197 protein-coding genes, 3 tRNA genes and 3 pseudogenes (1 of these 203 only partly in view) are annotated in these 228,497 nt (G+C 63.6%); 138 read left to right on the forward strand and 65 right to left on the reverse strand.

The genetic code is table 11. The features are described from left to right. Positions 1 to 232 precede the first annotated feature (232 nt). From pilM to D9M09_RS00370, 10 genes and pseudogenes are all read left to right on the forward strand, one after another. Complete coding sequence (pilM, locus tag D9M09_RS00325; protein WP_162995526.1) at positions 233 to 865, forward strand: pilus assembly protein PilM; 633 nt, start codon at positions 233 to 235, stop codon at positions 863 to 865. A 5-nt stretch (positions 866 to 870) separates the two neighbouring features. Next, complete coding sequence (locus D9M09_RS00330) at positions 871 to 1,437, forward strand: PilN domain-containing protein (RefSeq protein ID WP_162995527.1); 567 nt, start codon at positions 871 to 873, stop codon at positions 1,435 to 1,437. A gap of 150 nt (positions 1,438 to 1,587) precedes the next feature. Further along, a complete protein-coding gene (locus D9M09_RS00335) occupies positions 1,588 to 2,601 on the forward strand; it encodes a pilus assembly protein PilP (RefSeq protein ID WP_070312501.1) in 1,014 nt (337 codons plus the stop codon). A 92-nt stretch (positions 2,602 to 2,693) separates the two neighbouring features. Further along, positions 2,694 to 4,019, forward strand: a pseudogene (locus D9M09_RS00340) (type IV pilus secretin PilQ); the annotation flags it as partial. Between the two features lie 112 nt (positions 4,020 to 4,131). Continuing rightward, positions 4,132 to 6,342: an Ig-like domain-containing protein gene (locus tag D9M09_RS00345; RefSeq protein WP_162995528.1), complete on the forward strand. Its 2,211-nt coding sequence runs from the start codon at positions 4,132 to 4,134 to the stop codon at positions 6,340 to 6,342. A gap of 102 nt (positions 6,343 to 6,444) precedes the next feature. Further along, a complete protein-coding gene (aroKB, locus tag D9M09_RS00350; RefSeq protein WP_070312503.1) occupies positions 6,445 to 8,064 on the forward strand; it encodes a bifunctional shikimate kinase/3-dehydroquinate synthase AroKB in 1,620 nt (539 codons plus the stop codon). A gap of 2 nt (positions 8,065 to 8,066) precedes the next feature. Then, positions 8,067 to 9,218 (forward strand): deoxyguanosinetriphosphate triphosphohydrolase, encoded by a 1,152-nt coding sequence (locus D9M09_RS00355; protein WP_070312504.1) that lies wholly within the window; start codon positions 8,067 to 8,069, stop codon positions 9,216 to 9,218. 350 nt (positions 9,219 to 9,568) lie between these two features. Continuing rightward, the gene (gene dsrO / locus D9M09_RS00360; RefSeq protein WP_121668332.1) at positions 9,569 to 10,279 is read left to right on the forward strand and encodes a sulfate reduction electron transfer complex DsrMKJOP subunit DsrO; all 711 of its coding nucleotides are present in this window, start codon (positions 9,569 to 9,571) and stop codon (positions 10,277 to 10,279) included. Positions 10,280 to 10,282: 3 nt separating this feature from the next. Beyond that, positions 10,283 to 11,395, forward strand: a complete 1,113-nt coding sequence (nrfD, locus tag D9M09_RS00365; protein ID WP_121668333.1) for an NrfD/PsrC family molybdoenzyme membrane anchor subunit — start codon at positions 10,283 to 10,285, stop codon at positions 11,393 to 11,395. A 10-nt stretch (positions 11,396 to 11,405) separates the two neighbouring features. After that, entirely contained in the window at positions 11,406 to 14,627 is a 3,222-nt protein-coding gene (locus tag D9M09_RS00370; RefSeq protein WP_121668334.1) for a molybdopterin dinucleotide binding domain-containing protein, read from the forward strand. Here D9M09_RS00370 and D9M09_RS00375 read toward each other — a convergent pair. Genes D9M09_RS00375 through mutM form a run of 5 tightly spaced genes read right to left on the reverse strand, consistent with a single transcriptional unit; the run spans position 14,624 to position 21,004 of the window. Next, positions 14,624 to 15,247 (reverse strand): response regulator transcription factor, encoded by a 624-nt coding sequence (locus D9M09_RS00375; protein WP_070312507.1) that lies wholly within the window; start codon positions 15,245 to 15,247, stop codon positions 14,624 to 14,626. The genes D9M09_RS00370 and D9M09_RS00375 overlap by 4 nt on opposite strands. Next, a complete protein-coding gene (locus D9M09_RS00380; protein WP_162995529.1) occupies positions 15,244 to 17,046 on the reverse strand; it encodes a sensor histidine kinase in 1,803 nt (600 codons plus the stop codon). The genes D9M09_RS00375 and D9M09_RS00380 overlap by 4 nt, the downstream gene beginning before the upstream one ends. Then, positions 17,046 to 18,209, reverse strand: coding sequence for an A/G-specific adenine glycosylase (gene mutY / locus D9M09_RS00385; protein ID WP_121668336.1), 1,164 nt, complete (start codon positions 18,207 to 18,209; stop codon positions 17,046 to 17,048). Before mutY ends, D9M09_RS00380 begins: the two co-directional genes overlap by 1 nt. Positions 18,210 to 18,243: 34 nt before the next feature. Continuing rightward, positions 18,244 to 20,145 carry a dynamin family protein gene (locus tag D9M09_RS00390; protein ID WP_121668337.1) on the reverse strand — a complete coding sequence of 634 codons (1,902 nt, stop codon included), beginning with the start codon at positions 20,143 to 20,145 and terminating at the stop codon, positions 18,244 to 18,246. Between the two features lie 22 nt (positions 20,146 to 20,167). Further along, a complete protein-coding gene (gene mutM / locus D9M09_RS00395) occupies positions 20,168 to 21,004 on the reverse strand; it encodes a bifunctional DNA-formamidopyrimidine glycosylase/DNA-(apurinic or apyrimidinic site) lyase (RefSeq protein WP_121668338.1) in 837 nt (278 codons plus the stop codon). 167 nt (positions 21,005 to 21,171) lie between these two features. On the opposite strand from mutM, the gene D9M09_RS00400 reads away from it, so the two are divergent. The 7 genes from D9M09_RS00400 to pth all read left to right on the forward strand — a co-directional run bounded on the left by D9M09_RS00400 (position 21,172) and on the right by pth (position 27,284). Further along, the gene (locus tag D9M09_RS00400) at positions 21,172 to 22,962 is read left to right on the forward strand and encodes a tetratricopeptide repeat protein (protein ID WP_121668339.1); all 1,791 of its coding nucleotides are present in this window, start codon (positions 21,172 to 21,174) and stop codon (positions 22,960 to 22,962) included. 61 nt (positions 22,963 to 23,023) lie between these two features. Further along, entirely contained in the window at positions 23,024 to 23,674 is a 651-nt protein-coding gene (locus D9M09_RS00405; protein ID WP_121668340.1) for an outer membrane lipoprotein LolB, read from the forward strand. After that, the gene (ispE, locus tag D9M09_RS00410; RefSeq protein WP_099409282.1) at positions 23,671 to 24,555 is read left to right on the forward strand and encodes a 4-(cytidine 5'-diphospho)-2-C-methyl-D-erythritol kinase; all 885 of its coding nucleotides are present in this window, start codon (positions 23,671 to 23,673) and stop codon (positions 24,553 to 24,555) included. Before D9M09_RS00405 ends, ispE begins: the two co-directional genes overlap by 4 nt. 77 nt (positions 24,556 to 24,632) lie before the next feature. Further along, positions 24,633 to 24,709, forward strand: a tRNA-Gln gene (locus D9M09_RS00415). Between the two features lie 150 nt (positions 24,710 to 24,859). Continuing rightward, positions 24,860 to 25,810 (forward strand): ribose-phosphate pyrophosphokinase, encoded by a 951-nt coding sequence (locus tag D9M09_RS00420; RefSeq protein ID WP_034753270.1) that lies wholly within the window; start codon positions 24,860 to 24,862, stop codon positions 25,808 to 25,810. 165 nt (positions 25,811 to 25,975) lie between these two features. Next, positions 25,976 to 26,584, forward strand: coding sequence for a 50S ribosomal protein L25/general stress protein Ctc (locus D9M09_RS00425; RefSeq protein WP_070221672.1), 609 nt, complete (start codon positions 25,976 to 25,978; stop codon positions 26,582 to 26,584). Between the two features lie 115 nt (positions 26,585 to 26,699). Beyond that, entirely contained in the window at positions 26,700 to 27,284 is a 585-nt protein-coding gene (gene pth / locus D9M09_RS00430; protein WP_034753275.1) for an aminoacyl-tRNA hydrolase, read from the forward strand. On the opposite strand, the gene D9M09_RS00435 is transcribed toward pth, so the two are convergent. Further along, positions 27,285 to 28,382: a serine hydrolase domain-containing protein gene (locus D9M09_RS00435; RefSeq protein WP_121668341.1), complete on the reverse strand. Its 1,098-nt coding sequence runs from the start codon at positions 28,380 to 28,382 to the stop codon at positions 27,285 to 27,287. 118 nt (positions 28,383 to 28,500) lie between these two features. On the opposite strand from D9M09_RS00435, the gene D9M09_RS00440 reads away from it, so the two are divergent. The 3 genes from D9M09_RS00440 (at position 28,501) to ychF (ending at position 30,552) form a co-directional block, all read left to right on the forward strand. After that, positions 28,501 to 29,076, forward strand: a complete 576-nt coding sequence (locus tag D9M09_RS00440) for a DUF2975 domain-containing protein (RefSeq protein WP_121668342.1) — start codon at positions 28,501 to 28,503, stop codon at positions 29,074 to 29,076. Further along, positions 29,076 to 29,309: a helix-turn-helix domain-containing protein gene (locus D9M09_RS00445; protein ID WP_034778346.1), complete on the forward strand. Its 234-nt coding sequence runs from the start codon at positions 29,076 to 29,078 to the stop codon at positions 29,307 to 29,309. Before D9M09_RS00440 ends, D9M09_RS00445 begins: the two co-directional genes overlap by 1 nt. A 151-nt stretch (positions 29,310 to 29,460) precedes the next feature. Beyond that, positions 29,461 to 30,552, forward strand: coding sequence for a redox-regulated ATPase YchF (ychF, locus tag D9M09_RS00450; RefSeq protein ID WP_071325626.1), 1,092 nt, complete (start codon positions 29,461 to 29,463; stop codon positions 30,550 to 30,552). A gap of 104 nt (positions 30,553 to 30,656) precedes the next feature. Here ychF and D9M09_RS00455 read toward each other — a convergent pair whose 3' ends face one another. Both D9M09_RS00455 and D9M09_RS00460 read right to left on the reverse strand, forming a co-directional pair. Continuing rightward, a complete protein-coding gene (locus D9M09_RS00455; protein ID WP_240453516.1) occupies positions 30,657 to 31,508 on the reverse strand; it encodes a MipA/OmpV family protein in 852 nt (283 codons plus the stop codon). Continuing rightward, positions 31,490 to 31,882 carry a hypothetical protein gene (locus tag D9M09_RS00460; RefSeq protein ID WP_162995530.1) on the reverse strand — a complete coding sequence of 131 codons (393 nt, stop codon included), beginning with the start codon at positions 31,880 to 31,882 and terminating at the stop codon, positions 31,490 to 31,492. Before D9M09_RS00460 ends, D9M09_RS00455 begins: the two co-directional genes overlap by 19 nt. A 133-nt stretch (positions 31,883 to 32,015) precedes the next feature. On the opposite strand from D9M09_RS00460, the gene D9M09_RS00465 reads away from it, so the two are divergent. From D9M09_RS00465 to D9M09_RS00475, 3 genes are all read left to right on the forward strand, one after another. After that, the gene (locus tag D9M09_RS00465) at positions 32,016 to 33,110 is read left to right on the forward strand and encodes a type II asparaginase (protein ID WP_121668345.1); all 1,095 of its coding nucleotides are present in this window, start codon (positions 32,016 to 32,018) and stop codon (positions 33,108 to 33,110) included. Positions 33,111 to 33,240: 130 nt separating this feature from the next. Next, a complete protein-coding gene (locus D9M09_RS00470) occupies positions 33,241 to 34,092 on the forward strand; it encodes an MOSC domain-containing protein (RefSeq protein WP_070292352.1) in 852 nt (283 codons plus the stop codon). 34 nt (positions 34,093 to 34,126) lie between these two features. Further along, entirely contained in the window at positions 34,127 to 35,284 is a 1,158-nt protein-coding gene (locus D9M09_RS00475; RefSeq protein ID WP_070221656.1) for a GGDEF domain-containing protein, read from the forward strand. A 14-nt stretch (positions 35,285 to 35,298) separates the two neighbouring features. Here the strand turns inward: D9M09_RS00475 and D9M09_RS00480 are convergent, their stop codons facing one another. Then, on the reverse strand, positions 35,299 to 37,278 hold the full coding sequence (locus D9M09_RS00480) for a monovalent cation:proton antiporter family protein (protein WP_070221655.1): 1,980 nt from the start codon (positions 37,276 to 37,278) through the stop codon (positions 35,299 to 35,301). An 84-nt stretch (positions 37,279 to 37,362) separates the two neighbouring features. Between D9M09_RS00480 and D9M09_RS00485 the strand changes: the two genes are divergently transcribed. The 8 genes from D9M09_RS00485 to D9M09_RS00520 all read left to right on the forward strand — a co-directional run bounded on the left by D9M09_RS00485 (position 37,363) and on the right by D9M09_RS00520 (position 44,075). Continuing rightward, positions 37,363 to 38,397: a KpsF/GutQ family sugar-phosphate isomerase gene (locus tag D9M09_RS00485; protein WP_070221721.1), complete on the forward strand. Its 1,035-nt coding sequence runs from the start codon at positions 37,363 to 37,365 to the stop codon at positions 38,395 to 38,397. Then, entirely contained in the window at positions 38,397 to 38,930 is a 534-nt protein-coding gene (locus D9M09_RS00490) for a KdsC family phosphatase (protein WP_121668346.1), read from the forward strand. Before D9M09_RS00485 ends, D9M09_RS00490 begins: the two co-directional genes overlap by 1 nt. 42 nt (positions 38,931 to 38,972) lie before the next feature. Continuing rightward, positions 38,973 to 39,584 carry an LPS export ABC transporter periplasmic protein LptC gene (lptC, locus tag D9M09_RS00495; protein WP_070221653.1) on the forward strand — a complete coding sequence of 204 codons (612 nt, stop codon included), beginning with the start codon at positions 38,973 to 38,975 and terminating at the stop codon, positions 39,582 to 39,584. A gap of 25 nt (positions 39,585 to 39,609) precedes the next feature. Beyond that, positions 39,610 to 40,191: a lipopolysaccharide transport periplasmic protein LptA gene (gene lptA, locus D9M09_RS00500; protein WP_121668347.1), complete on the forward strand. Its 582-nt coding sequence runs from the start codon at positions 39,610 to 39,612 to the stop codon at positions 40,189 to 40,191. Further along, complete coding sequence (gene lptB, locus D9M09_RS00505; RefSeq protein ID WP_034753325.1) at positions 40,191 to 40,946, forward strand: LPS export ABC transporter ATP-binding protein; 756 nt, start codon at positions 40,191 to 40,193, stop codon at positions 40,944 to 40,946. The genes lptA and lptB overlap by 1 nt, the downstream gene beginning before the upstream one ends. 4 nt (positions 40,947 to 40,950) lie before the next feature. After that, the gene (locus D9M09_RS00510) at positions 40,951 to 42,429 is read left to right on the forward strand and encodes an RNA polymerase factor sigma-54 (protein ID WP_070221651.1); all 1,479 of its coding nucleotides are present in this window, start codon (positions 40,951 to 40,953) and stop codon (positions 42,427 to 42,429) included. A 69-nt stretch (positions 42,430 to 42,498) separates the two neighbouring features. Continuing rightward, the gene (hpf, locus tag D9M09_RS00515) at positions 42,499 to 42,858 is read left to right on the forward strand and encodes a ribosome hibernation-promoting factor, HPF/YfiA family (RefSeq protein WP_070221650.1); all 360 of its coding nucleotides are present in this window, start codon (positions 42,499 to 42,501) and stop codon (positions 42,856 to 42,858) included. A gap of 131 nt (positions 42,859 to 42,989) precedes the next feature. After that, positions 42,990 to 44,075 carry an enoyl-CoA hydratase/isomerase family protein gene (locus tag D9M09_RS00520; RefSeq protein ID WP_121668348.1) on the forward strand — a complete coding sequence of 362 codons (1,086 nt, stop codon included), beginning with the start codon at positions 42,990 to 42,992 and terminating at the stop codon, positions 44,073 to 44,075. Here D9M09_RS00520 and rapZ read toward each other — a convergent pair whose 3' ends face one another. Next, on the reverse strand, positions 44,076 to 44,939 hold the full coding sequence (gene rapZ / locus D9M09_RS00525; RefSeq protein WP_070221648.1) for an RNase adapter RapZ: 864 nt from the start codon (positions 44,937 to 44,939) through the stop codon (positions 44,076 to 44,078). A gap of 395 nt (positions 44,940 to 45,334) precedes the next feature. Between rapZ and D9M09_RS00535 the strand changes: the two genes are divergently transcribed. Beyond that, entirely contained in the window at positions 45,335 to 46,294 is a 960-nt protein-coding gene (locus D9M09_RS00535) for an IS110 family transposase (protein ID WP_121668350.1), read from the forward strand. Between the two features lie 23 nt (positions 46,295 to 46,317). Here D9M09_RS00535 and hprK read toward each other — a convergent pair whose 3' ends face one another. From hprK to ilvA, 4 genes are all read right to left on the reverse strand, one after another. Beyond that, positions 46,318 to 47,253, reverse strand: a complete 936-nt coding sequence (hprK, locus tag D9M09_RS00540; protein WP_034753337.1) for an HPr(Ser) kinase/phosphatase — start codon at positions 47,251 to 47,253, stop codon at positions 46,318 to 46,320. 36 nt (positions 47,254 to 47,289) lie between these two features. Further along, complete coding sequence (locus D9M09_RS00545) at positions 47,290 to 47,772, reverse strand: PTS sugar transporter subunit IIA (RefSeq protein WP_034753339.1); 483 nt, start codon at positions 47,770 to 47,772, stop codon at positions 47,290 to 47,292. A 343-nt stretch (positions 47,773 to 48,115) separates the two neighbouring features. After that, positions 48,116 to 48,958: an NADPH-dependent 7-cyano-7-deazaguanine reductase QueF gene (gene queF, locus D9M09_RS00550; RefSeq protein ID WP_121668351.1), complete on the reverse strand. Its 843-nt coding sequence runs from the start codon at positions 48,956 to 48,958 to the stop codon at positions 48,116 to 48,118. 95 nt (positions 48,959 to 49,053) lie between these two features. Further along, entirely contained in the window at positions 49,054 to 50,589 is a 1,536-nt protein-coding gene (gene ilvA, locus D9M09_RS00555; RefSeq protein ID WP_034753344.1) for a threonine ammonia-lyase, biosynthetic, read from the reverse strand. Positions 50,590 to 50,790: 201 nt separating this feature from the next. Between ilvA and D9M09_RS00560 the strand changes: the two genes are divergently transcribed. The 30 genes from D9M09_RS00560 (at position 50,791) to D9M09_RS00700 (ending at position 81,525) form a co-directional block, all read left to right on the forward strand. Continuing rightward, positions 50,791 to 51,282 (forward strand): YqaA family protein, encoded by a 492-nt coding sequence (locus D9M09_RS00560; protein ID WP_070221645.1) that lies wholly within the window; start codon positions 50,791 to 50,793, stop codon positions 51,280 to 51,282. A 256-nt stretch (positions 51,283 to 51,538) separates the two neighbouring features. Further along, positions 51,539 to 55,579, forward strand: a complete 4,041-nt coding sequence (locus tag D9M09_RS00565; RefSeq protein ID WP_070221644.1) for a DUF3683 domain-containing protein — start codon at positions 51,539 to 51,541, stop codon at positions 55,577 to 55,579. After that, positions 55,579 to 56,028 carry an HIT family protein gene (locus tag D9M09_RS00570; RefSeq protein WP_070312523.1) on the forward strand — a complete coding sequence of 150 codons (450 nt, stop codon included), beginning with the start codon at positions 55,579 to 55,581 and terminating at the stop codon, positions 56,026 to 56,028. Before D9M09_RS00565 ends, D9M09_RS00570 begins: the two co-directional genes overlap by 1 nt. 9 nt (positions 56,029 to 56,037) lie before the next feature. After that, positions 56,038 to 56,490 carry a gamma-butyrobetaine hydroxylase-like domain-containing protein gene (locus tag D9M09_RS00575; RefSeq protein WP_070221643.1) on the forward strand — a complete coding sequence of 151 codons (453 nt, stop codon included), beginning with the start codon at positions 56,038 to 56,040 and terminating at the stop codon, positions 56,488 to 56,490. Positions 56,491 to 56,584: 94 nt separating this feature from the next. After that, positions 56,585 to 56,929, forward strand: coding sequence for a YciI family protein (locus tag D9M09_RS00580; RefSeq protein WP_070221642.1), 345 nt, complete (start codon positions 56,585 to 56,587; stop codon positions 56,927 to 56,929). Between the two features lie 2 nt (positions 56,930 to 56,931). Next, on the forward strand, positions 56,932 to 58,173 hold the full coding sequence (locus D9M09_RS00585; RefSeq protein ID WP_070312524.1) for an RNA polymerase sigma factor: 1,242 nt from the start codon (positions 56,932 to 56,934) through the stop codon (positions 58,171 to 58,173). Between the two features lie 29 nt (positions 58,174 to 58,202). Beyond that, positions 58,203 to 58,937, forward strand: a complete 735-nt coding sequence (gene ubiE, locus D9M09_RS00590) for a bifunctional demethylmenaquinone methyltransferase/2-methoxy-6-polyprenyl-1,4-benzoquinol methylase UbiE (RefSeq protein WP_070312525.1) — start codon at positions 58,203 to 58,205, stop codon at positions 58,935 to 58,937. Positions 58,938 to 58,968: 31 nt separating this feature from the next. After that, positions 58,969 to 59,907, forward strand: coding sequence for a Tim44 domain-containing protein (locus D9M09_RS00595; protein ID WP_070312526.1), 939 nt, complete (start codon positions 58,969 to 58,971; stop codon positions 59,905 to 59,907). A 152-nt stretch (positions 59,908 to 60,059) separates the two neighbouring features. Beyond that, complete coding sequence (locus tag D9M09_RS00600; RefSeq protein WP_070312527.1) at positions 60,060 to 60,698, forward strand: ubiquinone biosynthesis accessory factor UbiJ; 639 nt, start codon at positions 60,060 to 60,062, stop codon at positions 60,696 to 60,698. Further along, a complete protein-coding gene (gene ubiB / locus D9M09_RS00605) occupies positions 60,695 to 62,266 on the forward strand; it encodes a ubiquinone biosynthesis regulatory protein kinase UbiB (protein WP_070221638.1) in 1,572 nt (523 codons plus the stop codon). The genes D9M09_RS00600 and ubiB overlap by 4 nt, the downstream gene beginning before the upstream one ends. Before the next feature lie 19 nt (positions 62,267 to 62,285). Continuing rightward, the gene (locus D9M09_RS00610) at positions 62,286 to 62,888 is read left to right on the forward strand and encodes a methyltransferase (RefSeq protein WP_121668353.1); all 603 of its coding nucleotides are present in this window, start codon (positions 62,286 to 62,288) and stop codon (positions 62,886 to 62,888) included. Between the two features lie 80 nt (positions 62,889 to 62,968). Further along, the gene (locus D9M09_RS00615) at positions 62,969 to 63,277 is read left to right on the forward strand and encodes an FmdB family zinc ribbon protein (protein WP_121668354.1); all 309 of its coding nucleotides are present in this window, start codon (positions 62,969 to 62,971) and stop codon (positions 63,275 to 63,277) included. 40 nt (positions 63,278 to 63,317) lie between these two features. After that, positions 63,318 to 63,959, forward strand: coding sequence for a DUF502 domain-containing protein (locus tag D9M09_RS00620; protein WP_070292364.1), 642 nt, complete (start codon positions 63,318 to 63,320; stop codon positions 63,957 to 63,959). A 69-nt stretch (positions 63,960 to 64,028) separates the two neighbouring features. Then, a complete protein-coding gene (aspS, locus tag D9M09_RS00625) occupies positions 64,029 to 65,825 on the forward strand; it encodes an aspartate--tRNA ligase (RefSeq protein ID WP_121668355.1) in 1,797 nt (598 codons plus the stop codon). A gap of 84 nt (positions 65,826 to 65,909) precedes the next feature. Then, positions 65,910 to 66,374, forward strand: a complete 465-nt coding sequence (gene nudB, locus D9M09_RS00630; RefSeq protein WP_099409258.1) for a dihydroneopterin triphosphate diphosphatase — start codon at positions 65,910 to 65,912, stop codon at positions 66,372 to 66,374. Positions 66,375 to 66,393: 19 nt separating this feature from the next. After that, positions 66,394 to 66,687 carry a hypothetical protein gene (locus D9M09_RS00635; RefSeq protein ID WP_099409257.1) on the forward strand — a complete coding sequence of 98 codons (294 nt, stop codon included), beginning with the start codon at positions 66,394 to 66,396 and terminating at the stop codon, positions 66,685 to 66,687. A 97-nt stretch (positions 66,688 to 66,784) separates the two neighbouring features. After that, positions 66,785 to 67,606: an endonuclease/exonuclease/phosphatase family protein gene (locus D9M09_RS00640; protein WP_070221632.1), complete on the forward strand. Its 822-nt coding sequence runs from the start codon at positions 66,785 to 66,787 to the stop codon at positions 67,604 to 67,606. A gap of 9 nt (positions 67,607 to 67,615) precedes the next feature. Continuing rightward, positions 67,616 to 68,779, forward strand: coding sequence for a cardiolipin synthase ClsB (gene clsB, locus D9M09_RS00645; RefSeq protein ID WP_070221631.1), 1,164 nt, complete (start codon positions 67,616 to 67,618; stop codon positions 68,777 to 68,779). Then, entirely contained in the window at positions 68,776 to 69,165 is a 390-nt protein-coding gene (locus D9M09_RS00650; RefSeq protein WP_070292366.1) for an RNA-binding S4 domain-containing protein, read from the forward strand. The genes clsB and D9M09_RS00650 overlap by 4 nt, the downstream gene beginning before the upstream one ends. Positions 69,166 to 69,423: 258 nt before the next feature. Beyond that, positions 69,424 to 70,026: a TetR/AcrR family transcriptional regulator gene (locus D9M09_RS00655; RefSeq protein ID WP_070292367.1), complete on the forward strand. Its 603-nt coding sequence runs from the start codon at positions 69,424 to 69,426 to the stop codon at positions 70,024 to 70,026. A 77-nt stretch (positions 70,027 to 70,103) separates the two neighbouring features. After that, positions 70,104 to 71,894: an acyl-CoA dehydrogenase C-terminal domain-containing protein gene (locus D9M09_RS00660; RefSeq protein ID WP_034753387.1), complete on the forward strand. Its 1,791-nt coding sequence runs from the start codon at positions 70,104 to 70,106 to the stop codon at positions 71,892 to 71,894. A 14-nt stretch (positions 71,895 to 71,908) separates the two neighbouring features. Next, positions 71,909 to 74,308: a 3-hydroxyacyl-CoA dehydrogenase/enoyl-CoA hydratase family protein gene (locus D9M09_RS00665; protein ID WP_121668356.1), complete on the forward strand. Its 2,400-nt coding sequence runs from the start codon at positions 71,909 to 71,911 to the stop codon at positions 74,306 to 74,308. Positions 74,309 to 74,319: 11 nt separating this feature from the next. Further along, entirely contained in the window at positions 74,320 to 74,817 is a 498-nt protein-coding gene (locus D9M09_RS00670; protein WP_230506575.1) for a PaaI family thioesterase, read from the forward strand. 68 nt (positions 74,818 to 74,885) lie between these two features. Beyond that, a complete protein-coding gene (locus D9M09_RS00675) occupies positions 74,886 to 76,082 on the forward strand; it encodes an acetyl-CoA C-acyltransferase (RefSeq protein WP_035824191.1) in 1,197 nt (398 codons plus the stop codon). A gap of 204 nt (positions 76,083 to 76,286) precedes the next feature. After that, positions 76,287 to 77,066 carry an enoyl-CoA hydratase gene (locus D9M09_RS00680; RefSeq protein ID WP_070221627.1) on the forward strand — a complete coding sequence of 260 codons (780 nt, stop codon included), beginning with the start codon at positions 76,287 to 76,289 and terminating at the stop codon, positions 77,064 to 77,066. A gap of 45 nt (positions 77,067 to 77,111) precedes the next feature. Next, positions 77,112 to 77,240 carry a hypothetical protein gene (locus D9M09_RS29850; RefSeq protein WP_265334702.1) on the forward strand — a complete coding sequence of 43 codons (129 nt, stop codon included), beginning with the start codon at positions 77,112 to 77,114 and terminating at the stop codon, positions 77,238 to 77,240. Between the two features lie 261 nt (positions 77,241 to 77,501). Continuing rightward, positions 77,502 to 78,911: an HdeD family acid-resistance protein gene (locus tag D9M09_RS00685; RefSeq protein WP_121668357.1), complete on the forward strand. Its 1,410-nt coding sequence runs from the start codon at positions 77,502 to 77,504 to the stop codon at positions 78,909 to 78,911. 66 nt (positions 78,912 to 78,977) lie between these two features. Further along, the gene (locus D9M09_RS00690) at positions 78,978 to 79,580 is read left to right on the forward strand and encodes a TetR/AcrR family transcriptional regulator (protein ID WP_070312626.1); all 603 of its coding nucleotides are present in this window, start codon (positions 78,978 to 78,980) and stop codon (positions 79,578 to 79,580) included. Between the two features lie 81 nt (positions 79,581 to 79,661). Beyond that, positions 79,662 to 80,825 (forward strand): iron-containing alcohol dehydrogenase, encoded by a 1,164-nt coding sequence (locus D9M09_RS00695; RefSeq protein WP_121668358.1) that lies wholly within the window; start codon positions 79,662 to 79,664, stop codon positions 80,823 to 80,825. Between the two features lie 22 nt (positions 80,826 to 80,847). After that, on the forward strand, positions 80,848 to 81,525 hold the full coding sequence (locus D9M09_RS00700; RefSeq protein WP_070312539.1) for a type 1 glutamine amidotransferase domain-containing protein: 678 nt from the start codon (positions 80,848 to 80,850) through the stop codon (positions 81,523 to 81,525). A gap of 30 nt (positions 81,526 to 81,555) precedes the next feature. On the opposite strand, the gene D9M09_RS29495 is transcribed toward D9M09_RS00700, so the two are convergent. Continuing rightward, positions 81,556 to 82,152 carry a TetR/AcrR family transcriptional regulator gene (locus D9M09_RS29495; RefSeq protein WP_162995531.1) on the reverse strand — a complete coding sequence of 199 codons (597 nt, stop codon included), beginning with the start codon at positions 82,150 to 82,152 and terminating at the stop codon, positions 81,556 to 81,558. Between the two features lie 41 nt (positions 82,153 to 82,193). Between D9M09_RS29495 and D9M09_RS00710 the strand changes: the two genes are divergently transcribed. Beyond that, positions 82,194 to 82,721 carry a dihydrofolate reductase family protein gene (locus D9M09_RS00710; protein ID WP_121668360.1) on the forward strand — a complete coding sequence of 176 codons (528 nt, stop codon included), beginning with the start codon at positions 82,194 to 82,196 and terminating at the stop codon, positions 82,719 to 82,721. Here D9M09_RS00710 and D9M09_RS00715 read toward each other — a convergent pair. Further along, entirely contained in the window at positions 82,718 to 83,521 is an 804-nt protein-coding gene (locus D9M09_RS00715; protein WP_121668361.1) for a metallophosphoesterase family protein, read from the reverse strand. The two genes, D9M09_RS00710 and D9M09_RS00715, sit on opposite strands and share 4 nt — an antisense overlap. Before the next feature lie 138 nt (positions 83,522 to 83,659). On the opposite strand from D9M09_RS00715, the gene bla reads away from it, so the two are divergent. The 3 genes and pseudogenes from bla to D9M09_RS00730 all read left to right on the forward strand — a co-directional run bounded on the left by bla (position 83,660) and on the right by D9M09_RS00730 (position 86,286). Beyond that, the gene (bla, locus tag D9M09_RS00720) at positions 83,660 to 84,604 is read left to right on the forward strand and encodes a subclass B3 metallo-beta-lactamase (RefSeq protein WP_121668362.1); all 945 of its coding nucleotides are present in this window, start codon (positions 83,660 to 83,662) and stop codon (positions 84,602 to 84,604) included. Between the two features lie 289 nt (positions 84,605 to 84,893). Further along, positions 84,894 to 86,101: pseudogene (locus D9M09_RS30075) on the forward strand (RtcB family protein). An 11-nt stretch (positions 86,102 to 86,112) separates the two neighbouring features. Beyond that, a complete protein-coding gene (locus D9M09_RS00730; protein ID WP_240453517.1) occupies positions 86,113 to 86,286 on the forward strand; it encodes a hypothetical protein in 174 nt (57 codons plus the stop codon). 9 nt (positions 86,287 to 86,295) lie between these two features. On the opposite strand, the gene D9M09_RS00735 is transcribed toward D9M09_RS00730, so the two are convergent. Further along, positions 86,296 to 87,099, reverse strand: coding sequence for a metallophosphoesterase family protein (locus tag D9M09_RS00735; protein WP_121668364.1), 804 nt, complete (start codon positions 87,097 to 87,099; stop codon positions 86,296 to 86,298). A 46-nt stretch (positions 87,100 to 87,145) separates the two neighbouring features. Further along, entirely contained in the window at positions 87,146 to 88,051 is a 906-nt protein-coding gene (locus tag D9M09_RS00740; protein WP_121668365.1) for a LysR family transcriptional regulator, read from the reverse strand. 119 nt (positions 88,052 to 88,170) lie between these two features. Between D9M09_RS00740 and D9M09_RS00745 the strand changes: the two genes are divergently transcribed. Both D9M09_RS00745 and D9M09_RS00750 read left to right on the forward strand, forming a co-directional pair. Continuing rightward, on the forward strand, positions 88,171 to 89,037 hold the full coding sequence (locus D9M09_RS00745; RefSeq protein WP_121668366.1) for a pirin family protein: 867 nt from the start codon (positions 88,171 to 88,173) through the stop codon (positions 89,035 to 89,037). A gap of 56 nt (positions 89,038 to 89,093) precedes the next feature. Then, entirely contained in the window at positions 89,094 to 89,795 is a 702-nt protein-coding gene (locus D9M09_RS00750; RefSeq protein ID WP_205602318.1) for an isochorismatase family protein, read from the forward strand. Between the two features lie 5 nt (positions 89,796 to 89,800). Here the strand turns inward: D9M09_RS00750 and D9M09_RS00755 are convergent, their stop codons facing one another. Continuing rightward, on the reverse strand, positions 89,801 to 90,562 hold the full coding sequence (locus D9M09_RS00755; RefSeq protein ID WP_121668368.1) for a substrate-binding periplasmic protein: 762 nt from the start codon (positions 90,560 to 90,562) through the stop codon (positions 89,801 to 89,803). A 137-nt stretch (positions 90,563 to 90,699) separates the two neighbouring features. On the opposite strand from D9M09_RS00755, the gene pnuC reads away from it, so the two are divergent. Next, positions 90,700 to 91,290: a nicotinamide riboside transporter PnuC gene (pnuC, locus tag D9M09_RS00760; protein ID WP_121668369.1), complete on the forward strand. Its 591-nt coding sequence runs from the start codon at positions 90,700 to 90,702 to the stop codon at positions 91,288 to 91,290. Between the two features lie 331 nt (positions 91,291 to 91,621). After that, positions 91,622 to 94,189 (forward strand): TonB-dependent receptor, encoded by a 2,568-nt coding sequence (locus D9M09_RS00765; protein WP_121668370.1) that lies wholly within the window; start codon positions 91,622 to 91,624, stop codon positions 94,187 to 94,189. A 23-nt stretch (positions 94,190 to 94,212) separates the two neighbouring features. Here the strand turns inward: D9M09_RS00765 and D9M09_RS00770 are convergent, their stop codons facing one another. Then, positions 94,213 to 95,019: a response regulator transcription factor gene (locus tag D9M09_RS00770; RefSeq protein ID WP_070292380.1), complete on the reverse strand. Its 807-nt coding sequence runs from the start codon at positions 95,017 to 95,019 to the stop codon at positions 94,213 to 94,215. Between the two features lie 348 nt (positions 95,020 to 95,367). Between D9M09_RS00770 and D9M09_RS00775 the strand changes: the two genes are divergently transcribed. The 4 genes from D9M09_RS00775 to D9M09_RS28695 are packed head-to-tail and all read left to right on the forward strand — an operon-like array spanning position 95,368 to position 100,031. After that, positions 95,368 to 95,898, forward strand: coding sequence for a Csu type fimbrial protein (locus D9M09_RS00775; RefSeq protein WP_121668371.1), 531 nt, complete (start codon positions 95,368 to 95,370; stop codon positions 95,896 to 95,898). A 12-nt stretch (positions 95,899 to 95,910) separates the two neighbouring features. Then, positions 95,911 to 96,639, forward strand: coding sequence for a fimbrial biogenesis chaperone (locus tag D9M09_RS00780; protein WP_227742093.1), 729 nt, complete (start codon positions 95,911 to 95,913; stop codon positions 96,637 to 96,639). A 36-nt stretch (positions 96,640 to 96,675) separates the two neighbouring features. After that, entirely contained in the window at positions 96,676 to 99,024 is a 2,349-nt protein-coding gene (locus D9M09_RS00785) for a fimbria/pilus outer membrane usher protein (RefSeq protein WP_240453518.1), read from the forward strand. Next, entirely contained in the window at positions 99,024 to 100,031 is a 1,008-nt protein-coding gene (locus D9M09_RS28695) for a Csu type fimbrial protein (RefSeq protein WP_070292382.1), read from the forward strand. Before D9M09_RS00785 ends, D9M09_RS28695 begins: the two co-directional genes overlap by 1 nt. Here D9M09_RS28695 and D9M09_RS00800 read toward each other — a convergent pair. Continuing rightward, positions 100,028 to 100,264, reverse strand: coding sequence for a hypothetical protein (locus tag D9M09_RS00800; RefSeq protein ID WP_139143201.1), 237 nt, complete (start codon positions 100,262 to 100,264; stop codon positions 100,028 to 100,030). The two genes, D9M09_RS28695 and D9M09_RS00800, sit on opposite strands and share 4 nt — an antisense overlap. 244 nt (positions 100,265 to 100,508) lie before the next feature. Here D9M09_RS00800 and D9M09_RS00805 point away from each other — a divergent pair, with 244 nt between their 5' ends. The 4 genes from D9M09_RS00805 to D9M09_RS29865 all read left to right on the forward strand — a co-directional run bounded on the left by D9M09_RS00805 (position 100,509) and on the right by D9M09_RS29865 (position 102,855). Further along, on the forward strand, positions 100,509 to 101,066 hold the full coding sequence (locus D9M09_RS00805) for a winged helix-turn-helix transcriptional regulator (RefSeq protein ID WP_070312550.1): 558 nt from the start codon (positions 100,509 to 100,511) through the stop codon (positions 101,064 to 101,066). A 155-nt stretch (positions 101,067 to 101,221) separates the two neighbouring features. Beyond that, positions 101,222 to 101,659: a CHRD domain-containing protein gene (locus D9M09_RS00810; RefSeq protein WP_121668372.1), complete on the forward strand. Its 438-nt coding sequence runs from the start codon at positions 101,222 to 101,224 to the stop codon at positions 101,657 to 101,659. A gap of 99 nt (positions 101,660 to 101,758) precedes the next feature. After that, positions 101,759 to 102,712 (forward strand): AEC family transporter, encoded by a 954-nt coding sequence (locus D9M09_RS00815; RefSeq protein ID WP_121668373.1) that lies wholly within the window; start codon positions 101,759 to 101,761, stop codon positions 102,710 to 102,712. 11 nt (positions 102,713 to 102,723) lie between these two features. Then, positions 102,724 to 102,855, forward strand: coding sequence for a hypothetical protein (locus D9M09_RS29865; protein ID WP_276208685.1), 132 nt, complete (start codon positions 102,724 to 102,726; stop codon positions 102,853 to 102,855). Here D9M09_RS29865 and D9M09_RS00820 read toward each other — a convergent pair. Both D9M09_RS00820 and D9M09_RS00825 read right to left on the reverse strand, forming a co-directional pair. Then, positions 102,839 to 103,492: an FMN-binding negative transcriptional regulator gene (locus D9M09_RS00820; RefSeq protein ID WP_070312551.1), complete on the reverse strand. Its 654-nt coding sequence runs from the start codon at positions 103,490 to 103,492 to the stop codon at positions 102,839 to 102,841. The two genes, D9M09_RS29865 and D9M09_RS00820, sit on opposite strands and share 17 nt — an antisense overlap. After that, positions 103,493 to 103,954, reverse strand: coding sequence for an OsmC family protein (locus tag D9M09_RS00825; protein ID WP_121668374.1), 462 nt, complete (start codon positions 103,952 to 103,954; stop codon positions 103,493 to 103,495). Positions 103,955 to 104,059: 105 nt separating this feature from the next. Here D9M09_RS00825 and D9M09_RS00830 point away from each other — a divergent pair, with 105 nt between their 5' ends. The 11 genes from D9M09_RS00830 (at position 104,060) to D9M09_RS00880 (ending at position 115,443) form a co-directional block, all read left to right on the forward strand. Continuing rightward, on the forward strand, positions 104,060 to 105,538 hold the full coding sequence (locus D9M09_RS00830; protein WP_121668375.1) for a PLP-dependent aminotransferase family protein: 1,479 nt from the start codon (positions 104,060 to 104,062) through the stop codon (positions 105,536 to 105,538). Between the two features lie 38 nt (positions 105,539 to 105,576). Further along, entirely contained in the window at positions 105,577 to 106,140 is a 564-nt protein-coding gene (locus D9M09_RS00835) for a DNA-3-methyladenine glycosylase I (protein ID WP_121668376.1), read from the forward strand. Further along, on the forward strand, positions 106,140 to 107,771 hold the full coding sequence (mnmC, locus tag D9M09_RS00840) for an FAD-dependent 5-carboxymethylaminomethyl-2-thiouridine(34) oxidoreductase MnmC (protein WP_121670914.1): 1,632 nt from the start codon (positions 106,140 to 106,142) through the stop codon (positions 107,769 to 107,771). The genes D9M09_RS00835 and mnmC overlap by 1 nt, the downstream gene beginning before the upstream one ends. 228 nt (positions 107,772 to 107,999) lie before the next feature. Beyond that, positions 108,000 to 108,497: a rhodanese-like domain-containing protein gene (locus D9M09_RS00845; RefSeq protein ID WP_083287303.1), complete on the forward strand. Its 498-nt coding sequence runs from the start codon at positions 108,000 to 108,002 to the stop codon at positions 108,495 to 108,497. 19 nt (positions 108,498 to 108,516) lie between these two features. Further along, the gene (epsC, locus tag D9M09_RS00850) at positions 108,517 to 109,503 is read left to right on the forward strand and encodes a serine O-acetyltransferase EpsC (RefSeq protein WP_121668377.1); all 987 of its coding nucleotides are present in this window, start codon (positions 108,517 to 108,519) and stop codon (positions 109,501 to 109,503) included. Positions 109,504 to 109,510: 7 nt separating this feature from the next. Then, on the forward strand, positions 109,511 to 109,735 hold the full coding sequence (locus D9M09_RS00855) for a helix-turn-helix domain-containing protein (RefSeq protein WP_070312556.1): 225 nt from the start codon (positions 109,511 to 109,513) through the stop codon (positions 109,733 to 109,735). Positions 109,736 to 109,851: 116 nt separating this feature from the next. Continuing rightward, on the forward strand, positions 109,852 to 110,781 hold the full coding sequence (locus tag D9M09_RS00860; RefSeq protein ID WP_070221598.1) for a family 2A encapsulin nanocompartment shell protein: 930 nt from the start codon (positions 109,852 to 109,854) through the stop codon (positions 110,779 to 110,781). Further along, complete coding sequence (locus D9M09_RS00865) at positions 110,756 to 112,546, forward strand: family 2A encapsulin nanocompartment cargo protein cysteine desulfurase (protein WP_121668378.1); 1,791 nt, start codon at positions 110,756 to 110,758, stop codon at positions 112,544 to 112,546. The genes D9M09_RS00860 and D9M09_RS00865 overlap by 26 nt, the downstream gene beginning before the upstream one ends. 155 nt (positions 112,547 to 112,701) lie before the next feature. Next, positions 112,702 to 113,421, forward strand: coding sequence for a sensor histidine kinase (locus D9M09_RS00870; protein ID WP_070221596.1), 720 nt, complete (start codon positions 112,702 to 112,704; stop codon positions 113,419 to 113,421). A gap of 11 nt (positions 113,422 to 113,432) precedes the next feature. Then, entirely contained in the window at positions 113,433 to 115,163 is a 1,731-nt protein-coding gene (locus D9M09_RS00875) for a tetratricopeptide repeat-containing response regulator (RefSeq protein WP_121668379.1), read from the forward strand. A gap of 16 nt (positions 115,164 to 115,179) precedes the next feature. Further along, entirely contained in the window at positions 115,180 to 115,443 is a 264-nt protein-coding gene (locus D9M09_RS00880; protein ID WP_240453519.1) for a hypothetical protein, read from the forward strand. Between the two features lie 21 nt (positions 115,444 to 115,464). On the opposite strand, the gene D9M09_RS00885 is transcribed toward D9M09_RS00880, so the two are convergent. Next, entirely contained in the window at positions 115,465 to 116,175 is a 711-nt protein-coding gene (locus D9M09_RS00885) for a PhaM family polyhydroxyalkanoate granule multifunctional regulatory protein (protein WP_070221594.1), read from the reverse strand. A gap of 149 nt (positions 116,176 to 116,324) precedes the next feature. On the opposite strand from D9M09_RS00885, the gene D9M09_RS00890 reads away from it, so the two are divergent. The 8 genes from D9M09_RS00890 (at position 116,325) to D9M09_RS00925 (ending at position 125,899) form a co-directional block, all read left to right on the forward strand. Next, positions 116,325 to 117,443 carry a DUF3108 domain-containing protein gene (locus D9M09_RS00890; RefSeq protein WP_240453520.1) on the forward strand — a complete coding sequence of 373 codons (1,119 nt, stop codon included), beginning with the start codon at positions 116,325 to 116,327 and terminating at the stop codon, positions 117,441 to 117,443. Continuing rightward, complete coding sequence (locus D9M09_RS00895) at positions 117,444 to 118,211, forward strand: DUF3108 domain-containing protein (protein WP_121668380.1); 768 nt, start codon at positions 117,444 to 117,446, stop codon at positions 118,209 to 118,211. A 268-nt stretch (positions 118,212 to 118,479) separates the two neighbouring features. Continuing rightward, positions 118,480 to 119,850: a hypothetical protein gene (locus tag D9M09_RS00900; RefSeq protein WP_092608970.1), complete on the forward strand. Its 1,371-nt coding sequence runs from the start codon at positions 118,480 to 118,482 to the stop codon at positions 119,848 to 119,850. Beyond that, on the forward strand, positions 119,843 to 120,577 hold the full coding sequence (locus tag D9M09_RS00905; RefSeq protein WP_070221592.1) for a hypothetical protein: 735 nt from the start codon (positions 119,843 to 119,845) through the stop codon (positions 120,575 to 120,577). The genes D9M09_RS00900 and D9M09_RS00905 overlap by 8 nt, the downstream gene beginning before the upstream one ends. Before the next feature lie 8 nt (positions 120,578 to 120,585). Beyond that, complete coding sequence (locus tag D9M09_RS00910; protein WP_070221591.1) at positions 120,586 to 123,417, forward strand: ATP-binding protein; 2,832 nt, start codon at positions 120,586 to 120,588, stop codon at positions 123,415 to 123,417. Continuing rightward, entirely contained in the window at positions 123,417 to 124,421 is a 1,005-nt protein-coding gene (locus D9M09_RS00915) for a DUF4424 family protein (RefSeq protein ID WP_162995532.1), read from the forward strand. Before D9M09_RS00910 ends, D9M09_RS00915 begins: the two co-directional genes overlap by 1 nt. 2 nt (positions 124,422 to 124,423) lie before the next feature. After that, entirely contained in the window at positions 124,424 to 125,005 is a 582-nt protein-coding gene (locus D9M09_RS00920; protein ID WP_121668382.1) for a nucleotidyltransferase family protein, read from the forward strand. A gap of 84 nt (positions 125,006 to 125,089) precedes the next feature. After that, entirely contained in the window at positions 125,090 to 125,899 is an 810-nt protein-coding gene (locus tag D9M09_RS00925; protein ID WP_121668383.1) for a hypothetical protein, read from the forward strand. 1 nt (position 125,900) lies between these two features. On the opposite strand, the gene D9M09_RS00930 is transcribed toward D9M09_RS00925, so the two are convergent. Then, positions 125,901 to 126,419 (reverse strand): hypothetical protein, encoded by a 519-nt coding sequence (locus tag D9M09_RS00930; protein WP_070292398.1) that lies wholly within the window; start codon positions 126,417 to 126,419, stop codon positions 125,901 to 125,903. Between the two features lie 189 nt (positions 126,420 to 126,608). Here D9M09_RS00930 and D9M09_RS00935 point away from each other — a divergent pair, with 189 nt between their 5' ends. From D9M09_RS00935 to D9M09_RS00940, 3 genes are read left to right on the forward strand one after another with little or no spacing between them, the layout of a single operon-like run. Next, positions 126,609 to 129,104, forward strand: coding sequence for an alpha/beta hydrolase family protein (locus D9M09_RS00935; RefSeq protein ID WP_162995533.1), 2,496 nt, complete (start codon positions 126,609 to 126,611; stop codon positions 129,102 to 129,104). Between the two features lie 56 nt (positions 129,105 to 129,160). Then, positions 129,161 to 129,313: a hypothetical protein gene (locus tag D9M09_RS28700; RefSeq protein ID WP_162995534.1), complete on the forward strand. Its 153-nt coding sequence runs from the start codon at positions 129,161 to 129,163 to the stop codon at positions 129,311 to 129,313. 24 nt (positions 129,314 to 129,337) lie between these two features. After that, positions 129,338 to 129,577, forward strand: a complete 240-nt coding sequence (locus tag D9M09_RS00940) for a hypothetical protein (RefSeq protein ID WP_034753464.1) — start codon at positions 129,338 to 129,340, stop codon at positions 129,575 to 129,577. A gap of 215 nt (positions 129,578 to 129,792) precedes the next feature. Here D9M09_RS00940 and D9M09_RS00945 read toward each other — a convergent pair whose 3' ends face one another. Both D9M09_RS00945 and D9M09_RS00950 read right to left on the reverse strand, forming a co-directional pair. Continuing rightward, complete coding sequence (locus D9M09_RS00945) at positions 129,793 to 134,220, reverse strand: translocation/assembly module TamB domain-containing protein (RefSeq protein WP_121668384.1); 4,428 nt, start codon at positions 134,218 to 134,220, stop codon at positions 129,793 to 129,795. Continuing rightward, positions 134,220 to 136,118 (reverse strand): autotransporter assembly complex protein TamA, encoded by a 1,899-nt coding sequence (locus D9M09_RS00950; protein WP_070292401.1) that lies wholly within the window; start codon positions 136,116 to 136,118, stop codon positions 134,220 to 134,222. The genes D9M09_RS00945 and D9M09_RS00950 overlap by 1 nt, the downstream gene beginning before the upstream one ends. A gap of 223 nt (positions 136,119 to 136,341) precedes the next feature. Here D9M09_RS00950 and queC point away from each other — a divergent pair, with 223 nt between their 5' ends. Together queC and D9M09_RS00960 are read left to right on the forward strand one after the other, a co-directional pair. Continuing rightward, positions 136,342 to 137,067, forward strand: coding sequence for a 7-cyano-7-deazaguanine synthase QueC (gene queC / locus D9M09_RS00955; protein WP_070217781.1), 726 nt, complete (start codon positions 136,342 to 136,344; stop codon positions 137,065 to 137,067). Positions 137,068 to 137,145: 78 nt separating this feature from the next. Beyond that, positions 137,146 to 138,039, forward strand: a complete 894-nt coding sequence (locus D9M09_RS00960) for a sterol desaturase family protein (protein WP_121670917.1) — start codon at positions 137,146 to 137,148, stop codon at positions 138,037 to 138,039. 8 nt (positions 138,040 to 138,047) lie between these two features. Here the strand turns inward: D9M09_RS00960 and D9M09_RS00965 are convergent, their stop codons facing one another. Continuing rightward, a complete protein-coding gene (locus D9M09_RS00965; protein ID WP_205602319.1) occupies positions 138,048 to 138,731 on the reverse strand; it encodes a helix-turn-helix domain-containing protein in 684 nt (227 codons plus the stop codon). 259 nt (positions 138,732 to 138,990) lie between these two features. Between D9M09_RS00965 and D9M09_RS00970 the strand changes: the two genes are divergently transcribed. After that, on the forward strand, positions 138,991 to 142,029 hold the full coding sequence (locus D9M09_RS00970) for a sensor domain-containing diguanylate cyclase (RefSeq protein WP_070312565.1): 3,039 nt from the start codon (positions 138,991 to 138,993) through the stop codon (positions 142,027 to 142,029). On the opposite strand, the gene D9M09_RS00975 is transcribed toward D9M09_RS00970, so the two are convergent. Next, complete coding sequence (locus tag D9M09_RS00975; protein ID WP_083287436.1) at positions 142,030 to 142,404, reverse strand: hypothetical protein; 375 nt, start codon at positions 142,402 to 142,404, stop codon at positions 142,030 to 142,032. A 212-nt stretch (positions 142,405 to 142,616) separates the two neighbouring features. On the opposite strand from D9M09_RS00975, the gene D9M09_RS28705 reads away from it, so the two are divergent. Together D9M09_RS28705 and D9M09_RS00980 are read left to right on the forward strand one after the other, a co-directional pair. Continuing rightward, positions 142,617 to 142,853 carry a hypothetical protein gene (locus tag D9M09_RS28705; RefSeq protein ID WP_162995535.1) on the forward strand — a complete coding sequence of 79 codons (237 nt, stop codon included), beginning with the start codon at positions 142,617 to 142,619 and terminating at the stop codon, positions 142,851 to 142,853. A gap of 121 nt (positions 142,854 to 142,974) precedes the next feature. After that, positions 142,975 to 143,484, forward strand: coding sequence for a hypothetical protein (locus D9M09_RS00980; protein WP_070312566.1), 510 nt, complete (start codon positions 142,975 to 142,977; stop codon positions 143,482 to 143,484). A 543-nt stretch (positions 143,485 to 144,027) separates the two neighbouring features. Here the strand turns inward: D9M09_RS00980 and D9M09_RS00985 are convergent. The 5 genes from D9M09_RS00985 to D9M09_RS01005 all read right to left on the reverse strand — a co-directional run bounded on the left by D9M09_RS00985 (position 144,028) and on the right by D9M09_RS01005 (position 151,701). Beyond that, on the reverse strand, positions 144,028 to 147,168 hold the full coding sequence (locus tag D9M09_RS00985) for an efflux RND transporter permease subunit (RefSeq protein WP_121668385.1): 3,141 nt from the start codon (positions 147,166 to 147,168) through the stop codon (positions 144,028 to 144,030). Positions 147,169 to 147,193: 25 nt separating this feature from the next. Then, a complete protein-coding gene (locus D9M09_RS00990; protein WP_121668386.1) occupies positions 147,194 to 148,411 on the reverse strand; it encodes an efflux RND transporter periplasmic adaptor subunit in 1,218 nt (405 codons plus the stop codon). 12 nt (positions 148,412 to 148,423) lie between these two features. Then, entirely contained in the window at positions 148,424 to 149,656 is a 1,233-nt protein-coding gene (locus D9M09_RS00995) for a TolC family protein (RefSeq protein ID WP_162995536.1), read from the reverse strand. 105 nt (positions 149,657 to 149,761) lie between these two features. Beyond that, a complete protein-coding gene (gene czcI / locus D9M09_RS01000) occupies positions 149,762 to 150,124 on the reverse strand; it encodes a cation efflux protein, CzcI family (protein WP_070312569.1) in 363 nt (120 codons plus the stop codon). 29 nt (positions 150,125 to 150,153) lie between these two features. Next, complete coding sequence (locus tag D9M09_RS01005) at positions 150,154 to 151,701, reverse strand: C13 family peptidase (RefSeq protein ID WP_070312570.1); 1,548 nt, start codon at positions 151,699 to 151,701, stop codon at positions 150,154 to 150,156. A 185-nt stretch (positions 151,702 to 151,886) separates the two neighbouring features. Here D9M09_RS01005 and D9M09_RS01010 point away from each other — a divergent pair, with 185 nt between their 5' ends. Then, a complete protein-coding gene (locus tag D9M09_RS01010) occupies positions 151,887 to 153,833 on the forward strand; it encodes a GAF domain-containing sensor histidine kinase (protein WP_121668387.1) in 1,947 nt (648 codons plus the stop codon). Between the two features lie 522 nt (positions 153,834 to 154,355). Here D9M09_RS01010 and D9M09_RS01015 read toward each other — a convergent pair. Beyond that, entirely contained in the window at positions 154,356 to 155,867 is a 1,512-nt protein-coding gene (locus D9M09_RS01015) for a DUF3369 domain-containing protein (protein ID WP_070312571.1), read from the reverse strand. A gap of 434 nt (positions 155,868 to 156,301) precedes the next feature. Between D9M09_RS01015 and D9M09_RS01020 the strand changes: the two genes are divergently transcribed. After that, positions 156,302 to 156,805, forward strand: a complete 504-nt coding sequence (locus D9M09_RS01020) for a DUF3016 domain-containing protein (RefSeq protein WP_070217741.1) — start codon at positions 156,302 to 156,304, stop codon at positions 156,803 to 156,805. 138 nt (positions 156,806 to 156,943) lie between these two features. Beyond that, positions 156,944 to 157,453: a DUF3016 domain-containing protein gene (locus tag D9M09_RS01025; protein ID WP_070312572.1), complete on the forward strand. Its 510-nt coding sequence runs from the start codon at positions 156,944 to 156,946 to the stop codon at positions 157,451 to 157,453. A 32-nt stretch (positions 157,454 to 157,485) separates the two neighbouring features. On the opposite strand, the gene D9M09_RS01030 is transcribed toward D9M09_RS01025, so the two are convergent. From D9M09_RS01030 to D9M09_RS01040, 3 genes are all read right to left on the reverse strand, one after another. Beyond that, on the reverse strand, positions 157,486 to 158,271 hold the full coding sequence (locus tag D9M09_RS01030; protein WP_083293640.1) for a substrate-binding periplasmic protein: 786 nt from the start codon (positions 158,269 to 158,271) through the stop codon (positions 157,486 to 157,488). Between the two features lie 71 nt (positions 158,272 to 158,342). Continuing rightward, positions 158,343 to 158,786, reverse strand: a complete 444-nt coding sequence (locus tag D9M09_RS01035; protein WP_070217768.1) for a thioesterase family protein — start codon at positions 158,784 to 158,786, stop codon at positions 158,343 to 158,345. Between the two features lie 132 nt (positions 158,787 to 158,918). Further along, a complete protein-coding gene (locus tag D9M09_RS01040) occupies positions 158,919 to 160,370 on the reverse strand; it encodes a PQQ-dependent sugar dehydrogenase (RefSeq protein WP_070312573.1) in 1,452 nt (483 codons plus the stop codon). 216 nt (positions 160,371 to 160,586) lie between these two features. On the opposite strand from D9M09_RS01040, the gene D9M09_RS01045 reads away from it, so the two are divergent. Both D9M09_RS01045 and D9M09_RS01050 read left to right on the forward strand, forming a co-directional pair. Further along, entirely contained in the window at positions 160,587 to 161,693 is a 1,107-nt protein-coding gene (locus tag D9M09_RS01045; protein ID WP_070312574.1) for an S-(hydroxymethyl)glutathione dehydrogenase/class III alcohol dehydrogenase, read from the forward strand. Between the two features lie 116 nt (positions 161,694 to 161,809). Beyond that, positions 161,810 to 162,043 (forward strand): hypothetical protein, encoded by a 234-nt coding sequence (locus tag D9M09_RS01050; RefSeq protein WP_070312575.1) that lies wholly within the window; start codon positions 161,810 to 161,812, stop codon positions 162,041 to 162,043. Between the two features lie 12 nt (positions 162,044 to 162,055). On the opposite strand, the gene D9M09_RS01055 is transcribed toward D9M09_RS01050, so the two are convergent. Next, a complete protein-coding gene (locus tag D9M09_RS01055) occupies positions 162,056 to 163,060 on the reverse strand; it encodes a GlxA family transcriptional regulator (RefSeq protein ID WP_070312576.1) in 1,005 nt (334 codons plus the stop codon). 76 nt (positions 163,061 to 163,136) lie between these two features. On the opposite strand from D9M09_RS01055, the gene D9M09_RS01060 reads away from it, so the two are divergent. The 3 genes from D9M09_RS01060 to D9M09_RS01070 all read left to right on the forward strand — a co-directional run bounded on the left by D9M09_RS01060 (position 163,137) and on the right by D9M09_RS01070 (position 167,462). After that, on the forward strand, positions 163,137 to 166,118 hold the full coding sequence (locus D9M09_RS01060) for a polymer-forming cytoskeletal protein (protein ID WP_121668388.1): 2,982 nt from the start codon (positions 163,137 to 163,139) through the stop codon (positions 166,116 to 166,118). An 88-nt stretch (positions 166,119 to 166,206) separates the two neighbouring features. Beyond that, positions 166,207 to 166,905, forward strand: a complete 699-nt coding sequence (locus D9M09_RS01065) for a dienelactone hydrolase family protein (RefSeq protein WP_070292419.1) — start codon at positions 166,207 to 166,209, stop codon at positions 166,903 to 166,905. Between the two features lie 140 nt (positions 166,906 to 167,045). Next, on the forward strand, positions 167,046 to 167,462 hold the full coding sequence (locus tag D9M09_RS01070; protein ID WP_070217725.1) for an SRPBCC family protein: 417 nt from the start codon (positions 167,046 to 167,048) through the stop codon (positions 167,460 to 167,462). Between the two features lie 117 nt (positions 167,463 to 167,579). On the opposite strand, the gene D9M09_RS01075 is transcribed toward D9M09_RS01070, so the two are convergent. Further along, positions 167,580 to 169,196, reverse strand: a complete 1,617-nt coding sequence (locus D9M09_RS01075) for a M28 family peptidase (protein WP_070312578.1) — start codon at positions 169,194 to 169,196, stop codon at positions 167,580 to 167,582. 135 nt (positions 169,197 to 169,331) lie between these two features. Here D9M09_RS01075 and D9M09_RS01080 point away from each other — a divergent pair, with 135 nt between their 5' ends. The 3 genes from D9M09_RS01080 to D9M09_RS01090 all read left to right on the forward strand — a co-directional run bounded on the left by D9M09_RS01080 (position 169,332) and on the right by D9M09_RS01090 (position 174,658). Then, on the forward strand, positions 169,332 to 170,213 hold the full coding sequence (locus D9M09_RS01080) for an alpha/beta fold hydrolase (RefSeq protein ID WP_070312635.1): 882 nt from the start codon (positions 169,332 to 169,334) through the stop codon (positions 170,211 to 170,213). 200 nt (positions 170,214 to 170,413) lie between these two features. Beyond that, positions 170,414 to 172,567 carry a DEAD/DEAH box helicase gene (locus D9M09_RS01085; RefSeq protein WP_121670919.1) on the forward strand — a complete coding sequence of 718 codons (2,154 nt, stop codon included), beginning with the start codon at positions 170,414 to 170,416 and terminating at the stop codon, positions 172,565 to 172,567. Positions 172,568 to 173,008: 441 nt separating this feature from the next. After that, positions 173,009 to 174,658 (forward strand): methyl-accepting chemotaxis protein, encoded by a 1,650-nt coding sequence (locus tag D9M09_RS01090; protein WP_070292421.1) that lies wholly within the window; start codon positions 173,009 to 173,011, stop codon positions 174,656 to 174,658. Between the two features lie 96 nt (positions 174,659 to 174,754). On the opposite strand, the gene bamE is transcribed toward D9M09_RS01090, so the two are convergent. From bamE to D9M09_RS01110, 5 genes are read right to left on the reverse strand one after another with little or no spacing between them, the layout of a single operon-like run. After that, complete coding sequence (gene bamE / locus D9M09_RS29505; RefSeq protein ID WP_070312580.1) at positions 174,755 to 175,063, reverse strand: outer membrane protein assembly factor BamE domain-containing protein; 309 nt, start codon at positions 175,061 to 175,063, stop codon at positions 174,755 to 174,757. Beyond that, entirely contained in the window at positions 175,060 to 175,857 is a 798-nt protein-coding gene (locus tag D9M09_RS01095) for a hypothetical protein (RefSeq protein WP_070312581.1), read from the reverse strand. The genes bamE and D9M09_RS01095 overlap by 4 nt, the downstream gene beginning before the upstream one ends. Before the next feature lie 49 nt (positions 175,858 to 175,906). Then, positions 175,907 to 176,266, reverse strand: a complete 360-nt coding sequence (locus tag D9M09_RS01100) for a nucleotide pyrophosphohydrolase (protein WP_070217713.1) — start codon at positions 176,264 to 176,266, stop codon at positions 175,907 to 175,909. After that, entirely contained in the window at positions 176,263 to 176,724 is a 462-nt protein-coding gene (locus D9M09_RS01105; RefSeq protein ID WP_070312582.1) for a GNAT family N-acetyltransferase, read from the reverse strand. The genes D9M09_RS01100 and D9M09_RS01105 overlap by 4 nt, the downstream gene beginning before the upstream one ends. 36 nt (positions 176,725 to 176,760) lie before the next feature. Continuing rightward, the gene (locus tag D9M09_RS01110) at positions 176,761 to 178,200 is read right to left on the reverse strand and encodes a cytochrome P450 (protein ID WP_240453521.1); all 1,440 of its coding nucleotides are present in this window, start codon (positions 178,198 to 178,200) and stop codon (positions 176,761 to 176,763) included. Positions 178,201 to 178,335: 135 nt separating this feature from the next. On the opposite strand from D9M09_RS01110, the gene D9M09_RS01115 reads away from it, so the two are divergent. Further along, entirely contained in the window at positions 178,336 to 179,202 is an 867-nt protein-coding gene (locus D9M09_RS01115) for a helix-turn-helix domain-containing protein (RefSeq protein ID WP_240453522.1), read from the forward strand. Between the two features lie 618 nt (positions 179,203 to 179,820). On the opposite strand, the gene ilvB is transcribed toward D9M09_RS01115, so the two are convergent. Continuing rightward, the gene (ilvB, locus tag D9M09_RS01120; protein ID WP_121668390.1) at positions 179,821 to 181,569 is read right to left on the reverse strand and encodes a biosynthetic-type acetolactate synthase large subunit; all 1,749 of its coding nucleotides are present in this window, start codon (positions 181,567 to 181,569) and stop codon (positions 179,821 to 179,823) included. A 99-nt stretch (positions 181,570 to 181,668) separates the two neighbouring features. On the opposite strand from ilvB, the gene D9M09_RS01125 reads away from it, so the two are divergent. Further along, complete coding sequence (locus D9M09_RS01125; RefSeq protein ID WP_070217690.1) at positions 181,669 to 182,130, forward strand: Lrp/AsnC family transcriptional regulator; 462 nt, start codon at positions 181,669 to 181,671, stop codon at positions 182,128 to 182,130. 106 nt (positions 182,131 to 182,236) lie between these two features. Then, a complete protein-coding gene (locus D9M09_RS01130; RefSeq protein WP_121668391.1) occupies positions 182,237 to 184,726 on the forward strand; it encodes a TonB-dependent receptor in 2,490 nt (829 codons plus the stop codon). On the opposite strand, the gene D9M09_RS01135 is transcribed toward D9M09_RS01130, so the two are convergent. Next, on the reverse strand, positions 184,723 to 185,370 hold the full coding sequence (locus tag D9M09_RS01135) for a response regulator transcription factor (protein WP_121670921.1): 648 nt from the start codon (positions 185,368 to 185,370) through the stop codon (positions 184,723 to 184,725). The two genes, D9M09_RS01130 and D9M09_RS01135, sit on opposite strands and share 4 nt — an antisense overlap. Before the next feature lie 8 nt (positions 185,371 to 185,378). Continuing rightward, complete coding sequence (locus D9M09_RS01140) at positions 185,379 to 186,290, reverse strand: histidine kinase (protein ID WP_162995537.1); 912 nt, start codon at positions 186,288 to 186,290, stop codon at positions 185,379 to 185,381. Positions 186,291 to 186,732: 442 nt separating this feature from the next. Here D9M09_RS01140 and D9M09_RS29295 point away from each other — a divergent pair, with 442 nt between their 5' ends. From D9M09_RS29295 to D9M09_RS01165, 5 genes are all read left to right on the forward strand, one after another. Further along, complete coding sequence (locus D9M09_RS29295; protein ID WP_205602320.1) at positions 186,733 to 187,548, forward strand: NF038120 family PEP-CTERM protein; 816 nt, start codon at positions 186,733 to 186,735, stop codon at positions 187,546 to 187,548. A gap of 1 nt (position 187,549) precedes the next feature. Further along, positions 187,550 to 190,714 (forward strand): S8 family serine peptidase, encoded by a 3,165-nt coding sequence (locus D9M09_RS29870; RefSeq protein ID WP_121668393.1) that lies wholly within the window; start codon positions 187,550 to 187,552, stop codon positions 190,712 to 190,714. A gap of 157 nt (positions 190,715 to 190,871) precedes the next feature. Continuing rightward, positions 190,872 to 191,489: an AIM24 family protein gene (locus D9M09_RS01155; protein WP_180338655.1), complete on the forward strand. Its 618-nt coding sequence runs from the start codon at positions 190,872 to 190,874 to the stop codon at positions 191,487 to 191,489. A gap of 17 nt (positions 191,490 to 191,506) precedes the next feature. Next, positions 191,507 to 192,148, forward strand: a complete 642-nt coding sequence (locus D9M09_RS01160) for an AIM24 family protein (protein WP_121668394.1) — start codon at positions 191,507 to 191,509, stop codon at positions 192,146 to 192,148. Positions 192,149 to 192,151: 3 nt separating this feature from the next. Then, on the forward strand, positions 192,152 to 192,889 hold the full coding sequence (locus D9M09_RS01165; protein WP_070312592.1) for an AIM24 family protein: 738 nt from the start codon (positions 192,152 to 192,154) through the stop codon (positions 192,887 to 192,889). Between the two features lie 135 nt (positions 192,890 to 193,024). Here the strand turns inward: D9M09_RS01165 and D9M09_RS01170 are convergent, their stop codons facing one another. Together D9M09_RS01170 and D9M09_RS01175 are read right to left on the reverse strand one after the other, a co-directional pair. Beyond that, positions 193,025 to 193,822 carry an enoyl-CoA hydratase gene (locus D9M09_RS01170; RefSeq protein WP_121668395.1) on the reverse strand — a complete coding sequence of 266 codons (798 nt, stop codon included), beginning with the start codon at positions 193,820 to 193,822 and terminating at the stop codon, positions 193,025 to 193,027. A gap of 41 nt (positions 193,823 to 193,863) precedes the next feature. Then, the gene (locus tag D9M09_RS01175; protein ID WP_070312596.1) at positions 193,864 to 194,493 is read right to left on the reverse strand and encodes a head GIN domain-containing protein; all 630 of its coding nucleotides are present in this window, start codon (positions 194,491 to 194,493) and stop codon (positions 193,864 to 193,866) included. A gap of 175 nt (positions 194,494 to 194,668) precedes the next feature. Here D9M09_RS01175 and D9M09_RS01180 point away from each other — a divergent pair, with 175 nt between their 5' ends. Continuing rightward, entirely contained in the window at positions 194,669 to 195,226 is a 558-nt protein-coding gene (locus D9M09_RS01180) for a flavin reductase family protein (RefSeq protein ID WP_121668396.1), read from the forward strand. Positions 195,227 to 195,276: 50 nt separating this feature from the next. Here D9M09_RS01180 and gdhA read toward each other — a convergent pair whose 3' ends face one another. From gdhA to D9M09_RS01200, 4 genes are all read right to left on the reverse strand, one after another. Then, positions 195,277 to 196,620 (reverse strand): NADP-specific glutamate dehydrogenase, encoded by a 1,344-nt coding sequence (gene gdhA, locus D9M09_RS01185; RefSeq protein WP_121668397.1) that lies wholly within the window; start codon positions 196,618 to 196,620, stop codon positions 195,277 to 195,279. 207 nt (positions 196,621 to 196,827) lie between these two features. Continuing rightward, the gene (locus tag D9M09_RS01190) at positions 196,828 to 198,075 is read right to left on the reverse strand and encodes a DUF819 domain-containing protein (RefSeq protein ID WP_121668398.1); all 1,248 of its coding nucleotides are present in this window, start codon (positions 198,073 to 198,075) and stop codon (positions 196,828 to 196,830) included. A gap of 183 nt (positions 198,076 to 198,258) precedes the next feature. Continuing rightward, complete coding sequence (yegQ, locus tag D9M09_RS01195; RefSeq protein ID WP_121668399.1) at positions 198,259 to 199,620, reverse strand: tRNA 5-hydroxyuridine modification protein YegQ; 1,362 nt, start codon at positions 199,618 to 199,620, stop codon at positions 198,259 to 198,261. An 88-nt stretch (positions 199,621 to 199,708) separates the two neighbouring features. Next, a complete protein-coding gene (locus tag D9M09_RS01200; RefSeq protein WP_070292438.1) occupies positions 199,709 to 200,347 on the reverse strand; it encodes a TetR/AcrR family transcriptional regulator in 639 nt (212 codons plus the stop codon). A 105-nt stretch (positions 200,348 to 200,452) separates the two neighbouring features. Between D9M09_RS01200 and D9M09_RS29525 the strand changes: the two are divergent. After that, positions 200,453 to 201,559, forward strand: a pseudogene (locus D9M09_RS29525) (TCR/Tet family MFS transporter); the annotation flags it as partial. On the opposite strand, the gene D9M09_RS01210 reads toward D9M09_RS29525, so the two are convergent. The 4 genes from D9M09_RS01210 to D9M09_RS01225 form a co-directional block, all read right to left on the reverse strand. Beyond that, positions 201,535 to 203,982, reverse strand: coding sequence for an acyl-CoA dehydrogenase (locus D9M09_RS01210; RefSeq protein WP_121668401.1), 2,448 nt, complete (start codon positions 203,980 to 203,982; stop codon positions 201,535 to 201,537). The pseudogene D9M09_RS29525 and the gene D9M09_RS01210 overlap by 25 nt on opposite strands. A 124-nt stretch (positions 203,983 to 204,106) precedes the next feature. Then, positions 204,107 to 204,439, reverse strand: a complete 333-nt coding sequence (locus D9M09_RS29875) for a hypothetical protein (protein WP_070217656.1) — start codon at positions 204,437 to 204,439, stop codon at positions 204,107 to 204,109. Positions 204,440 to 204,764: 325 nt separating this feature from the next. Then, on the reverse strand, positions 204,765 to 207,098 hold the full coding sequence (locus D9M09_RS01220) for a PKD domain-containing protein (RefSeq protein WP_162995538.1): 2,334 nt from the start codon (positions 207,096 to 207,098) through the stop codon (positions 204,765 to 204,767). Between the two features lie 541 nt (positions 207,099 to 207,639). After that, positions 207,640 to 207,715, reverse strand: a tRNA-Phe gene (locus tag D9M09_RS01225). 119 nt (positions 207,716 to 207,834) lie between these two features. On the opposite strand from D9M09_RS01225, the gene D9M09_RS01230 reads away from it, so the two are divergent. Continuing rightward, complete coding sequence (locus D9M09_RS01230) at positions 207,835 to 208,605, forward strand: hypothetical protein (RefSeq protein ID WP_240453523.1); 771 nt, start codon at positions 207,835 to 207,837, stop codon at positions 208,603 to 208,605. 44 nt (positions 208,606 to 208,649) lie between these two features. On the opposite strand, the gene D9M09_RS01235 is transcribed toward D9M09_RS01230, so the two are convergent. Continuing rightward, a complete protein-coding gene (locus D9M09_RS01235; RefSeq protein WP_121668404.1) occupies positions 208,650 to 209,075 on the reverse strand; it encodes a hypothetical protein in 426 nt (141 codons plus the stop codon). A gap of 208 nt (positions 209,076 to 209,283) precedes the next feature. Between D9M09_RS01235 and D9M09_RS01240 the strand changes: the two genes are divergently transcribed. Next, positions 209,284 to 210,279, forward strand: a complete 996-nt coding sequence (locus D9M09_RS01240; protein ID WP_121668405.1) for a cytochrome-c peroxidase — start codon at positions 209,284 to 209,286, stop codon at positions 210,277 to 210,279. Positions 210,280 to 210,398: 119 nt separating this feature from the next. Here the strand turns inward: D9M09_RS01240 and D9M09_RS01245 are convergent, their stop codons facing one another. The 3 genes from D9M09_RS01245 to D9M09_RS01255 all read right to left on the reverse strand — a co-directional run bounded on the left by D9M09_RS01245 (position 210,399) and on the right by D9M09_RS01255 (position 215,714). Beyond that, positions 210,399 to 212,786 carry a S9 family peptidase gene (locus D9M09_RS01245; RefSeq protein ID WP_121668406.1) on the reverse strand — a complete coding sequence of 796 codons (2,388 nt, stop codon included), beginning with the start codon at positions 212,784 to 212,786 and terminating at the stop codon, positions 210,399 to 210,401. Positions 212,787 to 212,878: 92 nt separating this feature from the next. After that, positions 212,879 to 215,149 (reverse strand): putative bifunctional diguanylate cyclase/phosphodiesterase, encoded by a 2,271-nt coding sequence (locus D9M09_RS01250; RefSeq protein WP_121668407.1) that lies wholly within the window; start codon positions 215,147 to 215,149, stop codon positions 212,879 to 212,881. A 259-nt stretch (positions 215,150 to 215,408) separates the two neighbouring features. Continuing rightward, positions 215,409 to 215,714 carry a PsiF family protein gene (locus D9M09_RS01255; protein ID WP_121668408.1) on the reverse strand — a complete coding sequence of 102 codons (306 nt, stop codon included), beginning with the start codon at positions 215,712 to 215,714 and terminating at the stop codon, positions 215,409 to 215,411. A gap of 264 nt (positions 215,715 to 215,978) precedes the next feature. Between D9M09_RS01255 and D9M09_RS01260 the strand changes: the two genes are divergently transcribed. Next, the gene (locus D9M09_RS01260; RefSeq protein ID WP_070223805.1) at positions 215,979 to 216,518 is read left to right on the forward strand and encodes a DUF2058 domain-containing protein; all 540 of its coding nucleotides are present in this window, start codon (positions 215,979 to 215,981) and stop codon (positions 216,516 to 216,518) included. A gap of 49 nt (positions 216,519 to 216,567) precedes the next feature. On the opposite strand, the gene D9M09_RS01265 is transcribed toward D9M09_RS01260, so the two are convergent. From D9M09_RS01265 to D9M09_RS01275, 3 genes are all read right to left on the reverse strand, one after another. Continuing rightward, positions 216,568 to 217,047: a DUF4411 family protein gene (locus tag D9M09_RS01265; RefSeq protein WP_070292446.1), complete on the reverse strand. Its 480-nt coding sequence runs from the start codon at positions 217,045 to 217,047 to the stop codon at positions 216,568 to 216,570. Further along, a complete protein-coding gene (locus D9M09_RS01270; RefSeq protein WP_275528114.1) occupies positions 217,034 to 218,197 on the reverse strand; it encodes an XRE family transcriptional regulator in 1,164 nt (387 codons plus the stop codon). Before D9M09_RS01270 ends, D9M09_RS01265 begins: the two co-directional genes overlap by 14 nt. 238 nt (positions 218,198 to 218,435) lie before the next feature. After that, a tRNA-Phe gene (locus tag D9M09_RS01275) sits at positions 218,436 to 218,511 on the reverse strand. A 186-nt stretch (positions 218,512 to 218,697) separates the two neighbouring features. On the opposite strand from D9M09_RS01275, the gene dkgB reads away from it, so the two are divergent. The 9 genes from dkgB to D9M09_RS01320 form a co-directional block, all read left to right on the forward strand. After that, a complete protein-coding gene (dkgB, locus tag D9M09_RS01280) occupies positions 218,698 to 219,522 on the forward strand; it encodes a 2,5-didehydrogluconate reductase DkgB (protein WP_121668409.1) in 825 nt (274 codons plus the stop codon). Between the two features lies 1 nt (position 219,523). Continuing rightward, positions 219,524 to 220,453: an LLM class oxidoreductase gene (locus tag D9M09_RS01285; protein ID WP_121668410.1), complete on the forward strand. Its 930-nt coding sequence runs from the start codon at positions 219,524 to 219,526 to the stop codon at positions 220,451 to 220,453. 66 nt (positions 220,454 to 220,519) lie between these two features. Then, positions 220,520 to 221,752 carry an FAD-dependent monooxygenase gene (locus tag D9M09_RS01290; RefSeq protein ID WP_070292450.1) on the forward strand — a complete coding sequence of 411 codons (1,233 nt, stop codon included), beginning with the start codon at positions 220,520 to 220,522 and terminating at the stop codon, positions 221,750 to 221,752. A 159-nt stretch (positions 221,753 to 221,911) separates the two neighbouring features. Continuing rightward, positions 221,912 to 222,628, forward strand: a complete 717-nt coding sequence (locus D9M09_RS01295) for a DsbC family protein (protein WP_070223812.1) — start codon at positions 221,912 to 221,914, stop codon at positions 222,626 to 222,628. Positions 222,629 to 222,758: 130 nt separating this feature from the next. After that, positions 222,759 to 223,217, forward strand: a complete 459-nt coding sequence (locus D9M09_RS01300; protein WP_070292451.1) for a (2Fe-2S)-binding protein — start codon at positions 222,759 to 222,761, stop codon at positions 223,215 to 223,217. A 10-nt stretch (positions 223,218 to 223,227) separates the two neighbouring features. Beyond that, complete coding sequence (locus D9M09_RS01305; protein ID WP_121668411.1) at positions 223,228 to 225,486, forward strand: xanthine dehydrogenase family protein molybdopterin-binding subunit; 2,259 nt, start codon at positions 223,228 to 223,230, stop codon at positions 225,484 to 225,486. A 13-nt stretch (positions 225,487 to 225,499) separates the two neighbouring features. Beyond that, complete coding sequence (locus D9M09_RS01310; RefSeq protein ID WP_070312613.1) at positions 225,500 to 226,108, forward strand: nucleotidyltransferase family protein; 609 nt, start codon at positions 225,500 to 225,502, stop codon at positions 226,106 to 226,108. Between the two features lie 117 nt (positions 226,109 to 226,225). Beyond that, complete coding sequence (locus D9M09_RS01315) at positions 226,226 to 228,046, forward strand: M61 family metallopeptidase (protein WP_205602321.1); 1,821 nt, start codon at positions 226,226 to 226,228, stop codon at positions 228,044 to 228,046. A gap of 219 nt (positions 228,047 to 228,265) precedes the next feature. Then, a protein-coding gene (locus D9M09_RS01320) for a GGDEF domain-containing protein (RefSeq protein ID WP_240453525.1) crosses the window boundary here: on the forward strand, positions 228,266 to 228,497 show its 5' portion. It continues 938 nt past the right edge of the window; 232 of the gene's 1,170 nt are visible here — the first part of the coding sequence; it begins with the start codon at positions 228,266 to 228,268; its stop codon lies off the right edge, out of view.

The following is a 228,497-nucleotide window of genomic DNA, read 5'->3' on the forward strand; positions in this document are numbered from 1 at the left end:
GTGGCGCTTGCCGGGGGAGTGTTGAAACTTGCCGATACTCTATATAAGCGTGTATTGGCCCGCTGGCAACCAGGATTTGGTAACAATTATCCTGCGCCAGATCACGGCCCCGCCAGATAGGCGCCGCGCGCCGCAGACACCAGCGTGAAATCCGTTTACAAGCCAGCGCTGCCGGGACTAGGCTTGCGGATGGCAGGACTTCCTTCCACGCTGACGTTTCTCTATGAAAAACATGTCCATCAGCAGTCTTCTTGGCACCGGCTTGCTGGGCCTCGACATCGCGGACGACGCCGTGCGCGTGGTCGAGTTGATACGCCGGCGGGGAACACTGGCGTGCCGGCATTGCGGCAGCGCCGCGCTGGCGGCAGGAGTAATGCGTGAGGGCATGATCGAAGATCTGCAGGGCCTGGCTGCCGCCGTGCGCCTGGCATGCCGCGACAGTGGCAGCGGCTGCACGCGCGTGGCGCTGGCCATGCCGGCCACGGCCCTGATCACGCATGCGATCCGCCTGCCTGCCGGATTGCCGGAGGAACAACTGGAAATCCTCGTGGAACTGGAAGCGGGACAATACATGCCGTTTGCGCTGGAAGACGCCAACCTGGATTTTTTCATTCTCGGCCCTGCGCCGCCGCTTGCCGGCCAGACCGGCAGCGAGATCGACGTGTTGCTGGTGGCGGCGCGGCGCGCCAGCGTGCAGCGCCGTCTCGATGCGGCCAAGGCGGCCGGCTTGACGCCCGTCATTATGGATAGCGAGGCGCTTGCCTTGCAGGCGGCGCTCGCGCAGGGCGGCTGGCAAGCCTTGCCCGGCGGCGGCCTGAACTATCAACTGGCCTGGGGCCTGGCCATGCACCGGTACGCCCGATGAAGGCCGTGGCGGAAGTGCCATGCATCAATCTTTTGCCGTATCGCCAGGCGGCACGCCGCAGGCGTATTCAGCGGCTGCTGTGGCAATTGGCCGGCGGGGCGCTGTTGGGATTGCTGACGGCCTTGGCGGCGGGCGCCTGGCTGCAGCACCAGCTCGACGTGCAGTTGCACCGCCAGGAGGGCTGGCGCCATGCCATGCAGCAAGTCAATACGGTCCTTGTCACAGGCAAGCGCGTGCAGGGCGAGACGGCGGCCCTGCTGCTGCGCCAGCAAGCCATTGCTAGTCTGCAAGCGCAGCGCAATGCCTGGGTACGCATGCTGGCGGCCCTGGCCCAGGCGATGCCGTCTGGCGTCGCCCTGCACAGTGTGCGCCAGGAAACGGCGATGGTGCGCCTGCAAGGGCAGGCCGTTTCGCAGGAAAAGGTCGCGGCACTATTATTGGCGCTGGAGCAGGCCGCGCCCTGGTCCCGGCCGGAAGTGATGGAAGTGCGCGGCGCGGCCGATGGCGCCGTGGAATGGACGATACGGCTGGCTTTGGCACCCGCTGGACAATCTTGGAGCCTATCCCAGTAGGGAGCGTCTTTTGCAGGCAGCACATCAGGAGCGCGGACAAGGCGCGAGGAGGACGCGTGGCGAGCCACGCGACGACTCCCCGCTTCTGAGGGGCGCTTGCAAGAGATGTATTCATCTACTGGGATAGGCTCTTAGTCGTGGAGGTTGATCATGCTGAGCTTGAAGACCGCGTCACTGTGGCCGCTGCCGGCGCGCCTTGCTTGCGCTGCGCTGGCCGGCATGCTGGTGGCTGCCCTGCTGCATGCCACATGGCTCGATGGACTGATGGCTGCAGTGCGATTGGCGCACAGTGAGGAAGCCCGCTTGCGCGCCGATTATCTGGCGGCGCAGGCCAGGGCAAAGCAGTTGCCGCAGTGGCGTGCAGAGCAGCGTCAGGCCGGCGCCGAGTTGGCCCTGCTGGAACAGCAACTGCCTGACCAGCAGGCGATGGCGGCGCTGTTGACGGACATTAATGCCGCCGGCCGGTCGCGCGGGCTGCAATTTTCACTGTTCAAGCCGGGCGCGGCGCGGCCGCAAGCGCCGTATGTCGCCTTGCCGATCACGATACAGTTGCGTGGCGGCTACCACGCCATGGGCGCGCTGCTGGCAGACCTGGCGCGCCTGCCGCGCATCGTCACGGTGCATGCGCTGGCCTTGACCCTTGGCAAGGATCGCTTGTTGACCCTGGATGCCGTGTTGCAGGCGTATCGTTTGCCCGAAGCGGGGGAGCTGGCGGCGCAAGCGGCATTACCTTCACAGGGCAGTGCGCCGGCATGGCGCCCGCTTGCCGCTGTCGCGCCGCATCCCTACGAGGCGGCGGCCCTGGCCGATCCATTTAATGCCTTGCCGCCCGCGCCCGGACAGCGTGGGGGCGTGGCGGGGCCGGACCCGCGCCGCGTGCGCGAGCCGCTGGAAAGCGTGGCCTTGCCTGCCATCACCATGGTCGGCAGCGTGCAACAGGACGGGCGCCTGAACGCGCTGCTGCTGGCGGGCCAGCGCGTGTATCGTGTGGCCGTGGGCCAGTATCTGGGGCAAGACCACGGTGTGGTGACGGGCATCAGTGAACAGGCCGTGCAGTACCGTGAATTGCTGCGCGAGGCGGATGGCCCCTGGCGCGAGCGGCGCGGCAGCCTGGCCTTGCAGGTGGCAGGGGCGAAGGCCAGCCTGCCCGAGGCGGCGCCATGAGGCCGCTCCGCATGCTCGTGGCCGCCATGCTGTGTCTGCATGCCGGTGTCCTTGCCCAGGAGGCGGTGGTGCAGGTGACGGCGCCGCGTCTGTATGCGGGCGATAAAATCTCCGTCGATTTCCAGAACGTGGGCGTGCGCGCGGCCTTGCACATCCTGGCCGATGCGTCCGGGCAAAACATCATCGCCAGCGACAGCGTGGCGGGCAATGTAACCCTGCGCCTGCGCGACTTGCCGTGGGACCAGGCGCTCGACGTGCTGCTGCAGGCCAAGGGCCTGGACATGCGGCGCAATGGCAACGTGCTGTGGATCGCCCCGCGTGAGGAAATCCTCGCGCGCGAAAAACTGGAGCTCGAAACGCGCGCGCAGATCGCGGAACTTGAACCCTTGCAATCAAACATCTTCCAGCTCAATTACCAGAAGGCTGAAGCGTTCCGCGCCGTGTTCGGCCTGGACGCGGGGGAAGGGCGCAGCCGGCTGCTGTCGCGCCGTGGCACCGTGCTGATCGAGCCGCGCACGAATCAGCTGTTCGTCACCGACGTGCCGGCGCGCCTGGAGCAGATCCGTCAGCTGATCGCCAAGACGGATATTCCAACCCGACAAGTCATGATCGAGGCGCGCATCGTCGAGGCGAACGACAGTTTCAGCCGCAACCTGGGCGCGCGCCTCGGTTTTACGGACCAGCGGCTGGCGGCGGGCCAGGTGCCCGGTTTTTCGCTGGGCGGCAGCGGACGCCGCGCGGCCATCGGCGGCACGTATCAGGGCGTGGGCGAGGCGACGGGGCAAACGGTGGCGGGCAGCGGCGCCTTCGTGCCGAACACGCAATTCGTCAACTTGCCGGCCGCCAGCATCAATGGCTTGCAGCCGGCCAGCTTCGCCCTGAGCCTGTTTTCGGCGGCCGCCAACCGCTTTCTGAACCTGGAGTTGTCCGCGCTGGAAGCGGACGGCAGGGGCAAGATCATTTCCAGCCCCCGCGTGGTGACGGCCGACAAGGTGCTGGCGCTGATCGAGCAGGGCATCGAACTGCCGTACCAGGTGGCCACCAGCAGCGGCGCCACGTCGATCACGTTTCGCAAGGCGAACCTGCGTCTGGAAGTGACGCCGCAAATCACGCCCGACGGCAACGTGGTGCTGGAAGTGGACGTCAACAAGGACAGTGTGGGCCAGGAAACCCGCTCCGGTTTCGCCATCGACACCAAGCACGTGCGCACGCAAGTGATGGTGGAAGATGGCGGAACCGTGGTGCTGGGCGGTATTTATCAGCAATCGGAGCGGGGTACGGACAGCAAGGTGCCGCTGCTGGGCGACATCCCCGTGTTTGGTGTTTTTTTCCGCAGCACGGGCCGCAGTCAAGAAAAAACGGAACTGATGGTGTTTATTACGCCGAAAATAGTGGCAGATCGGCCAGCAACACGTTAATGTCACATCTTTACGTTTAAGTAACAATGCAAACGAAAGCGGACTGATGGCGACTATGCGGAATTTTTCTTTTGGCAATACTTCTTGGAGTAGGGTATCGAATTGGCTGGTCATGCTGGCGCTGGGCTCCTTGCTGGCCGCCTGCGGCGGCGGCGGCGGTGATCCGACCCTCGATGGCGGCAGCAGCGGCGGCACGACGGGCGGCGTGGCCGCGACGGTCATGGTGAGCCTGTTGAACGCCGCTGGCCAGCCTAGCAATGCATTGAGCAGCACGACGCCGCTGACGGCCAAGGCGCTCGTCAACGATAAAAATGGCGTTCCTATCAGCAATGCCGTGGTCACGTTTTCGGCCGACCCCGCGCTGGTAACGTTGTCATCGACCAACGGCACGGCGCTGACCGACGCCAAGGGCTATGCCAGTATCACCGTCTCGGCCTTGAATGCGACGGTCACCGGTGCCGGCAAGCTGACGGCCACTGTCGCGGCAGGCACCGCTATGGTCACCGGCGACGCCAGTTATGAAATCAAAACGGCCCAGGCATCGGGCGCCAAAATGACACTGGCGCTGCTCAATGGCGGCAGCGCCAGTAACGCGCTGTCGAGCGCCATGCCGCTGACGGCCAAGGCGTTGGTGACCGATTTGAACGGAAAACCGATCAGCGACGTGTTGGTGGCATTCTCGACTGACAATACCATGGCAGTGATGTCGCCATCGGTAGGGACGGCACTGACCGATGCGACAGGTACGGCCAGCGTAACGCTGCGTCCTTTCAGTCTGTCGGCCAGCGGCGCCGCCACGTTGCGGGCGACCACGACGGCCAATGGTGCCGTTGCCAGCAGCCAGATCAATTATGTGCTGGGAGCCACCGACCTGAGTGCGGAGAACATGCGGTTTTCGCCCGCCAGCATCCCGGCCTATGGCACCACCAACGTCACGGTTGATGTCATGGCTGGCACCAGCCTGTACACAGGATCAGGCCAGACGGTAAATTTCAGTTCGACTTGCGTGCAGGCCGGCAAGGCTAGCGTGACCAGCGGCGTGCCGGTAGTCAATGGCAAGGCCACAGCTGTTTTCCGCGACCTGGGTTGCAATGACTACGATATGGTCAATGCCACAGTGGCGGGCAGCGCTTCCATGTATCACGCGACGCTGCCGATCGGCCGCGTCGCGCCGGCATCGGTACAATTTTCCAGCGTCAGTCCGGTAGGAAAATCGATCGTGATTCAAGGGCAGGGCGGCATAGCGCGCACGGAAATGGCTACGCTCACTTTCCGCGTATTCGATACTTTCAACAAACCTCTGGTCGGCCAGGAAGTGACGTTTTCGTTGTTGAACGGCCCTGGCATGACGCTCAATAAAGTGAAAGACACCACGGATGCCAATGGTGACGTCATCACCACCGTGAATTCCGGCAACACCCCGACCACCTTCCGTGTTAAGGCCAGCCTGGCCTCTGGCATTTCCACCTTGTCCGATTCCATCCTAGTAACGACGGGTTTGCCTGTGCAAACGGCGTTTTCGCTCAGCTCCGTCAAGTCTAGCGTGGAAGGCTGGTCGTATGACAGCCCCTTAGGCACCCCTGCCACGACCGTGACTATCTTGCTGGCAGACCAAGCGGGCAACCCTGTTCCTGACGGCACGCCGGTGGTATTTCAGAGCAATTTGGGCGCCATCGGCTCGTCCAGCATGGGCGGCTGCACTACCATGAATGGTGGCTGCTCGGTCGACTTCCGCAGCCAGAACCCGCGTGTGGCGACCAATCCACCTGTCACGCCCTGCAATGATGTCAGCAATGGCGGCACGGCCGACAGCCTGTGGCCCGGTCTTGCTACCGTCTGCGCCAGCACTTCGGACGGCAACAAGACGTTGTTCGCGAAGATCGCCATCTTCCTGAGCGGCAGCCGTCCCGAGAATGTCATGCTGTTCGATCAGTCGGCCCAGGTAAGCCTGGATCGCAGCACCTATGATCTTGGAAGCGTTTCAGCCGCTGCAGTGCGTCAATTCAGCTTGAGATTCAGCGATTTGCATCAAAACCCCATGCCCTCTGGGACCACGGTCGCGATTACGAATATGATCAATGGCGTTGGATCCATTACTCCGGACAGCATACAAAATATCTATCCGCACAACACGCTTGGCGTGGATGACCGTACCGGAGGCAACATTCAAGGTAACCAGGGAGGCCGGCATGCCGTTACAATTAACAGTCTGACGCCGACAAATTGTGTAGCGAATGTGGTCAGCACGTTTAATGTAACAGTGACGACGCCGCTGGGTAACGCCACCAGTTACCCGTTTAGACTGACATTCTCCTGTCCTTGACGTAAGGGGAAACGGGCGCCGTAGAGGCGGCGCCTGCTTATTTTCTGATTGATATAAAAAGTGTCCGAAATTTCCAACAGTAATATCTTTCTTGTCGGCCTCATGGGCGCAGGCAAAACCACGATCGGGCGCATCCTGGCCCGCAAGCTGGGCTTGCGCTTTGTCGATTCCGACCACGAAATCGAGGCACGCACGGGGGCGACCATCCCGTGGATCTTTGAAATCGAGGGAGAAGCGAGCTTTCGCCGGCGCGAGGCCGAGGTCATCCGCGACCTGAGCGCCCAGGAAGGGATCGTCATGGCCACAGGCGGCGGGGCGATCCTCAACGCCGACAGCCGCGCCTACCTGAAGGAACGGGGCACGGTCGTCTACCTGCGCGCCAGCGTCAGCAACATCCTCGCGCGCACCAGCCACGACAAGAACCGCCCCCTGCTGCAGACGGCCGACCCGCGCCGCAAGCTGGAAGAATTGACGGCGCAACGCGAACCCCATTACATGGAAGTGGCCGACATTGTGATCGACACAGGCCGTCCTAACGTACAATCGATGGTTCAGACCATCCTGATGCAGCTGGCCAGTCTCGAATGCGAGGCCTCGCCCAACTGCGTCATTCATGCAGAGCCTTCGATGAACGAGCAATCCAAAATGTTGTTGAGCGTAGACCTCGACGAACGCAGTTATCCGATCGCCATCGGTCCCGGCCTGCTGGCCGACGCCGATGCGCTGCTGCGCCATATCAGCGGCCACAAGGTGGCCATCGTCACCAATACCACCGTCGCGCCGCTGTACCTGGGCCGCCTGCAGGCGGCGCTGGCCAGCGATGGCCGCGAAGTGATCTGCATCGTCCTGCCGGACGGCGAAGAATATAAAAACTGGGCCAGCCTGATGCAGATCTTCGACGCGCTGCTGGCCAATAAATGCGACCGCAAGACCACGCTGGTGGCGCTGGGCGGCGGCGTGATCGGCGACCTGACCGGCTACGCGGCGGCCAGCTACATGCGCGGCATCGGCTTCGTGCAGGTGCCGACCACCCTGCTGGCGCAGGTCGATTCTTCCGTCGGCGGCAAGACGGGCATCAACCACCCGCTGGGCAAGAACATGATCGGCGCCTTCTACCAGCCGCGCGCCGTGATCGCCGACACATCGACCCTGGAAACCCTGCCGGCGCGCGAGCTGTCGGCCGGCCTGGCCGAAGTGATCAAGCATGGCGCCATCATCGATGCCGCGTTTTTCGACTGGATCGAAGCGAACATGGACAAGCTGATGGCGCGCGACAAGGGTGCGCTCGCCTATGCGATCGCCCGCTCGTGCGAAATCAAGGCCGACGTCGTGCGTCAGGACGAGCGCGAAGGCGGCTTGCGCGCCATCCTGAACTTCGGACACACCTTCGGCCACGCCATCGAGGCGGGCCTGGGCTACGGCCACTGGCTGCACGGCGAAGCCGTCGGCTGCGGCATGGTGATGGCGGCCGACCTGTCGTGCCGCATGGGCTATATCGACCAGGCGGCCGTCGAGCGCGTGCGCAAACTCGTCGCCGCCGCCGGCCTGCCCGTCAAGGCGCCGGACCTCGGTGTCGAGCGCTGGCTGGAACTGATGGAAGTGGACAAGAAGAACGAGGGCGGCGCCATCAAGTTCATCCTGTTGAAACCCTTGGGCAGCCCGTGCATCACGTCCGCGCCGCACGAACTGGTGCTGGCCACCCTGGCCGCCGGAGTGCAATAGCCATGACGCCGGAAGACGCCCTCGCCCAAGGATGGCTAGCCCCCTATGCCGCCCATTCGGCACAGGGGCAGGGACGTCGCTTTGCCGAGGCGGCGCACGCCTCGCGCAGCCAGTTCCAGCGCGACCGCGACCGCATCATCCATTCCTCGGCTTTCCGCCGCCTCGAATACAAGACCCAGGTTTTCCTCAATCACGAGGGAGACCTGTTCCGCACGCGCCTCACGCACAGCCTGGAAGTGGCACAGGTGGGCCGCTCCATCGCGCGCAACCTGCGCCTGAACGAAGACCTGGTCGAAGCCATCGCGCTCGCGCATGACCTAGGCCACACGCCGTTCGGCCACGTGGGCCAGGACGTGCTCAACGAGTGCATGCAGGCGCACGGCGGCTTCGAGCACAACCTGCAAAGCCTGCGCGTGGTCGATACCCTGGAAGAGCACTACGGCGCCTTCGATGGCTTGAACCTGATGTTCGAGACGCGCGAAGGCATATTAAAACACTGCTCGCTCGCGCATGCGCGCGAACTGGGTCCCGTGGCGCAGCGCTTCATCGACCGCACGCAACCGACACTGGAAGCGCAGCTGACCAACCTGGCCGATGAAATCGCCTACAACAGCCACGATATCGACGATGGCCTGCGTTCGGGCCTGATCACCATCGCCCAGCTGGAAGAGGTGGAATTCTTCGGCCGCCTGTGGCGCGACGTGCAGCAGGCGTTTCCCGGCCTGTCGGGCCGGCGCGCCATCTACGAAACCCTGCGCCGCCTGATCACGGCCCTGGCCGACGATCTGATCGTCACGTCGAATGCCCTGATCCTCGACGCCGCGCCGCGCGACGTCAGCGAAGTGCGCGCCAGTCCGCCGCTGATCCGTTTTTCGGACGCCATGCGCAAGGATGCGACGGAGCTGAAGCGCTTCCTGCGCGCGAACCTGTACCGCCACTACCAGGTCAACCGCATGCGCGTCAAAGCGAGCCGCATCGTGCGTGAACTGTACGACAGCTTCATGGCCGAACCGGCCCTGCTGCCGCCCGATTATCAGGTCAACGGCGATGATGTGACTAAGCAGGCGCGCAAGATCGCCGACTATATCGCCGGCATGACGGACCGCTACGCGATCCGCGAGCACCGCCGGCTGTATTCGCTCGACGAGCTGTAACGGTCACTGCGTGGACTGCTTCCCCGCCTGGATGTCGGGTTACGCCGTGCCGGCTAGCCCGACCTGCCTATGCAAGCGGTCATGGGGAATCTGACGTAGGTCGGATTAGCGCAGCGTAATCCGACATGTCTGCGCGATACCACGACACTTCATGCCAACAATGTTGTCGGATTACGCGCTGGCGCGCCTCGGCGGCCCCGCTAATCTGACCTACTCCGCATTGTCGATCCTGTCAATTGGCATGATCATCTAGGTCCCCGCACGATCACCCCAATATCCGTACGGCAACTTCTTTTCTATCATGGCAGCAAGTCAACAAGGGCTTGCCGCCCATCGTCAAGGAGAGTGTCATGATCGAATCGCGCCGCAGTTTCTTGCGCGCCTTGCCAGCCGTTACCATCGGTGCGGCCATCGCGCCGCTGCCAGGCAAGGCCGCCATCAGGAGCGAAGGCGGACAGCGCTGGGCGATGGTGGTCGACGTGCAGAAGTGCATCGGCTGCCAGGCGTGCACGGTCTCCTGCATCATGGAAAACGCCGTGCCGGAAAACAGCTTTCGCACCGTCGTCTCGACCTATGAAGTCAAGGAAGAGAACCGCTGCGGCACTTACATGCTGCCGCGCCTGTGCAATCACTGCGCCAATCCTCCCTGCATCCCCGTCTGTCCCGTGGGCGCCACCTTCCAGCGCAAGGATGGCGTCGTCGTCGTCGATGGCGACCGTTGCGTGGGCTGCGCCTACTGCGTGCAGGCCTGCCCCTACGATGCGCGCTTCATCAACCACGAGACGGGCAAGGCCGACAAGTGCACGTTCTGCGCGCACAGGGTCGATGAAGGCCTGCTGCCGGCCTGCGTGGAAACCTGCGTGGGCGGCGCGCGCATCTTCGGCGACCTCAATGATCCGGACAGCATGGTGCATCAGCTGCTCAGCGAGAACAAGGTGAAGGTGCTCAAGCCTGAACAGGGTACCCAGCCCCACGTGTTTTACCTGGGACTGGACACGCGCTTCGCCGGCCACGTCGAGGGCGAAGCGACACTTTGGCAACCGAGCAAACACGGGAAATAAACCATGGACAGCCACATCACCGAAATTGTCAACGTCACGCGCGAAGCGGCATGGCTGCCGTGGGCGGTGCAGTATTTTTTCCTCATCGGCCTCAGTTACGGCAGCTTCATGCTGACCTTGCCGTACTTCGTCTTCGGCCGCAAGGCGTATGAACGCCTGGGGCGCATCGCGCTGCTCGCGTCCCTCGTCTGCGGCATGACGGCGCCCGTGGCGCTGCTGGCCGACTTGCACGGGCCGGGCCGCTTCTACCATTTCTACATTTACTTCCAGCCGCAGTCGTGGATGTCGTGGGGTTCGTTCTTCATTCCCCTGTATCTGGGCTGTCTGATGCTGTACGCGTGGCTGGCGCTGCGCGGGGACTTCGCCACGCGGGGGCAGGGTCGGGACCGCCTGGCCTTTGCCTATCGGCTGCTGGGACGTGGAGGCGCCGCATCGCGCCAGGCCATCATCACCGCCGCCGCCTTCACCCTGCTCGCCGCCTTCGTGGTGGGGCTGTACACGGGCATGGAAGTAATGGTGGTGCGCGCCCGTCCACTGTGGTTCACGCCGTTCCTGCCGGCGCAATTTGCCGCCACGGCCTTTGTCGGGGCGGTGGGCCTGGCGCTGCTGTTCAACCGTTTCCTGCCGGGCCGCGACCAGGCGCTCGAAGTGTCCCTGAACCGCGCGCTGGCGCTGTCGCTGGCGCTGGTGCTGGCATTGGGCGGCGGCTGGCTGTTCGTCAGTCTGTCCGGCGTAAGCGCCAGCCACAGCATGGCCTTTACCCAGGTGGCGGGCATGCCGCAATGGCAGTTCACGGCAGTCTGGGCCGTGCTGTCGTCGATCGTGCCGATGGCCCTGGCCATCTGGCGTCCCGCCACGAGTGGCCTCGTCAACGGCCTGATCGCGCTGCACAGCGCCTGGATGATGCGCTGGACGATTTTCATCGGCGGGCAGAACATCCCGAAGACGGGCGCGGGCCTGTACGACTACCACCTGCCGATGGGCAACGACGGCTTGATGGGGATTATCGGCACGGCCGGCCTGTGGATCGCGCTGCTGTTGCTGATGCTGGAATTTTTGCCATGGGCCGGACGCGTCGTCGCTGCACGCAGCCGTCCCGCCATGGCCACGCACTGAGGAGTCAACAATGAACGATCAAATACACAACGACGACCGCAATGACGTCCCTGAAGACGAAAAAGAAAAACGCCGCAAGCTGCTGCGCTATGGCGCCATCGGCGGCGGGCTGGCCGCCTTTGCCGCCAGCTTTTCCACCACGGCCGGCCGCATGGTCGACCACGCGCTGGGCAAGGACAAACCCGTACAGCGCTTGCACGGCAATTCGCTGGCGCCCGAGTTTTCCGTCGACACGGCCACGGGCAAACTGACGGTCAATCCCGACCAGCAGGTCAGCTACACCATGTGCATGGGCTGCACCACGTTCTGCGGCGTGCGCGTGCGCCTGGATAAAAAAAGCGGCAAGGTGCTGCGCGTGGCCGGCAATCCGTACAGCCCCCTGTCGGCCGATCCGGCGCTGCCGTACCAGACCCCGATACGCGACAGCTTCATTTCCCTGTCGCGTTTCGAGGAAAAGGGCTTGAAGGGACGTTCCACCGCTTGCGGCCGCGGCAACGGCGTGCTGGAACAGATGGAGTCGCCTTTCCGCGTGCTGGCGCCCATGAAGCGCGTGGGACCGCGCGGCGGCGGCCAGTGGGAGCCGATCGCCTTCGACCAGTTGGTCAAGGAAGTGACGGAAGGCGGCGACCTGTTTGGCGAAGGCCACGTGCAGGGCTTGCGCGCCTTGCGCGAGCTGGAAAAACCGATCGATCCGGCGCAGCCGGAACTGGGTCCGCAAGTCAATCAGGTGGGCCTGATGTGCAGCACCGACGATGGCCGTCTGGCGTTCGGCACGCGTTTTTTCAAGCAGTCGTACGGCAGTCTGAACCTGGTCAACCACGGCTCGTATTGCGGCGGCGCCTACCGCAGCGGCTCGGGCGCCATGTTCGGCGACATGAAGAAAATGCCGCATGCGAAAGTGGACCTGGAAAACACGGAGTTCTGCATCTTCGTCGGCACGGCGCCCGGCAATGCGGGCAACCCGTTCAAGCGCCAGGGCACCTTGATCGCGAAAGCCCGTTCGGGCAAGCGCGATTTCAGCTACGTCGTCGTCGACCCCGTGCTGACGAATGCGGACAGCCTGGCCGCGGGCGACCGCAGCCGCTGGGTGCCGATCAAGCCGGGCACGGATGGCGCGCTGGCCATGGCCATGATCCGCTGGATCATCGAGCACGAACGCTATGACCGCAACTTCCTCGTGCAGCCGAACCTGAAGGTGGCGGAAGCGGCAGGCGAAGCCGCCTGGTGCAACGCCACGCATCTGATCATCAGCGAGAAGGGCCATCCGCGCGACGGCCGCTATCTGCGCGCGTCGGACATCGGCGCGGTGGAACTGGCGGAAGAGGAGCGCTACAAGGATGGTGACGCGTTCTGCGTGATCGACGCGGCCACGCAAGCGATCGTGCCGCACAATGCCGCCAAGGGCGAAGCGCGCCTGTTCTTCGACGGCCCGCTGGACGTGACCGGCGCGCCGCTGCACCTGAAGACGGCCATGACGATGCTCAACGAAGAAGCGCAGCGCCACAGCATGGAGGACTATTCCAGCGCCTGCGGCATCCCGCTTGACATCATCGAAGGCCTGGCGCGGGAACTGACCAGCCACGGCAAGCGCGCCGCCGTCAATGCGCACGGCGGCATGATGTCGGGCGCAGGTTTCTATAACGCGTATGCGCTGGTCATGCTCAATACCCTGATCGGCAATTTGAACCGCAAGGGCGGCACCCTGATCAACGGCGGCAGCTTCAAGGATGCGGGCCCCGGCCCGCGCTACAACCTCGAAAGTTTCGACGGCGAGATCAAGGCGACGGGCATGCCGATCGGGCGCAATGTGCCGTATGAAAAAACCTCGGAATTCAAGCTGAAGAAGGAAGCGGGCAAGGCGTATCCGGCCAGGGCGCCGTGGTATCCGAACGCGCCCGCGCTGGCGACCGAGTGGCTCACCAGCGCCATGAACGGCTATCCGTACACCTTGAAGGCGCTGATCCTGTGGAGCTGCAATCCCGTCTACGGCATCACGGGCTTACGCGCGCAGATCGGCAAGGAGCTGGCCGATCCGAAGAAGATTCCCCTGATCGTCGCCATCGACCCCTTCATCAATGAAAGCTCGGCGTTTGCCGACTACCTGCTGCCCGATACCTTGCTGTATGAAAGCTGGGGCTGGGCCGGCGCCTGGGGCGGCATGCCCGTCAAAATGAGCACGGCGCGCTGGCCCGTGGTCGAACCGCGCGTGCAAAAGACGCCGGACGGCCAGAGCATCTGCATGGAATCGTTCTTCATCGCGCTGGCCAAAACGATGGCCTTGCCCGGCTTCGGCACGGAAGCCCTGCAGGACATGGAGGGCCAGCGCTTCCCATTGCAGCGCGCGGAAGACTGGTATCTGCGCGGCGGCGCCAACATCGCCTGGCAGGGCAAGACGGCCGTGCCGGAGGCGAGCGACGACGACATCGAACTGGCCGGCGTGGCGCGCATCCGCCCCGAACTGGAGCGCACCCTGAAGCCGGAAGAGTGGCGCAAGGTGGCCTTCATGCTGGCGCGGGGAGGGCGCTACCAGAGCTATGGCGAGATGTTCGGCCTGCGCCTGCCGCCGCCCGCCAACCCCAAGGCGCCCGCCGCGCCTGTCCCGGTGCTTGATGAGACGCCGTATCCGCAGGACTGGTCCACGCACCGCTACCTGAAACCGATGATGCTGTACAACGAGGGTCTGGGCGTGAGCAAGAACAGCTTGAGCGGCAAGCGTTTCCCCGGCACGCCCGCGTGGAGGGTGGCGGCTTTCGCCGACGGCACGCCCGTGCGCAAAACCTACCCGGCCAGCGAATGGCCGTTCGAGTTGATCAGTTTTAAATCGGCGCTGCAAAACTCGTACAGCATCGGCGCGCGGCGCTTGCGCGGCATCCATCCGGACAACCCGGTCGCCGTGCATCCCGACGATGCGGCGCGCCTGAAGCTGGAAAATGGCGACCAGATTTATCTGGAGACGCCGGGTGGCAAGGCCAGGGCCACGGTGATGCTGCGCCATGGCGTGCAGCGCGGCGTGATCGCCGTCGAACACGGTTTCGGCCACAAGGAACACGGCGCGCGCGCCCACCGCATCGGCAAGCTGCGCCAGCCTGATGAACCGGCCATCGGCGCGGGCATCAACCTGAACGACCTGGGATTGACGGACCCAAGCCGCGGCGACAAGAACGTGTTCGTCGATCCCGTCTCGGGCACGTCGGTGCGGCAAGGGCTTCCTGCCCGCATCGTGCGGGCCTAGATTTGCCCACCCGCCATCAGCAGCCGGGCCACCTCGGCTGCTGAATGCAGGCCCAGTTTTTCCATCGCGTTATGGCGGTGCACCTGCACCGTCTTGTCGCTGATACCGAGTTCGCGGGCGATGACTTTCGAGGCCTTGCCTTCGGCCATCAGCAGCGCCACTTCGCGCTCGCGCGCGGTGAGCCTGGCCAGCGCCGATTGCGCCGTATTCGCGCTGGCGGCGCTGCGGCTTTCTTCCACGCTGCGGGCCACGGCACGCGAGACGGCGTCCAGCAATACCTGGTCCTTGCACGGCTTTTCCAGAAAATCGCAGGCGCCCGCCTTCATCGTCTGCACGGCCATGGCCAGGTCGCCGTGGCCGCTGAGGAAAATCACGGGCAGCGATATGGCGTGTCCGGTCCTGTTATTCAACTCCTGCTGCAGTTCCAGTCCGCTCATCAGCGGCATGCGCACGTCGAGCAGCAGGCAGCCCGGCACATGGCCCTCGTAGCGCTGCAGGAAATCGCGCGCCGATTCGAACGTCTGCACTTGCCAGCCGGCCGAATCGAACAGATAGGCCAGCGAGCGGCGCATGGCGGCGTCGTCGTCGACGACAAAGATGATCGCATCGCTTTCGTTCATGGTGTTTCCTTATCTACTTCCATATGCGTATCTTCGGGCAGGCGGAACCAGACCGTCAAGCCTGGCGCATCGGCGTTGGCGTGGGCCGACAGGCTGCCGCCGAACGACTCGATGATGCTTTTGCTGAGGGACATGCCCAGTCCCAGGCCTTCGGCCTTGGTGGTAAAGAAGGGCTCGAACAGGCGCGCCATCTGCGCCGCATCGAGGCCGCAGCCGGCGTCGCGCACGGCCACCGTGCAGGCGCCGTTTTCGCGGTGCAGCAGCACGCCGATCGGGTGCTGCGGATGGTCGTTTTCCACCTGCGCGTCGAGCGCATTTTTCAATAAATTGAGCAGCACCTGCTGCACTTGCTGCGGGTCGGCCAGCACGCGCGGTGCAGCGCTGGCCGCCTCGTGACGCCAGCTGATGTTCGCTTGCGGATGGGCCGCGCGGAACAGCGATACCGCCTGCTCCACGGCGTCGGCCAGCGCGAAGGCGGTGCTGTGCGCGGGACGCTTTTGCGCCATCGCGCGGATGTGCCGGATGATGGCGCCCGCGCGCTCGCTTTGCGTGGCGATTTCCTGCGCGCCGTCGAGCAAGGGTGCCGCGTCGAGCCGTCCCCCCGCGATGCGGCGCGCCATGCCGCGCGCGAAATTGCCGATGGCCGCCAGCGGCTGGTTCAATTCGTGCGCGATGGCGCTGGCCATTTCGCCCAGGATGGCCAGGCGCGCCGTGTGGTCGAGCGTGGCCTGGCGCTGGCGCGCCTGTTCTTCCAGCGCGCGCTGCTGGTGCTGCGCCGCGCGCAATTGCTCCGTGCGCCGGCTGACCAGGTATTCCACGCGCACCGTATGCACGGCCCAGGCCACCAGCAAGGCTAGCACCAGCAGCATCCAGCCCCAGTAGCGGCGCAGGGCCGTCTCGAACGTCAGCTTGTTCAAATAGGCGTAGGGGCCGATGCGCAGTTCGCGGAACAGTTCATCGACGATCTGGTAATCGCTGGGCACCGTCCAGCTGTAGCCTTCGCTGGTGCGCGGCATGGCCAGCAGGGCCTGCGCCACTTTTTTTGCCAGCGGGGGCGGCGTCTGGCGCAGGGCCACGAAGGGCCAGTCCGGATACAGCCGCGACGAGCTGGCGCAGCGAAAACCGGGAATCGGACGCGTGGTGATGACGCGCAGTTCCTCGGCCCGCACTTCGCCGCGCGCCACCATCTGTTCCAGCAGGCAGGTGCGCACGATGCCGGCGTCCATGCGGCCAGCACGCACGGCCTCGACGATCTGCTGCGAAGGAAAGCCGCTGTAGCGCAGGCTGGCAAAATCGTGCGTGGGATCGATGCCCGCTTCCTGCAGTTCGCGCGCGGCGATCTGGTAGCCGCCAAACGCGTCGGGCGCCACCGCCATCACGTTCTTGCCTGCCAGGTCGGCCAGGTCGTGCAGCGGCGACGCGCTGCGCACGACGATGGCCGAGCCGATGGCCTGGCGCGGCGAGTCCGTCCAAGGCGACTCCAGCGTGGCGATGCGGCTGGCGCCGTCGCTGTGTTCGAGCGCCACGTAGTGGCCGCTGCTGGTGATGGCAAAGGCGATGGCTTGCGACTGCACGGCCCGCGTCAGGCCCGCCTGGTCGTAGTCTGCCAATGTAAAACGGATGCCGGGGATGCTGGCCTGCAGGTGGCGCGTCACGTACGACCAGTCCTGCTGCACGGCGTCGCCGCCCTTGTAGGCGAGCACGCCTATTCTCACCTCTGGTACCTCCGGCAGCGCGTCAGCCGCTTGCGCGCCGTGCAGGCACAGCGCCGCCAGCGCCAGTGCAACAAGCCTGCGCACTAGAACATGCTGCGCTGCGCCGCGCGCGCATCGCCGAACAGGTCCAGCAGCAGTTTCTTGATCGGCGCGGGCAGCGGCGCGTCGGCGATCTTCGCGCCGTCGTACCAGACGTGCGTGGACTCTCCGGCCAGCGCCAAACGGCGCGCCAGGGTGATGCGGCAGGGGACGATGTGCAGCTTGTAGTGGGTAAACACGTGCACGATGGGCAGCAGCCGTTCCTGGGTCTCGATCTCGCCGAACGGCGCCACGGCGCGCGCCAGTACCTGTTGGTCTATCTCTCGCGGCGAGTCTGCATCGGCCAGCACGTGGCCGTCGAGTTCGGGCAGCGACAGCAGGCCGCCCCAGATGCCCGAGCCGGGGCGCTGCTCCAGCAGCACCTGGCCATCGTCGATGATGGCCAGCATGACGGCGTGTTTTTCCGGGCTGGTTTTCTTCGGCTTGCGCACAGGTAAGTCTTTGACGCGATGGGTGGCGTAGGCCACGCAGCGCGGCTGCAGCGGGCAGCGGCCGCAATCGGGGCTGCTGCGCGTGCACAGGGTGGCGCCGAAGTCCATCAGGCCCTGCGTGTAGGCTTCGATACCTGTGTCAGGCAGCAGCGCCTCGGCGCGGCGCCACATGGCTTCCTCGACCCGTTTTTCGCCGGGATAGGCGTCGATGCCGAAGGTGCGCGCAAACACGCGCTTGACGTTGCCGTCCATGATGGCCGCGCGCGTGCCGCTGGAAAACGCGGAGATGGCGGCCGCCGTCGAGCGGCCGATGCCGGGCAGCTCGGCCAGTAGCAGCGGGTCGCTGGGGAACACGCCGTCGTATTCGGCCACCACGCGCTGCGCGCACTTGTGCAGGTTGCGCGCCCGCGTGTAGTAACCGAGGCCGCTCCACTGCGCCATCACGTCTTCCACCGGGGCTGCGGCCAAATCGCGCAGGGTGGGGAAGCGTTCGAGGAAGCGCGCGTAGTAAGCGAGTACGGCGGTGACCTGCGTTTGCTGCAGCATGATTTCGGACAGCCAGATCAGGTAGGCGTCGCGCGTATTCTGCCACGGCAGCGCGTGGCGGCCATGCTGCTTTTGCCAGGCGATGACGGTGGCGGAAAAAGTCGGGTCGACGTAATCTTCCAAAGGTGCCGCGCCCGTGGCGGGCGAGAGCGGATGCAGCAGACGTTTCATGCAGGATTCCAGGGTTGTATTCAGTGCGTAGGGTTCATGCGGCGCTGCCGGCGCGCAAGGCGGCCAGCAATTGCGCCAGCTGCGCCTTGTCGCGTTCGAGCGCCGCCAGGCTCGCTTCGAAGCCGGCGATTTTCTGTTCCAGGCTGCCCGTGGCGTCGTGGATGCGCTGGATCGAGGCAAAGCGCAGTTTCAGCTGTTCCTTGTACTCGACGATCTGCGCTTCGAGCGGCGCCATGATGACTTTCAGCCAGGCGCTGGCGTCGTCGTTGGCGTTGGTGAAACTGCGGCGCACGCGCGAGGCGATGGTGTCGAAGAATTTTTCCATCAGCACGACGCGGCTGGTGGTGAGCAGGGTCGCCGTGCCGAACTGCTTATGGTAGACGGCTTCGATGTCGGCGATCTCCTGGCGATAGCGGGCCAGCGAAAACGGCATCGGCAAGGCCAGCGCCAGGCCATGTTCGGAAGCGAATTTGCGGTACATCACGTTCATCATTTCGGTGATCTCGGCCGTCTTGCCTTCCGAACGGTCGAGGTTCTGGCCGATGCGCTCGAAATACTGGCGCACGGCTTCGCGCAGGCCCGTGAAAAAGCGGCTGCGCTGCATGGCGGCGCGCACGCCGTCGATATCGTCGCGCACGATGTCCATGCCCAGGCTCGTGTACAGCTCCGTCGACAGGCGGGTAAACACGGCGCGCGTCGCCTGCAGCTTGAACAGGCTGCTGTCGAATTCCTTCTTCTCGATGTCGATGCGCCGCATCATGTGGGCGATCACGCTCTGGTTCTTGCCGCGCAGGCTGTGCAGTTCGTGCAGTTGCTCGGCGATGCCGCGCGCGCGGGCCGCCGCCTGCACCTGCTGCGCCGCTTCGATGGCGTCCAGGTCGAACGCCAGCTGGCGCCGGATGATGTCCTTGCGCGCGGGAATCAGCTCCTCGAACAGGGCCGTCTCCAGCGCCTGCAGGCGGCTCTTTTCCAGCAGCGCCGCGTCGTGGTTGATCTTGCCCACCAGGGCCTTTTGCGCCGAGACGGGAAACACCTGGCCAGCGTCCAGCGTCAACAGGTGCGCCACGCTGGCCTGCTGGCGTTCGATGGCCTGCGCCACCTCGGCATCGCCGCGCAATTCATCCCACATGCTGTCGATCTTGTTGAGCACCACCAGGCGTCCCGCGCCGGCGCCGATATGGTTGCGCCACACTTCGATGTCGCTGCGCGTGACGCCCGTGTCGGCCGCCAGGATGAACAGCACCGCGTGCGCATTCGGGATCAGGTTCAGGGTCAGTTCCGGTTCCGTGCCGATGGCGTTCAAGCCCGGCGTGTCGAGGATGACCAGGCCCTGTTTCAGCAGCGGATGGGGGAAGTTGATGATGGCGTGGCGCCACATGGAAATTTCCACCTGGCCGTCCTCGTCGAGCATGGCGGGAGCGTCCGCATCGCCGGCGTCATACAGGCCGTAGCGCGCCGCTTCTTCCACGTTGACTTTTTTCGTCAGGCTGACCTGGCGGATGGCTTCCTGCATGTCGTCGCCCGCTTCGATATTCAGGGGCAGGACGGTCCAGGCGGCGGGCAGTTCGCGGTAGTCGCTGGTCGACAGGTTCTGCGCGCGCGTCTCGATGGGCAGCAGCCGGATCGATGGCGGCCAGGCCGCGTCGTACAGCAGCTCGGTGGGGCACATGGTGGTGCGGCCCGCGCCCGAGGGCAGGATGCGCTGGCCATAGCCGGCAAAGAAGATGGCGTTGATCAGCTCGGATTTGCCGCGCGAGAATTCCGCCACGAAGGCGACGGATAAACGGTCATCGAGCAGGCGGGAGCCACAGCGCGCCAGGCGCAGCGCGGAAGCGCCGTCGACCAGGCCCGCCGCGCTGGCGGCTTGCCGGTATGCCTGCAAGGCGGCCTGTACGTCCTGCCGCCATGCGCTGTATTGTTCCAGGTCTCTGACCATCTGGCTCCCTCTGTGAGTGTGCTTACTTTTGACAATTCACGCAGTAAAACGTGGAACGCTGTCCCTGCACGATTTGCCGGATCGGCGCGCCGCAGACGCGGCAGGGCTTGCCCGCGCGGTTGTACGTGAAATACGTCTGCTGGAAGTAGCCAGACTGGCCGTTTACGCCGATGAAGTCGCGCAGGGTGCTGCCGCCTTGCACGATGGCTTCGGCCAGCACGTCGCGGATCGCCTGCGCCAGTTTCTCGTAGCGGGCCAGGCCGATGCGCCGGGCCGGCGTCTTCGGGTTGATCCCCGCGCGGAACAGGCTTTCGGAACAATAGATATTGCCCACGCCGACGACGATGTCGCCCGCCATCAGCACCTGCTTGATGTTGGTGGCCTTGTTGCGCGTTTTCTCGAACAGCAGCTGGCCCGTGAAGCCGCCTTCGAGCGGCTCCGTGCCCAGCCCGCGCAGCAGCGCGTGGCCGTCCAGCGGGCCGTCGGCCTCGTCGTGCCACAGCACGGCGCCGAAGCGGCGCGGGTCCGTCATGCGCAGCACCTGGCTGCCGCCGTCCGCGTCCTCCACGACGAGGTCGAAATGGTCGTGCTTTTGCGCGTGCGTCCCCGTCGGCAGCACGCGCAAATGGCCGGACATGCCCAGGTGGATGATCAGGGTGCCGTGGCGGAAGTGGATCAGCAGGTATTTGCCGCGCCGCCCCGTCAGGCCGATGGTTTGCCCCGACAATTGTTCGCCCAGGGCAGGAGGGAAGGGCCAGCGCAGGCCGTCGCGGCGCAGCACGACGGAGCGCACGGCGCGCCCTTCGAGATGGGGCGCGACACCGCGCCGTGTGACTTCGACTTCTGGCAATTCTGGCATAGGGCTCGAATGGTTGAAAACCGGGTAAAAAACAGGCGGCTTGCCGGCTGAGGGCTGGCTCTGGCAGGCTACGCCGCCACGACGCATATATTTCGTTACATACGTGAAGTACGCGATAGCCGCGTTGGGCGTAGAATCAAACTTTGCCGTTTAGCCAGGATCAGCCTTTGAAAAACGCTTTCGCCATTGTAACCTTGTCCGCCCTGATGGCCACGCATGCCATGGCACAGACGCCTGTCGCCCCCGCCGATGCCGCGGCCAGCCCCTCTGCGTCTGCGCCCGCCGCGCCGCAGGAGCCGGACGCCACCTCCAAGGAGGGGCCCGCCGGCGATGAGCTGCCGAAGGTCGAATTGAGCAGCGACTTGCTGTACAAGCTGACCAAGGCCGAGATGGAATTCAAGAGCGGCCAGTGGCAGGGGCCGTACGTGACGATGATGGTGGCGGCGCAGCAGACGCGCGATCCGCGCCTGGCGCGCCGTGCTTCCGAAATGGCGCTGGCCGCCAAGCAGGGCAGCGAGGCGCTAGCGGCCATCCGCCTGTGGCGCGAGCTGGCGCCAGACTCGGACGAGGCGACGCAGTTCTTCCTCGGCTTTGTCGTGTTGACGGACAAGATCGAAGAAGCGGAACCGATTTTCGCCGAACGCCTGGCCAATGCGCCGCAAGGCGCACGGGGCGTGGCCCTGTTCCAGATGCAGCAGATTTTGTCGCGCTCGAATGACAAGCTGTATGCCTATTCGATGGTGACGCGTTTGGTGCAGCCTTACCTGGACATGTTCGAAGCGCACCTGGTGCTGGCGCAGGGCGCCCTGTCGATCGGCGAGCGTGACCGTGCCATCGGCGAAGCGAACAAGGCGCTGGCGATCAAGCCAAACTCCGAGCTGGCCGTGCTGACCCTGGCGCAAGTGACGGGCGAACCCGAGGCGGCAGGCAAGGTGCTGGCCGCTTTCCTGCAAAAGAATCCGGATGCCGTCGAAGTGCGCGGCGCATACGCGCGCCTGCTGGTCGAACAGAAGCAGCTGGAACCGGCGCGCGAGCAGTTCCTGCTGCTGCTGAAAAGCGCGCCCGATAACGTGGGCGCCCTGTATGCGCTCGGCATCGTGGCGCTGCAGCTGGAAGACACCAAGGGCGCGGAGCAGTACTTCAAGCGCTTCCTGGCCGTGCTCGAAAAATCTCCCGGCGACACGCGCGATCCGTTCAAGGCCCTGATGATACTGTCGCAGATCGCCGAGACGCGCGGCGACACGGCGGGCGCCATCGCCTGGCTGGACAAGGTCGACAACAGCGCATCAAGCGGCTATGTCGAGGCGCGCTTGCGCCGCGCCCAGCTGATCGCCCGCGGCGGCAATCTCGATGCGGCGCGCAAGGCGCTGACGGAAATCGAAACGGACGATCCGGCAAGCCAGGCGCAGGTGCTGCTGGTCGACGCGCAATTCCTGCGCGACGCCGGCTATGTGCAAAGCGCCTACACGGTGCTGGAAAACGCCTTGCTGCGCTTCCCCGACAATCCGGAGCTGCTGTACGACTACGCCTTGCTGGCCGAGCGCATGGACAAATTCGAGCGGATGGAGGCCAGCCTGCGCCGCGTGATGGCGCTGGCGCCCGACAACCAGCACGCGTACAACGCGCTCGGTTATTCGCTGGCCGAACGGGGCCTGCGCCTCGAGGAAGCCCATGCGCTGATCGAAAAAGCCTTGCAGATGGCGCCGGGCGACCCGTTCATCATGGACAGCATGGGCTGGGTGCAATTCCGCATGGGTAACCTGGCCGCCGCGGAAAACGCGCTGCGCCGCGCCTATGCCGTGCGCAGCGATCCGGAAATCGCCGTCCACCTGGGCGAAGTGCTGTGGCAAAAGGGCGACAAGGCCGAAGCGCAAAAACTGTGGCGCGAGGCGCAAGGCAAGGACCCGAAAAACGAGGCGCTGAAAAGCACCTTGGCGCGCCTGAATGTCAGTTTGTGATTGAATCGATTATCTCAACTATAAAAAACCAGCGCCATGGCGCTGGTTTTTCCTTGTACCCATGTTAAAAAAACTGCTTCCCCTCACACTCGTCTGCCTGTCACTCTCGGCCTGCTCGACCCTGAGTTCCCCATTCTCGTCAGGCGCCGCGCCATCCGCCAACACCGTCGCGCCCTACCGCGAACAGGTGGAGCTGACGGGCCGCCTGAACGTCGTGTACCAGAAAGATGACAAGCCCGAATCGGCCACCGTCAATTTCAACTGGCAGCAGACGGCGCAGCGCACGGACGTGACCCTGTATTCGCCCGTCGGCAGCACGCTGGCGACGATTGCCGTCACGCCGCGCGAGGCCGTGCTGACGCAAAGCGGCAAGGCGCCGCGCAGCGCGCCCGATGTCGACACACTGAGCGCGCAGATGCTGGGCTGGTCCTTGCCCGTGTCGGGCTTGCGCGACTGGCTGCAAGGGTATGCCGTGGGCGCCGACGGCAAGCGCTTCGTCGCTTCGCCGGCCAACGACAGTGTGACGACGAAAGACGGCTGGCGCTTGCGCTATGTGTCGTGGCAAGAAGTAGGGCAAAATGCGGCCGACAATACACCGGGCGCCTTGCCCCAACCGCGGCGTATCGATGCCGAACGCAATGCCAGCGCGCAGGCCGATGCCGTGTCGCTGCGCATCGTCCTCGATCCCGCCCCATCCGCACCAGCACCATGACATTGACTACCCTGAATAACTGCCCGGCTCCCGCCAAGCTGAACCTCTTTTTGCACGTCAACGGCCGCCGCGCCGATGGCTACCATCTGCTGCAGACAGTGTTCCAGTTGCTCGACCATGGTGACACCCTGCACTTCGCGCTGCGCGACGACACGGCGATTGTCCGCGTGACGGAGCTGGCCGGCGTGCCGCAGGAGCAGGACCTGATCATCCGCGCCGCCAGGCTGCTGCAGGCCGAAGTGCTGCGCCGCACGGGGGCCTTGCCGCGCGGCGTCGATATCGCCATCGACAAGGTGCTGCCCATGGGCGGCGGCTTGGGTGGCGGCTCGTCCGACGCGGCCACGGCGCTGATGGCGCTCAATCGCCTGTGGCAGGCCGGTTTGACGCGCGAGGAACTGATGGCGCTGGGCTTGCCGCTGGGCGCCGATATCCCGTTTTTCATCTTTGGCGAAAACGCCTTTGCCGAAGGCGTGGGCGAAGCCTTGCAGCCCGTCGCCACGCCCGCATGCTGGTATGTGGTGATCGAGCCGGGCGTGCAAGTGCCGACCGCCGCAATTTTTTGCGCGGAAGGCTTGACGAGAAATACCGAACCCGTCACAATAGCGGACTTTTCCAGGTACCTCGCAGAAGGAAACGATGCGGGCGGGTTTGGAAAGAATGATTTACAGCAAGTAGCATGCAGTCTTTTCAAGCCGGTAGCAGATGCGGTAGAATGGCTGGGTGCTTACGGTGAGGCCAGGATGACTGGTTCCGGTGCTTGTGTATTTAGTGCGTTTGGCAGTCAGGAAGAAGCGGATGCGGTGCTCAGCAATGTGCCACCAGTCTGGGTCGCCTGGAAGGCAAAAGCGCTGAATCGCCACCCAATGCTCACCATGTTGTAGAGAGCAAAAAAGATTTTGCTTAGCGTCAAATAGTCGGTATAATACTGGCCAACATGACGGCAAGCAGTCAGTAACGTAGGGGAATCGCCAAGCTGGTTAAGGCACTGGATTTTGATTCCAGCATGCGAAGGTTCGAATCCTTCTTCCCCTGCCACCATTTCACCGTAGTCTGTCGATGCGAAGTTGGCGTCCAGTACGGGAAAAAGCAGATGTGCCGCCACGCGGCATATTCTAAACAATGACTGACCGGGCCTATGCCCGGTTAGTGCTTTTCAAGACTTCTTTATCACCTCTTGGGACTCCCATGGCTTACGAAAACCTGATGGTTTTTACCGGCAACGCGAATCCAGCGTTGGCAGAGGGGGTCGCAAAAAACCTCGGCATTCCTCTCGGTAAAGCAAACGTTTCGAAATTCTCCGACGGCGAAGTAATGGTCGAGATTAACGAAAACGTACGCGGCAAGGATGTTTTTGTTTTGCAATCCACCTGTGCTCCAACCAACGACAGCCTGATGGAAATCATGCTGATGGTTGATGCCTTGAAACGTGCTTCCGCTGGCCGCATCACCGCCGCGATTCCTTACTTCGGCTACGCCCGTCAAGACCGCCGTCCACGCTCCGCGCGTGTGGCGATTTCGGCCAAGGTGGTGGCGAACATGCTGGAAGAAGCCGGTGTCGAGCGCGTCCTGATCATGGACTTGCACGCTGACCAGATTCAAGGTTTCTTCGATATTCCAGTCGACAATATTTACGCTTCGCCAATTTTGCTGGGCGACCTGCAAAAGAAAAACTATCAGGATCTGCTGGTGGTGTCGCCGGACGTCGGCGGTGTGGTCCGTGCGCGCGCCCTGGCAAAACGCCTGGGCTGCGACCTGGCCATCATCGACAAGCGTCGTCCAAAAGCGAACGTGTCCGAAGTGATGAACATCATCGGTGAAGTCGAAGGCCGCAACTGCGTGATCATGGATGACATGGTCGACACGGCAGGCACCTTGACCAAGGCTGCCGAAGTGCTCAAAGAGCGCGGCGCGAAAAAAGTCGTGGCGTATTGCACGCACGCGGTGCTGTCGGGCCCGGCGATCGACCGTATTTCGGCCTCGCCGCTCGATGAGCTGGTCGTGACCGACACGATCCCCCTGTCCGAAGCGGCCCTGGCCTGCGGCAAGATCCGTCAATTGACGTGCGCGCCGCTGCTGGCCGAGACGTTCAAACGCATCATCAAGGGTGACTCCGTCATCTCGCTGTTCATCGATTAATTCGGTAAGAGCAGCAACAGACGTAATGCCTGCGGCGCGACCGGCTTTTGCCTGTTGCGCCGCAGTGTTTTAGTTTTCGGGGTGTTTACACCCATTTTCGAGGATTCCTGGTCGCGGGAGTCCTCATAACACAAGGCGCAAGCCTTGTTCTTCTTGGAGTTTCACATGAAAGTTATCGCATTTAAACGCGAATTGCAAGGTTCCGGAGCGAGCCGCCGCCTGCGCATTTCCGGCCAAACCCCTGGTATCGTCTACGGTGGCGCTGAAGCCCCGGTGCTGATCTCGCTGGATCACAACGCCCTGTACCACGCGTTGAAAAAAGAAGTGTTCCACTCGTCGATCCTGGATCTGGAAATCGACGGCGTTTCCCAGCAAGTTCTGTTGCGCGACTTCCAAGTCCACGCATACAAACAACTGGTTCTGCACGCTGACTTCCAGCGCGTTGACGCTAAGCAAGCTATCCACGTAAAAGTGGCGCTGCACTTCGTAAACGCTGACGTTTCCCCGGCAGTCAAACTGCACGGCGCGACCATCAGCCACGTAGCCAACGAAATCGAAGTTTCGTGCCTGCCAGGCCAACTGCCAGAATTCATCAACGTTGACCTGTCGAACATCGACGTCGGTCACTCGCTGCACGTTGGCGACCTGGTCCTGCCAGCTGGCGTGACCGCTGTCACCCACGGCGCCAACCTGACCATCGCTACCGCTTCGGTACCGGCTGGCCACGTTGCTGCTGAAGCCGAAGCCGCTGCTGCTGAAGCCGACAAGAAGTAATTTTGCCGCCGCAGCAATGCGGTAGTCGCAAGGAAAAACCCGCCAGGTTCGCCGCGCGGGTTTTTTTCTGCCTGTTTTCACCGATAATGCTTTCTTTTACATTGCAGACACAGCCATGCCCATACGCCTGATCGTCGGCCTCGGCAATCCGGGACCCGAATACGAACAAACCCGCCACAATGCCGGCTTCTGGCTGGTGGACAATCTTGCCAACAGCCTGCCCGGCACGCGCCTGCAGCGCGATTCGCGCTACAACGCCATGCTGGCGAAAACGTCGATTGGCGGCAACGAAGTCTGGCTGCTCGAACCGCTGACCTTCATGAACCGCTCGGGCCAGTCCGTGGGCGCGCTGGCGCGCTTTTTCAAGATCGCCGCCGATGAAGTGCTGGTCGTGCACGACGAACTCGATTTGATGCCCGGCATTGCGCGCCTGAAAAAGGGCGGCTCGGCCGGCGGCCACAATGGCTTGAAAGACATCACGGCCGCGCTGGGCACGCAGGATTACTGGCGCTTGCGCCTGGGCATCGGCCACCCGCGCACCCTGAGCCTGCAGCAGCAGGTGGCCGACTTCGTGCTGCACCGCCCGCGCCGCGAAGACCAGGAGCTGATCGAGCAGGCGATCGACAAATCCCTGCAGGTCATGCCGCAGATCGTCGAGGGCAAGTTCGAGGCGGCGACGATGAAGCTGCACACCGCGTAATTATTTTCCCGCCTTGCCGAAGCCGGCCATGATGGTTTTCGCCATCTGCTGCTGGCTGGCCTGGGCGCTGCTGCCGTCGCCCGCGTTGGCGGCGATCAGCAGGCCGTCGCCGCTGCCGGGCGCCAGCGCGATCAGCGCGTGCCAGTAGCCGTTCGAGCCCAGGTGGGTGAGTACACGCTGCGGCGCCTGGGGCGGGAAGTGCATCACGCCCCAGCCCAAGGCCGCATGCGTGTCGCCCTGCGCCGTGTGCAGCAAGACATACGTTTCCTTCTTGAGCAGCTTGCCCTTGCCCTGCTCGCCATGCAATTGATCGAGCGCAAACTTTGCCCAGTCGTGCATGCTCAGGTGAATTTCCCCATCGGGTGCCATCATCAGCGGATTGCTGGCCATCAAGCCGGCGATCGGCTTGCCTTCCTTGTGGCCCAGGTTCTGTCCGCGCACGGTGGGGCCGAAGGCGGCCCGCATGCCCAGCGGGCCGAACACTTCCGCCTGCATCAACTCCTCGTACGTCTTGCCCGTGACACGCTCGGCGATGGCGGCGGCGATCATGGCGCCGCTGTTCGAGTAATGCGATTCGCCGCGCGGCGCGGCCACGGGCGCGTCCGCCAGCGCGCGCTGCGCGTACTCCAGGCGCAGCAGCGGCAAGGGGCGCGTGTCCGTGTAGGTGGCATTGATCCATGTCTCGTCCGGATTGGGCGGCAGGCCGGCGCGGTGCGACAGCAGATCCATCAGGTTGACGTCGCGGTACTCGGCGCGCATGCCGGCACTCAGCGCGGGCAGCATGCTTGACAGCGGCGCGTCCCACGACAGCAGGCCCCGTTCCACCAGCCGCGCGATCAGGGTCACCGTCATGGCCTTGCCGTCGGAGCCGATATTCCACACGTCGTCGGCACGCACGGCGTCGTTGCCGTCATTGGCCCGCACGCCCGCCTGCGCCTGCGCCTCGATCTTGCCGTCGCGAATGACAAGGATCGCCATGGCCGGCACGCTCTTGTCGGCCAGCGCCTGTTGCAGCATGGCGTTCAAGTCATGGGCGCGGGCGGCGCCGCTGAGCAGCAAGGGGGTGCTGCAAACGAGTGCGGCAAGCAGGGTTTTCATGGAGTCTCCAGTCGATAGGGTGAGGTGAATATGTTAAAATGGTCGCAAAACATGATTTAATTATTGTTTTACGATAATTTATTCTAACCACACTTGACACTTTCGTATACTTTTAAAGATGAAAAAAAATCCAACGGGGCCGGCGGCGCTGAGCCGGCGCGTGCGCTACGGCGTTTCGGGATTCTTTGTGTTGTACCTGCTGCTGACGGTGCTGGGCTGGCTGGCGCCTGCGCCGGCCGCGCAAGGCAGCCTGGGCGGCGCCGGCATGTATGAACTGTTGCTGCAATTGCAGAGCCAGCCATTCGAGCGCCTGGCCGCCATGCCCCTGTGGCAGCGGGGACTGGGTCTGGCGCTGGCCTTGCCGGCCTTGTGCGTGCTGGGCGATGCCGTGCGCCAGCTGGCCCTGGTCTTGCGCCAGTTCGAACAGGGCGTGTATTTCACGCCGCAGGTGGCGCGGCACTTTCGCCGCTTTGCCGGCGGCTTGCTGCTGGGAACGGTACTGACTTTGCTGGAACCGACCGTGCGCGGCATGCTGTTTGGCTTGCTGGAAGAGGGAACGCGCCAGTTGCGCCTGGTTATCGACATCACGGGCGGCGACCTGTGGACCTTGCTGCTGTGTTCAGTTTTCTTTGCGCTGGCGCAAATCCTGCATGAAGGCCAGAGATTGGCCGATGAAAACAGCGGGTTCATCTGATGGGTATCGTCGTGCGCCTCGACCTGGTACTGGCCAGGAAAAAAGTGAAATCGAAGGAACTGGCTGCCTTTATCGGCATCACGGAGCAGAACCTGTCCCTTCTAAAATCGGGCAAGGTGCGCGGCGTGCGTTTCGATACCTTGTCGAAAATTTGCGAGATGCTCGAATGCCAGCCCGGCGACATCCTGGAATTCGATGCGTCGCAGCCGGATGACGGGGATGGCGACAGTTAAGGTCGCCAGGGCGGTTTTTTTGAAGAGTAGGGTGCATAGAGGTACAATTGACCCCTAGAGCATGAATACAGCAAGATTATCCAGAAAACGCCCGCAACGGCCGTTTTGCACCAGCCGCTTGCCGGCAATATTGATTATTTAAAGGTTTTCCATGAGTCTCCAATGCGGTATCGTCGGCTTGCCGAACGTCGGCAAGTCCACCCTGTTCAATGCACTGACGAAAGCCGGCATCCCGGCTGAAAACTATCCGTTCTGCACCATCGAGCCGAACGTCGGCGTCGTCGAAGTGCCGGACCCGCGCATGGATGCGCTGGCCGCCATCGTCAAGCCGGAACGCATGGTCAACGCCATCGTGGAATTCGTCGATATCGCCGGCCTGGTGGCCGGTGCATCGAAGGGCGAGGGCCTGGGCAACCAGTTCCTGTCGCACATCCGCGAAACGGACGCCATCGTCAACGTCGTGCGCTGCTTCGAAGATGACAACGTCATCCACGTGGCCGGCAAGATCAACCCGCTTGACGATATCGAAGTCATCCAGACCGAACTGGCGCTGGCCGACATGGGCACCGTGGAAAAAGCCATCCACCGCGAAAACAAGAAAGCCCGCTCGGGCGACAAGGACGCGGCCAAGCTGCTGGCCATCATGGAACGCATGATGCCGTACCTGAACGATGCCAAGCCCGTGCGCGCCATGGGCCTGGACGCCGACGAAATGGAACTGATCAAGCCGCTGTGCCTGATCACGGCCAAGCCGGCCATGTTCGTGGCCAACGTGTCCGACACGGGCTTTACCAACAATCCGCTGCTGGACCAGCTGACGGCGTATGCGCAATCGCAAAACGCCCCCATCGTCGCCATCTGCGCGGCGCTGGAAGCGGAAATCGCCGACCTGGACGACGCCGACAAGGGCGCCTTCCTGGCCGATATGGGCATGGAAGAGCCGGGCCTCGACCGCCTGATCCGCGCCGGCTACAAGCTGCTGGGCCTGCAAACCTACTTCACGGCGGGCGTGAAGGAAGTACGCGCCTGGACCATCCCCGTGGGCGCCACGGCGCCACAGGCGGCCGGCGTGATCCACACCGACTTCGAACGCGGCTTCATCCGCGCGCAAACCATCGCCTATGACGACTTCATCGCTTACAAGGGCGAAGCGGGCGCCAAGGAAGCGGGCAAGATGCGCGCCGAAGGCAAGGAATACGTGGTCAAGGATGGCGACGTGCTGAACTTCCTGTTCAACGTCTAAATCCCGGCAGGTCCCGTACGGGGCGAACATGAACCCTGCAAGTCATTGATTTGCAGGGTTTTTTATTGCCCGGATGGCCAGCATGTCTGCCATCGGCTGGTTCTCTAATCGTCGTGGCCCCGTGCCAGGCTCTCCGAGCGCTGCCACGTCCACATCAGGCCGATGCCGGCCGAGGTGCCGCTGTTCTGGCGCAGCAGGGGGCTGGCGCGGTTGGCGGCGCCCATGTAGTTGTCGTAGCGTACAAAGGCAAAGGCGCGCCAGTCCCGCTGCAGCCGGTAGGAGCCGCCCAGGCCCAGACGGGTGAGCATCAGCCCGCTTTTGGCCGCATACGCGGGGCGCCCATCGGTGGCAAACGCGGGGCTGACGCCATACAGGTAATCGTTGATGGCGGCATTGCCCAGCACGGCGCCGACGCTGGCATCGACATGCCATGCCTGCCGCTCGCCTTGCAGCGCGTACACGAGGCGCGGTTCGAACGTGGCGCCCTGGCGGCGCAGGCCGCCGCGCGCTTCGATGACGGCGCGCAAGGGTAGTTCCAGGCCAAGGCGGCTGTGCTGCGTCGGCTCGGCCAGCTTGATTTTCAGGCGCGGGCCAAATTCCACCAAGGTGCCCAGGTCGGGCATGCCGCGCCGGGCCGGCACGTCGCTGGAGCGGGCCGGCAAGGACAGGGCAAAACCGATATCGAAGTCGAGGCGATCCGTATCGAGCAGGCGCGCGCCCACGCCGGAACGGTCGGCGCGCAATACTTTCCCGCGATAAATCAGATAGGGCAGGACCAGGCTGCGCGTCGAGCGTTCGCTGGCGCCAGGATAGGCGGGCGTGACGGCCGTGCCGCCGAAGACGCCCGCTTCCCATAGGGGGAGCGCCGGCTCGGCTGCGCACGCGGACGCCATGCCGGTAAAGAGGGTGGATGCTGCCAGCAAGGTGCGCGCGACGTTCATGGGGGAACTGGGCAAGGTTTGCCGGCCTGTAGCGATGCCAGCGCCTTGTCGCTGAGGGCGCTCGATGTACGGGCCTGCTTTGCCAGCGCGTTAGCCTGGCGGAAATGAAATGCGGCCGCATCGTAGCGGCAGGCGGCGCTGGCGGCGCGTCCCGCTTCGTGGTGCAGCCGCGCCTGCCAAGCTGCATCGCCATGGCCCAGTTCGGCATTCTCGGCCGCGGCCGCGTAGTTGCGCATGGCTTGCACCCAGTCGCCCTGGCCAGCGGCTTCACGTCCCCACTGCTCCTGCTGCGCCGCCGCGCGCAGTTCGACCTGCGTGGAGCAGGCGCCCAGCGCCATCAGGACGAACGGCAGGACGAGGCAAGAGCGGAAGGACGGGAGTGTGGACATGGCGCCACTGTAGCGCATGGGAAGGCGCGCACGTTTGCGCAGAACGCGTCAATCGGGACTTTTTTGCCGCACTGATGACATATAATTTGCACACGACTTTGTTATCTTTGACACATCACCGAACAGGAGCACCATGTTTTCACGCAAATTCCATTCTTGTGCACAGCTGATGCTGGCCACCTTGCTGATGGGCTTTGTTGCCGCGTCCCCCGCACGCGCGCAGCAGGCGGCCGTCAAATTGCCGAATGTGGTGATCCTGGCCACGGGCGGCACCATCGCCGGCAGCGGCGCCGACAGCACCACCACCGTCGGCTACACCTCGGCCACCGTGGGCGTCGAGCGCCTGATCGCGGCCGTGCCGGAATTGAAGAAAGTGGCGAATGTGAAAGGCGAGCAAGTGTTCCAGATCGCCAGCGAAAGCATGGGCAACAGCCACTGGCTGGCCCTGGCCAAGCGCATCAACGTGCTGCTGGCCTCGAACGATGTCGATGGCGTGGTCGTCACGCACGGCACCGACACCATCGAGGAAACGGCGTATTTCCTGAACCTGACCGTGAAAAGCCACAAGCCGGTCGTGGTGGTGGGCGCCATGCGTCCCTCGACCGCCATCTCGGCTGACGGTCCCATCAACCTGTACAACGCCGTGATGCTGGCCGGCAGCAAGGAAGCCGTGGGCAAGGGCGTGCTGGTGGCCTTGAACGACCAGATCAACGCGGCGCGCGAAGTGACCAAGACAAACACGTCCACCACCGACACGTTCAAGTCGCCGGAACTGGGCATGCTCGGCTACATCCAGGGCAGCAAGCCTTTCTTCTATCGCCAGTCGACGCGCAAGCACACCCTGGAATCGGAATTTGACATCAGCAAGCTCGACGCTTTGCCCCAAGTGGACATCGTCTACGGCTATGCCAACATGAACCGTGTCGGCATGGACGCCTTCATTGCCGCCGGCGCCAAGGGCATCATCCACGCGGGCGTGGGCGATGGCAGCGTGGCCGCGCAAATGAAGCCGGCCCTGGTGGAAGCGCGCCAGAAGGGCGTGCTGATCGTGCGTTCGAGCCGCGTCGGCCAGGGCATCGTGGCGCGCAATGGCGAAGCCAACGACGATGAACTCGACAGTGTCGTATCCGACACCCTGAACCCGCAAAAAGCCCGCATCCTGCTGATGCTGGCCTTGACCAAAACCAACAGCACGCAAGAAATCCAGCGTATTTTCTACACGTATTGATCATGACCGCGCCAGATTCAGCCTCATTGGCTGAATCTGGCTGATTTACGCTTGCCCGCTTTGCTGCCATACTTCGCTTCTGAATAATTTCCTGGCAGAAGCAGCAACACTGTTCCTTCTCCCCCTGTCCATGGCTATCCTGTCCGACATCATCCTGTATCCGATCAAATCGTGCGCCGGCATCCATTTGCGCGAGGCGGTCCTGACGCGCTCAGGGCTGATGAGCGAGCACGTGTTCGACCGCGAATGGATGGTGGTGGACCCGCAGGGCCGCTTTCTGACCCAGCGCGAGCATCCGCGCATGGCGCTGATCGTGCCATCCATCAAGGCCAGCACGCTGGAATTGCGCGCGCCGGGCATGCTGCGCCTGGAAATCGAGCTGGGCTTGCCGCATCCGCAACTGGCACCGATGCTGGAGGTGCAGGTGTGGGACGATACCGTGCGCGCCTACGATTGCGACGAGGTGACGGCGACATGGTTTTCCCAGGCCATCGGCGTGCCGTGCCGCCTCGCGCGCTTTCACCCGGACGTGGTGCGCGCCACGAGCACCAAATGGACGGATGGCGTTGCCGCCTCGACCATGTTTGCCGACGGCTACCCGGTGCTGATCGCGGGTGCCGCCTCGCTGGCCGATGTCAACGACAAGCTGCGCGCCGCCGGCCGTGAACCGCTGCCGATGAACCGCTTCCGGCCCAACCTCGTCATCGGCGATATCGGCGCCTTCGAGGAAGACTACGCCGCGTTCCTGCAATTGGGCGCGACGACCTTGAAACCCGTCAAGCCGTGTTCGCGCTGCCCGATCCCGTCGGTGGACCAGGCCACGGGCGTGCCCGGCCCGGATCCGCTCGACGTCATGCATGGCTATCGCGCCAAGCCCGAACTCGACGGCGCCATCTGCTTCGGCATGAACGCCATCGTCACCGAAGGCGGTGATGAGCGTATCGTGGTGGGGCAGGACATCGGTTTCGAACTGGCATTTTAAGCATGGCGCCCGTACACAAGGGTTTAAGGTTTCTATGAATCAAGCAATACCGCCGGACCCGCGCATTGCCAGCCTCGAAGCCGAAAACCAGGCCTTGCGCGCGCGCATGGCTTTCCTGCTGGAACAGGTCGAGCGCAACCACGACATCATGTGCCGCCACCAGGCGTTCGACCTGGAAATCGTCAGCGCGTCCACGTTTCCCGAGTTGATCGGCACCATTTTCCGCACCTTGCCCGTGATTTCCGACCTCGACGGCGTCACCTTGAGCCTGCTCGACGAGGATGACGATATCGTGCTGGTGATGGAAAAGCTGGGCGTCGATTTCAGCGCCTTCCCACAGTTGCTGTTCGTGCATGCCGTGGCGGAGCTGGGGTTTACGTCGCCGGTGCCGGCGGCCGAGGGCGAAGCGGCCTTGCCGCCATCGCCGTTGCTCGGTGCCTTCGACGCGGCCGTGCATGGCCCGCGTTTTCCGCAGATCGCATCTCTGCGCAGCGTGGCGCTGGTGCCCTTGTTGCGCAACAAGCGCCTGATCGGCAGCCTGAACCTGGCCAGCAGCGACGTGACGCGCTTTACGCCCGCGCTGGGCACGGATTTCATCAAGCACATGGCGTCCATCATCGCCATTTGCCTGGAAAACGTGATCAGCAATGAAATGCTCAAATACATCGGCTTGACCGATTCCCTGACGGGCGTCTACAACCGCCGCTATATCGACCGCCGCCTGCTGGAAGAAATCGCCCGCGCGCGGCGCCAGAATTATTGCATCTCATGCATGTATATCGATATCGACCATTTCAAGCTGTTCAATGACAAGCATGGCCACCAGGGCGGCGATGAAGTGCTGCGCGAAGTGGCCACGCGCATCCGCACGGAATTGCGCCGCTCCGATGCACTGGGCCGCTTCGGCGGCGAAGAATTCGTCGTGCTGCTGATCGACGCCGACCTCGACAGCGCCACGTTTGTTGCCGAACGCATCCGCGCCAGCATCGCCGGCACCATGTTCGACTTGCCGGGCAGCGCGCAAGCGTGGGTCAGCGTGTCGATCGGCGTGGCCAGCCTTGAAGCGGACGCGGCGCTGCTCCCGATCGAAACGGTGGCGCAGCAACTGGTGGCGCACGCCGACCAGGCCCTGTACCAGGCCAAGGCCGATGGCCGCAACAAGGTCGTCAGCTGGCAGCCGCAGAGCAGCTGAGCAAGATCGGCTGATTATTTCAATAGCAAGGTTTCGGCCTTGGCCACGGCGTCGGCCGTGCCGCGCAGCACCACCACGTCGCCGCTGGCCAGCTGCGTTTCGGGGCTGACATCGAGGCTGCCGCGGCCGCGGCGGATGGCCGTCACAAACGCGCCGCAGCCGGCCACGTCGATCGCACTCAAGGGCAAGTCCACGCAGTGCGCGCCTTCGCTGACGGTGACCGTATGCAGGCGCTCCAGTTCGGCATCGTCGCCCGCGTCGCTGGAACCGTGGAAATAGCCGCGCAGGGAGGCATAGCGCTCCTCGCGCGCCGCCTGTACCCGGTGCACCACGCGGCGCAGGGGCACGCCCATCATGATGAGCGCGTGCGAAGCGAGCATCAGGCTGCCTTCCATCAATTCCGGCACGACTTCGGCCGCACCCGCGCTTTTCAGCTGGTCGAGGTCGGTATCGTCGTGGCTGCGCACGATGACGGGCAAGGTCGGCGCCATTTCTTTGAGTAAATGCAATAACTTCAGTGCCGATGGGGTATTCGCATACGTGATCACCACGGCGCTGGCCCGGTAGATGCCGGCCGCCACCAGGCTTTCGCGCCGGCCCGCGTCGCCATACGAGACGTGGGCGCCGGCCAGCTGCGCTTCCTGCACCCGTTCCGGGTCCAGGTCCAGCGCGTGGTATTCGATCTTTTCCTCCGCCAGCAGGGTGGCCAGGCTTTGCCCGCTGCGCCCGAAACCGGCGATCAGCACGTGTTTCTGCGAAGCCATCGTGCGCGTGGCGATCTTCGTCAGCGCCAGCGATTGCATCATCCAGTCGTTGGCGGCCAGTTTCATGACGATGGCGTCCGACTTGGCGATGAGGAAGGGCGCCACCAGCATCGACAGCACCATCGAGGCCAGCACCACCTGCACGACGAACGGGTCCATCAACTTGATGCCGCCAGCCAGATTCAGCAGCACGAAGCCGAACTCGCCCGCCTGCGCCAGCGCCAGGCCCGTGCGCAATGACACGCCTGTCGATGAGCCGAACAGCCGGGCCAGGCCCGCGATCAGGGTGAATTTCAGCAGCACGGGGCCGCACAGCAAGAGTAGGACGAGCCACCAGTTATCGAGCACCACGCGGATATTGAGCAGCATGCCGACGGTGATGAAGAACAGGCCCAGCAGCACGTCGCGGAACGGTTTGATATCCTCTTCCACCTGGTGCTTGAATTCCGTTTCGGAAATGAGCATGCCGGCCACAAACGCCCCCAGGGCCAGCGACAGCCCGGCGCGCTCCGTGATCCAGGCCGCGCCCAGGGTGATCAGCAGCAGATTGAGCATGAACAATTCCTGCGAGCGGCGCTTGGCGACGATGGTCAGCCAGCCGCGCACCATCTTCTGGCCGAGGAACAGCAGCAAGATCAGCACGACCAGGGCCTTGCCGCCGGCCCAGGCCAGGGTTTCGGCCAGGTTGTCCGAATCGCGCGTGAGGGCGGGAATCAGGATCAGCAGGGGCACGACGGCCAGGTCCTGGAACAGCAGGATGCCGATGATCTTGCGGCCGTGCTCGCTTTCGAGTTCCAGCCGCTCCGTGAGCATTTTCGAGACGATGGCCGTCGACGACATGGCCAGCGCGCCGCCCAGGGCGAACGCGGCTTGCCAGCTCAGGTGGATGTAGGCGGACAGGTAGCGCCCGACGAACCAGCCGAAGACGACGGTGGCGATGATGGTGGTGACCACCTGCGCCATGCCAAGGCCGAAAACGATGCGCCGCATGGCGAGGAACTTGGGCAAAGAAAACTCGAGCCCGATGGAAAACATCAGGAAGACGACGCCGAACTCGGCCAGGGTATGGCTGGCTTCGTTTTCCGCCGCCAGGCCCAGCGCATGGGGGCCGATAACGATGCCAACGGCCAGATAGCCGAGCATGGGCGGCAAATGCAACATTCTGAAAGCGACCACGCCCAGCACGGCGCTGCCGAGTAACATCAGGGTCAGTTCAAGCGAGGAAAACATGGGTTGCCCGGTACGGTCAATGGAAATCGTTGTTTGTTGTGACTGGCAAGTTTTTTGCTTTCCTAATTCGTTTATACTTTGGGCATGAGTGTAACCCATGAAAAAACAATGCTGAAAGCTTTTGATCGAATTGACATGCAAGCGACGACCGAGCGCGCCGTCGCGCTGGCCCGCACCACCTTGCAGATCGAGTCCGACGCCATCAATGCGCTGCACGCGCGCCTGGCAACGGACGACAGCGTGGGCCGCGCCGTGGCGCTGCTGCTGCAGTGCAAGGGGCGTGTCGTCGTCTCGGGCATCGGCAAGTCCGGCCATATCGCGCGCAAGATTGCCGCCACCCTCGCTTCCACCGGCACGCCGGCCCTGTTCGTGCATCCGGCCGAAGCGGCCCATGGCGACCTGGGCATGGTCACCTCGGACGATGCTTTTATTGCCATCTCGTACTCGGGCGAGTCGTCCGAACTGATGGCCATCATGCCCGTCGTCAAGCGCATGGGCGGCATACTGATTTCCATGACGGGCAAGCCGAACTCGAGCCTGGCCCAGCTGGCCGATGTGCACCTGGATATTTCTGTTGAAAAAGAGGCCTGTCCGCTGAATCTGGCGCCGACGGCCAGCACCACCGTCACCCTGGCTCTGGGCGATGCGATCGCCGTGGCCTTGCTCGACTTGCGCGGCTTCAAGGAAGAGGATTTCGCCCGCTCGCACCCGGGCGGCGCCCTGGGCCGTCGCCTGCTTACGCACGTGCATGACGTCATGCGCAGCGGCGAACGGGTGCCGAAAGTACCCGTGGACGCCTCGCTGCTGCAGGCGCTGGAAGAAATGACGAAGAAGGGCATGGGCATGACGGCCGTCGTCGATGCGGACAACCGCCCCGTGGGCGTGTTTACGGATGGCGACTTGCGCCGCATGTTCGAGCGCGTGCAGGATTTCACGCAAGTGGCGATCCGCGACGTCATGCATGCGCAGCCGCGCAGCATCGCGCCAGAACGCCTGGCTGTCGATGCCGTGGCCGTGATGGAACAGTTCCGCATCAACCAGATGCTGGTCGTCGATGCCGACGGCAAGCTGGTGGGCGCCCTGCATATCCATGATCTGACGCAAGCGAAGGTGATCTGATGGAGAGCGTAGCGGACAACCTGGCGCGCGCGGCCAAGGTCAAACTGATGATCTTTGACGTCGACGGCGTGCTTACCGACGGCAGCCTGCATTTCGGCCCCGATGGCGAAATGATGAAAACGTTTAATGTGTATGATGGCCTGGGCATCAAGCTGCTGCAGGAATCCGGTGTGCAGACGGCCATCATCAGCGCGCGCCGCTCGTCCATCACGGCACGCCGCGCGCAAGACCTGGGCATTACCCATGTGCACCAGGGCGGTCACGACAAGCTGACGCCGTTTCGCGAACTGCTGGCGCTGACGGGCTTGACGGAAGAGCAATGCGGCTACATCGGCGACGACGTCATCGATGCACCCATCCTGCGTCGCGTGGGCTTTGCCGTCAGCGTGCCGGGCGGGCGTCCGGAAGCGCAGGGCCTGGCGCACCATGTGACGCAGGCCGGCGGCGGCCGCGGCGCGGTGCGCGAAATCTGCGAATTCCTGCTGCGCGCCCAGGACAACTATGCGCGCGTCATGGCGCCGTTCCTGGAGTGAGGTGCGCCTTGCCGCCAGTGACCTATGAAAGAGTGAAACCCTATGCGTAAGCCAGGAGGCGCCCATCGCTGGCGCATGATTTTTACCCTGCTGGGCGCGGTCGTCGTCGCGCTGGCCAGCTTTTGGCTGCTTGAAGTGATGAACAAGAATGGCCAGGACATCAAGGCCAGCAAGAATTTGGGTGAGCCCGACTATTTCATCACCAATTTCAGCCTGGTGCGCATGGACTTGACGGGTAAGCCCAGCTATATCGTGTCGGGCAACAAGCTCACGCATTATCCGGCCGACGATTCGTCCGATATCGACCAGCCCTTCGTGCGCAAGCTCACGCCGGGCATGCCGCCGTTGAACATGAATGCGGAACTGGCGCATATCGACCAGGACAATACCCGGCTGCAACTGCACCGCAAGGTCGTGATCGACCGCGTGGCCAGTCCGAAGGCGCAGAACCTGACGGTCAGGACGGAAGCGCTGACGGTGTTTCCGGACGAAGAAAGAATGGAAACGGACGTGCCTGTCGATATCCTGACGGGCGCCTCGCGCATCAATGGTATCGGCATGAAGGCCAATAACGCCACCGGCGTGGTGGAAGTGCAGAATGCCTTGCGCATGGTCCTCCCGCCGAAACCGCGCCCGGCCGCGGCGGCAAAATGACAGAATGAAACAAGGAAACCATACTATGAAGAACATCTTGCTGTTGAGCGTATTTTCTCTGGCCCTCATGGGCGTGGCGCATGCCGAGAAGGCCGATTCCGAGAAGGAAGCCGTCATCACGGCGCGTAGCGGCCACGTCGATGACGTCAAGCAGATTCGTACCCTGACGGGCGACGTCGTGCTGGTCAAGGGCACGCTGACCATGAAGGCGGGCCGGGCCCTGATCACGGAAGACCCGCAAGGCTACCAGTTCATCACTTTCTGGGCCGATCCCGGCAAGCTGGCCACCTTCCGCCAGAAGCGCGATGGCGCCGGCGACCTGTGGGTCGAAGGCGAAGCGGAGCGCGTGGAATACGACAACAAGACGGAAGTGGTGAAACTGTTTTCCAAGGCCAAGCTGACGCGCCTGGAGGGCACGAAAGTGACGGATGTGGCCAATGGCGCCTTCATCTCGTACGACAGCCGCAAGGAAGTATTCAAGATGGAAAATTCCGACAGCGGCACCAGCACCTCCGATGGCGGCAGCGTGCGCATGGTGATCCAGCCGAAGACTAAGGCGCCCGCGGTGGAGAAAGCGCCGGCCACACCTGTGCCAGGAACGAAATAATGGACAATACCCGTTGCGGCAGCACCCTGATCGTTCGCGGACTGCAGAAAACCTATGGCAAGCGGCAAGTCGTGCATGATGTCTCGCTGCAAGTCGAATGCGGCGAAGTGGTGGGGCTGCTGGGCCCGAACGGCGCCGGCAAGACCACCTCGTTCTACATGATCGTCGGCCTGGTGCCGTCGGATGGCGGCAGCATCGACATCAGCGGCGTGGACATTTCCAGCCTGCCGATCCACCGCCGCGCACAGATGGGCCTGTCGTATCTGCCGCAGGAGGCGTCCGTGTTCCGCAAGCTGACGGTGGAAGACAATATCCGCGCCGTGCTGGAAATCCAGACCGTCGAAGGCCGTCCTTTGAAGAAGGCCGAGATCGAGGAACGCCTGGATAAACTGCTGGCCGACTTGCAGATTGAAAAGTTGCGCGAGAACCAGGCGCTGTCCCTGTCGGGCGGGGAGCGCCGCCGCGTGGAAATCGCCCGCGCCCTGGCCACCGATCCCCGTTTCGTGCTGCTCGACGAACCGTTCGCCGGCGTCGACCCGATCGCCGTGATCGAGATCCAGCGCATCGTGCGCTTCTTGAAGGAGCGCAATATCGGCGTGCTGATCACCGATCATAATGTGCGCGAGACGCTGGGTATCTGCGACCGTGCCTACATCATCAACCAGGGCTCGGTACTGGCGTCGGGACGCCCCGACGACATCATCGCGAACGAGTCGGTACGCCGGGTCTATCTGGGCGAACACTTCCGCATGTAAGCCAATGAAACAATCATTGCAGCTGCGCACTTCGCAGCACCTGGCACTGACGCCGCAGTTGCAGCAATCGATACGCCTGTTGCAATTGTCTACTCTGGAATTGCACCAGGAACTCGAGCAACTGCTGACGGACAATCCCTTGCTCGAGCGCCTCGACGATCCGCTCGACCGTTCGCTGCGCCTGCTGTCCGACGGGGCCTTGAGCTCCACGGCCGCGCCGGCCGAAGCGCCGCCCCAGCCGCCAGGCCAGGAGGCGCCCGCGGCGCCGGCCGAAGCGGAAACCTTTGACGGCGAGGCGGGCGAGGGCCCGGCCGCCGCGGATGGCGGCGACAGCGACTGGAGCGAGGCGAGCCGGGGCAAGGCGCCCGACGACGAAGATTCCCGCCCGCAACTGGAGGCCCATCACTGCACCCTGCGCGAACACCTGATGGAGCAGATGCGCGTGACGGTGCTCGAATTGCGCGACCGCGCGCTGGTCGAGCTGATCATCGACGCGCTCGACGACAATGGCTACCTGGAAGAGTCGCTCGACGACATCCTGGCGCGCCTGCCGGAAGAGCTGGAAATCGATGCCGACGAGATGCGCACGGCCTTGTCGCTGCTGCAAAGTTTCGATCCACCGGGCGTGGGCGCGCGCAATGCGTCCGAATGCCTGGCGCTGCAAATCAAGCGCTTGCCGCACATCGCCATGGTGACGCGGCGCATGGCCCTCGTCATCGTGGAAAAGCACCTGGCCTGGTTTGCCCAGCGCGATTTTAACAAGCTGAAAAAAGCCCTCGATTGCGACGATGAAGACTTGCGTGAAGCGCAGACGGTAATTCGCCAGTGCAACCCGCATCCGGGCGCCGTGTTCGCTGCGGACGTGTCCGATTACGTGGTGCCCGACGTCGTCGTCAAGCGCGCGCGCAATGGCTGGCAAGTGACCCTGAACAACGACGTCATGCCGCGCCTGCGCGTCAACGCCATGTACGCCAACTTGCTCAAGCAGGGCAAGGGCGAGGGCGCCATGGGTGCACAGTTGCAGGAAGCCAAGTGGCTGATCAAGAATATGCGCCAGCGCTTCGACACGATTCTGCGCGTGGCGCAGGCGATAGTAGAAAGACAAAAGAACTTTTTCTCGCATGGGGCCGTTGCCATGCGCCCCCTTGTGCTCCGTGAAATAGCTGATACACTGGGTTTACACGAGAGTACTATCTCGCGGGTAACAACTCAAAAGTACATGCTGACCCCGCACGGCATGTTCGAGTTGAAATATTTCTTTGGTAGCCACGTCGCCACCGAAGCGGGGGGCGAAGCGTCATCGACGGCGATACGGGCATTGATCGTGCAACTGACAGGAGCAGAAGACCCTAAAAATCCTTTATCCGACAGTAAGATTGCGGACATGCTGGGGGAACAAGGCATGGTGATTGCGCGACGTACTGTTGCCAAATACCGGGAAGCGTTAAAAATTCCGCCAGTGAGCCTGCGTAAGTGTTTGTAAGTTTTTTTCGGTTCCTCTGCGGGCCGGATACGATGGACCGCACGAACCCGATCATCTTTAGGAGTGTGTATGAATCTCACCATCAGCGGACATCATCTCGAAGTGACACCAGCCATCCGTGAATACGTACAAACGAAGCTGGAGCGCGTGAAACGTCATTTCGATCAAGTTATCGATATCGCCGTGATTCTGACCGTGGATAACCTCAAAGAGAAAGAAAAACGTCAAAAGGCCGAAGTCAACCTGCGTTTGAGTGGCAAAACTGTCTATGTGGAAAGCCTGGCGCACGACCTGTATGCCGCGATCGATACCCTGATCGACAAGCTCGATAGGCAAGTGATGAAATACAAAACCAAAGTGCAAGGGCATGGTAAAGAGGCGATCAAGCATCTGCCAGACAGTTCGGAAGAAGAATTCGCCCCCGCCTAAGCGGCCCGCGACTTTCAACCGGCTGTGATCAACTAAGGGCGCACATTGCGCCCTTTTTTGCGTCCAGCGAAACGCAATGTTCGCCGCGCAGGCGCTAGAATGTTTGCACTTTCACTTCTTTCCTGCCTGCCATGAGCGACCTCGTCCAGATTTCCATCCGCCACCGCACGGGCCACATCGTGCTCGACCGTCCGAAAGCCTTGAATTCCCTGTCGCTGGAGATGGTGCGCGCCCTGAGCGCGGCCTTGCTGGCATGGCGCGACGATCCGCAGGTGGACGCCGTGGTGATCCGCTCCAGCAGCGAAAAAGCCCTGTGCGCGGGTGGCGACATCCGTTTCTTTTACGATGCGGGCCTGGCCACGCCGCAGGGCGGCAGCGCCTTGCTGGAAGATTTCTTTACGGAGGAATATGCTTTAAATCATTTGATCCATTTTTATCCGAAACCGTATATCGCCGTCATGGATGGGGTGGTGATGGGCGGCGGCATGGGCGTGGCGCAAGCGGGGCCCGGCAACCGCCTGCGCATCGTCACGGGCCGCACGCGCATGGCCATGCCGGAAGTCAATATCGGCCTGTTCCCCGATGTGGGCGGCAGTTACTTTTTGTCCCGTCTGGCGGGTCAGCTGGGCCTGTACCTGGGCTTGACGGGTTTGACGATCAACGCGGCCGACGCCCTCTACACGGGCCTGGCCGATGTCTACCTGCCCGAGGCGCAGATGGGGGCGCTGCTGGCCCTGTTCGAGTCCACGCCGGGCGAAGGCTTGCCGGTCGCTATCAAGGCACTGGCGGCACCATTCCAGGCCGAGGCGGGCGCTTCCCTCCTGGCCACGGCGCGCGCGGCGCTGGACCGCCACTTCAGCGCGGGTTCAGTGGCCGCCATCATGGCCTCGCTGGCGCAGGATGACGGCGCATTCGCGGCGAAGGCGCTGGCGGCCATGCGCCTGCGCTCGCCCTTGATGATGTCGGTGACCCTGGAGTTGCTGCAGCGGGGCGCCCACCTGGGCGTGGCCGATTGCCTGCGCATGGAGCGCACGGTGGTGCGCCACAATTTCGAACATGGCGAGGTGCTCGAGGGCGTGCGCGCGCTGGTGGTCGACAAGGACAATGCCCCGCGCTGGCAGCCTGCCAGCCTGGACGGGGTCGACGCGGCCATGGTGGCGCGCTTCTTCGTCCCCGTGTGGCCGGCGCAAGCCCATCCGCTGCGCCACCTCGACTGATTAAGAGCGCTCGCGGTGGCGCAGCACGACTCTTTCTTTGGGGCCGAAATACTGCGCCAGCCGTTCCGCCATGTACACGGAGCGGTGCTGGCCGCCCGTGCAGCCCAGCGCCACCGTCAGGTAGCTGCGGTTGTCGGACTTGAACGACGGCAGCCATTTTTCGATGAAGGCGCGAATGTCGGCCAGCAGCTCCAGCGCGCTCGGTTGCGCGTCGAGGAAGGCGATCACGGGCGCGTCGCGGCCGTCGAGCGGGCGCAGGGCCAGGTCGTAATAGGGATTGGGCAAGGCCCGCACGTCGAAGACGAAATCGGCATCGAGCGGCACGCCCAGCTTGAAGGCGAACGATTCGAAGAACAGGGTCAGCGGCGCGCGCTCTGAGGCGACGATATCCTTGATCCATGCGCGCAATTTGTTGGCGCTCAGTTCCGAGGTATCGATCACATGGCCCAGCTGTTCGATGGCCGACAGGCGTTCGCGTTCTTCCGAGATGCACTCGATCAGGGTGCGGCGGCTGGCCGGATTCTGGTTCGGGCGCAACTCGTGCGACAGCGGATGGCTGCGCCGCGTTTCCGAGAAGCGCGCCACCAGCGAATGCGTGGTGGCTGTCAGGAACATGACCTTGACGTCATGCCCCTGGTCGCGCAACAGCGCGACATTGTGCGGCAAGCTGACGAGCGATTCGGCGCTGCGCGCATCGACGGCGACGGCCAGTTGCGGCGTGCCTTCGTCGAGCAAGGTTTGCACCAGGCTCGGCAGCAAGGCCGGCGGCAGGTTGTCGACGCAATAGTAGCCGGTATCTTCCAGCACATTGAGCGCGACGGATTTACCGGAGCCGGATATTCCGGTGATAAGGACGATATGCATAGCCCGATCATACAATAAAGACCGGCACCGCGCTCCCGATGCAATTATCTTTACAAATTATTGCAATTTGGGCTGTGATATTTCTTTGCTGCACGCGCCAACAATGCTGTCGGATTACGCGGGGCCTTGCCCCACCTCGGCGGCCCCGCTAATCCGACCTTGTATTATTCCCCTCATGCCGTTCGTGGTATTGCGAACGGTATCGACCGCTGTCAAAATCTTGATAGGCATATCAAGACCGGGTAACTGGATGCCGTATCCGCCCTTAGGCCCCGAGCCAGCTCCGTAGATCTCGCACCAGTTACCCATCCTCCATGTCAAGATCGGACAGTATCTTTGGCACCGGCATGCCGGTTAGCCCGCATTTGCAAGGTAGATCGCAAGAGGACCACAGCATGTTTAATTTAGGAATCGACGTTGCCAAGGCCAAGCTCGACTGCGCGCTGCGCCTGCCCAACGGCAAGCATCGTAACAAGGTTGTCGAGAACAACCACCAAGGATTCACCGCGCTCCACGCATGGCTGCTGAAGCATGCTGCCGGCAGCCCCAGGGTGTGCATGGAAGCGACGGGCACGTATTGGGAAGGGGTTGCCGAATATCTCGCTGGACTTGGCATGGTGGTCAGTGTCATCAATCCAGCCCAGATCAAGGCCTTCAGCGCTTCACGCCTGGTGCGCACCAAGACCGACAAGGTCGACGCACAGCTGATCGCCGACTTCGCCCATGAACGCCAGCCAGAGCCCTGGCAGGCGCCATCGCCGGCCGAGCAATCGCTGCGCGCGCTGGTGCTGCGCCTCGATGCCTTGCAAGCGATGCGCCAGCAGGAAAGCAACCGGCTTGAAGTGGCGCGCGCGGCGGTACGCCAGGGTATCGAGGATCATATTGCCTGGCTCGACGCCGAGATCAAGGCGCTGATCCTGGCGATCCGCCGTCATATCGATGACGACCCGGATTTACGCGGCAAGCGCGAATTGCTCGATAGCATCCCTGGCCTGGGCGAGCGCACGATTCCCGTGCTGCTGTCCTACTACGCCAATCCTGAGCGCTTCGACAGCGCCAAGCAGGCGGTGGCGTTTGCGGGCCTCGATCCGCGCCAGCACGAGTCAGGTTCCAGCGTGCGTGGCAAGCCACGCATGTCGAAGGTCGGCCACAGTTTCCTGCGCAAGGCACTGTACATGCCGGCCATGGTGGCAGTGCATAAGACGCCTTGGGGCAAGCGCTTCGGTCAGCGTCTGCGTGACGCCGGCAAAGCGCCCAAGCTGATCATCGGCGCCATGATGCGCAAGCTGGTGCACGTGGCATTCGGCGTGCTCAGGTCGGGAAAAATATTTGATCCGGCCTTGCACGCCGCTTGACGGGGATAACAGTATCTACGTTGCTAATCGCCGCTCATGGCGAGGCGTTGCCGTTCCATGAACTCCTGCAAGGTATCGATGCCGCGCAGCTGCAGAATCGTGTTGCGCACGGCCGCTTCCAGCAGGACGGCGATGTTGCGGCCGGCGGCGACGGGGATGACGACCTTGCGCACGGGCAAGCCCAGTACGTCTTCCGTGGGAAACAGGAAGGGCAGGCGCTCGACTTCTTCTTCCAGCGCGTTGCGGCGCACCAGGTGCACGATCAGTTTCAGGCGCATCTTGCGGCGCACGGCCGTTTCGCCAAAGATGGCCTTGATGTCGAGCAAGCCCAGGCCGCGCACTTCCAGCAGGTTTTGCAACAGGGGCGGGCAGCGGCCTTCGATCATGTTCGGCGCGATGCGCGAGAATTCGACGGCGTCGTCGGCCACCAGGCCGTGGCTGCGCGAAATCAGCTCCAGCCCCAGCTCGCTCTTGCCCAGGCCCGAATCACCCGTGATCAGCACGCCCACGCCCAGCACGTCCATGAACACGCCATGCATGATGATGCGCTGCGCCAGTTTTTTCGACAGGTAGACGCGCAGAAAGTCGATCACTTGCGCGGCCGGCAGCGGGGTGGAGAACAGGGGGATGTTTTGCTCGTCGCAGATGGCGAGGATGTCGGGCGGCGTTTCCAGCCCTTGCGCGATGATCAGCGCGGGCGGACCGCCGGCGATCAGTTCGCCGATCACGTGGGTGCGCGTGTTGACCTTCAGGCGCTGGTAGTAATTGATTTCCTGGTGACCGAAGACCTGGATGCGGCCCGGATGGATCAGGTTCAAGTGGCCCACCTGGTCGGCGGCCGACGAGACGTCGCCCGAGATCAGGCGCTCGCCGCCGGGGAAGCCGGCGAACCAGCCCAGTTGCAGACTTTCACGATTGTCGTCGTACAGGCGTTGTATCGTCAGCGGCGTTTGCAACATGGCAGTCTTCTTCAGGAGTGGAGGAATACCTGAAGTTTAACCCGCCGCTTGCAGACTGGGTTGCCAATTGACGATGCGCGAATGCACGGATTTCGGTTCCGGATCCGTGGCCAATGCCGTACGGAAGGCGTCATCGGAAAACATTTCGGCGATTTCCGACAGGATTTCCAGATGTTGCTGGGTGACATGATCGGGAATCAGCAGGAAAAACAGCAGATTGACGGGCTTGCCATCGGGCGACTCGAACGGAATCGGTTCGGCCAGGCGCACGAAGGCGCCCAGCGGCGATTTCAAGGTCTTGCTGCCCTTGACTCTGCCATGCGGCACGGCCACGCCATGACCCAGACCGGTCGAGCCCAGACGTTCGCGGGCAAACAGATTGTCCGAGACGGTAGAGCGGGCGATGCCGTAATTGTTTTCGAAGATCAGGCCGGCTTGCTCGAAGGCGCGCTTCTTGCTGGAAACTTCCAGATCCAGCAGGACGTTTTCGAGGGATAATATTTTGCTAAGATTAGTCATGACACTCAATGAAATGGTGCAATGCGCAGAGGGCTTGCGAGCCGAATTATAGGCCTGTTTTCGCGGCCTGTAACGCCAATTCTCAACAGTATACGTCCGCTGCGGGCGCAGTGGGCGCTACAGCCAATGTGACCATCATTTTAGCAAAAAAATAACATCGGCGTGTATCGGCTATTTCTTGATTAAAAACACGCGGCGCGCCGGTTTTTCCGCCGCCGAATGCCGATTTTCCGATTTTTCAGCGTCTTTGACATGCTCTGCGGCACTACTGCAACGTTGTTTTAAAACACAGCCAACATTCCTGTTGGCATGGTTTTGGGGTGTTGCGCGGTGTTGCCTAGCGTTACTGGCGCGCGTTGCGCAGATTGCCCGGCATCGCTCCCGTGCTGAAGTTGCTGCGCCAGGGATTGATGTCGAGGCCGCCGCGGCGCGTATAGCGCGCATACACGGACAGTTTTTGGGGCTTGCACTGACGCAAGATATCGACAAAGATGCGTTCCACGCATTGCTCGTGGAATTCATTGTGTTCGCGGAAACCGATCAGGTAGCGCAACAGGCTTTCCTGGTCGATCTGCGGCCCCGCATACACGATCTGCACGCTGCCCCAGTCGGGCTGGCCCGTCACCAGGCAATTTGATTTGAGCAAATGTGACACCAGTTTTTCTTCCACGGGCGCCTCATCGAGCGCCGCCTTCAACAGCAGCGGCGAGGGCGTGTATTGCGTGATTTCCAGGTCCAGACGGTCGAGCAGCACGCCGTCGAACTCGCCCATTTTGAGCTTGCCGAAATCTTCCTGCAAAGTCAGTTCCACTTGCACGGGCGCGCCGAAACCATTCGACAAATCCTGCTGGAGCAATGCCAGCAGGGCTTGCGGGCTGTCCAGCTTGGTCTGGTTGAACGAGTTCAGGTAGAGCTTGAACGATTTCGATTCGATGATGTTGGGCGAATCGGCCGGCGCGCTGACCTTGGCAATGGCCACCTGCGGCTTGCCGCGCTGGTTCAGCCACGACAGTTCGTAGGCGTTCCAGATATCGAGGCCGAAAAACGGTAATGTACCGTGCAGTTCCAGCTCGTCGCGCTTGCCCTGGCGCGGAATCGGAAACAGCAATTCCGGCGCGTAATCGGTGTGGTAGGCGGAGCTTTTGCCCAGCGGGGATTGTTCGGCGAGGTCGTTGGTGGTGGTCATGGTCGTGTGGCGTGAATTCAGTCAAGCACGCATGGTAGCCTATTTCGGGGTCAGACCCGTCGGGTCTGACCCCAGCTTGTTCGCCTGGGTTAGAACTAACCTAAAAACAGCTTGTAGACGGGATTGCTGCTCTCATCCCAATAACGGTAACCGAGGGTATCGAGGAAGCGGGCGAATTCTCCCATTTCATCGGGCGGTACTTGCAGGCCGATCAGGATGCGGCCCACGTCGCCGCCCTGGCTGCGGTAATGGCACAGGGAAATATTCCAGTTCGGCGCCATGCTGTCGAGAAAGCGCATCAGCGCGCCCGGGCGTTCGGGGAATTCGAAGCGGTACAGCAGCTCGTCCTGCGCCAGCCGGCTCTTGCCGCCCACCAGGTGGCGGATATGCGACTTGGCCAGTTCGTCGTGGGTCAGGTCCAGGGTCTTGAATTCGTGTTCCTCGAAGGTCTTCGCCAGCACGCTGGATTCATGCCTGTCGGCAATTTGAATGCCGACGAACACGTGCGCGGCTTTTTCATCGCTGATGCGGTAGTTAAATTCCGTCACGTTGCGCGCGCCGATGAGCGAACAGAAGCGCTTGAAGCTGCCCCGCTGTTCGCGCATGGTAACGGCAAACACGGCTTCGCGGAATTCGCCCAACTCGGCCCGTTCCGCCACGAAGCGCAAACGGTCGAAATTCATGTTCGCGCCGCTGGCGATGGTGACCAGGGTTTCATTGTTGACGGGGTGCTTGGTCAGGCTGGCCCGTTCCACGTAGGCCTTGGCGCCCGCGATGGCCAAGGCGCCGGACGGCTCCAGAATGCTGCGCGTATCCGTAAACACATCCTTGATGGCGGCGCAGATGGCGTCCGTGTCGACGGTGATGATTTCATCGACATACGCCTGCACCAGGCGGAAGGTTTCCTCGCCGGCCAGGCGCACGGCCGTGCCGTCGGCAAACAGGCCCACGTCGTTCAGGGTCACGCGTTCGCCCGCCTTCAGCGAGCGGGCCATGGCATTCGAATCGACGCTTTGCACGCCGATGATCTTGATGTCGGGGCGAATCTGTTTTACGTAGGCAGCAATGCCGGCGATCAGGCCGCCGCCGCCGATGGGGGCGAAGATGGCGTGGATGGGGCCGGCGTGCTGGCGCAGGATTTCCATGCCGATCGTGCCCTGGCCGGCGATCACGTCCGGGTCGTCGAACGGGTGCACGAAGGTCAGCTTCTGTTCCTTTTCCAGAGTCAGCGCATGGTTGTAGGCATCCGTGTACGACTCGCCGTGCAGCACCACTTCCACGTTCACGCCGCCGCGCCCCTTGACCGCCTCGACCTTCACCAGCGGCGTGGTAGTGGGCATGACGATGACGGCACGGCAACCCATGCGGGCGGCCGACAGGGCCACGCCCTGGGCATGGTTGCCGGCCGAGGCGCAGATCACGCCGCGCTTGCGTTCCGCTTCGCTGAGCTTGGACATCTTGTTGTAGGCGCCGCGAATCTTGAAGCTGAACACGCTTTGCATGTCTTCGCGCTTGAAGTAAATCTGGTTGTTCAGGCGCTGCGACAGGGCTGGGGCCAGTTCCAGCGGCGTTTCGGTGGCGACGTCATAGACGCGGGCGGTCAGGATTTTCTTGAGGTAGTCGATGTTCATAGTCTGCAAGCAAGTGATTCTGGGCCAGAAAGGGTCTGGAGCGTGTCTGTCGATAGCGGCGGCGCGGCGGCGGATAGCCTGGCGACAATAATGCTCTGTGGAACTGCGGGCGGGTCTGCCTTTGCCAGCCGGCGCGATGTGTGCGGCGCCCAGGCTGCTCTTCATTATAATGGAGAGCCTTACCGCATCGCGAAGTGTTCCATGATCGAATCCGCAATCGCCTGGCTGCTGCAGCTGATCGCAGCACCGGAAGTCGGGCTGACATCGGTCTTTCTGATCAGCTTTATTTCCGCTACCCTCTTGCCGCTCGGCTCGGAGCCGGCCGTGTTTGCCGTCATCAAGGCCAATCCCGCGCTGTTCTGGGCCGCCATCGGCGTCGCCACCCTGGGCAATACCCTGGGCGGCATCGTCGACTACTGGATGGGCTACCGGGCCAAGCAGGCGTTCGCCAAGGAGCGCGATACGCGCTGGTTCCGCTGGCTGGCCCGCTATGGCGCCAAGACCATGCTGCTGGCCTGGCTGCCCCTCGTGGGCGATCCCCTGTGTACCCTGGCGGGCTGGCTCAAGTTGCCGTTCTGGCCCAGCGTGGCCTATATGGCCATCGGCAAGTGCGCACGCTACCTGACCATGACAGGCTTGCTGCTCTACGTCCCCGATGGTGTTTGGCACCGGATCGGCCAGATGCTGGCTTGAATGGGACGGCCTGCAACGCCAGTTTGCCCCATTTCGTGCAGTTCGATAGTTCGCAGCAGGGTCTGATTTTTGGTATTTTTTCGTTGAAAATTCGTGGAATCTGGTTTTTTATTCGGCAATGGAGGGCTTTTCCATATTTGCTATGGTGGCGGATGCGGTGCTTAAACCTTAGGCTGCCTAAGGCTGTTCCCGCATGGTGCGGCGCAATAAGATAAAATGGGTCTTTAGGGTCCAGTCCACATCGTCACCACACTCCATGAACGCTCCCGCACAAATCCAAGCTTTACTGGCAGAAACGCCGAATGGTCCCGCAGCAAGCCGCCTGCGCGAAATCCCGTATAACTACACGTCGTTTTCCGATCGCGAGATCGTCATACGCCTGTTGGGGGAGGACTCCTGGCGCCTGCTCGACGAGCTGCGCGGCGCCCGCCAGACGGGCCGTTCGGCCCGCATGCTGTACGAGGTGCTGGGCGATATCTGGGTCGTGCGCCGCAACCCCTATCTGCAGGATGACTTGCTCGACAATCCGAAGCGCCGCCAGGGCTTGATCGATGCCTTGCATCACCGCCTGGCCGAAGTCGACAAGCGCCGCCTGTCCATCGATGCGGCCGGCGGCGACGTGGCCGCCAGCGGCGAGACGCCGGAAGTGGCGCAGGCGCGCAGCCATAACGTCGAACTGCTGCTCAAGGCCGCCAGCAAGGCCGTGGCCGACTTTGGCGATGAATTCCGCAAGACCTACGACTTGCGCAAGCGCACGGTCAAGGTGCTGGGCCGCTACACGGAAAAACACAATGTGCGCTTCGACGGCATGACGCGCGTGTCGCACGTGACGGATGCCACCGACTGGCGCGTGGAATACCCGTTCGTCGTGCTCACGCCCGACACGGAAGAGGAAATGGCTGGCCTGGTCAAGGGCTGTATCGAACTGGGGCTGACCATCATCCCGCGCGGCGGCGGCACCGGCTACACGGGCGGCGCGATTCCATTGACGCCGATGTCGGCCGTCATCAACACGGAAAAACTGATCACCCTGGGTGCCGTGGAAATGACGGTCTTGCCGGGCTTGACGCACGAATACGCGACGATCAATTCGGGCGCGGGCGTGATCACGAACAAGGTCTCGGAAGCGGCGGAGAAGGCCGGTTTCGTGTTTGCCGTCGACCCCACCTCGGCCCACGCCTCTTGCATCGGCGGCAACGTCGCCATGAATGCGGGCGGCAAGAAAGCCGTGCTGTGGGGCACGGCGCTCGACAACCTGGCCTCGTGGCGCATGGTTGACCCGAACGGCGACTGGCTCGACGTCACGCGCCTCGACCATAACCTGGGCAAGATCCACGATATCGCACTGGCACGCTTCCAGCTGGAATGGCGTCACCCGAGCACGCGCGACGCGACGAAACCGAACGCGCCGTTCAAGACGGAAATCCTGGAAATTCCTGGCCGTAAATTCCGCAAGGAAGGCCTGGGCAAGGACGTGACGGACAAATTCCTCGCCGGCTTGCCGGGCATTCAGAAAGAAGGCTGCGACGGCCTGATCACGTCGGCGCGCTGGATTCTGCACAAGATGCCGAAGTTCGCCCGCACCGTCTGCCTGGAATTCTTCGGCCAGGCGCGCGACGCGATTCCGTCGATCGTGGAAATCAAGGATTACCTGGACGGCTTGCCGGCGAAAGGCGAGCAATACACGAGCATCCGCCTGGCGGGCCTCGAGCACCTGGACGAGCGCTACCTGCGCGCCGTCGGCTACGCCACCAAGTCGAAGCGGGGCGTGCTGCCGAAGATGGCCCTGTTTGGCGACATCGTCGGCGACGATGAAAACGCCGTCGCGCAAGCGGCGTCGGAAGTGGTGCGCATCGCCAACACCCGCGTGGGTGAAGGTTTTGTGGCCGTCAGCCCCGAAGCGCGCAAGAAATTCTGGCTCGACCGTGCCCGCACGGCGGCGATCGCCAAGCACACGAACGCTTTTAAAATCAATGAAGACGTCGTCATTCCCCTGAACCGCATGGGCGAATACACGGATGGTATCGAACGCATCAATATCGAGCTGTCGATCAAGAACAAGCTGCAACTGGCCGACGCCCTCAGCGAATTCTTTGCCAAGGGTAACTTGCCAATCGGCAAGAGCGACGATGCATCGGACGACCGCGTCGACGACGCTGAAATGCTGGGCGACCGCGCCGAGCAGGCGCAGCAGTTGCTGGCGCAAGTGACGGCGCGCTGGACCTATCTGCTGGCCCAGCTCGACCGTCCGCTGGTCGACGTGAAGGGCGAACTGGCCGAACTGGGTATGGAGCGCCTGTTGCCCGTGTTCGATGCACGCCTGCAAACGCAGCCGAACGCCACCCTGTTCGACGTGGTGCAGGACCGCACGGTGCGCATCACGTGGAAGCAGGAAATCCGCGCCCAGCTGCGCCAGATCTTCAACGGCGCCGCTTTCAAACTGATCCTCGACGAGGCCACTGCCATTCACGCGCGCATTTTGCGTAGCCGCGTGTTTGTCGCGCTGCACATGCATGCGGGCGACGGCAACGTGCACACGAACTTGCCCGTCAACTCGGACAATTACGAAATGCTGCAGGACGCCCATGAAGCTGTGGGCCGCATCATGATCCTGGCCCGCTCGCTCAATGGCGTCATTTCCGGCGAGCACGGTATCGGCATCACCAAGCTGGAATTTTTGACGGAAGAAGAGATCGGCGACTTCCGCAGCTACAAGCAGCGCATCGATCCCGAAGGCCGTTTCAACAAGGGCAAGCTGCTGAACCTGCCGGGCATGGGCGCCGACTTGCGCAATGCCTACACGCCATCGTTCGGCCTGATGGGACACGAATCGCTGATCATGCAGCAAAGCGATATCGGCGCTATCGCCGACAGCGTCAAGGACTGCTTGCGTTGCGGCAAGTGCAAACCCGTGTGCTCGACCCACGTGCCGCGCGCCAACTTGCTGTACTCGCCGCGCGACAAGATTTTGGCCACCTCGTCCCTGATCGAAGCCTTCCTGTACGAAGAGCAGACGCGCCGCGGCATTTCCATCAAGCATTGGGAAGAGTTCGAAGACGTGGCCGACCACTGCACGGTCTGCCATAAATGCGTGACGCCTTGCCCCGTGAACATCGACTTCGGCGATGTGTCGATGAACATGCGCAATTTGCTGCGCAAGATGGACAAGAAGAGCTTTAATCCGGGCACCAAGGCGACGATGATGTTCCTCAACGCCACCGATCCCGTGACCATCAACGCCACGCGCAAGGTTATGATCGGCTGGGGTTACAAGGCGCAGCGCCTGGGCCACGATCTGTTGAAGAAATTTGCCAAGAAGCAAACCAAGGCGCCGCCGCCATCGACGGGGAAGCCGCCCGTCAAGGCGCAGGTGATCCACTTCATCAACAAGAAGATGCCGGGCAACCTGCCGAAGAAGTCGGCGCGCGCGCTGCTCGACATCGAAGACGACAAGGTCATCCCGATCATCCGTAATCCGAAGACGACGACGGCCGATACGGAAGCCGTGTTCTACTTCCCTGGTTGCGGTTCGGAACGTTTGTTCTCGCAAGTGGGCCTGGCCACGCAGGCGATGCTGTGGGAAGTAGGTGTGCAGACGGTCTTGCCGCCTGGCTACCTGTGCTGCGGTTATCCGCAGCGGGGTGCGGGCGAGTTCGACAAGGCCGAGAAGATGATGACGGACAACCGCGTCCTGTTCCACCGCATGGCCAACACGCTCAATTACCTGGACATCAAGACGGTGCTGGTGTCCTGCGGCACTTGCTACGACCAGCTGGCAACGTATCAGTTCGAGAAGATTTTCCCTGGCTGCCGCATCATGGATATCCATGAGTATTTGCTGGAGAAAAACGTCAAGCTGGAAGGCGTGAACGGCACGCGCTATATGTACCATGAGCCATGCCACAATCCGATGAAGCTGCAGGAATCGGGCAAGACGATCAACTCCCTGATCAGCACGGTGGATAACGTGAAGATCGAGAAGAATGACCGTTGCTGCGGCGAATCGGGCTCGCTGGCCGTCACGCGCCCTGATATTTCCACGCAAGTGCGTTTCCGCAAGGAAGAAGAGATGGTCAAGGGCGCCGACAAGCTGCGCGGCGATGGGTTCACCGGCGACGTCAAAATCCTCACCAGCTGCCCGTCGTGCCTGCAAGGCTTGTCGCGCTACAATGACGATTCGGGCACGACGGCCGACTACATCGTCGTCGAGATCGCCAAACACTTGCTGGGAGAGAACTGGATGCCGGATTACGTGAAACGCGCCAATGACGGCGGCATCGAACGGGTGCTCGTGTAATGTCCACGCCTTGCGATCTGTGTCAGTTGCTCGATGATTTTGCCAAGAAGCAGGGCTGTGAGGCCTTGCTGTGGCGCAGCGAGCGCCTGTCCGTGGTGGCCGTCGACGACCCAAGCTACCCCGGCTTTTGCCGCGTGATCTGGAACAAGCACGTGAAGGAAATGACGGATTTGACGCCCGGCGAGCGCAATTATGTGATGGAAGTCGTGTGGCAAGTCGAGCTGGCCGTGCGCGAAGTGATGGCGCCGGAAAAGGTCAATGTGGCCAGTTTCGGCAACATGACGCCGCACGTGCACTGGCACGTGATTCCCCGCTACCGTGACGACGCGCATTTCCCGCACCCCAGCTGGGCCGTGGTGCAGCGCGAGACGGCGCCCGAAGTACTGGCCGCGCGCCGCGCCCTGTTGCCGGCCTTGCGCGAGGCCATCATTCAACGTTTATCCGCATAAAGTATCGTCATGACTGAAAAAACAGCAACACCCCAACCGACCGGCTTGACCGTGCACAACCAGTCGCGCGTGCTCGACGTGGCTTTCGACGACGGCAGCACATTTGCGCTGCCGTTCGAATACCTGCGCGTGTACTCGCCCTCGGCCGAAGTGCAGGGCCATGGCAAGGGCCAGGAAACCTTGCAATTAGGTAAGCGCCTGGTCGGCATCACGGGCATCGAGCCCGTCGGCAACTACGCCGTGCAGCCTACCTTCAGCGACGGCCACAATTCCGGCCTGTACACCTGGGCTTATCTGTACAAGCTGGGCGCGGAAAAGGACAAACTGTGGCAAGCCTACCTTGACCAGCTGGCGGCAGCCGGCTACCCCGGCGACAGCGGCCGCGACGCCAAGGCCGACATGACCGTCAAGCAATCTTCCGGCGGCCACGTGCATGGACCCAGCTGCGGCCATAAGCATTAATTAAAAATAATGCGGTAATCTTGTCGGATTGCCGCCGCCCCATTCGTCGTATGAATGCCCGCGCTTGCGGGCATTTTTCTTTGGAGAAGAGACTATGGAATACATGATCCTGATCTACGCCGATGAATCCCGTTATGCATCCATGCCGGAAGGGCAGATGGCCAGCCTGATGGCCGACTTTGCCAGCTACACGCAGGCGCTGGAAGCGGCCGGCGTGCTGCGCGGCGGGGCCGAGCTGGCGCCGGTGGGCAGCGCCACCAGCGTGCGCGTGCGCAATGGCAAGCCTGTCATCACGGATGGGCCGTTCGCGGAAACCAAGGAGCAGCTGGGCGGCTACTATCTGCTCGACTGCGCCCACCTGGACGAAGCGCTGGCCTGGGCCGGGCGTTGTCCGGCGGCTTCCCTGGGCACGATCGAAGTGCGGCCCGTCACGGCATAACCATGGCCGGCGACGCCGTTACGGCCGTCGAATACGTCTTTCGCCAGGAAAAGGGCAGGGTGCTGGCCGGCCTGATGCGGCGTTTCGGCGACCTGGGCCTGGCGGAAGATGTGCTGCAGGAAGCGTGCCGCAAGGCGCTGGAGCTGTGGCCGCGCACAGGCATCCCCGGCAATCCCGCCGCCTGGCTCAGTGCCGTGGCGCGCAACGCGGCTCTCGACCACGTACGCCGGGCGGGCAAGAGCGTCAGCGACGCCGAGGCCGTGCTGTCGTGCCTGCCTGCGGTCGAGACTGTTGACGCGCAGCCTATCGAAGACGACCGCCTGCGCCTGCTGTTCATCTGCTGCCATCCCGCGCTGGCGCCCGAGGCGCAGGTGGCGCTGGCTTTGCGCACCCTGTGTGGCCTGTCCACGGCCGAGATCGCACGCGCCTTCGGCGTGGAGGAAGCGGCCCTGTCGCAGCGCTTGTTGCGCGCCAAACGCAAGATCGCCGAAGCCCGTATCCCTTTCGAGTTGCCGCCGGAACAAGAGCTGCAGCCGCGGCTGGCGCAAGTACTGCACGTGATTTACCTGGTGTTCAGCGAAGGCTATTGCGCCAGCGGCGGCGACACGTTGCTGCGCGCAGACCTGTGCGCGGAAGCGCTGCGCCTGGGGCGCCTGCTTGACAGCCTGCAGCCCGGCCAGCCGGAAGTGCAGGGGTTATTGGCCCTGATGCTGCTGCAGGCGTCGCGCGGCCCCGCCCGCCTCTCGCCAGGCGGTGAACTGCTGACCCTGGAAGAGCAGGACCGGCGCCTGTGGGATGACGCCCTGATTGCCGAGGGATTGGCCGTGCTGGCGCTGGCCTTGCCGGCGCGCGCGCCAGGGCCGTATCAGCTGCAGGCCGCCATTGCCGCCTTGCACGCGCAAGCGCCCACGGCCAGCGGGACGGACTGGCGCCAGATCAGCGCCCTGTATGGCGCCTTGCTGCGGCACAAGCCGGAACCCATGATCTTGCTCAACGCCGTGATCGCCTGCGCCATGGCGCACGGCGCCGCACACGGGCTGGCCTGGCTGGCGCGGCTGGAAACCGTGCCCAGCCTTGTCAACTCGCATTATCTGTACGCGGCCCGGGCCGACTTGCTGCGCCGCCAGGGCGACCGGCCGGGGGCGCTGGCCGCGTATGCGCGGGCGGCCATGCTGGCTGAGAATGCAGTGGAAAGGCAATACCTTCTCCGGCGTCACGGGGAAATGCGCCTGCCGCTTGTATAATGCTCCCAAGTTCAAACAGACTGCCTACCATGACCAATACGACCCATTTCGGATACAAAACAGTTGCAGAAGACGACAAAGTGCGCGAAGTCGCCAAGGTGTTCCATTCCGTCGCTGCCAAATACGACGTGATGAACGACTTGATGTCGGGCGGGCTGCACCGTCTGTGGAAGACGTTTACCATCGCCAACGCGGGCGTGCGCCCCGGTTTCAAGGTGCTCGACATCGCCGGCGGCACGGGCGACCTGTCGAAGGCGTTTGCCAAGCAGGCGGGTCCTACGGGCGAAGTCTGGTTGACCGATATCAATGAATCGATGTTGCGCGTGGGCCGCGATCGCCTCTTGAATCGCGGCTTGCTCACCCCCACCTTGTTGTGTGACGCGGAAAAACTGCCATTCCCCGATAATTATTTCGACCGCGTCAGCGTCGCCTTCGGCCTGCGCAACATGACGCACAAGGACGTGGCGCTGGCGGAAATGCGCCGCGTGCTGAAACCGGGCGGCAAGCTGCTGGTGCTGGAATTTTCCAAGGTGGCGGCGCCGCTGCAAAAACCGTACGACATGTATTCGTTCTCGGTCTTGCCGTGGTTCGGCCAGAAAATCGCCGGTGACGCGGAAAGCTATCGCTATCTGGCCGAATCGATCCGCATGCACCCGGACCAGGAAACCTTGAAGACCATGATGGAAACGGCGGGCCTGGAGCGCGTGCAGTACTACAATTTGACGGCAGGCATTGCCGCTTTGCACACCGGTATCAAGATGTAATGCATCAACGTTGGTGATTTTAGGAGATGGAATGAAATTGAAGAAATTTATGGTCGGCATGATGCTGGCCGCGGCCACGGTATCCATGCTGGGCGAGGCGCTGGCCCGTCCCATGGGCGGTGGCCGTTCGTTTGGCCGCCAGTCGCAAAACGTGGGCCGCCAGGCGCCCGCACCTGCGCCCACCCCGGCGCCGGCCGCCGCGCCGCGCCAGGCGCAGCCTGCGCCAGCTCCCGCACCGGCGCCTGCCGCCAAGGCACCGAGCCGCTGGAAGGGCTTGCTGGGCGGCGCCTTGCTGGGCCTGGGTCTGGGCGCCTTGCTGTCGCATTTTGGCCTGGGCGGCGCCCTGGCCAGCATGATCAGCACCCTGCTGATGGTGGCTTTGCTGGCCGGCGTGGCCTTCTTCATCTACCGCATGGTGCGCGGCAAACGCGACACTAACGCCGGCAATGCGCCGTTCGCCGGTTTCGGCAACCAGCCGGCACCGGCCGGCAATGTGCCCGACATCGGTTCGCACATCCCGCCGCTGCCGCCGCTGCAGCCCGTCTCGTCCGGCGTCGGCCTGGACAAGCCGGCACCGGCTGCCGCGCCATGGGGCGTACCAGGCGACTTCGACAAGGAAGCCTTCCTGCGCCACGCGAAAAGCAATTTCATTCGCTTGCAAGCGGCCTGGGACAAGGCCGACGTCAACGATATCCGCGAATTCACGTCGCCGGAAGTGTATGCGGAACTGCGCATGCAAATCCAGGAACGGGGCGCGCAGCCGGACTTTACGGATGTCGTCACCATCGATGCCGAACTGCTCGGTATCGAGACGAGCGTCAACGATTACCTGGCCAGCGTGAAATTTACGGGCCTGATCCGTTCGGCGCCGGGCGCGGCAGCGGAACCGTTTGCGGAAGTGTGGAATATGTCGAAACCCGTCAGCGGCAACAGCGGCTGGGTCCTGGCAGGCATCCAGCAATTGAATTAATTGTCAAAACTTGCTGAATAATGGCTTAAGTCCATGCGGAATGCATGATGCTTGACAGATATTTCCTGCTGAACTGGTAAGATCGAAACCGCCCGCGTTGTTGTACGGGCGGTTTTTCATTTTTAGGGGCGCGTTTGGCGCGCAGGCACACGATGGCACCACTTTCCGATCTCTCCCTGATGACGCCCGTCATCGCGACTATCAACCATTTGCTGGCGCAGGAGCCGTGGGCGCGCCAGCAGCTGGCGGTGCACGCCGGCAAGCTTGCCTGCATCGACACGGGCGCCGTGGCCTTGCGCCTGCGCGTCGACAGCGCCGGCATGCTGGAAACGGCACCGGCGGACGTAGTTGCCAATGTGACCATCCGCGTGAAATTGTCCGATGTGCCGCTGATCCTGCAAAACCGCGAGCGGGCGTTTTCCTACGTCAAGATCGAAGGCGATGCCGAGTTTGCCAATGCGATTTCGCAATTGAGCAAGGGTTTGCGCTGGGAAGCCGAGCACGACCTGGAAAAGGTCGTCGGTCCCATGCTGGCCACGCGCCTTGTTTCCGGTGCGAAAGATGCCGCCGCCTTTGTGCGCACGGGCCAGCAAAAGCTGGCGGAAAACGTGGCCGAATATTTTCTCGACGAACAGCCGATGCTGATCCGTCCTTCCACCCTGCAAGAGTATTCCGCTGGCGTGACGCGCGTGCGCGATGACGTCGAACGCCTGGCTAAGCGCCTTGCCCGGCTGGAAAAGGCGGCCGCCGCCGTCCAGCCGCAGTCCTCCTCACCGGATTTGTCTACATGATATTGAAATTCCTGCGCCTGTTTAAAATCATCCGTGTTTCCATCAAGTACGGTCTGGATGAGATAGCGATTTCTGGTCTGCAAGTTCCCCGCACCGCCAAATTGATCGACACCCTGATTTTCTGGCGCGACCTGTCGTCGCCACGGGGCTTGCGCCTGCGCCTGGCGCTGGAAGAGCTGGGTCCGATTTTCGTCAAATTCGGCCAGGTGCTGTCGACCCGGCGCGACCTGATGCCGCCCGATATCGCCGAAGAACTGGCGCGCCTGCAAGACCGCGTGCCGCCCTTCGATTCCGACCTGGCCATCGCGCAGATCACCAAGTCGCTCGGTGCGCACCCCGATCAACTGTTTGCCCGCTTCGAGCGCGAGCCGGTGGCGTCCGCATCTATTGCCCAGGTGCACTTTGCCACCTTGAAAGACGGCCGCGAAGTGGCCGTGAAGGTCTTGCGTCCAGGCATGAAAAAGCTGATCGACGAAGATGTGGCCCTGATGCACATCGCCGCCGACTGGACCAGCCGCCTGTGGGCCGACAGCAAGCGCCTGAAGCCGAAAGAGGTGGTGGGCGAGTTCGACAAATACCTGCACGACGAGCTGGACCTGATGCGCGAGGCGGCCAACGCCAGCCAGCTGCGCCGCAACTTCGCCAATTCGGACTTGCTGCTGGTGCCCGAAATGCACTGGGATTATTGTTCCAGCAGCGTCATCGTCATGGAACGCATGTACGGCATCCCCGTGTCGCAGACCGAGCGCCTGGTGGCGGCCGGCGTGGACTTGCGCAAACTGTCCAGCGATGGCGTGGAAATTTTCTTCACGCAAGTGTTCCGCGACGGCTTTTTCCATGCTGACATGCACCCAGGCAATATTCTCGTGTCGATCGCGCCCGACTCGTTCGGCCGCTACATCGCGCTCGACTTCGGCATCGTGGGTACCTTGAATGACTACGACAAGGATTATCTGTCGCAAAACTTCCTCGCCTTCTTCCGCCGCGACTACAAGCGCGTGGCCGAGGCGCACATCGAATCGGGCTGGGCGCCGAAGGACACGCGCGTCGACGAGCTGGAAGCGGCCGTGCGCGCCTGCTGCGAGCCGATCTTCGACCGCCCGCTGAAGGATATTTCTTTTGGGCAAGTATTGCTGCGGCTGTTCCAGACCTCGCGCCGCTTCAACGTGGAAGTGCAGCCGCAACTGGTGCTGCTGCAAAAGACCCTGCTCAATATCGAAGGCCTGGGCCGCCAGCTCGATCCGGAACTGGACCTGTGGCAAACGGCCAAGCCCTACCTGGAAAAATGGATGAGCAACCAGGTGGGGCCGCAAGGCTTCATGGAGCGCCTGCGCGCCGAGGCGCCCCGTTATGCGCACATTTTCCCGCAACTGCCGCGCTTGCTGCATCAGGCCTTGACCGTGCATGGCGAACCGCGTGAAAACGACGTGGAACTGATGAAAACCTTGCTGGCGGAGCAACGCCAGACGAACCGCTTGCTGAGTTTTATCGTGTACTTTGTCGGCGCCTTCGCCCTCGGCGCGCTGGGTTTGCAAGTGTTCATGCGCTGGCATCAACTGCCGTTTTAACTGGATCAGGACGTAAGTGATGGCTGACTTCCACAACCGCGACCCGCTCTCGCCTGCCTTCTGGGACGAGCGTTTCGAAAAGCAATTCACTCCCTGGGACCAGGGCGGCGTGCCGTCCCGCCTGCGCAGCTTCGTGGCCGGCAGTCCGGCGGCGCTGCGCTGCCTGATACCCGGCTGCGGCTCCGCCTATGAACTGGTCTTCATGCTCGATCACGGCTGGGATGCCACGGCCATCGACTTTGCGCCGGCTGCCGTGGCCGCCGCGCGTGCCCAGCTGGGCACGCGGGCAGGGCAGGTGGTGGAAGCGGATTTCTTTGCCTGGCAGCCCGAGGCACCGCTGGACCTGATCTATGAACGGGCGTTTTTGTGCGCCATGCCGCGCGCCATGTGGCCGCAAGTGGCGGCCCGCTGGGCGCAGCTGCTGGCGCCGGGCGCCATGCTGGCCGGTTACTTTTTCTTTGACGACAACGCCAAGGGGCCGCCGTTCGGCATTTCGCGGGAGAAACTGCAGGAATTGCTGGTGCCGCATTTCGACTGCCTGGCCGATGAGGCCGTCGACGATTCCATCGCCGTCTTCGCCGGCAAGGAGCGCTGGATGAGCTGGCGCCGCCGGGCGGACTGAAGCGGGCGGGGCATTTTCCGCTGGCGACAAAGGAAAAGCTTTATAATTCAGGGTTTTTGAAGTTTTTTCTCGGAGTAGAGATGCCGATTTACGCTTACCGTTGTGACGAGTGTGGTTTTGCCAAGGATGTCTTGCAAAAGATCTCCGATCCAGTACTGACGGTGTGCCTGTCGTGCGGCAAGCCCAGTTTCAAGAAACAATTGACGGCCGCCGGTTTCCAATTGAAGGGCACTGGCTGGTACGCGACCGATTTCCGCGGAGGTATGGCGCCCACCACGGCCATTCCGACGGGCCCGGCCGATAACGCCAAGCCTGCCCCGGCCGCCGAGAGCGCGCCTGCCGCTGCGCCTGCGCCCGCTCCTGCTGCCACCGCGCCGAAAGCGGACTGAAAAGCGCGCCGCGCCGATACGATCCATTACCGAGAAACTGATGCGTAAATACTTTATTACCGGATTACTGATTTTGGTGCCCCTGGCCATTACGGCCTGGGTGCTGAATCTGGTCATCAGCACGATGGACCAGTCGCTGTTGCTGGTGCCCGGCAGTACGCAGCCCAGCGTCTGGTTCGGCCACAAGATTCCCGCGCTGAGCACCATTCCCGGCCTGGGCACGGTATTGACGGTGCTGATCGTGTTCTTCACGGGCTTGCTGACGAATAACCTGGTCGGCAATTACGTGGTGAAACTGTGGGAAAAATTGCTGCAACGCATACCCATCGTCAATTCCCTGTATTCGAGCGTCAAGCAAGTGTCCGATACCCTGTTTTCCCCGTCGGGCAATGCCTTCCGCAAGGCCGTGCTGGTGCCGTATCCGCACCAGAACTCCTGGACAATCGCTTTCCTGACGGGCGTGCCGGGCGGCGATGCGGCGAACCACCTGGTGGGCGACTATGTCAGCGTGTACGTGCCGACGACGCCGAACCCGACCTCAGGCTTTTTCCTGATGATGAAGCGCAGCGATGTCGTCGAACTCGACATGAGCGTCGATGCGGCGCTCAAATATATCGTCTCGATGGGCGTGGTGGCGCCTGCGGAAGTTGTTGCTGTACCGGCCCCGGCAGCCAAAGAATAAAGGCAGGCGTCCCATGCGGGACGTGGCCGGATTGAACACTCACTAACCTGAACTGAGAATTTTATGTCTATGCGTACTGAATACTGCGGCCTCGTTACCGAAGCCATGCTGGGACAAACCGTCAGCCTGTGCGGCTGGGTACATCGCCGCCGCGACCACGGCAGCCTGATTTTCATCGACTTGCGCGACCGTGAAGGCCTGGTGCAAATCGTCTGCAACCCGGAACAAGCGGAGATGTTCAAGGTCGCCGAAGCCGTGCGCAACGAATTCTGCCTGCGCGTGACGGGCGTCGTGACCAACCGTATCGAAGGCACGATCAACAACAACCTGAAGTCGGGCAAGATCGAAGTGGTCTGCTCGGAGCTGGAAGTGCTGAACCCGTCCGTGCCCGTGCCGTTCCAGCTGGACGACGACAACCTGTCGGAAACGACGCGTCTGACGCACCGCGTGCTGGACCTGCGCCGCCCGCAAATGCAAAACAACCTGCGCCTGCGCTACAAGGTGACGATGGAAGTGCGCAAGTACCTCGACGCGCTGGGCTTCATCGACATCGAAACGCCGATGCTGACCAAGTCCACGCCAGAAGGTGCGCGCGATTACCTGGTGCCGTCGCGCGTGAACGCGGGCAGCTTCTTCGCCTTGCCGCAATCGCCACAGTTGTTCAAGCAACTGTTGATGGTCGCCAACTTCGACCGTTACTACCAGATCACCAAGTGCTTCCGCGACGAAGACTTGCGCGCCGACCGCCAGCCTGAATTCACGCAGATCGATTGCGAAACCTCGTTCCTGACGGAACAGGAAATCCGCGACCTGTTCGAAGACATGATACGCGTCGTCTTCAAGAACACCCTGAACATCGACCTGCCGAACCCGTTCCCGGTGATGGATTTCGCCGAAGCGATGGGTCTGTACGGTTCCGACAAGCCGGACATGCGCGTCAAGCTGGCCTTCACGGACTTGACCGAAGTCATGAAGTCGGTCGAGTTCAAGGTCTTCAACGGCGCCGCCAACATGAAAGGCGGCCGCGTGGTGGCCCTGCGCGTACCGCAAGGCGGCAGCATGCCCCGTTCGGAAATCGATGCCTACACGCAATTCGTCGCCATCTACGGCGCCAAGGGCCTCGCTTACATCAAGGTCAACGAGAAAGCCAAGGGTCCTGAAGGTCTGCAGTCGCCGATCGTCAAGTTCCTGCCTGCCGACGTGCTGGCCACGATCCTTGAGCAGACGGGCGCGCAAGACGGCGACCTGATCTTCTTCGGCGCCGACAAGGCGAAAGTCGTCAACGACGCCATCGGCGCGCTGCGCGTGAAAATCGGTCACAGCGAGTTCGGCAAGAAAGCCGGCCTGTTCGACGACGTGTGGAAGCCATTGTGGGTGGTCGACTTCCCGATGTTCGAACACGACGAAGAAGCGGACCGCTGGACGGCGACCCACCATCCATTCACGGCGCCGAAAGACGGCCATGAAGACATGCTGGAAAGCGATCCGGGCGCCTGCATCGCCAAAGCCTACGACATGGTCTTGAACGGCTGGGAACTGGGCGGCGGTTCGATCCGTATCCACCGCGAAGAAGTGCAGTCGAAGGTGTTCCGCGCGTTGAAGATCGATGCGGAAGAAGCGCAGCTGAAGTTCGGCTTCCTGCTCGACGCCCTGCAATACGGCGCGCCACCGCATGGCGGCCTGGCATTCGGCCTGGACCGTATCGTGACCATGATGACGGGTTCCGAATCGATCCGCGACGTGATCGCCTTCCCGAAAACCCAGCGCGCGCAAGACTTGCTGACCCATGCGCCGTCGGAAGTGGACGAGAAGCAATTGCGTGAACTGCACATCCGTTTGCGCAGCGCCGAGCCTAAAGTAGTGTAATGAAGCATGCGGCTGCCCCGGCGGCCGCTGTTTGATCCACTATGCAAAAAAAGGCGCTGTCGTGGCGCCTTTTTCATTGTTGATATGACTCATAAAATTCCTGTTTCCGTGCTGGTCGTCATTCATACGGCTGACCTTGAGGTCTTGCTGATCGAACGCGCGGGCCAGCCCGGCTTCTGGCAATCGGTGACGGGTTCCGTCGATGCCGTCGACGAACCGCTGCTGCAGACGGCCGCGCGCGAACTGTGCGAGGAGACCGGCATCGTTGCCGATGGATGCGATATCGTGCTGCGCGACTGGAACTTGTCGAATGTGTACGAGATCTATCCGATCTGGCGCCACCGCTATGCGCCCGGCGTGACGCGCAACACGGAACACGTGTTCAGCGTGCAAGTGCCGCGCGACATCGCCATCACCCTGAGCCCCCGCGAACACCTGCAATACGCGTGGCTGCCTTATCTGGCGGCGGCCGACCGCTGTTTCTCGTCGTCCAACGCGGAAGCGATTCTGCAATTGCCGGCCATGACGGGCCTGGCGCGCCATCGTTGATCTCATTCGAAAGCCTTGCATGTTGAACTGGTTTAATCTCTCCTTGCAACAAAAACTGGCCGGCACATTCTGCCTGGCGCTGTGCCTGGTCGTGATTGTGGCGGCCAGCCTGTACACGCCGCCCGAACGCACGCCGCCCGTCGGCTTGCCGCTGATGGTGGTGGGACTGCTGTTGCATCCCGGTATGTTTAGCAAGGGCAAGCGCACGGTGGCCTGGCGCGGCGCACCGTTGCTGGTCAAGGTGGTGTGGTCCGCCGGCATCGCGGCGGCCGGCGTCAGTGTCGCCAGCGGCCTGGCGCGCATGTTTGCCTGAGCCAGGCGAGGCCGAAGGCGAGCCAATCGAGGCATTAGGTGCGCACGCGCACCTACGCTGGCGCCGCGCGGGGCCCGTCTGGGAGTAGAATCCATGCATGAAAATCCGCGTAGCAACTTATAATATCCACAAGGGCGTCTCTTCCGTGCGGGGCTTGCCCAGAGTCCACGCATTGAAGCAGGCGATCGCCCTGTTCCATGCCGATGTCGTGTTCCTGCAAGAGGTGCAAGGCAAGCACGACCGCAATGCGGCCCGCTTTGGCGCCGAGAAAAATGGCCACAAGCATTGGCCGGAAGCGTCGCAGCATGAATTCTTTGCCGGCGCCGAGCACCATTCCGCCTACGGCATGAATGCCGTGTACGACCATGGCCACCATGGCAACGCCTTGCTCAGCAAATTTCCCATCGCCTCGCAAACCAACCATGACGTGTCCGACCATGCCTACGAGCAGCGCGGCATCCTGCATTGCGTGCTCAAGACGCCGCAGGCCGACGTGCACTGCTACGTGGTCCACCTGGGCCTGTTCGAATCGGGGCGGGGACGGCAGACGCAGGCGCTGATCGATGCCGTGATGGAATCGGCGCCCAACGGCGAACCCGTCATCATCGCGGGCGACTTCAACGACTGGCGCAACACGCTCAGCGACAAGCTGCGCAATGCGCTGGGCGTGGTGGAAGTGTTTGACCAGCGTGCATCGAACTCGGCCCTGGGTGACCTCGTGCGCACCCTGGCGCGGCGCCAGACGAAAACACCCGTCCCCGTACCGGCACGCACCTTTCCCGCCGCCTTGCCGTGGTTCCGCCTGGACCGCATCTATGTGCGCGGTTTCCACGTGGAAGGTGCACAAGTGATGCATGGCACTCTGTGGGCCAAACTGTCGGACCACGCGCCGATAGTTGCTGCTTTGAAACTCGCGTAGACTGCCGGCATGCGCACAGTCAATTTCATCGCCCACAACGACATCAAGCTGCTGTATTGCGGCACCGATTACTTTCCCGCGCTCATAGCGGCCATTGACGGCGCACGCTCGGAAGTCTATTTCGAAACCTATATCTTTGCCGATGACGCCACGGGCACCCTGGTGCTCGACGCCCTGAAACGGGCGGCCGCGCGCGGCGTGCTGGTGTGCATGATCACGGACTGGTTCGGCACGGGCAACCGCCGCGTCAAGGCCATGCATGCGCAGCTGGAAGCGGCCGGCGTGCACCACCGCATCTTCAATCCCTGGTTCCGGCGCGGCATCACGCGCACGCACCGCAAGATCTGCGTCGCCGATGGCGAGATCGCCCTGGTGGGCGGCATCAATATCAACGACGACATGTTTTGCGACTACGATCACAGCATCAGCCTGGAAGCGCCGCGCTGGGATTTCGCCGTGCAGGTGAAGGGTCCGCTGGTGGACGCTATCCATGAAGAGGTGCAGGCGCAGTGGGCGCGTCTGGGCAAGATGAACCTGGTGCGGCGTATCAAGCTGTACCGCAAGATGCGCGTCGTCAGCAAGGAGCTGGCGAAAAACCCCGTCGTGGCCGGCTTTGTCGTGCGCGACAACCTGCGCAACCGCCGCACCATCCAGCGCGCCTACCTGCAGGCGCTGGGCCAGGCGAGGAAAAGCGTGATGCTGGCCAACCCGTATTTCGCGCCCGGTCACAAGCTGCGCCACGCCCTGGCCCAGGCGGCCCAGCGGGGCGTCGACGTGGTACTGCTGATCGGCGTGGGCGAATTCCGCATGCAAGATGCTGTGGCGCACTCGTTTTACCCGAAACTGCTGGCTGCCGGCGTGAAAATCGTCGAATACCGCAAGACGCAGCTGCACGCCAAGGTGGCCGTCGTCGACGACGACTGGGCGACGGTGGGTTCGAGCAATATTGATGCGCTGAGCCTGTTTTTGAACCAGGAAGCGAACGTGGTCATCAAGGACGTGGCCTTCGCGCAAAGCCTGCGCCAGCACATCGAGCAGGGCGTGGCCGACGGTATCGTGATCCACCAGGATGATTTCAAGCACATCGGCCGTTTCCGGCGCATCGGTTACGAAGCCGCCTTCCTCGTGTACCGGCTGGTGATGCGCATTTTTTCAGTAGGCAAGTACGCATGAACGAGATGACAACGGTCAGGCTGGACAAATGGCTGTGGGCGGCGCGCTTCTTCAAGACGCGCTCGCTGGCCAGCGAAGCCGTCGACACGGGCAAGGTCAAAGTGGGCGGCGAGCGCGTGAAGCCGGCGCGCAGCCTGCGCGTGGGCGACGAGCTGGCCATCGACAATGGCGCGGAGACGTGGGAAGTGGCCGTGCTGGGCCTGTCCGACAAGCGCGGCGCGGCACCCGTGGCGCGCCTGCTGTATGAAGAAACGCCGGCCAGCATCGCCCGCCGCGAGCAGCTGGCCGAGGAGCGCAAGCTGTTCCGCGAGCCGGGCACCACCATCAAGGGGCGGCCGACCAAGCGCGACCGCCGGCAATTGAGCAAGGCTGGCGGCCTCGACTGAGGCGCGATTGTTACTACAAGGCAAGGGCGCACGGCGCTTTTGCCGCCTGAAACCGATATAAACACGCAGTCAGAAAATGCTGCGCTGCACCAATAGAACGCCGGCTCTAAAGTTCCCGTTTGACTTTTACGTGGTAGTGGATAATAGTACGAGCGTTCGGATTTTTTCGAAGCGTGCTTTTTTTTTACCCTCGCTTCAGTCCGCCAAATCGGCAACATCACTTTTAGAACGGACATCTTGAATACTTCAGTCAAATTCATGCGCAAGGGCGAGCTGACCCGTGCAGCCATCCTCGACGTGGCGCTGGACCTGTCCAGCCGCGACGGCCTGGAAGGCCTGACGATTGGGCTGCTTGCGGACAAAATGAACATGAGCAAGTCGGGCGTGTTTGCCCACTTCGGCTCGCGCGAGGACTTGCAGATGGAAGTGCTGAAGCTTTATCACTATCGTTTCGAGCAAGAAGTCTTTTTCCCCAGCATGAAAGAACCACGCGGCATCCAGCGCCTGCAATCGATGTTTGCGCGCTGGGTCAAGCGGGTCAGCGTGGAAATCGCTTCCGGCTGCATCTATATCAGTGGCGCCGTCGAGTATGACGACCGTCCCGGTCCCATCCGCGAGGCCCTGGTGGCCATGGTGCGGGCCTGGCAGGGCGCGCTGCTGCGCTGTGTCGAGCAATCGATCGCCACGGGCGACCTGAAAGCGGACACGGACGCCCAGCAGCTGGTGTACGAGATGTATGGCCTGATCCTGGCCCTGCATCACGACGCGCGCTTCCTGCGCGTGCCGGGCAGCATCGAACGGGCGCAAGCGGGCTTTATCCGCCTGCTGGCGTCGTACCAGAATTGCGCCACAAGTAAATAAGCCGTCAGGCAGTATCCGCAACAACGCACACGCACTACAAGTACAACACTTTAGCTAATCGCCTTCAGGAGAAAATTATGGGTCAATACGTCGCGCCAATCCGGGATATGCAATTCGTCCTGCATGAGTTCCTGCAAGTGGAAGAAGAACTGAAGCAAATGCCGTCGTACGCCGACGTCGACGCCGACATCATCAACCAGGTGCTGGAAGAGGGCGGCAAATTCACCTCCGAAGTATTGTTCCCGCTGAACCACTCCGGCGACCGCGAAGGCTGCCACCACGACCCCGTCACGAAAAGCGTGACCACGCCTAAAGGCTTTAAAGAAGCGTATAAACAGTACGTCGAAGGCGGCTGGGCGGCGCTGGCTTGCGATCCGGAATACGGCGGCCAGGGCTTGCCTGTCGTGCTGAACAATTCGTTCTATGAAATGCTGAACTCGTCGAACCAGGCCTGGTCCATGTACCCCGGCCTGTCGCACGGCGCCTACGAGTGCCTGAAGGAACACGGCACCGACCACCAGAAGGAAGTCTACCTGCCGAAGCTGGTGTCGGGCGAATGGACGGGCACCATGTGCCTGACCGAACCGCACTGCGGCACCGACCTGGGCCTGCTGCGCTCGAAGGCGCTGCCTGAGGCGGACGGTTCCTGGACCATCACCGGCAACAAGATCTTCATCTCCGCCGGCGAGCACGACATGGCGGAAAACATCCTGCACCTGGTGCTGGCCCGCGTGCCGGACGCGCCGGAAGGCTCGAAAGGCATCTCGCTGTTCCTGGTGCCGAAATTCCTGCCGAACGCGGACGGTACGGTCGGCGAGCGCAACCCGATCACCTGCGGCGCCATCGAAGAAAAAATGGGCATCCACGGCAACTCGACCTGCCAGATGAACCTGGACGGCGCGAAAGGCTGGATCATCGGCCAGCCGAACAAGGGCCTGAACGCCATGTTCGTCTTCATGAACGCGGCCCGCCTGGGCGTGGGCATGCAGTCGCTGGGCCTGACGGAAATCGCCTACCAGAACGCGCTGATCTACGCCAAGGACCGCACGCAAATGCGTTCGCTGTCCGGCATCAAGAACCCGGAACTGCCGGCCGACCGCATCATCGTGCACCCTGACGTGCGCCGCATGCTGTTGACGGGCAAAGCCTACGCCGAAGGCGCGCGCGCCTTCACTTCGTACGTGGCGCTGCAGATCGACCGCGAACTGCACCACCCGGACGCCGACGTGCGCAAGGAAGCGGCCGACGAAGTGGCGCTGCTGACGCCTGTCATCAAAGCCTTCATCACCGACAACGCCTGGATCGCCACTTCGGACGCGATGCAAGTGTTCGGCGGCCATGGCTACATCTCGGAATGGGGCATGGAGCAGTATGTGCGCGACGCGCGCATCAACATGATCTATGAAGGCACGAACACGATCCAGTCGCTGGACCTGCTGGGCCGCAAGATCCTGGGCGACAACGGCGCCAAGCTGCGCAAGTTCGGCGAAAAGATCAAGGCCTTCGTCGAAGACAACGGCACCGATGAAGCGATGAGCGAATTCGTCACCCCACTGGGCGACCTGGGCGACAAAGTCACCAAGCTGACCATGGAAATCGGCATGAAGGCCTTCCAGAATCCTGACGAAGTGGGCGCGGCCTGCGTGCCTTACCTGCGCGTCGTCGGCCACATGATCTACAGCTACCTGTTCGCGCAGATGGCCAAGATCGCCCTCGAAAAAGAGTCCAGCGGCGACAAGTTCTACACCGCCAAACTGGCTACCGCACGTTTCTACTTCGCCCGCTTGCAGCCTGAAACGGCAACCCTGATCCGTCAGGCGCGTTCCGGTTCGGCCAACCTGATGGCACTCGACGCAGACCTGTTCTAAGACTTGAGGAAAATATGACCAATTTCATCGTTAAAAAAGTAGCCGTCCTCGGCGCCGGCGTGATGGGCGCGCAGATCGCCGCCCACTGCATCAACGCGAAAGTGCCGGTCGTGCTGTTCGACCTGCCGGCCAAGGAAGGCCCGAAGAATGGCATCGTGCTGCGCGCCATCGAGAACCTGAAAAAGCTGTCGCCTGCGCCGCTGGGCAACAAGGATGACGCCGCGCTGATCCAGGTCGCCAACTACGAAGACAACCTGGACCTGCTGGCCGGTTGCGACCTGATCATCGAAGCCATCGCCGAGCGCATGGACTGGAAACACGACCTGTACCAGAAGGTGGCCCCGCACATCGGCCCGAACGCGATCTTCGCTTCGAACACCTCGGGCCTGTCGATCACCAAGCTGGCCGAAGGTTTCGACGCCGACCTGAAGTCGCGCTACTGCGGCGTGCACTTCTTCAATCCGCCGCGCTATATGCACCTGGTCGAAATCATCCCGACCGCGTTCACCAAGCCTGAAATCGCCGACCAGCTGGAAGGCTTTTTGACCACCACCCTGGGCAAGGGCGTGGTCCGCGCCAAGGACACGCCGAACTTCATCGCCAACCGCGTGGGCGTGTTCGGCATCCTGGCCATCGTGCACGAAGCCGAGAAATTCGGCCTGTCCGTGGACGTTGTCGATGACCTGACCGGCTCCAAGCTGGGCCGCGCCAAGTCGGGTACTTTCCGCACGGCGGACGTGGTCGGCCTGGACACCATGGGCCATGTGATCAAGACCATGCAGGACTACCTGCCGAACGACCCGTTCGCCGCCGTCTACAAGACGCCGGCCGTGCTGGCGCAGCTGGTGGAAAAAGGCGCGCTGGGCCAGAAGAGCGGCGCGGGCTTCTACAAGAAGGTCGGCAAGGATATCTTGCGCCTCGACTTCGCCACCGGTGAATACGTGGCCGGCGGCGCCAAGGCCGCCGACATCATCGCCCGCATCCTGAAGGAAAAGGATCCGGTCAAGAAGATGAAGGCGCTGCGCGAATCGACGAATCCGCAAGGCCAGTTCCTGTGGGCGATCTTCCGCGACGCCTTCCACTACATCGCCATCCATCTGGACACCGTGGCCGACAACGCGCGCGACATCGACTTCGCCATGCGCTGGGGCTTCGGCTGGAACGTGGGCCCGTTTGAAACGTGGCAGGCATCGAACTGGCTGCAAGTGGCCAACTGGGTCAAGGAAGACATCGACGCCGGCCACGCGCTGTGCAACGCGCCTTTGCCTGCCTGGGTCTTCGAAGGCCCGGTCGCTGAAAAAGGCGGCGTGCACACGCCGGAAGGTTCGTATTCCGCCGTGTCGAACAGCTTCGTGCCACGCTCTAACCTGTCCGTCTACGACCGCCAGCAGTTCCGCGCGCCGGTCCTGGGCAGCGGCGCCATCGACGGCAAGACCGCCGGCACCACCGTCTTCGAAGACGAATCCGTGCGCGTCTGGCATACGGGCGACGACGTCCTGATCATCTCGTTCAAGACGAAGATGCACGTGATCGGCGAAGGCGTCATCAATGGCTTGAAACTGGCCCTGGCCGAAGCGGAAAAGAACTTCAAGGGCCTGGTGATCTGGCACGCGGACGCAGCCGAAGGCGGCGCCTTCTCGGCCGGCGCCGACCTGCAATCGGCCCTGCCGGCCTTCATGCAAGGCGGCGTGAAAGCCGTCGATCCGATCATCGCCGAACTGCAGAACACCTTCATGTCGCTGAAATACGCGAACGTGCCGGTGATCGCCGCGGTCGCTGGCCTGGCACTGGGCGGCGGTTGCGAACTGGCGCTGCATGCATCGAAGCGCGTGGCCTCGATCGAGTCGTATATCGGCCTGGTGGAAGTGGGCGTGGGCCTGATTCCTGCCGGCGGCGGCTTGAAGGAAGCGGCGCAGCGCGCCTACAAGGAAGCCAAGGGTAACGACATCCTGCAATTCCTGAAAACGGGCTTTACCAATGCGGCCACCGCCAACGTGTCGAAATCGGCGCTGGAAGCGAAGAAGATGGGCTACCTGAAGGAAGACGACGTAATCGTGTTCAACGCCTACGAGCTGCTGCACGTGGCCAAGGTCGAAGCGCGCGCCATGTTCGACGCGGGCTTCCGTCCGGCGCTTCCTTCGCTGATCCAGGTGACGGGCCGCTACGGCTGGGGCACCATCAAGGCGCAGCTGGTCAACATGCGCGACGGCGGCTTCATTTCGGCGCACGATTTCAAGCTGGGCGAGATGATCGCCGAGATCGTATCGGGCGGCGACGTGGACCAGGGCAGTTTCGTCAGCGAACAGTGGCTGCTGGATATGGAACGCAAGGCATTCCTGGAGCTGTTGAACCATCCGAAAACCCAGGAACGGATCATGGGCATGATGCAGACCGGTAAGCCGGTACGCAACTAAGCACAGCGTCGATGACGATCCTGTCCCTCGTATTTAAAGTACTGCTGCGCGTGAGGCCAAGCATGGTGTATGACCGTATCAAACAACAGATGATGGACACCTTGCCCTTCGTGCGGCTGCTGGGGATCAGCATCGACGAGATCGGCGCCGGCACCTCGAAGGTGTCGCTGCCGGACGATCCCAAACTGCATAATCACCTGGGCACGCAGCATGCGGGCGCCTTGTTTACCCTGGCCGAAACGGCTTCCGGCGCGGCCATGGCTGGCGGCTTCGCCGAGCTGATACTGGGCTTGCGCCCGGTGGCCAAGGAGTCGCGCATCGCCTACCAGAAGGTGGCCCGGGGCGCGACGCGCGCCGAAGGCCGCGTGCCGGGCGACCTGGCTGCCTTGAAGGCGCAGCTGGCGCAGGACGGCAAGGTGGCGTTTCCCGTGGCAGTCGATATTTTCGATGCCGAAGGCACGCTGGCGGCACAGGTGACGGTGGACTGGTATTTGTCGCAGAAGCGCTAAGCGGCAACCTGACTACCCCGGACATTCGACAGAACACGAACCTCGTTCAACATCTTTGAAAGAACAAAATGAGCAAACAACTTCAAGACGCCTACATCGTCTCTGCAACCCGCACCCCGATCGGCAAAGCGCCGCGCGGCATGTTCAGAAACACCCGCCCGGACGACCTGCTGGTGCGCGTACTGCAATCGGCCCTGGCGCAGGCGCCTGGCCTCGACCCGGCGCTGATCACCGACGCGATCATCGGCTGCTCGTTCCCGGAAGCGGAGCAGGGCTTCAACATCGCGCGTAACTCGGTGCTGCTGGCCGGCTTGCCGAAAACCGTGGGCGGCGTCACCGTCAACCGCTACTGCGCCTCGGGCATCACGGCCATCGCCATGGCGGCTGACCGCATCCGCGTGGGCGAAGCCGACGTCATGATCGCCGGCGGCATCGAATCGATGTCGATGGTGCCGATGATGGGCCACCACCCATCGATGAATCTGGACATGTTCAGCGACGAAAACATCGGCATGGCCTACGGCATGGGCCTGACGGCCGAAAAAGTGGCGCAGCAATGGAAAGTGTCGCGTGAACAGCAGGACGCGTTCTCCGTTGAATCGCACCGCCGCGCCATCGCCGCGCAGCAAGCCGGTTTCTTCAAGGCCGAAACGACGCCAGTGGAAATCATCACGCGCACGCCGAACCTGGCCACCGGCCAGGTCGACGTAACGCGCCGCACCGTCGACACGGACGAAGGCGCGCGCGCCGATTCGTCGATGGAGTCGCTGGCAAAACTGAAGCCTGTGTTCGCCGCCAAGGGTTCCGTCACGGCCGCCAACAGCTCGCAGATGTCCGATGGCGCCGGCGCGCTGTTGATCGTCAGCGAAAAAATCCTGCGCGAGCACAACCTGACCCCGCTGGCGAAATTCTCCTCGTTCGCCGTGCGCGGCGTGCCGCCGGAAATCATGGGCATCGGTCCGAAATTTGCCATTCCTGCAGCGTGCGCCGCCGCCGGTATCACGCAAGACCAGCTGGACTGGATCGAGCTGAACGAAGCGTTTGCCGCACAGGCATTGGCCGTGATCGGCGACCTGGGCCTGGATCCATCGAAGGTCAACCCGATGGGCGGCGCGATCGCCCTGGGCCACCCTCTGGGCGCCACCGGCGCCATCCGCGCCGCGACCGTGATTCACGCGCTGCAGCGCACCAAGCAGAAGTACGGCATGGTGACGATGTGCGTGGGCGCAGGCATGGGCGCAGCAGGCATCTTCGAACGCGTCTGATGACACTTGGCATAAGCTACTGCGCGTTGCGATTCGCGGCCTGCGATGCTCACTGTGCCTTCGCACAGTTGCGCGTCTCGGCCACAACTCGCTGCCGCTCGCTACGCTTCTGCCAGGCGTCGTGACGTCAGTGGTCAGCTAAGATTAGTCAAAACTTGGGCGCTGCGGGATTACCCCGGCGCCCTTTATCTTTTTGGAGACGACATGGATATTTTGTGCAGCAAGAGCGAGGGCATTCTGACCCTGGAATTCAACCGCCTGGAACGCAAGAATGCGATCACGGGTGCCATGTACCAGACCCTGGCCGACGCGCTGGTGGCGGCCGAGACGGACGATGCAGTACGCGCCATCCTGATCTGCGGCAAGCGCGAGATTTTCACGGCTGGCAACGACCTCGATGACTTCATGAAGACGGCGCGTCCGAAGGATGGCTCGCTCGACCATGACCGTCCCGTGTTCCAGTTCATGCGCGCCCTGTACGGCAGCAGCAAGCCAGTGGTGGCGGCCGTCTCCGGCCCCGCCATCGGCATCGGCACGACCTTGTTGATGCACTGCGACCTCGTCTACGCGGCCGACAACGCCAGCTTCTCGATGCCGTTCACGCAACTGGGCCTGTGCCCGGAATTTGGCTCCAGCCTGCTGCTCACGCAACTGGCCGGCTACCCGCGCGCGGCGGAAAAGCTGATGCTGGGCGAGTCCTTCCCCGCCAGCGAAGCGCTGGAAATGGGCCTCGTGTCGAAAGTCGTGCCCCTGTACGACTTGATGACCTTCGCGCAAGGCCAGGCGGCCAAGCTGGTGGCATTGCCGGCGGCCTCGATCCGCGCCACCAAGCGCCTGATGAAGCAAAGCCGCATGGAACCGATGAAGGCGGCCATCGCCGAGGAAAACAAGTTGTTCAGCGCCATGCTGGGCGGTGCCGAGGCGAAGGAAGCGTTTACGGCCTTCTTTGAAAAGAGGAAGCCGGATTTCAAGAAGTTCGCCTAAGGCAGGGTCTGACATCGCGTCGGACCTTCACCATCTGATGCGGAAATGACGATCGACGATGAGAATGCGGTGGCCGGTCAGCGCGAAAACGACCACGTTTACAGCCGCTACCGCAACTCATTGAATATAAAAGAAGTTTCTCAGCTGCGCCCCTGCAACGGGGGCTGGTCTTGACGTCGCGGCGAGCCTGATTGAAAACAGGGTCCAATAACGATTGCTTGGTGCGGCTACGGCTGCCGACAAGCAAACCTGACATTTTTATCTTTTATGATACTTTCCTGATGAATTTCATGTTTTATGCTAATGCATGGATTGCGACAGTTTCCATTCTCAAATGATGTGAAAGTTCATCGTCATGTATTTTCACGGCCATGACGACCAGTTGACGCGTATTGTCCGGGTATTGCTGCTGCAGGTAAAACAGGAGGAGCATTCATGATTCGATTGGTGTTGCTGTTATTGGGCGTTGAATATCTACGCAAGCGCTGGCGCAGTATCCTGCTGATCGGATTGATATGGCTGCTCGCAGGCCTGGTCATCTTTATTGACGCGCTCGACAATGCGATGTACTTCCCGATCAATTTTTTTGCTTACCTGTTCCTGGTCGAAGGTCTGGCAACGCTGGCTGTGGCATGGACTGGCGTCGGCGGACAGCGCATCTTGCGCTACGTGAAAGGCTGCGCCGTGGTGCTGGCGGCGATGCTGATCTTCGCCGGTCACCACCATGGCAATTTCCTGTTATCGATGATTTTTGGAACGCTTTTTCTCGCCGACGGACTGATACAGTGCGTCTCTGCCTACATGGTCCGCTATCGGCGCTGGCGCGTGGCGTTTTCCTGGGGCCTGGCCGAGATTGCGCTGGCAATCTTCTTTTATCAGCCATATCCGACGCATTATGTTGGAACACTACCGTATTGCCTGGGCCTGTTTCTGATGTTTGGCGGCGCCAATTTGATGGGGCTGGCAACCCGTGTTCGTCGCATGAGCGGTAATCCGGCCCTGTCGGAATCGGCGCATTCCGCAGTCCAGCCGGATGAACACCTTGCTTCTGCATATACCCAAGTGGAGTGGGACGGTCCTCCAGCGGAGCATGAACAGGCGCTGACGGTGCATGTCTGGACGCCTGCCGGTTCAGCCAGGTCGCCGACCCAACATTATCCGATTGTCGATCGCTATATCGCCGCAGTCGATGTCAACGGCGTGATCTCTACCGGGCATGCGGCATTGGAATCGCCTGAAGGTATTTATATCAGCCTGTATCCGCGCACAGAGATCGACCGTTCGCCGGACGATTTCGGGCGCCTGCTGCGCGCCACCCGGGAGAATGACGTGCCGGGCGTATTCCAGCCGGATTATGCGACAGAATCCAAGGCATGGTGCCCGTCCACCGTTCAGGTCCGTATCCGGAATTACGACCCGCGCCAGCTGCAGGCTTTCTGGCGACAGTATCGCTGCGACGAGACTTACAATCTCACGCATCGTAATTGTTCCAGTACTGTTGCCCGGGCATTGGAGGCGGCGATCGACGGCGCCGTTGGCCGCCTGTATGGGGATCGCGCAGGCTGGAGAGTGTTTTTCCGCATCCTGGCGACGCCGGAGTTGTGGGTAGCCGCCCAGATCCGCAAGCGTGCCGTGACGATGGCGTGGACGCCCGGGTTGACGCTCGATTATTCCAGGGCGCTCAGCATGCTGGCCGATCCGCGTCCGTTCGCCTGGTGGAAATTGGCGAGGGCCGCCTTCAACAGGATGGCGCAATTGCGCCGCGAATGGCGTGCCCAGGACCATGGCGCCATCGATCTGCGCGAGAATCCTGGTGAAGACGCCATGCGTGACAAGCGCGCGTAGTTCGCCGTCGCTGCATTGAAATAGATGGATCTAGACGACTGGTCTAATTGTGCTACAATGCCCCGCATGAAAGCTGAATACACCGACGTGCGCCAGCACATTATCGACCAGGGCAAGGCCATCATCACGCGCAAGGGTTTTGCCGGCGTGGGGCTGAACGAGATTTTATCGGCCGCCGACGTGCCCAAGGGCTCGTTCTACCATTACTTCAAGTCCAAGGAATTGTTTGGTGTAGCGATGCTGGAAGACTACGTAACGCGCTACCTGGACGAAATGGAGCGCGTGCTGGGCCAGCCCGGCCGGAACGCGGCGCAGTCGCTGATGGCGTATTGGGCCAGCTGGACCAGCGACAGCCTCGATGGCAGCGGCTGCGACTGCCGTTGCCTGGTGGTCAAGCTCAGCAGCGAAGTGGCGGACATGTCGGAACCGATGCGCGTGGCGCTGCTTGGCGGCACCGACCGCATCATCGCCAGGCTGGCCTTGGCCATCGCGCGGGGCAGGGTGGACGATACGCTGCCATCGGTGGCCGACCCGGCGCAGACGGCCGCCACCTTGTACCAGCTGTGGCTGGGCGCGGCCATGCTGACCAAGCTGCGGCGCGACGCCAGCGCCTTGCAAACGGCCTGGCGGGCGACCCTGGCCATGCTGCAGCTGCCGCCGGATCAATAAGGGCGCCAGGTACGCGGATGACAGACGTCCGCGTTTTTTGAACCGCATTCTAGACGACCAGTCTAATAATAAAGGAGCAGCATGAAGAATTTTGAATTCCACAACCCGACCCGTATCGTCTTCGGTCTTGATACCGTCGCCAAATTGTCCACCCTGGTGCCGCACGATGCGCGCGTGCTGATCTTGTACGGCGGCGCCAGCGCGGAAAAGACGGGCACCCTGGCCGAAGTGCGCACTGCTCTTGCGCTGGGCCAGCGCACGGTGCAGGAGTTTGGCGGCATCGAACCCAATCCCAGCTATGAAACCCTGATGCGCGCCGTGGCCCAGGTGCGCAGCGAGAAGCTGGACTTCCTGCTGGCCGTCGGCGGCGGCTCCGTGATCGACGGCACCAAGTTCGTCGCCGCGGCCGCCCTGTACGACGGCGAGCCGTGGGAAATCGCCGAGCGCGGCGGCGCCAACGTGCAGCGCGCCCTGCCGTTCGGCACGGTGCTGACCTTGCCGGCCACCGGGTCGGAAATGAACAGCGGCGGCGTGGTGACGAAAAAAGCCACGCATGCCAAGCTGAGTTTTCGCAACCCGCTGCTGTACCCGCAGTTTTCCGTGCTCGACCCCGGCAAAACGTTTACCTTGCCGTCCACGCAGGTAGCCAATGGCCTGGTCGACGCCTTTGTCCACACCACGGAACAGTATCTGACCTATCCGGTGCAGGCGAAGGTGCAGGACCGCTTTGCCGAAGGCTTGCTGCAGACCCTGGTCGAGATCGCGCCGCAGGCGGTCGCCTCACCCGACGATTACGCCACGCGCGCCAACCTGATGTGGACGGCCACCCTGGCCCTGAATGGCCTGATCGGCGCCGGCGTGCCGCAGGACTGGGCCACCCACATGATCGGCCACGAATTGACGGCCCTGTACGACATCGACCATGCGCGCACCCTGGCCCTGGTGCTGCCCGCACTGCTGGACGTGCAGCGCGAGCAGAAACGCGGCAAATTGCTGCAATATGGCGAACGTGTCTGGAACATCACGCAGGGCAGCGACGACGAGCGCATCGCCGCCGCCATCGCCCGCACCCGCGCCTTCTTTGAAGGGCTGGGCATTCCGACCCGTTTGTCGGCCTATCAGCTGGGCCAGGAAGCGGTGGAAGCGGTTTTGACGCAACTGGAAGCACATGGCATGACCTCCCTCGGCGAACACCGCGATATCGACCTCGCGCGCAGCCGCCGTATCCTCGAAGCAGCACTGTAACCCTGACATAAAAGGAAACAACATGAACATCCTGATGGTACTGACCTCGCACGATCAACTGGGCGACACGGGCAAGAAAACCGGCTTCTGGCTGGAAGAATTCGCCGCGCCCTACTATGCCTTGCAGGAAGCGGGCGCGCAGCTGACGGTGGTTTCGCCCAACGGCGGCCAGCCGCCGCTGGACCCGAAAAGCGACGAGCCCGATTCGCAAACGGACGCCACGCGCCGCTTCAAGCAGGACGCCGCTGCGCAAGCCGTGCTGGCCAACACGGGCAAGCTGGCCGACGTGAAGGCGGCCGACTTTGACGCCGTGTTCTACCCGGGCGGCCATGGCCCGCTGTGGGACCTGGCTGAAGACCCGCACTCGATCGCGCTGATCGAGCAGATGATCGCCGCCGGCAAGCCCGTCGCCGCCGTCTGCCACGCGCCTGGCGTGCTGCGCCACGTGAAGGCGGCCGACGGCTCGCCGCTGGTGCGCGGCAAGCAGGTGACGGGCTTTACGAATACCGAGGAAGACGCCGTCGGCTTGACGGCCATCGTGCCTTTCCTCGTCGAGGACATGCTCAAGCAAAACGGCGGCGTTTACTCGAAGCTGGGCGACTGGCAGCCGTACGCCGTCACCGATGGCTTGCTGGTCACGGGCCAGAACCCGGCCTCGTCGGAAGCGGCCGCCCAGGCGCTGCTCAAGCTGCTGGCTTGATGCGCCGGTAGGACGGCCGGCCGCCGGGCGTCATCCACCGGTGCGTCCGGCGGCCATGCCCGCCAGGATCAGGCCGACGGACGCATGCCAGGCCGTCTCGCTGGCGGGCCTGCCCGCCAGCGCATAGCCGTGCAGGAAATCGACGAGTGCATCGCGCCCGCGCAAGCGGGTTTTTTTATCCAGATCGAGGGCCTCCACGGCCAGTTCGAACAGCGCCGTAAAGCGCTCTGCCACATCGGCTTGCGTCACGAGTCCGCGCGCCATCAGGCGCACGAAATACGGTGTGGTGCTGACCAGTTCCAGGTACAGCGCGCACAGCGCGAGCAGGCGGCGCTGCGGCCCCTGGCGTTGCGTAAACGGCGGCTGGCGCGGATCGAGCGCGGCAAAACGCTGCGCCATCAGGGCCAGCAATAATTCCTCTTTTCCCGTGTAATAGTGATACAGGGCCATTGCATCGACGCCCAGCCGCTGCGCCAGCGCGCGCATGGAAAACGCTTCGCCTTGCTCTTCCAGCAGGGCCAAGGCCGCCTGCAGGATGGCGGCGCTGTCCAGCGCGGGCGACACGCGGCGCGGCCGTCCGGCGCGGCGCACAGGAGATTCCAGGTCTTGAAGTTTTGGGGTTTTCATGGGCATAATTCTACACCGTAGAATTAATTGAAGGAACATCCATGAAAAAGCCTGTTGTCAGCGTATTTCTCGGCATCAGCATCGACGGCTGCATCGCCGGAGAAAACGGCGACCTGTCCTGGCTGGCCGAGCTGGCGCCCGACTCGCCCGACGCCACCGGCTACACGGCCTTGATGGAGCAGGTCGATACCTTGCTGATCGGCCGCACCACGTATGACGCCGTGCTGGGATTCGAGCCGTGGCCGTATGCGGGCAAGCGCGTGGTGGTATTGAGCCACCGCGACTTCGCGCCGCGCCATGGCGAGCAGCGCCGCGAGGGCAGCGTGCGTGAAGTACTGGAGGGGCTGGCCGAAGACGGCTGCCGCCATGTGTATCTCGATGGCGGCGCCGTCATCCGCGCCGGCTTGCGCGAGGGCGTCGTCGACAGCCTGACCTTGTCCGTGCTGCCCGTGGTGCTGGGCAAGGGCGTGCGCCTGTTCGAGGATTGCTTGCCGCGCAGCGACTGGCGCCTGGACCACACGCGCCAGCTGCCCAGCGGCGTGGTGCAGCTGCGCTATCGGAAAAATTAAACCGTGCCGGCGAGATCGACGATAAAGCCGGAATCGTAGCGATCGTTTTCCGGCGTGCCATCGGGCCGCTTGTAGCCGCAGGGGTTGCAGACGACGCGGCAGCCTTGCACGCGGTAGTCGAGCGAGGCGTGCATGTGGCCATGCACCCACAGGTCGGCCTGGGCTACCAGCTCGTCCAGCTGCGAGGCGAAGGCGGGCGAGCCCAGGTTCGTCGCGTATTGCTCTTCCACCGACAGCATCGACGGCGCCATGTGCGTGATGACGACCGTCTTGCCCTCGAACGGTTGCGCCAGCTGCTGCTCGAGCCACGAGCGGTGCTGCGCGTGCAGCTGCGCCGTGTCGCTGGCGCACAGCAGGCGCGGCGTGTCGCCGCCCGTGCTGATGCGCTTGTAGTCGGGCATGTAGCTTTGCGCCGCGCTCAAGGCTTCATCCCGGCGCTCGGCGCCGAACAGCAGAAAATCCGTCCACAGCGTGACGCCGAGGAAGCGCACGCCATCGAGCGTCACGGCATTGCCGTCGAGCAGGCGGATGTTGGCGCCCTGCGCATTGGCGCTGGCGCAGGCGTCGCGCACGGCGTCCTGCATGCGTTCGAGCTGGTGGCCATACCCCTCGTGATTGCCATGCACGTACAGCACGGGCAGGGCGCCGAAGGTGCGCGCGGCCCAGGCGATGGCGTTGCTGCCCGTGTCGATGTCCCCGGCCAGGATCACCACGTCGGGGCGGCTGGCGGCAAGGTCGATGGCGGGCGTGTCTTCACCCCAGACTTCCAGATGCAGGTCGGACAGAATCAGCAAACGCATGGCAATAGGGCGGCAAGGCGCACGAAAGTGTATGGACCTCTATCGTAGCGCAAGTGCGGACGATGGCTTGCTTGACCGCGCGAGGGTAGCGACGTTACTCTGTGGCATCGATTACCGCACACTCATTACTGGAGCCGCATGCCGCCTTTCTTCCTTTCCAAGTCCCTGCTCGGCATCGCGCTGGCCGCCCTGGCGCTGCCGCTGACGGCGCCTGCCGCCACGCCCGCCGTCGATCCCTTGACGCAGCCGATCGCCTCGCCGTATGCGGCGCAGTGGAACCGCCCGCAGCAGCCGGCGCGCATCCACGGCGACACGTATTACGTGGGCGTGGGCGGCTTGAGCGTGGTGCTGATCGATACGCGCGACGGCTTGATCCTGATCGATGGCGCGTTGCCGCAGTCGGTGGCCGCCATCAAGGAACATATCCTCGAGCTGGGTTTTCGCCTGGAAGACATCAAGTTCATCCTGAATACGGAAGCGCATTTCGACCATTCGGGCGGGATCGCCGCCCTGGCCCGCGACAGCGGCGCGCAAGTGGTCGCCAGCCCGCTCGGTGCGCAGGCGCTGCGCGCGGGTTCGGTACTCGCCACGGATCCGCAAGCGGGCGAAATCGACCCCATGCCGGCCGTGGAAAACGTGCGCGAAATCGCCGATGGCGAAACCCTGCAACTGGGCGACGTGACCATCACGGCGCGCTACACGCCCGGCCATACGCCGGGCAGCACCAGCTGGACATGGGTGTCGTGCGAGGATGCCGAGCGTCAGGAATGCCTGAGCGTGGTGTTCGGCGCCAGTCTCACGCCAGTGGCGGCCGATGATTTTCACTACCTGGGCGATGAACGCCATGGGGACCTGACGCCGGCCTTCCGCCGCGTCATGCAGGACTTTGCCAAACTGCCGTGCGACATTTTGATCTCGGCCCACCCGGACCACTCGGGCGGCGACCTGAAACTGACGCAATTGCTCGAAGGCGTCACGCCGAATCCTTTCATCGATGCGCAGGCGTGCCGCAATTACGCGGCCAAAAATGAAGTCAAGCTCGATGCCCGCATCGCGAAGGAAAAAGCGGCTGCGACAAAATAACAACGTTGGCGTCTTCGCCATGAAAAGCGGTTGACGCACTGCAGCATAAGGTGCAGAATCATCGTCCGCAGTTCAGCGCAGTTCAGATTAACCAGACAAAAGAAAGGAAACCCATGTTCGAGCAGGCTGGCAGCAAGTTGTACTACCACTAGCCCCGTGCATGACGCTCGGGGCCATCGGCACATTGCCGATCCCGAGCCGGTGTCCTGCAAAACCCCGGTGAGGAAACTCGCCGGGGTTTTTTTCTTTTAGACGACCCCGGCATAACGACAATACCAAGGAAGACGTTATGCCCATTCATCAGACACTGCACGGCGCCCATGTGCCCGTGCATATCTTTACCGACGATATCGACGCGCAGGCGCTGCGCCAGCTGCACAATATTGCCTGCCTGCCCATCGTCCATCCGCATGTGGCGGCCATGCCAGACGTGCATGCCGGCATCGGCGCCACCGTCGGCAGCGTGATTCCCACGCGCGCTGCCATCATCCCGGCCGCCGTTGGCGTCGATATCGGCTGCGGCATGAACGCCGTGCGCACGACCCTGACGGCCAGCGACCTGCCCGATAACCTGGCGCGCCTGCGCAGCGCCATCGAAGCCGAAGTGCCCGTCGGCTTCGAACAACATGCATGGAGCCGCGTGCAAGGCTCGCGCCAGGCGCGCGCCTTGCGGCCGCTCGGCGACCGCCTGGCGCACATCGTCGAGCGCCACCGGGGCATCGCCAAGATGCTGCGCCAGTTCGAGCGCACGTGGATTTGCCAGGCCGGCACCCTGGGGGCGGCAATCACTTCATTGAAATCTGCCTCGACGAGGAGCAGCGGGTGTGGATCATGCTGCATTCGGGTTCGCGCGGCATCGGCAACGTGATCGGCCGTTACTTTATCTCCGCCGCGCAGAAGGACATGCGGCGCCACCAGCTGCAGCTGCCGGACGCGGACCTGGCTTACCTGAGCGAGGGCTCCACGGTATTTGACGACTATGTGGAAGCGGTGGATTGGGCGCAGGATTACGCGCTGCTCAACCGCAGCGAAATGATGCGCCGCGTGCTCGACGTGCTGGCGAAGTTTGCTCCGCCGTTCCGGCTCGACGGGGAAGCCATCAACTGCCACCACAACTACATCGCGCGCGAAACGCATGGCAATGAGGATTTATATGTGACGCGCAAGGGCGCCATTTCGGCGCGGCAGGGCGAGCTGGGCATCATCCCCGGCAGCATGGGCGCGCGCAGCTTCATTGTGCGCGGCAAGGGCAAGCCGGAATCGTTCTGTTCCTGCTCGCACGGGGCGGGGCGCAGCATGAGCCGCAGCGAGGCGAAGCGCCGCTTCAACCGCTTCGACCTGGCCGAGCAGACGGCCGGCATCGAGTGCCGCAAGGATGGCGGCGTGATCGACGAGATCCCCGCCGCCTATAAAAATATCGACGCCGTCATGGCGCATCAGAGCGACCTGGTGGAAGTGGTGCATACCTTGCGCCAGGTCGTCTGCATCAAGGGTTGAAAGGAGTGGCCATGAAGATCAAAGTGAAAATCCCGCCCAAGCCGCGCAACCCGCTGGTGGCGGCCGCCAAACTGCGCGGCGGCGCCGGCGCGCATCAGTCGGAAGCGTCGCCGCGCGCGGCGCGCCGGGCCGGCAAGCACCGGCTGCAGCAACTGCTGGCGGGACGCCTGAAGCCCGAGGATTAGCGCGCTGGATTAACGCAACGGCAGTTCGACGATGAAGTTTGGGTTGAACTGGGGATTTTGCGGCGTGCCGCCGCGCGTCTTGTAGCCGCAGGGGTTGGCCACGACGCGGCACGGGCCGATGCGGTAATCGCGCGAGACGTGAATGTGGCCATGCACCCACAGGTCCGCCTGCGCTGCCAGGTCGTCCAGGCGCGAGGCGTAGGCGGGCGAGCAGCCCTCGCTGCCATACGCATCGTCGACCGAGCGCAGCGACGGCGCCATGTGGCTGACGACCACCGTGCGGCCGTCGAAGGGCTGCGCCAGTTCGCACGCCAGCCAGGCTTTTTGCTGCGCGTGGAACATGGCCGTATCGGCCGCGCGCAGCTTGCGAAAGCCCATGCTGGCCAGGCGGATGCGCTTGTAGTCGTTCATGACGGCTTCCGCGTCGCGCATGGCCGCTTGCCGCGTGTCGTCGCCCAGCAGGCGGAAATCCGTCCACAGGGTGGCGCCCAGGAAGCGCACCTTGCTGCCTGCCGGGTCGGTGAAGACGTGGGTATCGGCGTCGAGAAAATGCACGTTCGGCGTGGCGGTGCAGGCCGCGCGCAGCTCCTGGCGCACCTTGTCGAGGTGGTGGCCATAGCCTTCGTGGTTGCCATGCACGTACAGCACGGGCAGGCCCGCAAACGCGGTGGCGGCCCAGGCGACGGCGCGCGCGCCCGTGTCGATGTCGCCGGCCAGGATCACGGCGTCGGGACGGCTGAGCGCGAGGTTGCCCTGCGGCGCTTCGTCGCGCCATAGCTCATGGTGCAGGTCCGACAGAATCAATAAACGCATGCGGTATCCAGGCGATTCGGGAGTACGCCATCGTACCTGAAAACCGTCACTCCTCCTCCAGCGCGGCGAAGCTGTGCGCCAGGTAGTCGATCAGCGCGCGCACGGCCGGCAGCAGGCCGCGCCGCGACGGGAAGACGGCGTGGATGATTTCGCGCTGCGGCCGCCATTGTCCCATCAGCGGCAGCAGGCTGCCGTTGGCCACCTGTTCGGTGATCATCATGGTCGGCAGCTGCACCACGCCCACGCCGGCCACGGCCGCGTCGCGCAGGGTCAGCATGTCGCCCGTGACGAAGCGCGGCACGTGGCGCAGCTGGGCGCGCGCGCCATCGGGGCCATATAAATCCCACTGGTAGTGCTGCTGCGGCATGCCCAGGGCCAGGCTGGGCCAGTCCGGCAGGTCGGCCGGGGCTGTCGGCAGCGGCGCGTCGCCGAACAGCAGCGGGCTGCCCACCATGCACTGGCTGCGCTCGGCCAGCACGCGCAGCACCAGGTCGCTGTCGGGCAGCGGCGGCGGGCGCACGCGGATGGCCACGTCGATGCCCTCGGCCACCAGGTCGACGCGGCGGTTGCTCGCTTCGAGCAGCAGGGTCACTTGCGGATGCTCGCGCATGAAGCCGGCCAGCATGGGGCCCACCAGTGCATGCAGCAGGGCGATGGGGCAGGACAGGCGCACCGTGCCGCGCGGCGCGGCCCGCGTCAGTTCGATCGCTTCCTGCGCCGCCTCCGCTTCCACCAGCATCGCCTTGCAATGCTCGTAAAACGTCTGTCCCACATCGGTGACGGAAAAATGCCGCGTCGTGCGCTGCAGCAGGCGCGCGCCCAGGCGTTCTTCGAGCAGTGCGATGCGCCGGCTCAGTTTGGATTTCGGCAGGCCCAGCGCGCGCCCGGCCGGGGCGAAGCCGCCATGGTCGACCACCTGCACAAAGTAATACAAATCGTTCAGATCCTGCATGCCGCCTCCTTGATCGTTCTATTTTTGGAACGCTGATGGCCTATTTTACCGTCTACCGCCCTTATCGTTGCAAGCGTATTCTGTTTCCATCGTAATGCAAACCCCAACAGGAGGTCGAGATGAACACAGTCACAGGTATCTACAGCGCACCGCGCCAGCACTGGGTCGGCGACGGTTTTCCCGTGCGCTCGATGTTTTCGTATAACGGCCATGGCAAGCAGCTGAGCCCCTTCCTGCTGCTCGACTATGCCGGTCCCGCCGAGTTTGCGCCCGGCACGCGTCCGCCCGGCGTCGGCTCGCACCCGCACCGCGGTTTCGAGACGGTGACCATCGTCTACAAGGGCGAAGTGGCGCACCGCGATTCGACGGGCCAGGGCGGCGTGATCGGCCCCGGCGACGTGCAGTGGATGACGGCCGGCGCCGGCATCCTGCATGAAGAGTTTCACTCGCCTGCCTTCACGCGGTCGGGCGGCACGCTGGAAATGGTGCAGCTGTGGGTGAACCTGCCGGCCAAGAACAAGATGACGGCGCCCGGCTACCAGGCCATCACCAGCGACACGATTCCCACGGTGGCGCTGCCCGACGGTGCCGGTGCGGTGCGCGTGATCGCCGGCGACTTCGACGGCCGGCATGGCCCGGCCCGCACGTTCTCGCCGATGCGGGTGTGGGATGTGCGCCTGGCCCAGGGCAAGCTGACGGCGCTGCCGGTACACGCCGGCTGGAGCACGGCGCTGATCGTTTTGCACGGCACGCTGCTGGTCAATGGCGAGAGCGTGGTGCGCGAAGCGCAGATGGCGCTGTTCGGGCGCGACGGCGACAGCATCACCGTCGAGGCGGACAGCGATGCCGTGGTGCTGCTGCTGAGCGGCGAGCCGATCGACGAGCCCATCGTCGGCCATGGCCCCTTCGTCATGAACACCGAGGCGGAAATCGCGCAGGCGTTCGAGGATTTCAACAGCGGCCGCTTTGCCCGCATCGCGCCGTAGTCATTTTATGCAGTACCCATGCCGCATTCCGCGGCATGGTTTTTCAGGAGACCACGATGAGTACCCCCGCCAACTTCCAAGGTTTGCCACCGATGATCGATCCCGACGACGCCGTCATGCTGCTGATCGACCACCAGAGCGGCTTGTTCCAGCTGGTGCGCGACATCGAGCAGCACGTGCTGCGCGGCCACGTCACGGCGCTGGCCAAGCTGTCGCGCCTGGCCAATATGCCGACTTTTACCACCGCTTCCGTGCCCGACGGCCCGAACGGCCCCTTGATCCCGGAGATCCACCATTTCAACCCGGAAGCCGTCTACATCCCGCGCACGGGCCAGATCAATGCCTGGGACAACCCGGCCTGGGTCGAGGCCATCGAAAAGACGGGCCGCAAGACCCTGCTGATCGCCGGCACGCTCACCAGCGTATGCATGGCCTTCCCCACCATCAGCGCGCTGGCGGCCGGCTACAAGGTGTTTGCCATCATCGATGCCTCGGGCAACTGGTCGAAGATGGCCACCGACATCACCATGGCGCGCGTCACGCAGGCGGGCGCCGTGCTGATCGACACGTATGCCGTGCTGGCTGAAGTGATGAGTACCTGGAACCGCGCCGATGCGATGGATTTCGCCGCCATCATGACGGACCACATCGTGCCGCCGTACCGCGCGCTGATCGAGAGCTACGACAAGGCGCAGGGCGTGCAAAAGAATGGCCGCGAGACCAAGCTGGAAATCCTCGAGGCGGCCAGCAAGGGCTGATCGCCTTACGGCGCGTCGTAGCGGGCGCGTATCGCCGCCAGCACGCCGCGCTGCTCCAGGCGCGTGATGGCGGCGTTCAGGCGCGCCAGATCGGCCGTGCTGGTGCTGCGCGCATTGAGCATCAGGTGCACGGGCGCGCGCAGGGCGAGGAAGGGCAGGGTGGTCAAGGCGACGCCCTGCAGGCGCGCTTCGTGGCGCACGGCCAGCACGTCGCCCAGCAACAGGTCGGCGCGGCCCGCGTCGAGCATGAGGATGCCTTGCCGGAAGCTGCCGAAGGTATTCAGGCGGCCGTCTTTTTCCAGCGCCGGACGGGCCGCAGCGTACTGCGCGCCATACCAGCCCACCTTGGGCGCGAGCAGGGTGGCCTTGCCGCGCGCCAGCTGGCCGAAGCTGCCGACATGGCGCTGCGCGGCGGGCGTGCCGGCCTTGCCGAAGACGCCGACGGCTTCATCGCGGTACGAGATGGAGAAGCGGGCGTAGGACTGGCGTTCCGGCGTTTCGGACGCGGCCAGCATCAGGTCCAGTCCGCCTGTCTGGAACAGCAGCTGGCGCCGCGCCGTGGGCAGTTCCGGCAAGGTGACCAAGGTGCAGTGCGCTTCCTTGAAGATGGCCTGCAGCAATTCCAGGTCCAGACCCGTATAGCTGCCTTGGGCGTCGCGATACAGGTACGGCGGCCATTGCTCGAGCGCCATTGTCATGCGGCAGGCCTGGGCGGGCAGGACGCTGCCGAGCAGCGTTGCCGCAAGCAGCACGTGGCGCAAGCGCATGGAACATCTCCGCAGTGGTTCAAGGGGTAGTGCTTGCCAATTTGCCAGAATGGCCACGAAAGTCAAGCAGTGCATGGCTGATTGCGGATATCAAATGGGCTATAGTGGCGGCCTGCCTTCATTCTAAGGAAATCCGCTTGACTCCCCCGCTCGAGATCGCCGCCAATGTTTTGATGACTGCCTCCATCATCCTGGCCGGACGCAATAATATCCATTCCTGGTGGATCGGCATGGTCGGCTGCGTGCTGTTCGCCGTGCTGTTTTTCCAGGTCAACCTGTACGCCGACGTGATGCTGCAGCTGTTTTTCATCGTCACCTGCGTCATCGGCTGGCTGCAATGGCGGCGCGGCGCCGGCGGCAAGTCCTTGCCGATCACGCGCACGGGCCGGCGCAGCCTGGCCTGGGTCGTGCCGGCCGGTATCGCCTCCGTGGCGATCTACGGCATGCTGCTGCACCGCTTCACGAATGCCTACGCGCCCTTCATCGATTCGGCCGTGCTGGTGTTCAGCATCATCGCGCAATTTTTGCTGATGAGCCGGCGCATCGAAACGTGGGCCTTCTGGCTGCTGGTCAACACCGTGGCCGTGCCGCTCTACTACAGCCGCGGCCTGCACCTGACGGCCGTGCTGTACGCGGCCTACTGGGTCAATGCCGTCATTTCCTGGTACTGGTGGAGCGTGCAGGCGCGCCGCGCGGCGGCCGCGCCGCAGGCGATGGCCGACGCCTGATATTGCCAAAGACCAAGTCCTTAGATTCAAATCGTATATACAATCAATTTTTAATTCGTTCACGCCATAAAGACGCCGGGATATAGTGGCCTTTCCCCGCTTACCGGTGTCTTTTATGTTGCGCATTAGTCCTTCTCCCTGTTTTTATGCCGTCCGGCACCAGCTGGCCATGCAATGCATGGCGCAGTGGATGCCGGTGCGTGCCCGGCCACGCATCCCCTAAGTCATTCCCATCCGTTTCGTTGTCGTTTGCCCGCTGGCCCATCCGGTCCGCGTGCCCCTGCTCGGCCTTTTTATCGGAAAAAGGCTGCAATCCCAATAAGAGGAAACCATGTTCAAACCACTCGCCATCAGTCTTGCCATCGCCGCCGCCTTTCCCGCCGTCTCCACCATCGCCCATGCCGAGGACGACATGTTGCGCGTCAACGTGACCGGATCGAATATCCGCGTCAGCGAAAAAGAGGGTGCCAGCGCCGTGCAGGTCATCACGGCCAAGGAATTGAAAGCCAGCGGCAAGACCAGCGTGTCGGATGTGCTGCGGGCCATCTCCGCCAACAGCGGCAACAGCTACAACGAACAATATACGGGCAGTTTCTCGGCCGGCACCTCGGGCCTGTCGCTGCGCGGCATCGGCCAGAAAAATACCTTGATCCTGGTCAATGGCAAGCGCGTGGCCAGTTATGCGACGGCGCAAAACCTGCAGGAAACCTTTGTCGACCTGAACAGCCTGCCGATGGCGGCCGTGCAGCGCATCGAGGTGCTCAAGGATGGCGCCTCGTCCGTCTACGGTTCCGATGCCGTGGCCGGCGTGGTCAATATCATCCTGTACAAGGAATTCACAGGCACGGACATCACGGCGCAGTGGGGCGGCTCGACCGAAGGCACGGGCCAGCATGAAAAGAGCGCGGCGCTGCAGACGGGTTTCGGCAAGCTCGAGGAAGATGGCTACAGCCTGGTCTTCTCGGTCGATGCGCAGCAGCGCGACAAGCTGCAGCAAAGCGATGTGGCGTGGATGCGCGATGCGGACTTCCGCAACCAGCAGCGGGGCAGCCTGGGCTGGGCCATCACCAACTATGCGGGCACGGACCCGACGAAGACCCTGGGCGGCGTGCGCGGACCATTGCAGCTGGTTAATTATGGCGACATCACACCCGGCAAGACGGGACAAGTGCTGGCGTATAACCCGTCGCCATATAAAACCCTGATTCCCGGCATCCAGCGCGTGCACACGGCCGCGCGCGGCACCCTGAAGCTGAATGCGGATACGGAAGCGTATGTCGACCTGCTGCACAGTTACTCGCGCGCCGACCAGACCTTCAGCGCGCCATTGACGGTGAACAACGCCACGCGCGTGTGGAACAACGCTACCCAGGCGCTCGACACGATTCCCGTCGTGCTGCCCGTGGGCCATCCGAACAATCCGGGCGCCACGCCCCTGCCGTTCACGGCCACCCTGTTCGACCTGGGGCCGCGCCTGAAACAGGACAAGGTCACGTTCTACCGCGCACTGGCGGGCGTCAAGGGCACTTTGGCGGGCTGGGACTGGGATGCGGCCGTAGGCCACTCCAGCAGCAAGCTGGAGGAAACCGTGCAGAACTTCGTCAACCGCTACGCATTCCAGCAGGTGCTGGCCGACGGCAGCTATAACTTCTTTGATCAGGCACAAAACAGCGAAGCGGTGCGCAACCGCCTGCGCCTGTCGACCCTGCGTCCGGCCGAATCGACCCTCGACACCGTCGATTTCTCGGCCGCGAAAGACCTGTGGCAGTTGCCGGCCGGCCCGCTGGGCTTTGCCGCCGGCGCGCAGTGGCGCCGCGAAAAGATGGATTCGCAAACCTCGACGGCCGTCTTGTCCGGCACCGAGCTGCGCCCGGCGATCAACATCATCAACGGTTCGCGCAGTGTGTCGGCCCTGTTTGCCGAATTGAACGTCCCGGTGGTGAAAGACCTGTCCGTCAACCTGGCGGGCCGCGCCGACCATTACAGCGATTTCGGCAATGCGTTTTCGCCGAAAGCCAGCGCGCGCTACCAGGCGGCGCCGTGGCTGCTGGTGCGCGGCACCGTGTCGCGCGGCTTCCGCGCGCCGTCGCTGCCGGAAATCACGCAAAGCACGGCCGTCAGCTATGTCAGCGTGCTCGATCCGAAGGACCCCGTCACGCCCACGCAGACGCGCGGCGTGACGGCCATCACCATCGCCAATACGGCGCTGCGCCCTGAGCGGTCGAATAACCTGAACCTGGGCGTGGTGGTCTCGCCCACCAGCAGTTCGAGCATCGGCCTCGATTACTACCGCATCAGGCAGGATGGCGTGATCGGCACGGAAAGCGCCACCACCACGCTCGCCAACGAAGCAGCGGCGCCGCAGAAGATCACGCGCGACGCCGATGGCCGCATCACGACCCTGTACCGCCAGTACCGCAACCAGGGACAGCGCGAAGTGTCCGGCATCGACCTGGACCTGCGCCAGCGCTTCGTCGACAAGGACTGGGGCAAGCTGACCCTGGCCGGCCAGCTGAGCCGCGTGCTGCGCTTTGCCGAACCGCTGTCGGACGGCGCGCCGCTCACCGATGGCGCCGGCACCAATTATTTCGGCTCCATCCCGAAATGGCGCGGCGTCACCTCGGCCACCTGGGAGCAGGGCAAATGGTCGTCCACGCTGACCTGGAATTACGTGGGCAGCTATGCGCAAAATACGCATCTCGATGAATCGGTGGCCGCCTTCAGCACGTTCGACGTGACCACCAGCTGGCAAGTCACGCCGGCGGCGAACGTCACCTTCATCGTGCAAAACCTGGCCAACAAGCGCGCGCCGTGGGATTACTCGGCCTCGGGCTTCGACTATACGCAAGCCGATCCGCGCGGGCGTTTCGCGTCGCTCAAGCTGAACTATAAGTTCTAGGGTGCGGGGGGCATGCGTGCCCCTCAGTGCCCGTTCGACACCTGCCGCTGCCCCGCCTGTTCATGCAGGCGCTGGCGGTAGGCGCTGGGCGTGACGCCCATGCGTTCGCGGAAGGCCGTGGCGAAGTTGCCCGCGTTGTGAAAGCCGATCAGGAGGGCGACATCCTGCACGTCGATTTCCGTCTGCTGCAGCAGTTCCACGCCGCGCGCGATGCGCGCTTCGCGGATGAAGGCGAAGACCGTCATGCCCGTCTGCTCGCGGAACATCAGGGTCAGCTTTTCGCGGTAGGTGCCCACGCTGCGGGCGATTTCGGACAGGTTGGGCAGGCTGCCCAGGTTGTCGAGGATCAACTGTTTGACGGCATTGACGAACACGAGGTCCGGATGTTGCTGCCGGTCGCCGACCGGGGTCGCCGCGGGTAATGTGCTGTTGCTTTTACGCATCAATCCCAGGTGGATATGGATGCGCGCGGCCAGTTCTTCCGGCAGGAACGGCTTTGCAATGTAGTCGACGCCGCCCACCTGCAAGCCCATGACGCGCTCCTTGGCGGCGTCGGCTCCGCTGAGAAAGATCACGGGAATCTGTTCCGTGTCGGGATTGGCCTTGAGCAAACGGCACGCCGTGTAGCCATCCATCTCGGGCATGCGCACGTCGAGCAGGATCAGGTCGGGATGCGTGGCCAATGCCAGCTGGTAGCCCTGATAGCCATTGAAGGCAATGCTGAAGCGGTAGGGCTGCTCGCTGAGCAGCTCCATCAGCATGCGCTGCTCGAACGCGGAATCGTCCACGATCAAGATGTTTTTTCTGATGGTTTCGCTGGTCAATGGCATGGCATGGATGACTTAACCAAATAGCAAGTTGTGGCTTATTATGCCTCGCTTTTCCTTTTTTTTCTGCTTTTCTCGTATTTCAAAAGATGTTTCTCCGCGAGAAGAAGCGCGGATTTCCTATATCGCCAATAATTCACTCATGCATTGATTTTAAGCAATGTCGATTGCCAAAAAATCTGTTTTGCCAATGCTGCAAACAATGCCGGAGTCCCTCGCTTTCTGACTCTCGGCGCAAGTATGTTGTCGTCCTGGTTTGCGTGCCCCAGAAAACGCCGGCAATACCGTGACTATCCTCGAGCCCTTCATGCCGATGGGCGCATTAATGATGTTCCGTCATCAGGAGGTATCATGTTGCGAGTTATTTCACCCCGCTTCACCGCTGCCGCCAGTGTCGTCCTTGCCGCGACGGCCCTCCTGCCTGGCTACGCCGATGCCGCCGTGTATCTGAACGGCAGCAATACCACGACCTTTGACGTGACCCTGAAAATCATCGCCAACTGCACCATTGCGGCTGCCAATCTCGACTTTGGCCAAAGTCAGGGCGTACTGGCTACTGCCGTGAACGTCAATACGACCGTGAATGTCACCTGCACCAATACCACGCCGTACAACGTGGGCTTGACGGCGGGTACGGGCACGGGCTCAAGCGGCACCACGCGCTATCTGAGCGGCACGGGCGGCAACCTGGGGACGGTGCAATTCAACCTGTTCCAGACGGCCGGCAGCACCTTGTGGGGCGATACGCAGGGCACGAATACCGTCGGCGGCACCGGCAACGGCGCGTCGCAGCCGCTCACGGTGTACGGCAACATTCCGCCGCAGGCGACGCCGGCGCCTGATACCTACAAGTCGACCATCACGGCCACCGTGTACTTTTAAGCCAGGCGCTGCGTGAACGCCGGTTCGATGTCGCTGCTGAAAAGCGTACTGGCGCTGCTGGCCTGCTGCGCCGCCGGCGCGAACGGCGCCAATTTGCAGATTTCGCCGGTGACGCTCAATTTGCGCGCCGCTCAGAATGCCGCGGGTATCAACTTGCAAAATCTCGGCGACCAAGCCATCTACGGGCAGGTGCGGGTGTTCGCCTGGGACCAGCGCGATGGCGAAGAAGTGCTGGCGCCGACGCAGGAGCTGGTGGCCAGTCCGCCGATCGTCGAAATCGCCGCCAACAGCCGGCAGACCATCCGCCTCGTGCGTGCCCAGGCTGGCCCTGTCGCGCAGGAAAAGACGTATCGCGTGCTCATCGATGAAATCAGCCGCGAGGATGATGCGGGTCGCAGCGGCGTCGATATCCGCCTGCGCTATTCTGTGCCCGTTTTCGTGCTGCCGGCCGCTGCGCCGGGCAAGGAAGTGCTCGACTGGCAAGTCTTCCGCGAGCGGGGCGAGTGGATGTTGCGTATCAAGAACAGCGGCAATGTCCATGCGCAGATCGGGGCGATGACGTTGACGAACCAGGCGGGCAAGGAGTTTGCCGTCAGCAAGGGGCTGTTTGGTTATGTCCTGGCCGAACGCATGCGCGTATGGCGCCTGCCCGTCGCCAGGGAGGCCGAACTGGATGGGCCGTTGAGTATTGCGGTCAATGTGAATGCGAAGGCGCTCATTGCCAAGAATTCGACACCTTGAACATGGCCGCCATGGCGGGCGCGACCGGCGTGAACCATGAAACGCGCGCTGGCAGCGTTGCTGTTGCTGGTCATGGCGCCGCTGGCCAGGGCCGATGGCGCGGCAGCCGTGACGGGCGCCGATCCGGGGCCGGCCAGCTTGCCCACCGATCCGGCGGCGCCGAATGAACTGTATCTGGAGGTAAGTGTGAATGCTGTTTCAACCGGGCTGATCTTGCGTTTTACCCAGGTGGGCAAAACCTTGCGCAGCAGTGTGGCGAACTTGCAGCAGCTGGGGCTGGACCCGGCGCGCCTGGTCGCGCCCGGTCAGACCGAGGTGGCGCTCGATGCGGTTCCGGGACTCAGCTATGAATATGATGCGGCGCGCCAGAGCGTGTCGCTGCAGGTGACGGACGACTTGCGCGCGCCGTACCGCATCGATGCGCGCCTGGCGGCGCAGACGCCGCCGTCGCGCGTCACGCCCGGCGCCGTGCTCGATTACGAAGCCTATGCGGAACTGGGCCGGACACGGCGCGCGGCCATCTTCAACGACTTGCGCTATTTCAATGACAGCGGCGTGTTCAGCCATACCGGTACCGTGAACCTGGGGGGAGACCAGCGCAAGTACATGCGCTTTGACACCTTCTGGAGCCATGCCGATCCCGAGACCCTGCAAACGTGGCAAGTGGGCGACCTGATCTCCTCATCGCTCAGCTGGAGCCGCGCCGTGCGCGTGGGCGGCGTGCAGTGGCGCAAGAACTTCCAGCTGCGCCCGGACCTGCTGACCTTTCCCGTCGCCTCCGTCGATGGCACGGCGCTCGTACCTTCGTCGCTGAGCCTGTATGTGAATGGCGTGCAGCAATATGCTGCCAGCGTGCCCAGCGGTCCGTTTGTGCTGAACCAGGTGGCCGGCATCAATGGCGCGGGACAAGCCACCCTCATCACGCGCGATGCCCTGGGGCGCAGCGTGACGACCGTGCTGCCCCTGTATGTCGACACGCGCATGCTGGCCAGCGGCTTGAGCGATTACTCGGTCGAGGCGGGCGCCGTGCGGCGCGACTATGGCCGCCGCCTGTTCGGCTACGAGCGGCAACTGCTTGCCAGCGCTTCCGGCCGCCATGGCGTCAGCGACAGCTTCACCATCGAAGGCCATGCGGAACTGGCTGCCGGCCTGTACCAGGCGGGGGCGGGCGCGCTGGTGCGGCTGGGCCAGGCGGGCGTGCTCAGCGGCTCGCTGTCGGCCAGCGCCGGCCGCAGCCGTGGTGCGCAGCTGGGCGCCGGGTACCAATATGTGGGGCCAAGCTTCAGCGTCGATGCGTACAGCGTGCGCGCCAGCGCCGGGTTTGGCGACCTCGCTTCGCGTGATGGCAGCCCCGTGGTGCGCGCGGCGGACCGCGTCACCGTGAGCCTGCCTTTGCCGGCGGGAAGCAGTATCAGCAGCAGTTATATCGGCTACCGCACGCCCGGCGCACCGTCATCGAAGCTGGCCACCTTGGGCTATTCGGCGACCCTGTTTCACGGCCTGTTCCTGAACGCCAGCCTGTTCCAGGATTTGCGGCAACGCGAGAAGCGGGGCTTTTATGTCGGCTTGAGCATGGCCTTCGACAACAATCTGGCCATCAGCACGAGCGGCAGCCGGCAAAACGGCGAGAGCGGCCGCAGCGTCAGCGCGCAGCGCGCGGCGGACTTTGGCGGCGGTGTCGGCTGGAACTTGCAGGCTGGCACGGTGGGCCGCAATGCCTATCGGCAAGCGCAAGTGGAATACCTGGGCAATAACGGCCGCGTGAATGCGCGCACGCAAAGCGGCGGCATGGGCAATGCCTCCTCGCTGGGCGCGGCCGGCGCGCTGGTGCTGATGGATGGGCATGTCGAGGCGGCGCGCCAGGTGGGCAGCGGTTTTGCGCTGGTGTCCACTGGCGGTGTGGGCAATATTCCCGTGTTGCATGAAAACCGCCAGATCGGCGTGACGGACAGGGGCGGCTATCTGCTGGTACCGAATTTGAATCCTTATGGCAATAACCAGATCAGCATCGCCACGGATGAGCTCGACGTTGACGCGCGCGTGCCCGTGACCAATATGAATGTCGTGCCGCAACAGCTGGCGGGCGTGCTGGCCGCCTTTCCCGTCGAACGCTACAGCGCCGCCACCGTCATCGTGCAAGGCGCCGACGGCAAGCCGCTGGCCACGGGCTTGCCCGTGCTGCATGTGCAAAGCGGCAAGCAGACGGTCATGGGATTTGACGGCATGGTGTTCGTCGACGATCTGCTCGAGCAGAATCAGCTGCAAGTCGGCGAGGGCGACAGCGCATGCACGGTAGGTTTTGCCTATGTGCGTCCTGCCGCGGGCGGCTTGCCCGTGATCGGGCCGCTGCGCTGCGCTGCCGCCGGCGCCGGGGGAGGCCGCTGATGCGCCGCCTGCTGCCATGTCTGACCCTGCTGCTGGGATGCGCCTGGGGCGGCGCGGCGCAGGCGGCCGATACCTGCACGGTGAGCATGACGAATATCGATTTCGGCGCCGTCAGCCCGATTTCCGGCAGCGATTACGTGGCGCAGGCAACGGGCACCTTCAGCTGCCTGTTTTCGTCGCTGAACCTGGGGCAGTTGCTCACGCCCAACGCACAAGTGTGCATCTCGCTGGGGCTGGGCACGAATTCCACCTCGGCCCTGCCGCGCAAGCTGGGCAATGGCAGCAACCGCATGGAGTACAACGTGTACGTGGACAATTCGTATGCCACGGCGAAGATCTGGGGCGGCGCCGGCGTGGCGGGCGCGCCGTCGACCTTCGGCATCATTTTGTCGGCCGGCTTGCTGGCCCCGCCCGGCACGTATTCCACCACCTTTACCGTGTATGCCAGGATACCCGCTGGCACGGCCCTGGCCGCCGTGCCCACGGCCGCCAATGCCAATACGGTGTACACGTCGAGCTTTGCCGGCCAGGGCACCTACACCTACACCACGTATGGCCTCGTCAACCTGTTTGGCTGCACGGCCAGCAGCGGCAGCTTCGGTTTCGCGGTCAATGCCACGGCCGTCAACGACTGCACCATCGCGGCCAGTCCGATGGCATTCGCGAACGCTTCCATCCTGACGGGCAACTTGCGCAGCACCAGTACCTTGTCCGTGCGCTGCGTGAACAACAATGCCTACCAGATTGCCCTGAACGGCGGCAGCGTGGCGGCCAACGTGGCGAACCGGCAAATGAAAAACATTGTAACGACGGACAAGGTCAGCTACCTGCTGTCGTCGACGCTCGATGGCCCGCTCTGGGGCGATGGCACGTCAGGCACCAGCATGGTGACAGGCACGGGCACGGGCGCCAGCGTGCCGCTGACGATTTACGGCCGCGTGCCGGCGCAGGTGTCGCCGCGCCCCGGCGACTACAAGGACACGGTGACGGCAACGATATATTTTTAGAACGTGACGGTGATGAGACCGGTGTCCGATGGCGTCGCCTGCTGTTGCAGCAGATAGGGCGTGTTGTGCTGGCAGCGCACCTGGGTGCTACCGCGCTGCGAGACGACGGTGCACGCTTCGTGGACGACGAAGGTGGCCTGGAACGATGCGGAGGAAACGGTGGCGGCGGCGGTGGTCTGGCAGAGGGAGAGGGCGAGCAACATTGGCAGGGAGGCAAATTTCAAAGAAGTCATCGTAAGCGTATCAGGTGAAAAACGGACGGGAAACAACATTCTCTGACGCCGTTTCGCACACCGGGACGGGAGAAGCTGGACTAAGCATGATTGTACTGGAGCAAGAAAAGTGTGATTTTTCGCGTATTTTCAAGCTCTCTCCGGGGCGGGAGACGGCTTGCAAAGCGATAGTAACGAAGTTTCCGTGTGGCAACCGTAGGATTTTTTTTTAATTGTTGTGTTGGATCAACGTGAGGAGACGGTCATGAAACATACCAACTTTAATAATTTGCCTTGCCCGATTGCGCGCAGCCTGGGCAAGGTCGGCGAATGGTGGAGCATCCTCATCCTGCGCGAAGCGTTTTATGGCAAGACGCGCTTCGACGAATTTGAAAAAAGCCTCAAGATCGCGCCCACTATCCTGACGCGCCGCCTGGCCGACCTGGTGGAAGGGGGCTTGATGACGCGCCGCCTGTATTGCGCCAAGCCGCCCCGCTACGACTATGTGCTGACCAAGTCCGGGCGCGCCTTCAAGCCCGTCCTGCTGGCGTTTATCGCCTGGGGCAATGAAAACTTCGCGCCCGAAGGCGCCAGCCTCGTCATCGCCAGCCGCGACACGGGCTTGGCCGCCGATCCGGTGCTGGTCGACGCCACGACGGGCTTGCCCATCAATGATGAGTATTACGCGTTCGCGCCAGGGCCTGCCGCCAGCGACAGCATGCGCAGCATCATCCTCGATGCGGAAAAAAGCAGCGGCATCGCGCCCAAGCCGAAGGCGCCAGCAGCCAATCGCGGCTGGGTGGCGGAGGGGCATCTGGTCTGAGGCCGGGTGGCGGGTGCGCGCCAAGTTTGTCGCAAAGCAAGACGGACTGCACGGCATGGCGTTACTGTCGCACCATGCAACTCAAGTGCGGCGCAGACCCGGCTGTGCGGGCATGGCGCCATCCGTGATCCGATGTCCGTTGAAGGAGTACCGCGATGACCACATTGCCGCAACACCTACGCCGCGCCGCCACTGTGCTGGCGCTGGCCGCCCTGCTGGGCGCCTGTTCCCATGGCCCGCATCACCCGGGCGGCCATGACGTCACCCTGACGGGCGCGCAGGAAGTGCCGGCCAATACCAGCACGGCCACCGGCAGCAGCAATATCCGCGTCGCGCACGACCGCAGCGTCAGCGGGGGCGTGCGCTACACGGGCATGGTGGCCACCGTCGCGCATATCCATGAAGCGCCGGCGGGCGTCAACGGCCCCGTCATCGTGCCGCTGGTGAAAACCGCCGAAGGCATGTTTGCCGTGCCGCCGAACACCATGCTGACGCCGCCCCAGTATGCGAGCTACCAGGCCGGCAACCTGTATGTGAACGTGCACAGCGCGGCCTACCCGGCCGGCGAAATCCGCGCCCAGCTCAAGCCATAGCCTGCCACCGGCGTTTTCTCCGAAACCTCCTTGGGCCGCGCGAGCGGCCTTTTTTTGCGCCAGCCGACCGGCCAGTGCGGGGCGCTACAATGGCGTTTCATGCTGACCATCCTTGCCATCACCTTTCCCTTCTTCGCCCTGGTGCTGTGCGGCTATCTGGCCGTGCGGCGCATGCTGCTGCCGCTGGCCGCCATCGGCGGCTTGAACAGTTTTGTCCTGTACTTCGCGCTGCCGTGCATGCTGTACCGCTTCGGCGCCGCCACGCCCGTCGCGCAACTGCTCGACGCCAGCGTGTTCGGCGTCTATCTGCTGTGCGCCCTGATCATGGTGGGCGTCACCACGGCCATGACCCTGAGCCACCGCATCGACTGGAACAATGCTGCCTTCGGCGCGCTGGTGGCGGCCTTCCCGAACACGGGCTTCATGGGCGTGCCCCTGCTATTGACCTTGCTCGGACCCCGTTCCTCGGGCCCCGTCATCGTCACCATCGTCGTCGACATGCTCATGACCAGCTCGCTGTGCATCGCCCTGTCGCGCATCGGCAGCGGCGGCGCGCACGGCTGCCGCGCCGCCGTCGTCAACGCCATGAAGGGCATGGCGGGCAACCCGATGCCGTGGGCGATCGTGCTCGGTGCCCTGTCGTCGTGGCTGGAACTGGCCTTGCCCAAGCCTTTGACGCAGACGGTGGGCCTGCTGGCCGATGCCGCCTCTCCCGTTGCCCTGTTTACCATCGGCGCCGTGCTGGCCCGTTCGCAGATGAGCACGAGCGACCCGGCGCCGCTGGGAGAATATGTGCCCGTGGCGCTGAAAAAACTGCTGCTGCATCCGCTGCTGGTGTGGGGCATCGGCCACGCGGCCATCGCGCTCGGTGCGCCGCTCGATCCGTTCGCGCTGACCTGCATGGTGCTGGTGGCGTGCCTGCCCAGCGCCAGCAACGTCGCGTTGCTGTCGGAACGCTTCGGTGCGAACACGGCGCGCATCGCCCGCATCATTTTAGTGTCGACGGCGCTGTCGTTTTTGACGTTTTCGGCGGCCGTCAGCTGGCTGGCGTGAGGGGGCACTCAATGTCACGGGGCGCGCCACGCGCCTTGCGCATCATCGGGAGCACAGCGACGACGCGCATCGCCCGCATCATTTTAGTGTCGACGACGCTGTCGTTCCTGACGTTTTCGGCGGCCGTCAGCTGGCTGGCGTGACGTTGGCGGCGATCAGCGCGCCCAGCGCCTGCGCCGGGCCGGGGTGATGATCAAGCGCCAGGCCGTGCGCCATGCTGGCCTGGTCCTGCATGCTGCGGTTCTGTCCCAGCTTCCATTTTCCTTCCAGGCGCGTGAGGGGAATCTCGATGCCGACGATGGCTTTCAATAGCTTGTCGATATAGCCGGCCGGCGCGTCGCCCACCTTCCACGGCGCGGCTTGATCCGCCTCATGGCGCGCCGTCAGCCGCTCCACCAATCCCAGCAGCCATGCCGCATCGTCGATGGCGCGCAGGGGGCCGTGCGCATGCACCACCGCATAGTTAAAGGTGGGGACTTCCTTGCCGCTGCGCTGCTTTTCCGCATACCAGGCGGGCGTGATGTAGGCGTGCGGCCCCTGGAAGATCACCAGTGCGTCGTCGCTCCCGCCGGCAGCGCGCCACAGCGGGTTGGCGCGCGCCACGTGGGCGCGCAGGATGCCGAATGGCGCATCAAGCGTGGGCGCGGCGATCTCGAACGGCAGATGGTCGGCGCACAAGCCATCGGCACCGTGGCGCACCAGCGCGCCCAGCGGGTGACTATCGATCAGGCCATGCAGCACGTCGAGGCGCTCTTCGCGGAAGGTGGAGGGCGTGTACATCTAGGCGGCTCCTTGCACGACGACGTCGGCTGCCAGCGAATTGGCGATGTAGCAGCGCTCGTGCGCATCGTGGTGCAGGGCGGCCAAGGCATCTGGCGAGGGCGGCGTTCCCGCGAAGGCGATGCGCGGACGCAGCACGATGCGCGTCATGGCCAGGCGGCCTTGTGCATTCTTGCCCAGTTCGCCGACGGCATCGTCGCGGTAGTCGTCGATGACGACGCCGCGCTGGGCCGCCAGCGACAGGAAGAACAGCATGTGGCAGCTCGACGTGGCGGCCACCAGCGCCTCTTCCGGGTCGATGTTTTCCGCCACCGACATCGGCAGCGGCACGGACAGGGGCGACGACGAGGCGGGGACCGTCAGGCCGCCGTCGAACTGCCATTCATGGCCGCGGCTGTAGCGCTGGCCGGCGAAATCCTGGCCGTCGCGCTGCCAGGCCACGGTGGCGAAAAACTGATGCATGGTTGCTCCGCAAAAGTAGAGGGATGCGCCATCTTAGCGTCAGTCTTGGCTATTTAAAACAGCCAATAAGTGCTATCTTGAAGATACCAATTCGAGAGCCACACTATGCCAGCTTCCCACCTGAACCAGCTTATCGCCGCCTTGCCGCTGCAGCGCGGCGCCAGCGAACCGCTGTTCCGCCAGCTGTATGCGGCCATCAAGGCGGCCGTCCTCGACGGGCGCATGAGCCCCGGCATGCAGCTGCCGCCCACGCGCGATTTTTGCCGCCTGCTGGCCGTGTCGCGCCAGACGGTGCTCAATGCGTATGCGCTGCTGACGGCCGAAGGCTACCTCGATGGTGCCGTCGGGCGCGGCACCTTTGTCAGCCGCGAGGTGCCGCTGCCTGTGCCGCCGGCAGCTGCGCCCGGCCTGCTGCGGCCCCTGTCGGCGCGCGGGCAGGGCGTGGTGACGGCCATGCGCCAGGTGGCCTTCCACCGGGGGCCGCTGCGCGCCTTCCGCGTCGGCATGCCGCGTATCGACCATTTTCCATTTGATGTGTGGAACCGCCTGGAAGCGCGGCGCAGGCGCCGGCCCGACCACCAGTTCGGCTACGGCGACCCGGCCGGCTACCTGCCGCTGCGCGAACTGCTGTGCGTGTACCTGAAGGCGTCGCGCGGCGTCCAGTGCACGCCGCAGCAAATCGTCATCACGTCCGGTTCGCAGCAGGCGCTGTTCCTGCTGTCGACCATCCTGCTGGCGCCCGGCGACGCCGCCTGGATGGAGTCGCCCGGCTACCGGGGCGCCAGCGGCCCGCTGCGCGCGGCCGGCGCGTGCGTGTTTCCCGTCCCCGTCGATGCGCAGGGGCTGGACGTGGCCTACGGCGTGGCGCACTGCCCGCAGGCGAAGCTGGCCTACGTGACGCCGTCGCATCAGATGCCGCTGGGCGTGAGCATGAGTTTGCCCCGCCGCCTGGCCCTGCTGGCCTGGGCCGCGCACAATAAAGCCTGGCTGGTGGAAGACGATTACGACAGCGAATACCGCTACTCGGGCGCGCCGCTGGCGTCGCTGCAAAGCCTGGACCGGGCCGGCTGCGTGGTCTACGTGGGCACCCTGTCGAAAGTGTTGTTTCCCGGCCTGCGCCTCGGTTACATGGTGGCGCCGCCCGCGCTGGCCGAGGCGCTGGTGCAGGCCAAGGCCGTGATGGACCGGCACACGGCCATCGTGCCGCAGATGGCGCTGGCCGACTTCATTGCCGAAGGCCACTTTGGCCGGCATATCCGCCGCACGCGCGACAGCAATGCCGAGCGGCGCGATCTGCTGGTGCGCGGCCTGGCGCACGAACTGGGCGACCAGCTCGCGTGCGGCCCGGCCGACAGCGGCCTGGAACTGTGCGCGTATTTTCGCGGCGATCACGATGAGGAAGCGGTGTCGCGCGCGGGCCTGGCGCGGGGCATCGAACTGCGCCCGCTGGGACACTATGCCGACCCGGCGGCGGGGCCCGAATGCGCCACGCCGCCCGGGCTGCTGCTGGGCTTTGCGGCGATTCCCCCGGCCGAGATGGCGCACGGCTTGCAGGAGCTGGGGCGCATCCTGCGCGGCCGATAAACTATACTGGCGGTTGCCCGCACATGAAGAACCCGACCATGACCACCATCCGCTGCTCCTGGGCCAATCCGGCCAATCCCCGCTACCTTGCGTATCACGACACGGAATGGGGCGTGCCTTGCCACGACGAGCGCCGGCTGTTCGAGATGCTGAACCTGGAAGGCGCGCAGGCTGGCCTGAGCTGGGAAACCATTCTCAACAAGCGCGACACCTACCGCGCCGCTTTTGACGACTGGGATGCGGAAAAGATCGCCGCATATGGCCCGGACAAGGTGGCGCAGCTGCTGGCGGACCCCGGCATCGTGCGCAACCGCCTGAAGGTGGCGGCCGCCATCACGAATGCCCAAGCCTATTTGCGCCTGCGCGCGGAAGGGCAGACCCTGGACAGCTTTTTGTGGGCGTATGTCGACGGCCAGCCCATCGTCAACAACTGGCAGCCGGGCGAGTTTCCCGCCAAGACGGCCCTGTCCGACAAACTGTCGAAAGACTTGCTCAAGCGTGGCTTCAAGTTCGTCGGCTCGACCATCATCTACGCCTACATGCAGGGCATCGGCATGGTCAACGACCACGCGCCCGCCTGCTTTTGCCGCGCGGGGCGCTGATGCGCCGCGCCCTGGTCCTGCTCGACACGGATTTTGACGCTGCCCGCCTGCGCGCCGCCTGCGCCGCGCATGGCGGTCGCCGCCTGCATTACATCGCGCTGGCGCCGCGTCCCGTCGATGCGCATCACTTGCCCGACGAGTGGCGCGCACAGTGGCCGCCCTGCGTGCCGGGCCTGCACCGCATGGTGTCGCACGATGGTCTCGTCACGCTCGATGTGCTGATCGGCGAGCCCGATGCCTGTCTGGCGCAATTGTCGGCGCGTGTCGATGAAGTGCATCTGGCCTGGGTGCCGGCGGCCACGCCGGTGCTGGCGCGCCTGATGGCCGATGGCGCGCACCTGCAAGCCGTGCACCTGGACGAGGCGCAGCGCGCGGCGCTGCAAAAGCATGGCTTTGTTTTTGACGAGAGCCGTTTGCGCGCCGTGTTTTATGCGCGGCGCGATGAGTACGCGGCCGTTGCCGCGCCCGAGCGGTGCGCCGTCGTCATCGGCGCGGGCGTGGCCGGCGCGGCCGCCTGCGAACGGCTGGCCGCGCGCGGCTGGAAGGTGACCTTGATCGAACGCCACGCGCAGCCTGCGAGCGAAGCGTCGGGCAACCTGGCCGGCATCTTCATGCCGCTGATGTCAAAGGACGACAATATCGCCACGCGCCTGGTGCGCGCCGCCTTTCTGTACTCGCTGAAGCGCTGGAAAGACCTGGGTGGTATCGGCGCCGCCATCGAGGGTGCGCAAAGCGGCGTGCTGCACCTGGCGCGCGACGGGGCGCATGCGCAGGTGCAGCGGCAGATCGCCGCCAGCGGCCTGTATCCGCGTGAATTCGCCCGCTGGCTGGAAGCGCCTGAGGCAACCGCCATGCTGGGCGCGCCGGCGCCCGATGGCGCCTGGTGGTTCGAGCAGGGCGGCTGGGCGCGCCCGTCTTCCGTCTGCGCGGCCATGCTGGACGCCTGCGGCGCCTTGCTCACGCGGCGCTTTTCCAGCAGCGCCCTGCGCCTGGAACGTGGCGACGGCGAATGGCTGGTGCGCGATGCGGACGGTGCCCTGATCGCGGCGGCACCCACCGTCATCCTGGCGGCGGGCACGGGCGCCGTGGATTTCGAACAGGCGGCCGGCTTGCCGCTGGACGCCGTGCGCGGCCAGGTCACGCACCTGGCCGAAGGCAGCTTGCCGTCGCTGCCGTTCGTCGTCTGCCGCGAAGCCTACGTGACGCCGGCGTACCAGGGCGTCGTGTGCGTGGGCGCCAGCTACGATGCGGACGCGGACCCCGGCTTGCGCCCATCGAACCAGGAAGACAATATCGCGAAGATCGCCGACATCCTGGACGTGGCCCCGTTCGAGGCGCCGCTGGCCGGGCGCACGGGCTTTCGCTGCATGGCAGCGGACCGCCTGCCGCTGGCGGGCGCCTTGCCCGACCCCGGCATACCGGGCCGCTGCGAGCGCCTGCGCGACGTGCCGCGCTGGCCCGGCCTGTTCGGCTTGCTCGGTTATGCCTCGCGCGGCCTGATCTGGGCACCGCTGGCGGCCGAGCTGCTGGCTTGCCAGCTGGAGGGGGAGCCGTTGCCGCTGGAGAGTCAATTGGCCGCCGCCCTGGATCCTGCCCGTTTCTTGCTGCGCGAGCGCCGCCGCGCTGGTTGAGCGTTGGCGCAGAGCAGGCAAGGGCTGGGGTCAGACCCCCAACACAGCTGACGCAAAGCCTGGCGCCAACGCGCGTGAGGGTCTGACCCCATATGCGGACGCTCCGCGCGTAGTCCCCATATCTGTTTTTCAGCTTTCCAAACTCTTTTTAATTTGTTTTCCGAACAACATAAGTTCGCTACAGTGGACTCGTGCTGGTTTTTGACGACGGAATAAAGAGGTGGACAGATGGCTGCTGCAGAACTGATTTTCGATCCCCGCGCCGCGCACGGCGAGGCGGCGTTTGATGAAGTACTCCATCTCGCGCGCAGCCAGGCGCAGGCGCAGGGTTTGCCGTATGCGGGCATCGTCAGCGCGCAGGATGCGTGGCAACTGGTGCAGGCCGGCAAAGCCGTGCTGGTCGACGTGCGCACCAACGAAGAACGCACTTTTGTCGGCTACGTGCCCGCCTCGCTGCACGTGGCGTGGGCCACCGGCACGGCTATGAACCGCAATCCCCGTTTTACCCGCGAGCTCGAAGCGAAGGTGGGCGGCAAGGATGCCGTCGTGGTGCTGCTGTGCCGCAGCGGCAAGCGCTCGGCCGCGGCTGCCGAAGCGGCCGCCAAGGCGGGTTTTACGCACGTCTTCAATATCGCGCAAGGCTTCGAGGGCGACCTCGACGCACAGCAGCAGCGTGGCCACAGCGGCGGCTGGCGCTGGCATGCGCTGCCCTGGCTGCAAGATTAACCCGCTTCCCGGGACCACCATGAACCAGCGAGCCCTTCCCCCCGTCTCCCTTGCCGCGCAGCCGCAATGGGAGCTGCACCAGATCGTCGACGAGTTGCGCGCCGTGCGCGCGCAGTGGCGCGAAGGATTGGCCGGCAGCCAGGAATGCGGTGCGCGCGAATTCCCGTCGCGCCAGCATTTGCACGACATCATCAAAGCCCTGTGCGCGGCCCTGTTCCCCATGCGTCTGGGGCCCCTCGACCTGCAGCAGGAGAGCGAGGATTTCTTTGTCGGCCACACGCTCGACACGACGCTCACGGGCTTGCACGAACAGGTGCGGCGCGAACTCAGTTACCACGCGCGCCAGCACGGCTTGCAGCAGACGGTATCCATCGAACAGCAGGCGCTGGCCATCGTGCAGCGCTTCGCCCGCGCGCTGCCGCGCATCCGCGCCCGGCTCGACACGGACGTGGCGGCCGCCTTCCATGGCGACCCGGCCGCGCACAGCGTCGACGAAGTGCTGCTGTGCTATCCGGGCATCCTGGCCATTATCCACTACCGCCTGGCGCACACCTTGTATGCGCTCGGCGCGCCGCTGGTGGCGCGCATCATCGCCGAAGTGGCCCATTCGCAGACGGGCATCGACATCCACCCGGGCGCCATCATCGGCAGCAGCTTTTTCATCGACCATGGTACGGGCGTGGTGATCGGCGAGACGGCCATCATCGGCGAGCGCGTGCGCATTTATCAAGCCGTCACCCTGGGCGCCAAGCGCTTTCCAGCCGGCTTTGATGGCGTGTTGAAAAAGGGGCTGGCGCGCCATCCCATCGTGCAGGACGACGTGGTCATCTACGCGGGCGCCACCATACTCGGGCGGGTGACCATCGGCCAGGGCTCCGTCATCGGCGGCAATGTCTGGCTGACCCGCAGCGTGGCGCCCGGCAGCCATGTCACGCAAGCGCACAACCAGCAGGAGGCGCCGGAATCGCCGGCGCCATCCCACCCCGCCTTTGCCCACCACCCATGAGGACAGCATGTTGATCAAACAGTTTGGACTGGCCGTGCGCCAGTTGCGCGAAGGGCATGGCTGGTCGCAGGAGCGCCTGGCCGAAGCGGCCGACTTGAACCGCTCGTTCATCGGCGAAATCGAACGGGGCGCCGCCACGCCATCGCTGCTGACGGTGGAAAAACTGGCCATCGCGCTGGGCATCGGCCTGGCGGGATTGATGGCGCGCTGCGAACCGGAACTGGTGGATTAATCGGGTGGATCAAGCGTCACGATGATGGCGATAGCATGTTGAGAGAAGAGGGGAGACGTCCGATACTTTATTTGTTTTTCAGATAAGCATATTCACTTTTCTCATCAGGAGTAGTCATGACAGTAGCAACAGAGAGCCAGTTTGCGCTGGGCGACAACGCCGCGCGCCAGCTGGCCAATGCAAGCAAGAGCGTCCCCCAGCTGTCCACGATCACGCCGCGCTGGCTCGTGCACCTGCTGCAATGGCTGCCCGTGGAAGCGGGTATCTACCGCCTCAACCGCGTGAAAAATCCGAAGGACGTGCGCGTGGCCTGCTCGCAGCGCGACGAGTCGGAACTGCCGCAAACCTTCGTCGACTACGACGACCAGCCGCGCGAGTATTTTCTCAATGCCGTCAGCACGGTGCTCGACGTGCACACACGCGTGTCGGACCTGTACAGCAGCCCGCACGATCAGATCAAGGAGCAGCTGCGCCTGACCATCGAGACGATCAAGGAGCGCCAGGAAAGCGAATTGATCAACAATCCCGACTACGGCCTGCTGGCCAGCGTGCATGACGACCAGCGCATCTTTACGCTGACGGGCGCGCCCACGCCGGACGACCTCGACGAACTGCTGACGAAAGTGTGGAAGGAGCCGGGCTTTTTCCTGGCGCACCCGCTGGCCATTGCCGCCTTTGGCCGCGAATGTACGCGCCGTGGCGTGCCGCCGCCCACCGTCAGCCTGTTCGGCTCCCAGTTTTTGACGTGGCGCGGCGTGCCGCTGGTGCCGTCCGATAAGCTGCCCATCGAAGACGGCAAGACGAAGATCATTTTGCTGCGCGCGGGCGAGCAGCGGCAAGGCGTGATCGGCCTGTTCCAGCCTGGCCTGGCGGGCGAGCAAAGCCCGGGCCTGTCCGTGCGCTTCATGGGCATCAACCGCCACGCGATTTCGTCCTATTTGATTTCGCTGTATTGCTCGCTGGCTGTGCTGACCGACGATGCGCTGGCCGTACTGGAAGACGTGGAGATCGGTAAATACCATGACTACCCAGACACCTACAAGTGATGGCGCGGCAGGCTTGCCTGCCGTCCCGTTTTTGCCTGACGAAGCGACCCTGAACCGCCTGGCCGGCGAGTTTTTCGCGCGCTTGCCTGGCCTCGCGCCTGCGCTTGACAAGTCGCCCAGCCTTGGCGGCTCGGGCAGCGTGCTCGATGCGGCACCCCGTTATGCGAACCGTCCGCCGCCCCAGCCCGGCCCGTCGTTCGCCGCCATCGCGCCTGGCGTGGCGACGGCGCAGGTGCCGCCCGTGACGGCGCCGCTGGAAGCACCGATCGCGCCGGCGCCGGCATCGGTACCCACGCCGCGCGCGTCCAGCCTCGGTGCGCCGTCGCCCTACTATTTTGTCGGCGGCGCGCATGGCTATCCGGCGTCGAACGGCAAGCTCGATGGTCTGGCGCAGCAGGGACTGGGACAGGCCGCGCCCGACGCGTTTGCCACGCCGCAGCGGACGCCCGCGCGCCAGCTGCCCATATCGCCATCTGACAGCCAGCCCGCGTTCTATTTCCAGACCGAGCTGCCTGCGCGGCCGCAAGGGCATGGCCAAACCCCCGCGCCATTCGACGTGCACGCCGTGCGGCGCGACTTTCCCGTACTGGCCGAACGGGTCAACGGCAAGCCGCTGGCCTGGTTCGACAATGCGGCCACTACGCACAAGCCGCAGTCGGTGATCGACCGCGTGTCGTATTTCTATGCGCACGAGAATTCGAACATCCACCGCGCGGCGCACGCGCTGGCGGCGCGCGCCAGTGATGCCTATGAAGCGGCGCGCGCCAAGGTGGCGAGTTTTCTGGGCGCCGCCTCGGCCAATGAAATCATCTTCGTGCGCGGCGCCACGGAAGGCATCAATCTGATCGCCAACACGTTCGGGCGCAAGTACATCGGCAGCGGCGACGAGATCATCGTCTCGCAGCTCGAGCACCACGCCAACATCGTGCCGTGGCAGCAGCTGGCGGCGGAAAAGGGCGCTACTCTGCGCGTGATTCCCGTCGACGACAGCGGCCAGATCCTCCTCGATGAATTCCGCAAGCTGCTCAACGGGCGCACCAAGCTGGTGTCTGTGACGCAGGTGTCGAATGCGCTGGGCACCGTCACGCCGGTAGCGCAGATCATCGCGCTCGCGCATGCGGCCGGCGTGCGCGTGCTGGTCGACGGGGCGCAAGCCGTGTCGCATTTGCGCGTGGACGTGCAGGCGCTGGGCGCCGATTTCTATGTATTTTCGGGGCATAAAGTGTTCGGCCCGACGGGCATCGGCGCCGTGTATGGCAAGGCGGACTTGCTCGAGCAGTTGCCGCCATGGCAGGGCGGCGGCAACATGATCGCCGACGTCACGTTCGAGCGCACCGTCTACCAGGGCGTGCCGAACCGTTTCGAGGCGGGCACGGGCAATATCGCCGATGCCGTCGGTCTGGGCGCGGCCATCGATTACGTGCAGCGCATCGGCCTGGAAAACATCGCTGCCTACGAGCACGCGCTGCTGGAATACGCGACGCACCAGCTGCAAGCGATTCCCGGCGTGCGCCTGATCGGCACGGCGCTGGACAAGGCCAGCGTGGCGTCGTTCGTGCTGGCCGGCTACGAGCCGGCGGAAGTGGGGCGCGCCCTGAACGACGAGGGCATCGCCGTGCGCTCGGGCCACCACTGCGCCCAGCCGATTTTGCGCCGCTTCGGCGTGGAAGCGACCGTGCGGCCCTCGTTCGCCTTCTACAACACGTATGAGGAAATCGACCGCATGATCGTCGTGGTCAAACGCCTGGCGGGCGCGCGCCGCTGATCTTGCCCGCTTGTCAAGCTGATGCCGCCCCTGCGCAAGCGGGGCGGCATTGTTGCGTCAAATCACGGACTTTGCGCGCGGCTGGCTGGCGCCCGCAGGCTGGCGGTATAATTTATCCTTGGCAATATTCAAGCTGCGGCCCAAGGAGATATCCGGTGGAAGATCAACACAGCTCGCCCGAGCTATTCCTGTTCCTGGCGTCGACCGTGCACGACATGAAAAATTCGATCAGCGTCGTCAGCGGCACTTTGGAGTCGCTGCTGGCGGCCGAGCAGGCCAAGCCGACGCCCCAGGCCGACCCCGCCTATCTGCAGATGGCGCAGATGCTGTACCAGACCAAGCGCCTCAACGATAACCTGATCCAGCTGCTGGCCCTGTACAAGGAAGTGGGCAAGCCCGGCTACCCCTTCGACGTACAGCCGCAACTGGTGAGCCAGGTCATCGACCAGGTGGTGGACCAGGAAAAGATCCTGCTGGCCTCGAAAGGCATCCATCTGCAGACGGCTTGCCCGCCCGAGCTGATCTGGACCCTCGATGAAGACCTGGTCATCGGCGTGCTCGCGCATGCCATCAACAACGCCATCCGCTACACGAAGGATACGATACGCCTGTCGGTGCGGGAGCACGACGATATGCTCGAGCTGCGCGTGGAAGACAATGGCGACGGCTATACCCAGGCGCTGCTCGACGCGGGCAGCGCGGCCATGGATGGCATGACCGCCGGCGTGAATTTTTCCACCAACAGCACGGGCCTGGGCCTGTATTTTTCCAGCGAAGTGGCAAAGATGCACAAGCACCGGGGCAGCAGCGGCAGCATCGCCCTGGAAAATGGCGGCGCCCTGGGCGGCGGCTGTTTCATCCTGCGCCTGCCCTGAACGAGGATGCCATGACGACAGACAGCCACGCCACCGCCGCCGAAGCGGGCAGCACCGACTGGGCCGACAAACATTATCTGCTGGTCGACGACTTCATCGGCATCCGCATCCTGCTGCGAGAATCGCTGCGCAACCTGGGCGCGCGCCATATCGACCAGGCGGCCAGCGGCGGCGAAGCCATGAAGCTGCTGGCCAAGACGCGCTACGACGTGGTGCTGTGCGATTACAACCTGGGCGAAGGCAAGAATGGCCAGCAAGTGCTGGAAGAGACGCGCGTGCGCAACCTGACGGCGCCGTCGAGCGTCTGGCTGATGGTGTCGGCCGAGAAAAGCGTGGAATCCGTGATGGGCGCGGCCGAGCACCAGCCCGACGCCTACCTGATCAAACCGATCACGGAAGGCGTGCTGCTGACGCGCTTGAACCGCGTGTGGCACAAGAAGCAGGTGTTCCGTGAAATCGACCAGGCCTGCATGGAAAAGGATTATCTGCGCGCGGCCAAATTGTGCGATGCGCAGATCGAAGTCAACAAGCTGCACGAGCTGGAATTGCTGCGCATGAAGGCGTCGTTGCTGCTGAAAAGCGGCGAGCCGGAAAAGGCCCGCGCCGTGTACGAAAAAGTGCTGGCCGAGCGCGATTACAGCTGGGCCAAGGCAGGCCTGGGCAAGATCCGCATGAATAACGGCGAGCACGAGGCGGCGCGCCAGATCTTCCAGGGCGTGATCGTCGAGAACAAGTACTACATCGACGCCTACGACCAGATGGCCGTCGCCTACCAGCTGATGGGCCAGCACGAGGAAGCGTGCGGCGTGCTGGAAAAGGCGGCGCGCCTGTCGCCCAATTCCGTGCCGCGCCAGCGCAACCTGGGCCTCGCCGCGCTAAAGATCGGCAATGTCAGCATGGCGGAAAAGGCTTTTCGCAAGTGTATTTCCATCGGCGAGTTTTCCGTCATGAAGACGCCGGACGCCTATCTGGGACTGGCGCGCGTGTGCGGCCTGAAGAAGGATGCCAAGGAGGCGCTGCAGTGGCTGCTGCTGGCGCAGCGCGAATTCTCGCCCGAGCAGATCGGCTTGCGCGCGAAGATCACGGAAGGCATGGTGCACCACGAAACGGGCGATTACCGGCGCGCGCGCAAGTGCGGCGACGAACTCGAAGCCATGCTGCTGGAAGACCCGGCGCGGCCCGAGAAAAGCATCTGCATGGAACTGGCGACCCTGCTGTTCGCCGTCGGCGTCAAGGATGCGCCGGCCGGCCTGCTGTGCTACGTGGTGAAGAACAACCACGACAACCAGGTGGTGCAGGACGAGGTGCAAAAGATCTTCGACAAGGCGAAGATGGGCGACGAAGGCACGAGCCTGATCATCGCCTCGCGCAAGGAAGCGTCGGACTTGATGAACAAGGGCGTGCTGCTGTGGAAGACGGACAAGCTCAACGAAGCGGTGGCCTGGATGCGCGCGGCGCGCGAAAAACTGCCGAACAACCTGCGCATCCTGTTCAATTCCGCGCAAATCATCGTATCGTTCCTGGAGCAGCGCGGCTACCAGGCGGACTTGGCGGCCGAGGCGATGGAAGTGTTGTTGTATGTAGACAAAATTGCACCGGGCCAGCAGCGCTTTGCGCAATTGATGGAGCAACTGGTGCAGCTGACGCCCCCGCCCGGGCCGGAAGAGGCTGTCGAGGTGGCGGAAAAAGCGCCGCCGGCGCCGGAAAAAGGGGGAAAAGCCGTGCGGGAGCGTGCCGGATGATAAACTAGGGGCCAGCGTGGGTTCGCCCGTGCTTGAGTTGCTCTACAACAATAAGGAAGAAACTATGCGTGATGTGGTCAATGAAGTATACAAAAAAATGAAAGTCGGCGCCGTTGCCTGGGTACGCCCGGTGGCCGCCAAGGGAGACACGCTGGAAACATTCCAGTCTTCGTACGAGCACGCCAAGGCGCTGGCCGACGAAGGCCTGATCACGATCGGTGACGTAAAACGCCAGGCCGACAATCAGATCGAGGCGATCCGCATTCATCGTATCGCCTGATCACATCGCCTCTCCGCGACGTCAGGATTTGCCTGGCGCCTTGGACTTGGGTGCCGCGCGTTTTGCCGGCGCCTTGCGCAGCGGGGCTTTGGCCTTGGCTGCCATGCCTGCTTCTGCCGGCTTGGCGGACTTGCCGGCCGTGGCTCCACCGCCAAAACTGGCCGCTGCCGCGCTGGCTGCATCGGGCGACATCGCTGTCGACACGGCCTGCTTGAACTGATCTTGTAACAAATTCCACCAGGCACTTGGATTGGCCAGCTGGGCTGCCGCCTGGCTGCCGGCATCGTTGGGCGCCGCCGCAGCCGGTTCGGGCGCGGGCGCGGGTGCAGGCGCCGGTTTCGGTTCAGGCGCTGGCGCTGCGGGTGCCGCTTGCTGGAAAAACGCGGAAGCGTAGGGCACCGATTCAAACACGGTTTTCTCGCTGGCACCGGGCTGGGTGATGGCCGCGGCCAGGGACGCGCCCATCGATTTCAGGGTGGCGATGGTGCCGCGCTGTACTTCCAATGCCTGGATACTGCCGCGCAGCATGCTGGTATTGAGGTTCAACCAGGCTTCGACGGCTTTCAAGTCATTGATTTTCTTGTCCAGCTCTTCCACCGACATGGTGGGCGCAGTGATGCCGGGCACGCCCATGCCGGGCACGCTCATGCTGCCCCACAGGTTTTTGACGAAGTCGAGGGTGTCGGTCACAACTGCTGCGCCCGGCATTTGGGGCATTTGCGGGTTTGCCATGCGAAATCTCCTGGTAGGTGGATGTGCCTAGCGTAGCAGATATCAGCTTGCAACTGACGCAAAGCCGCCAACATTTTCTTACATAAAACAGCAGGAGTTGAGCACAGGCAAGAAGCAGGAAGTGGGGGGAAGGCGTTACACTACGGCCTATGATGCCTGACTCCTTCTTTTCGCCACCACGCCGCCGCACCGTCATTTTTGTCGCGGTCATCGGCGCACTGCATTACGTGGCGCTGGAATGGCTCACCTCGCATGCCAGCATGGTGCCGCTGGGGCAGGATCATGCGCAGGTGGTGAGCATGGCATTGATCGCCGAGGCGCCCAAACCCGTGCCGGTGGCGCCGCCGCCGCCGCCCAAGCTGCGGCCCTTGCCCGAGCCTCGCTTGCCGCCGCCACCGCCGCCGACGGAGCTGCCGTCGAGCGAGTCGGCCCAGTTGACGGCGCCTGCCAGCGACGCGCCGGAAGGGCCGGTGACGCCCGCGGCACCGGCGGCCAGCGCGCCAGCCATCACGGCGCCCGCGCCCGCCGTGGCGGAAGCTGCCGCGCCGGCTCCCGCGCCGCCGCCACCGCCCGTCGAGCAGGCGCGGCGCTACAAGACGAATGCGCCCGCTTCGGCCCAGTTCGACCTGCACGTGGACCGGCGCGATGCGGACGGCACCAAGTGGCAAGGCGTGGCCGGCATGGCGTGGGAAAACCGGGGCGACACGTACCAGCTGAAACTGGAAGTGGGCCTGAGCATGCTGATCACACGCATCAACCTGCTGGTGCTGACCAGCGAGGGCCTGATCGACGGCAGCGGCATCGTGCCTGTCACGGCCACGGAAAAACGCAAGGGCCGCGCGCAAACGGCCACGCATTTCAACCGCGACGCCAAGACCATCACGTTTTCAGCCACGACGGCGACGGTGCCATGGCAGGAGGGGGCGCAGGACAAGGCGACCGTGCCGTTCCAGCTGGCCGCCATCGGCCGTGCCGACGTCAACCAGCTGGCGGGCAATATCGACATCCTTGTCGGCGAGGAAAAGGAAGCGACCGTGTTCCGCTTCCAGCTGGTGGGCGAGGAAGAGCTGGACACCAAGATGGGCCGCCTGGTGACCTGGCATTTGCGCCGGCCGCCGAAGCCGGGCACGTATTCGTCGCAGCTTGATATCTGGCTGGCGCCGTCCATGCAATGGTATCCGGTACAAATACGCAATACCGAAGCGAACGGGGCGCTCACCACGCAAACCGTGACCCAAATTCGCGTCAATGACGCTACAGGAAAATAAATGACTACTTTAATAACTTTGAAACGCGTTCTGATCGCCAGCCTGCTGGCCGCCACCCTGAGTCCCGCCATGGCGGCGAACGAGCCCGTGGACCATCCTGTCGTCAAGCGCCCGTACAAGCTGGCGCCGTCGGCTGACCTCGTCTATTCGATCAAGGCCAGGCAGCGCGGCATTGCGCTGTCCGGCGAATCGATCAGCAACTGGCGCGTGGGCGATGGCAAGTACTCGCTGCTGGCCGAAACCAAGGCGGCCCTGTTCGGCAAGATCCTCGAACAGCGCAGCGAAGGCGCGGTCGACGATTACGGCCTGGCGCCCGTTCAATTCGTGGAAAAGCGCTTCCGCAAGGATGCCGTCACGACCACCTTCAAGCGCGACAGCAAGACCATCGTCTTTGGCGAAGGCGATGAAACCTATCCGCTGAAAGGCGGCGAACAGGACCGCAATAGCGCCGTCTGGCAACTGGCCAGCGTGGCGCGCGCCGCGCCCGAGAAATTCGTCCCCGGCTCGGAATGGGCCTTCTTCGTCGCCGGCGCGCATGATGCCGAGCCGTGGACCTTCAAGGTGGTCAAGGAAGAGACGGTCGCCACGGGCATGGGGGAGGTCGCCGCCATCCACCTGGTCAAGGCGCCGCCGCCGGACAAGAAGGGCCAGCAAGTGGACCTGTGGCTGGCGCCGTCGCTGGAATGGTATCCCGTGAAGGTGACATTCGCCGACGCGGACGGTGGCGATTACGTCGAGCAAACCTTGCAGAAGATCGTCAAGAAGTAAGCGCTTGCTATCATAGCAAATATTGATTTTCTCTATTTTTCACCCCTAACGGCAAATGCTGGGGTCAGACCCGCCGGGTCTGACCCCGGATTTTCGCTGTTGGTTTTTTTGCTGATGCAACACTCGGCTTGTCGACAGCGCCATCGCCCCTCTTCCACAAGTCGAATTGCATGTCAGAACTGATATACTGACGCCCCCGCCCCGCAGCGCTGCGTTAGCCCGCCGCGCCGCCCGCTGAACACTCATCCGGAAAAGAATGATTGATATAATGGCAAGTGCAGCCGTGGCTACGGATGCAAATCAGACAGAGCAAGAGCATCACGATTCCTTGCAGGCGCATTTCCAGCCCAATATTTCGGCCGATGAAATCGAGCAGGTATTTCACTTGAAGCGGGCGCAGCCCTTGCTGCAAGTGTTTACGGCCCTGTTTCACGGCGGTTTCGATGGCGTGCTGGTGCGTCTGCTGGTGTTGCGCGAGCTGGCGTCCGATGCCGCCACGTCCGCCTATACGCGCGCCGATATCAACACCAAGCTTGCTTATCTGTTGCCGGAAAGCCTGGAAACGGTCTTGCTGCGCCTGCGTTCGAACCAGCTGCTGGCCTGGGATGCGCAGCAGGGCGTGTACCGCGTCACACCGATGGCGCGCAATGTGCTGTCGGCCATCGACAGCTTGCTGGGCCTGGGCCAGACGGAAGACGAAGCGGAAATGGGCTTCCTGCTGTCGCAGGTGGCGGGCGCGCAAGCCGTGGGCGGCGTATCGGTCGAACAACTCCAGCATTTGCTGGGCCGCCTGGTGGACTTGACGGAAGAGTTTTCCGACGCCATCGCTTCCGGCTCCGAATTCCGGCTGCGCACGGCGCAGGCGAAGTGGAACATGGCTTGCGACTGGGTGGAAAAGGGTTCCGAGATTCTCGTGGCCATCACCTCCGATGAAAACGCGGACAGCGCCACGCACAAGGCGGCGCAGGCGATCGGCCGGGCGCAAAGCAAGTTGCTCAACATGCAAGGCATGTTTTCGCGCGCCCTGAACCAGATCGAGCGCCAGCGCGTGCACCTGGGCCAGTCGGGCCTGTCGACCACCGACATCAAGCGCTGGCTCTTGCTGCACGACGACCTGGCCAGCCTGGCCGAAGGCGCCATCGACCAGCCCGTCGTCCCCCTGTTCTCCACGCCGGCCGAAATGATCGACGTGGCGGAAACGGAACTGCTGTCCGAACGGGCGGCAGGCGTCATCAACACGGGCCTGCCCAGCGGAGAGGACGCGCCCACCACCATCAGCGACGGTCCCGCCATGCAGCTTGAACTCGATGATTTGCTCGAACGCCTGTCGAACTTTGCCAGCCTGGGCAATTTCCCCAGTATCGGCGAAGAAGGACCGAAATCGGTTCCCGTGCAGGATTCGCTGCTGCCGGCCAGCTTTGCCGTGGCGTCCTACCGCGCCTCGATGCTGCCGCTGCTGGGCGACGTGTCCGAAGCGAGCTTGCAAGGCTCGACGGCCGAACTGGCCCGTTTGCCGATCACCTTTACACCGACCGACGAGATGGTCCAACTGACCGACCCCCATGTGGCGGCCATGTCGATCGCCTCGCTTTCACTGAATGTTTCACTTGATTTAGATAGCGGCACCGCCGATGAATGACGATTCCCAAATCCTGATTGCGCGCCTGCTCACGCATCAAACCCTGCGCCGCGACGACAAGCTCGTCAAGCGCGTGCTGTCCGACGAGCTGTTCCGCGCCGAGATCGATGCGCGCCTGCTGGCCTGCGGCTTGAAGCTGCTCGACAACGTGTATGCCGACCATGTGACCCTGGCCCTGACGCGCACCATCGAGCCGAAGATCTTCGGCGCGCGCGACGTGTGGCAAAACAATAATTTCGGTCTGGCGCGCGATGGCGTGGCCTTGCTGGTGGTGCTGTGGGCGCAGATCATCCTGCCCAAGCGCGAACGCCAGGAAACGCACCAGCACGCGGACGACGACCAAAATGACATGTTCGGCACGGAAAAACCGCTGCCGCGCGCGGAAGACGCGTCGATCGGCATTTCCTACAAGGCGCTGCTGTCCGACTTCGGCGACAAGCTGGGCAAGAAGACGCGCATGGACATGAACCTGGGCACCCTGGCCAAGCTGGGCTTCATCGAGCGGCGCGGGGATGTCATCCTGGAAGGCCCGCTGCTGGACCTGATGATGGATACGGACGTCTTGAAAGAACGCATCATCAACGGCGCCCTGGCCGACGTGTTCAAGCGCGCGCCGGCGCGCCTGGTGGCCGTCGACCTGGACGCTGACTTGTCCGCCGACCTGTCCGCCGACATCGGCGACCTGCCTGACGCGGGCGACGAGCCCGCGTCCGACCTTCCTCACTGAAAGCGCCCATGTTTCATATCAAATCACTTGAACTGGTGCACTGGGATTACTGGCAGCGCATCAAGAATATTCCGCTCGACGCGAAGATCATCACCATCGCGGGGCAGAACGGCTCGGGCAAGACGACCTTGCTCGACGCCTTGCGCACCCTGTTTGGCCTCGATTGCTCGATGGGGCGCACGTATAAACACTATGCGCGCCATTCGGGCCAGCAGACGGCCTGGCTGCGCGCCGTGGTCGACAACAAGAACGTGGGCAAGCAGCTGTCGAACCGCCCGTTCCGCAGTTCCGGCTTCTTCAGCGATGATGAAGTAACGCTGTTTTGCCAGATCCAGAAGAATGGCGGCGACTGGAAGCGCCAGTATCTGATGCGTCCGGGCAATGTGCAGATCGAGGACATCACGGACGCCAACGACTGGCTCGGCGTGGAAAACTACCGCAAGCGCCTGGCCAATGCGGGCCTGTCGCCCGCCATGTCGAAAGTGCTGGCGCTGGAGCAGGGCGAGACGGACAAATTGTGCGAATACGCGCCGCGCCAGCTGCTCGACCTGGTGTTCCAGGTGTTCGGCGACAAGGAAGTGCTCGATGCCTACGACGAAGCCAAGCGCCACCAGCGCGACACGGAAGTGGAGCTGAAACGTTTCGAGACGGAACTCGAGGCGTCGAAGACCAACCTGGAAGGCTTGCGCCTGCGCGTGGCCAATTACCACCAGTGGGAAGGTTTACATAAGGAACGCCGCAACCTGCTGGAAGAAGTGCTGCCCAGCCTGCAATACCACGAGGCGCGCGAAAAGGCGGCCATCGCCAGCCGGCAATTGCGCGATGCGCGCAAACCGATGGCGCAGGCGGACCAGCAACTGACGGATAAACGCAATGCGCTGGCCGCGCAGGCGAAAGCCCTGTCCGACGCGCAGATGAATGAAACCCTGCTGGAGCAGGAATCGATCGGCTTGCAGAGCCGTTTGTCCTTGATCAATGCCAAGCTGAAACCGCTGGACAGCCTGCTGGAACAGAAGGACCGCCTGCACAAGCTGGCGGCCGACTCGGGCAGCGACATCGCCGAAGTGGCGGCCCAGCTGGAACAGAAGGAAGCGCAATTGCTGCAGCAGCGCCAGCAGCGCGACGCCTTGTCGGCCCGCATCGCGGGCGAGCAGGCGACGATTGCCGCACTGCAAGGCAAGACGGCCATGCCGGAGCCGGACAATGTACGCGGCATGCGCCGCGCGCTGCGCGACGCGGGGATATCGCACGCGATGCTGTCGGACATCGTCGAAGTGACGGACAGCCGCTGGCAGGGCGCCGTCGAAGGCGTACTGGGCGGTTACGCCTCGGTGGTGCTGCTCGACAAGGCCAAGGATGCTGCCGCTGCCTACCGCCTGGCCGAGAAGGAGCGCTACCGCCACTTCATCGTGCCGGACCTGGTCACGGCGCCCGTCGCCAAAGACGAGAGCTTGCTGGCGGTGGTGAAATTTTCCGCACCTGTGCCCAGCTGGCTGATCGAGCAGCTGTCGCGCATTGCACGCGTCGACTCCGTCGAAGCCGGCTTCAAGCTGGGCAACCACGAAGAGTGGATCACGCCCGAGGCGTATCACCGTGAACGCCGCGGCGGACGCTCGCTGTTCGTGGAAGCGTCGCGCTACCGCTTCGGCCAGGCTGGCCGCAGCGGCCGCCTGGAAGCGCTGCTGCGCTCCTTGCCGGGCCTGGAAGGGCAGGAAGACACGCTCACCCTGGCGATCTCGAAACTGGCGGCCGAAGTGGGCGCCTTGAAAGCGCGCATCGCCGGCGTCGACGCGGCCAAGGAACTCAGTGCGCGCCAGGAAGAATTTGCCGAAGCGCTGCGCAATTCGAAGCCGCTCAAGGAAGAGCGCCTGGAAGTGGGCGGCCGCCTGGGCGAGTTGCAAAATCTCACCAAGAACGCCACTGTGGCGCGCACGCGTGCCGATACCGTGTGGCAAAACGCACGCCTGGCCCTGTCCGAAGCGGAAGCGGGTTCGCGCCTTGGCTACAAGAAACAAATTGAACAGCGCGCCGAGCATGCGCGCGCCTTGCTGGCGCTGCGCCATGCGTGGCGCCACCTGCCGAAAAGCTGGCGCCGTCCCGCACGCCGCGCGGCGCTTGTGGCCGAACACCAGAATGCGCACCAGGTCGACTTGCGCGTGGCCAGCCTGCAAAACAGCCTCGCGCGCGACGACTGGGAACTGGACGCCACCGTCATCGACCAGCACCACCGCCTGTCGGAGCAGCTGCATGGCCGCCAGTCGGAAACGGACGAGCGCCGCTACCAGAACAACCGCGCCATCGAAGCGACGGGCAATGCCCGCGGCGCCTACATGGAGCGCTTGCGCTACACCATCAAGACTTACAGCAAGAACATCAAGGAGCTGGGCGAACTGGCCGGCATCGAAGTGCATGCCGACCCCGTGCGCCTGGAAAACGACGATGTGCAGCTGTCGCAGGCGGGCTTGCACGTGCGCTTCAAATTCGACGGCAAGGGCGTCATCGGCATGAATGATGGCGAAGCGTCGGGCGGGCAGCAGGTCATGAAGTCGCTGGTGCTCCTGATCGGCTTGCTGAAATCGGAAGACGGTTCCGGCGGCTTCGTCTTCATCGACGAACCGTTTGCCCACCTTGATATCCGCAATATTCAATTGGTCGGCGAATTCCTGAAAAATACGGAAGCGCAATACCTGATGACGACGCCGTTGACGCACAACACGGATGTCTATGATCCCTCGGAGCTGACCTTGATCACCAGTAAGAAAAAGAAGGATACCCAATGGGCACAACCGATTTTCGTGCTGCAGCGCCGGATCGAACCCGCACCGGGCAAGGCGGCGTGATGACCGTGCGCAAGCTTGTTCTGGCCGCAGCCCTGGCGCTGGCGTGTTCGGCGCCAGCCATGGCCAACGACGGCATCGGCTCCGTCAGCGCGGGCGGCATCCTGTTCGGCAAGACGGATGCCGTGGCCATGAAAAAGGAAGTGCTCAGCGTGAGCACGGACTTGATCAAGGTCGAGTATGAATTCCTCAATGAATCGGCCAAGGATGTGGAAGAGACGATCTTCTTCCCCTTGCCCGAATACTCTTCCGGCTACCATGGCTCACCCACGTATTACGGCCAGCCGCAGCAGTTTACCGTCGACGTGGACGGCAAGCGCAAGGAGTATAAAACCACGTTTGTCGCCAAGCTCGGCAGCGCCGACGTGACGGCCCGCCTGCGCCAGCTGGGCTTGTCCGACGCGCAGATCGCGTATTTCCCTTCGCACACGCCGTTCGACAAGAAAGTGGTGCCGCTGACGGCCGCGCAGAGCAAGATCATGATCAAGGAGGGTCTGCTGGCCCAGCTGTACGACGAGGAGTGGGTACCGGCCTGGACCGTGAAAGTCATCTACTTGTGGCAGCAGAAATTCCCTGCCGGTAAAGTCGTGCGCGTGCGTCATCAATATGCGCCGTTCGTCGCAGCCGGCCCCGGCGCCTCCTACCTGGGCGATGGCAATACCTTTGAAAAGAAATACTGCGGCGACAAGGCCTTCTACAAGACGTGGAACCGGCTGGCGGCCCAGCAGGGCGAAAGCGGCTTCGTCAATGCCGTCTGGGTGTCGTACATTTTGACGACGGGTAACACCTGGAAGAATGGCATTGAAGACTTCACCATGAATTTGATCAAGGGCAAGCCGGACGAGCTGGTCAGCCTGTGCTTCCCCGGCACATTCACCAAAATCAATCCCACCACCTTGCAAGTCAAGTTGCGCAACTTCCGTCCGAAGCAGGATCTGGACGTGTACTTCGGCAATGTCGAAGGCACGGTGAGCAACGACGGCGTGGCGCCGCAGATCCGGCCATAGGAATGAGCACGCAGGAAGCGCTGGCCGCGCGCCTGCGCGCCATCGCCCGCGCCACGCCATGGTGCATGCAGGCCCTGGACGCCGTGGCGCAGCTGGGCTTGCCCCACTGCTGCATCGGCGCCGGCGCCGTGCGCAAGCTCGTGTGGGACGCCTTGCACGGTTTCACCCAACCGTCGGCATTGAACGACGTCGACGTGGCGTATTTCGACGCGCACGATGTGCTTGCGGAAAGCGAGGTGCGGCTGCGCCAGCGCCTGGAAACGGCGCTGCCCGGCGTGCCGTGGGAAGTGTGCAACCAGGCCCGGGTGCACCTGTGGTTTGAAGACGAGTTTGGCTACGCCGTGCCGCCCTTGCTGTCGCTCGATGACGCCATCGCTTCCTGGCCCGAGTTCGCCACGGCTGTCGGCATCTATCTGCAGCCTGACGGCGAGATCGGCATCGTCGCGCCGCATGGCCTCGATGACTTGTTCAATATGGTGATCCGGCGCAACCCGGCGCGCATCAGCGAAGACGGCTATGCGCAGCGCCTGGCCAGCAAGGATTATGCGGCGCGCTGGCCGCGCGTCACCATCATCGCCTGGTAAAATGTGGTGTAAAAAGCAATTAAATGCACTGTGGATACAAATTGCCTATAATTGCCAATTTTCCAATAGTGCTTTCCTGATCCCATGTCCTTCTTGATTTCCATGCCGCTGCGCCGCCTCGGCCGCCTGTTCTGCCTTTCCTCCGCCCTCGTGGCGCCCGCCGCCTGGGCCGACAGCTACACCGATTTCCAGCAGGCCAGCGGCCAGCTGGAAACGCTGATGGCCAAGGCGACGCCGCACAGCGGCTTGCCGCGCCTGGGCGACCCTGGCGTGGCGCAGCTGTTTGCGCAGATCGCCGACGGCCCGCGCCTGTTCCAGGCGCCCGTCGCGGCGCTGCAGGACGTGAACGAAAGCGTGGCCGTGTGCGAAAAGGCCATGCGGCTGGGCAAAACATACTATGCGTTTGGCCTGGAACGGCCGTTGCCGCTGTCCGGCGCCGAGCTGCAGCAGGCGCGCAAGGAGCAAGTGACGCAGAACCTGGCCAATTATGGCGATGAAATGAGCAGCTTGTTTGCTTTCAGCATGCATTGCCATGGCCATTTGATCGGACTGATGGAGCAGGAATTCAGCGCCCAGCCGGCCGATGCGGTGAGCGGGCCCGAGCGTCTGCGCGCGCGGGCGTTCAGCAAGAACACGGCCATTGTTTTCACGAGCGTGGTGCAGTTCGTGCAAGTGCCGTTCTGGAACGTGGCGCAAAAGAAGCGGATGCTGGAAGCGGCGGCCCAGCACGCCACGGCGAATGCCAATCTGATGGCGCCTCCCTTGCGCGAGCGTTTGCTGGCCAGCCTGGCCGATGCGGACAAGGATCTCGATCCGGCCCTGGCGCCGGTGCTGGCGACGATACGCCAGGCGCTGTCGGTGACGACGTGTACTGGCCTGTGCCAGTACTACTGAGTTACTCGGCGGCCTGCAGCGGCTTGTTGCGCTGGCGCCAGCGCACGAGGCCCCACGCATACACGGCGTAGTAGCCGATGACGAGGCCGTAGGCGGCCATGGTCAGCGGGCTCTGTCCGAACGGCGGCGGCGGCACGGGCACGTCCAGGCGCGTGTTCAGGTAGATTTCCATGCCGCGGTACAGCAAGCGGGCGATGAACAGCATCGTGATGGCCAGGCCCAGATAGCGGTGCTGGGTAAAAAAGAAATCCTTGCCGACTTGCTCGAAACGCGTCAGCTTCAGGCCCAGCACACCGAGCCAGCCGCCGGCCAGCGCGCCCGCGCCCAGGCTCGACAGGGGCAGCAGCTCGAATTTCGTCGTCGTCGCCAGGAACAGCAGCAGCGCGGGAAACGCGACCGCCACGCTCCAGTGCCGCCACAGCTGCGACTTCTGGCGCGCCACCAGTTTCTTCAGGCGCGAATAAATGCGCCAGACCAGCAGCGGGACCAGGAACAGCAGGGCGAGGGTAGTGGTTTCCATGTAGGCAATCGGGTGCGGGTAAAACAGCGATTGTAAGCCAGATGGGGATGGGCGGCGATGCTTGTCAAACGGTAAAAGTTGCTGGTTGACATTTACTTGGCCTGAACGCACTATGCCCTGTCACAAAGCGCCGCCATGAGCGGTGCGGTGCGCTCGCTTGTTGTCACCACCTTCATACACTGGAGTTCCATGTCTACACGTTTGCCTTTGCTGCCCATCACTGTTGGCTTGATGGCCTCGTCTTCCCTGGCCATGGCGCAAGATGGCGCTTATCAAGCCCCGCCCGCGCCCCTGCAAGCCATCGTCGATGCGCCGCGCGCGCCGACCCTGAGCCTGAGCCCGAAACGCAACCTGGCCGCCGTGCTGCCCACGCCATCCCTGCCCGGCATCGGCGAAGTGGCGCAGCCGGAACTGAAGCTGGCGGGCTTGCGCATCAATCCGCGCACGTATTCGGCCAGCCGCTTCAGTTTCCACACGGGACTGGGCTTGCTCGACATCGATACGCAGAAGGAAATCAAGGTCAGCGGCCTGCCGGCGGCACCCCGCATCGCCGATCTGGCCTGGTCGCCTGACCAGCGCTACCTGGCCTTTACGCACATCGCCTTTGCCGATCCCGCCAGGGGCGTGAAGGAGTCGGGCGTGGAACTGTGGCTGCTCGACGTGCAGACGAAGGCGGCGCGCAAGCTGTCCAGCACCCCCCTGTCGGCCGTGTATGGCCGCGGCTTTTCCTGGATGCCAGACAGCAAGACCTTGCTGGTGCAGCTGAAGCCGGCCAAGCTCGGCGCGGCGCCCGTGGCCAGCGGCATCCCGACGGGCCCGTCCATCCAGGACAGCGTGCCGGGCGGCGGCGTCAAGCAATTGCGCACCTATCCGGACTTGCTGAAAAACGAACAGGATGCGCAGCTGTTCGAACACTACATCACGGTGCAGCTGGCCTTGCTGGACGTGGCGGGCAAGCAGCGCCTGGTCGGCCAGCCGGGCCAGTTCTCGCGCGTGTCGGCCTCACCCGATGGCAAGCACCTGCTGACGACCAGCATCGTGCGTCCGTATTCCTACATCGTGCCGGCGCATGATTTCGGCCACAAGATCGACGTGCGCGACCTGAATGGCAAGGTGGAGCACGCGGTGGCGGCCCTGCCGCTGGAGGAAGGGCTGCCGCCAGGCAATGATGCCGTGTCTGCCGGCGTGCGTTCCGTCAGCTGGCGCGTCGATGCGCCCGCCACCCTGGTATGGGCCGAAGCGCAGGACGGCGGCGACCCGGCCAGGGCGGCCGAAATCCGCGACATCGTCTACACGCAGGCGGCGCCGTTCACCGCCAAGCCGGCCGTGCTGGCCAGGCTCGGTTCGCGCTACGCGGGCGTGGCCTGGGGCCGCGGCGACCTGGCCCTGCTCGGCGAAGCGTGGTACAAGACGCGCGCCGTCAAGCAGTGGCGCATTGCGCCAGATCAACCGTCCACGCCGGCCGACCTCGTGTACGCGGGATCGTTCGAAGACCGCTACAACGATCCGGGCCAGCCCGTCATGCGCGCGGACGCGGCCGGCTTGCCGCGCCTGCTCATCGCCGCTGACGGTTCCATCCTGCTCGACGGCCAGGGCGCATCGAAGGAGGGCGACCGGCCGTTCATCGACCGCCTGAACCTGGCGACGAAACAGAAGGAACGCCTGTTCCAGAGCGCCGCCCCCTACTATGAAAACGTGGTGGCCGTGCTGGACGAGGATGGCAGCCGTCTGCTGTCGACGCGCGAATCGCCGACCGAGCAGCCGAATTACTATGTGCGCAACCTGAAACAGCAGGGCGCCGCGCAGTTGACGGCCCTCACGCATTTCCCCCATCCGCTGCCGCAGCTGAAGGACGTGCAGAAAGAGCTGATTCGCTACAAGCGCGCCGACGGCGTGGACCTGACGGCGACACTGATGTTGCCGCCGAACTACGACGTGAAACGCGACGGCCCGCTGCCGACCCTGATGTGGGCGTATCCGCAGGAATTCAAGACGGCCAGCGCCGCCAGCCAGACCAAGGGCTCGCCCTACAAATTCAATGCCGTCAGCTACTGGGGCCCGGCCGCCTTCCTGTCCATGGGCTACGCCGTGCTCGACAATCCATCGTTCCCCATCGTCGGCAATGGCGAGCAGGAGCCGAACGACACGTATCTGCCGCAGCTGGTGGCCGATGCCGAGGCGGCCGTCGACGAGGTGGTGCGCCGTGGCGTGTCCGACCGCAACCGCATCGCCATCGGCGGCCACTCGTATGGCGCCTTTATGACGGGCAACCTGCTGGCGCACACGCGGCTGTTCCGCGCCGGCATCGCCCGCAGCGGCGCCTACAACCGCACCCTGACGCCGTTCGGCTTCCAGGCCGAAGAGCGCTCGTTCTGGCAGGCGCCGGCCGTCTACCAGGCCATGTCGCCGTTTAATTATGCGGACAAGATCAAGGATGCGCTGCTGATGATCCATGGCGAGCAGGACAACAACTCGGGCACCTTCCCCATCCAGAGCGAGCGCATGTTCCAGGCCGTCAAGGGACTGGGCGGCACGGCGCGCCTGGTGATGCTGCCGAACGAGAGCCACGGCTACCGCGCGCGCGAATCGATCATGCAGATGCTGTATGAAAGCAACAACTGGCTGGAGAAATATGTGAAGAACGCGGCGCCGCCGGCCGCCGACGTCAAGCCGGCCGGCAAATAAGGGCGGCGGCGCGCAACTCGTGGTATGGTCTTCCTTTGTCTGCAGGGAGGCCAGCCATGACCGTCATCCATGCCCACCGCGCGCCCGACCCGGCGCCCGTCGATGAACCCATGCCGGCGCCGGAGCCGCAAGAAGCGCCCGGGCGCCACCCGGGGCCCGTGCACCCGGTGCCGCAGGACGATCCCGTGCCGCACCCGCATCCCAGTTAATCTCGTCAAGAAAGGCTGTTTTAGATGGCAATTGTCAAGGAAGTCTACACACGCAAAGTCAGCGGAGAATCGTTCGACTATGAACTCGATTACACCCAGGGCGCGGACGTGGCCTGGATTGCGCGCGTGTACCACGACGGCGTGCTGAAAGGCTCGCCGCACGGCGCGCTGACGGCCAACGTGCTGTCCGGCCCCGCGCTGGAGCAATATCTGCGCGCGTATGTCGAAGGCATGATCGAGCGGGGGCTCGACGTGGCCGAGTAAGTGAGTGCCGGGGTCAGACCCGCCGGGTCTGACCCCAGTATTTTCTTGGGTTGGCAGTAGAAACAGCAAAGGGCGCCGAGGCGCCCTTTGTTGTTTCGGTGGTGTCGGATTACGCGGCTGCGCCGCGAATCCGACCTACGTGGATGCACATGGGCCGTAGGTCGGATTAGCGGGGCCACGCCCCGCGTAATCCGACAACATTGTTGGCCGCCATTCTAGTCAAACGCCCACGTATACAACACGTCCAGCGCATTGTTCGTACCCGTCTGGAACTGCAAAGTGATGCGGCGGTTCAGTTTGTAGCGCAGCTTGACCAGGCTCGTCGCCGTGCTCGTGCCTTGCTCGAACGTCAGGTAGGCGCGCGACGACAGCCGCTTGCCGACGGTGACGACCGTGCTTTCCAGTCCTTGCGCCTGCGACAGGCCCACTTCATCGAGGCCCAGCGAATTGGCCAGCTTGCCCTGCAAGCCGCCGCCGGAGCCGCCGAAGAGGGCGCCTGCGGCCGTCGTCAAGAGCGCCATTTCATCGCCGGCCGCCGTTTCCGCGCCGTGACCGAGGATCAGCCAGGCCAGCTTGTCGCTGTCCGACACGCTCGGCGTGGACACCAGCTTGGCCGTCGGCGCCTGCGCCGTGCCGCGCACTTCCACGCCCGCTTCCACGTTCGTTTCCGACAGCGCCTCGCCTTCGGGACGCTTGCGCACGGCCAGGATATTCAGTGACGGGTTGTCGTAGGCGCCCGTGAAGGCGATCAGGCCCCGCTCGATCGACAGTTTCTGGCCGTAGGCCGCGTATTGACCTGTGACCACCTTGATGCTGCCCGTCACGCGCGGCGCGGCGCGGTTGATGACTCTGGCGCGCACATTGCCGGCCAGATCCGCGTCGAGCCCCATGCCGCGCAGGTGGAAGGCGTTGCCCAAGTCAAACTCGAGGTCGATATTCAGGGGCAGCGAAGGCGCTTCCTTGCTGCCCTTGACTTCCTTGCCCAGCACCACGACGTCGCTGCTTTGCGTGGGGGTATCTTGCGGCGCCAGTTCGATCAGCGCGCGGTTGGCCTTGAATTTGCCATCGAAGCTGAAGCGCTTGTCGTTGCGCACCAGGGTGCTGTTGCCCGACAGGACCAAAGTGCGGTCCGGACGCGACAGCGCCTGCAGGCGGTCGGCCATCAGCTTCAGTTCCAGGCTCGCTTCGCCATTCGCAAAGCGCACCCAGCCATCGGCCTGCACCTTGCCGTCGCCGCCGTCAAAGCTCAAACGCTGCAATTGCAATTGATCGCCGGCCAGCTTGGCTTGCAGCACGCCATTGCGCAATTTCAAGCCCTGGTCGGCCCAGTTCACCAGCAGCTTGCTGCCGTTGATGTCGCCATTCAATTGCGGCGCGCCGATGGTGCCGCTGCCGGACAGGGCCACCTTCAAGGCGCCGCCCAGTTCCAGGCCCGGCTGGCCCGTCAGCGGCGCCAGCCACGCCAACGAATCGATATTCGTGGTGCCCGTCATCGACAGGGCGCTGTCGTTGCTGATGCGTCCGTTCAGCATTTGCACGGTGGCATTGATATCGCTCTGGCCCGCGCGTGCGCCATCGAGTTTCACGGCCAGGCGCAGCTGCTGGTTGGCGACATCCACGCGCGCATCGAAGGTGCGCAAGCCCAGCGCCAGCGGCTGTTCCACGCCCACCGTCACGTCGCCTTTTTCGCGGTAGATGTGCAGCATGCCGGCCAGCGAGGGATCTTTCTGTTTCGCCGTCGGCACCTGCATGTCGAGCGACCATTGCGCGCCCAGGGTCAGGTCGCTGCGCGCATTGGCTTGCAGCGACGGGATCACTTGCGCCAGATAGGTCAGGGCCACGCCAGCCGCCTGGCCGGAACTGGTCCAGCGGGGGCCGTTCTTGACGAGGTTTTGCATGGTGATGCTGCCTGCCGGCAATTTGATGACGGTGTTGCCCACGCTGATCTGCTCGGGCTGGCCCAGGCCCGCCACGCCGCTGCCGGCCGGTCCCGCCACTTTCACGGGCACGGGCGCTTGCAGCACGAGCGCATAGCGGCCCTTGTTTTGCAGGCTGTCGATGCTGCCCGTCCAGGCGGCGCCGCTCTGGCTGCCGCGGATTTGCACGGTGGCATCGAAATCGTCATTGCGCGCCGTCAAACTGACCGTATGGCTGCCGCGCGTGCCCGTCGTGCCCAGGCGGGCGCTGGCCAGCTTGAAGGTGGGCGTGCTGTAGCCCGTGATCTCCAGGCTGCTGACCATGGGGTCGAGCGCGCCCTGGCCGGTGCCCACGCTGGCGCTGCCTTTCACGGCTTTCAATTGCTGGTCGCCAAAGAAGGTCAGGTCCTTGCCATCGAGCGTCAGCTGTGCGGCGGGCGCGTCCATCTTGCCCGAGACGGAACCGGCCGCATGCAGCACGCCGGCAAACTTGGGACCCAGGGTCGACAGTTGCGGCGCATCGAGTTTCCATGTCAGCTGGTCCGTGGCGCCGCCCAGCGCGCCCTTGGCCAGCAAGCTGTTCGGCCCCAGGCGCAATTCCGTATCCACGCTGTCGATGCGTTTCGCGTTGGCCGACAGCTTGGCATAGCCGGCCAGCGGCGCGTTTTGCAGGGTCGATTCGCGCAGGGCCAGGTTGAGGGCCACTTGCCAGTCGCTCGTCAGGCGGCCGCTGCCGTTGAAATCCGCATTCACGTTGCCGTTGGGCATGGATGCGCCAAACGCGGCCGGGTTGATCTTTTGCAAGGAACCCGTCATTTTCAATTCCGCCTGCTGCTTCGGACCCGTCAAGCCCACGTCGCCGCTGGCGTGGATGGCGCTGTCGGGCGCGGGGCGCTTGCCGCTGGCGAGGCCCAGTCCTTTCGCGTCGGCAACAAACGTCGTGCGCGGCTGCTGCAGCGTGCCCTGCACCACGCCGCTGGCCAGCACCGTACCCAGCAAGTCGCCCTGCAGAGCGGAAAGTTGCCGTGCATCGACATTCCAGTTGAGCTTTTCGCCGGCGCCGCCAAAGTTGCCCTTGGCCGTCACGTTGTTCTTGCCTAGCGCCAACTGCACGTCGATGCCGCTGAAATGGGCCGCATCGGCCGTCAGCTTGCCCTTGCCGGTCAGGGGCTGGTCGAGCAGCTTGCTGGGGCGCACGGTGAAGTCCGCGTTCGCCAGCCACTTGGGGGCCACGTGGCCATGGGCGCGCACGTCGAGGTTCAGGTCGGCCACGGGGAAGGCGCCGAAGTCGGCGGGATTGAGGCGGCTGGTGCTGGCCACGGCCTTGAACGGTTGCTCGTCCTTCAGGCTGATCTGGCCCGTCGCGTTGACGCTGCTTTTGCCTGCCTGCAAGGTGGCCTTGCGCAGTTGCACGAGCGAATCGGCCAGGGTGGCTTCCATGTCCAGGCGCAGCTTGGCTTCGCCGAGTTTGGCGCGCAGGGTTTGCGTCTTGCCGTCGCTGTCGAGCACGATGTCGCCGACGATCTTCGTGCTGTTGATGCTGCTGTAAATGTGCTGCAAGTCGATCTTGTCCGTGTGCAAGGTCAGTTGCGCCGTGCCGATGGGGCCATCGACGGCATCGCGGTTGAGTTTGCCGCCGCCTGTGAACTTGCCCGCGTTGCCGAAATCGATGATGGCCGACTCCAGGGTCGTGGCCGTCAGGGTGCCGCCCAGGCGCGCCTCGAACTGGCGCAGCGGCAGCTTTTGCTGGTCGATGGGACCCGGCGTGGCGTGGTTGAGGATGGCCAGCTTGCCCGACACCGTTTGCTTCGTCGGCCGGGTGTCGATGGCGGCATCGAGTTCCAGGCTCAGGTCCGCCTGCGGCAAGGTGGCGTCGAACTTGCCCGGATTGATGTTGCGGCCTTTGATGCTGGCCGAGCGCAGGATGATGACGGGGTCGAACGGCGCCAGCGCCAGCTGGGCGTCGGCCGTGGCCGCGCCCGCGCTGCCCTTGGCCGTGACGTTCAGTACATTCAGGTCGCCGCCCAGCTGCAGCGCCAGGGCGGCCGGTTTTTCGCCGGCGGCGGGGTTGAGCTGCGTCAAGCCCGCTTTGCCGCTGAGCTTGAACGGCTGCGTGGCGGCGATCGTCGCGCTGGCCGTGGCCTGGCCGAACGGCGTGACGGCCGAGGCGTCTTCCAGCTGCCATTGCGACTTGTCGCCCGACAAGGTGAAATGGATTTTTTCAAATACCGTGTTGCCGCCCGCGCTGACGAGGGTCACCTTGTCCAGGCGCGCGTCGGCAATGCCGATTTTAAAAGGCGCGGCCAGGCTGGCGGGCATGGTCGACGGTTCCTCTGACGGCGCCGTGCTTTCCACGGACAGGCTGGCCACGTGCAGTTCGCTGATGGCGATGCCTTCCGAGAAGAACTGGAACGGCGACCAGTTGATGTCGATGTTGTCGGCCATGATGTGCTGCGTCTTGCTGCGGTAGCTGACGTGGCCCAGGTGCATGCGGTTGTACAGCGAGCCGGACACGCCCGACACTGCGATGTCGCCGCCGCTGGCGCTGGCCACTTTTTGCACCAGCATCTGCAAGGTCGATTCGCGGCCCAGGAACCAGAAGCCGGCGCCCAGCAGCACGGCCAGGCTGGCGACGGCGATCAGCACATAGCGCACCCAGCGGCGCGGTTTTTTCGCCGGCGGTGGCGGCGCGGCGCCGTTGGGGGACTCGGTAGAAATATCGGACATCAGAAAGTGAATCCCAGAGAAAAGTGCAAACGGTAGGCGTGGACGGCGTGGCCATACGCCACGTCGACATTGATGGGGCCGACGGGGCTCTTGTAGCGCCCGCCCAGGCCATAGCCCGATTTCGGCGTCATGGCCGCTTTGACCGTGTCGGCCGCGTTGCCGGCGTCATAGAAGGCGGCAATGGCCCATTTCGGCTTGAACCAGTACTGGTATTCGGCGCTGCCGGTGAGCATGTAGCGCCCGCCGATGGTGGCGTCGCCTTCCTTCACGCCCAGTTCCTGGTAGCCATAGCCGCGTACCGACTGGTCGCCGCCCGCGCGGAACAGGTAGACGGCCGGCACGCCGCGTTTTTCCTTCGAGCCCAGCGCGCCCATTTCGCCGCGCACGATCAGCTCGCCCTTTTCGCCGAGCGGACGGTAATACACGGCCTTGCCGGCCACGCGCACGAAGCGCTCGTCCGTCAGCAGGGGCAGCAGGGCGCCGCCCACCTGGGCGTTGATGACGTAGCCCTTGGTGGGGAACAGCAGGCTGTCGAGGCTGCGCTTGGTGATGGCATAAGTCAGCGGCAAGCTCTTGCTGCGCGTCTGTTCCAGACCCACCACCGTCTTGTCTTCGCTGAGGAACTCGAACGTCAGGCTGCGCTCGAGGTTGGTGCCGCCCCAGTTGCGCTTGGCCGAGATGGTGGTGACGGCCGTGATTTCATTGGAAATATCGCTGCGCTCGAACGAGGCGCCCGCGCTGTCGTTGTAGCCGCGCTCGGTGGTCGGAAAGTAAAAATTGGCGTGCGCCGCCTGTTTCTTCGTTTCCATGGTGATCGCGCTCTTGAAGCGCGTGCCCCATACGTTGAGGTTGTCATAGTTGAGCTGGGCACGATTCCCCGTATTCGTACTGAAACCGAGACCGGCGCTGACGTTCTGCTGCTTGTTTTCCGTCACGCGCACGACCAGCGGCAGCTGCGGCGCGGGGCCGCGGTTGGCGGGCCTGGCTTCTGGCGCGGCGCCGGCGGCCTCGGCCTGCTGGCTTTCCTGGCCCGCCTCGATCTGCTCGCCCAGGATGCTGCTCATGTCGGCACTGACTTCCACGCTGGCAAAGTAGCCCGTGTCCTGCAGGCGCGCCTGGAACGATTGCAGCGCCGATTCGCTGTAATAGTCGCCCGGGCGTATCTTGTCGAGGTTGCGGATGATGCTGGCATCGTAGCGTTTCAAGCCTTCGATGCGCAGCTCGCCGAAGCGCAGCTCGGGGCCGCTGTCGAGCACCACCAGCAAGGAGACCTTGTGCGTTTCCGGGTCGACCACGGCTTGCGTATCGACCAGCTGGGCGCGCGGGTAGCGCGTCTGCACCACTTCGCGCAGCAGCGCGCGCTTGGCCGCTTCCCATTCCGCCTGGCGGAACACGCTGCCCGTCTTCAGGGCCCAGCTGCGTTTCAGGGCTTCCGTATCGTAGGGTTCGGAAGCGGCCAGCGGCGGCGTGGGATCGAAGCCGCGCAATTCCAGCTCGACCTTGTCGATGGTCACCGGCTGGCCCGGATCGACGTCGACGATGACGACGGGTTTGGCGCCCGTCGTGTCGACGCGCACCGTGACGACGGGCGTGTAGTAGCCGGCCGTGGCGATGAGGTTTTTGGCTTGCTCGGGCGTATCGCGCACGAGGCGCTGCAATTGCTCGCGGTCCATGCGCGGGTTGCCGCGGAAGCGTTCCAGGTCCAGGTTTTTTTCCAGCAGTTCATCGAGGTCGCCGGGGGCGTTGACCTTGACCTCGTACTGCAGCGGGGCGGGCGCCGTTTCCGTGGCGCTGGCGCTCTCTGGAGCAGCATCTTGCGTGGCCTCCTGGGCCCCGGCATGGGCGATGGGAAACAGCGAGATGACACTGCCGGCGGCCGCCAGTGTCAGTTGACCCATTGCTTTTGTCACTACTTGTGCCAAAATTCGTGGTCGTATCGCCTTGCCGGCAGCCGTATGCCGTATGGGTCGTGCAGAAAACATGGTGCTCCAGATGAGTAAATGCTGACTGCATGTTACCGGAATAGGTAAACTGATGGCGGACGAATAAGTATTTTTTGCGCTGGGAATCATGTTTCTCCGCGCACAATTGGAACAGAATCAAACTGAAAAGAAAGAAATTATGCTAGCAACGGACTCCGCACTGGTGCTCTTTAGCGGTGGACAAGATTCCACCACCTGCCTGGCCTGGGCTCTCAAGCACTATAGCCGAGTGGAAACCATCGGTTTTGACTATGGACAGCGCCATGCGATCGAACTGACCGTGCGTCCCGGCGTGCTCGAGCAGATGCGCCGGCAGTCGCCCGAGTGGGACAGCCGCCTGGGCCAGGATCACATGATCGACCTGTCATTGATTTCCGCCATTTCCGATACGGCCATGACGCAGAACGTCGAGATCGTCATGCAGGAAAACGGCTTGCCGAACACCTTCGTGCCCGGCCGTAACTTGCTGTTCATGACGGTGGCCGCCACCGTGGCCTACCGCCGCGGCTTGACGGTGCTGGTGGGTGGCATGTGCGAGACGGATTTTTCCGGCTACCCGGATTGCCGCGACGACACAATGAAAGCGCTGCAAGTGGCCCTGAACCTGGGCATGAATACGCGATTGAAGCTGGAAACGCCGCTGATGTGGCTGGACAAGGCGCAAAGCTGGGACCTGGCGGAAGACCTGGGCGGCCAGCCGCTGGTCGACCTGATCCGCAGCGGCACGCACACCTGCTACCTGGGCGAGCGGGGCGAATTGCACGACTGGGGCTACGGCTGCGGCACTTGCCCGGCCTGCTCCCTGCGCGCGAACGGCTACCAGCAATACGCGGCGAGGAAGGCGGCGAAACCGGCCCTGAAATAATCAGTTTGCGCCGTTTCTTCAAGCGGCGCGGCAGGGGGACCAGCCATGCTGTGGTTTTTGCCACAGGAGCGCCTTGCCATGACATCCCTCTTTGCCGCGCTGTACGGCCCCGTCTTCTGGGCCGGCTTCATCGGCGCCGCCGCTTGCCTGATCGCGGCGTGCCACTACTTCCTCTGGGTCTTGCCGCCCTTGCTGCTGCTGGCCCTGCTCACTTCCTTTCTTGCCGAACGCTACCTGCCGTATGACGGCGCGTGGAACCACGCGCACGGCGACGGCTGGCGCGATGTCGTGCACGCGCTTGTCAACGAGGCGCTGTACCTGCTGGGCCTGGCTGCCTTTCCCCTGCTGGCAGGGCACCTGGCGCTGGGCGCATTCTGGCCGGGCCAGCTGCCGTTCTGGGCGCAACTGCTGCTGGCCATCCTCATCGCCGACTGCGGCATTACCCTGGTGCATTACCTGAGTCATCATTATTACTTTCTGTGGAAACTGCATGCCGTGCACCACAGCGTGCAGCGCCTGTATGGTTTCAATGGCTGGATGAAACACCCGCTGCATCTGCTGCTGGAAGCGGCGGGCGGCATGCTGCCCTTATTGCTGCTGGGCATACCTGAGCGTGTCATGGCCGTGCTGGCGTTTGCCGTAGCGATCCAGCTGTTGCTGCAGCACGCGAATGTCGACATGCGCATGGGGCCGCTGCGCCACGTGTTTGCCTGGGCGCCGCTGCACCGTTTTCATCACATGAAATACGGCACGGCCGGCGACGTGAATTTCGGCCTGTTTTTTACGTGCTGGGACCGCCTGCTGGGCACCTGTTTCGACGCCCCGGGCTACCGCATGCGGAGCGAGGACCTGGGCATCGGCAGCCGGCCCGATTACCCCGTCGCATATGGGGCGCAATTGATCGAGCCGTTCCGCGCGGAAGAGGGCGTGCGCGCGCCCGAGCTGCCGGCCGGCTTGCGCCACGGGTCGTAGCCGGCAGGTCAATCGAGCAGCTTGACGTCGAGCTGGCGCAAGCTGCGGTCGGCGCGCACGCCGAACAGGCTGCGCATGGTGCGCGAAAAATGCGCGGCATCGGCAAAGCCGGCGCCGTGGGCCGCGTCCGTCAGAGTGCTGCCGAGCAAGATGAAACGGATGGCCAGGCGCAAGCGGCGCCACAGCACCAGCCGCCGCACGGGCAAGCCCAGCTGGGCGCTGAACAGGCGTTCCAGCTGGCTCAGCGACAAATGCGCGGCCCCGGCCACGGCGGCCGCGCTGACCTTGCCCGACAACAATATGTCGACCTGCTCCAGCGCGCGCCGCACGCGGGCGTCGGACAGGATTTCCCGGGGCTGGGCCTGCAGGGCGGCGGCGATGCCGTCCAGGGTGGGAGCGCCTGCGCCGCCGGCGGCCGCCAGCAAGGCGTCACCGCCCAGGCGCTGCGGTTCCGCATAGATGGTCAGCATGGGCGCCGGTGCGGCGACGATGGCGTGCGGGCGCAGGCTTTCGACCAGCAAGTGCCGCGCTGTGTGGACGATGCCGTCGAGCTCGACCGTGAAGGGCGCTCCCGTGCTCAGCATCAGTTGGTGCGCATAATGGGCGTGGCTGTCCGTGGCGCCCGCTGCGCCATGCAAGATGGCAAAATCCGGCGCCAGCCACAGTGTTCCCTGCCAGCTATCGTGCTGCAAACGCGGCTCCCTGATGATGGATGACGGGGCGATCATAGCAGCCGGCGGGAATGGTTTTCATGGCATTGAATTTTCCTGGAGTACACATCATTGCATCGATGAAATATGTGGTCTTTTTAATACAATATTCGGCATTGCAAGGCCGCCCGCTGTAACGTACTATCATTCTCATCGACTACCGATGGTAATCGTGCAGCCCGCTGCCAGCCATGTTGCCGGCAGTGTCGCGGTTTGATGTCGTCCTGCCTGTCAGCCTGCCATGTCTACACGCGCGTCTTCGTCGTGGTTTTCCCGGCCAGTGTCGCACTGGGTGGGGCCGCGCGCCTTGGCCACGCTGGTGCTGGCGCTGTGCCTGGGATTGACGTATGGCGCCTGGCGCAATGCCCACGACGCCAGCGAACAGCAGGTGCAGGCTGATTTCGATTTCCGCGTGCGCGAACTGGTGAACAACATCGCCGGCCGCATGCGGACCTATATCCAGGTGCTGCACGGGGTGCAGGGACTGTATGCCAGTTCGCAGGAAGTCACGCGCCGCGAATTCCATGCCTATCTGGCGGTGCAGCAGGTCGACCGAAACTTTCCCGGCATTCACGGCATCGGCTACCTGCCGCTGGTGCCCGGCGCCGCCCTGGCGCGGCACGAGGCCAGCGTACGCGCGGAAGGCTATCCCGGCTATGCCGTGCGTCCACAAGGCCAGCGGGTCTGGCATGCGCCCATCACGTATCTGGAACCTTTAAGCGACAGCAACCTGCTAGCCTTCGGCTATGACATCTGGTCCGAATCCGTGCGCCGCACCGCGCTCGAGCAGGCGCGCGACACGGGCCAGGCCGCCATGACAGGCAAGATACACCTGGTGCAGGATGGCGGCAGCGACCAGGCGCATGGTTTCCTGGTTGTGCTGCCCGTGTATGACAACGGCTTGCCGCATGCCAGCGTGGAGCAGCGGCGCGCCGCCTTGCGCGCCTGGGTGTTTGCGCCGTTCCGCATGGGCGACCTGATGGCGGGCGTGGGCGGCGAGGCGGCGCGCCAGCTGGACCTGGAAATCTATGACGGCGCGCAGCTGGCCGAGGCGGCCCTGATGTACGACAGCCTGCCGGGCGGCTTGTCCTCTGCCGCCTCGGACAGCCTGTTATCGCGGCAAGTCATCACCATCGCCGGCCGGCCGTGGACCTTGCGCGTGCGCGCCATGCCGGGCTTCGATGGCGAGCTGCTGGCGCGGCCGCGCCTGGTGGCCTGGACCGGTTTGCTGGCCAGCATCGTGCTGGCGCTGGCGGCCTGGCTGCTGGCGGCGGGCCGCGCCCGCGCCCAGGCGGCGCTGGCGCGCTCGAGCGAGCTGGCCGGCCAGCTCGAGCAGGGGCAGGCGAGCGTGCTGGCGATGGCCGAGGCGGCGCAACGGAGCCAGGCCATGCTGCGCAGCATCCTCGATTCGACCATCGACGGCATTCTGGTCGACAATATCAATGGCCGCATCTTTACCTCGAACCGGCGTTTCCGCGACCTGTGGCAAGTGCCCGACGCGCTCGACTGGCAAGCCGATGGCGCGGCGCTGGTGCGGCATGTGGAAGGCCTGCTGGAGCAGGCGGCGCCTTTCCTTGGAGCACGCGCCCATGCGCCGCACGGCCACCGCGAGCGGCGCGACGTGCTGCACCTGCGCGATGGACGGGTGGTCGAACAATATGTGCGCAGCATGCAGTTGGGCAATGAGCAGGCGCGCCTATGGACGTTCCGCGATATCAGCGAGCGCAGCCAGATGGAGCGGCGCGAGCATACGCGGCGGCAAGTGCTGGAAATGCTGGCCACGGGCGCGCCGCTGGAACGGGTGCTGGAAAGCGTGGTGCTCAGCGTGCAAGCCGACCATCCCGCCATGCTGTGCAGCATCTTGCTGCTCGATGAAAGCCGCCACCGCCTGGTGCTGGGCGCGGCGCCGAGCTTGCCCGCGTTTTTCAACCTGTCCAGCCACGGCCACGACCTCGACACCCTGCAGGGCGTGCATGGCATCGCCGCGCAAGCCGTGCGCGACGGCCAGCGCGTGATCGTCGGCGACCTGCATGCCAATGTGCAGGAAACGATGGAACTGGCGTACCGGGCCCAGCTGCAATCATGCTGGGCCGAGCCCGTGCGTGGCGGCTCGGGCAAGCTGCTCGGGGTGCTGATGGCGTATCACCGCCAGCCGACCTTGCCGGGCGCGGCGCATCTGGCGCGGCTCAGCGAGGCGGCGCACCTGGCCGGCATGGCCATCGAGCAGGCGCAGGTGGCGCTGGCCCTGCGCGCCGGCGAGGCGCGTTTCCGCAGCCTGTACGACCACGCGCCCGTGGCCCTGTGGGAGCAGGACTGGTCGGCCGTGCGCGCCGCGCTCGACGCGCTCGAGCAGGCAGGCGTGCGCGACCTGGGCGCCCATTTCCAGGCCAATCCGGACGCGCTGCGGAAGCTGGCGGGCCTGGTGCGCATCATCGATGCGAACGGCGCCGCGCTGGCGCAGGTGCGCGCCAACGAGGACGACCAGCGCCGCGGCGCGCTGAGCCTGGCACAGAATTTCGATGACAGCGCCTTGCCCCGTTTCGGCGATGCGTTGCTGGCGCTGGCTGGCGGCGCCCACCTGTACGAGTGCGAAAGCAGCTTCGTGCGTCTCGACGGCGCGGCGCGGCAAAATGAATTGAGCCTGCTGGTGATGCCCGGGCATGCGGACAGCCTCGATTTCGTCATGGTGTCTTCGCTCGATATCACCGAGCGCAAGCGCATGAACGCGGAACTGCTGCAGCTGGCCACCACGGATTTCCTGACCGGCTTGCCGAACCGCCGTCACTTCATGGCATCGCTGGAAAACGAGCATGCTCGCTTGCAGCGCGAGCTGGCCAGCTGCGCCAGCGTGCTGATGCTCGACATCGATCACTTCAAGCGCGTCAACGACGAGCATGGCCACGCCGTGGGCGATGCCGTGCTGCGCCACCTGGGCGCGCTGATGTGCCAGGCGCTGCGCAAGGTCGACGTGCCGGGCCGCGTGGGCGGCGAGGAATTCGCCATCTTGCTGCCGGGCACGGATCTGAGCGCTGCCGCCGTGTTTGCCGAACGGCTGCGCCGGCGCGTGGCGGAAAGTTCGCTGACCATCGATGGCGGCATTGTGCTCACCATCACGGTGAGCATCGGCATGGCCGCCATGGTCGGTACCGATGCCGATTGCGACGCCGTGCTGGCGCGCGCCGACGAGGCGCTGTACCGGGCCAAGCGGGGCGGGCGCAACCGCATCGAACAGAATGACGGCGGCGGCGACGGCGTGCTCAGCAAGTTCATGGCGCAGTGATTACAGGCTGTGCTGACGCGTCTGTGCCTGCTTGCGGTTGCGGCTGACGATCAGCCAGACGATGGCGACGGGAATCAAGAGCGGCAGCAGCACGGGCGTGCTCAAGGCCAGCGCCAGCGCCACACACAGGGCCACGACGGCGATCAGCACCACGCCCACGCCGGCCAGTACCACGCCCGTGACGACGGCGCCGCATACCAGCGCAATGGCGGCGATCAGCAAGCCGCCGCCGGCAAACACCAGGCCGAACAGCCACTCCAGCGGTCCGTCGATCTCGTCGCCGTTGAGCTGCATGTGCATGTCCGTGGCGCCGATTTTGTCGAGGAACAGGCAGGCGAGCATGACGATGAGGACGAAGGTGAGCAATTTTTTCATGGTAAGCCTCGGTGTGTGGGTGATCGGGTATTGCATGGTCACACTGTAGGCGCGCGCCCCGCTTGCCGCCAGCGGCGTGCGACAGGCCGTCATTTTCACGGTATGGAAGGCGCTGGCGGCCAGAAAAACACTGATCTGGAACAAGATTTCTTTTCTTGTAATGTGCGCAAGCCGTCCTATACTGAACACCTCAGTCTCGCAAGGAGGGCAACATGCTTTTGTTTGCAGATACCGGGGATCAATCGCTATCCCTTTTTCACCATCGAACCACGCGCCAGCGTAGCGCCACGCAGTCCTGCGCCGAGCCCGTCGGCGCGCCATCGGCGATACCGCCGATCATCATCAATCCTTTTAATTATCATGCGCCGCTGCCGGCCATCGACCCGCGCTGGGTACCGCCCGGTCCGCCGCTGACCTGGCCCAGCCGGCCTGCCATGTCCATGTGCTGACAGTTGCCTGGGAAGATGCCGGACGGAAGCGTTGAACGTTCACCCATGCCGCCGTGAAGGCGGCACGGGCGGGCGTTTTCGACTATCATGCTAGCCCCGACCTTCCATCACGAGCACCGCCATGAGTACCGATTTCCCCGACTTTTCCGAAGAAGCAGCCGAGCAGGACAATGACGCCCCGATCCAGGAGCCGCGCCTGTGGGTAGGCAATGGCTGGACGGCGCGCGTGATCAAGAACGAGGAAGATGAAGGCTGGGCCGTGGCCATGATCAAGGATGGCGAACCGGAGCCGGCCCTCGTGGGCCCGTGGACCATGGGCCGCGACAAGAAAAACCCGAAGCCGCTCGACGTCAACGCCTTCAACACCCTGGTCAAGACGGCGTCCGAGGTGCTGCGCCGCCACGAGCAGCAGCTGCATGCGCAACTGCACAAGAACCTGTTCGTCGCCACCGACGAGGGGCAGATCAAGGTGATGTTCGACATCGTGCCCGACGAAGACCACCCGTACGCGGAACTGAGCGCCTACGACGCCGACGGCGAACAGATCGCCAAGGTGCGCACCTCGGCCGCGTTCAAGTTCAACGCCACGTCCGCCGCGAACTGGATCGAAGGCGGCTACCGCCGGCCCTAAGCTGCATATTGTTGGCGCCGGTGCTGGTGTCGGATGACGCTCCTTCGGAGCTAATCCGACCTACGCCCGCGGAATCGACGCATGGACAGGTAGGTCGGATCAGGCCTGCAAGGCCGTCATCCGACGTCACCACCAGCGTCAATAATGTGTCGGATGACGCTCCTTCGGAGCTAATCTGACCTGCGTCCGCGGAATCGGCGCATGGCCAGGTAGGTCGGATCAGGCCTGCAAGGCCGTCATCCGACGTTACCGCCAGCGTCAACAATGTGTCGGATGACGCTCCTTCGGAGCTAATCTGACCTACGCCCGCGGAATCGACGCATGGCCAGGTGGGTCGGATCAGGCCTGCAAGGCCGTCATCCGACGTTACCGCCAGCGTCAACAATGTGTCGGATGACGCTCCTTCGGAGCTAATCCGACCTACGTCCGCGGAACCGACGCATGGCCAGGTAGGTCGGATCAGGCCTGCAAGGCCGTCATCCGACGTTACCACCAGCGTCAATAATGTGTCGGATGACGCGCTTGCGACCTCGGCGGCCCCCGCTAATCCGACCTGCCTCTTACGGCATACGCCAGCCGGTACAACAGCGGCAGCACCAGCAGCGTCAATGCCGTCGACGATAAAATGCCGCCGATCACCACGGTGGCCAGCGGACGCTGCACTTCGGCGCCCGTGCCCGTGGCAATGGCCATCGGCACGAAACCGAGCGACGCCACCAACGCCGTCATCAAGACGGGCCGCAAACGCGTGATGGCCCCCTCGCGTATCGCATCCTGCAAGGGCATGCCCTGTTCGCGCAGCTGGCGGATGTAGGCGATCATCACCAGGCCGTTGAGCACGGCCACGCCGGACAGGGCGATGAAGCCGACTGCGGCCGAAATCGACATGGGAATGTCGCGCAGCCACAGGGCGACGATGCCGCCCGTCAAGGCGAACGGGATGCCGCTGAAGACCAATAAGCCATCTTTCACGTTGCCGAACATGGCAAACAGCAACACAAACACGAGCGCCAGCGCCACGGGCACCACCAGTTCCAGGCGTTTCGTGGCCGACTGCAATTGCTCGAACTGGCCGCCCCAGCTGGTCCAGTAGCCGGCAGGAATGGCCACCTGCGATTGCAACTGCTGCGTGGCGTCGGCCACGAAGGAGCCGATATCGCGCCCGCGCACGTTGGCGCTGATGACGATGCGGCGCTTGCCGTCTTCGCGGCTGATCTGGTTCGGCCCCGGCGCCACTTGCAGGCTGGCCACTTCACCGAGCGGGATGAAGCGGGCACGGCCTTCCGCCGCCGCGCCCAGGGGCAGGGCGATGGGCAGGCGTTTGAGTTGCTCCAGGTCGTTGCGCAGGCTGTCGGGCAGGCGCACGACGATGTCGAAGCGGCGGTCGCCCTGGAACAGGGTGCCCGCCTCTTGCCCGCCGATGGCCGTGGCGATCGCCGCTTGCACGTCGGCAATATTGAGGCCGTAGCGGGCCGTCTGCTCGCGGTCGATCTGCACCGTCAGCATGGGCAGGCCCGTCGTCTGCTCGACTTTTACCTCTGTTGCGCCCGGAATCTTGCCCAGCACGCCCGCAATCTTCGCCGCCGTGCTGTCGAGCACGCTCATATCGTCGCCGAACAGTTTCACGGCCACGTCGCTGCGCACGCCGGAAATCAGTTCATTGAAGCGCAGCTGGATCGGCTGCGAAAACTCATAGTTATTGCCCGGCAAGCTCGTGGCCGTCGCTTCGATTTCAGCCAGCAATTGCTCGCGCGACTTCTTCGGTTCCGGCCATGCGTCGCGGGGTTTCAGCATGATGTAGCCATCGGAAATATTCGGCGGCATGGGGTCGGAGGCGATCTCGGCCGTTCCCGTACGGGCGAACACGCGCGCGATTTCCTTGTGGTTTGCCATCAGCTTGCTTTCCAGCTGCTGCTGCATGGCCAGCGATTGCGTCAAGCTGGTGCCGGGGATGCGCAGGGCCTGGATGGCGATGTCGCCCTCGTTCAGGCTGGGCACGAATTCGCTGCCCATGCGCGTGGCCAGCAAGCCGGACAGCACGACGGCTACCGCCGCGCCCGTCAACACGACGGGCGTGTTGCGCATCACCTGGTCCAGCAGCGGCGCATACCAGCGCTTGGCGGCGCGCATGATGGCGTTTTCCTTCTCCGCCACCTTGTCGCCGATAAACAGCGCGACGGCGGCGGGAATGAAGGTGATCGACAGCAGCATGGCGCCGAGCAGGGCGATGACCACCGTCAGGGCCATCGGCGTAAACATGCGGCCCTCCACGCCCGTCAGCGCGAAGATGGGCAGGTACACGACCATGATGATCAGCTGCCCGTACAGCAAGGGGCGGCGCGCTTCTTGCGATGCCGCAAACACTTCATGAAAACGCTCCTGCAAGGTCAGCGGCCGTCCCAGCTTCTGCTGCGCATGGGCCAGGCGGCGCACGCAGTTTTCCACGATGACCACGGCGCCATCGATGATGATGCCGAAATCGAGCGCCCCCAGGCTCATCAGGTTGGCGCTCACATGGTATTGCACCATGCCCGTAAACGTGAACAGCATGGCCAGCGGTATCACCATGGCCGTGATGACGGCCGCGCGGATATTGCCGAGGAACAAAAACAAAATGGCGATCACCAATACCGCCCCTTCCAGCAGGTTTTTCTTCACCGTATTGATGGCCTTGTCGACGAGCACCGTGCGGTCATACACGGTGACGGCGTGCACGCCTTTCGGCAGGCTGCGGTTGATTTCGATCATCTTCTTATCGACGGCTTGCGACACGGCGCGGCTGTTCTGTCCGATCAGCATGAAGACGGTACCGAGCACCACTTCGCGGCCGTTTTCCGTGGCCGCGCCCGTGCGCAGCTCGCGCCCCAGCACCACGTCGGCCACGTCGCGGATGCGGATCGCCACGCCCTGCACATTGGCGACGACGATGTTGCCGATGTCGTCCTTGGACGCCACCTGGCCCGGCGCGCGTATCAGCAGCTGCTCGCCCTGCTTTTCGATGTAGCCGGCGCCCACGTTGCTGTTGTTGCGCTCGAGCGCCGTCACCACGTCTTGCAGGCTGATGCCGTAGGCGGCCAGTTTTTCCGGATACGGCGCCACCTGGTATTGCTTGGCGTAACCGCCGATGGCATTGATTTCCGTGACGCCCGTGACATTGCGCAACTGCGGCTTGATGATCCAGTCCTGGATTTCGCGCAAGTCCGTCGGCGTGTACGGCGTGCCGTCGGGCTTTTTCGCGCCCTCCTGCGTTTCCACCGTCCACAGGTAGATTTCACCGAGACCCGTGGAGACGGGCCCCATCTTGGGCGTGATGCCGGCCGGCAAGCTTTCCCTGGCTTCCTGCAGGCGTTCGTTGATCATCTGGCGGGCAAAATAGATGTCCGTGCCATCCTTAAAGATCACGGTCACTTGCGACAAACCATAGCGCGACAGCGAGCGCGTCTGCTCCAGGTTGGGCAAGCCGGCCATGGCCGTCTCGATGGGGAAAGTGACTCGCTGCTCGGTTTCCAGCGGCGAATAGCCGGCGGACTGGGTATTGATTTGCACCTGCACGTTGGTGATGTCGGGCACGGCGTCGATGGGCAGCTTTTGATAGCTGTAGATGCCCAGGCCGGCCATCGCGGCCACGGCCAGCATCACCAGCCAGCGCTGGTCGATGGCGAAGCGGATCAAGCGTTCAAACATGATGGTTTCCTTAGCTTTGACGTGATCAATGTTCGTGGCCGGCGGAGTCCTTGCCCAGCTCGGACTTCAGGACAAAACTGCCTTGCGCCGCGTACGGCGTGCCGGCGGCCAGGCCCTGCTTGATGTGCGTCAAGGTGCCATCGCTGCGGCCCAGCACCACGGGCGTGGCCTGGTAGCCCTCCTTGACCTGCACGAAGACGACGGGCTTGTCTTCCACCGTCTGGATGGCCGTGCTCTGCACGGTAACGGGCGCGTCCGCTTCGCCGGACACCACTTCCACCGTGACGAACAGGCCCGGGCGCCAGGCCATGTCCGGGTTCTGCAAGCTGATGCGTGCCTTGGCCGTGCGCGTCTGCTCGCCCAGCAGTGCGCCCACGTAGGTGATCGTGCCTTGCGCGCTGGCGTCGAAAGCGCTGGCTTTGACTTCTGCCTTGCCTCCCATGCGCACGGTGGCCAGGTCTTTTGCCGGCACGGCGATTTCCGCCCACACGGTCGACAGGTCGGAAATGACGAAGATGTTCGCGTCTTCCTTGACGGCTTCACCCAGGGTGATGTGCTTTTCCAGCACCATGCCGTCGAACGGCGCGCGGATCTCGTAGCGGTTCAGCGGCCCTTTGCTGGCCCCGGTCCCGGCGCCGCTGGCGCCCAGCGCGCTGAGTTTTTGCTGCGCATTCTGCACGGCGATTTCCGCCTCGCGCCACGCCTGCTGCGCCTGCAGGTAATCCTGTTCGGCCGAAATTTTCTCGCGCCACAGTTTTTCTTCGCGCTCGTATGTAGAGCGGGCCAGGGAGAGCCGCCGCTGCGCCGACAGCAGCGCGCTACGCTGTTCCGACAGTTCCGTGCTGGCGATGACGGCCAGTACCTGCCCCTTTTTCACCAGCTGGCCCAGGTCCGCCTGCACGGCTTCCACCACGCCGGCCAGACGGGGCACGACGTGGGCCGTGCGGTCTTCATTGAAACGGATTTCGCCGGGCAGGGCGACCGTCGTCTTGATGCGGCCGGGCGCGGCCGTGGCGATGACGACGCCGGCCGCGCGGCTTTGCGCCGCCGTCAATTCCAGCTTGCCTTCCACTTCCTCGTGGCCGTGTTCGTCTTTCTTTTCAGCGTGGGCTTCCACCTTGACGGCGGTGGACGGCGCGGTCCTGGAATTGCCCGTGCCGAGGATGAGGATGGCCAGCACGATGCCGGCGGCCGCGATGGAAGCGATGGCGATCGCCTGCTTTTTGTTCAGTGTGATGTTCATGGAGGGTATTCCTTACAGGGGAGCTGGTGTGCCCAGCAGGCGCTCGATCTCGGCGGCGGCGTGCTGCGCTTCCGTCAGCGCGCGCAGGTATTGGTTTTTGGCTTGCAGCAAGGTGCGCTGGGCATCGAGCACGTCGAGGAAGGCGAACTTGCCGAACTCAAAGCCCTTGCTGGCCGCGTCGTAGGCGCTTTGGGCGCCGGGCAAGATATCCAGGCGCAAGCTTTCCACGTCGAGCCGGGCCGTGGCCAGGCGTTCGCTGGCGGCGGCCACGTCCGTCTGCACGGCGATGCGGGCGGCGGCCAGCTCGTCGCTGGCCTTGTCGCTGCGGCGCAAGGCGTCGAGCTTGTTGCCGGCATTGCGGTCGAACAAAGGCAGCGGCAGGGCCAGGCCGATGATGGCCTGGTTGCGGCCCAGTTCTTCCGAGCGCTTCATGCCGATGCTGAGCGTGACGTCGGGCGTGGCGCGCCGCTGTTCCACGTCCAGCATGGCTTGCCGCTGGGCCAGCGCGCTGCGCGCCTGGCGCACGGCCGGCGCTTGCTCCAGCCGTGCCGCCAGTTCGCTGCGTGGCGGCAGCTCGGGCAAGGTTTCCAGGCGACCCTCGGCTACGCTAAAGCGGGGCGCGGCATTGCCCCACAGGGCGGCCAGGCGCTTGCGGGCGCTGGTCAGCGTGCTGCGGGCCAGGTTTAGTTCCAGCCGCACGCTCGCTTCGGCAACCCTGGCGCGGGTTTCCTCGACAGGCGAGGCCTTGCCGGCCGTCACCCGGCGCGCCGTGATGTCGCTGGCGCGCGCGGCCAAGGCTTGCGCGCTGTCGGCCAGGCGCAAGCCTTCCTGCGCCGCCAGCACGTCGACAAAGGCGGTGGTCACTAGCGCGCGCGTGTCGGCTTGCTGCAGTGACAGGCCGGCCTGCGCCAGTTCCTGGCCCTGCTGCGCGACGGCGGCGCGCGCACCCCGTTTGCCGCCCAGTTCTATGAGCTGGTTCAGTTGCACGGTGGTGCTGCGCGTGGCGCGCCGCGTGTCTTCCAGCACGGTTTGCAGTTCCGGGTTGGGCAGGGCGCGCGCCTGCTGCAGGGCGCCGCCCTGGGCCGCCAGTTCATGGCGGGCGGCCGACAGGGTGGCGTTGCCGCCTTCGGCCAGCAGCAGCGCGGCGGGCAGGGTCAGGGGACCGGCGGGTTCCGCAGGTGTTTGCGCATGGGCAAAGTTGCCGGCCAGCAGGCCAGCGGAAAGTAACAAGATGATTTGGTACATCGAATTCTCCAGGGAATGGAAAAAGAATTCGACGGGACGCGCAGGCTGGCGCCTGCTTTAGTCAGGCCCGCATATTGCGATCAGTGAAAGAAGCGTCCCGTCGGCCTAGATGGCCGACGACCAGTCAGGGCGCTTGGGAGCGTCCGGGATGTGGGAAGCGTAAAAGAAGGGGGACGTGTCCGCGTTGACGGACGCCATGTCGCCGACGGGCAGGCTGGAGCCGGCCGGCAGCCATGCGTGGCCGATGCCATGGCAGACATTGCAATCGCTGTGCGGCTGGCCTTTTTTCTGCTGCTCAGCTTTATCGCCGGCGGGTTGTTTGTCCGCATCGGCCTTGTGCTGGTGGCTGTGGTGGCCCAGGTGCTGCGCCGCCTTGCCCTCCTCGTGCAGGCAATACGCGCTCGCCGCGGCCCAGGACATCTGGAGCGGAAGCACGAACAGCAGCAAAATGAGGAAGAATCGGCGCATGGTGACGGCTATTGTACAGAAAGAAGCGCTTAGCGTGGCTGGGCGCGCCACGCCTTCAGCTGCGCGGCAATCGCCTTGCCCTGGAATAGCTGCGGCTCGGAATGCTCTTCCGCCTCCATGCCGCCTTCGAGGAAATCGGCCGCCTCGCGCGCCTGCACCAGCACCTTGGCCTTGTCGAACGCCTCGGCAAAGCCTGCGCTCTTGGGCAATGCTTCCTTGAAATACGCTTCGCTGAAGTAAGTAAAATCGTTCTGGTCGTCGCAGCCGAACGAGGTGCGGTCGCTGCGCGCGGCCGTGATGATGAGGGTATTGTCATCTTTTAATGGCGCAATGAAGCCGCCCGCATAGCAGGCCGAGATCACGATGACTTTCCAGCGGATGCCGCTGTGCTTGAGCATGCCCGCCAGTTCCTGCGCGGGCAGGCCGTGCAAATCCATGCCGTTTTGCGCCAGCGCCAGTTCGTGCTCGGGCGAGCCGTGGCTGGTGAGGAATAAAAACAGGATGTCGTTGGCCTTGTCCATCTTCGCGCCCAGGGCGTCGAGGCTGGCGGCGATGCTGGTGCGCGTGGCCATCGGCTGCTGCGCCACCGTGTTGCGGCTGTTGACCAGCATCAGGGAGCGGCCCACGGTGCCGTAATCGCGGTCGAACTGGCGCTGCACGAAGGCCGTTTCGCGGTGAAACACTTCCTGCGCGCCATCGCCAGCCACGCCCAGCAGGTACAGGTTGATCTTTTTTGCCGCATCGCGCGGCGCGATCCGGGCCAGGGCGCCGTCGAGCAGGGTGCGCTGGTTGTACAGGGCCAGCTCGATATTGTCGCGCGTGAGCTTGTCTGCGGCCGGGTCGTCCAGCTGGCCTTCCGTCCAGTTGCCGCTGTCTTCGCGGCGGCCGTCCGCCTGCGCCACGGCGTAGCGCAGCACGCCCTTGCCGTCGAACTGGCCATTCTTGAAGCCGCCCCGGTATTCGTCGCCGTCGGCCGTGCGCAGCACGCCTGTACCCTCGAATTTCCAGTCTTTCAGCTCGCCTTCATAGTGGATGCCGTCGCTGGTGGTGACCTTCGCCTTGCCCTGCACCTGTCCCTGGACGAATTCGCCTTCGAAGACGGTGCCGTCCGTGTCGGTCAGCTTGCCGGCGCCGTGCGGGCGCCAGTGCTTGAAATGGCCCTCGAAGGTGGCGCCGTCGGCGCCCTGGAAGCGGCCTTGCCCCTCGAAGCTGCCGTTGACGAAGCTGCCCGCATAGATTTCACCCTTGGGCGAGGTGTAGCGGCCGATGCCGTCGAAGGCGCCCTGGCGGAAGGCGCCCGTGTATTCGACGCCGGACGCCTGGCGCAGCTTGCCCTGGCCGGAAAACACGCCGCGCGCGAAGCCCCCTTCGTAAAACGCGCCGCTCGCGTATTCGAGCCGGCCCTGGCCGTGCATCTTGCCCGCGACGAGGGGACCGAAATAGCGTCCGCCATCGGCCGTTTCCGCCGCCGGCGCCTTGGCTGGCGCGGCGCACAATGGCGGCATGCCCAGCGCGGCAAAGGCCAGCAGGCCGGCGAGGGTGTAGGGGCGAAGCGAGGCGCGTAGCGTGGCAGTCATGAGGACGGTCTGGTCTGTAGGAAGGGGCCTAGTCTGCCACTGTATCGGCCAGGTGGCAAATGCGCGCGTGGCGAGTGTTGCTATCGCTCAAGGCAAGATTCTGCGTTTTATGCCGTGCCAAGGCTGGGCTGAACTGATAATATTGATTTTCAGAACATATACTTGCACAAGGTACATAGTCACCCATGGAAAGCCGTCTCAGCCGCCTGGAAGCCGTTCAAACCGTGTTGCTGGAAATCGGGCAGCGCTCGAGCACCTGCAGCGATATCAGCGAATTCCTGCAGGCGGTGCATGCGGCGCTGGGACGCATCATGTATGCGGCCAACTTTTACGTGGCGCTCAGCGACCGCGACGACGGCCTCGTGCGCTTTCCCTACTTTGTCGACGAATTCGACGCCGCGCCCGATCCGGACGAGGGCGTGCGCCTGGCCAGCGCCGCGCAGTCGCCCACGGCCTGGGTCATCGTCAACCGCAAGCAGCTGGTGATGACGGCCGACGACGACGCCATGCGCGCCATCGGCGGCGGCGCATGGGGCGGCGGCACGGCGGCCGAGCACTGGATCGGCTGCCCGCTGCTGGACCAGCAGCACCAGGTGCTCGGTGCCATCGTCATCCAGAGCTACGACGCCCAGCACCGTTTCAGCCTGGAAGACCAGGCCCTGTTCGCGCTGATCGCCACGCACGTGTCGAGCGCCCTGCAAGGCATGCAAAGCATGGACCGGCTGGAAAAGGCGGTGCAGGAGCGCACGGCCCTGCTGGCGCACGAGGTGGCCGAGCGCCGGCGCGCGGAAAACCTGCAGCATGCGCTGTATGAAATCGCCAACCTGTCGGCGCAGGCGGCCGACGCGACGACCCTGTATGCGCGCCTGCACGCCATCATCAGCGAACTGGTGACGGCAAAGAATTTCCTCATCGCCCTGTACCACCCGGACAACAAGGACATCACGATCCCGTATTTCGTCGACGAGAAAGATGCGCAGGCGCCCGTAAAACGCTTTCATTACGGCATCGGCATGAGTTCCTATGTGCTGGCGCGCCGGCAGGCGTGCCTGCTCGATGCGGACAGCTATTCGGCGCTGGTGGCCAGCGGCGAGATGGACGAGCCGCTGGGCAATGTGGGCATCGCCAGCTGGATGGGCGCGCCCATGCTGCTGGGCGAGAGAAAGTATGGCGTGATCATCGTGCAAAGCTACGACGAATCCGTCGTGTATGGGCAGGCGGAACTGGACGTGCTGGCCTTCATGGCCAGCCATGTGGCCGTGGCGATGGCCCGCATCCAGGCCGACAGCGCCATGCGCCAGGCCAAGGAAGCGCTGGAAGAGCAGAATGCGGCCCTGAACAGCGCCTTGAGCGCCTTGCAGGAAGCGCAGTCGGAACTGGTGCGCCAGGAAAAGCTGGCATCCCTGGGACGCCTGGTGGCGGGCGTGGCGCATGAAATCAATACGCCGCTGGGCATCTGCGTGACGGCCACCAGCCACCTGGTGCAGGAATTGAAGCTCACGCGCGAAGACCTGGACGGCGGCCAGCTCGATGAAGACGGCTTGCGGCAATTTTTCGACATCATTGACCAGACCTTGCGCATCATGACGACGAACACGCAGCGCGCCGCGGCGCTGGTGCGCAGCTTCAAGCAGGTGGCCGTGGACCAGTCCTCGGATGAGCTGCGCAGCTTTAACTTGCGCAAATACCTCGATGAAATCCTGCTGTCCTTGCAACCCAAGCTCAAGGGCAAGCCGGTCAAGGTGGAGATCGACTGCGCGCCCGAGGTGCAACTGCGCAGCTATCCGGGCGCCGTCTCGCAGATCGTCACGAACATGGTGGTCAATTCACTGGTGCACGGCTTTGCGGAAGGCGAGCCGGGCAGGATCAAGATCAGTGCCAGGACGGCTGGCGACATGCTGGAACTCGACTACAGCGACGACGGCATGGGCATGGACAGCGCCACCCTGGGCCAGTTGTTCGATCCCTTCTTCACGACCAAGCGGGGCTCGGGCGGCAGCGGCCTCGGTGCGCACATCCTGTACAACCTGGTGACGGGGCCGCTGGGCGGGACGGTGAAGGTGGTCAGTGCGCCGGGGATGGGGTTGCATTACAAGATACGCTTTCCGCTGGAGCCACGTAGGTCGGATTAGCGGCAAGGCCGCGTAATCCGACGCCGGCGGCTAGGCTAAAAACGGCGGGCCGGAGACGCGGGCCTGAGAAAATGCCGATGGCGGCGTTGCGGCTCCTTGCCGTACATGCGTACTGTCTGCGTCGCCGCGCCTTGCCCTCGATATTTTTCAGGCCCGCTTGGCCAGGAATACCTGTGTTGGGGGCTTGGGCCGAAGCGTGTTTTGCTGGTGTGCAGATCGCGTAATCCGACAACATCGTTGGCGTGGCTGCCGGTGGTGTCGGATTACGGCCTGCGGCCTAATCCGACCTACGCCAGCTTTTTATCGGGGAAGCGTTAGTTCAAGGCATGCCAGGTAGGTCGGATTAGCGGCAAGGCCGCGTAATCCGACAACACCGTTGGCGTGGCCGGTGGTGGTGTCGGATTACGGCCTGCGGCCTAATCCGACCTACGCCAGCTTTTAATCAGGGAAGCGTTGATTCAACGCCAGCCAGGTAGGTCGGATTAGCGGCAAGGCCGCGTAATCCGACACCACCGCCAGCTTTTAATCGGGGAAACGTTGATTCAGCGCCAGGGCCTCGTCCAGGTTCGCAATCAGCAACTCCACATACTGCGGGTCCAAATGGCTGCCGCTCACTTCACGCAGGTAGCCCACCACGCGCTCGAGGGGCCAGGCATCCTTGTAGCAGCGCTTGTGCATGAGGGCGTCGAAGACGTCGGCGACGGCGGCGATGCGCGCGTATTTGTGGATGTTGTCGCCCACCAGCCCTTGCGGGTAGCCGCTGCCGTCGAATTTTTCATGGTGCTGGTGGGCGATCACGGCGGCCGCTTTCAAGAGCGGGCGCTGCGAACCGTCGAGGATGGACATGCCCACCGTCGGATGCTGCTTCATGATTTCCCACTCGGCCGCGTCGAGCTTGCCAGGTTTCAGCAGCACGGCATCGGGCGTGGAAATCTTGCCGATGTCGTGCATGGGCGCCGCGTGGCGCAGCACCATGGTTTCTTCTTCCGACATGCCGGAGGCCTGCGCCAGCAGCTGGCACACTTCGGCCATGCGGCGCACGTGGTTGCCGCCTTCGTGCGAGCGCGATTCGACCACGTCGCCGAGGCGCAGGATCAGCTCGGCCTGGGTATCGGTGATTTCCTGCGTCAGCAGGATGTTGTCGAAGGCGATCGCCACGCCGGAACAAAATACTTCCAGCAGCTGCGCGTCGAGGTCGGAAATTTCTTCCACGCCCTTGAGCACCAGCAGGGAGGCCTTGCCGCTGCTGTTGGGGAAATAGCCGACATAGGTGTCGCCATGCAGGCGCGAAATTTTATTGCTCTTGGCGTCGTCCAGCTGCGACAGCAGGGACGGGCTGAGGATGCCGCCATCGGCTTCATGGTCGCCGATCTGCGCGAGGATTTCATAGTCCTGCTCGCCCGTGATGGCGCTGGCGCCGCGCAGGCGCAGCAGCATGCTCGTTTCCAGGCGCAGCAGGGCGACGACTTGCTGCAGCAGGCCGCTGGCGAAGTCGCGCAGGTTGCGCTGCTTGAAAATGTGCGCCGAGGCGGCGATGACGCGCTCGAGGCCTTCGCGGTAGTGCAGCTGGGCCTGGCGCGCCTCTTCCACCTTCATGATGTCGCGGTAGGCGCGCAGGGCGGCAAAGGTGGTGGTAAACAGCTTGGTGCGGTCGAGCTCGGTTTTTTCCTTGTAGTCGTTGATGTCGTAGTTGACGATCACCCGTTCTTCCGGCGCCTGTCCCGGCTGCCCCGTGCGCAGCACGATGCGCGTAAACTGGTTGCCCAGGTCTTCGCGCATCCAGCGCGCCACCTCCAGGCCGCTGTCTTCGCGTTCCATCACCACGTCGAGGAAGACGAGCGCGATGCCTTCTTCGCGCGCCAGCACCTGCTTGGCCTCGGCGCCGCTGTACGCGTGCACGAAGCTCAGGGCGCGGCCCTCGAGACGGAAACGGCTCAGCGTGAGTTCGGTGATGTCGTGGATGTCGGGTTCATCATCGACGAGCAGGACTTTCCAGGGAGGTAACTTGGGCGATGCAGATGACAAAAATGACATAAGGGCGAGTTCCGCTAAAAGGCATAACTGACGCAATGCTGAGACGCCCGCGCCAGGAATTCCTGTGCGCCATGACCGGCGTTGCGCGTTTTTCGGGCGCATTCTGTCGATTGTAGACCGACCGCTAAGTATTAACAATAAGCAAGAAAAATTGACTAAAATCATGCAACACACGTGCTAAAAAAGCACTTTAAATCCATGCTGTCTACACTATCTATACTTTATCGCTTAGGCAACTATATTTTCAAGACAATACTTTGTTTTAATTAATATTGCTAATGAATCTGCAAAAAAAGACGGCGCCTTTCCTTCCCGGCGGAAAAGCAGAAAAGTAACAAGGTATGAATTCCGCGTCAGAATGGACTGGAGCGCGCTATATTAGACAGGCATAAGAGGTGGCTCCATGCCACTCACATTTCCTGAAAGGGTACATCATGCAAAAGCAAACGACGCGCGCCCTGATCGCCGGCCTGGCCTTGCTGGCCAGCAGCGCGGCCTGGGCAGGAACTGAAGTGCGGTTCAGCAAACCGGATCAATACACGGACGTTCCGTTCAACCCGCAGGACCGTGACGAGGTATTGAAGGAACTGAGCCGGCATTTCGAGAAACTGGGCGCCTCGCTGCCGCCCGGGCAAACCTTGAAAATCGACGTCACGGACGTGGACCTGGCGGGACGTGAAAATCCATCGCTGCGTGCCGGCCAGGATATCCGCGTCATGAACGGCCGGGTCGACTGGCCGCGCATGCGCCTGCACTATGTGCTGGAACAGGATGGCAAGGTCATCAGCAGCGGCGATGCTGCCCTGTCCGACATGTCGTACCTGACCCGTCTCAATCCTTACTTCAGCAATGAAAAGTTGCGCTATGAAAAGTTGATGATCGATGACTGGTATGCCGATACCTTTGGCATCAAGGTAAAGCGCCACGCGCGCAAGTAAGCGGCCCGGTCAGCCGCGTGGCGCCACGCGAAACGTATTGCGCTACGGAAATGTTCACTTCAGGCTATAGTCAAGCAGGACAGGCAGAGGCCGGCATGGAGCTGCCGCCGGGCCGTGAACTTTCTGGAGGGAAGGCATATGCGTATTTCCACGATGACGAAAACATGGATAGCCGCCTTGGCGCTGGCTGCGGGCAGCAGTGCCTGGGCGGGCGTCCAGGTGACGTTCGAAAAACCCGACGACTATTCTGACGTGCCGTTCAGCTCGCGCGACAGGGAGCAGGTGCTGGCGGGCCTGGCGGATCACTTCAGCTGGTTGGGCAAGAGCTTGCCCCCCGGTCAGGACCTCAGGATCGAAATCACCGATGTCGACCTGGCGGGACGCGAAGACCCGGCCCGCCGCGGCGCCTTCGATGTGCGCGTGATGACGGGCCGTGCTGACTGGCCGCGCCTGCGTTTGCGCTATACGCTCGAGCAGCATGGCAAAGTCATTGCCAGCGGCAACGCTTATCTGTCGGATATGTCCTATTTGCAACATATCAACCGTTATTCCAGCAACGATGCCTTGCGCTATGAAAAGCGCATGATCGACGAGTGTTCAAGAATACCTTCGGCGTCAAGCCCCAGGGCCGCAGCAGTCCCGTCCTGACCTTGCAGCCGCGCGCCGTTCAGCGCAGGTAATCAACGCAAATAAGCGTCTTCGATGTGCGCCAGCTGGCCGTTCTGCCGCATGGCAAGCAGGGCGGCATTCATTTTCTCGATGAAATCGGTCTTGTAGGAAGGCGTGTTGCGCGCGCTGTAGGCGATGTAGGTGGCTTCGGACGACAGTTCCAGCACTTCGCGCAAGTGAAAACCGTAGCTGGCCAGTTCGCCTTGCAGCCGGCGCGCCGTATGGCGTGCCGCGCCGCGGTCGCTGGCGTAGCAATCGATGCGCCGCAGGGCCAGTTTCTTCAGATTCGCCTCATTGCCCTTGGCCGCATCCAGGCGCAGCAGCCCCTGGCGGGCGGGCGCCATCAATTTTTCCGACAGTAAAAATCCTGTGTTGACGCCGATGGTCAGGCCCGCAAAGTCGGCCGGGAAGTGCGTGCGCGGCGTGCGCATGACGGCGTCATGGCAAAACAGCACCACCGATTCGCGGTGCAGCATGGCCGAGTACGGCTGCACGTATGGCCGTTCCGTCTTGCGTCCGGGCGGGAACAAGCCGAAAACCTTGCCTTTTTCCAGCGCATCGAGCCCCCGTTTCCAGGGGCGCGGCTGCAGTTCCAGCCGGTACCCGGGCATCCGGCTGGCCGCCTGGCGCAGGATATCGATGTACATGCCCTTGAAAGCGCCGTTTTCCACATAGCTGTACGGCGCATAGTCATCGTCGCCGTACAGGATCACGGTTTGCGGCGCGGCCAGGGCGGGCGGCAACATGCCCAGCAGGGCCAGGGTCAGGCACAGTCTTGCCGTGATTGCTGATTGCATGCCGCTCCAGATTTAATGTCTTCCTGATAAGCATACAGCATGGCGGCATGACGGCCCGTTTAATCGATCCTTCAATCGATCCAGTTCACCAGTGGAAACTTGCTTGCGAACTCTTCCGCCATGGGCACGACCTGGCTGCGCTTGTAGTTGAAGAAGACAAAGCCGGACTTGGCCATCGCGATCAGGGTGTTGTCGCGCGGACGCGTGATGCGGAAGGTGATGTCGCCGCCATACTTGTTGAAATCCATGACGCCCACTTCGAACAGCAGCTGGTCGCGCGCATGGGCTTCGGCGCGGTAGGTGGTGGCCAGGTCGGTGACGATGATGCCGGTGCCGTCCGCTTCGATGTCGCGCACGCCATATTCGAACAGGAAGCGGGCGCGCGCCTCGGAAATCATGGAAATCATGGAATCGTTGCCGAGATGGTTGCCAGCGTTGATGTCCGTCGTGCGTACCGTCAGTTGCGAGGAATAGCAGTACTGGTCTTCAGGGAATTCAAGTTTCAAACGGGCCATGGTGTTCTCTTGGGCTGGTGCGCAGGGCGCGGCGAAAAAATCCAATTCTAGCCGGTTCGCCGTGCCCCGTCGAAAAACGCCGCCTCAGGCGTGCGCTGCCATGACTGCTTGCGCACGCTGACTGGCCTATGCTTATTTACGGACAATCCGGTACACCTTGCCCGTGCCGCTCAGCATGTACAGCTCGTTTTGCGCATCCTGGCCAAACGACAGGATGTTGCCCACGTTCGTGATGCCCCAGTCTGTCACAGCGGAGGCGGCGCCATTGCTGTAGCTGAAACTTTTCAGCCAGCCGCCGCAGTAGTCGGAATACAGGTATTGTCCCGCCAGTTCCGGCAAGGCCATGCCCCGGTACACATAGCCGCCCGTGATGGAGCAGTTGCCCGCACTGCCGGTGTCGTATTCGATAACGGGCAATACCAGACCCGCCTGATTGCAACTGGCGCTGTTGTAACAGTGCGCGCCTTCCATGATGTTCCAGCCATAGTTGTTGCCCGCCTGGCCCACGGGACGCACATCGACTTCCTCCCAGTTGGCCTGGCCCACGTCGGCGATGTACAGCAGCTGGGCCGGTACGTCGAAGGCGTAGCGCCACGGATTGCGCAAGCCGTAGGCCCAGATTTCCCCGCGCCCGTCCGCCGTGCCGGCAAATGGGTTGCCGGGCGGAATGGCGTAAGGCTGGGCTACCGTGCTGGCGTTGACATCCAGGCGCAGCAGCTTGCCCAGCAGCACATTCGTGTTTTGCGCATTGCGGGGCGGGTCGCCGCCACCGCCGCCGTCGCCTGTGCCCGCATACAGATAGCCTTCCGGCCCAAAACTGAGCAAGCCGCCATAGTGGTTGCTGAACGTGGGGTGGGCAATCGTGAGGATGGTCAGCGCGGACAGGGGATCGGCCACGTTGGCGTTGCCGGCCGACACTTGCCTGCGCTCGATGACGATATCGCCGGCCAGGTTGGTGTAGTAGATGAAAAAATAGCCATTGCTGGCGTACTGCGGATGGAAGGCCATCGACAGCAAGCCCCGTTCGCCGCTGGTGGTGGTGAGCGTGCTGATGTCGAGGAAGGGCGTGGCCAGCAGGTTGCCGTTCTGCACCACGCGGATGCGGCCGGGACGCTCCACGATGAAAAGGCGGCTGTCGCCGGGCGGCGCCGTGAGGAAGAGGGGGGAGCTCAAGCCGCTGGCCACTTCCTGCAGGCGCAGGGCCAGCGGCGCGGCCGCCGCATACAGGACGCTGGCGCTGGCCGTGGTGCCCGCATTGACTTGCACCTGTTGCGTGACGGGCGTGGGCGCCAGGCTTCCCGTGCCTTGCGCCACGCTGGTGGCATTGATGGTGTAGGCGCCGGGCGCCAGGCTGGTGAGCGTGGTGGTGGCCGTCAATGTCTTGCTGTACGACGCAGGCCCCGTGACCGTGACGGCGCCCGCCACGCCGGCCGGCAAGCCGCCGATGGTGACGGTCAGATCGCCCGTGGTCGCGCCGGGCACAGGGTGGTGATGGCCGCCGCCACAGGCGGCCAGCAGGGCCAGGCAGCATGCCAGCAGCAGGGCCAGCCAGGGGCGGGCAGAGCGGTGAAGGAAAGGGCGCATGTCAGTCTCCTGCGGGAACGCGGCAATGGCTGCTCGATCGGTGCTGGGCTTGTGCCAAGAATGCGCGTCTGTAGGGCGGGAAGATTGAGCTGGCACAAACGTGCGGCGCCATCGGACAAATGCGCCGCGTTTTCAGACAAGCGCGGGGTCCCTTGCGCCGCCCCGCTCACCGGCGTCCGATAATGGCGCATCTGAAACCGAGCAGGAAGACACCCCATGAAAACCAAAGCCGCGATTGCCTGGAAGGCGGGTGCCCCGCTGACCATCGAAGAAGTCGACCTGGCCGGCCCGCGCGCCGGCGAAGTACTGGTCGAGCTGAAAGCCACGGGCATTTGCCATACCGATTACTACACCTTGTCCGGCGCCGATCCGGAAGGCATCTTCCCTGCCATTCTCGGCCATGAAGGCGCCGGCGTCGTCGTCGACGTGGGCCCGGGCGTGACGACCCTGAAAAAGGACGACCACGTCATTCCCCTGTACACGCCGGAATGCCGCCAGTGCAAATTCTGCCTGTCGCAAAAGACGAATCTGTGCCAGGCCATCCGTTCGACCCAGGGCCGCGGCCTGATGCCGGACGCCACCAGCCGCTTTTCGCTGAATGGCCAGCCGCTGTTCCATTACATGGGCACGTCCACCTTTTCCAATTACATCGTCGTGCCGGAAATCGCTCTCGCAAAAATCCGCGAAGACGCGCCGTTCGACAAGGTCTGCTACATCGGCTGCGGCGTGACGACGGGCGTGGGCGCCGTGCTGTTCTCGGCCAAGGTCGAGGCGGGCGCCAACGTGGCCGTGTTCGGCCTGGGCGGCATCGGCCTGAACGTGATCCAGGCGGCGAAGATGGTCGGCGCCGACAAGATCATCGGCATCGACATCAACCCGGCGCGCCAGGCCATCGCCCGCAAGTTCGGCATGACGCATTTTATCAACCCGAACGAGGTGGAAAACGTCGTCGACGCCATCGTGCAGCTGACGGACGGCGGCGCCGACTACAGTTTCGAATGCGTGGGCAACACCAACTTGATGCGCCAGGCGCTCGAATGCACGCATAAAGGCTGGGGCAAATCGTTCATCATCGGCGTGGCGGCGGCCGGCCAGGAAATTTCCACCCGTCCGTTCCAGCTGGTGACGGGACGCGAATGGCGCGGTTCGGCCTTCGGCGGCGCGCGCGGGCGCACGGACGTGCCGAAGATCGTCGACTGGTATATGGAAGGCAAGCTCAACATTGACGACCTGATCACGCACCGCTTGCCGCTCGAACGCATCAACGAAGGCTTCGACCTGATGAAGAGCGGCGAATCGATCCGTTCCGTCGTGTTGTACTAATCTTATCGGATGTCCTCATTGCGCAACACTTGACGGACGGGGCTGGGCGGCAGGCTGTACTTCGCTGCCTGCCCCTGCTAGTGTGAAGACATCATGTCTTGCTTTGGGAGCCGTCCATGTTTGCCACTGCCTATCTCGCGACCTTGCGCCGCATGCTGCCCGTCTTCCTCGGCGCGGCCCTGTCTTCCCTGCTGGCCTTGTGGTGGAGCAATGTCGCCATCCTCGCCACGCCCGCCATCTGGCTGGCGCTGCTGGCCACCTATCTGCTATGCGCACTGCTGTTTACGCCGCTGGCCCGGCAAAGCCGCCAAGTGGCCACGCGCCACGTGCGGCACGGCAAGCCGCGCTGACCTTCGCTGCGCCTAGCGCGCCGTGCTGGAAAAGCGTTCGCGGTAGTCGCGCGGCGTGATGGCGAGTTTCTTTTGAAACAGGCGCCGCAGCCTGTCCTCGCTGTGCAAGCCCGCCTGCACGGCCACCTGTTTTAAGGAAGATACATTGTCTTCCAGCAAACGGCGCGCCACTTCGAAGCGGGCCGTGTCGATGAATTCCGTGGGACTGGTGCCCGTTTCGCGCTGGAAGACGCGCGTAAAATTGCGCTCGCTCATGGCCAGCCTGGCTGCCAGCAGCGGCACCGTGAGCTCGTCGGCCAGGTGCTCCATGATCCAGCCCTGCAATTGCCGGATGGTGGGATGCGTCGTCATCTGGCTCGACAGGTGCACGGAAAACTGCGACTGGCCGCCGGGCCGCTTCAGATACACGACCAGGTCGCGCGCCACTTCGAGCGCGATATCGCGGCTGAAATCGTCTTCCACCAGGGCCAGCGCCAGGTCGATGCCGGCCGTCACGCCGGCCGACGTCCAGAATTTCCCTTCCCGCACGAAAATCGCATCGGCATTGACCTGTATCTGGGGGTAGCGCTGGCGCAGGCTGTCCACGGCGCTCCAGTGCGTGGCGGCGCTCTTGCCGTCGAGTACACCGGCCTCGGCCAGGAAGAAGCAGCCCGTGCACAGCGCCGCCAGCGTATCGATGCGGGGCGCCGCCTCGGCCACCCAGGCGGCGAGGGCGGGAATGTCCTGCAAGACTTGCTCGACGTGGTGGCAGCCGACGATGACGGCCAGGTCGGGCAGGCGGCTGGCGTCGAGCGCCTTGCTGGCGTGCAGCGACATCAGGGTGTCGGACTCGACGGGACCGATGGCCGTCGAGGCGATGCGCACGTCGTAGCCGCCGGGCAGATTGCGCAGGCGCAAATGGGTGTTGGCGTAGTCAAACACTTTCATGGCGCCGATGGCTTCGAGCGCCTTGAAGCCGGGATAGACGATGATGTCGACGGTGCGCAGGGGGAATTCTTTGGGGCTTTGCTTGATCATGCGATATGCGTGAAGGAGATAAATACTGCCATAATGCAATAACAGCGATGGCGTAGATTAGCATGGAATAATCCGCGTGCCCGCTGGCTCCCCACCCACCGGATTCCTCGATATCGTGCGCTTACTTCACTTTTTTGCCGCCCTGACATTGCTGCTGGGCTCCTCGCTTGCCCACGCGGCCACGCTCAACTTCAATGGCGGCACCGTCAGCGGCTGCAGCCTGAGCACGGACGGCTTGCAATACACGTGCGCCTCGCTGGCGCCGGGCTCCACCGACGTCATCGTCATCGGCAGCGCGTATGGCGTGACGGTCAACAGTTCCCTGGCGATGAGCTACAACCAGGGCTTGACGATGAGCGGCAATGCCGCGCTGACGGTCAAGGGCAATCTCGACATCAAGGACATCAATCCGTCGAACCTGAAAGTGACGGGGGGCAGCTTGAGCGCCGAGGGCGGCACTTTCCTCATGGGCGCGCAGGAACAGACCATTACGGCAAATATTTCCGCCACCACCATCAAGATGGGCTCGAACAACGTCAAGGTGACTGGCAAGATCAGCGCCAAGGGCCCGGTGGAAATCGCCTCGGGTTCCGTCATCAACGGTCCCATCAGCGGCACCGTCGTCAATATCCTGGCCTCCAGTACCCGCATCCAGGGCGATATCACGGCGACCACCTCGCTGACCATCGGTTCCGGCAGCCAGGTGACGGGCAATCTGAAATCGCCGACGATCGACTTGAAGGCATCGGGCCTGCTCGTCACGGGCGACGTGGACGCCAGCAATTCCTTGTCGATCGCTTCCGGCAATGGCATCAAGGGTAATGTGGACGCCGGCGAGGTGACGCTCGACTCGTCCAACGCCTATATCACGGGCAACGCCAAGGTCGACCACATCACCCTGGGCTGGCAGGGCCGCGTGCAGCAGACGATCACTTGCAAGGCGTACACGCCGTCGAACCCGTGCAGTTGCGTGACGAACAACAGCGGCTGGGCTTTCAGTGAGCCGATGGGGCCGAAGTGCGGCCCGGGCACCCAGGCCGGGCCGGATCACTTCCAGATCACGCATCCGCCTTCGGCGCTCAGTTGTGCGCCCGCGCCCGTGACTGTGACGGCCTGCGCCGACGCGGCCTGCAGCACCGTCTACACGGGCGCGGCCCAGGTCACGCTGACGCCGGGCGGCGCCGTGGCACAACTCAACGCGACCCTACCGGCGACAGGCACGGCCGCGTCCAGCGTGGCGCAGACCACGCCGGCCAGCAACGTTCCCTTGGGCCTGAGCAGCACGCCGGCGACGACGGGGGCGCTGGTATGCAAGAGCAGCGTCGACGGCAGCGTGACCAATTGTCAGATGGCATTTGTCAGCAGCGCGCTGCAGGTGAGCGGCCTCCCCCGTTATTCTGAGGCCGAGGGGCCCATCGCCATCAGCGCGCTGCAGGTGTCGCCGTCGAACCCGCGCGCCTGCGTGCCCTTGTTTGCCAACCAGAACAAGACCTTGCAGTTGCGCTGCAACTACGCCAATCCCGGCACGGGCACCTTGCCCGCGCGCATACAGGACAAGGATGGCACGTATAAACCCCTGGCCGCCAACGCGGGCAGCGCCTGCAGCGCGACCGGTGCGCCCGTGCAACTGGCCTTCGATGCCGACGGCCTGGCCACGCCGAACATGCTGTACGCCGATGCGGGTGCGCTGGGCCTGACGGCCACGTATGCCCCGACCAGCGGCAGCGACAGCGGCCTGACCATGACGGGCAGCGGCAACGTCATCGTGGGACCCCGGCGTTTCGTGTTCAGCGCCATCGCCACGCCGCAGCGGGCGGGCCTGGCAGTGCTGCCCGTGGCGCCGGCCACCCGCATCAGCGTATCGGCCGTGAACGTGGCCGACGCCGTGACGGCCAATTTTGGCAGGGAAACGACGGCGCAGACGGTGCTGCTGAGCAGTAGTCTCGTCGCGCCCACCTTTTCCGGCGCCGCCAACCCCGCAGTCGCGGGCAGCCTGACTTTTAACAACGGCATCGGCACCGCCAGCAACCTGAGCTGGGCGGAAGCGGGCACCATCCAGTTTACGGCGACGATGGCCACCTACCTCGGGGCCCCGCCGCCCGCCGTCAACGGCGTCATCCCGCCGTTCACCACGGGCGCCAGCAACAGCGTGCAATTCATCCCGCACCACTTCGTCACGGAGGTGCCTGGCACTGAGCCCATGCCTTGCAAGGCGCCATTGTCCTGCGCGGCGGGCAGTTTCATCTATGCGCAGCAGCCGTTCAAGCTGCGCGTCACGGCGCAGAATGCCGCGAACGGGACGACGCTCAACTTCGACGGGCGCGACACGGCCCTGACGGCCCAGGTGGCCTTGCGCGCCTACGATGCCGCCACGGGCCTGACGGCCTTTCCGCCGGCGGCGCCGTCGGGCAGCCGGCTGAGCGACGGGACTGCCGCGCAAACGACCGTGACGGGCATCGCGCCGGCCAGCTTCACGGCGGGCGTGGCCAGCAGCCAGATCGCCTACCGCTTTCCCGGCGCATTTGCGGTACCGGCCGGTACGGTCGCGCTGGCGCCGCCGACCGACGTGCTGTTCCGTGCCACCACTACCTATGCCGGCGGCACCGTCGTGACGTCGGCGCCGTCCGATGCCGGCACGGAAGCGAAGCTGACCATACTTACGGGCCGCATCATGGTGCCCCATAGCTACGGTTCCGAGCGCCTGCCTATACGCCTGCCCGTACAGGTGCAATACTGGAATAGCGGCTGGCTGGGCAATGTGTCCGATAGCGTCACGCAGTTCGGGAGTGCCGGGGTCACGCTAGCCAACTGCGGCAAGGGATTTACCTCGGGCACTGGCGCGTGCAATGGCGTTCTGAAAGTGCAGGGCGGCACCTATGCATTCAAGCAAGGCGCCTTGCCTCCACCCAATGGGCAACTGGTCTTGCTGGCACCCGGCGTGGCGGGTAGCGTCGACGTGTCTGTCAGCGGCTTGCATTACCTGCCCAGCACCCTGGGGCACGTCGTCTTTGGCATCCTCAGATCGGGTCCCGTGATTTACCTGCGCGAGATGTATTGAGCCTGGACCAAGGGCGGGCGCAGACACGGCGAAAAACCAGTAACATGCCTGCTTGTGACATCCTCCCCAACCTCAGACTGGAGTTTCTATGAGCACAACTTCGCAGTGGATCGATATCGCCGGCCCGGACGGCAGCTTCCAGGCTTACCTGGCCGTGCCGCACGTGGGCAAGGGCCCGGCCATCATCCTGTTGCAGGAAATTTTCGGCGTCAACGAGCACATCCGTGCCGTGGCCGACCAGTACGCGGCCGATGGCTATGTGGTGCTGGTGCCGGACCTGTTCTGGCGCGCCGGCGCGCACATTGAACTCGGCTATGACGCGGACGGCTGGAAGCGTGCCGTCGAACTGATGCAGGCCACCGACAATCCGCACGCCGACGCCGATATCGCCGCCACCGTCGCCGTCCTGCGCGCGCGTCCGGAAGTGACGGGCAAGCTCGCTTCGGTCGGCTACTGCTTCGGCGGCCGCCTGTCGTACCAGGCCGCCGCGGCCGGTCTGGTCGACGCCGCCATCGCCTATTACGGCGGCGGCATCCAGAACAAGCTGGACCTGGCCGACAAGATCCAGGTGCCGCTGCTCATGCATTTCGGCGGCCAGGACAGCCATATTCCGCCGGAAGCCGTGCAAAAGATCGCCGAACGCTTCGAAGACCGGCAAGACGTGGAAATCCATATCTACCCGGGCGCCGAGCACGGTTTCAACTGCACCCACCGCGACAGCTACCAGCAGCGTGCCGCGGCCCACGCGCATGGCAATTCGCTGATTTTCTTGGCGGAAAATCTGTAAGGCAGCCATCCCAGGCTGGCCAGTGGCCATGGTTTGCTCAGCAGCAAAGCCGCATGGGCGCTAAAATAGCGGCTGTGCCGGGCAACTCCGGCCGGCCGGGCGCGGCGCCCGGCAAACCTGGATGAGGAACCGAATTAAAGATGGCCCAAGTAATTGTTTCTGTAACATTGGCGGCAAGCGCCGAAAGAGTGTGGGATTTTATCGGCGGCTTCCAGTCGCTGGCTGAATGGTCGAGCTCCATCAAGACCAGTTTGTCCGAGCATGGCGGCCGCGTGCGCCGCCTGAAAACCACGGACGGCGCCATCATCGCCGAACGCCTGCAAAGCTACAGCGAAGCGGACAAGAGCTACAGCTACACCATCGTCTCGGGCCCGATCCCCGTCAAGAACTACCGTTCCACATTGCGCGTCACGGGCGAACCGGGCGCCGCTTCCTGTGTGGCCGAATGGTCTAGCGAGTTCGACGCGGCCGAAGGCGTGGAAGAGGTCATGGTGGGCGCGTTCCAGCATTTGTACGAGACGGCATTCGTCGACCTGAAACGCATCATGGCGATTTGAATCAACGAGGTAGGTCGGATTAGCGGCTACGCCGCGTAATCCGACACCACCAACTCTGCTGACAATGTTGTCGGATTACGCAGGGCGATGCCCCGCTAATCCGACCTACGCTTGACGTCAGCGTTTCACTTTTCCAAATGCCTCGCCCTTGTTCCATACCGGCAAATTCTTGTCGTTCGCCACTTCGTAGCCCAGGTTCAAGGTGAACTGCGCCTGCTGCACCATGCCGGACAAGTCCCACGACGGGTGATACTCATCGGTGACCTGGTGGTAATCCTTTTTAAACGCGACCAGACGCTCGCTCGACGCTGTCGGCTCCTTGACGAAGTCGAACGAGCCGTCGCCGGAAAACACGGCCGAGCCCACGTTGAAGGCGGGCACGCCGGCCTTGGCGAAGGCAAAATGGTCGGCCCGGTAAAAGGCGCCGGACAGGTCGGGGATGGTCGGCGCCAAACGCAAGCCCATGCGCTTGGCGACCTTGGCGGCGCTTGCGTACAGGCTGCTGCGCTCGGCGCCGGCCACGCCGATGTCGTGCGTCTTGCCGACGAAGTTCATGCTGTCGAGGTTGAGGTCGGCGGCCGTCTTCGCCAGCGGCCACAAGGGCTTGCGCGTGTAAGCCGTGCTGCCCAGCATGCCCGTTTCCTCGCCGGCCGGCCACAGGAAGATCTGCGTGCGCCGCGCCGGCTGTTTTACGGCCACTTGCGCCATGGCCAGCAGGGCCGCCGCGCCCGAGGCATTGTCGATGGCGCCGTTGTAGATATGGTCGCTCTGTCCTGCGCGGGCGCTGCCTTCCTCATCCTTGCCCAGGTGGTCCCAGTGGGCCGAGTAAATGACGGCTTCATCCTTGAGCTTCGGGTCCGTGCCCGGCACGATGCCGGCCACGTTGAATTGCTCGATGCTGCGCACCTGGCTATTCAGTGCCACCCTGACCGTCGCGTTCAGGGCCACGGGGCGGAATTCGCGCGTTTCCGCCTGGGCGCGCAAGGCGTCCAGGTCCTGTCCGCCCGCCTGGAACAGGGCGCGCGCCATGTCTTCCTGCAGCCAGCCTTCCATCGCATTGCCCGCGCCGGCCAGGTTGAAGCGTTCATGGCCGAAACCGTTGGCGGGCACCGACCATGGGTAGGAAGCGGACTCGGTCGTATGGATCAGCAGCACGCCGGCGGCGCCCTGGCGCAGCGCTTCCTCGTACTTGTAGACCCAGCGGCCGTAATACGTGAGGGACTTGCCGGCAAAACGGTTTGGCTCGGCTGCGGTCGGCTGCGGGTCGTTGACCATCATGATGACGAGCTTGCCCTTCAAGTCGATGCCCTTGAAATCGTCCCAGCGTTCCTCGGGCGCGCGGATGCCGTAGCCGGCAAACACGACGGGCGCGTCGAACGCCACTGTCTGCTGGCCATTCGCCGCGCCAAAGACGATGTCCTTGCCGAAGGCGGGAGACAAGGTCTTGCCGCCCGCGCTGAACGTCACCTTACTCGATGGCAATGCCTTGCTGCCGACGATGGTCAGCGCCTGGCGGTAGCTGCCATCTTTCAATGGCTGCAAGCCGGCCACGGCCGCCTGCGTTTCCAGGTAGCGCACGGCCAGGTCGCCGCCGCGCTGGCCCGTGCCGCGTCCTTCGAGCAAATCGTCGGCCAGGAAGGACAAATGGGCGCGCAAGGGCGCTTCGGCAACGAGCGGTTGGGCGAGGGCAGCCGTGCTGAACAGGCTGGCGGCGAGGACGACGGGAAAGCGCATGACAACTCCAAAAGTGAATACGGGAAAGCAAAGCAGCGGCAATCTTACTCTACCGCAATGCTCTGGCGTAGCGCGCGGCGTGCGCAAGCCGATTGCGGCCACAATGGCCGCTGGCCCACCGACAAGGAGCGTTCCATGACTGCCACCGATTTGCAAACGAGCAATACCCTGCGTACCGCCGACGGCACCTTGATTTATTACAAGGACTGGGGCAGCGGCCCGCCCGTCGTCTTCAGCCACGGCTGGCCATTGTCGTCCGACGCCTGGGAAGACCAGATGTTTTATCTGGCCGCGCACGGCTACCGCGTCATCGCGCACGACCGGCGCGGCCATGGCCGCTCCAGCCAGCCCTTCGATGGCAACGACATGGATACCTATGCCGACGACCTGGCCGCCCTGATCGACGCGCTCGACCTGACGGGCGCCACCCTCGTCGGTCACTCGACGGGCGGCGGCGAAGTGGCGCGCTACATCGGCCGCCATGGCACGCAGCGCCTGGCGGGCGCCGTGCTGGTGGGCGCCGTGCCGCCGCTGATGCTGCAAACCACGGAAAACCCGCTGGGCTTGCCGCTGTCCGCGTTTGACGCCATCCGCGCGGGCGTGCAGGCCGACCGCAGCCAATTCTTCCGCGACTTGAGCGAGGCCTTCTATGGCTATAACCGGCCCGGCGCGACACCGTCGCAGGGCGTGCGCGACAGCTTCTGGCGGCAAGGCATGCAGGCGGGCATGCCGGCGTCCTACCTGTGCATCAAGCAATTTTCCGAGACGGATTTCACGGGCGACCTGGCCAAATTCGACGTGCCGACCCTGGTGATCCATGGCGACGACGACCAGATCGTGCCGATCGCCGCCTCGGCGCGGCGCACGGCTGAGCTCATCATCGGCAGCAAATTGCTCGTGTATGCGGGCGCGCCGCACGGCCTGGCGACGACGCACAAGGACCGCCTGAACGAGGACTTGCTGGAGTTCTTGCGCCACTCGGTCGATGCGGCAAGCAATATCGAGGCGCATCTGTAAAACAGCCGAATCTATTGCAAAACACATAATATTGCTTGGTTTTTGCACCAATTGCGTGCGGATCGCCGATTTTTCTGCGTTTTAGGATGCAAAAAATGGCGTTCTGCCGCCTCGTTCCACCCGGTAAGGTCCAGTAAAGAGTAAACTAGCAGATACACTCTTTCGCATTGGGCGATTCGAGCGAACTTGTGAGTGATTTCATGTCTGATACACCAATTTCCTTATTTTCCGACCTTAACCTGAGCGAGCCGCTGATTCGCGCGCTCAAGGATGTCGGTTACGAAACACCGTCGCCTATCCAGGCGGCCACGATTCCATTATTGCTCGCCAACCGCGACGTGCTGGGCCAGGCGCAAACGGGCACGGGTAAAACCGCCGCCTTCGCCTTGCCTATCCTGTCGCGCATCGATCTGAAACAAAGCTCACCCCAAGCCCTGGTCCTGGCACCGACGCGCGAACTGGCCATCCAGGTCGCCGAAGCGTTCCAGGTGTACGCCGCCCACATTCCCGGCTTCCACGTGCTGCCGATCTACGGCGGCCAAAGCTACGGCCCGCAGCTGTCGGCCCTGCGCCGCGGCGTGCACGTCATAGTCGGCACGCCTGGCCGCGTCATCGATCACCTGGACAAGGGTTCGCTCGACCTGTCCAAGCTGAAAACCCTGGTGCTGGACGAAGCCGATGAAATGCTGCGCATGGGCTTTATCGACGACGTCGAACGTATCTTGAAAGAAACGCCAGACGGCCATCAAACGGCCCTGTTCTCGGCCACCATGCCTTCCGTCATCAAGCGCATCGCCACCACCTACCTGGTGAACCCGGCCGAAGTGACGGTCGCCGCCAAGACGGGCACGGCCGACAACATCCGCCAGCGCTACTGGCTCGTGTCGGGCATGCACAAGCTCGACGCGCTGACGCGCATCCTGGAAGCGGAAGCGTTTGACGGCATGATCATCTTCGCCCGCACCAAGCTGGGCACGGAAGAGCTGGCCAGCAAGCTGCAAGCGCGTGGCTTCTCGGCCGCCGCCATCAATGGCGACATCCAGCAAGCCCAGCGCGAGCGCACGATCCAGCAGTTGAAAGACGGCAAGATCGACATCCTCGTGGCAACCGACGTGGCCGCCCGCGGCCTGGACGTCGAGCGCATCAGCCACGTCGTCAACTACGACGTGCCGCACGATCCGGAAAGCTATACCCACCGCATCGGCCGCACGGGCCGCGCCGGCCGCAGCGGCGAAGCGATCCTGTTCATCACCCCGCGTGAAAAGAACTTGTTGAAAGCCATCGAACGCTCGACCCGCCAGCCGATCGGCATGCTGGAATTGCCGACGATCCAGGCCGTCAACGACGTGCGCATCGCCAAGTTCAAGGAACAGATCAGCGAAACCCTGGCCTTGGGCGAACTGGAGCAGTTCCAGTCGCTGATCGAGGACTTCGAGCGCGAACAGAATATTCCCGCCATCGAGATCGCCGCCGCCCTGGCGAAGATGGCGCGTGGCAATACGCCGCTGCTGCTGGACAAGAACAAGGCGCGCGAGCAAGCCACGTGGCAAGACGACCGTCCTGTGCGCCAGGACCGTTTTGAGCGCAACGACCGTCCGGAACGGGGCGACCGCTTCGACCGTAACGAGCGCAGCGAACGCCCGGCCTTCCCGAAAAAGGAACGCGTCCAGCGTCCGGCCGATGCCGGCATGCAGACCTTCCGTATTGAAGTCGGTCATCAGCATGGCGTGAAACCGGGCAATATCGTGGGCGCCATCGCCAACGAAGCGGGCATCGATTCGAAAAACATCGGCCGCATCGAAATCTATGACGACTACAGCGTCCTGGACTTGCCAGACAGCATGCCGAAAGAATTGCTGGATCAGCTGAAGACCGTGTGGGTGGCGGGCCAGCAGCTGCGCATCAGCCGCGATGGCGACGCGCCGGACCTGGCGCCGCCAGCCGCGCCGCGCAAGCCGTTCGCAGCCAAGTCCGCGCCAGCGTTCAAGGATGCGCCAGCGGACGCGGGCGACGCAGCACCTGCGCCGCGCGCACCGAAGAAGGAACGTCCACGTCCAGGCGTGACGGCTTACCGCATCGAAGTAGGCCGTGAGCACGCCGTGACGCCAAGCAACATCGTGGGTGCCATCGCCAACGAAGCGAACCTGGAAGCCAAGCATATCGGCCGCATCGATATCTTTGACAACTACAGCGTGCTGGACCTGCCGGAAGGCATGCCGCCGGAAATCCTCGACCACCTGAAATCGGTCGTCGTGTCGGGCCAGAAACTGCGCATCAGCCTCGATGACGGCACGACGGAGCGCAAGCCTGCGCCGCCGCGTCCGAAATCGCCACCGCGTAAATCATTCAAGTAAGCTGTCCCTGCACAGGCGCCTCCCCGGCGCCTGTGTAGCGGATTGGAGACAGTTCCCCCACTGGCGCGTTCGCGCCAGTTTTTATTTTCCCTCAAGAAATGTTCGTGGTTGCGGCGTTATGGTTGGCGGCAGGCCCCGTCATGGGCCGGCGCTTATTGCGGCGCTTGCGCGTCTTTTTATCGGCGCAAACACCATATTTATTGACTGCCGCATCGATACATAATTTTTTATTAATTATTGTGTCTGCGTTCAATTTGAATTTTACATTCAATAAAATCAATCTAGTTGAATCAAAGTAAATTCTAAAACATAAATGAATTGGTTTTTATTAAATTTTTTGACCAGTGTCACTGCCGCCGGGGCGATATATCATGGGTGCTTGATGTGGTATATTGTTTTTATGATTTTGTTATGCTAGTTGATAAAAATAGAGGAGCGACGATGCGGGTCAATACGCCTATCACGCAAAATGAATACGTATTAAATGAAGGCATGACGATTGTTTCCACCACGGATTTACAGGGAAACATCAATTACGCCAATCAGTATTTCATTGAGGTCAGCGGTTTTTCAGAAATGGAACTGCTGGGTGCGCCACAGAATATCCTGCGTCATCCCGATATGCCGGCTGAAGCGTTTGCCGACCTGTGGGACACCATCAAGACGGGCATGCCGTGGACCGGCATGGTCAAGAACCGCTGCAAGAATGGTGACTTTTACTGGGTCTTCGCCAATATCACACCCGTCATCGAAAACGGCCGCCCGATCGGCTATATGTCCGTGCGCACGAAGCCCACGCGCGAGCAGATCAACGAAGCGGCAGCCCTGTATAAAAGTTTTAAAGACGGCAATAGCGCGAACCTGGCGATCCGCAATGGCCGCGTCGTGCGCCAGGGATGGGCCGCCAAGCTGGCCGAGTGGCGCAAGCTGAGCCTGTCGCAGGACATCGCCCTGCATTGCATCATCTTGGGCGTGGTGCTGGCCATCCTTGGCTGCGCCGTGTGGAATATTGACGGCGATACGAGCACGGCCACGCGCAGCTGGCTCAGCGGCGCGGCTGCCGCCGCCGTGGCGCTGATGCTGTATTTCTGGGCCCATCTGCACAACTCCATCGTCGCGCCGCTGGGCGACGCCATCACGGTGGCGCGCAAGATGGCCGGGGGCGACTTGACGGGCGTGATCGACAAGGTGCGCGACGATGACATGGGTCAATTGATGGCGGCCTTGCGCCAGACCAATATCAACTTGCACAGCATCATCGGCGACGTGCGCGCCAACTTCGAGGATATCCGCATCACCACGGCGGAAATCGCCACAGGCAATATGGACTTGTCGAGCCGCACGGAATCGCAGGCGTCCAGCCTGGAGCAGACGGCGGCCAGCATGGAAGAGTTGACGTCCACCGTGCAAAACAGCGCCGACCACGTGGCCACGGCCAACGACCTGGCGGTGCAGGCGTCGACCGTCGCGGCCAGGGGCGGCACCATCGTCAGCGAAGTGGTCACCACGATGGACGAGATCAGCTCGTCGTCGCGCAAGATTCTCGACATCATCGGCTTGATCGACGGCATCGCCTTCCAGACGAACATCCTCGCCTTGAACGCGGCCGTGGAAGCGGCGCGCGCAGGCGAGCACGGCCGCGGCTTCGCCGTCGTGGCGGGCGAGGTACGCAGCCTGGCGCAGCGCTCGGCCACGGCGGCGAAAGAGGTGAAAAACCTGATCGACCATTCGATCGCCACCGTGAATGCGGGCAGCGTGCTGACCAGCAATGCGGGCGCCACCATGACGGAAGTGATCGCCTCGGTGGCCCGCGTGACGGAAGTGATGGACGAGATTTCCTCGACCACGCGCGAGCAGAACCAGGGTATCGGCCAAGTCAACCAGGCCGTGATCCACATGGATGGCATCACGCAACAGAATGCGGCCCTGGTCGAGCAGGCGGCCGCGGCCGCCACCAGCCTGGCGCAGCGTACGGAGAGCGTGGCCCAGTCGATCGGCATCTTCAAATTGAAGGCCTCGCCCAAGCGCAAGGCTGCCGGCGTGGGGCGTAGCCCCAGCGTTGCGTCGCGGGCCTTGCTGAAGGCAAGATAATTACCCCAACGGCGAAAGGCTGGGGTCAGTCACTGCGTGACCGGAATGCTTCCCATTGGGAGCATTCCCCCCCGGGTTTTGTCTGTGGGGTTACTCTTACTTCTTCACCCGGTACACGTCCCCGCTGCGCACCTTCTTCACCACCCCATCCCCGCCAAACAGAATCACATATTCTCCCGGTGCGCCAGAGGCGGCCGGGTAGGTGTACATCCACACTTCATTGCCGCTGTCGAAACGGATGGCCGTGCTCTCGCCCAGCGCGGCGCGCACCTGTTCGCGCGTGCTGCTGCCCGGCTGCACCGTCTGTTCCAGGGTGGCGTAAGGCACGTTCTTGCTTGCCTGCAAGGCGCGCGTGCCGGAACAGGCAGCCAGCAATGCCAGCACGGGAAATACCAGCCACTTCATGGCGCCACCTCGTCCATATAGTCAAATTCCAGCAGGGTATCGTCGGGCCAGCTGGCATCCCACAGGGGCGCGTAATACGTGCGGTCGAGCAAGACCTGGCAATCGCAATAGGGCAGCGAGGCGGGCGTCTGCTCGCCGCCCGCATACAGCATGGTGAACGGCAGGGCCAGGCGCCGCTCCCCATGCACGAGGGTCACGCCGAACAGGGGCCGGTCCGTGAAGAACAGATAATTGCCGTCCGGCTGCGAGCAGACCTTGTCGGTGCTGTAGAGCATGCTGGACAGCCAGGCGATGATTTGCGGGTCGTTCGAGATCAGGCCCGAATCCATGCCGGCGCGGCATTCCAGGCGCAGGTCGCCCAGGCGCCGCGTGCCGGGCGGCAAGCCGGGCGTGATGACCTGCGCGCGCCAGCTCATGGTGGTCGCCTTGCGGTTGGCGATCAGCACGGCATCCTCGCGCGCGGCCTGTGCATTGCGCACGGGGGCAAAGCTGTTGTCCTCGGCCAGCGGCAAGGGGATGCTGACGGTGTCGCCGGCGATGCGCAGCTGCACGCCCGTCATGTCCACGCCGGGCTGGCGCGGCAGCAGACGAAAGCGCAGCACGGCCTGCGGCGCCAGCGCATGGTCGCGCTCGAAGCGGTCGACGCCCTGCAGCATCTTGCGATACGATTTGTCGACGGGGTCGCGCGTGGCGTCCACCTTGACTTGCGGCACGGGCGCGGTTTGCGCCAGCGCAACAGTGCCATGGAACAGCATTGCCAGCAGGGGCAGCAGAAGAGGGCGGTAAGTAGGCATGGCTTGATGCTACGCCTTTTTGCGCGGCAGTCACGCACGGGTGGGCCTATCAGTACTCGCTATATTTGCGCGCGTCGCCGCGCACCTGCTGCGCCGGGTATTTCTGCGCGTTCAGTGCCATCTTTTCCAGCACGGCCGCATGCAGGTCGACGCCGCTCTTGTCGGCCAGGCGCACCAGATACATCAGCACGTCGGCCAGCTCGTGGCGGATGCCCGTGCGCTTGGCCTCGTCCAGCTCGGCATCCGCGCCCGTGGGCAGCCACTGGTAGTGCTCGGCCAGTTCCGCCACTTCCACGGACAGGGCCATGGCTAGGTTTTTCGGTGTGTGGAACTGGTCCCAGTCGCGCTCGTCGGCAAAGGCGCGCAGGCGCGCGCGGATGTCGAGCAGGCTGTCGGATGGGGCGCTCATGTGGCCGCCTGCAGCGGTTTTTCCATGAAGACACTGAACGGATCGTCGCGATAGTCGCCGTACGGTCCGCGCCGCTGGTAGCCGTGGCGCGCGTACAGGGCGATAGCCTCGGGCTGGTGGATGCCCGTCTCCAGGGTCAGCAAGCGGCAGCCGCGCGCCAGCGCCTGTTCTTCCAGCACGGCCAGCAGGCGCTTGGCCAGGCCCAGACCGCGGCTGTCCGGGTGCACATACATGCGCTTGACCTCGCCGAAATCGGGCGTGACGACGATGGCGCCGCAGGCGCGCGCCGCACCTGCCGCATCGCGGGCGACGGCAAACAGCAGGGTTTCCGGCGGCAACGATGCCAGGTCCAGCGAGTAGACGCATTCGGCCGGATACAGCGTTTGTTGATAGGCATCCAGCTCGGCGATCAGGGTTTGCACGTCCGCTTGCTGCGGCGATTCCAGGTGAATTTGCATGGGGGAAAGCACGTTGACTGAGATTCCCCCATGGTATCACTGCGGCCGCGCCAGGCGCATCGTCAGGCCGATGGGCGACATCACAAACCCCATCAGTTCCTGCGCCTCGCCGCCATCGGGCGTGTCGACGCCGGCGATGTCGAAGCTGCCCAGCAGCATGGCCATGGCAATCTTGATTTCCAGCAAGGCCAGGTAGCGGCCCGGGCACGTGCGCAAGCCGGCGCCGAAGGGCATCGAAGCGCGCTTGTTGTTGGCCTCGCCGCTGTCCGCCAGCCAGCGCTCGGGCTGGAAGGCCAGCGGGTCGGGAAAGTGCGCATCCGATACGGTGTCGTTGCGCATCACGCACCAGACGAGGGTGCCGGCCGGCACGGCGATGTCGCCGATGACCGTGTCGCGCAGCGCCTCGACGGGAAGGAAGGGCGCCACCGGCTTCAAGCGCATGGCTTCGCTGGCGCAGGCGCCCAGGTAGTCGAGGCTATCCATCTGCTCGATCGTGAACTGGGCCGCGTCGGGCGCCAGGCGCCGCACTTCGTCGCGCGCCTTCGCCAGAGTCTGCGGATTGCGCTGCAGCAAATAAATCATCCAGGACACCGTGTTGGCCGTTGTATCCTCGCCCGCCAGCAGCATGGTCAGCACATTGCCGGCCACGTTGCGGTCCGTCACGCCGCTGCCTTCCAGGTCGGCGGCGGCGATCATGGCTTCGAGCAGGTTGGGCGGATGCGCGCGGCGCGCCGGGTCGTGCGCCATGCGCGCGCGCGCCTGCTGCACCAAGTCCGCCACGGCGGCGGACAGGGCCGCCACGTCGCGGTCCAGCCGGCGGTCGATGGGCAGCTTGACATAGCGCCAGTACGGGAACATGGACAGGCTGCGCCGCGCCACGGCGGGCAGGATATCGTCCATGTGGCGCTGGATCACGTCTTCGCCCGATTCGAGCGTATTGACTTCCGTGCCGAAGGCCAGGCCGGCGATGATGTCGACCGTGTAGCGTTTCAGGTCGCCATCGAGGTCGATCGCCTGGCCTTGCGTGGCGGCCAGATGCCAGCGCCGCTGCAGGCGCTGCGCCACCGTCACCAGCGCGGGGAAGTAGGCTTTGATGGCGCCGGGCGCCATGCCGGCCATGACCATGCGGCGCTGGTTGCGCCATTCCGTGCCCTCGGCCAGGAACAGGCCGGGCACGCCGCCCATTTCGTCGGAGACCACCGAACTGCTCAGGGGGCGGCGAAACCCGTCGGGCCGGTCGCGCAGCACGGCGCCGACGGCCTCGCTGTCGGCCACCACCAGTACCAGGGTGCGGCCGAACCAGGCGCGCATGAAGGGGCCGTAGCGCTGTACCCATCGTTCTACGTCGCGGTGGATGCGCGTGAGCTTGAGCTGCAGGCTGTTGCCGACGATGGGCAAGGCGAAGGGCCCCGGCAGGCGGCGGATCTGGCGCAGGGGCGTGGCGACGGCGGGGGCGGCGTGGTCGAGTGGCGGCATGAACATCTCCTGTCGATACGGTAAAAGTACGAGGATTGCTTGCAATAATGGCCACACTCTACGCGATTGCGGCCCGTTTGTATTGAACGAATACGACATCGTGCGCGGCCAGAAATTGCCGGTACAATCGCCGCCATGCCAGCCGCCCCTACGCCCCTGACCCGTTTGATCGCCCCGCGCGCCCCGCGCGCCGCGCTCGCTTCCTGCGTGCGCGCCATCCTCGTGCGCGACACCACGGGCTGCGCGCCCTTGCCGCCGGCGCAGCGCCTGAACCGCTTTCCCGCCGCGCCCATGTGCAGCATCGTCTGGACCGTCGCCGGCCACGTGGAAGCGGCTGCGCCGGGCCTGTCGCTGCCGGACGTGCGCATGCCGCCCGCGCTGTTCGGCGGCCCCCGTTCGTATCCGCTGGTCAGCTACAACCCCGGCCCCGTGCACTCGTTTGTCGTGATGTTTTATCCGGCCGCCCTGCATGCGTTGACGGGCATATCGATGGATGCCTTGCTGGACCAGTTCCGCCCCCTCGGCGCGCTGTTCGATGCCGACTGGCTGGCCCTGTCCGACGCCGTGCTGGCCGCGCCGGACGATGCCGCCCGCGTCAGGCTGGTGGAGGATTTTCTCGCGCCGCGCTGGCTGCTGGCGCGCAAGAATGGCGACCAACCGGCCGGCGCCATCCAGGACTGGGTGCGCCGGCTGGGCGTGCAGGCCGCATCGACGGGCCTGGCCAGCAGCGCGCGCCATATCGAGCGGCGCATCAAGGCCTGGGCCGGCCAGCCCATGCGCACCTTGCGCCGCATGCGCCGCGCGGAACAACTGTTCCTCGACGAGCGCGGCGCCATCCTGCAGGGCACGGCGTCATGGTCCGACGTCGCCGCCAGCGGCGGCTACGCCGACCAGGCGCATTTCTGCCGCGAGACGCGCGAAATCACGGGCTTGAGTCCCACGGAACTGGCGCGCGCCATGAAAGAAGATGAAAGCTACTGGATCTACCGGATATGGGCGTAGGTCGGATTAGCTCGTAGAGCGTAATCCGACAACATTGTTGCAAGACGCTGGTGTCGGATTACGCGAGGCGTTGCCCCGCTAATCCGACCTACCGTCCGCTGTACATTTTGCCCTTGATCAGGCAGCTTCATGGCGCCTCGTGCCGGGCGCCATCATGGGAAAGCTGGCGTAGGTCGGATTCGCTCGTAGAGCGTAATCCGACAACCTCGTTGGCGCGGCCGGTGGTGGTGTCGGATTACGCAGGCGCTGCCCCGCTAATCCGACCTGCCGTCCGCTGTACATTTTGCTCTTGGATAAGGTTACTTCATGGTGCCCCGCGCCGGGCGCCATCATGGGAAAGCTGGCGTAGGTCGGATGAGCTCGTAGAGCGTAATCCGACAACCTCGTTGGCGCGGCCGGTGGTGGTGTCGGATTACGCGAGGCGTTGCCCCGCTAATCCGACCTGCCGTCCGCTGTACATTTTGCCCTTGATCAGGCAGCTTCATGGCGCCTCGTGCCGGGCGTCATCATGGGAAAGTTGGTGTAGGTCGGATTAGCGAGGCTTCGCCTCGCGTAATCCGACAATATTGTTGCAAGACGCTGGTGTCGGATTACGCGGCGTCCCGCCGCTCATCCGACCTACCGTTCCTTGTACACCTTGCCCTTGGATAAGGTCACTTCATGGTGCCCCGCGCCGGGGGCCATCATGGGGAAGCAGTTTTCCGCGCCGTGCACGCGCACGTCGAGGAAGTACGGGCCTTCGGACGCCAGGCAGGCGGCCAGTGCCCCGTCGAGTTCCTCGCGCCGGCTCACCGTGTGCGCCTGCCAGCCGAACGCGCGCGCCAGAGCGACGAAGTCGGGCAGCGCTTCGGTGTAGCTGTGGCTGTAGCGCCCGCCGTGTATCAGTTCCTGCCACTGGCGCACCATGCCCATGTAGCCATTGTTCGACAGCACCACTTTCACGGGCAGGCGGTGCTGCACGGCCGTGGCCAGTTCCTGGATATTCATCAGGATCGAGGCGTCGCCGCTGACGCACACGACGCACTTGTCCGGGTGGGCGATCTGCGCGCCGATGGCGGCCGGCAAGCCATAGCCCATGGTGCCGGCGCCGCCCGAGGTGAGCCAGCGGCGCGGCTGCTCGAAGCGCAAATGCTGCGCGGCCCACATCTGGTGCTGGCCCACGTCGGTGGAGACGATGGCGTCCCCGCCATTCATGCTGTCCAGCGCTGCCTGCAGCCGCCGCATCAGCGCCTGCGGCGCGATCACGTCCGGCGTGTCGTCGAACGCCAGCGAGTCCTGCGTGCGCCAGCCGTCGATGCGCTGCCACCACGGCTGGCGGTCCGCCAGCAATCGTCCGCGCAGCTGCGTCAGCAGGGCATTCAGCACGGGCGCGCAGTCGCCGCGCAGGGCCACGTCGGCGCGCACCACCTTGTGGATCGACGCCGGGTCGATATCGACGTGGATGACCTTTGCGCCGGGACAAAAGGCGTCCAGCCTGCCCGTCACCCGGTCGTCGAAGCGGGCACCCACGCAGACGATCAGGTCCGCATGGTGCATCGCCAGGTTCGCTTCCAGGGTGCCGTGCATGCCCAGCATGCCCAGGAAGGCGGGGTGCGAGGCGGGAAAGGCGCCCAGGCCCAATAAGGTCAGGGTGCACGGCGCGGCCGCCAGTTTCACCAGTTGTTGAAACGCGGCGCAGGCGGCGGGGCCGGAATTGACGAGGCCCCCGCCGCCATAGAACACGGGCTGGCGCGCGGCGGCGATCAGGCTGGCGGCCCGTTCAAGATCGGAGGCTGCCGGCATCGGCATCGGGGCCGGCGTGGCAGGGGCCAGCACCGTCGTTTCCCGCACCGGTGCCAGCTGCAGATCCTTGGGAAAGTCGACCAGCACAGGGCCGGGCCGGCCTTGCGTGGCCTGCGCGTACGCCTCGCGCACGACGGCCGCCGTTTCCTCTGCCGCGCGGATTTGCCGGTTCCACTTGGTGACGGGGCGCGAAATGCCCAGCGCGTCGCATTCCTGGAAGGCGTTCGTGCCGATGCTGGTGGTAGCCACCTGGCCGCTGATGCAAATCACGGGGATCGAATCGCACAGGGCGTCGAGCAAGCCCGTGGTGGTATTGCTCATGCCGGGGCCGGACGTGACGAAGACGACGCCGGGCCGGCCCGTGCTACGTGCGTAACCTTCGGCCGCGTGCACGGCCGCCTGTTCGTGGCGCACGAGAATATGGCGCAGGCGGGGCTGGGCGTGCAGCGCGTCGTACAGGGGCAGCACGGCGCCGCCCGGATAGCCGAAGACGGTATCGACGCCCAGCGCCAGCAGGGTGTCGATCAGGGTGCTGGCGCCGTTATGCGAGGCGCGCGCGAGGAGGGGAGCTGGATCGGGTTTCATGGCCTTATTTTCTGCCTGATGCGGCAGAAAAGGCTGCTGGTTTTCTCGTATAGAATGTGGTATTCAGCAAAATTTGCTGTGAAATAGGGAATTAACGGAATGAAGCTCGACAAATTCGACCTCGCCATCCTGACGGCCCTGCAGCAGGATGCCCGCATCAGCCTGCACGACCTGAGCGCCAAGGTGGGCCTGACCTCGTCGCCGTGCTGGGCGCGCATCAAGCGCATGGAAGACGATGGCGTCATCGAGGGTTATACGGTGAACGTCAACGCGGCCAAGGTGGGACTGGCCGATACCGTCATCGTGCAAGTCACCCTGGACGACCATTCCGACCAGGCCCTGTTCGAATTCGGCCACGCGCTGGCCATGATCCCGGAAGTGCTGGAAGCGTTTCTTGTGTCCGGCGACTACGATTACTACCTGCGCATCGCGGTGAGCGACACGCGCGACTACGAACGCCTGCTGCGCGAGCGCCTGTATAAAATTCCCGGTATCCGCCACAGCAAATCGAGTTTCGTGTTGCGCCAGCTCAAGCAAAGCTATCTTCCCTTGCAGCGCTGACTTTTGTTATCCCTTCCCAGCACGGCGGGAGTTTTTCCCTAGCCCATCCCCCGGTGGCTGTCCGATACTGGGCAGTAATAAAAAACACGATAAATCGGGGACCTGCATGAGACTGACCTTATTCGCGGCCGCCGCCATGGCGCTGTGCCAGGCGCAAGCCGCCGAGCTTGCCCATCCTGCCAACCTGGAGCCGGCGTACGATTTGCCCACCGTCATTATCACGGGCAGCATGCCGCTGCCCACCGTGGAGCGGCCGCGCGATGCCTTTGCCGCGCCCGTGCAGACGGCCAGCGCGCAGCAGATCGCCGGCAGCGGCGCGCTCGATATCTCCGCCTTCCTGCGCCGCAACCTGGGCAGCGTCTATGTGAACGAGGTGCAGAACAACCCCTTCCAGCCCGACGTCAGCTACCGCGGCTACACGGCCTCGCCCCTGCTGGGCACGCCGCAAGGACTTTCCGTGTACCTCGACGGCATGCGGCTGAACCAGCCGTTTGGCGATGTCGTCAGCTGGGATTTGATCCCGCGCATGGCCATCGCCTCGCTGACCCTGATGCCAGGCTCGAACCCCCTGTTCGGCCTGAATACCCTGGGCGGCGCGCTGGCCCTGCAGACCAAGGATGGCAAGAGCAATCCCGGCACAGCCGTCGAGGCGCGCCTGGGTTCGCATCAGCGGCGCGCCGTCGAGGTCGAACATGGCGGCAGCCATGCCAGCGGCTGGCACTGGTATGCGACGGGCAACCGTTTCAAGGAAGACGGCTGGCGCGACGATTCCCCGTCCGACGTGCGCCAGTTGTTTGGCAAGCTGGGCTGGAGCGATGCGCGCACGGACATCGCCGTCACCGTGGCCCACGCGGACAATGCGTTGACGGGCAACGGCTTGCAGGAGCAGCGCATGCTGGCGCGCGATTACCGCAGCGTCTACACCAAGCCGGACCTGACGGAAAACAGGTCGACCCTGCTGAACCTGACGGGCAAGCACCAGGCCGGCGCCGGCCTGCTCTTGTCCGGCAATGTGTACTACCGCAAGATCGACACGCACACGTTCAATGGCGACCTGAACGACGAGTCGCTCGACCAGTCCGTCTACCAGCCCGGCGCGGCCGAGCGGGCGGCCCTGGCGGCGGCCGGCTACACGGGCTTTCCCGCCAGCGGGGCGAACGCGTCGAATACGCCTTTCCCGAAGTGGCGCTGCATCGGCAACGTGCTGCTGAACGATGAACCGGCCGAAAAATGCAACGGCATGCTCAACCGCAGCCATACGCAGCAGGAAAACTATGGTTTGTCGGGTCAGTTCACGGCGCTGGCCGACCTGGCCGGGCAGCGCCACGCCGTCACGGTCGGCGCCGCCTTCGATGCCAGCCACGCCACGTTTCGCCAGACCAGCCAGTTCGGCTATCTGAACCCGGACCGCAGCATCACGCCCGTCGACTTCTTTGCCGACGGTACGGAAATCGACGACGACGGCACGCCCGTCGACAACCGCGTCGACTTGAGCGGGCGCATGCGCACGTGGAGCGTGTATGCGAGCGACAGCATGGCGCTGAATCAAGCATTGACCTTGACCATCTCCGGCCGCTACAACCGCAGCACCGTGCGCAACCGCGACGCCATCACGCCCGGCGGCGGCAGCGGCTCGCTCGATGGCGACCACCGTTTCAGCCGCTTCAATCCCGCCATCGGTCTGGCCTATGCGCCGGCCGATGGCGTGAGCGCCTATCTCGGCTACAACGAAGGCAGCCGCACGCCGACGGCCATCGAACTCGGCTGCGCCGACCCGGACAACCCGTGCCGCCTGCCCAACGCCATGGCGGGCGATCCGCCCTTGAAACAGGTCGTCACCAAGACGTGGGAAGCGGGTCTGCGCGGCAAGCTCGCCGACGTGGCCCGCTGGAGCGCCGGCGTGTTCCGCGCGGAAAACCACGACGATATCCTGTTCGTGGCCGACAATCAGGCCGGTTTCGGCTACTTCAAGAATTTCGGCAAGACGCGCCACCAGGGCGTGGAACTGGCGGCGGGTGGCAAGGCCGGTGCGCTGGACTTCGGCGTTAACTACACGTGGCTGCAGGCGACGTATCAAAGCCGGGAGCTCGTCAACGGCAGCGCCAACAGCAGCAGCGATGCGCAGGCGCCCGGCCTGGAAGGCAATATCGTCATCACGCCCGGCAACCGGATACCGCTGACACCGAGCCATATCTTCAAGGCGCACGTGGACTATCAGGGCGGACGCGACTGGACGGTGGGCCTGGCCATGACGGCCGTGTCGAGTTCCTACGCGCGCGGCAATGAAAACAACCGGCACCAGGCGGGCGGCCCGGCCTACCTGGGCGCGGGCAAGAGCGGCGGCTACGCCGTGGTGGAGCTGAACGGCAACGTCCAGCTGACGCCACGGCTCAGCGTGTTCGCCCAGGTGAATAATCTGTTCGACCGCCAGTACGCGACGGCGGCGCAACTGGGCGCCACGGGCTTCGACGCCAACGGCAATTTTGCCGCCCGGCCATTGCCCGCCGTGAACGGCGACTATCCGATGGTCAACGCGACGTTCTATGCGGCCGGCGCGCCGCGCAGCGTGAATGCGGGTCTGCGCTACGCGTTTTAAGGCTGGACGTGCTCGATGACGCCATTGCGCAGCGCCAGGTGCACGAGGGCTGCGGGGCCGGGCACGTCGAGCTTTTCCTTTATGCAGGTCTGGTGGTTGGCCACCGTCTTGCTGCTCAGGTGCAGCAGGCGGGCGCAGTCGGCGGCGCTGCGGCCTTCGGCCAGCAGGCGGAAGATTTCGAATTCGCGCTGGCTCAGGCTGCTCAAACGCTGCGCTTCCATGCGGGCCGTACCGTGCAGCACGCCAGGTACGCTGTGCGGATCGAGGTAGCGCCGGCCCGCGTGGGCCGCGCGCACGGCGTCGACCAGGTGTTCCGGGTCGGCCTGCTTGCTGACGAAGCCGCAGGCGCCGCCGTCCAACGCACGCGCGATCAGCTGCGGCGTGTCGTGCATGGTAAACACGAGCACGCGCGCGCCTGCGTCGCGCGCGAGCAGCTTGCGCAGCAATTCCAGGCCGCCGATGCCGGGCATGGACAAATCCGTCACGCAGACGTCGGGCGCGTGCTCCTGGTACAGGGCATACGCCGTTTCGCCATTGCCGGCCTCGGCCACGACGGCGATGTCGCCGCCCTGTTCCAGCAGCCGCCGGTAGCCCGTGCGCACCACCGGGTGGTCGTCGACCAGCATCACGCGGATCGGGGTCATGGCCGCGTTCATGCCGCACCGGCCGCCAGCGGCATCGCCACTTCGATGCGCAAGCCGTTGCCCAGCGCGCTGATCCAGCGGATATGGCCGCGCAGGCCGGCCACGCGCTCGCGCATGCCCAGCATGCCGAAGCCATCTGCTGGCGTTCTATCCGGACCAAAACCCTGGCCATTGTCTTCGATGGCCAGGTGCAGCACGCCGTGCGCATCGGCGCGCAATTCCACCGTGGCACGGTCGGCGCCCGCGTGGCGCGCCACGTTCGTCAAGCCTTCCTGCACCAGGCGGTAGACGGCGGTGGCGGTGCAGTCGTCGAGGCTGGCGGGGACGGCGTGCGGCGCGAAATGGCAGGCGATGCCGTGCTGCTGGGCCCAGCTGTCGCACAGCGCCTGCAGGGCCGGCGCCAATCCCAGGCTGTCGAGCACGGGCGGACGCAGCCGGCGCAGCATCGTGCGCACCATCGCATGCAGCGCTTCCGACGAGCGGGCGATGCTGGCCGCGCAGGCCTGCACGTTCGCCTGGTCGCCGTCGCGCGCGCGCAGGATGTAGCTGGCGGCGGCGCGGATGGCCGTGCAGTCCTGTCCCACTTCATCGTGCAGCTCGCGCGCCAGCGCGCAGCGCTCCTCTTCCTGCGCGCGCAGCAGGCGCTGCGTGAGGGCGCGGTTTTGCGCCAGCAGCAGCGCCACCTGGCGTCCGCGCCGCACGGCAAAGCCGGCCAGCGCCAGCGTCAGCAGCAACAGGCTCAGGGCCAGTTCATCGAGTTGCCAGCGTTCCTGGCGCCAGAGCGCGTGCGTCAGCCGTTCGGCCAGGTCCAGCCTGGCGGCCAGCAGGAAAAAAGCCAGTGCCAGCGCGCAGCACACGAGGATGCGCCGGGCCGGCCGCGTGCCTGCGCGGCCGCTGCCGGCCAGTTGGTAGTGTTCCATGATGCTGCTCCCTGAGCACGGTCGATCTCTTTGTTGTGCAAGCTTCATGCCATCGGCGCAGGGGTCTCTGGGGGGCGCGTCATGCGGGGCAGGGGAGGGGATGACTGTTCCAGGATGGAACAGGTGTACCGCGATGTGACGGTGGGCGCTTGCGCTGGCCGCAGGCACGGTTTTCGAGCTTATCTGAAGTCGCGCCGGCACGCTGGCGCGCACGCCTGCAGTGCGATGCATTGTTGTTCCAATGTAACGTTGAGCTTACTCAAACTTTCATAGATAAAACAAAACAAAGTTTCGCAGGCTTAGATAAAAAATAAATAAATGATATTAAAAATATGATATTTGTTTTATGCGATTTGCTATATTTGTTGACACTTTTGTGAAAAAGCTGAAAGCGGGCACCAGACCTGCCGACCTATCTATCCACAACAAACAAGGGAATAGAATGAATCGTCCATCACATGCGCGGGTATCACCCGCCACCGTCTATCCGCCCGCTACCCGCGGCCGCACCACCGTCCTGGCCGCGCTGGCCGCCGTGTCCGTGCTGGTCTCGGCGCCGGCCATGGCCGATGTCCTGACCTTCGATAATTTGCGTCCCGACGTGTATGAAAGCGGCCAGACGCTCAATACGTCGAGCTACAATCTGCGGTTCCTGGCCGATCCGACCACGGCTGCCGGCGGCGGCGTCAGCGGCGTGGGTGCCATCCTCGATGGCCGCGCGGGTTCGTCGTGCGATATCGCCGCCTGCCCGCAGGGTGCCACCGGCAACTACCTGGCCATCCTCAACGATGGCGGCGTGAATTTCGCGCGTGCCGACCGCCAGGCGTTCAGCCTGGCCGGATTCGACTATTCCTTCATCGCCCCCGTCTCCGGCTTGCCCAACATGCAGTGGGGCGAACTGCAGCTGAGCGGCACCCTCAGCAACGGCCAGGTGGTCAGCACCTCGCTGGCGTTTCCCGGCCAGGGCAGCGATGGCAATTACCATTTCCAGGGCGCTTCCCTGCTGGGCGGTTTCAGCAACTATGCGTTTACGGGCCTGACCTTCAACGCCTGCATTTTCAATGACACTGGCGTGTGCAGCAATTCCATCGATTTCCCCGCCTTTAACCAGGGCCAGTTTGCGCTCGACAATATCAACGTCAGCGCCGTGCCGGAACCGTCGACCTACCTGCTGCTGCTGGCCGGCCTGGGCGCCATCGGCATGCTGTCGCGCCGCCGCGCCCGCAAGTTCGCCGCGTTCACCGTGCAAGGAGCGTGAGATGAAATTACGTCCCGTTTCACTCGCCATCCTCCTGCTGGCCGCCAGCCTGGCGCAAACGGCGCAGGCGCAGGAACGCCGTTCCTACATCGTGCAGCTGGTCGACAAGCCGGCTGCCACCTACACGGGCCAGGTCGACGGCCTGGCCGCCACCAAGCCGGCCCCGGGCGCGCGCATCAACGTGGGCGCCGCCGACGTGCAGGCCTATTTGAGCTACCTCGACAGCAAGCAGGCCGCCGTGGCCGGCACCGTCAGCGCGGCTGAAATCACGCACCAGTACAGCGTCGTCTTCAACGGTTTTTCCGCCTTGCTGACGGACGATGAAGTGCGGGCCCTGAAGAAAAACAGCGGCGTGGCCAGCATCAGCGCCGACTCCATCCTGCAGCTCGACACCACCTACACGCCCAGCTTCCTGGGCCTGGACAAGCCGGGCGGCCTGTGGGAGCAGCTGGGCGGCAAGGCGCACGCGGGCGAAGACATCGTCATCGGCATCGTCGACAGCGGCATCTGGCCCGAGAACACGGCCTTTGCCGACCGCCTTGACGAGAACGGCGTGCCCAGCCACAGCGGCAGCAATGTCGTGTACGGCGCGCCGCCGGCCAGCTGGCAAGGCACGTGCCAGACGGGCGAGGGATTCTCCGCCGAGAATTGCAACAACAAGTTGATCGGCGCGCGCTACTACCGCGCTTCCACGGCGGCGCTGCACTGGACGGAGTTCCTGTCGCCGCGCGATTCCGTCGCCGGCCTGACGGGGCACGGCGGCCATGGCACGCACACGGCCTCCACGGCCGGCGGCAACAATGGCGCCATCGCCACCTCGAACGGTGTGTCGCTGGGCAAGGCCTCGGGCATGGCGCCGCGCGCCCGTATCGCCGCCTATAAAGTCTGCTGGACGGCCGCTTCGACTGGCCGCAACGGCTGCGCCACGGCCGACAGCGTGGCCGCCATCGACCAGGCGGTCAAGGATGGCGTCAACGTCATTAACTTCTCCATCGGCCCGAACGCGGGCGGCGGCGCCTTCGACGAACCGACGGAAGTCGCCTTCCTCGGCGCGGCGGCGGCCGGCGTCTTCGTCGCCACCTCCGGCGGCAATTCCGGTCCATCCACGCCGGCGCCCGACGTGCCGGCGCCCGTCTCGCACATCAGCCCCTGGCTGGCAACGGTGGCCAATTCCACCCACAACCGCCTGTACGCGGGCAACGTCATCCTCAGCAACGGCAGCAAGCTGGAAGGCGCATCGAGCAACGCGAAGACGCCGGCGCTGCCGCTGATCCGCTCGCGCGACGCGGGCCTGGCTGGCGTGTCGCCGACGGACGTCAATCTGCTGCGCTGCTTCGGCGCGGCCGATGCCGCCCCGGCTTATCTGGACCCGGCGAAAGTGGCGGGCAAGATACTCGTGTGCGACCGCGGCGGCAACGTGCTGGTCAACAAGAGCGCGAATGCCAAGACGGCGGGCGCGGCGGGCGTGGTCATCGCCAACGTGGCCGGCGGCGCCAATACCATCATCAATCAGGCGCACGTGCTGTCGACCGTGCACCTGGCGCAGGCGCAGGGCGACGCGCTGAAGGCGTTCATGGCGGCCAATCCGGACGGCACGGCGGCATTGGGCGAAATCCACACCATCGCCGACACCACGGTGCAGGCGCCGATCGTCAGCGACCGCTCCTCGCGCGGGCCGAACGTGGCCAACGCGAACATCCTGAAACCCGATCTGTCGGCGCCCGGCACCAACATCCTGGCCGGCGTGACGGCCGACCTGACGCCGGCGCAGCGCGATGCCGTGGCCGCCGGTGGTGTGGCGCCAGCAGCGGAGTGGGATTTCTATTCCGGCACCTCGATGGCCAGTCCGCACGTGGCCGGCGTGGCGGCGCTGCTCAAGCAGCAGCATCCGAGCTGGTCGCCCGCGGCCATCAAGTCGGCGCTGATGACGACGGCGTTCAGCACGTATCCCGATGGCTTGAACGGTTCCGTGTCGTGGGATGCCACGGCGAAGAACTCGGGCCAGTTGCCGTGGGGCCAGGGCGCCGGCCACATCGCGCCGAACGGCGCCGCCGATCCCGGCCTCGTGTACGACGTGTCGGAAATCGACTATGCGCGTTTCTTGTGCGGCCTGAACCTGAAGGTCTACAGTCCCGCCACCTGCCAGGCCGTCGGCACCATTCCCGCCTACAACCTGAATCTGGCGTCGCTGACGGCGGCCAACGTACTGGGCACGCAAGTGCTGACGCGCACGGTGACCAACGTGGGTGCCAGCAGCGCCGTCTACAACGTCTCGGCCAGCCTGCCCGGCTACACGGTGGCGGTGACGCCAACGAGCCTGAGCCTGGCGCCGGGCGCCAAGGCGCAGTACCAGGTCAAGCTGACGCGCACCACGGCGCCGGCCAATACCTGGACCTACGGCGCCCTGAGCTGGACGGATGGCACGCACACGGTGCGCAGCCCGCTGACGGCGCGCGGCACCTCGCTGGCCGCCATTCCGCTGGTCAGCAGCGAAGCGGCCACGGGCAGCAAGGTGCTGACCCTGGGCACGGGCTTCTCGGGGGCGCTGGTCGGCGTCAAGTCGGGTCTCGTCGAAGCCGTGCGCCAGACGCGCACGATCGGCCAGGCGACGACGGGCGCTGCCGCATCGGCTGCCTGCAAGGCGGGCGGCGCCACGGGTGTGAACGTGCACAACGTGGTGATCCCGGCCGGCACCCTGGCGGCGCGCTTTGCCACCTACGACGCGGAAACGACGGGCGGCGCGAATACCGACATGGACATGGAGGTCTACAACGCCGCCAATGTACTGGTCGGCAGCAGCGGCAATGAAAGTTCCAATGAGCAGGTGGAACTGCGCCTGCCGGCCGCCGGCACGTACAAGGTGTGCGTGATCGGCTTTGCGCCGCAAAACGGCCAGGCCGACTACACCCTGTCGTCGTGGGTGCTGGCGCCGGGCTTGAACAACGGCAACTTCAAGGCGCTGATGCCGGGCACGGCCTACACGGGCGGCACGGCGACGGTCTCCCTGAGCTGGTCCAACCTGGCCGAAGGCAAGCGTCACCTGGGCGCCGTCGGCTATCAGGTCGCTGGCGTGGTGCAGGGCGTCACGGTGGTCGAGGTCAATACCAACGATCCCGTGCCGCTGTTCCAGAACGCGCGCAGCGCCAGGCCGGTGCCGGCCGAATAAGCCGCTCATGGTATGAACACAAGGTGTGCCTTCGGGCACGCCTTTTTTTATGCACTCACCCCCGTTCGGGAGGAATAGCACTTGCATGGCGGTAACGCCCCCGGTATCTTGTCGGATAGCCATGGCTTTGTGTCCTGGCATTCTTGGGGAGTCGCGCGTGACCAGTTTCCGCACCAATACCGACCGCCTGCTGGAAGTGCGCCTGCAGGATGAAAAAGTGCTGGCGATTGCCGGCGCGATGGTCGCCTACACGGGCAGCATCAAATTTGAAAAATCCCTGCTGGGCGGCGAGGGCATCTTCGGCGCGCTCAAGCGCAAGGTGACGAACGAAGGCATGCAGGTGATGCAGGCCGCCGGCACGGGTACCGTGTTTTTCGCGCAGAATGCGGCCGAAATCACCGTCATGGCGCTGGCCGGCGAAAAGCTGACTATCGAAAGCAGCAGCCTGCTGGCCTACGACACGAGCCTGAAGACGGGTACCAGCTTTGCGGGCCTGCGCGGCGCCAGTTCCGGCCAGGGCCTGTTTTCCACCACCGTCGAAGGCCACGGCAACCTGGCCGTCATTTCGCGCGGCAACCTGATCATGCTGGAAGTGACGCCGGCGCACCCGCTGCGCGTGGACCCGGACGCCTTCGTCGGCTTCAAGGGCGATATCCGCCAGGAATTCGTTTTTGATGTCAACTGGCGCACCATGATCGGCCAGAGCTCGGGCGAATCGTACCAGCACAAATTCACAGGCCAGGGCGTGGTGTTCATCCAGCCCGCCGAACGTTAAGTCAGCGAGGACCCGCGATGCCTGTCTATCAGCAAATCAATGAAAAGATGCTCGAGGTTAAACTCGGCAATGAAGAAGTGTTCGCCCGCAAGGGCGCCATGGTGTCCTACCAGGGCGACGTGGCGTTCAGCCGCTCCTTTCTGGCCGGCCAGGGCGTGCAAAGCCTGGCCATGCGCGCCGTCACGAACGAGGGCTATGCCCTGATGTCGGCGCGCGGCACGGGCAGCGTGTTTTATGCGCAGGGCGGCCTGTTCGTTACCATCGTCCCCGTGCGCGGCGAAACGTTCTATGTGGAAAGCGAATCCCTGCTGGCCTTCGATGGGCGCCTGACGGCCGGCACCATGTTCCTCGGCAACCAGGGCGGCGTGCAGGGCGTGGTGCGCGGCATGGCCTCGGGCCAGGGCTTGTTTACCACTACCTTGCAAGGCACGGGCGAAGTGGCGATTTTGTCCGACGGCAATGCCATCGGCTTGCCCGTCACGCCGGACGTGCCCGTCTTCGTCGACCCGCAAGCGTATATCGGCCACACGGGCCAGCTGAGCTCGACCATCGTCACGGACCTGAACTGGAAAACCTTTGTCGGCCAGGCGTCCGGCGAATCGTACCAGGTGAAGTTTACGGGCCAGGGCACGGTCTACATCCAAGCGAGCGAAAGGTAAGCCATGACGATTTACAATCCCGATACCTTGCCGAAGAACGATAACCTGAACCGTTTTTCGTATGTCATCGATGTCAAGGAACAGATCTTCATTCGCAAGGGCAAGATGATTGCCTTCTATGGCGAGCTGCGCTTCGAAGCCATGGGCAGCAGCGTGCTCGACCTGATCGTGCGCAATGCCTTCAATGCGCCGAAGTATGTGCACCACTTTGTCGTGGCGCAAGGGCAAGGTCAGTTGATCCTGGGCGACAACGGCAACGACCTGGCGTGCTACGACCTGGACAACGCCAACATGACCATCCGCGCGAAAAACCTGCTGGGGTTTACCAAGGACGTGATTTGCCAGGAATCGACCTTGCCCGGCTATCTGACCATGATAGGCACCGGTAAAGTGATCGCCTCGTCGAACGGCCCCGTGCACTTCCTGGAATTGCCGTGCCGCGTGGACGAGCAGGCCGTGCTGGGCTGGGCCGATTGCCCCAGCCCCTCGTATCACTACGATTACGCCCACGTGCAGGGCTGGGCCTCGGCCGCCGGCGCGCTCACGGGTTTTACCCTGTCGGGCGAGGAAAAGCAGATCGACTTCACGGGTGCCGGCACGGTGCTGGTGCAGTCGTCCGAGCTGGACGTGACGGGCAGCTCGGCCCTGATGCAGCTGCTGGCGCAACTGCCGCTGCTGGGCAAGGAAGACCTCGGTACCTTGAGTCTTTCCGTGCAGCAGCAGATGAAGGACAGTCGTTAAGACCAGGAAGTTCAAGAGTACCTGACCGAACCGTAGCGAGCGGAAGGGAGAGGTAGCCGAGAAGCGCAACCGTACTGAAGTACGGTGAGCATCGCAGGCTGCCTATACCGACGCGCAGTAGGTTCGGTCAGGTACTCAAGGCCGCGCCCAGCCGGGCGGCCGCTTCTCTAAAAAGGCGGCAACGCCTTCCTCCGCATCCTCTTCCATCATATTGCGCGCCATCACGTCGCCCGCATACGCATACGCCTCGTCCAGCGGCAGCTGGCGCTGCCGGTAGAACATCTGCTTGCCGTAGCGGATGGCCGTCGGGCTTTTCGCCATGATCTGCTGCGCCAGGCGCGCCACGGCCTCGTCGAGCGCCGCGTCGGCTACCGTTTCATTGATCAGGCCCCAGTCGGCGGCCGTGTCGGCGTCGATGAAGCGGCCCGTCACCAGCATGTCGAAAGCCCGCTTGGGCGACACATTGCGCGACAGGGCGACGGACGGCGTGGCGCAAAACAGGCCCACGTTGATGCCGGACACGGCAAAGCGGGCGGACGCGCCCGCCACGGCCAGGTCGCAGCTGGCGACCAGTTGGCAGCCGGCCGCCGTGGCGATGCCATGCACGCGGGCGATCACGGGCACGGGCAAGGTTTGAATGGCTTGCATCACGCGCGAGCATTGCGCGAACAGGGTTTGATAGTAATCAAGCTGGCGCGTGGCCTGCATCTGGCGCAAATCGTGGCCCGCGCAAAACGCCTTGCCTTCGGCGGCCAGCACCACGCAGCGCACGTGCGGCTGCTGCGCGATGGCATCAAACGCTTCCTGCAGCGCGGCCAACATGGCTTCCGACAGGGCATTGAATTGCAGGGGACGGTTCAGGCGCAGGGTGACGAGCCCACCCTCGTCCTCGCGCAGCACCAGCGGCGCCTCGGTATGTTCTAAAACGGTCATGCGGTCTCCAGTGGCCTGATGGCCTGTTTTTATGGAAAAGCTTACTTGGCGGCGTTGACGCTGCCGATGCCCGCGATCGACTTGTGCACGATCTTCGGCTTGCCGTAATACGTCAGTTCGCCCATGCCGCGCACCACGGCGTTCAGCTCGCCCGAGGAATACACTTTGACGGAGCCGATGCCCTCGAAATTGACGTCGACGTTTTTCGCCAGCAAGGCTTTCGTATCGACTTCGCCCACGCCCTGCGCCTTCAGGCGCAGCCAGTCGACCTGGCCATCGGCGGCCAGGCGGCCCGCGCCCTTGTAGCTGATGTCGACTCTTGGACCATTGAGCTTGGTCAAGATCTTCTCGCCCGCGCCTTCCGCGATCAGCTTGCGCAAGGTGGGCATGGTGATAATGATGCGCGGGTCGCCCTCGGTCTTCTTGATATCTTTATCCTTCATGGAAATTTTCAGCTCGCCATCGACCACTTCCGTGATCACGCCGCTGAGGAATTTCTGGTCGCCGCGCAGCAGCAGGCTTTGCTCCTTGCCCGATTCCACTTCCATGCTGATGGGGCCGCGAATGTCGATGGCGTTGAAGGCGGCGACCGTGCGGGTTTGCTCGTCGGCATGCGCGACGGTAGCGAGGCAAGCGAGGGACAGGACTGGCAACAGGAACAGAGGACGCATGGCGGTTTCCTTGAGTAGTTGATCAGTGTATTCTATGTTGCAACATCTCCAACGGGGAGAAATTTGCAATGAACGGCGCAAATCGCGGCGCGGATGACACGCCGCCATCGCCCAGCCGCGCGCCCGCGAAGGCGCCATTGGTCTATGCTATGGCGTACCGCGTCCTGGAGAGCAGATGAAAAATTATCACAAAGAAGATTATCCCGTCGCCGATATCCGCCGCTTCCTCGAGCCGGGCCCGGTGGTGCTCGTCAGTTCAACGTGGCAGGGCGAAAGCGACGTCATGACCATGGCCTGGCATATGCTGATGGAATTTACGCCATCGTTGCTGGGCTGCTTTATTTCCGACGCGAACCACAGCTATGAAATGATCAAGCGCAGCATGGAGTGCGTGATCAACCTGCCCACGGCCGACATGGTCGACCAGGTGGTCGCCATCGGCAATTGCAGCGGCGAAGACACGGACAAGTTCACGGCCTTCGGCCTGACGCCGCAGCCGGCCGAGCTGGTGGGCGCGCCGCTGATCACCGAGTGCTACGCCAACTTCGAATGCAAGCTGGCCCAGGTGGCGGGCAACCCGAAGGGCGGCTTCTTCATCTTCGAGTGCGTGAAAGCCCACGTGGCCACCTCGCCCAAGCTGCCCGAAACCCTGCACTACCGGGGCAACGGCGAGTTCATGGTGTCGGGCCGCACGATCAGCCGCAAGAGCCTGATGAAACCTGAAATGTCGTAGGTCGGATTAGCGCGGCTATGCCGCGCGTAATCTGACGACATTGTTGACGCTTAAATCACCCCCTGCGCCAGCATCGCATCGGCCACTTTGACGAAGCCGGCGATATTCGCGCCATCCACATAGCTGACGGAACCATCGGCGCGCGTGCCGTATTGCTTGCACGCGGCATGGATGCCCTGCATGATCTGCAGCAAACGCGCGTCGACTTCTTCGCGCGGCCAGGAAATGCGGGCCGCGTTCTGGCTCATTTCCAGGCCGGAAGTGGCCACGCCGCCCGCATTGCTGGCCTTGCCCGGCGCGTACAGCACGCCGGCCGCCTCGAAGGCCTTGGCTGCCTCGATAGTGGTGGGCATGTTGGCCCCTTCGGCCACGCACTGCACGCCATTGGCGATGAGCAGGCGCGCATCGGCGATATCGAGCTCATTTTGTGTGGCGCAGGGCAGGGCGATGTCGACCGGCACATGCCATGGCGACACGCCCGCTTCGAAGCGCACGCCCGTGCGCGCGGCGTAATCGCTCACGCGGCCATACAGATGGTTCTTGACCTCCATCAGAATGGCCAGCTTTCCCGGCGTAAAACCGTCTTCGTCGATTACGGTGCCGCTCGAATCGGAGACGGTGATGACTTTCGCGCCCATGGCCATGGCTTTTTCCACCGCGTACTGCGCCACGTTGCCGGAGCCGGAAACGGACACGCGCATGCCTTCGAACGAGCGGCCCCGCGTCTTCAGCATTTCTTGCGCAAAATACACGGTGCCGTAGCCCGTCGCTTCCGGCCGCATCAGCGAACCGCCGAAGCTGGCGCCCTTGCCCGTAAACACGCAGTCGGCGCGGTTGCTGAGCTTTTTCATCATGCCGGCCATATAGCCCACTTCGCGCCCGCCCACGCCGATGTCGCCGGCCGGCACGTCCGTATCCGCACCCACGTGACGGAACAGTTCGCTGACAAACGCCTGGCAGAAGCGCATCACTTCGCCCGGGCTCTTGCCCTTCGGATCGAAATCGGCGCCGCCCTTGCCGCCGCCCATGGGTAACGTGGTCAGCGCATTCTTGAACGTCTGTTCGAAGGCAAGGAATTTCAGCACGGACAGGGTGACGGAAGGGTGGAAGCGGATGCCGCCCTTGTATGGCCCGATGGCCATGCTGTGCTGGATGCGGTAGCCGCGGTTGACTTGCACCTGCCCATGGTCATCGACCCACGACACGCGGAACATCACCACGCGCTCCGGCTCGATCAAGCGTTCCAGCAAGCCTTGTTCCGCGTATTTCGGGTGCTGTTCCAGGAACGGCCACAAGCTCTCCATGACTTCGGTGACGGCTTGCAGAAACTCGGGCTGACCTGGATTGCGTGCGGCGACATGCTGGACATACTCGTGAGCAGATGCGTATTTCATCAGAATTCCATGGAGGTAATCGGTTATTTGGGCAACTATCATCGCAGATTTCGCACAAAAATGGTGCAGAAATTTGGTTTTGAGGGGTTTCTGCTACATTGTGGGGAGTTTTCAGGACACTGCGGCCGATGCGAGCAGTAAACGACAACGCCAGCCCGAAGGCTGGCGTTGTCGTTGCAAGCTTGGCTGGTCAAGCCGGGATGGGCATCACCCCGCCATGCTGCGCAGGATCAAGCCCGTGATGTAGGCGCCATAGGTGCCCAGCGCGTAGCCGAGCACGGCCAGCAGGACGCCCACGGGGGCCAGGGCCGGGTGGAAGGCGCTGGCGATGACGGGGGCCGAGGCGGCGCCGCCGATGTTCGCTTGCGATCCGACGGCCATGAAGAACAGGGGCGCGCGGATCAGCTTGGCGACGAGCAGCATCAGGCCGCCGTGCACGGCGATCCAGATCAGGCCCAGCAGGAACAGGAAAGGCTTGTCGAACAGGGCTTTCAAGTCCATGTGCATGCCGATGGTGGCCACCAGCACGTACAGCATGGCCGAGCCGATGGTCGAGGCGCCCGCGCCTTCCAGGCTGCGCGCCCGGGTAAAACTCAGCAGCAGGCCGAAGGTGGTGGCGAGCACGACGATCCAGAAGAAGTTCGACGTCAGGCTGTAATCCTGCAGGCGCCATTCTGCCGGCAGGGTGGTGATCCAGCTGATGATGGGGCCGGCCAGGAAATGCGACAGGCCCGTCACGCCCAGGCCCACGCCGAGGATGATCATGATGTCGGTCAGATTGGCGACGCGTGCATGCTGGGCCCGGTAGCTTTCGATGCTGTCCTTGAGCGCATTGATGGCCGTCAAGTCGGCACCGGTCCAGCGGTCGAAGGCGCCCGCGCGGCCGGCCAGGAACAGCAGCACGGCCGTCCAGACGTTGGCCACGAGCACGTCGACGGCGACGAACTGGCCGAACAGGGTGGCGTCCACTTCAAACACTTCCTTCATGGCGGCCTGGTTGGCGCCGCCGCCTATCCACGAGCCGGCGACAGTCGTCATGCCGCGCCAGGTGTCGCCCGCCACCGTTTCCGGGTGGATCAAACGCAGCGCCTCGAACGAGACGAGGGCGCCCAGCATGACGCCGAGGGTGCCGGTCAAAAACATGATGATGGCCTTGGGCCCCAGGCGGACGATGCCGCCGAAATCGATGGCCACGCACAGCAGCACCAGCGCGCTGGGCAGCAGGTAGTCGCGCGCCACGGCGTACAGGCCGGAAGCGTTGCCGTCGATGATGCCGAAGGTGTTGAGCAGCGCCGGGATCAGGTAGCACATCAGCAGCGACGGGATATAGGCGTAGAACTTTTTCCAGAAGCCGTTGGCGCGCGAGGCGGTCCAGAAGACGCCCCCCAGGGTCATGGCGAGCAGGCCGAGGACGACGGCATCGTTGGTGATCAGGGCGGGTGTGGCAGGTGGCATCGGGGATTCCGGTGAACGTGTCAGGGACGCACCGGATGCCGATAACGGCCCCGGGCGCAGGGTGGCCGTATCGTATAGCAATGTTGAAGCTTAAACAAATTGTTTAAGCGGTGGTCTGCAGATTTTTTCTTGTCAAATCAAACACTTGTAAACTGCTCGCCACCGCGCGCGCCAGACTGGTGGTTACAAATAGCGCGCCAGCAAGGCTTTATTTAGCGCCCCGTCGAGTTCGATGTGCACGAAGTGGCCGCTGCCTGGCGCCACCTGGATTTCGCTGCCGTCATCGGCCAGCATGCGGGCGATGGTGAAGTCGCGGTTGCCGCCCGGGTGCAGGGCTTCGATGCGGTCGCCCACGGCGAAGCGGTTTTTCACGTCCACCCTGGCCCAGCCATCCGTCACGCTCAGCACGTCGCCCACGTACTGGCTGCGGTCCGCCTCGGACGCGCCGCGCATGTAGTTCTGGTGCGTCTGCGTGTGGTGGCGCTGGTAAAAACCGTCCGTGTAGCCGCGGTTGGCCAGGCCTTGCAGCTGGCCCAGCAGGCTGATATCGAAGGGGCGGCCCGCCACGGCGTCGTCGATGGCCTGGCGGTAGACTTGCGCCGTGCGCGCCGCGTAGTACAGCGACTTGGTGCGGCCCTCGACCTTCAGCGAATCGACGCCGATCTTGACCAGGCGCTCGATGTGCTCGACGGCGCGCAAGTCCTTCGAATTCATGATGTAGGTGCCGTGCTCGTCTTCGAGGATGGGCATCAGCTGGCCCGGGCGCTGCGCTTCTTCGATGAAGTAGGGCTGGTCGGCCAGCGGGTGGCGCGGCTGCTGGTGCAGGGCGGAAAACGCGTTATTGTCGGCCTCGGCCAGCGCCTGATGAAATTCCAGCGGCACCACCTGCATGCCGCCCAGGTCGCCGCTGGCGTCTTCGGCGGTATTTTTCACCTTGTAATCCCAGCGGCAGGAATTCGTGCATGTGCCCTGGTTCGGGTCGCGGTGGTTGAAATAGCCGGACAGCAGGCAGCGGCCCGAATAGGCGATGCACAAGGCGCCATGGACGAACACTTCGAGTTCCATTTCCGGGCAGCGCTGGCGGATTTCCTCGATCTCGTCGAGCGACAGTTCGCGCGACAGGATCACGCGGGTCAGTCCCATGCGGTGCCAGAACTTCACGTCGGCCCAGTTGACGGCATTCGCCTGCACCGATAAGTGCACGGGAATCTCCGGCCACTTGTCGCGCACCATCATGATCAGGCCCGGATCGGCCATGATCAGGGCGTCGGGGCGCATGGCGATCACCGGTTCCATGTCGCGCAGATACGTTTTCAGCTTGGCGTTGTGGGCAAAGATATTGCTGGCGACAAAGAATTGCTTGCCGCGCGCATGCGCGCCATCAATGCCTTCTTGCAAGGCTTGCAAGGTCGAAAAATCGTTATTGCGCACGCGCAAGCTGTAGCGCGGCTGGCCCGCGTAGACGGCGTCGGCGCCATAGTCGAAGGCGGCATGCATCTTGGCCAGGGAGCCGGCAGGCAGGAGGAGTTCGGGAGCGTGGCGCATGGGATGGGCAAAGCCGGCGATTGTAGGCGGGCTGGCGCCGGATTGCCTTGCCTTGGGTCAAGGGATTGACATCCGATGCCCGGCAACGTCAGACGTAAGGCGTGCCCGCCAACGCTGCCTTCAGACCGACATGCCCCTGGTCCACCAAAGACAGAAAGCAGGTCTTGGCCAGCTGTGTGTCGCCATGCTGGCGGAAGTGCCGGTGCGCTTCGATCAGGGCCGTGCTCCAGGTGGCCAGCAGCAGGCTGGCCGCCAGCCGGGCCTGGGGATCGTGCGCGTCGCGCCCCGTGCTGTCGGTCAGCGCCGTTGCCACCACTTGCGCCAACTCGTCGCGGATCGCCCGCGCCCGCGCTTTCAGGGTCTCGCTGGCCTCGATGGTGGCAATAAAACCCTGGCCGGCGGCGGAAAACGTGACGTAGGGACTGTCTTTCCGTACCAGGCGGTGCGCCAGCAGGCGCAGCGTTTCGACCGGGGGCACCATGGGATCACGCTGGCGCAAGGCGGCGCGCAGCAGTTCGCGTCCCTCTTCCTCGCGGTCGAAGAACATGTCTTCCTTGCGGGGGAAGTGGTTGAACACCGTCATGCGCCCCACGCTGGCAGCCGCCGCGATCTCGTCCACCGTCACCTGCTCGAAGCCGCGCACGAAAAACAAACGCGTGGCGGCATTTGAGATGGCTTGCCGGGTGGCAAGGCGTTTGCGGGAGCGGAGGTCGGAAGGAATCGTCATGTTGCCCCGATCATACACGAAGTGTACTGAGTACAGATAAGGCTTGATGGTGTAGCCAGGCTGGGCGTACTATTTATATACTGAGTACATATTTAGATTGAGTATATGAAAATAGTCGTTCCGGCGACAGCGCTGCCTGTCATCTTTGCCACGGTCGTGCTCGACGCCGTCGGCATCGGCCTGGTCTTCCCCATCTTGCCCGCGCTGCTGCGCGACGTCACGCATGCCGATAACGTGGCGGCGTATATCGGCATCATGACGGCCCTGTATGCGTTGATGCAGTTCATCTTTGCGCCCGTGCTGGGCGCGCTGAGCGACCGCCTGGGGCGGCGCCCCGTGCTGCTGCTTTCGCTGGCGGGCGCGGCCGTCAATTACCTGTTCCTCGCGTTTGCGCCCAGCCTGTGGATGCTGCTGCTGGGGCGCGCCATTGCGGGCTTGACGAGCGCCAATGTGTCCGTGGCCACGGCCTACATCACCGATATTTCTCCCGAGGAAACGCGGGCGCGCCGTTTCGGCTTGCTCAACGCCATGTTCGGCGCCGGCTTCATCATTGGCCCCGTGCTCGGCGGCGCGCTGGGCGATTACGGGCTGCGCTTGCCGTTCATGACGGCGGCCATCTTGAATGCCGGCAACCTGCTGCTGGCGTTGCTGACGTTGCCAGAATCACGTCGGCCCACGGGCGAAAAAATCGACCTGCTGGCATTGAATCCATTGCGCCCGCTGCGCTGGGTGTTATCGCAGAAAAGCTTGCTGCCGATCACCGCCATCTTCTTTACCTTCAGCGCGGCGGGCGAGGTGTATGGCGTGTGCTGGGCGCTGTGGGGCCACGATGCGTTCGAATGGAACGGGCTGTGGATCGGCCTGTCGCTGGGCGCGTTTGGCGTGTGCCAGGCGCTGGCCCAGGCTTTTCTGCCCGGCCCGGCCGTGAAGCTGCTGGGCGAACGCGCCACCATCCTGGCGGGCGTGGCCTGCGCCTGCGTCGCGCTGGTCGTCATGGCCTTCGCCACCCGCAGCTGGATGATCTTCGCCATCATGCCCGTGTTTGCCCTGGGCGGCATCGGCGCGCCGGCCCTGCAGTCGTTGGCCACGCGGCAAGTTGCCGAGGACAGGCAAGGCCAGTTTCAGGGCGTGCTGGCCTCGTCCGTGAGCCTGGCATCCGTGCTGTGCCCGCTGGTATTTTCCAGCATTTATTTTGGCGTCAGGGCGTACTGGCCCGGCGCCGTCTGGTTGTCGGTGATCGTCGTGTATGCGGCACTGGTGCCGCTCGTGCTGGGCTTGTCGTTGGCCTCGACCACGCCGGCGTCATCGCGGGGATAGGCGTCCGGCGTTTCGTGCGCTGCGGCGGGCGCAAAATCGTCGACCTGGATCAAACCATCGACCAGGCGTGCATATTCCAGCAAGCTATTGTGCTCCTGGCAATTGACGTTGCCTGTGGCCTTGGCCGCTGCCAGCCACGGCTGCATGGCGGACAGGCTTTGCGGCAGGTGCCGCAGGGCCGCGCCTTCGGGCGTGTCCTTCAGGCGTTTTTCGATGTGCAAAACCTCGGGCAGCAGGGCCAGCGCCCGCTCGGCGCAGGCGACGGGATCGTTGCCCTCGCTGGCGACATGGCCGTCGGCCAGCAGGCGTTCGCGGTCCGCGCCCGGTGTTTGCAGGGCCAGCGCCACTTCGCTGCCCAGCTCGTCGGACGGCGGGCGGTGGGGCAGGCCGAACGGGAACAGCAAGGTGCGCAGCAGCACGGCCAGCACGCGCGCGGGGAAATTGTCGAGCACGCCCGTCAAGCCCTGCTGCGCCTTGACCAGCGCATCCTGCAGCGACCAGTGCACGTAGGGCAGGTCGGCCTCGGGCCGGCCATCGTCCTCGTAGCGCTTCAGCACTGAAGAAGCCAGGTACAGTTGCGCCAGCACGTCGCCCAATCTGGCGGACAGCCGCTCGCGGCGCTTGAGTTCGCCACCAAGCACGAACATCGACATATCCGTCATGACGGCAAACGCCGTCGACAGCCGCGTCAGGGCGCGGTAGTAGGGCGCCAGTGCCGGGGCGCCGGCGTCGGGCACGGCCGCCAGGCGCGCGCCGCCCAGTCCGTACCACAAGCCCCTGGCCACGTTGCCCAGCACAAAGCCCACATGGCCGAAGAAGGCCGCGTCGAAATCGCGCAAGGCCTTGCGGCCGTCGCTTTCGTTGACGGCGGCCATTTCCCTCAGTACATACGGATGCGCGCGGATGGCGCCCTGGCCGAAGATGATCAGGCTGCGCGTGAGGATGTTGGCCCCTTCGACGGTGATCGCGATGGGGATTTGCTGGTAGGCGCTGGCGAGGAAATTGTTCGGACCCACGCAGATGCCCTTGCCGCCGAGAATGTCCATGCCGTCGTTGACGAGCGCGCGGCCCCGTTCCGTCACATGGTATTTGACGATGGCGGAAATGACGGCCGGCTTCTCGCCCAGGTCGACGGCGTGCGCGGCCAGAGTGCGGGCCGCATCCATCAGGTACAGGTTGGCGCCCATGCGGGCCAGCGCTTCCTGCACCCCTTCGAACTTGCCGATGGGCATGTTGAACTGGCGCCGCACGGCCGCATACGCACCGGTGCCGCGCACGGCCATCTTGCCCATGCCCACGCTGGACGAGGGCAGCGAGATGGCGCGTCCCGCCGCCAGGCATTCCATCAGCATGCGCCATCCTTTCCCCACTTGCGCCTGGCCGCCGATGACCCAGTCGATAGGGATAAAGACATCGTTGCCGGAGGTGGGGCCGTTCTGGAAGGCGGCATTGAGCGGATGGTGGCGGCGGCCGATCACCACGCCGTCGTGGCTGGCGGGGATCAGGGCGCAGGTGATGCCGGGCGTATCGTTGTCGGAGAGCAAGTGGTCGGGATCGCTGGTCTGGAAAGCCAGCCCCAGCAAGGTCGCCACGGGCGCCAGGGTGATGTAGCGCTTGTTCCACGTGAGGCGGAAACCCAGGGTGGGGCGACCTTCATGCATGCCCATGCACACGACGCCCAGGTCGGGGATGGCGGCCGCGTCGGAGCCCGCATACGGGCTGGTCAGCGCGAAACACGGGATCTCAGTGCCGGCAGCCAATCGCGGCAAGTAATGGTTTTTCTGTTCCTCGGTGCCGTAGTGCAACAACAACTCGGCCGGTCCCAGCGAATTGGGCACCATCACGGTCACGGCCAGCGCCGAGCAGCGGCTCGACAGTTTCATCACCACCTGCGAATGCATGTAGGCGGAGAACTGTTTGCCGCCGTATTGCTTGGGAATGATCATGCCGAGGAAACCCTGGCTTTTCATGTAGGCCCAGGCTTGCGGTGGCAAATCCTGCGCCTGTTGGGTTTCCCAGTCGTCGACCAGTTCGCACAAGCGCTCGACGTCATGGTCAAGAAAATGGCGCTCTTTGGCGCTGAGCGTGGCGCGGCCATAGCCCAGCAATTTTGTCCAGTCGGGCTTGCCGGAAAACAGCTCGGCATCCCACCACGTGGTGCCCGCTTCGAGCGCGTCGCGTTCCGTGTCGGACATCGTCGGCAGGATGCGTTTGAACAGGGCCAGCAGGTGCGGGGTAATCAGTGCGCGGCGCACGGGGCCGGGCGCGAACAGTACAACCAGGCCCAGCAGGGCCACCATCAGTATGAGCGTCAGCATGCGATATCTCCCTGTGTCATGACGACAGGGTAGGCCGATGCGGCCGATGTGACTGTGCGGTACAGCGCATACGGAGCAACGCCAACCGCAGGGGTTGGCGTTGTAGTGTCTGGCGTGAGGCGTATTAGCGTTGCGGGACGACGATCACCGTGTCGCCCGTCTTGCCCTTGGCACCGTCGTCGCCCTTGGCGCCGTCGTTGCCTTGCGCACCGGTAGCGCCCTTGGCGCCATCGTATCCGGCGGCACCGCTGTCGCCGGTCTGGCCCGTGGCGCCGGTGGCACCGGTCGCGCCGGCAGGGGCTTCAGCGCCCTTGGCGCCCGTGGCGCCGGCAGGACCAGGCGCGCCGGCAGGGCCGGGAACGACTTGGACGACGGTCGGTGCGGGTGGCGCTTCGCGCTGGCAAGCGGTCAGGGCGAGGGTAGAGGCGAGCGCGAGCAATATCAAGGTAGGTTTCATGATGCATCCTTTGGCAGTGAGCCGTAATGTACGGAACGGCTCGACGGCGTCGGGCGCGAGTTTCGCATGGCGGTGTGGCGGGGAGAGCTGACCAGCCGACCCATCAGCCGTGTCGCGCAGGGCGCTGGCGGCGGGAGGGAAAGTGATGGTCTGCCTGCAGCATGGGCCCTTGGGTGGCTGCAGTCCGTTCGTTTGCGTACATAGCGGCGGGGTGGGGTGGAGGTTTTGTGCAAGGCAAACAAAAAAGCCAACCCGGAGGTTGGCTGAGGATGTTCAGAGCAGGCTGGCAGCTCCCTGATTGACCGTCTGGTGCTGCCTGGCGCGTTTATTTAACGGTGAAACTTTTGTCGTAGCCACCATTCGTACTTGTATATCCTAATGTGTCACGGAACGCTGTCCAGCCAACCACCCATTGCCCCGCTTTGGCGCCTGCGGGTATCGTCACCGTTGAACTGAAAGTAGCATGCTTCGCGTCGCCGGATGCCAGCACCCATTTGCTGTCGATGCGGGTGCCGCCGATATCGGCGCTGTTGTACCAATAGGGATTGGGCAGGGCGTTGAGATTGATCCCGGTGGCATCTGTCACGGTGACGGTGGTCGTCACCAGTTGACTTGTCTGCGAGACGTCAACGATGGCGGGGGTGACAGTGATGGCAGAAACGGCGGGCCCTGACGTGTCGCTGAGCCCATTGCTTTGCACGGTGAAACCCTGGCTGTAGCCGCCATTCGTACTCGTATATCCTAATGTGTCACGGAACGCTGTCCAGCCAACCGTCCAGGAGCCGGCTTTGGCGCCTGCGGGTATCGTCACCGTCGAACTGAACGTAGCATGCTTCGCGTCGCCGGATGCCAGCACCCATTTGCTGTCGATGCGGGTGCCGCCGATATCGGCGCTGTTGTACCAATAGGGATTGGGCAGGGCGTTGAGATTGATCCCGGTGGCATCTGTCACGGTGACGGTGGTCGTCACCAGTTGACTTGTCTGGGAGACATCAACGGTGGTGGGATTGACGGTGATGGCTGACACGGTGGGACCCGATGTGTCGCTGAGTTCATTACTTTGCACGGTGAAACCCTGGCTGTAGCCGCCATTTGTACTCGTATAGTCTAATACGTCACGGAAGGCGAGCGAGCCGACCAGCCATTCGCCTGCTTTGGCGCCTGCGGGGATCGTCACCGTCGAACTGAAGGTGGCATGCTTCGCGTCGCCGGACGCCAGTTTCCATTGGCTGTTGATGCGGGTGCCGCCGATGTCGGCGACGTTGTACCAATGGGGGGCGGGCAGGGCGTTGAGATTGACGCCGGTGGCATCTGTCACGCTGACGGTGGCCGTCACCTGTTGACTTGTCTGCGAGACGTCAATGATGGCGGGGGTGACAGTGATGGCCGACACGTTGGGGCCGGAGTTGTCGACGGCGCTGGCAGTGACAGTAACAGTTGCGTCCGCACTGCTCGCCTTGCCATCGTTGACGATGAGTTTAGCTACATACAAACCGGTGGTATCGGCGGTAAAGGTGCTCTTGGCCGAGCTGGCGGAAAACAAGGAGGCCTTGCTGTTCGCCGGTTTTGTCGTCAGCTCCCAGGCAAAAGTCAAGACATCGCCATTGGCGTCCGAACTGGCGCTGCCATCGAGTTCCACCACGCTGCCGGACAAGACATTTTGCGCGTAGCCTGCGTTCGCCACCGGCGCCGCATTGGCTACACTGGCCGTAATACTGACCGCTGCCGCGTTGCTGCTGACCTTGCCGTCGTTGACGATGACGCTGGCAACATAGGTGCCGGCCACATCCGCCGTAAAAGTGGGTCTGACGGAGGTCGGCGACGACAAGCTTGCCGTACTGCCTGCCGGTCTGGATTGCAGGGTCCATGCATAGCTGAGCGTACGGCCGGCATCGGCCGAACTGGCGCTGCCATCGAGCGTGACGACAGTCCCCGTCACCACGCTTTGTAGCGGTCCCGCCTGGGCGACAGGGGGGACGGCAGCAATATCGGCGATGATTTGCTTGATGGCGTCTGTATTGGTGATCTTGGCCAGCGCGGTGACGACCTGGGTGAGCCGGGCGGCGTTGATTTTTACTCTGAGCGCATCCAGAAGCCTGTCCTGCGCATCGCCGCCGGCCGGGTTGCCCTGTGTCGCGGCTTTCAATGGCGTGGCAAGGAAATCAACGAGGGGGCTCGTGTCGACGACACCGTTGAGTACCGTCCCCACATCAGCCTGCGCTGCCTTCACTGCAGTGGGAGTGACCTTGTTGTTGGCAATCGTGGCGTCAAACGCGGCAAAGAAGACCGTCGGTTCGCTCCCCAGTACCCGCGCCGTCAGCATTTCGGTTAGTGGCGTTATGTTGGCAGTGGCGGCGCTGCCGTTTCCCAGCACGAGCGTGTGTAATTTTGAGCCATCCGCCGGATCGGTGATCTGGAGCAGGCACGGTAGGTTGCCGCCGGCTACGGCAAGGCTGTAGCTGCCGTCAGCCAGCGTCGTGGCGTTGCCGGTGCCTGTCTGGCATTTGGCAGTAATAGTGGCGCCAGCAATGGCCTTCCCCGTTGCGGCAGTGCCGTTGACTGTTAGACTTGTTGGGGTGACAGGAACAGGTGACGAGCCACCACCGCCACCGCATGCAACGAGCATGCACGAACTAAGTACAGTTGCCAGTATCTTCATTGAATCTATCCATTTCTAATTTTTAAGTGATGCCTGTGCTTGGGTCGTACTGAAATGGCCTGGTGTGGCCAGAGTCAGGCTGCTGATGTAAATTATATATCTTTTGAGCAATATTGCTTATTTCAAATCCAGCCGATGAATTTGACGAAGGCGTGCCCCGCCAGAGCGTTGGGCAAGCTATCGCTGTGCGTAACGCTGCGTGACTGGCGATGAGGCCGTAGCGAGAGCGAGCAACGCTGAAAAAAAAGCCAAGCCGAAGGCTGGCTTTTTGCTATGTAGTGCTGAATGGGTGCCAAGTACCGAATAAGCCTGCACTCTGATTTGAGGCGGTCGTCCTCCGCGGCGACGGAAGGCGTGGCGTGAATGAGCTTTAAGTCGACACGTTTGTATGGCGGAGCAAATAAACGCGAGCAAGGAGAAGAGCCGTCCGAAGTATGCTGGCCTACCGGACACCATGGATGGACCGGGGCAAAGACTTTTGAGCCGGTAAACAAAAAAGCCAACCCGGAGGTTGGCTTTTTGCTATGTTCTGCTGAATTCTTGGTGGCCCGGGGCGGAATCGAACCACCGACACAAGGATTTTCAATCCTCTGCTCTACCGACTGAGCTACCAGGCCAAGGCGGCGAATTATAGCAGAAAGACTTTCTACCTGACCAGAGCTAGCTGTGTTCAAATGCAACAGATGGCCAAAACATGGTGTTTTGGCATCCTTGTATGACCCGAAGGGATGTGGCGATGCAGCGACGTATTGGAGTGCAGGGCCTGGCGGTGGCGGGCTTGTTCAGTTTGTTTTGCGGCGCTGCGCGGGCCGATGGGTTGGCCGATTTGAATGCGGCGCTGGCCCGATTGCAGGGCCAGATGCCCATCAAGGCGCAGGTGGAATCGAAAAGCTGGCGCCGTGAGGGCGAGGGCAAGGCGGCGGAAGAGGATAGCGGCCAGGCCACGGTGGCTGTCGAGGGCGGACCGGCGGGCTTGCAAGTGCTCTACAGCAAGGATTTGCTGGCGAAAGTGGAGGCCGAGCAGCGCGCCAGGGTGAAGGATCCGAAGGTCAAGACGCCGATCGGCTTTGCGCTGGGGGAGATGAAGGCGGCGGAGTTGCGTTCCATGGTGTCGGCGGCCGATTCCCTGTCGCGCGAGATCGAGGAAGCCGTGTTCAGCGGGGAAAAGATCGATAGCTACAAGGGCAAGCCGGCGCGCCTGCTCAGCTTTACCTTGTCGCTCGACAAGGTGCCGGAGAAAGACCGCAAGTATGTGAAGAAGTTCGAAGGCGGCATCGAGGTGTGGATCGCCGCCGACGGCACGCCGCTGGCCAGCCATTTCCACTTTGATGTGAGCGGGCGCGCCTTTGTCGTCGTCAGCTTTACGCAAAAGACGGACGAGACGCGCCAGTATGGCGTCAGCGGCGACCATTTATTGTTGCTGCGCAAGGAAAGCAAGAATGCCACCTCGGGCGCGGGCGAGAAGGTGGAAAGCAAGATCGTCAAGACCTTGCAGCTGCAATCCTGACGTGTTGCCGCATCATCACGCAAGCCGCTGATCCAGCGGCTTTTTTACATCGCCGAGCTGCCGCCCATGGCGCTCTTTTGCAGCACGCAGCGTCCCGCCTCGCAGGTGGCGCCCGGGTCCGTGACGATGGAGCAGGTCGACATCATGCCGTCAGCCTGCTGCTGCTTGCGGCTGGCCTCGGCTTGCGCCTGGGCCAAGGCCTTGAGTTTTTTGCCGTCATTGTCCTTGCTGGACCAGGCCAGATAGCGCTCGGGACCGCCGCAGGCTTTGGCGCCGATGGCGATGGTTTGGCATTGCTGGGTGGAATCGCAGGCGGCGGCGCCCACTTCCGCCTGAATTTGCGCCAGCAAGCCGGCATTGCCGGGCGCGGGTGGCGCATCTTGTGCGGGGGCGCTGCCGCAGGCACTGGTAGCCAGCAGCAGGATGGCGGCGCACGCGGTGCGCAGGGCGGAGTAGGTAGGTGTATGCATGCCTTCATCATGTGCCACGCTTGCCCAAATGGCAAGCGCGATTCGCGCGCTGGACGATCCTTGACGCCGGTCATTTTCATTATCAAGCCGTCAAAGTTAATATAAATCAACATCCAATCAGCGATGGTCGGGTGGCGACCGGGCCGCCGCGCTGCATTCCCGCGCCGGCGTGCACCGCCGATTCGGGAATGCTTCCAGGAGTTAGACTATGCGCCGTACCCTCTCCCCCTTTGTCTTCATCGCCAGCCTCGCTTTCAGCGGCACGCTGCACGCCGCCAGCAAGGAGCCGATCCAGCCCATCACGGCCGCCAAGGTGGCCAATCCGGCCATGGTCGAACTGGGCAAGAAACTGTTTTTCGATCCGCGGCTGTCGCGTTCCGGATTTATTTCCTGTAATAGCTGCCATAACCTGAGCATGGGCGGCACGGATAACATCAAGACGTCGATCGGCCACAACTGGCAGCGCGGACCCATCAACTCACCGACGGTACTCAATTCCAGCATGAACGTGGCGCAATTCTGGGATGGCCGCGCCAAGGATTTGCAGGAGCAGGCGGGCGGCCCCATCGCCAATCCGGGCGAGATGGCTTTTACGCACGAGCTGGCCATCGACGTGCTGGCCTCGATTCCCGCCTACCGCGCGGAATTCCGGCAAGTATTTGGCCAGGATAAATTGACCATCGAGCAAGTCACGCGTGCCATCGCCGCCTTCGAGGAAGTGCTGGTGACGCCCGGTTCGCGCTTCGACCAATGGCTGATGGGCAAGAAAAGCGCGCTGACGAAAGACGAGCTGGCCGGCTACCAGCTGTTCAAATCCAGCGGCTGCATCGCCTGCCATAACGGCCCCGCCGTCGGCGGCAATACTTTCCAGAAGATGGGTGTGGTGGAACCGTACAAGACGGCGATGACGGCGCAAGGGCGCTCGGCCGTGACGGGCAAGGATGCCGACCGCTTCAACTTCAAGGTGCCGACCCTGCGCAACGTGGAATTGACGTATCCCTACTTCCACGATGGCGAAGCGGCCACCCTGACGCAGGCCGTCGATGTGATGGGCCGTTTACAGCTGGGCCGCACGTTTGCGCCCGATGAAAACGCGCAACTCGTCGCTTTCCTGAAAACACTCACGGGCAAGCAGCCGCACCTCGTGCTGCCGATCCTGCCGCCATCGAGCGACACGACGCCGCGGCCGGTGCCGTTTGACTGAGTGCTTGTGGTGGGTGTGGTGTCGGATTACGCCCTTGCGGGCTAATCCGACCTACACCTCAGCGAGTAGGTCGGATTAGCGGCGCAGCCGCGTAATCCGACATTTTTTGTTGATATCGCTTATTTCAACGTACGATTGAACAGCTGATAGATACGGCGGTACTGGTCATACCACGCTTCCGGCTGCACGAAGCCGTGGCGCTCCATCGGGTAGCTGGCCATTTCCCAGTTGTCCTTTTTGAGCTCGATCAAGCGCTGCGCCAGGCGCACGGAATCCTGGTAAAACACGTTGTCGTCGATCATGCCGTGGGCGATCAGGAGGTTGCCCGTCAGCTTGTCGGCGTATTCGATGGGCGACGAGATTTGATACGCCTGCGGATCGACGTCCGGCGTGTTCAGGATGTTGGCCGTGTACTCGTGGTTGTACGTGGTCCAGTCCGTCACGGGACGCAGGGCGGCGCCGGACTTGAAGATTTCCGGCGCGCGCATCAGGGCCATCAGGCTCATGAAGCCGCCATAACTGCCGCCATAGATGCCCACGTTCTTGATATCGCCCTGGTGCCGGGCTGCCAGCCAGTTGGCGCCATCGATGAAATCTTCCAGTTCCGGGTGGCCCATCTGGCGGTAGATGGCCGTGCGCCAGGCGCTGCCGTAACCGAGCGAGGCGCGGTAGTCGACGTCGAGTACGATATAGCCTTGCTCCACCAGCAGGTTGTGGAACATCTGTTCGCGGAAGTACACGGGGTAGCGCTCGGTGACGTTCTGCAGGTAGCCGGCGCCGTGCGCGAACATGACGATCGGGTAGCGCTTGCCCGCTTCCAACTGCGCGGGGCGATACAGCTTGGCCCAGATGGGCGCCGCGCCATGCGTGGATGGCACTTGCACCAGTTCCGGCATGACCCAGTTGCGGGCCTTGAAGGCGTCGCTGCGCGTATCGGTCAGGATATTCGCCTTGCCGCCTGCGACGGAAATGGTCGCCAGCTGGGCCGGCATATAGCTGGTCGAATAGCGCAGCAGCAGCTTGCCGCCATCGGGCGACAGGCCGAAGTTTTCCACGCCTTTCAAACTGGTGACTTCGCGCGCGCCGCCATCCCTGGCCGTGCTGGCGCACACTTCATACGTGCCTGGCGCTTGCGGGTTGCACATAAAATAGGCGGTCTTGCCGTCGCGGCTCCATTCGACGGCGCTCACTTCCCATTGCCCGCTGGTCAAGGCGCGCGCGGGTGCGGCGCCCGTTTTCGTGTACAGGTGGGCGTAGCCGCTTTCCTCGGACAGATACCACAGGGTGGCGTTGTCGGGCAGCCAGCCGAATTGCTCGGCGCGGCGGTTGACCCAGGCCGTGTCGCTGATGCGGTGCGCGGGCACGAGGGCGCCGTTGGCCAGGTCGACGGTGGCGAGCCAGCCGTCCTTGTTGTCGATGGCGCGCACGCGCACGGCCGCTTTGGAACCGTCATCGGTCCAGGCGATGCCGTCGCGCTGGGCGTCGATGCGCACGGGGCGGTTGCCTTTCAGCGGCGGCAGCTTCTGTTCGGCGCGCAGGCTGGCCAGCGGGTCGGTGGCGATGCCGGGCAGGCTGTCGAAAGCGATCTCGCGTACCTGGCCCGTGCGCAGGTCCGCCAGTTTCAGGCTTTGCGCGATCGGCATGTTGCGGCCCACGCGCGTGCGCTCGTCGTCCGCTTCCGGATAGCCCGTTTCCGTGACGTAGCGTGCCAGTTTGCCCAGCTTGCCCTTTTCGGCGGCCTTGTCTTGCGTGACGAACAGCAGCCAGCGGCCGTCCGGCGACAGGGCACTGCCGGAAATGGTCACTTTGTCGCCCAGGTAGATCGGTTCCGGCGCACGCGTGGCGTCCAGGCGGCGCTCTTCGTGGCGGCGCTCGCGGCTGGCGTCGCGGTCGTCCTTCTGGCGCGCCAGGTTGACGATCAGGCGCAGCTGCAGCTCGCGCAGGGCGTCCGCTTCCGGCTTGGCGTCCGGGTCCTTGGCCGCGCGCAGCAGGGCGACGGGGGCGCTCAGGCGGTCAGCGCGGCTCCAGCTGAACCAGTCGCTGCCGCTGCGGTACTGCACGGCGCTGCCGTCGGCGGAATACTGCGGGTCGCTGATGGCGGAGACGCCCCGCGTGATCTGGACCAGGGCGCCGTTTTTCAGGTCGCGCTCGAACAAGTCGCCGTTGCGCAGCAGGATGGCGCGCGTGCCGGCCCGGTTGACGATCATCTGCTGGCCGTCGAGGTTCGCCAGTTGCGCATCGTCGACCTTCTTGCCGCTATTGAGTTTCGCATGCGCGCCAGATACATGAAACGTGTCGCGCAGGGACGAGCCGAGGCGTTTTTGTTTGTAGTAGAGCTGGCCGTTCCAGCCCCACCACGCCGCTTCGACGGGTGTGCCGATCCAGTCGGGATCGGCCATGGCCTGGTCCAGCGTGATCGGCGTGGGCGCGGTGGCAGAGGGGGCCGCGTTGGCGGCGGGCAGCAGAGATAGCAGCAGGAGCGGCAGCAGGGGAAGAACCAGACGCATCGGAGATCACTTTAACGAGAGGGGATGGTGAAGGTACAGGCTATGAGGCCGGTATTCTAGCGGAGGAGTTTCGTGCAGGAAATGTCGGAAAGCTAAGCTTGATGCCGGGCCAGCCAGACGAGAAACTCATCGAGCGGCATCGGCCGCGCATACAGGAAGCCTTGCAAGCCGTCGCAATCGTGGGCGACGAGGAAGTCGGCCTGCTCCTGCGTTTCCACGCCTTCGGCCACGACGCGCAAGCCCAGGTGGCGCGCCATGGCCAGGATCGCCTGCACGATGGCCGTGTCGCGCGCATCGCGCGGCGTGTCGTCGATGAAGCGCTTGTCGATTTTCAGTTCGTACAGCGGCATCGAGGTCAGGTAGGCGAGGCTGGAATAACCGGTGCCGAAATCGTCGATGGAAAAGCGGATGCCCAGGTCCGCCAGTTCGCGCATACGCGCCAGCGAGGCGTCGCGCTGGTCGATCAGCAAGCCTTCCGTCAGTTCCAGGATCAGGGCGCCGGCCGGCGTGCCGTGTTCGGCCAGCGCCGCCTGCACGCGGGCGGCGAAATCGGGCTGGCGAAACTGCGCCGGACTGACGTTCACGGACAGGGGGACGGGCCGGCCCGCCTGCGCCAGCAGGCTGGCGGCGCGGCACGCTTCGCGCAGGGCCCAGTGCCCGAGCCTGACGATCAGTCCAGATTCCTCGGCAATCGGAATGAAGATATCCGGCGCGATATGGCCGCCGTCCGCCTGCGGCCAGCGCATCAGCAATTCGGCGCCCGTCACCCGGCTGTGGCGGTCGACCTGCGGCTGTACGTGCATGCACAATTGCCCCAGGTCGAGGGCGCGCGCCAGCGCCCGTTCCAGGGTCAGGCGGCGCTCCACGCCCGCCTGCATGGCCGCTTCAAAGAAGGCGATGCCGTTGCGTCCTTCCGCCTTGGCGCGGTACATGGCGATGTCCGCTTCGCGCAGCAGGTCGTGCGCCTGCTGGCCCGCTTTCGGCAGCAGGGTCACGCCGATGCTGGCGCTGCAATGATAGGACTGCGCGCCGATCTCGAAGTCGCGCGCGATGGCGGCGCGGATTTTCTCGGCCACCTGGGCCGCCGCGCGGGCGGCGCTGTCCAGGTCATCGGCCAGGTGCGCCAGCAGCACGACGAATTCGTCGCCGCCGATGCGCGCCACCGTGTCGGCCTTGCGCATCAGCTGCGCCAGCCGTTCGCCCGCCAGGCGCAGCAGTGCGTCGCCCGTGGCGTGGCCGCGCGCGTCGTTGATGTGCTTGAAGTGATCGAGGTCGATGAACATCAGCGCGCTGATGGTCTGGTTGCGCGGCGCGGCGGCCAGCAGGTGGCCGATGCGGTCCGTCAGCAGGCGCCGGTTGGGCAAGCCCGTCAGCACGTCGTAGAAGGCCAGGCGGTGGATGTCCGCTTCCGATTTCTTGCGCTCGTCGATTTCCCGCTCGACGGCCACCCAGTGCGTCTGCCTGCCTTCCGCATCCGTGAACGGCACCAGTTCCGCTTCGACCCAGTACGCCTTGCCCGCCTTGTTGTAGTTCAGCAATTCCGCCCTGGCCGGCTGGGCACGGGCCATGGCGGCGGCGATGCGCGCCAGTTCGTCCGCATCGGTGGCGGGGCCTTGCTGGAACAGCAGGCTGCGGCCCAGCACCTCGGCGCGCGCATAGCCGCTGCTGCGTTCGAAGGCGTCATTGACGAAGATGATGCGCGTGGCCGATACCGTCCCGGCGCCGGGGTCGGGCGGGCCGTCCAGCACTTCGGCGATCATCACCATGTCGTTCAGGCGGGCCAGCGCCGTGGCCGTCAGGCGCAGCTCGGCGTTCAGCTGCGACAAGGCCTGGCTGCTGTCTTCCAGGTGGCGCAGCAGAAAGGCGCAGGACAGGGTCAGCACGGCGGCGATGAACAGAAAGTTCAGGGCCACGATCAGCGCGCGCAGCACGGGAGAATCGGGCGTGCCCGGCAGGCGCAGGGCGACGTCGGGATGCAGGCCGAGGAAAAAGATGGTCAGCGTGGTCAGGACCAGGGTCGACAAGGCTGGCCGCATGCCCAGCAGCAGTGCCGCCAGCACGGGCATGAGCATCATGTAAATCTGGCTGACGGGACCGATTTTCAGCAGCAGGCCCACGCCCACCAGATAGGCGACGATGAGGAATTGCCACACGCGCCAGCGGTAGGGCATGGCGTGCAGATGCCAGATGAGGCCGATCCAGCCGATGGCCAGCAAGTCGAGGACGACGATGGACCAGATCGCCTCGCTCGCGGCCAGCAGCGCGCTGGGAATGGCCGTGACGATTCCAAGCAGCAGCACCACCTGCAACAGGCGGGTAAAGACCAGGCCGCGCCAGTGCGCGAGATCGCTCGATATCGCCACGCTGCCATCCTTCCCCTGGGGTAAGCTGCCGCCGCGCCGTGCATTACTGCTGAGTAAATATTACGCGCTATCAATCCTCTTGTCATCTTGATCATTGGTCATGATTGCCGGCGTTCAGCGTTGCCGCCTCATTCATCGGCCCTTTGGCGGGGATGGTCATTCTGCCCTGGGCGCCGCGCCGTTTGATGGGAGCAAAAAAAAGCCAGCCTGTCGGCTGGCGCTGTGGGGTGAAGCGCACACGGGCGCTTCGAAGCGGCGCTTATTTCTTCGGCGCGCTCAGGCATTCTTTCATGAACGCCTTGCGCGCGTCGCCCTTCATGTCCTTGGCGTCGACATTGCACGCCTTCATCTTGTTTTGCTGCGTCATGGCCGGCGCCGGCTTGGCGCTCAGGCATTCCTTCATGAAGGTTTTGCGTTCATCGCCTTTCTTGCCGGCGGCATCCGCATTGCAGGTGGTCATTTTCGACTGTTGCGCCGTCTTGGCGACGGGCGTCGCTTCCGGTGCGGCGGCAAAGGCGGTGCTGGCAAACGCGGCGGCGATGCAGAGGGCGATTAATTGTTTCATGGCAAATCCTTTAGACGCAAACGATGGAAGGGGCATGCAACCGGCTGGAAACTGCCGATATGCAGAACGTAACTAACTATATGACATTTATCAACAAAATTTCCACTCGAGTGTGTCTTTTTGTTACTGCCAGGCGCCAGGCCTCCGCCGGCTGGCCCGGGCCGCCATGTTGCGGCGGCAGCGGCCCCATTTTTTGCTATGCTAGCGTCTTTCCACCGGCCGATGCCGCTGCCTTGGCCGGCGCACCCTCAATACGGAGTAGTTATGGTCTCGTTGCAAGAGCAGTTTTTAAAGGCCGGCCTGGTCGACAAAAAGAAGGTCAAATTGGCCAACCAGGACAAGAGCAAGCAAAAAAAGGACGAGCGCAAGAGCGGCACGCAAAGCGTCGACGAGGTGCGCCTGGCCGCGCTCGAGACCCAGCGCAAGAACGCGGAACGCGCGCGCGAACTGAACGCCCAGCGCGACGCGGCCGCCAACCAGAAAGCCATCGTGGCGCAAATCGCGCAAATGGTGCAAAAGAACCGCCAGAGCAAGGGCAACAACGGCGACGTGCCGTATAACTTCACGTTCAACAACAAGATCGAGCGCATCTACGTGACGGCCGCCGTGCAAGCCCACCTGGTGGCGGGCCGTTTGGTGATCGTCTGCCTCGGCGGCGCCGTGGAGCTGGTGCCGCGCATCATCGCCGACAAGATCGCCGAACGCGACCCCGCCATCGTCGTGCGCGTGAAGCAGGCCAGCACGCAAGTGGACGAGGACGATCCGTACGCGGCGTTCCAGATTCCCGATGATTTGATGTGGTAAAACAGGACGCTGCGGTTCTGGGTGAAGACAACGGGTGATAAGGTGATTGTTAGCCGAATACGACTTTGGATTGCTTGATGAATTCTACGAAAGCGATGCAATTCACCCTAACTTCTGGCAATGCGCATACCGCTGGAATTTTATAATTTGCCATTGATTTTGGGCGACCAGGCTGTGCTGCCTCATTGGAAATAAGACGCGCTTGAGCGGCGCGTGCGGTGGCGATAATCATTAGGTCATTCTCGTCGACCCCACCCCCGTATTGATCGCCGATGATTCCAAGTAAATTTTTAATGCGTACGGCATCTTGAAGAATGGCATCGCTCATGGCAAACGTGCCTATCTTGTTGTCTTCGAGCCACCGCGCGCACTCAGGTGCCACATGTCCGACTTCAGACAATGCGACATTAGGCATTGTGATAGTGTGATCGATTAATTTATCTGCTATCCATCGCCACATGCTAGGGAACTGGGCTAAGGGATAGTTGTCCCAAGCATAGACAATAGCGGATGCGTCAAACACCTGCATAGTAACGTTCCAGTTGATGCAGATCGTTAAGTTTTAGACCATCAAGATAGCTGCTAGCTTTCGAAAGGGTAATATGGCGGCCGCTGAGGGCATTTAATACCGTGCGAACAAATGTATCCCCGAAAATATGTTTGGGTTCTCGATGTCGATAGGCCCGCGATCCGCCATCGCCCTCTGGAAAAACCAAATTGGATCGCCATTCACGGTAAGCCGAATATTGATGTTGTTGTAATCGTCCGCTATCAAGCAATCGTCGTAAAATGACTTCGGCACTGACGCCCCAAGCTTTTCGCTCCCACGACAACCAAGTATCGAATTCTGCCGCGTTGGCTGGGCGAGTCGCATCATCGATGCTGGCCAAAAAATCGTCCGGCACCAGCATATGACCTGCAAACGCATTTGCATCACGTTCTAAGCCGCGGTGCGAATGCATATCATCTTCGTCATCGATTGAACTTGCTTTGTGTAGCAGGAGATGCCCCAGTTCATGCATGAGTGTAAATGATTGTTGCGGATGCCATTGCTGCTTCTTGACCACAATGACTGGGCACTCGGGATCGTACAGCGCAAAACCGAGAATTGGATTTTCTTTCGCAATTTGCCACTTCCCATTGTATCCATTACTAAGGAACACGAGAATTCCCCGCGCTTCGACAGCATCGCGATATGTATCAAACGTATTGGTGACATTTAATTGCAACCAGTTTCTTGCAATTTTTGCCGCTTCACGTGGGTTGTCGAGGGGAAGATCTGGTGGTGCGAAAATTGGCAAATCTTGATTGCTCAGTTCATCACGCAAGCTTAAATAAACCGAACGCTGGCGTTCCACACGTTCGATGAATTTCTTTAGCTTCGTTGTCATCTCAGGCTTTTGGTTCGCAAGTGTGCGGAAAGCCAAGGTGTGTACTTGCTCTTCAATTGCCGGGCCTGGTTCGAGAAAAAATAATACCCCTCGTCCAAAATATTCAGCAATTTTACTTAGTTGAGTGAATGTCAGGCCTCCGCCATTCATGAGGCGATCCATGCTATTCGGCGTGATATTGACCTCAGCCGCAAGTTCGTCAGTAGTCATGCCGTGGTCAGCGCAGCACCAAGCTATTCGGGACGCATTGATCGAATGAATTCGTTCCATTGTGGGTAAATTATACATACATGTCCGTGTGGTGTCCGGTCGCCTGTGCTCTCCAGTAACGTCCCATCCGTGGTGTTTCCTCGAAGTTGATGGCCGTATAGTATTTTGAGTCAACAAGAGTTGAAGGCGTACCGTTGCATCATAGCGGAGCAAGCCGTATCGGTATCAGAGGTAGGTCAGGCTTCAGTTGAAATTTCAGCGCCCACAAACAAAAACGCCACCCGAAGGTGGCGTTTTTGAAAGTATTACTAATTCTTGGTGGCCCGGGGCGGAATCGAACCACCGACACAAGGATTTTCAATCCTCTGCTCTACCGACTGAGCTACCAGGCCAAGGTGGCGAATTATAGCAGACCAAAACGGGAATGCAAGAGCCAGCTGCGACTTTTCCTGCATTTCCAGGATTTGCACTCCATTACTTGCGCATGGGTCAAATATGATTTGATATAAACGGTATTTTTCTCAATAAAGGAAGGGCGCATAGTGTGGCCATCGTTACTGACTTGAGAGGATTACCGCATGCACGCCACCACCCATCACACCGCCATTCCCGCCATCGGTCTGGGCACCTTCCGCCTGCAGGGCCAGGTCGTCATCGATTCCGTCACGACGGGCCTCGACGTCGGCTACCGCCATATCGATACGGCGCAAATCTACGGCAATGAAGCCGACGTGGGTCAGGCGATCGCGGCCAGCGCCGTTGCGCGCGACGAGTTGTTCGTCACCACCAAGATATGGATCGACAATCTGCAGCGCGACAAGCTGATTCCCAGTTTAAAAGACAGCCTGCACAAGCTGCGGCTGGAGCAGCTGGATTTGACGCTGATTCATTGGCCGTCGCCGCAGGACGCGATTCCCGTGGCCGAGTACATGGCGGCGCTGGCGCAGGCCAAGGCGCAGGGGCTGACCAAGGCCATCGGCGTATCGAATTTCACGAATGCGCAGCTGCGGCAAGCCATCGATACGGTGGGCGCGGCGGAAATCGCCACGCAGCAGGTCGAGATCCACCCCTTCCTGCAAAACCGCAAGGTCGTCGATTTCGCGCGCAGCCAGGGCATCCACGTCACGGCCTATATGCCGCTCGCGTACGGTAAGGTGGTCGTCGATCCGGTCATCATGGCGATTGCGGCCAGACACGGCGTGACGCCGGCGCAAGTGGCCTTGAGCTGGTCGCTGCAGCAGGGCTTTGCCGTGATTCCGTCGTCGACCAGGCGCGCCAACCTGGAAGCGAACCTGCATTTCCAGCGCATCACCCTGTCGCCGGACGAGATGGCGCAGATGGCCGCCCTGGAACGGGGCGAGCGCCTGGCCAACCCGGACGGCCTGGCGCCGCAGTGGGATTGAGATGGGCGCCATGACGAAGCTGGGGCAGGGCGGTTTCAGTATCGGCCTGGAACTGCCGCTCGATAATGACTGGTCGTCCACGGGGCGCCAGGCGCATCCGGCCTGCGGCCGCGTGCCGGGCGAGCCGGACCTGCAACAGCATGCGGCGCTGGCAAAGCTGGCCGACCGCCTGGGTTTCCGGGCCCTGTGGCTGCGCGACGTGCCCCTGTACGATCCGTCGTTCGGCGACGCGGCCCAGGTCTTCGAGGTATTTACGTATCTGGGCTACCTGGCCGGGATCACCGAGAACATCTTGCTGGGCACGGCCGCCGTGGTGCTGCCGCTGCGCGAACCGGTGCTGACTTTAAAAGCGGCGGCCAGCGTCGAGCAGTTGAGCGGCGGGCGTTTGCTGCTGGGCGTGGCCAGCGGCGACCGGCCCGTCGAGTATCCCGTCTTCGGCCGCGACTTCGATCAGCGCGGCGCCGCCTTCCGCGAGCAGGTGGCCATGCTGCGCGACTGGGGCCAGACGCGCCTGCCGCCCGGCATCCGTCTGCTGCCCAAGCCGGCCGCACCGTTGCCGCTGCTGGTGGCGGGGCTGGCGCAGCAATCGCCGGCCTGGATAGGCGCGCAGATGGACGGCTGGCTCGCCTATCCGGGCACGCCGGAAGACCATGCGCGGCGTGCGGCCCAATGGCGGGCCGTGGCCGGGGACGACAAGCCGTATGTCAGCTTCATCCACCTGGACCTGGACGACGATCCGACCTTGCCGCTGCAGCGTTTCCGCTTCGGCGGGCGCACGGGGCGCGATGGCCTGATCGCCGAGCTGCACGCCATGCGCGCGGCCGACGTGCGGCATATTGGCCTGCAGCTGCGGCAGAACCGCCGCCCGCTGGCCGAGACGATGCAGGAGATCGGCGAATACGTGCTGCCCGTGTTTCATGGCGCCGCTTGACCTGGGGCATGCGTTCTGTACTTCCTGACTAGCTGAAACGGGGGCGGCAAACGCTATAATGACCGCATGAACAGTCCCACTCCCCCCACCATGCGGCGCTTCATGCACAGCCACAGCGACGTTTGCATCGTCGGCAATGGCGCCATCGCGAAAACCACGGCGCTGGCGTTTGCCCAGGCAGGACAAAGCGTCACGCTGTTATCCCCGGCGAACCCTCCGGCACCCACCGCCAGGCCGGTCGAAGCCAGCTGGGATGTGCGCGTGTATGCGCTCAATCATACTGCGCACCAGCTGCTGTCGTCGCTGAAGGTATGGGGCGCGCTGGAGGGCGACAGGGTGGCGCCCGTCGATGCCATGCTGGTCAACGGCGACGGCGCGCAGGCGGGCGGACTCGGTTTCGACGCCTACGGCGCCCATGTGGGCGCACTGGCGTGGATCATCGAAGACCGCAACCTGGGCCAGGCGCTGGACGCCGCCCTGAAATTCGCGCCGAACGTCAGCGTGCTGCAGGGCCGCGCCAGCCGCCTGGAATGGACGAACGACTCGGCCATCGTGCACCTCGACGGCGGCGACACCATCACCTGCGCGCTGGTCGTGGGCGCCGACGGCGCCCAGTCGTGGGTGCGGGGCCAGTGCGACATCGGTCTCGATTACCGCTCCTACGGCCAGCGCGGCGTGGTCAGCAACTTCGCCTGCGAAAAGCCGCACCATGGCGCGGCCCACCAGTGGTTTACGGGCAGCGAAGGCATCGTCGCGCTGCTGCCGCTGCCGGGCGAGCGCGTCTCTCTCGTCTGGTCGGCGCCCGATGCGCTGGCCGATACCTTGATGTCCGAACCGGCCGACGCCCTGGCCGCGCGCCTGGCCGCGTATTGCCACGATAAGCTGGGTAAACTCACGCCGCTGCAGCCGGAGCTGGTGCGCGCGTTCCCGCTGACCCTGATGCGCCCGCATGCCATGGTCGCGCCGCGCGTGGCCCTGGTGGGCGACGCCGCCCACGTGGTGCACCCGATGGCTGGCCACGGCATGAACCTGGGTTTTGCCGACGTGGCGCAGCTGGTCAAGACGATCGGCGAACGCGAAGCGCACCGCGGCATCGGCGACGAACGCGTGCTGGCCCGCTATGCGCGCGCGCGCAAGGAAGACGTGCTGCTGATGCAGCTGGCGACCGACGGCCTGGCGCGGTTATTCGGCGCCGATCTGGAGCCGTTGCGCGTGGTTCGCAATTTGGGATTAAACTTGCTGGATAAATTACCTGCCCTGAAGCGAAAAATGATCTCGCACGCATTGGGACATCCGTAAATATCAGCGTATCTTAAGATATCGCCGGATAATGGCAGCAGTGAAAATTCAAGGTCGCCGCAGCTGGTCTGCGGCGATCGTTTTGTCGAAAAGATAACGACGCCGGGCCAGAGGCCAGTCCCGCCGGGCGTTTCAAGTGGAGAAGTGATAGTGATCAAAATGAGCAGAATCGCATTGGTACTGGCCTCGGGCCTGATGATGTCGTGCGCCGGCGCGGAAACGCCGACGGAAGCGAGCATCAAAAAGCTGATCGAGCCGCGCCTGGGCGAAGGCGCCAAGGTGGACTCGGTCAAGGAAACCCCGTACGGCGGCCTGTACGAAGTGCGCACGGGCGGCGACATCCTGTACACGGACAAATCCGCGCAATACCTGTTCGTCGGCCACGTCTTCGACGCCAAGACGTCGCAGGACCTGACCAAGGTGCGCCTGGACGAAGTCAACCGCATCAAGTTCTCGGACCTGCCGCTCGATTCGGCCATGAAAACCGTCAAGGGCAATGGCAAGCGCGTGATCGCCGTGTTCGAAGATCCGAACTGCGGCTACTGCAAGCGCTTCCGCCAGAACGCGCTGAAGGAAATCGACAACGTCACCGTCTACACCTTCATGTACAACATCCTGTCGCCGGACTCCATCGTCAAGTCGCGTAATGTCTGGTGCGCGCCGGACCGCAACAAGGCCTGGGATGACTGGATGTTGAACGGCAAGGCTCCAGCCACGGTCGCCGCCACTTGCGCCAACCCGCACGAAAAAATCCTCGCCCTGGGCCAGCAATTGCGCGTCTCGGGCACGCCAGCCATCTTCTTTGCCGACGGCAGCCGCATTCCGGGCGCGGTCGATGCGAAGACGCTGGAACAGAAATTCTCGACCATTAAGTAATCCGGGCTGTCGCCAGGAAGGCTGGACGGCGCGCCCTCGCAAGGCGCGTTTTTTTTGCGTTTTTTCCGCTGTCGTATCATCAAGTGTAGTTCGTAGACGCCATAACAATCCAAAAAAGGGGAAGCAGCAGATGATTACCTTGAATATCAACGGACGCGACACGCAAGTCGACGCCGATCCTTCCACGCCCATCTTGTGGGCGCTGCGCGATAACCTGAACATGACGGGCACCAAGTTCGGTTGCGGCGCGGCCCTGTGCGGCGCCTGCACGGTGCACCTCGACGGCCAGCCGATCCGCTCGTGCATCACGCCCATTTCATCTGTGGGCGCGCAAAAGATCACCACCATCGAAGCGATGGAAAACGACCAGGTGGGCAAGGCCGTGCAGGCGGCATGGGTGCGCCACGACGTGCCGCAATGCGGCTACTGTCAAAGCGGCCAGGTGATGAGCGCGACGGCGCTGCTGCGCACCAACAAGTCGCCCAGCGATGCCGACATCGACGGCGCCATGAGCGGCAATATCTGCCGCTGCGGCACCTATCAACGGATCCGCGCAGCCATCAAGGACGCGGCCAAGACCCTGGCCTGAGGAGAGCGACATGCGTATCGAATGGTTGAATCAGGAAGCATTGCAGCAGGGCGCAGTGACCTTGGGCACGGCGCTGGCATCGGCGCCGGTGGCCGATGGCGTCTCGCGGCGTGGATTCATGAAGGCCGGCGCGGTGGCCGGCGGCGGCTTGATGCTGGGATTTTTCCTGCCCGGCGCGGGCAAGCTGGCGCAGGCGGCCGATGCCGCCCCCGCCAAGCCCGTGTATGCGCCGAACGCCTTCTTGCACATCGCCCCAGATAACACGGTGACGGTGCAGGTGAACCGGCTGGAATTCGGCCAGGGCGTGCAAACGAGCTTGCCCATGCTGATCGCCGAGGAACTCGACGCCGACTGGAGCCTGGTGCATGGCGCACTGGCGCCGGCTGGCGAGCAGTACAAGGATGCCGCCTATGGCATGCAGATGACGGGCGGCTCGGGCAGCATCGCCCATTCGTTTACGCAGTACCGCGAAATCGGCGCCAAGGCGCGCGCCATGCTGGTGGGCGCCGCCGCCGCGCAGTGGAAAGTCAATCCCGACCAGGTACGGGCCGCCAAGGGCGTGCTGTATGGCCCCGGCGGACAAAAGGCGACGTATGGCGAGTTTGCCGACGCGGCCATGCGCCAGCCCTTGCCCGCCACCGTCAAGCTGAAGGACCCGCGCGAATTTTCCATCATCGGCAAACCCGTGAAACGCCTGGACGCGGCCGCCAAGTCCACGGGAAAACAGCAGTTCGGAATCGACTTCAAGCCGCCCGGCGCGAAGGTGGCCATGGTGGCGCGCCCGCCCGTGTTTGGCGCGAAGGTGGCGAAATTCGACGCCAGCAAGGCGAAAGCCATCAAGGGCGTGCTGGAGGTGCTGGAAGTGAAAACCGACCGTGGCGGCAGCGGCGTGGCCGTCATCGCCGACGGTTACTGGCCCGCCAAGCAGGGGCGCGATGCGCTGGTGATCGAGTGGGACAGCAGCGCCGTGGAAAAGGTCAGCAGCGACCAGCAACTGGCCGCCTTCAAGGCGCTGGCCAGGACGCCGGGCACGGTGGCGCGCGCATTCGATGTCTCGGCATTGGCCAAGGCGCCGAAGAAGATCGAAGCCGTCTACGAATTCCCCTACCTGGCGCACGCGCCGATGGAGCCGCTCAATTGCGTGGTCGACCTGCAGGCCGACAAATGCACGATGTGGGTCGGTTCGCAATTCCAGACGGGCGACCAGGCGGCGATTGCCGCTACTTCCGGCCTGAAACCCGAGCAGGTGACCCTGCACACGATGATGGCGGGCGGCGGCTTCGGCCGGCGCGCCGTGCCCTCGTCCGACTACGTGGTCGAAGCCGTCAACGTCGCCAAGGCGTACCGGGCTGCGGGCAAGAGCGGTCCATTAAAGCTGATGTGGAGCCGCGAGGATGACATCAAGGGCGGCTACTACCGGCCGTCGCATGTGCACCGCGCGCAGATCGGCCTCGACGCCAAGGGCAAGATACTCGCCTGGGACCACACCATCGTGGGCCAGTCCATCATGGCCGGCACGCCGTTCGAAGCGTTCATGGTGAAAAATGGCGTCGACGGCACCATGGTCGAAGGCATGGGCGAGCCGTACACCCTGCCGATGAAGCTGTCCGTGCATACTGCCAAGGCAAACGTGCCCGTGCTGTGGTGGCGCTCCGTCGGCTCGACGCATACGGCCTTCGTCATGGAGACACTGATCGACGAAGCGGCGCACGTGGCGAAGATGGATCCCGTCGCCTACCGCAAGCAGCTGATCGACGCCAAGCACACGCGCCACATCGCCGCGCTGGACCTTGCCGTGGCCAAGTCCGGCTATGGCAAGAAGAAGCTGCCGAAAGGGCAGGCCTGGGGCGTGGCCATGCACGAGTCGTTCAACTCTGTCGTCGCCTACGTGGTGACGGCCTCCGTGGTGGAGGGGGCGTCCAAGCTGCACCAGGTATGGGCGGGCGTGCATTGCAACCTGGCCGTCAACCCCTTGACGATCGAGGCGCAAGTGCAGGGCGCCGCGCTGATGGCGCTGGGCATGACCATCCCCGGCGCGGCCATCACGCTCAAGGATGGCGTGGTGGAGCAGCAGAACTTCGGCGACTACCCCGTGCCGCGCATGCCCGACATGCCTGTTATCGAGGTGCACCTGGTGCCGTCGGGCGATGCGCCGACGGGCATGGGCGAACCGGGCGTGCCGCCGCTGGCGCCCGCCTTCGCCAACGCGCTGTTCGCCCTGACGGGCAAGCGCCTGCGCAAGCTGCCGTTCGACCTGGCGGCCGCATGACGGCAGCGGCTTTTTGAGTACGGTCGGCATCTTGCTGGCAGCCGGAAGGGGACGCAGGTTCGACCCTTCCGGCGTACAGAACAAATTATTGCAGCCGCTGGCCGAAGGCCCGCATGCGGGCTTGCCCGTGGTAGTGGCAGCGGCCAGGAACATGCTGGCGGCCCTGCCGCGCGTGCTGGCCGTGGTGCGCGCCGACGATACGCAGGTGGCGCGCGTGCTCGGCGCGCTCGGCTGCGAGGTACGCGTCTGCCATGACGCCGACACGGGCATGGCCGCGTCGCTGACCTGCGCCATCGATTACGTGCGCGGCGCGCCGGGTTGGCTGATCGCCCTGGGCGACATGCCTTTCGTGGAAGCGGCTACAATCGCCGCCTTGTCGCAAGCCGTCGGCGATGGTGCGCACATCGCCGTGCCCGTGTTCCAGGGACGGCGCGGCAATCCTGTCGCATTCAGCGCCTTTCACTTGCCGCTGCTGCTGGCGCTCGATGGCGACCAGGGCGCGCGCAGCATCGTCAACAGCCATGCCGTATGCGAAGTGACAGTGGACGACGGCGGCATCTTGCGCGATATTGATACCCCTGACGATTTGTCGCCGGTGCCTGGCGCGCCCGGGCGATTGTAGAACATCCATGCCAGACACGAGGAAAACATGAAGAAAGCACCGATTCAAAAAATCACCGCCAAGGCGGGAGCCAAGGCAAGCGGCAAAGCCACAAGCAAAGCCGCGGCGAAAACCGCAGTGAAAATCGCAGTGAAAACCACGCCGGCCGCCGGCATCATCTACAGCATCGCCGCCGCCGATCTGGCTGGCCACATGTTCAAGGTGACGTTGACCGTCAAGTCGCCAGCCGCCATCGGCCAGGTATTTGCCTTGCCGGCCTGGATCCCGGGCAGCTACATGATCCGCGAATTTTCGCGCAACATCGTCAGCATCCGCGCCGAGTCCGAGGGCAAGGCCGTGGCGCTGACCAAACTGGACAAGCATTCGTGGCAAGCCGCCCCGTGCAAGGGTCCATTGACGGTCGAATACGACGTCTACGCCTGGGACCTGTCCGTGCGCGCCGCCCACCTGGACCAGAATCACGGCTTCTTCAACGGCACCAGCGTGTTTTTGCGCGTGCTGGGCCAGGAATCCGACGCCCATGAAGTGCATATCGTGCAGCCCAAGGATGCCGCCTGCAGGACCTGGCGAGTCGCCACCACCCTGCCGGAACTGAAGGCCAAGCGCTACGGTTTCGGCAGCTACCAGGCGGCCAACTACGATGAGCTGATCGACCATCCGGTGGAAATGGGCGACTTCGCGCTGGCCACCTTCACCGCATATGGCGTGCCGCACGATATCGTCGTCACGGGCAAGGTGCCGAACCTGGACTTGCCCCGTTTGTGCCGCGACCTGAAAGCCATCTGCGAAACGCAGATCGCCTTCTTCGAGCCGAAGACAAAAAAAGCGCCGATGGACCGCTATGTGTTCATGGCCATGGCCGTCGGCGATGGTTACGGCGGCCTCGAACACCGCGCCTCGACGGCGCTGATCTGCGCGCGCGCTGACCTGCCGACGACGGCGTCAAACGGCACGGAAATCGGCGACGGCTACCTGAAATTCCTGGGCCTGTGCAGCCACGAGTACTTCCACACCTGGAACGTCAAGCGCATCAAGCCGGCCGCCTTCGCGCCGTACAACCTGCAGGCGGAAAGCTATTCGCCGCTGCTGTGGCTGTTCGAGGGTTTCACCAGCTATTACGACGACCTGATGCTGGTGCGCGCTGGCCTGATCGACGAGGCGGCCTATTTCAAATTGCTGGGCAAGACCGTCAACAGCGTGCTGCGCGGCAGCGGCCGCACCAAGCAAAGCGTGGCCGACTCCAGCTTCGACGCCTGGGGCAAGTACTACCGCCAGGATGAAAACGCGCCGAACGCCATCGTCAGCTACTACACCAAGGGTTCGCTGATCGCGCTGGCTTTCGATTTGACTTTGCGCAGCAAGACGAATGGCGCAAAATCGCTGGACGATGTGATGCAGGCGCTGTGGCAGCGCTATGGCCGCGATTTCTACAAGGGTAAAGCACGCGGCGTGACGCCGGCCGAAGTCGAAGCCCTGTTCGACGAGGTTTCAGGCACGCGCATGAAACCGTTCTTCGAGCGCTACATCCGCGGCACGGACGACGTGCCGCTGGCGCGCCTGCTGGCGCCGTTCGGCGTGAAATACAGCGACGCGCGCAAGGCGGAAAAAGCCAGCCTGGACGTCAACCTGGGCCGCGACGGCAACGACGCCAAATTGGCGCAGGTGCACCAGGGCGGCGCCGCCCACGTGGCCGGCCTGTCGGCGGGCGACGTGCTGGTGGCCGTCGATGGCTTGCGCGTGACGGGCAACCCGGCGAACCTGGACACCTTGCTGGGCCGCTATGCCGTCGGTGCCAAAGTGACGGTGCACGCCTTCCGCCGCGACGAGCTGATGACGTTTGCCGCCGTGCTGCAGGGTGACCGCGTGCCCGGTGTCAGCTTGGCCCTGCTGCCGGCGCCCAAGAAGGCCACGGGGCCGAAGCGTCCTAGCGCGGCATGATGCTGTTTGTCATGCAGTAAGACAGAAAACCGGCCTCACTGGCCGGTTTTCTATTTCAGGCAGCAATGTCTCAATGTGACGCCTCCCCTGAAATTGGCGTATTGCCATCATATTTACTGCAAATGAACTAATTTTTCTTTAACTAAACTAAAATTGCCGAACTGATTCTTTTCGACCGCGCCCAACGTGCAAACCCTCGATCCTCGAACGATTATGCTGATGACGACCCTGATGTGCGGGGCGATGAGCGTCGTCATGTTCTCGGTGTACCGCAGTTTCCGGCGCGAGGTGCATGGCCTCGGACATTGGGCGGCCGGTTTGCTGCTGCTGGTATGCGCGTCCTTGCTGTTCGGCACCCGCGAGGTGCTGCCGCAGGCATTGTCCATAATCGCGGCCAATGCGGCGCTGGTGGCCGGCATCGGCCTGTCGATGCTGGGCACGGAGAAATTCT

The organism is Janthinobacterium agaricidamnosum, assembly GCF_003667705.1.
Lineage (GTDB): Bacteria > Pseudomonadota > Gammaproteobacteria > Burkholderiales > Burkholderiaceae_D > Janthinobacterium.

Excerpts from the sequence above, each read along its gene's own strand:
- pilM (WP_162995526.1), top strand. The coding sequence starts at position 233 with ATGTCCATCAGCAGTCTTCTTGGCACCGGCTTGCTGGGCCTCGACATC.
- D9M09_RS00335 (WP_070312501.1), top strand. The coding sequence starts at position 1,588 with ATGCTGAGCTTGAAGACCGCGTCACTGTGGCCGCTGCCGGCGCGCCTT.
- D9M09_RS00345 (WP_162995528.1), top strand. The coding sequence starts at position 4,132 with ATGCTGGCGCTGGGCTCCTTGCTGGCCGCCTGCGGCGGCGGCGGCGGT.
- aroKB (WP_070312503.1), top strand. The coding sequence starts at position 6,445 with ATGGGCGCAGGCAAAACCACGATCGGGCGCATCCTGGCCCGCAAGCTG.
- D9M09_RS00355 (WP_070312504.1), top strand. The coding sequence starts at position 8,067 with ATGACGCCGGAAGACGCCCTCGCCCAAGGATGGCTAGCCCCCTATGCC.
- dsrO (WP_121668332.1), top strand. The coding sequence starts at position 9,569 with ATGATCGAATCGCGCCGCAGTTTCTTGCGCGCCTTGCCAGCCGTTACC.
- nrfD (WP_121668333.1), top strand. The coding sequence starts at position 10,283 with ATGGACAGCCACATCACCGAAATTGTCAACGTCACGCGCGAAGCGGCA.
- D9M09_RS00370 (WP_121668334.1), top strand. The coding sequence starts at position 11,406 with ATGAACGATCAAATACACAACGACGACCGCAATGACGTCCCTGAAGAC.
- D9M09_RS00375 (WP_070312507.1), bottom strand. The coding sequence starts at position 15,247 with ATGAACGAAAGCGATGCGATCATCTTTGTCGTCGACGACGACGCCGCC.
- mutY (WP_121668336.1), bottom strand. The coding sequence starts at position 18,209 with ATGAAACGTCTGCTGCATCCGCTCTCGCCCGCCACGGGCGCGGCACCT.
- D9M09_RS00390 (WP_121668337.1), bottom strand. The coding sequence starts at position 20,145 with ATGGTCAGAGACCTGGAACAATACAGCGCATGGCGGCAGGACGTACAG.
- mutM (WP_121668338.1), bottom strand. The coding sequence starts at position 21,004 with ATGCCAGAATTGCCAGAAGTCGAAGTCACACGGCGCGGTGTCGCGCCC.
- D9M09_RS00405 (WP_121668340.1), top strand. The coding sequence starts at position 23,024 with ATGTTAAAAAAACTGCTTCCCCTCACACTCGTCTGCCTGTCACTCTCG.
- ispE (WP_099409282.1), top strand. The coding sequence starts at position 23,671 with ATGACATTGACTACCCTGAATAACTGCCCGGCTCCCGCCAAGCTGAAC.
- D9M09_RS00420 (WP_034753270.1), top strand. The coding sequence starts at position 24,860 with ATGGCTTACGAAAACCTGATGGTTTTTACCGGCAACGCGAATCCAGCG.
- D9M09_RS00425 (WP_070221672.1), top strand. The coding sequence starts at position 25,976 with ATGAAAGTTATCGCATTTAAACGCGAATTGCAAGGTTCCGGAGCGAGC.
- pth (WP_034753275.1), top strand. The coding sequence starts at position 26,700 with ATGCCCATACGCCTGATCGTCGGCCTCGGCAATCCGGGACCCGAATAC.
- D9M09_RS00435 (WP_121668341.1), bottom strand. The coding sequence starts at position 28,382 with ATGAAAACCCTGCTTGCCGCACTCGTTTGCAGCACCCCCTTGCTGCTC.
- D9M09_RS00440 (WP_121668342.1), top strand. The coding sequence starts at position 28,501 with ATGAAAAAAAATCCAACGGGGCCGGCGGCGCTGAGCCGGCGCGTGCGC.
- D9M09_RS00445 (WP_034778346.1), top strand. The coding sequence starts at position 29,076 with ATGGGTATCGTCGTGCGCCTCGACCTGGTACTGGCCAGGAAAAAAGTG.
- ychF (WP_071325626.1), top strand. The coding sequence starts at position 29,461 with ATGAGTCTCCAATGCGGTATCGTCGGCTTGCCGAACGTCGGCAAGTCC.
- D9M09_RS00460 (WP_162995530.1), bottom strand. The coding sequence starts at position 31,882 with ATGTCCACACTCCCGTCCTTCCGCTCTTGCCTCGTCCTGCCGTTCGTC.
- D9M09_RS00465 (WP_121668345.1), top strand. The coding sequence starts at position 32,016 with ATGTTTTCACGCAAATTCCATTCTTGTGCACAGCTGATGCTGGCCACC.
- D9M09_RS00470 (WP_070292352.1), top strand. The coding sequence starts at position 33,241 with ATGGCTATCCTGTCCGACATCATCCTGTATCCGATCAAATCGTGCGCC.
- D9M09_RS00475 (WP_070221656.1), top strand. The coding sequence starts at position 34,127 with ATGAATCAAGCAATACCGCCGGACCCGCGCATTGCCAGCCTCGAAGCC.
- D9M09_RS00480 (WP_070221655.1), bottom strand. The coding sequence starts at position 37,278 with ATGTTTTCCTCGCTTGAACTGACCCTGATGTTACTCGGCAGCGCCGTG.
- D9M09_RS00485 (WP_070221721.1), top strand. The coding sequence starts at position 37,363 with ATGAGTGTAACCCATGAAAAAACAATGCTGAAAGCTTTTGATCGAATT.
- D9M09_RS00490 (WP_121668346.1), top strand. The coding sequence starts at position 38,397 with ATGGAGAGCGTAGCGGACAACCTGGCGCGCGCGGCCAAGGTCAAACTG.
- lptC (WP_070221653.1), top strand. The coding sequence starts at position 38,973 with ATGCGTAAGCCAGGAGGCGCCCATCGCTGGCGCATGATTTTTACCCTG.
- lptA (WP_121668347.1), top strand. The coding sequence starts at position 39,610 with ATGAAGAACATCTTGCTGTTGAGCGTATTTTCTCTGGCCCTCATGGGC.
- lptB (WP_034753325.1), top strand. The coding sequence starts at position 40,191 with ATGGACAATACCCGTTGCGGCAGCACCCTGATCGTTCGCGGACTGCAG.
- D9M09_RS00510 (WP_070221651.1), top strand. The coding sequence starts at position 40,951 with ATGAAACAATCATTGCAGCTGCGCACTTCGCAGCACCTGGCACTGACG.
- hpf (WP_070221650.1), top strand. The coding sequence starts at position 42,499 with ATGAATCTCACCATCAGCGGACATCATCTCGAAGTGACACCAGCCATC.
- D9M09_RS00520 (WP_121668348.1), top strand. The coding sequence starts at position 42,990 with ATGAGCGACCTCGTCCAGATTTCCATCCGCCACCGCACGGGCCACATC.
- rapZ (WP_070221648.1), bottom strand. The coding sequence starts at position 44,939 with ATGCATATCGTCCTTATCACCGGAATATCCGGCTCCGGTAAATCCGTC.
- D9M09_RS00535 (WP_121668350.1), top strand. The coding sequence starts at position 45,335 with ATGTTTAATTTAGGAATCGACGTTGCCAAGGCCAAGCTCGACTGCGCG.
- hprK (WP_034753337.1), bottom strand. The coding sequence starts at position 47,253 with ATGTTGCAAACGCCGCTGACGATACAACGCCTGTACGACGACAATCGT.
- D9M09_RS00545 (WP_034753339.1), bottom strand. The coding sequence starts at position 47,772 with ATGACTAATCTTAGCAAAATATTATCCCTCGAAAACGTCCTGCTGGAT.
- queF (WP_121668351.1), bottom strand. The coding sequence starts at position 48,958 with ATGACCACCACCAACGACCTCGCCGAACAATCCCCGCTGGGCAAAAGC.
- ilvA (WP_034753344.1), bottom strand. The coding sequence starts at position 50,589 with ATGAACATCGACTACCTCAAGAAAATCCTGACCGCCCGCGTCTATGAC.
- D9M09_RS00560 (WP_070221645.1), top strand. The coding sequence starts at position 50,791 with ATGATCGAATCCGCAATCGCCTGGCTGCTGCAGCTGATCGCAGCACCG.
- D9M09_RS00565 (WP_070221644.1), top strand. The coding sequence starts at position 51,539 with ATGAACGCTCCCGCACAAATCCAAGCTTTACTGGCAGAAACGCCGAAT.
- D9M09_RS00570 (WP_070312523.1), top strand. The coding sequence starts at position 55,579 with ATGTCCACGCCTTGCGATCTGTGTCAGTTGCTCGATGATTTTGCCAAG.
- D9M09_RS00575 (WP_070221643.1), top strand. The coding sequence starts at position 56,038 with ATGACTGAAAAAACAGCAACACCCCAACCGACCGGCTTGACCGTGCAC.
- D9M09_RS00580 (WP_070221642.1), top strand. The coding sequence starts at position 56,585 with ATGGAATACATGATCCTGATCTACGCCGATGAATCCCGTTATGCATCC.
- D9M09_RS00585 (WP_070312524.1), top strand. The coding sequence starts at position 56,932 with ATGGCCGGCGACGCCGTTACGGCCGTCGAATACGTCTTTCGCCAGGAA.
- ubiE (WP_070312525.1), top strand. The coding sequence starts at position 58,203 with ATGACCAATACGACCCATTTCGGATACAAAACAGTTGCAGAAGACGAC.
- D9M09_RS00595 (WP_070312526.1), top strand. The coding sequence starts at position 58,969 with ATGAAATTGAAGAAATTTATGGTCGGCATGATGCTGGCCGCGGCCACG.
- D9M09_RS00600 (WP_070312527.1), top strand. The coding sequence starts at position 60,060 with ATGGCACCACTTTCCGATCTCTCCCTGATGACGCCCGTCATCGCGACT.
- ubiB (WP_070221638.1), top strand. The coding sequence starts at position 60,695 with ATGATATTGAAATTCCTGCGCCTGTTTAAAATCATCCGTGTTTCCATC.
- D9M09_RS00610 (WP_121668353.1), top strand. The coding sequence starts at position 62,286 with ATGGCTGACTTCCACAACCGCGACCCGCTCTCGCCTGCCTTCTGGGAC.
- D9M09_RS00615 (WP_121668354.1), top strand. The coding sequence starts at position 62,969 with ATGCCGATTTACGCTTACCGTTGTGACGAGTGTGGTTTTGCCAAGGAT.
- D9M09_RS00620 (WP_070292364.1), top strand. The coding sequence starts at position 63,318 with ATGCGTAAATACTTTATTACCGGATTACTGATTTTGGTGCCCCTGGCC.
- aspS (WP_121668355.1), top strand. The coding sequence starts at position 64,029 with ATGCGTACTGAATACTGCGGCCTCGTTACCGAAGCCATGCTGGGACAA.
- nudB (WP_099409258.1), top strand. The coding sequence starts at position 65,910 with ATGACTCATAAAATTCCTGTTTCCGTGCTGGTCGTCATTCATACGGCT.
- D9M09_RS00635 (WP_099409257.1), top strand. The coding sequence starts at position 66,394 with ATGTTGAACTGGTTTAATCTCTCCTTGCAACAAAAACTGGCCGGCACA.
- D9M09_RS00640 (WP_070221632.1), top strand. The coding sequence starts at position 66,785 with ATGAAAATCCGCGTAGCAACTTATAATATCCACAAGGGCGTCTCTTCC.
- clsB (WP_070221631.1), top strand. The coding sequence starts at position 67,616 with ATGCGCACAGTCAATTTCATCGCCCACAACGACATCAAGCTGCTGTAT.
- D9M09_RS00650 (WP_070292366.1), top strand. The coding sequence starts at position 68,776 with ATGAACGAGATGACAACGGTCAGGCTGGACAAATGGCTGTGGGCGGCG.
- D9M09_RS00655 (WP_070292367.1), top strand. The coding sequence starts at position 69,424 with ATGCGCAAGGGCGAGCTGACCCGTGCAGCCATCCTCGACGTGGCGCTG.
- D9M09_RS00660 (WP_034753387.1), top strand. The coding sequence starts at position 70,104 with ATGGGTCAATACGTCGCGCCAATCCGGGATATGCAATTCGTCCTGCAT.
- D9M09_RS00665 (WP_121668356.1), top strand. The coding sequence starts at position 71,909 with ATGACCAATTTCATCGTTAAAAAAGTAGCCGTCCTCGGCGCCGGCGTG.
- D9M09_RS00670 (WP_230506575.1), top strand. The coding sequence starts at position 74,320 with ATGACGATCCTGTCCCTCGTATTTAAAGTACTGCTGCGCGTGAGGCCA.
- D9M09_RS00675 (WP_035824191.1), top strand. The coding sequence starts at position 74,886 with ATGAGCAAACAACTTCAAGACGCCTACATCGTCTCTGCAACCCGCACC.
- D9M09_RS00680 (WP_070221627.1), top strand. The coding sequence starts at position 76,287 with ATGGATATTTTGTGCAGCAAGAGCGAGGGCATTCTGACCCTGGAATTC.
- D9M09_RS29850 (WP_265334702.1), top strand. The coding sequence starts at position 77,112 with ATGACGATCGACGATGAGAATGCGGTGGCCGGTCAGCGCGAAAACGAC.
- D9M09_RS00685 (WP_121668357.1), top strand. The coding sequence starts at position 77,502 with ATGATTCGATTGGTGTTGCTGTTATTGGGCGTTGAATATCTACGCAAG.
- D9M09_RS00690 (WP_070312626.1), top strand. The coding sequence starts at position 78,978 with ATGAAAGCTGAATACACCGACGTGCGCCAGCACATTATCGACCAGGGC.
- D9M09_RS00695 (WP_121668358.1), top strand. The coding sequence starts at position 79,662 with ATGAAGAATTTTGAATTCCACAACCCGACCCGTATCGTCTTCGGTCTT.
- D9M09_RS00700 (WP_070312539.1), top strand. The coding sequence starts at position 80,848 with ATGAACATCCTGATGGTACTGACCTCGCACGATCAACTGGGCGACACG.
- D9M09_RS29495 (WP_162995531.1), bottom strand. The coding sequence starts at position 82,152 with ATGAAAACCCCAAAACTTCAAGACCTGGAATCTCCTGTGCGCCGCGCC.
- D9M09_RS00710 (WP_121668360.1), top strand. The coding sequence starts at position 82,194 with ATGAAAAAGCCTGTTGTCAGCGTATTTCTCGGCATCAGCATCGACGGC.
- D9M09_RS00715 (WP_121668361.1), bottom strand. The coding sequence starts at position 83,521 with ATGCGTTTGCTGATTCTGTCCGACCTGCATCTGGAAGTCTGGGGTGAA.
- bla (WP_121668362.1), top strand. The coding sequence starts at position 83,660 with ATGCCGCCTTTCTTCCTTTCCAAGTCCCTGCTCGGCATCGCGCTGGCC.
- D9M09_RS00730 (WP_240453517.1), top strand. The coding sequence starts at position 86,113 with ATGAAGATCAAAGTGAAAATCCCGCCCAAGCCGCGCAACCCGCTGGTG.
- D9M09_RS00735 (WP_121668364.1), bottom strand. The coding sequence starts at position 87,099 with ATGCGTTTATTGATTCTGTCGGACCTGCACCATGAGCTATGGCGCGAC.
- D9M09_RS00740 (WP_121668365.1), bottom strand. The coding sequence starts at position 88,051 with ATGCAGGATCTGAACGATTTGTATTACTTTGTGCAGGTGGTCGACCAT.
- D9M09_RS00745 (WP_121668366.1), top strand. The coding sequence starts at position 88,171 with ATGAACACAGTCACAGGTATCTACAGCGCACCGCGCCAGCACTGGGTC.
- D9M09_RS00750 (WP_205602318.1), top strand. The coding sequence starts at position 89,094 with ATGAGTACCCCCGCCAACTTCCAAGGTTTGCCACCGATGATCGATCCC.
- D9M09_RS00755 (WP_121668368.1), bottom strand. The coding sequence starts at position 90,562 with ATGCGCTTGCGCCACGTGCTGCTTGCGGCAACGCTGCTCGGCAGCGTC.
- D9M09_RS00765 (WP_121668370.1), top strand. The coding sequence starts at position 91,622 with ATGTTCAAACCACTCGCCATCAGTCTTGCCATCGCCGCCGCCTTTCCC.
- D9M09_RS00770 (WP_070292380.1), bottom strand. The coding sequence starts at position 95,019 with ATGCCATTGACCAGCGAAACCATCAGAAAAAACATCTTGATCGTGGAC.
- D9M09_RS00775 (WP_121668371.1), top strand. The coding sequence starts at position 95,368 with ATGTTGCGAGTTATTTCACCCCGCTTCACCGCTGCCGCCAGTGTCGTC.
- D9M09_RS00785 (WP_240453518.1), top strand. The coding sequence starts at position 96,676 with ATGAAACGCGCGCTGGCAGCGTTGCTGTTGCTGGTCATGGCGCCGCTG.
- D9M09_RS28695 (WP_070292382.1), top strand. The coding sequence starts at position 99,024 with ATGCGCCGCCTGCTGCCATGTCTGACCCTGCTGCTGGGATGCGCCTGG.
- D9M09_RS00800 (WP_139143201.1), bottom strand. The coding sequence starts at position 100,264 with ATGACTTCTTTGAAATTTGCCTCCCTGCCAATGTTGCTCGCCCTCTCC.
- D9M09_RS00805 (WP_070312550.1), top strand. The coding sequence starts at position 100,509 with ATGAAACATACCAACTTTAATAATTTGCCTTGCCCGATTGCGCGCAGC.
- D9M09_RS00810 (WP_121668372.1), top strand. The coding sequence starts at position 101,222 with ATGACCACATTGCCGCAACACCTACGCCGCGCCGCCACTGTGCTGGCG.
- D9M09_RS00815 (WP_121668373.1), top strand. The coding sequence starts at position 101,759 with ATGCTGACCATCCTTGCCATCACCTTTCCCTTCTTCGCCCTGGTGCTG.
- D9M09_RS29865 (WP_276208685.1), top strand. The coding sequence starts at position 102,724 with ATGTCACGGGGCGCGCCACGCGCCTTGCGCATCATCGGGAGCACAGCG.
- D9M09_RS00820 (WP_070312551.1), bottom strand. The coding sequence starts at position 103,492 with ATGTACACGCCCTCCACCTTCCGCGAAGAGCGCCTCGACGTGCTGCAT.
- D9M09_RS00825 (WP_121668374.1), bottom strand. The coding sequence starts at position 103,954 with ATGCATCAGTTTTTCGCCACCGTGGCCTGGCAGCGCGACGGCCAGGAT.
- D9M09_RS00830 (WP_121668375.1), top strand. The coding sequence starts at position 104,060 with ATGCCAGCTTCCCACCTGAACCAGCTTATCGCCGCCTTGCCGCTGCAG.
- D9M09_RS00835 (WP_121668376.1), top strand. The coding sequence starts at position 105,577 with ATGACCACCATCCGCTGCTCCTGGGCCAATCCGGCCAATCCCCGCTAC.
- mnmC (WP_121670914.1), top strand. The coding sequence starts at position 106,140 with ATGCGCCGCGCCCTGGTCCTGCTCGACACGGATTTTGACGCTGCCCGC.
- D9M09_RS00845 (WP_083287303.1), top strand. The coding sequence starts at position 108,000 with ATGGCTGCTGCAGAACTGATTTTCGATCCCCGCGCCGCGCACGGCGAG.
- epsC (WP_121668377.1), top strand. The coding sequence starts at position 108,517 with ATGAACCAGCGAGCCCTTCCCCCCGTCTCCCTTGCCGCGCAGCCGCAA.
- D9M09_RS00855 (WP_070312556.1), top strand. The coding sequence starts at position 109,511 with ATGTTGATCAAACAGTTTGGACTGGCCGTGCGCCAGTTGCGCGAAGGG.
- D9M09_RS00860 (WP_070221598.1), top strand. The coding sequence starts at position 109,852 with ATGACAGTAGCAACAGAGAGCCAGTTTGCGCTGGGCGACAACGCCGCG.
- D9M09_RS00865 (WP_121668378.1), top strand. The coding sequence starts at position 110,756 with ATGACTACCCAGACACCTACAAGTGATGGCGCGGCAGGCTTGCCTGCC.
- D9M09_RS00875 (WP_121668379.1), top strand. The coding sequence starts at position 113,433 with ATGACGACAGACAGCCACGCCACCGCCGCCGAAGCGGGCAGCACCGAC.
- D9M09_RS00885 (WP_070221594.1), bottom strand. The coding sequence starts at position 116,175 with ATGGCAAACCCGCAAATGCCCCAAATGCCGGGCGCAGCAGTTGTGACC.
- D9M09_RS00890 (WP_240453520.1), top strand. The coding sequence starts at position 116,325 with ATGATGCCTGACTCCTTCTTTTCGCCACCACGCCGCCGCACCGTCATT.
- D9M09_RS00895 (WP_121668380.1), top strand. The coding sequence starts at position 117,444 with ATGACTACTTTAATAACTTTGAAACGCGTTCTGATCGCCAGCCTGCTG.
- D9M09_RS00900 (WP_092608970.1), top strand. The coding sequence starts at position 118,480 with ATGGCAAGTGCAGCCGTGGCTACGGATGCAAATCAGACAGAGCAAGAG.
- D9M09_RS00905 (WP_070221592.1), top strand. The coding sequence starts at position 119,843 with ATGAATGACGATTCCCAAATCCTGATTGCGCGCCTGCTCACGCATCAA.
- D9M09_RS00910 (WP_070221591.1), top strand. The coding sequence starts at position 120,586 with ATGTTTCATATCAAATCACTTGAACTGGTGCACTGGGATTACTGGCAG.
- D9M09_RS00915 (WP_162995532.1), top strand. The coding sequence starts at position 123,417 with ATGACCGTGCGCAAGCTTGTTCTGGCCGCAGCCCTGGCGCTGGCGTGT.
- D9M09_RS00920 (WP_121668382.1), top strand. The coding sequence starts at position 124,424 with ATGAGCACGCAGGAAGCGCTGGCCGCGCGCCTGCGCGCCATCGCCCGC.
- D9M09_RS00925 (WP_121668383.1), top strand. The coding sequence starts at position 125,090 with ATGTCCTTCTTGATTTCCATGCCGCTGCGCCGCCTCGGCCGCCTGTTC.
- D9M09_RS00930 (WP_070292398.1), bottom strand. The coding sequence starts at position 126,419 with ATGGAAACCACTACCCTCGCCCTGCTGTTCCTGGTCCCGCTGCTGGTC.
- D9M09_RS00935 (WP_162995533.1), top strand. The coding sequence starts at position 126,609 with ATGTCTACACGTTTGCCTTTGCTGCCCATCACTGTTGGCTTGATGGCC.
- D9M09_RS28700 (WP_162995534.1), top strand. The coding sequence starts at position 129,161 with ATGACCGTCATCCATGCCCACCGCGCGCCCGACCCGGCGCCCGTCGAT.
- D9M09_RS00940 (WP_034753464.1), top strand. The coding sequence starts at position 129,338 with ATGGCAATTGTCAAGGAAGTCTACACACGCAAAGTCAGCGGAGAATCG.
- D9M09_RS00945 (WP_121668384.1), bottom strand. The coding sequence starts at position 134,220 with ATGTCCGATATTTCTACCGAGTCCCCCAACGGCGCCGCGCCGCCACCG.
- D9M09_RS00950 (WP_070292401.1), bottom strand. The coding sequence starts at position 136,118 with ATGGGTCAACTGACACTGGCGGCCGCCGGCAGTGTCATCTCGCTGTTT.
- queC (WP_070217781.1), top strand. The coding sequence starts at position 136,342 with ATGCTAGCAACGGACTCCGCACTGGTGCTCTTTAGCGGTGGACAAGAT.
- D9M09_RS00960 (WP_121670917.1), top strand. The coding sequence starts at position 137,146 with ATGACATCCCTCTTTGCCGCGCTGTACGGCCCCGTCTTCTGGGCCGGC.
- D9M09_RS00970 (WP_070312565.1), top strand. The coding sequence starts at position 138,991 with ATGTCTACACGCGCGTCTTCGTCGTGGTTTTCCCGGCCAGTGTCGCAC.
- D9M09_RS00975 (WP_083287436.1), bottom strand. The coding sequence starts at position 142,404 with ATGAAAAAATTGCTCACCTTCGTCCTCATCGTCATGCTCGCCTGCCTG.
- D9M09_RS28705 (WP_162995535.1), top strand. The coding sequence starts at position 142,617 with ATGCTTTTGTTTGCAGATACCGGGGATCAATCGCTATCCCTTTTTCAC.
- D9M09_RS00980 (WP_070312566.1), top strand. The coding sequence starts at position 142,975 with ATGAGTACCGATTTCCCCGACTTTTCCGAAGAAGCAGCCGAGCAGGAC.
- D9M09_RS00985 (WP_121668385.1), bottom strand. The coding sequence starts at position 147,168 with ATGTTTGAACGCTTGATCCGCTTCGCCATCGACCAGCGCTGGCTGGTG.
- D9M09_RS00990 (WP_121668386.1), bottom strand. The coding sequence starts at position 148,411 with ATGAACATCACACTGAACAAAAAGCAGGCGATCGCCATCGCTTCCATC.
- D9M09_RS00995 (WP_162995536.1), bottom strand. The coding sequence starts at position 149,656 with ATGTACCAAATCATCTTGTTACTTTCCGCTGGCCTGCTGGCCGGCAAC.
- czcI (WP_070312569.1), bottom strand. The coding sequence starts at position 150,124 with ATGCGCCGATTCTTCCTCATTTTGCTGCTGTTCGTGCTTCCGCTCCAG.
- D9M09_RS01005 (WP_070312570.1), bottom strand. The coding sequence starts at position 151,701 with ATGACTGCCACGCTACGCGCCTCGCTTCGCCCCTACACCCTCGCCGGC.
- D9M09_RS01010 (WP_121668387.1), top strand. The coding sequence starts at position 151,887 with ATGGAAAGCCGTCTCAGCCGCCTGGAAGCCGTTCAAACCGTGTTGCTG.
- D9M09_RS01015 (WP_070312571.1), bottom strand. The coding sequence starts at position 155,867 with ATGTCATTTTTGTCATCTGCATCGCCCAAGTTACCTCCCTGGAAAGTC.
- D9M09_RS01020 (WP_070217741.1), top strand. The coding sequence starts at position 156,302 with ATGCAAAAGCAAACGACGCGCGCCCTGATCGCCGGCCTGGCCTTGCTG.
- D9M09_RS01025 (WP_070312572.1), top strand. The coding sequence starts at position 156,944 with ATGCGTATTTCCACGATGACGAAAACATGGATAGCCGCCTTGGCGCTG.
- D9M09_RS01030 (WP_083293640.1), bottom strand. The coding sequence starts at position 158,271 with ATGCAATCAGCAATCACGGCAAGACTGTGCCTGACCCTGGCCCTGCTG.
- D9M09_RS01035 (WP_070217768.1), bottom strand. The coding sequence starts at position 158,786 with ATGGCCCGTTTGAAACTTGAATTCCCTGAAGACCAGTACTGCTATTCC.
- D9M09_RS01040 (WP_070312573.1), bottom strand. The coding sequence starts at position 160,370 with ATGCGCCCTTTCCTTCACCGCTCTGCCCGCCCCTGGCTGGCCCTGCTG.
- D9M09_RS01045 (WP_070312574.1), top strand. The coding sequence starts at position 160,587 with ATGAAAACCAAAGCCGCGATTGCCTGGAAGGCGGGTGCCCCGCTGACC.
- D9M09_RS01050 (WP_070312575.1), top strand. The coding sequence starts at position 161,810 with ATGTTTGCCACTGCCTATCTCGCGACCTTGCGCCGCATGCTGCCCGTC.
- D9M09_RS01055 (WP_070312576.1), bottom strand. The coding sequence starts at position 163,060 with ATGATCAAGCAAAGCCCCAAAGAATTCCCCCTGCGCACCGTCGACATC.
- D9M09_RS01065 (WP_070292419.1), top strand. The coding sequence starts at position 166,207 with ATGAGCACAACTTCGCAGTGGATCGATATCGCCGGCCCGGACGGCAGC.
- D9M09_RS01070 (WP_070217725.1), top strand. The coding sequence starts at position 167,046 with ATGGCCCAAGTAATTGTTTCTGTAACATTGGCGGCAAGCGCCGAAAGA.
- D9M09_RS01075 (WP_070312578.1), bottom strand. The coding sequence starts at position 169,196 with ATGCGCTTTCCCGTCGTCCTCGCCGCCAGCCTGTTCAGCACGGCTGCC.
- D9M09_RS01080 (WP_070312635.1), top strand. The coding sequence starts at position 169,332 with ATGACTGCCACCGATTTGCAAACGAGCAATACCCTGCGTACCGCCGAC.
- D9M09_RS01085 (WP_121670919.1), top strand. The coding sequence starts at position 170,414 with ATGTCTGATACACCAATTTCCTTATTTTCCGACCTTAACCTGAGCGAG.
- D9M09_RS01090 (WP_070292421.1), top strand. The coding sequence starts at position 173,009 with ATGCGGGTCAATACGCCTATCACGCAAAATGAATACGTATTAAATGAA.
- bamE (WP_070312580.1), bottom strand. The coding sequence starts at position 175,063 with ATGAAGTGGCTGGTATTTCCCGTGCTGGCATTGCTGGCTGCCTGTTCC.
- D9M09_RS01095 (WP_070312581.1), bottom strand. The coding sequence starts at position 175,857 with ATGCCTACTTACCGCCCTCTTCTGCTGCCCCTGCTGGCAATGCTGTTC.
- D9M09_RS01100 (WP_070217713.1), bottom strand. The coding sequence starts at position 176,266 with ATGAGCGCCCCATCCGACAGCCTGCTCGACATCCGCGCGCGCCTGCGC.
- D9M09_RS01105 (WP_070312582.1), bottom strand. The coding sequence starts at position 176,724 with ATGCAAATTCACCTGGAATCGCCGCAGCAAGCGGACGTGCAAACCCTG.
- D9M09_RS01110 (WP_240453521.1), bottom strand. The coding sequence starts at position 178,200 with ATGCCGCCACTCGACCACGCCGCCCCCGCCGTCGCCACGCCCCTGCGC.
- D9M09_RS01115 (WP_240453522.1), top strand. The coding sequence starts at position 178,336 with ATGCCAGCCGCCCCTACGCCCCTGACCCGTTTGATCGCCCCGCGCGCC.
- ilvB (WP_121668390.1), bottom strand. The coding sequence starts at position 181,569 with ATGAAACCCGATCCAGCTCCCCTCCTCGCGCGCGCCTCGCATAACGGC.
- D9M09_RS01125 (WP_070217690.1), top strand. The coding sequence starts at position 181,669 with ATGAAGCTCGACAAATTCGACCTCGCCATCCTGACGGCCCTGCAGCAG.
- D9M09_RS01130 (WP_121668391.1), top strand. The coding sequence starts at position 182,237 with ATGAGACTGACCTTATTCGCGGCCGCCGCCATGGCGCTGTGCCAGGCG.
- D9M09_RS01135 (WP_121670921.1), bottom strand. The coding sequence starts at position 185,370 with ATGACCCCGATCCGCGTGATGCTGGTCGACGACCACCCGGTGGTGCGC.
- D9M09_RS01140 (WP_162995537.1), bottom strand. The coding sequence starts at position 186,290 with ATGGAACACTACCAACTGGCCGGCAGCGGCCGCGCAGGCACGCGGCCG.
- D9M09_RS29295 (WP_205602320.1), top strand. The coding sequence starts at position 186,733 with ATGAATCGTCCATCACATGCGCGGGTATCACCCGCCACCGTCTATCCG.
- D9M09_RS29870 (WP_121668393.1), top strand. The coding sequence starts at position 187,550 with ATGAAATTACGTCCCGTTTCACTCGCCATCCTCCTGCTGGCCGCCAGC.
- D9M09_RS01160 (WP_121668394.1), top strand. The coding sequence starts at position 191,507 with ATGCCTGTCTATCAGCAAATCAATGAAAAGATGCTCGAGGTTAAACTC.
- D9M09_RS01165 (WP_070312592.1), top strand. The coding sequence starts at position 192,152 with ATGACGATTTACAATCCCGATACCTTGCCGAAGAACGATAACCTGAAC.
- D9M09_RS01170 (WP_121668395.1), bottom strand. The coding sequence starts at position 193,822 with ATGACCGTTTTAGAACATACCGAGGCGCCGCTGGTGCTGCGCGAGGAC.
- D9M09_RS01175 (WP_070312596.1), bottom strand. The coding sequence starts at position 194,493 with ATGCGTCCTCTGTTCCTGTTGCCAGTCCTGTCCCTCGCTTGCCTCGCT.
- D9M09_RS01180 (WP_121668396.1), top strand. The coding sequence starts at position 194,669 with ATGAAAAATTATCACAAAGAAGATTATCCCGTCGCCGATATCCGCCGC.
- gdhA (WP_121668397.1), bottom strand. The coding sequence starts at position 196,620 with ATGAAATACGCATCTGCTCACGAGTATGTCCAGCATGTCGCCGCACGC.
- D9M09_RS01190 (WP_121668398.1), bottom strand. The coding sequence starts at position 198,075 with ATGCCACCTGCCACACCCGCCCTGATCACCAACGATGCCGTCGTCCTC.
- yegQ (WP_121668399.1), bottom strand. The coding sequence starts at position 199,620 with ATGCGCCACGCTCCCGAACTCCTCCTGCCTGCCGGCTCCCTGGCCAAG.
- D9M09_RS01200 (WP_070292438.1), bottom strand. The coding sequence starts at position 200,347 with ATGACGATTCCTTCCGACCTCCGCTCCCGCAAACGCCTTGCCACCCGG.
- D9M09_RS01210 (WP_121668401.1), bottom strand. The coding sequence starts at position 203,982 with ATGCTGACGCTCATACTGATGGTGGCCCTGCTGGGCCTGGTTGTACTG.
- D9M09_RS29875 (WP_070217656.1), bottom strand. The coding sequence starts at position 204,439 with ATGAAACCTACCTTGATATTGCTCGCGCTCGCCTCTACCCTCGCCCTG.
- D9M09_RS01220 (WP_162995538.1), bottom strand. The coding sequence starts at position 207,098 with ATGAAGATACTGGCAACTGTACTTAGTTCGTGCATGCTCGTTGCATGC.
- D9M09_RS01230 (WP_240453523.1), top strand. The coding sequence starts at position 207,835 with ATGCAGCGACGTATTGGAGTGCAGGGCCTGGCGGTGGCGGGCTTGTTC.
- D9M09_RS01235 (WP_121668404.1), bottom strand. The coding sequence starts at position 209,075 with ATGCATACACCTACCTACTCCGCCCTGCGCACCGCGTGCGCCGCCATC.
- D9M09_RS01240 (WP_121668405.1), top strand. The coding sequence starts at position 209,284 with ATGCGCCGTACCCTCTCCCCCTTTGTCTTCATCGCCAGCCTCGCTTTC.
- D9M09_RS01245 (WP_121668406.1), bottom strand. The coding sequence starts at position 212,786 with ATGCGTCTGGTTCTTCCCCTGCTGCCGCTCCTGCTGCTATCTCTGCTG.
- D9M09_RS01255 (WP_121668408.1), bottom strand. The coding sequence starts at position 215,714 with ATGAAACAATTAATCGCCCTCTGCATCGCCGCCGCGTTTGCCAGCACC.
- D9M09_RS01260 (WP_070223805.1), top strand. The coding sequence starts at position 215,979 with ATGGTCTCGTTGCAAGAGCAGTTTTTAAAGGCCGGCCTGGTCGACAAA.
- D9M09_RS01265 (WP_070292446.1), bottom strand. The coding sequence starts at position 217,047 with ATGCAGGTGTTTGACGCATCCGCTATTGTCTATGCTTGGGACAACTAT.
- D9M09_RS01270 (WP_275528114.1), bottom strand. The coding sequence starts at position 218,197 with ATGTATAATTTACCCACAATGGAACGAATTCATTCGATCAATGCGTCC.
- dkgB (WP_121668409.1), top strand. The coding sequence starts at position 218,698 with ATGCACGCCACCACCCATCACACCGCCATTCCCGCCATCGGTCTGGGC.
- D9M09_RS01285 (WP_121668410.1), top strand. The coding sequence starts at position 219,524 with ATGGGCGCCATGACGAAGCTGGGGCAGGGCGGTTTCAGTATCGGCCTG.
- D9M09_RS01290 (WP_070292450.1), top strand. The coding sequence starts at position 220,520 with ATGAACAGTCCCACTCCCCCCACCATGCGGCGCTTCATGCACAGCCAC.
- D9M09_RS01295 (WP_070223812.1), top strand. The coding sequence starts at position 221,912 with ATGAGCAGAATCGCATTGGTACTGGCCTCGGGCCTGATGATGTCGTGC.
- D9M09_RS01300 (WP_070292451.1), top strand. The coding sequence starts at position 222,759 with ATGATTACCTTGAATATCAACGGACGCGACACGCAAGTCGACGCCGAT.
- D9M09_RS01305 (WP_121668411.1), top strand. The coding sequence starts at position 223,228 with ATGCGTATCGAATGGTTGAATCAGGAAGCATTGCAGCAGGGCGCAGTG.